The sequence below is a fragment of the Pseudomonas sp. NPDC077408 genome (genome assembly GCF_050269105.1).
Lineage (GTDB): Bacteria > Pseudomonadota > Gammaproteobacteria > Pseudomonadales > Pseudomonadaceae > Stutzerimonas.
In genome coordinates this window covers 55,204-283,133 of the sequence record NZ_JBNNHS010000006.1, presented here as the reverse complement: position 1 = coordinate 283,133, position 227,930 = coordinate 55,204, and the positions used below count along the sequence as shown (strand labels likewise).

General features: G+C 59.3%; 213 protein-coding genes, 10 tRNA genes, 1 other RNA gene, 2 pseudogenes and 1 riboswitch (2 of these 227 only partly in view). Of the genes and pseudogenes, 73 read left to right on the top strand and 153 right to left on the bottom strand.

What is annotated here, in order from left to right; translation table 11 throughout:
- From htpG to sdhC, 15 genes are all read right to left on the bottom strand, one after another.
- Window positions 1-614 carry the 5' end (the start) of a molecular chaperone HtpG gene (gene htpG, locus ACQKEK_RS16975; RefSeq protein ID WP_499143845.1) on the bottom strand. Its footprint begins 1,294 nt before the window's first position, so only the first 614 of its 1,908 coding nucleotides appear in the window; it begins with the start codon at window positions 612-614; its stop codon lies beyond the left edge, outside the window.
- Between the two features lie 142 nt (window positions 615-756).
- Window positions 757-2,004: an MFS transporter gene (locus tag ACQKEK_RS16970; protein WP_499143844.1), complete on the bottom strand. Its 1,248-nt coding sequence runs from the start codon at window positions 2,002-2,004 to the stop codon at window positions 757-759.
- 43 nt (window positions 2,005-2,047) lie between these two features.
- A complete protein-coding gene (locus ACQKEK_RS16965; RefSeq protein WP_045426331.1) occupies window positions 2,048-2,494 on the bottom strand; it encodes a PaaI family thioesterase in 447 nt (148 codons plus the stop codon).
- Window positions 2,491-2,949 carry a PaaI family thioesterase gene (locus ACQKEK_RS16960; protein ID WP_045426329.1) on the bottom strand — a complete coding sequence of 153 codons (459 nt, stop codon included), beginning with the start codon at window positions 2,947-2,949 and terminating at the stop codon, window positions 2,491-2,493. The genes ACQKEK_RS16965 and ACQKEK_RS16960 overlap by 4 nt, the downstream gene beginning before the upstream one ends.
- A gap of 54 nt (window positions 2,950-3,003) precedes the next feature.
- Complete coding sequence (locus ACQKEK_RS16955; RefSeq protein WP_499143843.1) at window positions 3,004-3,729, bottom strand: DUF599 domain-containing protein; 726 nt, start codon at window positions 3,727-3,729, stop codon at window positions 3,004-3,006.
- Window positions 3,730-3,812: 83 nt separating this feature from the next.
- Entirely contained in the window at window positions 3,813-5,132 is a 1,320-nt protein-coding gene (gene brnQ / locus ACQKEK_RS16950; protein WP_128119272.1) for a branched-chain amino acid transport system II carrier protein, read from the bottom strand.
- Window positions 5,133-5,406: 274 nt separating this feature from the next.
- Window positions 5,407-6,294 (bottom strand): succinate--CoA ligase subunit alpha, encoded by an 888-nt coding sequence (gene sucD, locus ACQKEK_RS16945; RefSeq protein WP_499143842.1) that lies wholly within the window; start codon window positions 6,292-6,294, stop codon window positions 5,407-5,409.
- Window positions 6,294-7,460 carry an ADP-forming succinate--CoA ligase subunit beta gene (sucC, locus tag ACQKEK_RS16940; protein ID WP_045426322.1) on the bottom strand — a complete coding sequence of 389 codons (1,167 nt, stop codon included), beginning with the start codon at window positions 7,458-7,460 and terminating at the stop codon, window positions 6,294-6,296. Before sucC ends, sucD begins: the two co-directional genes overlap by 1 nt.
- 176 nt (window positions 7,461-7,636) lie before the next feature.
- Window positions 7,637-9,073 carry a dihydrolipoyl dehydrogenase gene (lpdA, locus tag ACQKEK_RS16935; RefSeq protein WP_046164013.1) on the bottom strand — a complete coding sequence of 479 codons (1,437 nt, stop codon included), beginning with the start codon at window positions 9,071-9,073 and terminating at the stop codon, window positions 7,637-7,639.
- Between the two features lie 93 nt (window positions 9,074-9,166).
- Window positions 9,167-10,390 (bottom strand): 2-oxoglutarate dehydrogenase complex dihydrolipoyllysine-residue succinyltransferase, encoded by a 1,224-nt coding sequence (gene odhB / locus ACQKEK_RS16930; RefSeq protein WP_045426317.1) that lies wholly within the window; start codon window positions 10,388-10,390, stop codon window positions 9,167-9,169.
- A gap of 68 nt (window positions 10,391-10,458) precedes the next feature.
- A complete protein-coding gene (locus tag ACQKEK_RS16925; protein ID WP_499143841.1) occupies window positions 10,459-13,290 on the bottom strand; it encodes a 2-oxoglutarate dehydrogenase E1 component in 2,832 nt (943 codons plus the stop codon).
- A 291-nt stretch (window positions 13,291-13,581) separates the two neighbouring features.
- Window positions 13,582-14,286, bottom strand: a complete 705-nt coding sequence (locus tag ACQKEK_RS16920; protein WP_045426311.1) for a succinate dehydrogenase iron-sulfur subunit — start codon at window positions 14,284-14,286, stop codon at window positions 13,582-13,584.
- A gap of 10 nt (window positions 14,287-14,296) precedes the next feature.
- Window positions 14,297-16,069 carry a succinate dehydrogenase flavoprotein subunit gene (gene sdhA, locus ACQKEK_RS16915; protein ID WP_127839543.1) on the bottom strand — a complete coding sequence of 591 codons (1,773 nt, stop codon included), beginning with the start codon at window positions 16,067-16,069 and terminating at the stop codon, window positions 14,297-14,299.
- 3 nt (window positions 16,070-16,072) lie between these two features.
- The gene (sdhD, locus tag ACQKEK_RS16910) at window positions 16,073-16,441 is read right to left on the bottom strand and encodes a succinate dehydrogenase, hydrophobic membrane anchor protein (protein ID WP_128119268.1); all 369 of its coding nucleotides are present in this window, start codon (window positions 16,439-16,441) and stop codon (window positions 16,073-16,075) included.
- Window positions 16,435-16,809, bottom strand: a complete 375-nt coding sequence (gene sdhC / locus ACQKEK_RS16905; protein ID WP_499143840.1) for a succinate dehydrogenase, cytochrome b556 subunit — start codon at window positions 16,807-16,809, stop codon at window positions 16,435-16,437. The genes sdhD and sdhC overlap by 7 nt, the downstream gene beginning before the upstream one ends.
- A gap of 362 nt (window positions 16,810-17,171) precedes the next feature.
- On the opposite strand from sdhC, the gene gltA reads away from it, so the two are divergent.
- A complete protein-coding gene (gene gltA / locus ACQKEK_RS16900; protein WP_045426299.1) occupies window positions 17,172-18,443 on the top strand; it encodes a citrate synthase in 1,272 nt (423 codons plus the stop codon).
- Between the two features lie 905 nt (window positions 18,444-19,348).
- Here gltA and ACQKEK_RS16895 read toward each other — a convergent pair.
- The 10 genes from ACQKEK_RS16895 to ACQKEK_RS16850 form a co-directional block, all read right to left on the bottom strand.
- Window positions 19,349-19,425, bottom strand: a tRNA-Pro gene (locus ACQKEK_RS16895).
- An 82-nt stretch (window positions 19,426-19,507) separates the two neighbouring features.
- Window positions 19,508-19,864 (bottom strand): MerR family transcriptional regulator, encoded by a 357-nt coding sequence (locus tag ACQKEK_RS16890; RefSeq protein ID WP_045426295.1) that lies wholly within the window; start codon window positions 19,862-19,864, stop codon window positions 19,508-19,510.
- On the bottom strand, window positions 19,845-20,147 hold the full coding sequence (ihfA, locus tag ACQKEK_RS16885; protein ID WP_045426292.1) for an integration host factor subunit alpha: 303 nt from the start codon (window positions 20,145-20,147) through the stop codon (window positions 19,845-19,847). The genes ACQKEK_RS16890 and ihfA overlap by 20 nt, the downstream gene beginning before the upstream one ends.
- Window positions 20,148-20,150: 3 nt before the next feature.
- Entirely contained in the window at window positions 20,151-22,529 is a 2,379-nt protein-coding gene (pheT, locus tag ACQKEK_RS16880; protein WP_499143839.1) for a phenylalanine--tRNA ligase subunit beta, read from the bottom strand.
- A gap of 37 nt (window positions 22,530-22,566) precedes the next feature.
- Window positions 22,567-23,583, bottom strand: a complete 1,017-nt coding sequence (pheS, locus tag ACQKEK_RS16875; protein WP_499143838.1) for a phenylalanine--tRNA ligase subunit alpha — start codon at window positions 23,581-23,583, stop codon at window positions 22,567-22,569.
- A 167-nt stretch (window positions 23,584-23,750) separates the two neighbouring features.
- On the bottom strand, window positions 23,751-24,107 hold the full coding sequence (gene rplT, locus ACQKEK_RS16870) for a 50S ribosomal protein L20 (protein ID WP_019339387.1): 357 nt from the start codon (window positions 24,105-24,107) through the stop codon (window positions 23,751-23,753).
- Window positions 24,108-24,134: 27 nt separating this feature from the next.
- Entirely contained in the window at window positions 24,135-24,329 is a 195-nt protein-coding gene (rpmI, locus tag ACQKEK_RS16865; protein WP_046162144.1) for a 50S ribosomal protein L35, read from the bottom strand.
- 62 nt (window positions 24,330-24,391) lie between these two features.
- On the bottom strand, window positions 24,392-24,943 hold the full coding sequence (gene infC, locus ACQKEK_RS16860; protein WP_181689948.1) for a translation initiation factor IF-3: 552 nt from the start codon (window positions 24,941-24,943) through the stop codon (window positions 24,392-24,394).
- Entirely contained in the window at window positions 24,943-26,865 is a 1,923-nt protein-coding gene (gene thrS, locus ACQKEK_RS16855) for a threonine--tRNA ligase (protein ID WP_499143850.1), read from the bottom strand. The genes infC and thrS overlap by 1 nt, the downstream gene beginning before the upstream one ends.
- Before the next feature lie 223 nt (window positions 26,866-27,088).
- A tRNA-Val gene (locus tag ACQKEK_RS16850) sits at window positions 27,089-27,165 on the bottom strand.
- A 169-nt stretch (window positions 27,166-27,334) separates the two neighbouring features.
- Here ACQKEK_RS16850 and ACQKEK_RS16845 point away from each other — a divergent pair.
- Complete coding sequence (locus ACQKEK_RS16845) at window positions 27,335-28,618, top strand: NAD(P)/FAD-dependent oxidoreductase (RefSeq protein WP_499143837.1); 1,284 nt, start codon at window positions 27,335-27,337, stop codon at window positions 28,616-28,618.
- A 4-nt stretch (window positions 28,619-28,622) separates the two neighbouring features.
- On the opposite strand, the gene ACQKEK_RS16840 is transcribed toward ACQKEK_RS16845, so the two are convergent.
- The gene (locus ACQKEK_RS16840; RefSeq protein ID WP_499143836.1) at window positions 28,623-29,570 is read right to left on the bottom strand and encodes a PA2778 family cysteine peptidase; all 948 of its coding nucleotides are present in this window, start codon (window positions 29,568-29,570) and stop codon (window positions 28,623-28,625) included.
- A complete protein-coding gene (locus tag ACQKEK_RS16835) occupies window positions 29,570-29,971 on the bottom strand; it encodes a PA2779 family protein (protein WP_045426272.1) in 402 nt (133 codons plus the stop codon). The genes ACQKEK_RS16840 and ACQKEK_RS16835 overlap by 1 nt, the downstream gene beginning before the upstream one ends.
- A 174-nt stretch (window positions 29,972-30,145) precedes the next feature.
- Between ACQKEK_RS16835 and ACQKEK_RS16830 the strand changes: the two genes are divergently transcribed.
- The gene (locus ACQKEK_RS16830) at window positions 30,146-30,448 is read left to right on the top strand and encodes an I78 family peptidase inhibitor (protein ID WP_499143835.1); all 303 of its coding nucleotides are present in this window, start codon (window positions 30,146-30,148) and stop codon (window positions 30,446-30,448) included.
- Window positions 30,449-30,558: 110 nt separating this feature from the next.
- Here the strand turns inward: ACQKEK_RS16830 and ACQKEK_RS16825 are convergent, their stop codons facing one another.
- Entirely contained in the window at window positions 30,559-31,590 is a 1,032-nt protein-coding gene (locus ACQKEK_RS16825) for an acyltransferase family protein (protein ID WP_499143834.1), read from the bottom strand.
- Between the two features lie 393 nt (window positions 31,591-31,983).
- On the opposite strand from ACQKEK_RS16825, the gene mobA reads away from it, so the two are divergent.
- The 3 genes from mobA (at window position 31,984) to ACQKEK_RS16810 (ending at window position 33,032) form a co-directional block, all read left to right on the top strand.
- Window positions 31,984-32,586: a molybdenum cofactor guanylyltransferase MobA gene (mobA, locus tag ACQKEK_RS16820; RefSeq protein ID WP_499143833.1), complete on the top strand. Its 603-nt coding sequence runs from the start codon at window positions 31,984-31,986 to the stop codon at window positions 32,584-32,586.
- A gap of 45 nt (window positions 32,587-32,631) precedes the next feature.
- Complete coding sequence (locus ACQKEK_RS16815; protein ID WP_499143832.1) at window positions 32,632-32,853, top strand: YgdI/YgdR family lipoprotein; 222 nt, start codon at window positions 32,632-32,634, stop codon at window positions 32,851-32,853.
- 102 nt (window positions 32,854-32,955) lie between these two features.
- Window positions 32,956-33,032 (top strand) — tRNA-Pro (locus ACQKEK_RS16810).
- Between the two features lie 159 nt (window positions 33,033-33,191).
- On the opposite strand, the gene ACQKEK_RS16805 is transcribed toward ACQKEK_RS16810, so the two are convergent.
- Window positions 33,192-33,434, bottom strand: a complete 243-nt coding sequence (locus ACQKEK_RS16805; protein ID WP_128119262.1) for a glutaredoxin family protein — start codon at window positions 33,432-33,434, stop codon at window positions 33,192-33,194.
- Window positions 33,435-33,835: 401 nt separating this feature from the next.
- Between ACQKEK_RS16805 and ACQKEK_RS16800 the strand changes: the two genes are divergently transcribed.
- The 6 genes from ACQKEK_RS16800 to ACQKEK_RS16775 all read left to right on the top strand — a co-directional run bounded on the left by ACQKEK_RS16800 (window position 33,836) and on the right by ACQKEK_RS16775 (window position 39,078).
- Window positions 33,836-35,134, top strand: a complete 1,299-nt coding sequence (locus ACQKEK_RS16800) for an OprD family porin (protein ID WP_499143831.1) — start codon at window positions 33,836-33,838, stop codon at window positions 35,132-35,134.
- 215 nt (window positions 35,135-35,349) lie between these two features.
- Complete coding sequence (locus tag ACQKEK_RS16795; protein ID WP_046162154.1) at window positions 35,350-35,754, top strand: ElaB/YgaM/YqjD family protein; 405 nt, start codon at window positions 35,350-35,352, stop codon at window positions 35,752-35,754.
- A gap of 20 nt (window positions 35,755-35,774) precedes the next feature.
- Window positions 35,775-36,155 (top strand): phage holin family protein, encoded by a 381-nt coding sequence (locus tag ACQKEK_RS16790; RefSeq protein WP_128119301.1) that lies wholly within the window; start codon window positions 35,775-35,777, stop codon window positions 36,153-36,155.
- On the top strand, window positions 36,152-36,454 hold the full coding sequence (locus ACQKEK_RS16785; RefSeq protein WP_499143830.1) for a hypothetical protein: 303 nt from the start codon (window positions 36,152-36,154) through the stop codon (window positions 36,452-36,454). The genes ACQKEK_RS16790 and ACQKEK_RS16785 overlap by 4 nt, the downstream gene beginning before the upstream one ends.
- Window positions 36,455-36,646: 192 nt before the next feature.
- Window positions 36,647-37,978 carry a deoxyguanosinetriphosphate triphosphohydrolase gene (locus tag ACQKEK_RS16780; protein WP_499143829.1) on the top strand — a complete coding sequence of 444 codons (1,332 nt, stop codon included), beginning with the start codon at window positions 36,647-36,649 and terminating at the stop codon, window positions 37,976-37,978.
- A gap of 5 nt (window positions 37,979-37,983) precedes the next feature.
- Window positions 37,984-39,078, top strand: a complete 1,095-nt coding sequence (locus tag ACQKEK_RS16775; RefSeq protein ID WP_499143828.1) for an FUSC family protein — start codon at window positions 37,984-37,986, stop codon at window positions 39,076-39,078.
- Here the strand turns inward: ACQKEK_RS16775 and ACQKEK_RS16770 are convergent.
- Window positions 39,068-39,412 (bottom strand): YggL 50S ribosome-binding family protein, encoded by a 345-nt coding sequence (locus ACQKEK_RS16770; RefSeq protein ID WP_499135969.1) that lies wholly within the window; start codon window positions 39,410-39,412, stop codon window positions 39,068-39,070. The genes ACQKEK_RS16775 and ACQKEK_RS16770 overlap by 11 nt on opposite strands.
- Window positions 39,413-39,698: 286 nt before the next feature.
- Between ACQKEK_RS16770 and dacB the strand changes: the two genes are divergently transcribed.
- Entirely contained in the window at window positions 39,699-41,159 is a 1,461-nt protein-coding gene (dacB, locus tag ACQKEK_RS16765) for a D-alanyl-D-alanine carboxypeptidase/D-alanyl-D-alanine endopeptidase (RefSeq protein ID WP_413818234.1), read from the top strand.
- A 130-nt stretch (window positions 41,160-41,289) separates the two neighbouring features.
- Here dacB and rlmKL read toward each other — a convergent pair whose 3' ends face one another.
- Entirely contained in the window at window positions 41,290-43,473 is a 2,184-nt protein-coding gene (gene rlmKL, locus ACQKEK_RS16760; protein ID WP_499143827.1) for a bifunctional 23S rRNA (guanine(2069)-N(7))-methyltransferase RlmK/23S rRNA (guanine(2445)-N(2))-methyltransferase RlmL, read from the bottom strand.
- 352 nt (window positions 43,474-43,825) lie between these two features.
- On the opposite strand from rlmKL, the gene rmf reads away from it, so the two are divergent.
- Window positions 43,826-44,041 carry a ribosome modulation factor gene (rmf, locus tag ACQKEK_RS16755; RefSeq protein WP_082082129.1) on the top strand — a complete coding sequence of 72 codons (216 nt, stop codon included), beginning with the start codon at window positions 43,826-43,828 and terminating at the stop codon, window positions 44,039-44,041.
- Window positions 44,042-44,131: 90 nt separating this feature from the next.
- On the opposite strand, the gene ACQKEK_RS16750 is transcribed toward rmf, so the two are convergent.
- Both ACQKEK_RS16750 and ACQKEK_RS16745 read right to left on the bottom strand, forming a co-directional pair.
- Window positions 44,132-45,172, bottom strand: a complete 1,041-nt coding sequence (locus ACQKEK_RS16750; RefSeq protein ID WP_128119255.1) for a quinone-dependent dihydroorotate dehydrogenase — start codon at window positions 45,170-45,172, stop codon at window positions 44,132-44,134.
- Between the two features lie 106 nt (window positions 45,173-45,278).
- Complete coding sequence (locus tag ACQKEK_RS16745; protein ID WP_045431722.1) at window positions 45,279-45,500, bottom strand: DUF2835 domain-containing protein; 222 nt, start codon at window positions 45,498-45,500, stop codon at window positions 45,279-45,281.
- 168 nt (window positions 45,501-45,668) lie between these two features.
- Between ACQKEK_RS16745 and ACQKEK_RS16740 the strand changes: the two genes are divergently transcribed.
- Window positions 45,669-46,592: a DUF6685 family protein gene (locus tag ACQKEK_RS16740; protein ID WP_241531187.1), complete on the top strand. Its 924-nt coding sequence runs from the start codon at window positions 45,669-45,671 to the stop codon at window positions 46,590-46,592.
- 147 nt (window positions 46,593-46,739) lie between these two features.
- On the opposite strand, the gene ACQKEK_RS16735 is transcribed toward ACQKEK_RS16740, so the two are convergent.
- Window positions 46,740-51,587 carry an NAD-glutamate dehydrogenase gene (locus ACQKEK_RS16735; protein ID WP_499143826.1) on the bottom strand — a complete coding sequence of 1,616 codons (4,848 nt, stop codon included), beginning with the start codon at window positions 51,585-51,587 and terminating at the stop codon, window positions 46,740-46,742.
- Between the two features lie 321 nt (window positions 51,588-51,908).
- Here ACQKEK_RS16735 and ACQKEK_RS16730 point away from each other — a divergent pair, with 321 nt between their 5' ends.
- The 14 genes from ACQKEK_RS16730 (at window position 51,909) to ACQKEK_RS16665 (ending at window position 67,016) form a co-directional block, all read left to right on the top strand.
- Window positions 51,909-52,868, top strand: coding sequence for an AAA family ATPase (locus ACQKEK_RS16730; protein ID WP_046162160.1), 960 nt, complete (start codon window positions 51,909-51,911; stop codon window positions 52,866-52,868).
- A complete protein-coding gene (locus ACQKEK_RS16725; RefSeq protein WP_045426226.1) occupies window positions 52,868-53,839 on the top strand; it encodes a DUF58 domain-containing protein in 972 nt (323 codons plus the stop codon). Before ACQKEK_RS16730 ends, ACQKEK_RS16725 begins: the two co-directional genes overlap by 1 nt.
- Window positions 53,836-54,336, top strand: a complete 501-nt coding sequence (locus ACQKEK_RS16720; RefSeq protein WP_499143825.1) for a DUF4381 domain-containing protein — start codon at window positions 53,836-53,838, stop codon at window positions 54,334-54,336. Before ACQKEK_RS16725 ends, ACQKEK_RS16720 begins: the two co-directional genes overlap by 4 nt.
- A complete protein-coding gene (locus ACQKEK_RS16715; RefSeq protein WP_499143824.1) occupies window positions 54,329-55,342 on the top strand; it encodes a VWA domain-containing protein in 1,014 nt (337 codons plus the stop codon). Before ACQKEK_RS16720 ends, ACQKEK_RS16715 begins: the two co-directional genes overlap by 8 nt.
- On the top strand, window positions 55,339-57,066 hold the full coding sequence (locus ACQKEK_RS16710; protein WP_499143823.1) for a VWA domain-containing protein: 1,728 nt from the start codon (window positions 55,339-55,341) through the stop codon (window positions 57,064-57,066). Before ACQKEK_RS16715 ends, ACQKEK_RS16710 begins: the two co-directional genes overlap by 4 nt.
- Window positions 57,063-58,685 carry a BatD family protein gene (locus ACQKEK_RS16705; RefSeq protein ID WP_128119249.1) on the top strand — a complete coding sequence of 541 codons (1,623 nt, stop codon included), beginning with the start codon at window positions 57,063-57,065 and terminating at the stop codon, window positions 58,683-58,685. The genes ACQKEK_RS16710 and ACQKEK_RS16705 overlap by 4 nt, the downstream gene beginning before the upstream one ends.
- A 188-nt stretch (window positions 58,686-58,873) precedes the next feature.
- A complete protein-coding gene (locus ACQKEK_RS16700) occupies window positions 58,874-60,094 on the top strand; it encodes a CmpA/NrtA family ABC transporter substrate-binding protein (RefSeq protein ID WP_499143822.1) in 1,221 nt (406 codons plus the stop codon).
- Between the two features lie 14 nt (window positions 60,095-60,108).
- A complete protein-coding gene (locus ACQKEK_RS16695; protein ID WP_045426206.1) occupies window positions 60,109-60,687 on the top strand; it encodes an ANTAR domain-containing response regulator in 579 nt (192 codons plus the stop codon).
- Between the two features lie 585 nt (window positions 60,688-61,272).
- Window positions 61,273-62,646 (top strand): CmpA/NrtA family ABC transporter substrate-binding protein, encoded by a 1,374-nt coding sequence (locus tag ACQKEK_RS16690; RefSeq protein ID WP_499143821.1) that lies wholly within the window; start codon window positions 61,273-61,275, stop codon window positions 62,644-62,646.
- Between the two features lie 52 nt (window positions 62,647-62,698).
- On the top strand, window positions 62,699-63,688 hold the full coding sequence (locus ACQKEK_RS16685) for an ABC transporter permease (protein ID WP_499143820.1): 990 nt from the start codon (window positions 62,699-62,701) through the stop codon (window positions 63,686-63,688).
- A gap of 9 nt (window positions 63,689-63,697) precedes the next feature.
- Complete coding sequence (locus ACQKEK_RS16680) at window positions 63,698-64,492, top strand: ABC transporter ATP-binding protein (RefSeq protein ID WP_499143819.1); 795 nt, start codon at window positions 63,698-63,700, stop codon at window positions 64,490-64,492.
- Window positions 64,493-64,622: 130 nt separating this feature from the next.
- Window positions 64,623-65,744 carry a methyl-accepting chemotaxis protein gene (locus ACQKEK_RS16675; protein WP_499143818.1) on the top strand — a complete coding sequence of 374 codons (1,122 nt, stop codon included), beginning with the start codon at window positions 64,623-64,625 and terminating at the stop codon, window positions 65,742-65,744.
- Window positions 65,745-65,746: 2 nt separating this feature from the next.
- A complete protein-coding gene (locus ACQKEK_RS16670) occupies window positions 65,747-66,442 on the top strand; it encodes a hypothetical protein (RefSeq protein WP_499143817.1) in 696 nt (231 codons plus the stop codon).
- A gap of 130 nt (window positions 66,443-66,572) precedes the next feature.
- A complete protein-coding gene (locus tag ACQKEK_RS16665; protein ID WP_499143816.1) occupies window positions 66,573-67,016 on the top strand; it encodes a thioesterase family protein in 444 nt (147 codons plus the stop codon).
- Here the strand turns inward: ACQKEK_RS16665 and ACQKEK_RS16660 are convergent.
- The gene (locus tag ACQKEK_RS16660; RefSeq protein WP_499143815.1) at window positions 67,009-67,956 is read right to left on the bottom strand and encodes a 1-phosphofructokinase family hexose kinase; all 948 of its coding nucleotides are present in this window, start codon (window positions 67,954-67,956) and stop codon (window positions 67,009-67,011) included. The genes ACQKEK_RS16665 and ACQKEK_RS16660 overlap by 8 nt on opposite strands.
- Window positions 67,957-68,300: 344 nt before the next feature.
- On the opposite strand from ACQKEK_RS16660, the gene ACQKEK_RS16655 reads away from it, so the two are divergent.
- Together ACQKEK_RS16655 and ACQKEK_RS16650 are read left to right on the top strand one after the other, a co-directional pair.
- On the top strand, window positions 68,301-69,512 hold the full coding sequence (locus tag ACQKEK_RS16655) for an MFS transporter (RefSeq protein WP_499143814.1): 1,212 nt from the start codon (window positions 68,301-68,303) through the stop codon (window positions 69,510-69,512).
- 81 nt (window positions 69,513-69,593) lie between these two features.
- Window positions 69,594-71,267 carry a bifunctional protein-serine/threonine kinase/phosphatase gene (locus ACQKEK_RS16650; RefSeq protein ID WP_499143813.1) on the top strand — a complete coding sequence of 558 codons (1,674 nt, stop codon included), beginning with the start codon at window positions 69,594-69,596 and terminating at the stop codon, window positions 71,265-71,267.
- 15 nt (window positions 71,268-71,282) lie between these two features.
- On the opposite strand, the gene ACQKEK_RS16645 is transcribed toward ACQKEK_RS16650, so the two are convergent.
- Window positions 71,283-71,603, bottom strand: a complete 321-nt coding sequence (locus tag ACQKEK_RS16645) for a hypothetical protein (protein ID WP_045426181.1) — start codon at window positions 71,601-71,603, stop codon at window positions 71,283-71,285.
- Window positions 71,604-72,368: 765 nt separating this feature from the next.
- Here ACQKEK_RS16645 and nirB point away from each other — a divergent pair.
- The 4 genes from nirB (at window position 72,369) to cobA (ending at window position 78,910) form a co-directional block, all read left to right on the top strand.
- Entirely contained in the window at window positions 72,369-74,819 is a 2,451-nt protein-coding gene (gene nirB, locus ACQKEK_RS16640) for a nitrite reductase large subunit NirB (protein ID WP_499143812.1), read from the top strand.
- Window positions 74,820-74,873: 54 nt separating this feature from the next.
- Complete coding sequence (gene nirD / locus ACQKEK_RS16635; protein WP_499143811.1) at window positions 74,874-75,197, top strand: nitrite reductase small subunit NirD; 324 nt, start codon at window positions 74,874-74,876, stop codon at window positions 75,195-75,197.
- Between the two features lie 203 nt (window positions 75,198-75,400).
- Window positions 75,401-78,097: a nitrate reductase gene (locus ACQKEK_RS16630; RefSeq protein WP_499143810.1), complete on the top strand. Its 2,697-nt coding sequence runs from the start codon at window positions 75,401-75,403 to the stop codon at window positions 78,095-78,097.
- 75 nt (window positions 78,098-78,172) lie between these two features.
- Window positions 78,173-78,910 (top strand): uroporphyrinogen-III C-methyltransferase, encoded by a 738-nt coding sequence (cobA, locus tag ACQKEK_RS16625; protein WP_499143809.1) that lies wholly within the window; start codon window positions 78,173-78,175, stop codon window positions 78,908-78,910.
- A 444-nt stretch (window positions 78,911-79,354) separates the two neighbouring features.
- Here the strand turns inward: cobA and ACQKEK_RS16620 are convergent, their stop codons facing one another.
- The 8 genes from ACQKEK_RS16620 to ACQKEK_RS16585 form a co-directional block, all read right to left on the bottom strand.
- Complete coding sequence (locus ACQKEK_RS16620) at window positions 79,355-81,709, bottom strand: efflux RND transporter permease subunit (RefSeq protein WP_241528611.1); 2,355 nt, start codon at window positions 81,707-81,709, stop codon at window positions 79,355-79,357.
- 12 nt (window positions 81,710-81,721) lie between these two features.
- Window positions 81,722-82,813 (bottom strand): YCF48-related protein, encoded by a 1,092-nt coding sequence (locus ACQKEK_RS16615; RefSeq protein WP_499143808.1) that lies wholly within the window; start codon window positions 82,811-82,813, stop codon window positions 81,722-81,724.
- A 283-nt stretch (window positions 82,814-83,096) separates the two neighbouring features.
- Entirely contained in the window at window positions 83,097-85,754 is a 2,658-nt protein-coding gene (gene pepN / locus ACQKEK_RS16610) for an aminopeptidase N (protein ID WP_499143807.1), read from the bottom strand.
- A gap of 257 nt (window positions 85,755-86,011) precedes the next feature.
- Window positions 86,012-86,845 (bottom strand): DUF2797 domain-containing protein, encoded by an 834-nt coding sequence (locus tag ACQKEK_RS16605; RefSeq protein ID WP_128119231.1) that lies wholly within the window; start codon window positions 86,843-86,845, stop codon window positions 86,012-86,014.
- Window positions 86,845-87,120: a YeaC family protein gene (locus ACQKEK_RS16600; RefSeq protein WP_045426161.1), complete on the bottom strand. Its 276-nt coding sequence runs from the start codon at window positions 87,118-87,120 to the stop codon at window positions 86,845-86,847. The genes ACQKEK_RS16605 and ACQKEK_RS16600 overlap by 1 nt, the downstream gene beginning before the upstream one ends.
- 71 nt (window positions 87,121-87,191) lie before the next feature.
- A complete protein-coding gene (locus ACQKEK_RS16595) occupies window positions 87,192-88,067 on the bottom strand; it encodes a rhomboid family intramembrane serine protease (protein ID WP_499143806.1) in 876 nt (291 codons plus the stop codon).
- Complete coding sequence (locus tag ACQKEK_RS16590; protein ID WP_046162183.1) at window positions 88,068-89,027, bottom strand: metallophosphoesterase; 960 nt, start codon at window positions 89,025-89,027, stop codon at window positions 88,068-88,070.
- Window positions 89,027-89,914 (bottom strand): NAD(+) kinase, encoded by an 888-nt coding sequence (locus ACQKEK_RS16585; protein ID WP_045426155.1) that lies wholly within the window; start codon window positions 89,912-89,914, stop codon window positions 89,027-89,029. The genes ACQKEK_RS16590 and ACQKEK_RS16585 overlap by 1 nt, the downstream gene beginning before the upstream one ends.
- A gap of 210 nt (window positions 89,915-90,124) precedes the next feature.
- Between ACQKEK_RS16585 and ACQKEK_RS16580 the strand changes: the two genes are divergently transcribed.
- The gene (locus ACQKEK_RS16580) at window positions 90,125-91,057 is read left to right on the top strand and encodes a DUF1853 family protein (protein WP_499143805.1); all 933 of its coding nucleotides are present in this window, start codon (window positions 90,125-90,127) and stop codon (window positions 91,055-91,057) included.
- Between the two features lie 83 nt (window positions 91,058-91,140).
- Window positions 91,141-92,361, top strand: coding sequence for a chromate efflux transporter (chrA, locus tag ACQKEK_RS16575; protein ID WP_499143804.1), 1,221 nt, complete (start codon window positions 91,141-91,143; stop codon window positions 92,359-92,361).
- Window positions 92,362-92,373: 12 nt separating this feature from the next.
- On the opposite strand, the gene ACQKEK_RS16570 is transcribed toward chrA, so the two are convergent.
- The 5 genes from ACQKEK_RS16570 to ACQKEK_RS16550 all read right to left on the bottom strand — a co-directional run bounded on the left by ACQKEK_RS16570 (window position 92,374) and on the right by ACQKEK_RS16550 (window position 98,535).
- Window positions 92,374-93,483, bottom strand: a complete 1,110-nt coding sequence (locus ACQKEK_RS16570) for a cyclic nucleotide-binding domain-containing protein (RefSeq protein ID WP_499143803.1) — start codon at window positions 93,481-93,483, stop codon at window positions 92,374-92,376.
- A gap of 25 nt (window positions 93,484-93,508) precedes the next feature.
- The gene (locus ACQKEK_RS16565; RefSeq protein WP_499143802.1) at window positions 93,509-94,423 is read right to left on the bottom strand and encodes a 1-aminocyclopropane-1-carboxylate deaminase/D-cysteine desulfhydrase; all 915 of its coding nucleotides are present in this window, start codon (window positions 94,421-94,423) and stop codon (window positions 93,509-93,511) included.
- 43 nt (window positions 94,424-94,466) lie between these two features.
- Window positions 94,467-95,828 (bottom strand): chromosome partitioning protein ParA, encoded by a 1,362-nt coding sequence (locus ACQKEK_RS16560; protein ID WP_499143801.1) that lies wholly within the window; start codon window positions 95,826-95,828, stop codon window positions 94,467-94,469.
- Window positions 95,829-96,015: 187 nt separating this feature from the next.
- Complete coding sequence (locus tag ACQKEK_RS16555) at window positions 96,016-96,456, bottom strand: nuclear transport factor 2 family protein (RefSeq protein ID WP_499143800.1); 441 nt, start codon at window positions 96,454-96,456, stop codon at window positions 96,016-96,018.
- A 48-nt stretch (window positions 96,457-96,504) separates the two neighbouring features.
- Window positions 96,505-98,535 (bottom strand): oxidoreductase, encoded by a 2,031-nt coding sequence (locus tag ACQKEK_RS16550; protein WP_499143799.1) that lies wholly within the window; start codon window positions 98,533-98,535, stop codon window positions 96,505-96,507.
- Window positions 98,536-98,752: 217 nt separating this feature from the next.
- Between ACQKEK_RS16550 and ACQKEK_RS16545 the strand changes: the two genes are divergently transcribed.
- A complete protein-coding gene (locus tag ACQKEK_RS16545) occupies window positions 98,753-99,763 on the top strand; it encodes a carbon-nitrogen hydrolase family protein (protein WP_499143798.1) in 1,011 nt (336 codons plus the stop codon).
- Entirely contained in the window at window positions 99,760-100,797 is a 1,038-nt protein-coding gene (locus ACQKEK_RS16540) for an AraC family transcriptional regulator (RefSeq protein ID WP_499143797.1), read from the top strand. Before ACQKEK_RS16545 ends, ACQKEK_RS16540 begins: the two co-directional genes overlap by 4 nt.
- A gap of 278 nt (window positions 100,798-101,075) precedes the next feature.
- On the opposite strand, the gene ACQKEK_RS16535 is transcribed toward ACQKEK_RS16540, so the two are convergent.
- The 6 genes and pseudogenes from ACQKEK_RS16535 to ACQKEK_RS16510 form a co-directional block, all read right to left on the bottom strand.
- The gene (locus tag ACQKEK_RS16535; RefSeq protein ID WP_499143796.1) at window positions 101,076-101,234 is read right to left on the bottom strand and encodes a DUF2474 domain-containing protein; all 159 of its coding nucleotides are present in this window, start codon (window positions 101,232-101,234) and stop codon (window positions 101,076-101,078) included.
- Between the two features lie 23 nt (window positions 101,235-101,257).
- Entirely contained in the window at window positions 101,258-102,265 is a 1,008-nt protein-coding gene (cydB, locus tag ACQKEK_RS16530) for a cytochrome d ubiquinol oxidase subunit II (RefSeq protein WP_499143795.1), read from the bottom strand.
- A gap of 3 nt (window positions 102,266-102,268) precedes the next feature.
- Entirely contained in the window at window positions 102,269-103,708 is a 1,440-nt protein-coding gene (locus ACQKEK_RS16525; protein ID WP_045426124.1) for a cytochrome ubiquinol oxidase subunit I, read from the bottom strand.
- A 260-nt stretch (window positions 103,709-103,968) separates the two neighbouring features.
- Window positions 103,969-104,625: a methyl-accepting chemotaxis protein gene (locus ACQKEK_RS16520; RefSeq protein ID WP_499143849.1), complete on the bottom strand. Its 657-nt coding sequence runs from the start codon at window positions 104,623-104,625 to the stop codon at window positions 103,969-103,971.
- A gap of 468 nt (window positions 104,626-105,093) precedes the next feature.
- Window positions 105,094-105,594: pseudogene (locus ACQKEK_RS16515) on the bottom strand (MCP four helix bundle domain-containing protein); the annotation flags it as partial.
- Window positions 105,595-105,982: 388 nt separating this feature from the next.
- Window positions 105,983-106,059: transfer RNA gene (locus ACQKEK_RS16510), tRNA-Asp, on the bottom strand.
- Window positions 106,060-106,408: 349 nt separating this feature from the next.
- Here ACQKEK_RS16510 and ACQKEK_RS16505 point away from each other — a divergent pair.
- Together ACQKEK_RS16505 and gspD are read left to right on the top strand one after the other, a co-directional pair.
- Complete coding sequence (locus tag ACQKEK_RS16505; protein WP_499143794.1) at window positions 106,409-107,044, top strand: type II secretion system protein N; 636 nt, start codon at window positions 106,409-106,411, stop codon at window positions 107,042-107,044.
- Between the two features lie 3 nt (window positions 107,045-107,047).
- Window positions 107,048-109,324 (top strand): type II secretion system secretin GspD, encoded by a 2,277-nt coding sequence (gene gspD, locus ACQKEK_RS16500; RefSeq protein ID WP_499143793.1) that lies wholly within the window; start codon window positions 107,048-107,050, stop codon window positions 109,322-109,324.
- A gap of 95 nt (window positions 109,325-109,419) precedes the next feature.
- Here the strand turns inward: gspD and ACQKEK_RS16495 are convergent, their stop codons facing one another.
- From ACQKEK_RS16495 to leuC, 14 genes and pseudogenes are all read right to left on the bottom strand, one after another.
- Window positions 109,420-110,631: an O-succinylhomoserine sulfhydrylase gene (locus ACQKEK_RS16495; protein ID WP_499143792.1), complete on the bottom strand. Its 1,212-nt coding sequence runs from the start codon at window positions 110,629-110,631 to the stop codon at window positions 109,420-109,422.
- 48 nt (window positions 110,632-110,679) lie between these two features.
- Complete coding sequence (gene purF, locus ACQKEK_RS16490) at window positions 110,680-112,185, bottom strand: amidophosphoribosyltransferase (protein WP_499143791.1); 1,506 nt, start codon at window positions 112,183-112,185, stop codon at window positions 110,680-110,682.
- An 84-nt stretch (window positions 112,186-112,269) separates the two neighbouring features.
- Complete coding sequence (locus ACQKEK_RS16485) at window positions 112,270-112,782, bottom strand: CvpA family protein (RefSeq protein ID WP_499143790.1); 513 nt, start codon at window positions 112,780-112,782, stop codon at window positions 112,270-112,272.
- Between the two features lie 116 nt (window positions 112,783-112,898).
- Window positions 112,899-113,528: an SPOR domain-containing protein gene (locus ACQKEK_RS16480; protein ID WP_499143789.1), complete on the bottom strand. Its 630-nt coding sequence runs from the start codon at window positions 113,526-113,528 to the stop codon at window positions 112,899-112,901.
- Window positions 113,512-114,816, bottom strand: coding sequence for a bifunctional tetrahydrofolate synthase/dihydrofolate synthase (gene folC, locus ACQKEK_RS16475; RefSeq protein ID WP_499143788.1), 1,305 nt, complete (start codon window positions 114,814-114,816; stop codon window positions 113,512-113,514). Before folC ends, ACQKEK_RS16480 begins: the two co-directional genes overlap by 17 nt.
- Entirely contained in the window at window positions 114,813-115,706 is an 894-nt protein-coding gene (gene accD, locus ACQKEK_RS16470; RefSeq protein WP_045426099.1) for an acetyl-CoA carboxylase, carboxyltransferase subunit beta, read from the bottom strand. Before accD ends, folC begins: the two co-directional genes overlap by 4 nt.
- Window positions 115,707-115,928: 222 nt before the next feature.
- On the bottom strand, window positions 115,929-116,552 hold the full coding sequence (locus tag ACQKEK_RS16465; protein ID WP_499143848.1) for a phosphoribosylanthranilate isomerase: 624 nt from the start codon (window positions 116,550-116,552) through the stop codon (window positions 115,929-115,931).
- A 119-nt stretch (window positions 116,553-116,671) separates the two neighbouring features.
- A complete protein-coding gene (gene truA / locus ACQKEK_RS16460) occupies window positions 116,672-117,541 on the bottom strand; it encodes a tRNA pseudouridine(38-40) synthase TruA (RefSeq protein WP_045426094.1) in 870 nt (289 codons plus the stop codon).
- A gap of 2 nt (window positions 117,542-117,543) precedes the next feature.
- Window positions 117,544-120,279 carry a motility hub landmark protein FimV gene (locus ACQKEK_RS16455; protein ID WP_499143787.1) on the bottom strand — a complete coding sequence of 912 codons (2,736 nt, stop codon included), beginning with the start codon at window positions 120,277-120,279 and terminating at the stop codon, window positions 117,544-117,546.
- A 151-nt stretch (window positions 120,280-120,430) separates the two neighbouring features.
- Window positions 120,431-120,580: pseudogene (locus ACQKEK_RS16450) on the bottom strand (hypothetical protein); the annotation flags it as partial.
- Window positions 120,581-120,773: 193 nt separating this feature from the next.
- Complete coding sequence (asd, locus tag ACQKEK_RS16445) at window positions 120,774-121,886, bottom strand: aspartate-semialdehyde dehydrogenase (protein WP_045426088.1); 1,113 nt, start codon at window positions 121,884-121,886, stop codon at window positions 120,774-120,776.
- Window positions 121,887-122,069: 183 nt separating this feature from the next.
- Window positions 122,070-123,152 (bottom strand): 3-isopropylmalate dehydrogenase, encoded by a 1,083-nt coding sequence (gene leuB / locus ACQKEK_RS16440; protein ID WP_499143786.1) that lies wholly within the window; start codon window positions 123,150-123,152, stop codon window positions 122,070-122,072.
- A gap of 66 nt (window positions 123,153-123,218) precedes the next feature.
- Complete coding sequence (gene leuD, locus ACQKEK_RS16435) at window positions 123,219-123,866, bottom strand: 3-isopropylmalate dehydratase small subunit (protein WP_499143785.1); 648 nt, start codon at window positions 123,864-123,866, stop codon at window positions 123,219-123,221.
- 10 nt (window positions 123,867-123,876) lie between these two features.
- Window positions 123,877-125,304: a 3-isopropylmalate dehydratase large subunit gene (gene leuC, locus ACQKEK_RS16430; RefSeq protein ID WP_499143784.1), complete on the bottom strand. Its 1,428-nt coding sequence runs from the start codon at window positions 125,302-125,304 to the stop codon at window positions 123,877-123,879.
- A gap of 174 nt (window positions 125,305-125,478) precedes the next feature.
- Here leuC and ACQKEK_RS16425 point away from each other — a divergent pair, with 174 nt between their 5' ends.
- Both ACQKEK_RS16425 and ACQKEK_RS16420 read left to right on the top strand, forming a co-directional pair.
- Window positions 125,479-126,345: a LysR family transcriptional regulator gene (locus ACQKEK_RS16425; RefSeq protein ID WP_128119207.1), complete on the top strand. Its 867-nt coding sequence runs from the start codon at window positions 125,479-125,481 to the stop codon at window positions 126,343-126,345.
- A gap of 121 nt (window positions 126,346-126,466) precedes the next feature.
- Entirely contained in the window at window positions 126,467-129,361 is a 2,895-nt protein-coding gene (locus ACQKEK_RS16420) for an EAL domain-containing protein (protein WP_499143783.1), read from the top strand.
- A gap of 82 nt (window positions 129,362-129,443) precedes the next feature.
- Here the strand turns inward: ACQKEK_RS16420 and ACQKEK_RS16415 are convergent, their stop codons facing one another.
- The gene (locus ACQKEK_RS16415) at window positions 129,444-129,887 is read right to left on the bottom strand and encodes an Hsp20 family protein (RefSeq protein ID WP_128119205.1); all 444 of its coding nucleotides are present in this window, start codon (window positions 129,885-129,887) and stop codon (window positions 129,444-129,446) included.
- 116 nt (window positions 129,888-130,003) lie between these two features.
- On the opposite strand from ACQKEK_RS16415, the gene ACQKEK_RS16410 reads away from it, so the two are divergent.
- Entirely contained in the window at window positions 130,004-130,750 is a 747-nt protein-coding gene (locus tag ACQKEK_RS16410; protein ID WP_499143782.1) for an SDR family oxidoreductase, read from the top strand.
- Here the strand turns inward: ACQKEK_RS16410 and ACQKEK_RS16405 are convergent.
- From ACQKEK_RS16405 to ACQKEK_RS16315, 19 genes are all read right to left on the bottom strand, one after another.
- Entirely contained in the window at window positions 130,747-131,721 is a 975-nt protein-coding gene (locus ACQKEK_RS16405) for a tRNA dihydrouridine synthase (RefSeq protein WP_499143781.1), read from the bottom strand. The genes ACQKEK_RS16410 and ACQKEK_RS16405 overlap by 4 nt on opposite strands.
- Window positions 131,722-131,885: 164 nt before the next feature.
- A complete protein-coding gene (locus ACQKEK_RS16400; RefSeq protein WP_499143780.1) occupies window positions 131,886-132,353 on the bottom strand; it encodes a tetratricopeptide repeat protein in 468 nt (155 codons plus the stop codon).
- A complete protein-coding gene (locus tag ACQKEK_RS16395) occupies window positions 132,353-132,748 on the bottom strand; it encodes a hypothetical protein (protein ID WP_045426063.1) in 396 nt (131 codons plus the stop codon). Before ACQKEK_RS16395 ends, ACQKEK_RS16400 begins: the two co-directional genes overlap by 1 nt.
- Window positions 132,730-133,062, bottom strand: a complete 333-nt coding sequence (locus ACQKEK_RS16390) for a helix-turn-helix domain-containing protein (protein WP_499143779.1) — start codon at window positions 133,060-133,062, stop codon at window positions 132,730-132,732. The genes ACQKEK_RS16395 and ACQKEK_RS16390 overlap by 19 nt, the downstream gene beginning before the upstream one ends.
- A 142-nt stretch (window positions 133,063-133,204) precedes the next feature.
- Complete coding sequence (locus ACQKEK_RS16385; protein WP_128119201.1) at window positions 133,205-133,672, bottom strand: YkvA family protein; 468 nt, start codon at window positions 133,670-133,672, stop codon at window positions 133,205-133,207.
- Between the two features lie 477 nt (window positions 133,673-134,149).
- Window positions 134,150-134,467, bottom strand: coding sequence for a ComEA family DNA-binding protein (locus ACQKEK_RS16380; RefSeq protein WP_499143778.1), 318 nt, complete (start codon window positions 134,465-134,467; stop codon window positions 134,150-134,152).
- A gap of 126 nt (window positions 134,468-134,593) precedes the next feature.
- Window positions 134,594-135,868: a flagellar hook-associated protein FlgL gene (gene flgL / locus ACQKEK_RS16375; protein ID WP_499136030.1), complete on the bottom strand. Its 1,275-nt coding sequence runs from the start codon at window positions 135,866-135,868 to the stop codon at window positions 134,594-134,596.
- Between the two features lie 11 nt (window positions 135,869-135,879).
- The gene (flgK, locus tag ACQKEK_RS16370; protein ID WP_499143777.1) at window positions 135,880-137,919 is read right to left on the bottom strand and encodes a flagellar hook-associated protein FlgK; all 2,040 of its coding nucleotides are present in this window, start codon (window positions 137,917-137,919) and stop codon (window positions 135,880-135,882) included.
- Between the two features lie 3 nt (window positions 137,920-137,922).
- Window positions 137,923-139,113 carry a flagellar assembly peptidoglycan hydrolase FlgJ gene (gene flgJ, locus ACQKEK_RS16365; RefSeq protein ID WP_128119198.1) on the bottom strand — a complete coding sequence of 397 codons (1,191 nt, stop codon included), beginning with the start codon at window positions 139,111-139,113 and terminating at the stop codon, window positions 137,923-137,925.
- 10 nt (window positions 139,114-139,123) lie between these two features.
- The gene (locus ACQKEK_RS16360) at window positions 139,124-140,227 is read right to left on the bottom strand and encodes a flagellar basal body P-ring protein FlgI (RefSeq protein ID WP_499136033.1); all 1,104 of its coding nucleotides are present in this window, start codon (window positions 140,225-140,227) and stop codon (window positions 139,124-139,126) included.
- 13 nt (window positions 140,228-140,240) lie between these two features.
- Window positions 140,241-140,936, bottom strand: coding sequence for a flagellar basal body L-ring protein FlgH (gene flgH, locus ACQKEK_RS16355; protein WP_128119196.1), 696 nt, complete (start codon window positions 140,934-140,936; stop codon window positions 140,241-140,243).
- Window positions 140,937-140,965: 29 nt separating this feature from the next.
- The gene (flgG, locus tag ACQKEK_RS16350) at window positions 140,966-141,751 is read right to left on the bottom strand and encodes a flagellar basal-body rod protein FlgG (protein WP_046162214.1); all 786 of its coding nucleotides are present in this window, start codon (window positions 141,749-141,751) and stop codon (window positions 140,966-140,968) included.
- Window positions 141,752-141,797: 46 nt separating this feature from the next.
- Window positions 141,798-142,538, bottom strand: coding sequence for a flagellar basal-body rod protein FlgF (flgF, locus tag ACQKEK_RS16345; protein ID WP_045426036.1), 741 nt, complete (start codon window positions 142,536-142,538; stop codon window positions 141,798-141,800).
- 192 nt (window positions 142,539-142,730) lie between these two features.
- Window positions 142,731-144,083 carry a flagellar hook protein FlgE gene (gene flgE, locus ACQKEK_RS16340; protein ID WP_499143776.1) on the bottom strand — a complete coding sequence of 451 codons (1,353 nt, stop codon included), beginning with the start codon at window positions 144,081-144,083 and terminating at the stop codon, window positions 142,731-142,733.
- Between the two features lie 31 nt (window positions 144,084-144,114).
- On the bottom strand, window positions 144,115-144,795 hold the full coding sequence (gene flgD / locus ACQKEK_RS16335; RefSeq protein ID WP_499143775.1) for a flagellar hook assembly protein FlgD: 681 nt from the start codon (window positions 144,793-144,795) through the stop codon (window positions 144,115-144,117).
- Between the two features lie 18 nt (window positions 144,796-144,813).
- The gene (gene flgC / locus ACQKEK_RS16330; protein WP_128119193.1) at window positions 144,814-145,257 is read right to left on the bottom strand and encodes a flagellar basal body rod protein FlgC; all 444 of its coding nucleotides are present in this window, start codon (window positions 145,255-145,257) and stop codon (window positions 144,814-144,816) included.
- Between the two features lie 13 nt (window positions 145,258-145,270).
- Window positions 145,271-145,675 (bottom strand): flagellar basal body rod protein FlgB, encoded by a 405-nt coding sequence (gene flgB, locus ACQKEK_RS16325; RefSeq protein WP_128119192.1) that lies wholly within the window; start codon window positions 145,673-145,675, stop codon window positions 145,271-145,273.
- A gap of 202 nt (window positions 145,676-145,877) precedes the next feature.
- On the bottom strand, window positions 145,878-146,702 hold the full coding sequence (cheR, locus tag ACQKEK_RS16320) for a protein-glutamate O-methyltransferase CheR (RefSeq protein ID WP_046162217.1): 825 nt from the start codon (window positions 146,700-146,702) through the stop codon (window positions 145,878-145,880).
- Between the two features lie 37 nt (window positions 146,703-146,739).
- On the bottom strand, window positions 146,740-147,672 hold the full coding sequence (locus ACQKEK_RS16315; RefSeq protein ID WP_046162218.1) for a chemotaxis protein CheV: 933 nt from the start codon (window positions 147,670-147,672) through the stop codon (window positions 146,740-146,742).
- A 166-nt stretch (window positions 147,673-147,838) separates the two neighbouring features.
- Between ACQKEK_RS16315 and flgA the strand changes: the two genes are divergently transcribed.
- The 4 genes from flgA (at window position 147,839) to ACQKEK_RS16295 (ending at window position 150,363) form a co-directional block, all read left to right on the top strand.
- Window positions 147,839-148,591, top strand: a complete 753-nt coding sequence (gene flgA / locus ACQKEK_RS16310; RefSeq protein ID WP_499143774.1) for a flagellar basal body P-ring formation chaperone FlgA — start codon at window positions 147,839-147,841, stop codon at window positions 148,589-148,591.
- 104 nt (window positions 148,592-148,695) lie between these two features.
- Window positions 148,696-149,025, top strand: a complete 330-nt coding sequence (gene flgM, locus ACQKEK_RS16305) for a flagellar biosynthesis anti-sigma factor FlgM (RefSeq protein WP_499143773.1) — start codon at window positions 148,696-148,698, stop codon at window positions 149,023-149,025.
- Between the two features lie 44 nt (window positions 149,026-149,069).
- The gene (locus tag ACQKEK_RS16300; protein WP_499143772.1) at window positions 149,070-149,540 is read left to right on the top strand and encodes a flagella synthesis protein FlgN; all 471 of its coding nucleotides are present in this window, start codon (window positions 149,070-149,072) and stop codon (window positions 149,538-149,540) included.
- Between the two features lie 73 nt (window positions 149,541-149,613).
- On the top strand, window positions 149,614-150,363 hold the full coding sequence (locus ACQKEK_RS16295; RefSeq protein ID WP_499143771.1) for a flagellar brake protein: 750 nt from the start codon (window positions 149,614-149,616) through the stop codon (window positions 150,361-150,363).
- Between the two features lie 620 nt (window positions 150,364-150,983).
- Here ACQKEK_RS16295 and ACQKEK_RS16290 read toward each other — a convergent pair.
- A tRNA-Arg gene (locus tag ACQKEK_RS16290) sits at window positions 150,984-151,060 on the bottom strand.
- Between the two features lie 501 nt (window positions 151,061-151,561).
- Between ACQKEK_RS16290 and ACQKEK_RS16285 the strand changes: the two genes are divergently transcribed.
- Both ACQKEK_RS16285 and ACQKEK_RS16280 read left to right on the top strand, forming a co-directional pair.
- Entirely contained in the window at window positions 151,562-151,744 is a 183-nt protein-coding gene (locus ACQKEK_RS16285) for a PA3371 family protein (protein ID WP_499143770.1), read from the top strand.
- A gap of 214 nt (window positions 151,745-151,958) precedes the next feature.
- Window positions 151,959-152,285, top strand: coding sequence for an Arc family DNA-binding protein (locus ACQKEK_RS16280; RefSeq protein ID WP_045425999.1), 327 nt, complete (start codon window positions 151,959-151,961; stop codon window positions 152,283-152,285).
- A gap of 191 nt (window positions 152,286-152,476) precedes the next feature.
- On the opposite strand, the gene ACQKEK_RS16275 is transcribed toward ACQKEK_RS16280, so the two are convergent.
- The 4 genes from ACQKEK_RS16275 to mgtE all read right to left on the bottom strand — a co-directional run bounded on the left by ACQKEK_RS16275 (window position 152,477) and on the right by mgtE (window position 157,256).
- Window positions 152,477-153,613 carry a sodium ion-translocating decarboxylase subunit beta gene (locus ACQKEK_RS16275; protein ID WP_127839611.1) on the bottom strand — a complete coding sequence of 379 codons (1,137 nt, stop codon included), beginning with the start codon at window positions 153,611-153,613 and terminating at the stop codon, window positions 152,477-152,479.
- 10 nt (window positions 153,614-153,623) lie between these two features.
- Window positions 153,624-155,405: a sodium-extruding oxaloacetate decarboxylase subunit alpha gene (oadA, locus tag ACQKEK_RS16270; protein WP_499143769.1), complete on the bottom strand. Its 1,782-nt coding sequence runs from the start codon at window positions 155,403-155,405 to the stop codon at window positions 153,624-153,626.
- Between the two features lie 22 nt (window positions 155,406-155,427).
- Complete coding sequence (locus ACQKEK_RS16265; protein WP_499143768.1) at window positions 155,428-155,670, bottom strand: OadG family protein; 243 nt, start codon at window positions 155,668-155,670, stop codon at window positions 155,428-155,430.
- Between the two features lie 137 nt (window positions 155,671-155,807).
- Window positions 155,808-157,256: a magnesium transporter gene (gene mgtE / locus ACQKEK_RS16260; protein ID WP_499143767.1), complete on the bottom strand. Its 1,449-nt coding sequence runs from the start codon at window positions 157,254-157,256 to the stop codon at window positions 155,808-155,810.
- A gap of 313 nt (window positions 157,257-157,569) precedes the next feature.
- On the opposite strand from mgtE, the gene ACQKEK_RS16255 reads away from it, so the two are divergent.
- On the top strand, window positions 157,570-158,061 hold the full coding sequence (locus ACQKEK_RS16255) for a DUF4124 domain-containing protein (protein WP_128119172.1): 492 nt from the start codon (window positions 157,570-157,572) through the stop codon (window positions 158,059-158,061).
- 49 nt (window positions 158,062-158,110) lie between these two features.
- On the opposite strand, the gene ACQKEK_RS16250 is transcribed toward ACQKEK_RS16255, so the two are convergent.
- The 11 genes from ACQKEK_RS16250 to rnd form a co-directional block, all read right to left on the bottom strand.
- Window positions 158,111-158,187: transfer RNA gene (locus tag ACQKEK_RS16250), tRNA-Arg, on the bottom strand.
- 67 nt (window positions 158,188-158,254) lie between these two features.
- Window positions 158,255-158,331: transfer RNA gene (locus tag ACQKEK_RS16245), tRNA-Arg, on the bottom strand.
- A 109-nt stretch (window positions 158,332-158,440) separates the two neighbouring features.
- Window positions 158,441-158,531: transfer RNA gene (locus ACQKEK_RS16240), tRNA-Ser, on the bottom strand.
- Between the two features lie 62 nt (window positions 158,532-158,593).
- Entirely contained in the window at window positions 158,594-158,779 is a 186-nt protein-coding gene (gene csrA, locus ACQKEK_RS16235; protein ID WP_003283978.1) for a carbon storage regulator CsrA, read from the bottom strand.
- 180 nt (window positions 158,780-158,959) lie between these two features.
- Window positions 158,960-160,195 (bottom strand): aspartate kinase, encoded by a 1,236-nt coding sequence (locus ACQKEK_RS16230; protein WP_128119171.1) that lies wholly within the window; start codon window positions 160,193-160,195, stop codon window positions 158,960-158,962.
- 150 nt (window positions 160,196-160,345) lie between these two features.
- Window positions 160,346-162,970, bottom strand: coding sequence for an alanine--tRNA ligase (gene alaS, locus ACQKEK_RS16225; protein WP_499143766.1), 2,625 nt, complete (start codon window positions 162,968-162,970; stop codon window positions 160,346-160,348).
- 179 nt (window positions 162,971-163,149) lie between these two features.
- Window positions 163,150-164,154, bottom strand: coding sequence for a low-specificity L-threonine aldolase (gene ltaE / locus ACQKEK_RS16220; protein WP_499143765.1), 1,005 nt, complete (start codon window positions 164,152-164,154; stop codon window positions 163,150-163,152).
- Window positions 164,155-164,218: 64 nt separating this feature from the next.
- Window positions 164,219-165,445, bottom strand: coding sequence for a hypothetical protein (locus tag ACQKEK_RS16215; RefSeq protein ID WP_499143764.1), 1,227 nt, complete (start codon window positions 165,443-165,445; stop codon window positions 164,219-164,221).
- A 52-nt stretch (window positions 165,446-165,497) separates the two neighbouring features.
- Window positions 165,498-165,947 carry a YcgN family cysteine cluster protein gene (locus ACQKEK_RS16210; protein WP_499143763.1) on the bottom strand — a complete coding sequence of 150 codons (450 nt, stop codon included), beginning with the start codon at window positions 165,945-165,947 and terminating at the stop codon, window positions 165,498-165,500.
- A 122-nt stretch (window positions 165,948-166,069) separates the two neighbouring features.
- Window positions 166,070-166,363 (bottom strand): YcgL domain-containing protein, encoded by a 294-nt coding sequence (locus tag ACQKEK_RS16205; RefSeq protein WP_128119167.1) that lies wholly within the window; start codon window positions 166,361-166,363, stop codon window positions 166,070-166,072.
- Window positions 166,360-167,484, bottom strand: a complete 1,125-nt coding sequence (gene rnd / locus ACQKEK_RS16200) for a ribonuclease D (protein WP_128119166.1) — start codon at window positions 167,482-167,484, stop codon at window positions 166,360-166,362. The genes ACQKEK_RS16205 and rnd overlap by 4 nt, the downstream gene beginning before the upstream one ends.
- Before the next feature lie 143 nt (window positions 167,485-167,627).
- On the opposite strand from rnd, the gene ACQKEK_RS16195 reads away from it, so the two are divergent.
- Entirely contained in the window at window positions 167,628-168,473 is an 846-nt protein-coding gene (locus tag ACQKEK_RS16195) for a sulfurtransferase (protein ID WP_499143762.1), read from the top strand.
- Window positions 168,474-168,648: 175 nt separating this feature from the next.
- Window positions 168,649-169,929, top strand: coding sequence for an OmpP1/FadL family transporter (locus tag ACQKEK_RS16190; protein WP_499143761.1), 1,281 nt, complete (start codon window positions 168,649-168,651; stop codon window positions 169,927-169,929).
- A gap of 41 nt (window positions 169,930-169,970) precedes the next feature.
- Here the strand turns inward: ACQKEK_RS16190 and ACQKEK_RS16185 are convergent, their stop codons facing one another.
- Window positions 169,971-170,519: a glutathione peroxidase gene (locus ACQKEK_RS16185; protein ID WP_128119163.1), complete on the bottom strand. Its 549-nt coding sequence runs from the start codon at window positions 170,517-170,519 to the stop codon at window positions 169,971-169,973.
- A 155-nt stretch (window positions 170,520-170,674) separates the two neighbouring features.
- Here ACQKEK_RS16185 and ACQKEK_RS16180 point away from each other — a divergent pair, with 155 nt between their 5' ends.
- Genes ACQKEK_RS16180 through modC form a run of 4 tightly spaced genes read left to right on the top strand, consistent with a single transcriptional unit; the run spans window position 170,675 to window position 174,030 of the window.
- Complete coding sequence (locus tag ACQKEK_RS16180) at window positions 170,675-171,487, top strand: TOBE domain-containing protein (RefSeq protein WP_128119162.1); 813 nt, start codon at window positions 170,675-170,677, stop codon at window positions 171,485-171,487.
- Window positions 171,488-171,495: 8 nt separating this feature from the next.
- Window positions 171,496-172,248, top strand: a complete 753-nt coding sequence (gene modA, locus ACQKEK_RS16175) for a molybdate ABC transporter substrate-binding protein (protein ID WP_499143760.1) — start codon at window positions 171,496-171,498, stop codon at window positions 172,246-172,248.
- 4 nt (window positions 172,249-172,252) lie between these two features.
- Complete coding sequence (modB, locus tag ACQKEK_RS16170) at window positions 172,253-172,942, top strand: molybdate ABC transporter permease subunit (RefSeq protein ID WP_499143759.1); 690 nt, start codon at window positions 172,253-172,255, stop codon at window positions 172,940-172,942.
- Entirely contained in the window at window positions 172,939-174,030 is a 1,092-nt protein-coding gene (modC, locus tag ACQKEK_RS16165) for a molybdenum ABC transporter ATP-binding protein (RefSeq protein ID WP_499143758.1), read from the top strand. Before modB ends, modC begins: the two co-directional genes overlap by 4 nt.
- Window positions 174,031-174,039: 9 nt before the next feature.
- Here the strand turns inward: modC and ACQKEK_RS16160 are convergent, their stop codons facing one another.
- The 12 genes from ACQKEK_RS16160 to btuB form a co-directional block, all read right to left on the bottom strand.
- Window positions 174,040-174,771 (bottom strand): adenosylcobinamide-GDP ribazoletransferase, encoded by a 732-nt coding sequence (locus ACQKEK_RS16160; protein WP_499143757.1) that lies wholly within the window; start codon window positions 174,769-174,771, stop codon window positions 174,040-174,042.
- Complete coding sequence (gene cobC, locus ACQKEK_RS16155; RefSeq protein ID WP_499143756.1) at window positions 174,756-175,349, bottom strand: alpha-ribazole phosphatase family protein; 594 nt, start codon at window positions 175,347-175,349, stop codon at window positions 174,756-174,758. The genes ACQKEK_RS16160 and cobC overlap by 16 nt, the downstream gene beginning before the upstream one ends.
- Complete coding sequence (gene cobT, locus ACQKEK_RS16150; RefSeq protein WP_499143755.1) at window positions 175,346-176,395, bottom strand: nicotinate-nucleotide--dimethylbenzimidazole phosphoribosyltransferase; 1,050 nt, start codon at window positions 176,393-176,395, stop codon at window positions 175,346-175,348. Before cobT ends, cobC begins: the two co-directional genes overlap by 4 nt.
- The gene (cobU, locus tag ACQKEK_RS16145) at window positions 176,392-176,913 is read right to left on the bottom strand and encodes a bifunctional adenosylcobinamide kinase/adenosylcobinamide-phosphate guanylyltransferase (protein ID WP_499143754.1); all 522 of its coding nucleotides are present in this window, start codon (window positions 176,911-176,913) and stop codon (window positions 176,392-176,394) included. The genes cobT and cobU overlap by 4 nt, the downstream gene beginning before the upstream one ends.
- Window positions 176,910-178,379: a cobyric acid synthase gene (locus tag ACQKEK_RS16140; RefSeq protein WP_499143753.1), complete on the bottom strand. Its 1,470-nt coding sequence runs from the start codon at window positions 178,377-178,379 to the stop codon at window positions 176,910-176,912. Before ACQKEK_RS16140 ends, cobU begins: the two co-directional genes overlap by 4 nt.
- Window positions 178,376-179,368, bottom strand: coding sequence for a threonine-phosphate decarboxylase CobD (cobD, locus tag ACQKEK_RS16135; RefSeq protein ID WP_499143752.1), 993 nt, complete (start codon window positions 179,366-179,368; stop codon window positions 178,376-178,378). Before cobD ends, ACQKEK_RS16140 begins: the two co-directional genes overlap by 4 nt.
- Entirely contained in the window at window positions 179,361-180,272 is a 912-nt protein-coding gene (cbiB, locus tag ACQKEK_RS16130) for an adenosylcobinamide-phosphate synthase CbiB (RefSeq protein ID WP_499143751.1), read from the bottom strand. Before cbiB ends, cobD begins: the two co-directional genes overlap by 8 nt.
- On the bottom strand, window positions 180,269-180,919 hold the full coding sequence (gene bluB, locus ACQKEK_RS16125; RefSeq protein ID WP_499143750.1) for a 5,6-dimethylbenzimidazole synthase: 651 nt from the start codon (window positions 180,917-180,919) through the stop codon (window positions 180,269-180,271). The genes cbiB and bluB overlap by 4 nt, the downstream gene beginning before the upstream one ends.
- The gene (locus ACQKEK_RS16120) at window positions 180,916-182,211 is read right to left on the bottom strand and encodes a cobyrinic acid a,c-diamide synthase CobB (protein ID WP_499143749.1); all 1,296 of its coding nucleotides are present in this window, start codon (window positions 182,209-182,211) and stop codon (window positions 180,916-180,918) included. Before ACQKEK_RS16120 ends, bluB begins: the two co-directional genes overlap by 4 nt.
- A 151-nt stretch (window positions 182,212-182,362) precedes the next feature.
- Window positions 182,363-182,974 carry a cob(I)yrinic acid a,c-diamide adenosyltransferase gene (gene cobO, locus ACQKEK_RS16115; RefSeq protein WP_499143748.1) on the bottom strand — a complete coding sequence of 204 codons (612 nt, stop codon included), beginning with the start codon at window positions 182,972-182,974 and terminating at the stop codon, window positions 182,363-182,365.
- On the bottom strand, window positions 182,971-183,540 hold the full coding sequence (locus ACQKEK_RS16110) for a hypothetical protein (protein WP_499143747.1): 570 nt from the start codon (window positions 183,538-183,540) through the stop codon (window positions 182,971-182,973). Before ACQKEK_RS16110 ends, cobO begins: the two co-directional genes overlap by 4 nt.
- 35 nt (window positions 183,541-183,575) lie before the next feature.
- Window positions 183,576-185,483 (bottom strand): TonB-dependent vitamin B12 receptor, encoded by a 1,908-nt coding sequence (gene btuB, locus ACQKEK_RS16105; protein WP_499143746.1) that lies wholly within the window; start codon window positions 185,481-185,483, stop codon window positions 183,576-183,578.
- Window positions 185,484-185,560: 77 nt separating this feature from the next.
- Window positions 185,561-185,777, bottom strand: a riboswitch (cobalamin riboswitch).
- Window positions 185,778-185,936: 159 nt separating this feature from the next.
- Between btuB and ACQKEK_RS16100 the strand changes: the two genes are divergently transcribed.
- The gene (locus ACQKEK_RS16100) at window positions 185,937-186,740 is read left to right on the top strand and encodes a metallophosphoesterase family protein (RefSeq protein WP_128119148.1); all 804 of its coding nucleotides are present in this window, start codon (window positions 185,937-185,939) and stop codon (window positions 186,738-186,740) included.
- Between the two features lie 48 nt (window positions 186,741-186,788).
- Here ACQKEK_RS16100 and nhaD read toward each other — a convergent pair whose 3' ends face one another.
- From nhaD to ffs, 19 genes are all read right to left on the bottom strand, one after another.
- Window positions 186,789-188,054 (bottom strand): sodium:proton antiporter NhaD, encoded by a 1,266-nt coding sequence (gene nhaD, locus ACQKEK_RS16095; protein ID WP_499143745.1) that lies wholly within the window; start codon window positions 188,052-188,054, stop codon window positions 186,789-186,791.
- Window positions 188,055-188,215: 161 nt separating this feature from the next.
- Complete coding sequence (locus ACQKEK_RS16090; RefSeq protein ID WP_128119146.1) at window positions 188,216-188,536, bottom strand: hypothetical protein; 321 nt, start codon at window positions 188,534-188,536, stop codon at window positions 188,216-188,218.
- A 70-nt stretch (window positions 188,537-188,606) separates the two neighbouring features.
- Window positions 188,607-189,137: a C40 family peptidase gene (locus tag ACQKEK_RS16085; RefSeq protein ID WP_128119145.1), complete on the bottom strand. Its 531-nt coding sequence runs from the start codon at window positions 189,135-189,137 to the stop codon at window positions 188,607-188,609.
- An 83-nt stretch (window positions 189,138-189,220) separates the two neighbouring features.
- On the bottom strand, window positions 189,221-189,868 hold the full coding sequence (locus tag ACQKEK_RS16080; protein ID WP_128119144.1) for a C40 family peptidase: 648 nt from the start codon (window positions 189,866-189,868) through the stop codon (window positions 189,221-189,223).
- 122 nt (window positions 189,869-189,990) lie between these two features.
- Window positions 189,991-190,581, bottom strand: coding sequence for a cytochrome b/b6 domain-containing protein (locus ACQKEK_RS16075; RefSeq protein WP_499143744.1), 591 nt, complete (start codon window positions 190,579-190,581; stop codon window positions 189,991-189,993).
- A gap of 14 nt (window positions 190,582-190,595) precedes the next feature.
- Entirely contained in the window at window positions 190,596-191,057 is a 462-nt protein-coding gene (locus ACQKEK_RS16070; protein WP_128119142.1) for a group II truncated hemoglobin, read from the bottom strand.
- Window positions 191,058-191,127: 70 nt separating this feature from the next.
- Complete coding sequence (locus ACQKEK_RS16065) at window positions 191,128-191,421, bottom strand: cyd operon YbgE family protein (protein WP_413818125.1); 294 nt, start codon at window positions 191,419-191,421, stop codon at window positions 191,128-191,130.
- The gene (cydX, locus tag ACQKEK_RS16060) at window positions 191,402-191,527 is read right to left on the bottom strand and encodes a cytochrome bd-I oxidase subunit CydX (protein ID WP_102836409.1); all 126 of its coding nucleotides are present in this window, start codon (window positions 191,525-191,527) and stop codon (window positions 191,402-191,404) included. The genes ACQKEK_RS16065 and cydX overlap by 20 nt, the downstream gene beginning before the upstream one ends.
- Before the next feature lie 55 nt (window positions 191,528-191,582).
- A complete protein-coding gene (gene cydB / locus ACQKEK_RS16055; protein WP_499143743.1) occupies window positions 191,583-192,725 on the bottom strand; it encodes a cytochrome d ubiquinol oxidase subunit II in 1,143 nt (380 codons plus the stop codon).
- Between the two features lie 10 nt (window positions 192,726-192,735).
- Window positions 192,736-194,376 carry a cytochrome ubiquinol oxidase subunit I gene (locus ACQKEK_RS16050; protein ID WP_499143742.1) on the bottom strand — a complete coding sequence of 547 codons (1,641 nt, stop codon included), beginning with the start codon at window positions 194,374-194,376 and terminating at the stop codon, window positions 192,736-192,738.
- Complete coding sequence (gene cydP / locus ACQKEK_RS16045; RefSeq protein WP_128119138.1) at window positions 194,373-194,552, bottom strand: cytochrome oxidase putative small subunit CydP; 180 nt, start codon at window positions 194,550-194,552, stop codon at window positions 194,373-194,375. Before cydP ends, ACQKEK_RS16050 begins: the two co-directional genes overlap by 4 nt.
- A 410-nt stretch (window positions 194,553-194,962) precedes the next feature.
- A complete protein-coding gene (locus tag ACQKEK_RS16040) occupies window positions 194,963-195,517 on the bottom strand; it encodes a putative natural product biosynthesis protein (RefSeq protein WP_046162392.1) in 555 nt (184 codons plus the stop codon).
- A 103-nt stretch (window positions 195,518-195,620) separates the two neighbouring features.
- Window positions 195,621-195,986, bottom strand: a complete 366-nt coding sequence (locus ACQKEK_RS16035) for a DUF2946 domain-containing protein (protein WP_499143741.1) — start codon at window positions 195,984-195,986, stop codon at window positions 195,621-195,623.
- Window positions 195,987-196,135: 149 nt separating this feature from the next.
- A complete protein-coding gene (locus tag ACQKEK_RS16030) occupies window positions 196,136-196,807 on the bottom strand; it encodes a DNA-3-methyladenine glycosylase I (protein ID WP_045425891.1) in 672 nt (223 codons plus the stop codon).
- A 94-nt stretch (window positions 196,808-196,901) separates the two neighbouring features.
- Window positions 196,902-197,972, bottom strand: coding sequence for a 3-deoxy-7-phosphoheptulonate synthase (locus tag ACQKEK_RS16025; protein WP_499143740.1), 1,071 nt, complete (start codon window positions 197,970-197,972; stop codon window positions 196,902-196,904).
- A gap of 271 nt (window positions 197,973-198,243) precedes the next feature.
- A complete protein-coding gene (locus tag ACQKEK_RS16020) occupies window positions 198,244-198,372 on the bottom strand; it encodes a hypothetical protein (RefSeq protein ID WP_256449907.1) in 129 nt (42 codons plus the stop codon).
- A gap of 422 nt (window positions 198,373-198,794) precedes the next feature.
- Window positions 198,795-199,361 (bottom strand): elongation factor P, encoded by a 567-nt coding sequence (efp, locus tag ACQKEK_RS16015; protein WP_045425888.1) that lies wholly within the window; start codon window positions 199,359-199,361, stop codon window positions 198,795-198,797.
- A gap of 153 nt (window positions 199,362-199,514) precedes the next feature.
- Window positions 199,515-200,669 carry an elongation factor P maturation arginine rhamnosyltransferase EarP gene (earP, locus tag ACQKEK_RS16010; RefSeq protein WP_499143739.1) on the bottom strand — a complete coding sequence of 385 codons (1,155 nt, stop codon included), beginning with the start codon at window positions 200,667-200,669 and terminating at the stop codon, window positions 199,515-199,517.
- A gap of 279 nt (window positions 200,670-200,948) precedes the next feature.
- Window positions 200,949-201,045, bottom strand: an RNA gene (gene ffs / locus ACQKEK_RS16005) — signal recognition particle sRNA small type.
- A 302-nt stretch (window positions 201,046-201,347) separates the two neighbouring features.
- On the opposite strand from ffs, the gene ACQKEK_RS16000 reads away from it, so the two are divergent.
- A complete protein-coding gene (locus ACQKEK_RS16000; RefSeq protein ID WP_128119134.1) occupies window positions 201,348-202,334 on the top strand; it encodes an NAD(P)/FAD-dependent oxidoreductase in 987 nt (328 codons plus the stop codon).
- An 81-nt stretch (window positions 202,335-202,415) separates the two neighbouring features.
- On the opposite strand, the gene ACQKEK_RS15995 is transcribed toward ACQKEK_RS16000, so the two are convergent.
- Window positions 202,416-203,345 (bottom strand): ZIP family metal transporter, encoded by a 930-nt coding sequence (locus ACQKEK_RS15995; protein WP_128119133.1) that lies wholly within the window; start codon window positions 203,343-203,345, stop codon window positions 202,416-202,418.
- 242 nt (window positions 203,346-203,587) lie between these two features.
- Here ACQKEK_RS15995 and ACQKEK_RS15990 point away from each other — a divergent pair, with 242 nt between their 5' ends.
- The 7 genes from ACQKEK_RS15990 (at window position 203,588) to ACQKEK_RS15960 (ending at window position 211,691) form a co-directional block, all read left to right on the top strand.
- On the top strand, window positions 203,588-204,772 hold the full coding sequence (locus ACQKEK_RS15990; protein WP_128119132.1) for an efflux RND transporter periplasmic adaptor subunit: 1,185 nt from the start codon (window positions 203,588-203,590) through the stop codon (window positions 204,770-204,772).
- Between the two features lie 5 nt (window positions 204,773-204,777).
- Entirely contained in the window at window positions 204,778-205,998 is a 1,221-nt protein-coding gene (locus tag ACQKEK_RS15985; protein ID WP_499143738.1) for an ABC transporter permease, read from the top strand.
- Window positions 205,991-206,722 (top strand): ABC transporter ATP-binding protein, encoded by a 732-nt coding sequence (locus ACQKEK_RS15980; protein WP_499143737.1) that lies wholly within the window; start codon window positions 205,991-205,993, stop codon window positions 206,720-206,722. The genes ACQKEK_RS15985 and ACQKEK_RS15980 overlap by 8 nt, the downstream gene beginning before the upstream one ends.
- A 182-nt stretch (window positions 206,723-206,904) precedes the next feature.
- Complete coding sequence (locus ACQKEK_RS15975; protein ID WP_499143736.1) at window positions 206,905-207,768, top strand: MBL fold metallo-hydrolase; 864 nt, start codon at window positions 206,905-206,907, stop codon at window positions 207,766-207,768.
- Between the two features lie 22 nt (window positions 207,769-207,790).
- Window positions 207,791-209,542, top strand: coding sequence for a bifunctional protein tyrosine phosphatase family protein/NAD(P)/FAD-dependent oxidoreductase (locus ACQKEK_RS15970; protein WP_499143735.1), 1,752 nt, complete (start codon window positions 207,791-207,793; stop codon window positions 209,540-209,542).
- Window positions 209,539-211,290 (top strand): SulP family inorganic anion transporter, encoded by a 1,752-nt coding sequence (locus ACQKEK_RS15965; RefSeq protein WP_499143734.1) that lies wholly within the window; start codon window positions 209,539-209,541, stop codon window positions 211,288-211,290. Before ACQKEK_RS15970 ends, ACQKEK_RS15965 begins: the two co-directional genes overlap by 4 nt.
- A gap of 20 nt (window positions 211,291-211,310) precedes the next feature.
- Complete coding sequence (locus ACQKEK_RS15960) at window positions 211,311-211,691, top strand: rhodanese-like domain-containing protein (RefSeq protein WP_499143733.1); 381 nt, start codon at window positions 211,311-211,313, stop codon at window positions 211,689-211,691.
- Between the two features lie 82 nt (window positions 211,692-211,773).
- Here ACQKEK_RS15960 and ACQKEK_RS15955 read toward each other — a convergent pair whose 3' ends face one another.
- Genes ACQKEK_RS15955 through ACQKEK_RS15945 form a run of 3 tightly spaced genes read right to left on the bottom strand, consistent with a single transcriptional unit; the run spans window position 211,774 to window position 212,844 of the window.
- Entirely contained in the window at window positions 211,774-211,974 is a 201-nt protein-coding gene (locus ACQKEK_RS15955) for a YgaP family membrane protein (RefSeq protein WP_045425862.1), read from the bottom strand.
- A gap of 13 nt (window positions 211,975-211,987) precedes the next feature.
- Complete coding sequence (locus tag ACQKEK_RS15950) at window positions 211,988-212,407, bottom strand: DUF6691 family protein (RefSeq protein WP_499143732.1); 420 nt, start codon at window positions 212,405-212,407, stop codon at window positions 211,988-211,990.
- A 2-nt stretch (window positions 212,408-212,409) separates the two neighbouring features.
- Window positions 212,410-212,844, bottom strand: a complete 435-nt coding sequence (locus ACQKEK_RS15945; RefSeq protein WP_499143731.1) for a YeeE/YedE family protein — start codon at window positions 212,842-212,844, stop codon at window positions 212,410-212,412.
- A 339-nt stretch (window positions 212,845-213,183) separates the two neighbouring features.
- On the opposite strand from ACQKEK_RS15945, the gene ACQKEK_RS15940 reads away from it, so the two are divergent.
- Window positions 213,184-213,474: a metal-sensing transcriptional repressor gene (locus tag ACQKEK_RS15940; RefSeq protein WP_045431704.1), complete on the top strand. Its 291-nt coding sequence runs from the start codon at window positions 213,184-213,186 to the stop codon at window positions 213,472-213,474.
- A 191-nt stretch (window positions 213,475-213,665) separates the two neighbouring features.
- Here ACQKEK_RS15940 and ACQKEK_RS15935 read toward each other — a convergent pair.
- A tRNA-Gly gene (locus ACQKEK_RS15935) sits at window positions 213,666-213,741 on the bottom strand.
- 6 nt (window positions 213,742-213,747) lie between these two features.
- A tRNA-Glu gene (locus tag ACQKEK_RS15930) sits at window positions 213,748-213,823 on the bottom strand.
- A gap of 213 nt (window positions 213,824-214,036) precedes the next feature.
- Here ACQKEK_RS15930 and ACQKEK_RS15925 point away from each other — a divergent pair.
- Window positions 214,037-214,804, top strand: a complete 768-nt coding sequence (locus ACQKEK_RS15925; RefSeq protein WP_499143730.1) for a hypothetical protein — start codon at window positions 214,037-214,039, stop codon at window positions 214,802-214,804.
- Window positions 214,805-214,898: 94 nt separating this feature from the next.
- On the top strand, window positions 214,899-215,582 hold the full coding sequence (locus ACQKEK_RS15920; protein ID WP_499143729.1) for a glutathione S-transferase family protein: 684 nt from the start codon (window positions 214,899-214,901) through the stop codon (window positions 215,580-215,582).
- A gap of 70 nt (window positions 215,583-215,652) precedes the next feature.
- Here the strand turns inward: ACQKEK_RS15920 and ACQKEK_RS15915 are convergent, their stop codons facing one another.
- The 3 genes from ACQKEK_RS15915 to msrB all read right to left on the bottom strand — a co-directional run bounded on the left by ACQKEK_RS15915 (window position 215,653) and on the right by msrB (window position 217,510).
- The gene (locus tag ACQKEK_RS15915) at window positions 215,653-216,531 is read right to left on the bottom strand and encodes an ATP-binding protein (protein WP_128119122.1); all 879 of its coding nucleotides are present in this window, start codon (window positions 216,529-216,531) and stop codon (window positions 215,653-215,655) included.
- Window positions 216,532-216,596: 65 nt separating this feature from the next.
- Window positions 216,597-217,079, bottom strand: coding sequence for a glutathione peroxidase (locus ACQKEK_RS15910; protein ID WP_499143728.1), 483 nt, complete (start codon window positions 217,077-217,079; stop codon window positions 216,597-216,599).
- 32 nt (window positions 217,080-217,111) lie between these two features.
- Window positions 217,112-217,510 carry a peptide-methionine (R)-S-oxide reductase MsrB gene (msrB, locus tag ACQKEK_RS15905; protein ID WP_499143727.1) on the bottom strand — a complete coding sequence of 133 codons (399 nt, stop codon included), beginning with the start codon at window positions 217,508-217,510 and terminating at the stop codon, window positions 217,112-217,114.
- Between the two features lie 191 nt (window positions 217,511-217,701).
- Between msrB and ACQKEK_RS15900 the strand changes: the two genes are divergently transcribed.
- From ACQKEK_RS15900 to ACQKEK_RS15885, 4 genes are all read left to right on the top strand, one after another.
- Window positions 217,702-218,913: a pyridoxal phosphate-dependent aminotransferase gene (locus ACQKEK_RS15900; protein WP_046162275.1), complete on the top strand. Its 1,212-nt coding sequence runs from the start codon at window positions 217,702-217,704 to the stop codon at window positions 218,911-218,913.
- Window positions 218,914-218,919: 6 nt separating this feature from the next.
- Window positions 218,920-219,363: a hypothetical protein gene (locus tag ACQKEK_RS15895; RefSeq protein WP_499143726.1), complete on the top strand. Its 444-nt coding sequence runs from the start codon at window positions 218,920-218,922 to the stop codon at window positions 219,361-219,363.
- Window positions 219,364-219,477: 114 nt separating this feature from the next.
- Window positions 219,478-220,350, top strand: a complete 873-nt coding sequence (gene htpX, locus ACQKEK_RS15890; protein WP_128119118.1) for a protease HtpX — start codon at window positions 219,478-219,480, stop codon at window positions 220,348-220,350.
- A 121-nt stretch (window positions 220,351-220,471) separates the two neighbouring features.
- Window positions 220,472-221,116, top strand: coding sequence for a DUF2959 domain-containing protein (locus ACQKEK_RS15885; protein ID WP_499143725.1), 645 nt, complete (start codon window positions 220,472-220,474; stop codon window positions 221,114-221,116).
- A gap of 127 nt (window positions 221,117-221,243) precedes the next feature.
- Here the strand turns inward: ACQKEK_RS15885 and ACQKEK_RS15880 are convergent, their stop codons facing one another.
- The 7 genes from ACQKEK_RS15880 to ccmI all read right to left on the bottom strand — a co-directional run.
- Window positions 221,244-221,906 (bottom strand): thiopurine S-methyltransferase, encoded by a 663-nt coding sequence (locus ACQKEK_RS15880; protein WP_499143724.1) that lies wholly within the window; start codon window positions 221,904-221,906, stop codon window positions 221,244-221,246.
- A gap of 67 nt (window positions 221,907-221,973) precedes the next feature.
- On the bottom strand, window positions 221,974-223,380 hold the full coding sequence (locus tag ACQKEK_RS15875; protein ID WP_499143723.1) for a sigma-54-dependent transcriptional regulator: 1,407 nt from the start codon (window positions 223,378-223,380) through the stop codon (window positions 221,974-221,976).
- Between the two features lie 4 nt (window positions 223,381-223,384).
- A complete protein-coding gene (locus ACQKEK_RS15870) occupies window positions 223,385-224,491 on the bottom strand; it encodes a sensor histidine kinase (RefSeq protein WP_499143847.1) in 1,107 nt (368 codons plus the stop codon).
- 212 nt (window positions 224,492-224,703) lie between these two features.
- Window positions 224,704-226,173 carry a sigma-54 dependent transcriptional regulator gene (locus ACQKEK_RS15865; RefSeq protein WP_128119114.1) on the bottom strand — a complete coding sequence of 490 codons (1,470 nt, stop codon included), beginning with the start codon at window positions 226,171-226,173 and terminating at the stop codon, window positions 224,704-224,706.
- Between the two features lie 402 nt (window positions 226,174-226,575).
- Window positions 226,576-226,872 (bottom strand): flagellar protein FliT, encoded by a 297-nt coding sequence (gene fliT / locus ACQKEK_RS15860; protein ID WP_128119113.1) that lies wholly within the window; start codon window positions 226,870-226,872, stop codon window positions 226,576-226,578.
- 126 nt (window positions 226,873-226,998) lie between these two features.
- The gene (locus ACQKEK_RS15855; RefSeq protein ID WP_499143722.1) at window positions 226,999-227,430 is read right to left on the bottom strand and encodes a hypothetical protein; all 432 of its coding nucleotides are present in this window, start codon (window positions 227,428-227,430) and stop codon (window positions 226,999-227,001) included.
- Window positions 227,431-227,457: 27 nt separating this feature from the next.
- Window positions 227,458-227,930: the end of a c-type cytochrome biogenesis protein CcmI gene (ccmI, locus tag ACQKEK_RS15850; protein WP_499143721.1), read on the bottom strand. 748 nt of this gene lie beyond the right edge of the window; 473 of the gene's 1,221 nt are visible here — the last part of the coding sequence; its start codon lies off the right edge, out of view; it ends in the stop codon at window positions 227,458-227,460.

The window sequence follows — 227,930 nt, the reverse complement described above, 5'->3', positions numbered from 1 at the left end:
GAGTATTTCTTGATGATGTTGCGAAGGCGCCAACCGTCGGCAAACTCTTCTTCGCCAGACTTGAGGTGCAGAACGATGCGGGTGCCACGTTCCGGCTTCTCGATGTTCGCAACCTCGAAATCGCCCTCGCCTTTCGAGGACCAATACACGCCTTCTTCTGCAGACGTACCGGCGCGGCGGCTGAACACCTCAACCTGCTCCGCGACGATGAAGGCGGAATAGAAGCCAACGCCGAACTGACCGATCAGGTGTGAATCTTTCTTCTGGTCACCGGTCAGGTGCTTCATGAAATCAGCCGTACCCGACTTGGCGATAGTGCCCAGATGGGTGATAACGTCTTCGCGGTTCATGCCGATGCCGTTATCTTCGAGAGTGACGGTCTGGGCATCTTTATCGAAGCTGACACGAATCTTCAGATCGGCTCCGCCCTCAAGCAGCTCAGGCTTCGCCAGCGCTTCGAAGCGAAGCTTGTCGGCAGCATCCGAGGCGTTGGAAATCAGCTCGCGAAGGAAGATCTCCTTATTTGAATATAAGGAATGGATCATCAGGTGAAGCAGCTGCTTCACTTCGGTCTGGAAGCCCAGGGTTTCTTTGTTTTGAGTCTCCACACTCATCGTCTTGCAAACTCCACATGTCAATGGCACGGACCGCAACTGCGGCGATGACAAGCAGATGGGGGCTTGGCGCTAAAATTCAAGTGCGACGCATGCCTGAGTGCCATTGCGGACCTTGTACAGCGACCTCCCGCTAGGCCCACTAAGGCTCGAGTAGCTCAAGCTGAACGATATCGTCGGGGCTGAGATTGAACGCCGCCTCCCCCGACCCTTTCAGCCGTTGCCTGATAGACAGGTTGCCGTCCCGATCGAGCCCTTTGAAGCGCCCTTCCGCAACACCACCGCGCTTGGTATGGGCGCGTATTTGCAGATGTTCGTAGCGCTCCGGATTGCGCAGCAACCGCGCCAGCGAGAACCGCTGCCGGCGATCGATTCGGGCCGAAGCGGTGCTATCGGGCAGTGGTGCTGCTTGGATAGTAGTAACCTTTGGCTGGGTTTCGACTGTAGCCTTCAGCGGCGGATAGGTATCGTCGACGACCGCCCAGCCTTGGTCACCCTTGTGCATATTGAGTTCGAAAAGACTCGGCGAACCTTCAACTTCGGCTTGCACCGAGAGGATCATGCTCGACGCAGGGAAGGTAACAGCAGGCAGCGCCCCGATGGTCACTGCCCGCGTCTCGAAGCGTCGCTGCAGATGATCCTTGGCCACATAAGCGAGTGTCTCAGCCGAGTCATGCGTCAGATCCACCTGGCCTGAAAGATAACGCAGGTTGTCGGTGAACAGTTCGATGTGTCCACTGAGGCTCGTGTGGTAATGGGCGGGCAAGACCAGATGGAAGTCACCGGCCAGCTTGTTCGGCGGCACCGGCTGCAGATCCAGATGTAAGGTGTAGCCGCTTCGAACTCGGCGCGCCTCAGGTAGCTCTTGTTCTGGACGCATCCAGTTGATTTCGATCTCCGGGACAGCACCGGTGTCCTCGGGCAGCACATCGACCTGCACAGCTCCAGGCGGCTTTTCGCCAAGGCGAATGCTCACTTCCTGCTGGGCAAACAGCTGATCCCCTTCACGTAGTGTAAGTACGCCATCCGTGAAACTGCCAACCCTAGGCTCGAACGGCCTGCCATCGAGCTGCCCGTGCAAGCGAAAACTAAGCTGCTGGCCCTGCATCTCATCCGGCTCAAGCCATTCAAGACTGGTGATGGCTGCGATTCGCCCCGGATCGTGGTTAGCGAGCAACGTAAACCCAACTACAAGAGGGATAAAGCCCAAAGCGGACAGCCCCACCGCCTTCCGGGCGTTACTCCAGTGGCGCGCGATATAGAGCAGAGTCACCGGGGGTAGCAGACAGCCGACGCCCCACAACAAGCCCGTACCGAACGCCAGAACGATCAACCAGACCAGACCCGCTACAATCAGCAGTAGCCCACCCAGTATCAGCAACGCATCCATTCAACACCTTCGAGACAACTACAAGTGACACCGGCCAGGCCTATCAGGGCTCGTTGACCTTGAAGTGGCAACGTGCAGTAGCGATCGGTTCGGCCTGATTGGTTTGCCAGGCCGTCACGGCAACATTGGCCACACGGCGTCCCTGGCGCCAGACCTGGCAGGCGGCGAAGGTGTCACGATAGTGACCCGCTCGAAGATAATCTATCGAGAAGTCGATGATTTTGGGCAAATGTGGCGCGCCCATGAACATCAGCAGATGGAGCATTGCCGCATGCTCCATGAAGCCAGCAATCACGCCGCCGTGGATGGCTGGAAGCGTAGGATTGCCGATGTTGTCCTGGTTCTTTGGCAGCCGAAACACCATCTCATCGCCCAGCCGCAAGCACTCGATACCGATGAGCCTGGCGTACGGCACCATGTTCAGAAGCACATCGTAATCATTGCTGGCGTGAGCCTCACGGACCAGCGCGTCCAGGTCCGGAACACTCATTGCGGTGCCTCCGGCGCTTTCATTAGGCTGTTCTTGCCCATGCGCATGAAAGCACCCACAACGTGTGCAATCGGTTCGTTGATATCACGCTGATAAGCGACCCCACGGGTGAAAATGACTGTCGGTGTTACGCGGTAGCACTCAGCAAAGCCAAACACATCATGATTTGGTTCGGCGGGATGCATGTAATCAATGCGGAGATCAAGCGTGGGACAGATCTCGAGCTCAGGTAGCGCGCACGCCGTGGAGATACCGCAAGTGGTGTCCATCAATGTCGTGATCGCCCCGCCGTGGACGCGTCCGGTCTCAGGATTGCTGACGATCTTTTCGCTATAGGGAAGGCACAACGTAAGCCCCTTGGCGCTCGCATGCTCGACGCGCATGCCCAGGACCTGACAGTGGCGTAACAGGGAAAGAAACCGCTGGGTGCGCTCCAATATCAAACTATCGCTCATGCGAACTCTCGAAAGTCCAAACCACACAGTTTACCGGCTCTACTGGCTAGCCCCTCACTCCTTGGGCGGCTCGATAGGCAAGGTTGGCGTGAACACCATGACTTCAAGCACATCAGAATGAAACTCTCGGCGATACAGCACCAGTACCACCCCGGTCGTTACCGTCATGAAGAACCAGGGATGGATGAACCAGGACAAGGTAGCCATTCCGAAGTAATAAGCTCTCAGGCCGAAGTTGAACTGGTTTGCCGCCATCGAGATGACCCTAGCAGCCCGCTCGGCGAATGACTTGCGCTCAAGGTCACTCACGTTGCGCTCACCCGCCATCGGTGCCGAGGCAACCAGCACAGCAGCGAAGTTGTACTGCCGCATGCACCAGCTGAACGTGAAAAACGCATAAACGAACACCACCGCCAACGCCAACAGCTTGATTTCCGAAAGCCCACGGCTGACTGGTTGCGCGAACGGCAGATCCGCCAACAGCGAAACAGCACGTTCGGACGCGCCCAGCGCAGTCAGTACGCCAGCCAGGATGATCAAGGTGCTGGATGCGAAAAATGCCGCGTTGCGCTCCAGGTTGCCGATCACGTTGGCATCCGCGATGCGGTTATCGCGCAGCAGCATGCGTCGCATCCAGTCCTGCCGATACAAATGCAGGACGCTGGCCAGGCACGCCGTGTCCCTGCCCCGCCAGCTTGCGTAGCGGGTGTAACCGGCCCAGCACAGCACGAACCACGCGACAGCAATCAGATGAGGCAGCAAATGATTGGGAATGAGCATGTAGACCCCTCTGGACGCATGCGCCTAATTATAGCCAGCGAAACCGCTTGCTAGACGTCTCGAGAACCAATCGTGCGCCCGGGTCAACCGGCATCTGATGCGAGTCGGCGTTGACCAAGCAGCCGATCCACGGCGAACGCGATCGCCAGAGTCACCAGCACAGGAACCAGCCAGCCCATGCTCTGCGCGGCTAAGGGGAGCCTGGTAAACAACACGGGAACCAGGTCAGTGAAGCCCGCCGCAGACAACCCATCGGCAACACCGAACACCAGCGTGACGGCCATTACCGGGATAAACACCCGGCTGGGCGAAACCCAGCAGCGATCCAACAGACTCAATGCGACCAACATGATCGCCAGCGGGTAGAGCCCGACCAGCACGGGCACGGACACACTGATCAGCTGGGTCAGGCCCTGATTGGCCACCAACAGACTGAAAAGCGTGAATACCACGGCGACAGTGCGATAGCCGACGGGCATCAAGCCGCTGAAGAATTCGCCACAGGCGGTCGTCAATCCAACCGCGGTTGTCAGGCAGGCCAGCGTAATCACGACTGCAAGCAGCAGACTGCCCGTAGTACCAAAAGTGTGTTGCACGTAAGTTGTGAGGATCTGCACGCCGTTTTGCGCCTCGCCGGCAATGCCCTGACTAGTTGCGCCCAGGTAGAACAGCGCGAGGTACACCAGCGACAGACCAAGCGCGGCTATGGCGCCCGCAATCATAGAGTAACGGGTCACCAGCGCCGGCTCGGATACGCCTCGATCACGGATGGCGGTCGCGATCACAATGCCGAATACCAGCGCGCCCAAGGTATCCATGGTCAGATAGCCTTCTAGAAATCCTTTCAGCAGGGGACCGTTACGGTAGCTCTCAGCTGTGGTCCCGATGTCGCCAGCCGGCGCGAACACCGCAGCGCCGCCCAGCACCAGCAATGCAGCCAGTAATACAGGCGTGATGAACTTGCCGACCCGGTTCACCAACTGACCTGGATTTATCGCCAGGAACAATGTCGCCGAAAAAAACAGAACCGTATAAACGAAAAGGGGGATAGCTGCGTTGCCGGTAAAGGGCGCAACGCCCATTTCAAACGACACCACTGCCGTCCGAGGCGTAGCGAACAGTGGCCCAATGGCAAGGTACACCGCTACCGCCAGCAGCGTGCCGGCGCCACGCCCCAGCGGGGCGGTCAAGCGATCCATGCCGCCGCCGACCCGTGCCAGCGCGACCACAGTCAACAAAGGCAACCCGACGCCGGTTAACAGAAATCCCAGTGCAGCAAACCAGAGCGAGTGCCCTGCAGCCAGCCCGGCACTGGGTGGAAAGATAATATTGCCTGCGCCGAGAAACAGCGCGAACGTCATGAAGCCTAGGGCCAGCAGATCAAGGCCTTTCAGTCGAATCATTGAATTATCACCACTACAGAAGGTTCTGGCACGACACGCACCAAGCGTGAACTCCCGGATACGGCTCATGCTGCGCCGCATGAAAAAAGCACGCACCTTAATCGAAATGACTAGTGAGGGCGAGGAGTCGTACTCCCCAAAGCGAGATGGTGCGAGAAGACGGACGCCGCTTGGCATACTCGCTCGGACCAAGCCAGAACGCCGTTTATCGTCGTGCAGAAACGAAGATGCCAGTCAGACGAGCTGACTGGCATCGGGTGACGCTAGGAGGGGATCAGGCCTGCTTGACGTCCCAGCCAGTGACTTCCGCCAGCGCCTTGCCGATATCGGCAAGCGAACGAACAGTCTTCACGCCAGCGTCTTGCAGCGCTGCGAACTTCTCGTCCGCGGTGCCCTTGCCGCCGGAAATGATCGCACCGGCATGCCCCATGCGCTTGCCCGCCGGAGCCGTCACACCAGCAATGTAGGAGACTACCGGCTTGGTGACATTGGCCTTGATATAGGCAGCTGCCTCTTCTTCGGCGGAACCGCCGATTTCACCGATCATGACGATCGCTTCGGTCTGCGGGTCTTCCTGGAACAACTTGAGGATGTCGATGAAGGTCGATCCTGGAATAGGATCGCCGCCGATACCCACGCAGGTGGACTGACCGAAACCAGCGTCGGTGGTCTGCTTGACCGCTTCGTAGGTCAGAGTGCCCGAACGAGACACGATGCCAACCTTACCCGGCATGTGGATGTGACCCGGCTGGATACCGATCTTGCACTCGCCAGGCGTAATCACACCTGGGCAGTTCGGGCCAATCAGGCGAACACCCATTTCGTCACACTTGATCTTCACTTCGAGCATGTCGAGAGTTGGGATGCCTTCGGTGATGCAGACGATCAGCTTGATACCGCCGAACACTGCTTCAAGAATGGAGTCCTTGCAAAACGGTGCCGGAACATAGATCACTGACGCATCCGCGCCAGTCGCTTCGACTGCTTCTTTAACCGTGTTGAATACCGGCAGGCCCAGATGAGTTGTGCCGCCCTTGCCAGGAGTCACGCCACCGACCATTTTGGTGCCGTATTCGATGGCCTGCTCGGAGTGGAAGGTACCTTGCGAACCGGTGAAACCCTGGCAGATAACTTTGGTGTCTTTATTGATCAGGACGCTCATTACTTGCCCTCCGCGGCTTTGACGACTTGAATGGCCGCATCGGTCAGGCTCGTCGCACCGATGATATTCAGACCACTTTCACCCAGCATCTTGGCGCCGAGTTCAGCATTGTTGCCTTCGAGACGGACGACCACAGGAACCTTGACGCCGACTTCCTTGACCGCACCGATAATGCCTTCAGCAATCATGTCGCAACGGACGATGCCGCCGAAGATGTTAACCAGGACAGCCGCGACGTTTTCATCGGACAGGATGATTTTGAACGCTTCTGTCACGCGCTCTTCTGTAGCGCCGCCGCCGACGTCGAGGAAGTTCGCCGGCTTGCCGCCGTGCAGATTGACGATATCCATGGTGCCCATGGCCAGACCTGCACCATTGACCATGCAGCCGATGTTGCCTTCCAGTGCAACGTAGTTGAGCTCCCACTTCGCTGCGTGAGCTTCGCGCGGGTCATCCTGGGACGGGTCCTGCATACCGCGCAGCTTGGGCTGGCGATAGATCGCGTTGCTATCGATATTCAACTTGGCATCAAGGCAGTGCAGATTGCCGTCTTTCTTGACGACCAGCGGATTGACTTCGAGCAGAGCCAGATCGTAGTCGACGAACAGCTTGGCCAGGCCCACGAAAATGTGGACGAACTGCTTGACCTGATCACCCTTCAGGCCGAGCTGGAATGCCAACTCGCGGCCCTGGAACGGCTGAGCGCCGACGAGCGGATCGATGGTTGCCTTGAGGATTTTTTCCGGCGTGTCGTGAGCGACCTTTTCGATGTCGACGCCACCTTCGGTGGAGGCCATGAAGACCACCCGACGAGTAGCACGGTCAACCACGGCGCCCAAGTACAGTTCTCTATCGATGTCTGTGCAGGCTTCAACGAGAATCTTGCTGACCGGTTGTCCGTTGGCGTCGGTCTGATAGGTCACCAAGCGCTTGTCTAGCCACTGCTCGGCGAATGCGCGGGCTTCGTCCTTGCTACGGACCAGCTTGACGCCACCCGCCTTGCCACGACCGCCAGCATGTACCTGAGCCTTAACTACCCACTCGGTACCGCCAATCTGATCACAGGCTTCAGCCGCTTCTTTGGGGCTGTCGATCGCATAACCCTTGGAAACCGGCAATCCGTACTCGGCAAACAGTTGCTTGCCCTGATATTCGTGAAGATTCATCTTAGCTACCGTTCGGTTTGATGTGCATCAGACGCCACATTGCAGCGGCGTCACCTCAAGTCGCTGAAAACTATCGAAGATACCTTTCAGGGACCTGTCATACCTTGCTTGAAGGTATTCGGCGGCCGCGCCAGGCCTATAAAGCCCAGCGCGAGCCGCCGCTTGTTGCTGCGCTATTAGCGCTTCTTGCGGTTGGCGATGTGAATCGCGTGACCATTCACCGCCAGCGCAGCTTCGTGCAGCGCTTCGGACATGGTCGGGTGCGAGAAGACCATCATGCCCAGATCTTCGGCGCTGGTGCCGAACTCCATGCCGATGGCGCCCTGCTGAACCAGCTCGGCTGCAGCCGGCCCCATGACATGCACACCCAGTACACGGTCGGTCTTGGCGTCAGCGATGACCTTGACCAGGCCCGCCGTATCGTTGGCAGCCATGGCACGGCCACTGGCGGCGAACGGGAAGGTGCCCACGTTGATTTCTACGCCTTCGCTTTTCAGCGCCTGCTCAGTCTTACCGACCCATGCGATTTCCGGATGGGTATAGATGACCGACGGAACCAGGTCGTAGTTCATTTGCGATTTGTGGCCCGCGATCCGCTCGGCAACCATCACACCCTCTTCCGATGCCTTATGCGCGAGCATCGCTCCACGGACCACGTCACCAATGGCATAAACGCCTGGGACACTGGTCGCGCACTGATCGTCGACAAAGATGAAGCCACGCTCATCCATGTCGACGCCTGCATCAGCGGCCAGCAGATCGGTGGTCACAGGACGGCGACCAACTGCAACGATCAGTTTGTCGAAGGTCTGCTGCTGCTCTCCCTCAGCGTTGGTGAAGTTGACGGTGACCTCGTCACCCTTCACTTCCGAACCGGTCACACGGGCGCCCAGCAGAATATTCAGGCCCTGTTTGCTTAGGACCTTGAAGGCTTCCTTGGAAATTTGTTCGTCGGCGGCCGGCAGGAACTTGTCCATGGCTTCGAGGACGGTGACTTCTGCACCCAGGCGAGCCCAGACCGATCCCAGCTCGAGGCCAATGACACCGGCGCCGATAACGCCAAGCTTCTTCGGCACGCTCTGGAAGTCCAGAGCGCCTGTCGAGTCGACAATGATCTTCTGATCGACCGGCGCCGGCGGGATATCGACGGGCTTGGAACCGGAGGCGAGGATTACACTCTCCGCACCGAGTACCTGCGTGTTGCCATCCAGGCCAGTGACCTCGACCTGCTTCCCACTGAGAAGCTTGCCGTGACCCTCGAACACGGTTACACCGTTCGCCTTCATAAGACCGGCAACACCGCCAGTCAGGTTTTTAACGATCTGGTCCTTACGGGCCACCATGGTCGGAACGTCCATGGCCACTTCGCCAGTGCTGATGCCGTGAACCTTGAAGCTCTCGTGGGCTTCATGGAACTTGTAGGAGCTGTCCAGAAGCGCCTTGGACGGAATGCAACCGACGTTCAGACAGGTTCCGCCAAGCGCGGTCTTGCCTTCCTTGCCCTGATATTTTTCGATACAGGCGGTCTTCAGACCCAGTTGCGCTGCGCGAATGGCTGCAACATAACCGCCGGGGCCGGCACCGATCACGACGACGTCGAATTTCTGGCTCATTACGAATCCTCTTGAGTGCAGCTAAAAAATCAAAGGCCGCAGACAGCAGGCCCGGCACTTGCCTAGCCTGCCAACTGCAGCCCGTGACGCTTGTTAGATGTCCAGCAGCAAACGGGCCGGATCTTCCAGCAGGTTTTTGATGGTCACCAGGAAGCTGACCGCTTCCTTGCCATCGATAAGGCGATGGTCGTAGGACAACGCCAGATACATCATCGGTCGGATGACCACCTGGCCGTTAACGGCCATCGGACGCTGCAGAATGTTGTGCATGCCCAGGATAGCGGCTTGCGGCGGGTTGACAATCGGGGTCGACATCATCGAACCGAAGGTGCCGCCGTTGGTGATGGTGAAGGTGCCGCCAGTCATCTCATCAATCGACAGTTTGCCATCACGCGCTTTCTTGCCAAAAGTGGCGATGCCGCTTTCAACTTCGGCCAGGTTCATCAGCTCGGCATTGCGCAGCACCGGAACGACCAGACCACGATCGCTGGAGACAGCGACGCCGATGTCCTGATAGCCGTGGTAGACGATGTCGGTACCGTCGATCGACGCGTTGACCGCGGGGAAGCGCTTCAGCGCCTCGACGGAAGCCTTGACGAAAAAGGACATGAAGCCCAGACGCACGCCGTTGTGGGTCTTTTCGAACAGATCCTTGTACTTCGAGCGCAGCGCCATGACCTCGGTCATGTCGACTTCGTTGAAGGTGGTCAGCATCGCCATGTTCGACTGTGCTTCGACCAGGCGCTCGGCAACCTTGGCGCGAAGGCGAGTCATCGGCACGCGCTTCTCGGTGCGGTCACCAGCAGCAGAAACAGGGGCCGATGCTGCACTCGTGGCGGGCTTGGCGGCTGCCGGAGCCGACTTTTTGGCCTCGATGGCAGCAACCAGATCTTCTTTGGTTACCCGCCCATCCTTGCCAGTGCCCTTTACGCTGTTCGGATCGATGCCGTTTTCTTCGGCCAGCTTGCGCGCGGCAGGCGCGAGGATCGCGTCTTCTCCACCCGCTGCAGGTGCCGATGCTGGAGCGGCTGCCGGAGCGGCGGCTTCTGCAGGCGCAGCAGCTGGAGCTGAAGCCGTAGCGCCAGCGTCCAGCTTGCCAAGCAGCTCACCGCTGAGCACGGTGTCGCCTTCGTTTTTGGCGATTTCGGTCAGCACGCCATCCGCTTCGGCTAGCACTTCCATAACAACCTTGTCGGTCTCGATGTCGACAATCAGTTCGTCACGCTTTACCGCATCGCCCGGTTGCTTGTGCCAGGTCGCAACGGTGCCGTCAGCAACCGATTCCGGAAATTGAGGGGCTTTAATCTCGATAGCCATTAGCTGGGTCCTATTTGATTCGGTTTTTACATCGAGGCCGCGGTGTTCGCGGCCTCTTGCAAGAATGATTAAATGGTGAAGGCGTCCTGCAGCAGTTTTTCCTGCTGTTCGGCGTGCATGGAGGCATAACCGACTGCAGGTGCTGCAGAGGCTTCACGACCCGCGTATTGCAGGAACAGCTCCTTCTTATGCGCGACGGCAACGCGACGCATATGATGTTGGCTGCAATACCAGGCACCCTGGTTCATCGGCTCTTCCTGGCACCAGACGATGCTCTTGACGTTCTGGTAAGGCGCCAGCACCTCAGCCAGATCATCTTCCGGGAACGGATACAGCTGCTCCAGGCGAACAATGGCGATGTCTTCACGGCCTTCGTTGCGACGCTTATCCAGCAGATCGTAATAGACCTTGCCGCTGCACATGACAACGCGTTCGACCTTGCTCGGATCGATCTGATCGATTTCCGGAATCACGGTCAGGAACGAACCTTGGGTCAAGTCTTCCAGGGTCGACGTTGCCAACTTGTGCCGCAACAATGACTTCGGCGTCAGCGCTACCAGAGGCTTGCGCAGCGGGCGGATCGCCTGGCGGCGCAACATGTGATAGACCTGAGCGGGCGTTGTCGGCACGCATACCTGAATGTTGTGCTCGGCGCACAGCTGAAGGTAACGCTCCAGCCGCGCGGACGAATGCTCCGGCCCCTGACCTTCGTAACCGTGCGGCAGCAGCATGGTCAATCCGCACAGACGGCCCCACTTGTGCTCGCCACTGGTGATGAATTGGTCGATGACGACCTGAGCACCATTGGCAAAGTCACCGAACTGCGCCTCCCACACTACCAGTGCGTTAGGCATGGTAGTGGCATAGCCGTACTCAAACGCCAGTACCGCCTCTTCCGACAGGAAGGAGTCGTACAGGTCGAAGCGAGGCTGCCCTTCGTAGAGATGCTGTAGCGGGATGTAAGTGCTGCCATCCTTCTGGTTGTGCAACGCCGCGTGGCGGTGCGAGAAGGTCCCGCGGCCGACGTCCTGGCCACTGATGCGAACTGGATGACCTTCGAACAGCAGGGTCGCGTAAGCCAGTGTCTCGGCATAGCCCCAGTTGATGGCAAGCGCGCCGGCACCCATCTTCTGGCGGTCTTCGAGAATTTTCGACACTTGACGTTGAACGACGAAGCCTTCCGGCACTGCCAGCATCTTGCTGGACAATTCCTGCAGCGCTTTTAGCTCGAAACGCGTGTCGTATCGAGCAGTCCAGGTATGGCCCAAGTACGGCCGCCAATCGACGAACAGCTCCTTGTTCGGCTCCTTGACCAGGCTCTTGACCACGTGAAGGCCGTTATCGAGCGCGGCTCGGTATTCGTCGACCTTGGCCTGAACCTGTTCATTGTCGAGCACGCTCGATTTCGTCAGCGCATCGGCATACAGCTCACGAGTGGTGCGTTGTTTGGCGATTTTCTGATACATGAGCGGCTGAGTGCCGCTGGGCTCGTCCGCTTCGTTGTGACCGCGACGCCGATAGCAGATCAGGTCGATGACGATGTCGCGCTTGAATTGCATCCGGTAGTCGACAGCAAGCTGGGTGACAAACAGAACTGCTTCAGGATCATCCGCGTTCACGTGGAAGATCGGCGCCTGAATCATCTTTGCGACGTCGGTCGCGTACTCGGTGGAGCGCGCGTCCTCCTGCTTGTTGGTGGTGAAGCCAACCTGGTTATTAATCACGATCCGGATGGTGCCGCCCGTGCGGTATGCACGAGTTTGGGACATCTGGAAGGTTTCCATAACTACGCCCTGCCCCGCAACGGCGGCGTCACCGTGGATGGTGACTGGCAGTACCTTGTCACCCACCGCATCGCAACGACGATCCTGACGAGCGCGAACTGAGCCCTCAACCACTGGCGACACAATTTCCAGGTGCGAAGGGTTAAACGCCATCGCCAGGTGTATTTCGCCACCCGGAGTCATGACGTTCGAAGAGAAGCCCTGGTGATACTTGACATCACCGGAGCTGAGCCCTTCAACCTTCTTGCCTTCGAACTCGTCGAATAGGTCGCGTGGGTTTTTACCGAAGGTATTGACCAGTACGTTGAGACGGCCGCGGTGGGCCATGCCAATGACGATTTCCTTAGTGCCGTAGGAGCCTGACCGCTGGATAATTTCGTCCAGCAACGGAATAAGGCTCTCACCACCTTCCAAACCAAAACGCTTGGTACCCGGATATTTGGTGCCCAAGTACTTTTCGAGCCCTTCAGCAGCAGTAAGGCGCTCAAGCAGGTGGCTCTTGATTTCAGGCGAGAAGGACGGACGTCCACGAACGCTTTCGAGCCGCTGGATAAACCAAGTGCGCTGGTCTGAATCGACGATGTGGGTAAATTCAGCCCCGATAGTGCGGCAATAAGTCTCTTGCAGCGCCTGGTGAATCTCGCGCAATGTGGCCTGATCTTTGCCCATGGCAAGGTCGCCGGTGCGGAACACCGTATCCAGATCTGCGTCGGTCAGGCCATAGTTATTGATCGCCAGATCAGCTGGAGCCGGGCGCTGTTGCAAGCCGAGCGGGTCTAGCTGGGCAGTCTGATGTCCACGCATCCGATAAGCTTGGATCAGACGCAGCACTTCGACCTGTTTCTTCTCATGCTCGCTACTGACGCTAGCGGCTGAAGCAGGCTGAGCACGACGTTGGTTCTTGGCCAACAATACGAAGTGATCGCGGATTGTCGAATGCGATACATCGGCCGCAGCGCCACCGCTGACCGGCAACTTCTGGAAATAGGTGCGCCACTCTTCGGGCACAGCGTTGGGATCGTGCAGGTAGAGCTCGTAGAGCTCTTCCACATAGGCAGCGTTACCACCGGATAGGTGGGCACTGTCCCACATGCGCTGCATTACGCTTTCTTGCATGTCTGGTCACCTTCGATAAGGAGACACCACCAGCGTGGAGACCGCAGCATGACTTCCCAAGTTCTGAAGCAGCGACCCAGGTAAAGCCACTACGGACCGCGCAGATAGTTTCCGAGAACCACCCCGGATGCCCCTGCTGGTCATCAAATTTTCAGAGCGAAACCCCGGCTTTGTGAGCTGGGATTCCTACTAAGACTACGGCGCCGAGTTTGAACTCTGGCGCCGTAGGTGTCGCGGTGAAGCATTAAGGATCTGCAACTACCATCGATAGCCGCAGACACCTCGGGGGCATCAGGTAGCGCTCTGCAGCAGCATGTTCCGCACATGGCCAATGGCCTTGGTCGGATTCAGCCCTTTCGGACAGACACTCACGCAGTTCATGATACCCCGGCAGCGAAACACGCTGAACGGATCATCTAACGCAGACAGACGGTTCTCCGTCTCGGTGTCGCGGCTGTCGGCCAGGAAGCGATAAGCCTGCAGCAGCGCAGCGGGCCCTAGGAACTTATCTGGATTCCACCAGAAGGACGGGCAGCTCGTCGAACAACAAGCGCAAAGGATGCACTCGTACAGACCGTCGAGCTTCTCTCGATCTTCCGGACTCTGCAGACGTTCGATAGCCGGAGCCGGTGTATCGTTCATCAAATAAGGGCGAACCTTCTCGTACTGCTTATAGAAGATGCCCATATCCACCGCCAAGTCACGAATAACTGGCAAACCAGGTAGCGGACGAACCACAAGCTTGTTGCCTTTGACTACAGACGAGAGCGGTGTGATGCAGGCCAGCCCGTTCTTGCCGTTCAGGTTCATGCCGTCAGAGCCGCAAACCCCCTCACGGCATGAACGACGATAAGAGAAGCCTTCGTCCTGTTCCTTGATGAGGGCGAGCACGTCCAGCACCATCAGGTCCTTACCATCGGTATTGACCTGAAAATCCTGCATGTAGGGCTTGGCGTCTTTATCCGGGTTATAACGATAAACGCTCACTTGCAACATATCGGCGACCTCAGTAAGTCCGAACCTTAGGTTCGAAAGTCGGAACAGTCTTCGGAGAGAAGTTCACGGCACGCTTGGCTACGCGCTTCTCACCCGGGAAGTACAGGGTGTGGCACAGCCAGTTCTCGTCATCACGCTCCTCGAAATCCTCGCGGGCATGTGCGCCGCGCGATTCTTTGCGATTCTCTGCAGCGATGGCAGTTGCTTCAGCCACTTCCAGCAAATTCTGCAGCTCCAGCGCTTCGATACGGGCGGTATTGAATGCCTGGCTCTTGTCAGAAATCTTCACATTGGCGATGCGCTGGCGGAGATCAGCAAGCTGGGCAATGCCCTTCTGCATGTACTCGCCGGTACGGAATACACCGAAGTAATTCTGCATGCAGCTTTGCAGTTCTTTACGCAGCGAAGCGACGTCTTCGCCCTCGGTCCGCTCGTTCAAGCTGGCGAGACGACTCAGCGCAACGTCCAGATCGGTCTCAGTCGCACCGCGGTGCTCGATACCGTCCTTCAGAGCTTTTTCCAGATGAAGACCGGCGGCGCGACCGAATACAACGAGGTCAAGCAGAGAGTTGCCACCCAGACGGTTGGCGCCATGAACCGATACGCACGCCACTTCGCCTACCGCGAACAGCCCTTCAATGATCTTGTCATTTCCATTGGCATCCTGGGTCATTGCCTGGCCGTGGATGTTAGTGGCGACACCACCCATCATGTAGTGACAGGTCGGAACTACAGGCACCGGAGCAGTGACAGGATCGACATGCGCAAAGGTTTTCGACAGCTCGCAGATGCCCGGTAGACGACTGTGCAGCACTTCCTCACCCAGGTGATCGAGCTTCAGCATCACGTGGTCGCCATCTGGACCACAGCCGTTACCAGCCAGGATTTCTTTAACCATGGAGCGAGCAACTACGTCACGACCCGCCAGATCTTTCGCGTTCGGCGCGTAACGCTCCATAAAGCGCTCGCCGTGCTTATTGATCAGGTATCCACCTTCACCACGGCAACCTTCGGTTACCAGCACACCGGCACCAGCGATGCCGGTCGGATGGAATTGCCACATCTCAATATCCTGAACCGGCACACCTGCGCGCAACGCCATGCCAATACCGTCACCGGTGTTAATCAGCGCGTTAGTGGTCGATGCGTAGATACGCCCTGCACCTCCGGTGGCCAAGACCACAGCCTTGGACCGGATGTAGACCGTTTCGCCGTTTTCGATGCAGATCGCGATGATGCCCACGATGGCGCCATCCTGATTCTTCACCAGATCCACGCCATACCATTCATTGAGGAAGGACGTGCCCGCCTTCAGGTTGGCCTGATAGAGAGTGTGCAGCAGCGCATGACCAGTACGGTCAGCGGCCGCGCAGGTGCGAGCAGCCTGACCACCTTTGCCATAGTCCTTGGACTGACCACCGAATGGACGCTGGTAGATGCGCCCCTGCTCGGTTCGGGAGAACGGCAAGCCCATGTGTTCCAGCTCGAAAACAGCCTCCGGGCCAACGGAACACATATATTCGATAGCATCCTGGTCGCCGATGTAATCGGAGCCCTTAACGGTATCGTACATGTGCCAACGCCAATCATCGTTCGGGTCGGCCGAAGCGATCGCACAGGTGATGCCACCTTGTGCGGATACGGTATGCGAGCGGGTCGGAAAAACCTTGGTAACCACCGCAGTTTTGTGGCCACCCTGGGCCAACTGCAGCGCGGCGCGCATGCCCGCGCCACCGCCACCAATAATGATGGCGTCATAAGAAAGAGTACGAATGCTAGCCATGGATCAGATACCCCAAAGAATCTGCACGCCCCAGACGAAGAAGGTGAACATAGCTATGCCACACACCGCCTGGAAGAGAAAACGCACGCCGGTAGCCCACTTACCGATTGCCATGTTGGTCAGGTAGTCAGTGGAAATCGTCCACATACCAACCCATGCATGAACACTGAGGGCAACGAGTGCAAGGAGACTGAAGATGCGCATCCACTGAGCGGAGAACAACGCATGCCACTGAGCGTAATCCAACCCCGGATTCGCAATGAGGTATCCGATCAGAAAGAGAAAATAAGCCGCCAGGACCACCGCTGAAACGCGCTGGGCCATCCAGTCATACAGACCCGAACGGGAAAAGTTGGTGACATTGGTTACCATATCCAAACTCCCGCCAGAACGATCAGCACCGCCGATACGGCCAAAACGATTTTCGAGCCCAGCTTCCCGCCTTCCAGCGTTTCGCCATGGCCGGTATCCATGACCAGATGGCGCACACCGGCCACCAGGTGATACAGCAACGCAGAGAGCAAAGCCCAGACCACCAGCTTCGTCAGCGGACTACCGAGATACGCCTTCACCTCTTCAAAGCCTTCGACAGACGACAAAGAGACATCAAGCGCAAGCAGCAGGACGGCCACACCAACAAACAAGATCACGCCAGAAATGCGATGAAGGATTGAGGTGTAAGCAGTGATTGGGAGTTTTATTGTCCTAAGATCTAGGTTTACAGGTCGTTGGCTTTTCACGGCTTTTTTTCACACTTGAGAGCCCCGAAACCGCAGGGCAAAGTTGTTGGGAAGAGCACGCAGCGGTACCCGCCACCCACGAGTGACAACCCACAGGAAACTGCCTGTAAGGCCCCTGCCGGTCGGTCGCCGATTATAAACAGTTAGGTCGCTAATGACAATGTGGTGAAGTGCCACTAAAGGCGGATGGCGCCTCGGTTTGTAATTCGCGTAAATAGCTTTTTCTGTGTTGCGAATTCACCCCTAACCCCCTCTACAACTGGCCACTCGCCCAAATTGACTTTGTGATTTATCTCACTATAGTGATGCGGGCCCTGCGTGGGGGGCCATGATGATTCCAAGCATAAAACAGGAGGCCATACATGGCTGACAAAAAAGCGCAGTTGATCATCGAAGGCGCAGACGCCATCGAACTGCCCGTTCTATCCGGCACCGTAGGGCCCGACGTAATCGACGTACGAGGCTTGACCTCCACGGGTCGCTTTACCTTCGACCCCGGCTTCATGTCCACCGCCTCTTGCGAATCCAAGATCACCTATATCGACGGTGACAAAGGAGTTTTGCTTCATCGCGGCTACCCGATCGAGCAGCTGGCCGAAAAAGCCGATTACCTCGAAACCTGCTACCTCTTGCTGAACGGCGAACTGCCTACTGCTGAGGAAAAAGCAAAGTTCATCAGCACCGTCAAGAACCACACAATGGTTCATGAACAGCTCAAGTCTTTCCTCAACGGTTTCCGTCGTGATGCGCACCCGATGGCCATCATGTGCGGTGTTGTAGGCGCGCTCTCGGCCTTCTATCACGACTCTCTGGATATTAACGACCCGCACCACCGCGAGATTTCGGCGGTTCGCCTGGTCGCGAAGATGCCAACACTGGCCGCCATGGTTTACAAGTACTCCATGGGCCAGCCGATGATGTACCCGCGTAACGATCTAAACTACGCTGAAAACTTCCTTCACATGATGTTTAACACACCTTGCGAAGTGAAGCCGATCAGCCCGGTTCTTGCAAAAGCCATGGACCGCATCTTCATTCTGCATGCGGACCACGAGCAAAACGCCTCAACGTCCACCGTACGCTTGGCCGGCTCGACCGGCGCCAACCCGTTCGCCTGCATTGCTGCTGGCATTGCAGCGCTGTGGGGCCCGGCACATGGCGGCGCCAACGAAGCCGTACTCACCATGCTGGACGAGATTGGCGACGTTTCGAACATCGAAAAATTCCTTGCCAAGGCCAAGGACAAAAACGACCCGTTCAAACTGATGGGCTTCGGTCACCGCGTCTACAAAAACTTCGACCCACGCGCCAAGGTCATGAAGCAGACCTGCGACGAAGTACTCAGCGAACTCGGCATCAACGACCCGCAGCTCGAACTTGCAATGAAGCTTGAAGAGATCGCACTAAACGATCCCTACTTCGCCGAACGCAACCTCTACCCGAACGTTGACTTCTACTCCGGCATCATTCTCAAGGCGATCGGCATTCCAACCAGTATGTTCACCGTGATCTTCGCGCTTGCACGCACTGTCGGCTGGATCTCGCACTGGAAAGAAATGATTGCGATGGGTCAGAAGATCGGTCGTCCACGCCAGCTGTACACCGGCCACCCGCAACGGGACCTGAATCGCTAAGGCAACGCGAACCGCCTTACCCTGAATAGACACAGCTTTTTAGTGTTAGCTACCTCAACGCCCAGTGCAGCGCACTGGGCGTTTTTTATTTCTGGACCGAATCGGTCCGCGCCCACCATTGTGATTGCCGATCACTCCACACCTAGCTTACGAGCCGATCGAGACCGTGGTGCTGCCGAGGCAGCACCTCATTTTCGCTGACTCACTCCCTCAGAACGCCCTGATGGTAGCCGCAACCCTCATCATCCATGCCGTGCAGGATGCGCTGATTAGCTCGGCTGCACTCGCGTCCCGAGCGAGAATTAATATAGAACACGCCTGAGCCAAGACAGGCGCCCGATAGCGGGCACGAGTGAGTGACACAAAAATCGACGAGCAGCTTTCCCCTCTGCGCCGCTTCCTGACGCTTCGCTACGTCCAACTTGCCGCCTCAGACCTTAGCACCCCAGAACCGACTGCATTTTATGTCCTACAGCCAGCCAAGGCCGCACGCTGCCAAAGTTGCACCAGTACAGAATCCAAGCCAGCGAAGCTTGGCGCGCTCCCAGGCACAGCCAGGCAAGCACCGCGACTCGCTGGCACTAAAGGACTGAGGAGCGCCTAACTCAGCATTGCGGCAACGAGAAGGGATATCACGAGGCCGCTAGCCGCAAACGACACACCACCACTGAAGAGTCGTGCGCCTCGAGCTACCGCAATTTTGCCGTCAGAGAGCCATACCGAAGCGACAAAACCATTACCACGCATCGCCACCCAGCAGGAGCTGCTAGATTTGCAGCCCGAGCGCTCGCAAACCCGGCAGACCCCAGCGGCAAGCAGAAAGCAGGAAAACTCTGAGGCATTACAAAACCTCAGACATAAAAAAATCCAGTCACCGTTAAGTGACTGGATTTTCTGGGGACTTTTGGTCGGGACGGAGTGATTCGAACACTCGACCCCTTGCACCCCATGCAAGTGCGCTACCAGGCTGCGCTACGCCCCGACTGCATCTTCAGGTTCGCTGAAAACGGAACGAACTATACATTAAGCGACTGAATATGTGAAAGTTTTTTCGTCAGCAGGGCTTAGGTTTTAAGCACCTGAAGCACGTCTTCAAGCTCAGTTATCATCTGCCTGATGAGCTGCTTGTATTGAGTAGTATCCTCACGAGCCTCATCGCCTGACATCCGCTGGCGAGCACCGCCAATAGTAAAGCCCTGCTCGTAAAGCAACGAACGGATCTGCCGGATCATCAGCACGTCCTGACGCTGATAGTAGCGCCGGTTTCCACGACGCTTCACAGGATTCAGCTGTGGAAATTCCTGCTCCCAATAGCGCAGCACATGCGGCTTAACTGCACATAGCTCACTCACTTCACCTATAGTGAAATAGCGCTTGCCAGGTATCGTTGGCAGTTCGTCGTTATGACTTGGTTCCAGCATATGCTTCGACTCTGGCTTTTAATTTTTGGCCGGGCCGGAATGTCACGACACGACGCGCCGTGATGGGAATTTCTTCGCCGGTTTTCGGGTTACGCCCAGGACGCTGCCGCTTGTCGCGCAGGTCGAAGTTGCCGAACCCGGACAACTTCACCTGCTCATTATGCTCAAGCGCCTGGCGAATCTCCTCGAAAAAGAGCTCGACCAACTCTTTAGCTTCGCGCTTATTCAAGCCTAGCTCTTCAAATAGACGTTCCGCCATTTCAGCTTTCGTCAGAGCCCCCATACGCTATTTCCTTAACGTGGCGTTGAACCTTTCTTCCAAGGAGGAGAGGATTTGCTGCATCGCACCACTCACCTCGTCGTCGTTTAGAGTGCGCGAAGGGTGTTGCCAGGTCAAGCCGACTGCCACACTTTTGCTAAGAGGATCAATACCTTTACCCTGATAGACATCAAATAGCTTGAGGTCCGTCAGGTTCTCGCCCGCGGCCTTACGAATGCATAGCAACACATCGTCAGCCGGAACCTCACGCGCCACCAAAATCGCCAGATCGCGACGCACTTCAGGAAAACGGGACAGCTCACTGAAACGCGGCAGCCGGCCTTCGCTGATTTCGGCGACCAACAGCTCGAACAGATAGACGGGCTGATCTATACCCAGCGTGGCGGCCAACTCAGGATGAAGACTTCCGATATAGCCGACCAGACGCCCTTCCCGCTCGATTCGAGCAGCCTGTCCAGGATGTAGAGCAGGATGCTCGGCGGCGGCGAAGCCATAGGCGGTAGCGTTACCGGCATATCCGAGCAAGGCTTCAACATCGGCTTTCATGTCATAGAAATCAGCTGCGGCTCTATCGTTGCCCCAACCCTCCGGCAAACGGCTGCCGGTGATGACACCGGCCAGCATCGGCTCCTGCTTCAACTCGCCAAGCTGGCCGACAAAACGTAGGCCGCTCTCAAACAGACGCACCCGCGTCTGTTGCCGGTTCAGGTTGTACTGCAGTGCCTTGATTAATCCTGGCCATAGCGTCGCGCGCATCGCCGCCATGTCCGACGAGATCGGGTTCGCCAATTGTAGCGGCTCGGTGCCAGGGCTGAACAGCTCGAACATTTTTGGGTCGATGAAGCTGTAGGTGATCGCTTCCTGGTAGCCACGGGCAACCAGCAAGCGGCGCAGGGCGGGGAGTTCGGCTCGGGATTCAGGGTTGGCTTCGGGCGCCAGACGAGCCTGGGGATAACGCACCGGTAAGCGGTCATAGCCATACAGACGCCCCAGCTCCTCGATTAGATCTACCTCTAGACTGATATCGAATCGGTGACTGGGAACGCTGACTTCCCATGACTCTTCGCCCAGTTCGGCAACCCCCAGCCCCAGAGCTGACAGCAGCGAGACGACCTGATCGCTCGCCATGTTCAACCCCAGCATCTGCTCGATTCGATCCTTGCGTAGCAGAATCGGTGCAACGCGGGGAAGATCGGCGTCGCTGACGGCTTCGACTACGGGCCCGGCGCTGCCGCCAACAATATCCAACAACAATGCAGTCGACCGCTCCATGGCCCGGCGGGCCAGCTGGGAGTCAACCCCTCGCTCGTAACGATGCGAGGCGTCGGTATGCAGACCATAGGAGCGCGCCTTGCCGGCAAGGGCAATGGTGTCGAAGAAAGCACTTTCCAGAAACAGGTCCTGTGTCGCTGCACTCACCCCGCTGTGCTCACCACCCATGACCCCGGCGATTGCGAGGGCGCGCTGATGGTCAGCGATGATCAAGGTATCGCTGCGCAGGGTCACTTCCTGCCCATCGAGCAGGACGAGCTTTTCCTGATCCTCAGCCATTCGAACCCTGATGCCTCCCCGGATCTCGGCCAAGTCAAACGCGTGCAGTGGCTGCCCAAGTTCGAGCATTACATAGTTGGTGACATCTACCACCGCATCGATGCTGCGGATATCGGAACGACGCAACCGCTCGACCATCCACAGCGGAGTGGGTCGCGACAGGTCTACATTACGAATCACGCGTCCGAGATAACGCGGACAGGCTGCGGGTGCTAACACCTCGACCGGGCGCACCTCGTCATGGCTCGCAGCCACCGGAACGATATCGACAGGAGCGACCGTCGCGCCGTAGATGGCGCCTACCTCACGCGCTAGCCCTGCGACAGAGAGGCAGTCGCCACGGTTCGGCGTCAGGCCTATTTCGATGCTCGCGTCGTTCAGGCCGAGATACACTCGCAAATCGCTACCAACCGGGGCATCGCCAGCCAGCTCCATAAGCCCACTGTCGTCTGTACCAACCTGCAACTCGGTTTCCGAGCAGAGCATGCCGTTGGACTCGACGCCGCGAAGCTTCGCTTTCTTAATCTTGAAGTCGCCCGGCAGCTGCGCGCCGATCTGCGCAAAAGGAATCTTCAGGCCTGGACGCACGTTGGGCGCACCACAGACTACCTGAAAGGTTTCGCTGCCATTGCTGACCTGGCAGACGCGCAGCTTGTCCGCATCCGGATGTTGCTCGGCGCTCTGCACCTCGCCCACGATAACGCCACTGAACTCACCGGCCACCGGGGTGACCGCATCCACTTCGAGGCCGACCATCGACAGCCTCGCCACCAGTTCCTCACGAGAAACTTGCGGATTGACCCAAGTACGCAACCACTGCTCGCTGAATTTCATCCTGCTCTCCTAAAATTTCTTTGACTGGACTCTGGACCTAGCGAAATTGAGCCAGGAACCTCAGGTCGTTATCGAAGAACAGGCGTAAGTCGTTGACGCCATAGCGCAGCATGGCAAGCCGCTCGGCCCCCATACCGAAAGCGAAGCCCTGGTATATTTCCGGATCGATACCGGACATGCGCAGCACGTTCGGATGCACCATGCCGCAGCCCATCACCTCGAGCCAGCCGGTCTGCTTGCAGACGCGACATCCCTTTCCGCCGCACATGACGCACTGCATGTCCACTTCGGCCGACGGCTCGGTAAACGGGAAGAACGAGGGCCGGAAACGGACGCCGAGAGGCTTTTCGAAGAACACCCGCAAGAACTGCTCGATTGTGCCTTTCAGATCCGCAAAGCTAATACCCTCATCGACAAGCAAGCCCTCAACCTGATGGAACATAGGCGAATGGGTGATATCCGAGTCGCATCGATAGACACGCCCCGGACAAACGATGCGGATGGGCGGCTGCTGCGACTCCATCGTGCGCACCTGAACGGGCGAGGTATGGGTACGCAACAGCATGTTGGCATTGAAATAGAAGGTGTCGTGCATCGCCCGGGCAGGATGATGGCCGGGGATATTGAGCGCTTCGAAGTTGTGGTAGTCGTCTTCGACCTCTGGCCCCTCGGCAACGCTATAGCCGATATGACTGAAGAATTGTTCGATCCGCTCTAGTGTACGCGTCACCGGATGCAGTCCGCCGGAGGCCTCTCCCCGTCCTGGCAATGTCACATCGATCCGCTCGGCAGCGAGCTTGGCGCTCAGCGCAGCTTGCTCCAGATCCGCCTTCTTGGCATTCAGCTCATCCTGAACACGGCTCTTCGCTGCGTTGATGAGCGCACCGGCCTTGGGGCGTTCATCTGCGGATAGTTTGCCCAGGGTCTGCATGACCTGGGTCAGCTCGCCTTTCTTGCCGAGATACTGAACCCGGATCTGCTCCAGGGCGTTGATGTTTTGACTATGTTGCACCGCCTCAAGCGCTTGCGAGACCAGTGCATCCAGGTTTTCCATGTACAACCTCCAGAGGTTCTTGCAGAACCGCACCAGACGATCAGCACTTAGGCTTTACGCGAGGTGCATTTTTGCAAATGCCCCTTCAGATACGAAATAGGGGAAGAGCACAAGGCTCTTCCCCTATCGGTGACGCTACGAATCCGAAGACTCGATTGTCGATGGGCTTAGGCCAGAGAAGCTTTGGCTTTTTCGACAATTGCAGCAAAAGCTGCTTTTTCATTCACTGCCAACTCGGCCAGGACCTTACGGTCGATCTCAATAGCCGCTTTTTTCAGACCAGCAATGAAACGGCTGTAGGACAGACCATTTACACGAGCGCCAGCGTTGATACGAGCGATCCACAGAGCGCGGAACTGACGCTTCCGCTGACGGCGGTCACGGTAGGCATATTGGCCAGCCTTTATAACCGCCTGCTTGGCAACACGGAACACTCGCGAACGAGCACCATAGTAGCCTTTAGCGAGTTTCAGAATTTTCTTGTGACGGCGACGAGCGACGACGCCACGCTTAACACGAGCCATGAGTTATTCCTCTGAGTCTTGACCGAATTAACGAACGCGCAGCATGCGCTCTACTTTTGCTTTGTCAGACGGGTGCATCAGAGATGTACCACGCAGCTGACGCTTACGCTTGGTAGACATTTTGGTCAGGATGTGGCTCTTGAAAGCGTGCTTGTGCTTGTAGCCATTCGCCGTCTTTTTGAAGCGCTTTGCAGCGCCGCTTTTAGTCTTCATCTTTGGCATGTTCGGTACTCCACAGTGTGGGTGATTTCAAATAACCGCAAGGCCTGCCAGTGCCCTGGTGGTTACTTCTTTTTCTTGGGAGCGATGACCATGATCAGCTGGCGTCCTTCCATCTTTGGATGCTGTTCGACCGAACCGTACTCCACGAGATCAGCCTCGACCCGCTTCAACAGTTCCATCCCCAGCTCCTGATGCGCCATCTCACGACCGCGGAATCTCAACGATACCTTGGCCCTGTCCCCTTCACTCAGGAAACGCACCAGGTTGCGTAGCTTGACCTGGTAGTCCCCTTCTTCCGTCCCTGGACGAAACTTTATTTCTTTGACCTGAATCTGCTTCTGGTTCTTCTTCGCTGCAGCAACCTGCTTCTTCTTTTCGAAGAGGTGCTTGCCGTAATCCATGATCCGGCATACAGGAGGAACCGCATCGGCGGAAATTTCCACCAGATCCAGCTTGGCTTCTTCAGCTATACGAAGCGCTTCATCAATCGAGACGATGCCAACCTGCTCGCCATCAGCACCAATCAAACGGACCTCACGAGCCGAGATATTCTCGTTGATCGGGGCCTTGGGTGCAGCTCGTTTATCCTGTCTCATTTCACGCTTAATAGTCATTACTCCAATTCTTGGCGACCACGCCGGGAAACCGCTTGTGTCAGCAACTGCGCGAAGTCATTCAGGGGCATGGAGCCCAGATCGACGCCTTCACGGGTGCGCACAGCAACGGCTCGTGTCTCTACTTCCCTGTCCCCGATAACCAGGAGATAGGGAACCTTGAGCAAGGTATGCTCGCGGATTTTAAAGCCGATCTTTTCGTTTCTCAAGTCGGACTTGGCACGGAAGCCGCTTTGGGTAAGTGTTTTCTCCACTTCCAGCGCGAAATCAGCCTGCTTATCGGTGATATTCATAACCACAGCTTGCGTCGGAGCCAGCCAGGCCGGGAACGCGCCCTCATAGTGCTCGATCAGAATACCTATAAAGCGCTCGAACGAACCAAGGATCGCGCGGTGCAGCATGACCGGCGTCTTTCGACTGTTATCCTCCGCCACGTAACTCGCATCGAGACGCTGGGGCATGTTCGGATCGTACTGCAGGGTGCCGCACTGCCAGGAACGACCCAGGCAGTCGAGCAACGTGAATTCGATCTTCGGCCCGTAGAACGCACCCTCCCCCGGCAAATACTCCCAAGGCAATCCAGCCGCGTCCAGCGCACCTGCCAGCGCTGCTTCGGCGCGATCCCAGAACGCGTCGTCTCCGACGCGCTTCTCAGGCCGCGTTGACAACTTCAACTTGATGTCACTGAAACCGAAATCAGCATAGACCTGCATGGTCAACTTGATGAAATCAGCTGCCTCAGCACTGACCTGTTCCTCAGTGCAGAAGATGTGCGCATCATCCTGCGTAAAACCGCGGACGCGCATGATCCCGTGCAGCGCACCAGAAGGCTCATTGCGGTGGCAAGAGCCAAACTCTGCAAGACGCAGCGGCAGCTCACGGTAACTTTTGAGCCCCTGATTGAACACTTGAACGTGACAGGGACAATTCATCGGCTTGATCGCGTAATCGCGGCTTTCCGACTCAGTGGTAAACATGTTTTCAGCGTAGTTGCCCCAGTGCCCGGATTTCTCCCACAGGCTGCGATCCACAACTTGCGGTGTTTTGATCTCTTGGTAACCGTTCACACGCTGCACGCCGCGCATGTACTGCTCAAGCACTTGGTAGATGGTCCAGCCGTTCGGGTGCCAAAACACCATGCCAGGTGCCTCTTCCTGGGTATGGAAGAGATCAAGGCGCTTGCCAATCTTGCGATGATCGCGCTTTTCGGCTTCTTCAATTCGCTGAATGTAAGCTGCGAGTTGCTTCTTGTCCGCCCAGGCAGTGCCGTAGACGCGCTGAAGCTGTTCGTTCTTCGCATCGCCACGCCAGTAGGCACCGGACAGCTTGGTTAGCTTGAATGACTTGAGGAAGCGGGTATTTGGCACATGCGGACCACGGCACATGTCGACGTATTCTTCGTGGTAATAGAGACCCATGGCCTGCTCGTCAGGCATGTCATCAACCAGACGTAGCTTGTAGTCCTCACCACGCGACCTGAATACTTCGATAACCTCAGTACGAGGCGTAACCTTTTTGATCACATCGTATTCGGTATCAATCAACTGCTTCATGCGCTGCTCAATCGCAGCCATATCATCCGGGGTAAACGGTCGCTCGAAGGCAATATCGTAATAGAAACCTTCGGCGATGACTGGACCAATAACCATCTTCGCAGTTGGATAGAGCTGCTTGACAGCGTGACCAACCAGGTGAGCGCAGGAGTGGCGGATGATCTCCAGTCCCTCTTCATCCTTCGGCGTGATGATCTGCAGGCTCGCATCGCTCTCGATCAGGTCACAGGCATCAACCAGACGACCATTGACCTTGCCGGCAAGAGTCGCCTTGGCTAAACCGGCACCTATGGATTGTGCCACTTCAGCAACGGAGACCGGATGATCGAACGAACGCTGACTGCCGTCAGGAAGAGTAATGGTGGGCATGGCGCCTCCTCTCCTAGTGGTGACCCCTACCAAAGGCCACATGGGTTGGGATGAGCCAGGAAAGCGACCCGCCGAATAACCTGCCGCACATTGGCAGGAGCCCTAAGGCGATCGAGACGGACCGAAGTCACTGGAAATACAGGAGCGCGGATGCTTTCAGAAAGCCGCCGCGCTGACAAGCAAGGCATAAAAAAAGGGTCGCTAGCGCGACCCTTTTCGGAATTGGTAGGCACAATTGGATTCGAACCAACGACCCCCACCATGTCAAGGTGGTGCTCTAACCAACTGAGCTATGTGCCTCCGATGGACGCGCATTCTAGAGACTCACCTGAAAGAGTCAAGCGCTTTTTCGCTAAGCCACTGATATTTGTAATTTTTGACGTAACGAAAAGGAACCTTGCGCTGCTATAGCGCGCACAGCGCTCTCGAGATAGCATCTGCGTCAAGTATTTACAACGGGGCAACCATAATGTCGCACACCTCATACCCGGCTTCCTATTACGCAGCCTCAGCGAACCGGGCTCCAGTTCGCAGCCCCCTGAAAACCGACATTGAGACGGATGTCTGCATAATCGGCGCTGGCTATACCGGGCTGTCGACAGCGCTGTTCCTTCTCGAGCAGGGGTTTCGCGTCGTCGTACTGGAGGCCGCCAAGGTCGGCTTTGGCGCCTCCGGACGCAATGGCGGGCAGATCGTCAACAGTTACAGCCGTGATATCGACACCGTCGAGCGCACGGCCAGTACTGACGCTGCACGACTAATCGGGGCCATGGCATTCGAGGGTGGACGCATCATCCGCGAGCGGGTGGCACGTTATGGCATCGACTGTGATCTGAAAAGCGGAGGCGTATTTGCCGCATTCAATGCCAAGCAGATGCACCACCTCGAGTCGCAAAAAGCGCTCTGGGAGCGTTACGGCTACGATCAACTTGAGATGCTCGACCACGATGGCATCAGAAAGGTTGTTGCGTGCGAGCGATACGCAGGCGGACTGCTGGATCATGGCGGCGGCCACATCCATCCGCTCAACCTTGCACTAGGCGAAGCAGCAGCCGTCGAATCACTGGGCGGCGTGATCTACGAACAAACCCCAGCAGTCCGTATTGATCGAGGAAGCACTCCGCGTGTTCATACTCAGCACGGCCAAGTGACCGCGAAGTTCGTCGTCGTGGCGGGAAATGCCTATCTCGGAGGACTGATTCCGGAATTGGCAGCTAAATCCATGCCCTGCGGAACCCAAGTGATTGCTACAGAGCCCCTCGACCCTGAGTTAGCAGCTGCCCTGCTCCCACAAGACTACTGCGTAGAAGACAGCAACTATCTGCTCGACTACTTTCGGCTATCCGCTGACAAGCGGTTGATCTATGGCGGTGGGGTGGTCTACGGCGCGCGCGATCCAGCCGATATCGACTCGATCATCCGACCGAAAATGCTCAAGACCTTCCCACAACTCCAAAACATCAAGACGGAGTTTGCCTGGACCGGCAACTTTCTGATGACATTATCGCGCTTACCGCAAGTCGGTCGACTCGGCGATAACATCTATTATTCTCAAGGCTGCAGCGGTCACGGTGTCACCTATACCCATGTCGCCGGGAAGGTTATCGCCGAAGCACTAGGAGGCCAGGCAGAGCGGTTCGACGCCTTTGCCAGCTTGCCGCATTACCCCTTTCCTGGTGGTCAGAAGTTCAGCGCGCCAATAAGTGCGCTTGGTGCGCTCTATTACAGCCTGCGCGACAGGATCGGCTTCTGACGCATCACTGATAGGGGCAAGCTGGAGCGGCCTCACACGCGCCCGGCTCGTCCGGCCCCCGGGGTAACTCTGCTCTCAATCGGCGGTCCTTCGGCGCCAGCTGCACCGCGCATGCATGGGCTGCAGATGCCTGAATATGGCATCCCCGCTCCGCCATCACCTGCGAAAGGTTGAACCAGGCAGGTGCGAAAGAGTTGTCACGTTGAACACTGGTCCGCAGGGCTTGCTCCGCAGCATTTCTGTCGCCTAGCGCGTACCGAGCGTTGGCCAGAACGAACCATGACAAGCCACTAGACCAATGTTGCGCAGCCGTTTCATACGCCTTCAAAGCCGCACCATTACGCCCGATTTGCTCAAGATCATTCGCAGCCTTCAGCCAGACAGTTTCCTGCGCAGTACGAGGCAACTGATCGGGCGAAACCGTCACCACAGCCCAACGCTTGCCCTTGGCCCAGCTTCGCTCGAACTGGCGAAAAGTTCCGGTCCAGCGTCGAGTAGTTCCGGAACGCAGTACGAGGGTCTGCGTCGCCAGGTCATACCCCACCACTACCGCAAAATGCCATTGAGGCCAGCGATCAAAGGCAAGGTTCTGCAGCACCAGAACAGGATTCCCGGCTGCCACTTCGGTCAGCACCGCTTCCAGCCGGGGCTCTAACGGATAAACCAACAAATCGTGAGCCCTGGCAGCCGCAACCATTTCAACCTGCAGACTGCCCTTGCGCTTCGGAAGATAAACCCGTTTGACGAGCTGCTCCGGCCGGGTAGCGATGCCACGCTGGGTAAGCATAGTCGCGAGTGCAGCAGGCCCGCATTGATAGTCTTCTTGCGGAAAGAATGGAACTTCGTCCAACTCAACCTGCTCGGGGAGACCCGCGACTCCAACCGGGACGATCGGCGCTCGCGCACACGCCCCGAGAAGGAGTACGGCAAACAGCAGTATCAGTCGCTGCATTAACGGTTGATACAGTTGACGAAGTTAAAGATATTCGTAGCGCACAGGAGGTCGGTCACGATGAAGATGACGAGAAACAGCACGATAATCCCAACCACCCCTGCACCGGCCGGCGCTTGATCCAGTTGCTGATTGAATTGCGCAAGTTCTGCAGGTGTCAGGCTGTTGATTCGCTGCTCGACCTGATCCTGCTCAACGCCCATTGAGACTAGCTTTTTCTGGACGTCTTCATTCTCAAGCATTGTCAGCAATTGCTGGCGATCTACCTGCTGCTGTTGTTCGGCAATTATCTCCGCACTGCCGATCATTGCCGCCTGGGCCAGTGGAATCTGTGCGAACAGCATGAAGTGCATCGCTGCTAGAAGGGTAGCAACACGCTTCATCACGGACGAGTTAAACATGGCGGAATTCCTTGATTTTGTTTGCGGCCAGTGCGGTGCGCAATGAGCCTTCAACGGTAAGACGGGCCGGCTGTTCCGCCAGTTCCCTTGTCCGCTGTGGTTTGCGCCAGCGACTCGACTGGATTTGCGGACTCGTGACTGTTATCAACAACGTCAAAACCGAAGGAGACCGATATGAACATCGTCCGCATAGCTGCTCTGATGGCATGCAGTGCCATCCTAACTGGCTGTCAGCCGCCATTCGGCACCGTGCAACCGGCAGGAAGCAACGCCGGTAAATGCGATGCCTCTTCTATCCAGACGCTTATTGGGGAGCAGGCCAGCCCGGCGCTTCTCGATCAGGCACGACGAAAAAGCAAGGCCGCCATTGCTCGAATCGTTCGACCGGGAGACGTTGTCACAATGGAATACAACGCTCAGCGACTAACCCTGACGACAGACGAATCGCTTGAAATTCTACGAGTCAGCTGTGGTTGAGGAAAACCGCTACGGGCCGCAAAAAGTCCCGAAAGCCGTTCGGATACTGACAGTAAAACGACACGGCGCGGGGGCAAGGCCAACCGTTACACCTGCAAAAATCTACCCGATCAATGTGCCATTGCCCTGCGTGTCAGCAGGCGGGTCGCGGAAAACGACTTCGGCGGAGCCAACATGAAATACAGGTCGTACCGCTTGATGATCATCTGAGCCAGCAAGGGCGCGACAAGCCCGATCAAGGTTCCGACAATCAAATGGACAGCTATGGAGTCGATGCCCATAAAGCTGCCAAGGATCACTCGGATACCGCTCCCCGCCAGAATATGCATCAGGTAGATCGTCATGGATGAGGCGCCAATGAATAGCAGCCAGCCCATGCGAAACCGGCCGAGCCACATCGAAAGGGCGATCACGAACAGGATCGAAACAGTCGCTAGCGCAAGCACCGGCAAGCCGCCCACCTCCCAATTCAAGCCGAACGTTACGTGAAACAGGTACTGCCCAATCACAAATGACACCCCGAGCAACAAGGTGAGAGGGACATACCGGGTAAGAAAATACGCCTTAATCTCGTTGAACCAGATACCGAGCGCAAAGAACACCGCATTGCCTAAGATAAACTTGCCGATACTGCCGACAGCCAGATCTCGACTGAGCACATAAAGCACACCGAAGACCAGCAAAAGCGGCAGAAAGTAGCGACGGTCAGTCTTTGCGTAAACCAAGGAGCAGACAACGAAGACCAGGAACAGCGCATAGAGAAACCAGAACTGAGCCCGTGGCGACCAGAGCAAGGAGAACACCTCCCCTAACGTCACATCACCGTTCGTATAGTTTGACAGCACGACCTCTACCACTCCCTGCAACAAGGACCACACGATGAAGGGGTAAACAATGGTATCGACCTTGTTCACGACCAGTCCGGTTTTCCCTCGCTTAACAAGTGAGTCGTAAAAGAACAAACCCGACAGGAAAAAGAACAACGGCATGTGGAAGCTATAGATGACACTGTCGACGAGAAGATATTCGTCTTGATCCATCGGCAAACCGGCGTTGAAGACCCCACGCGCGACATGTCCGTAGACCACCAGAATGATCCCAATGGCTTTGGCGTAATCGACCCAGGCATTTCTCTCCTGCATCATATTTCTCCTTGGTTATGGGCAATACCAGACAAATCGCAGCCAGAGTTGGCAAAGATGGGAAAGGTAGACAGTAAAAAATCCGATCAGTTTGTCGCCAGCAGCGAGGGGCGACGATGTCCGACGTAATGCCTCGAGCGTTGGCGGCACGGTAGACATCGGGCCGAAGCCGATTTAGCCCTTAATAAAGGCTACTGACTGATAGCTCTCAAGACACCCATTCACGAAACTGCAGTGACGAGGGCGCCTGAAGCTAAACCCTGGCTACCCCGCCATCCCTTTTCGCTCGATATCCAACAGAACGACGACCAATTAAGCCATCGTCTTGCCACACCTTGAGGTTGTTGGAAAGCGCGACCGGGTGTTATAGACAGGATTTTGAAGGAGTATTCAATGATCCAACACAGGCTCGCGAATTGTTCGATTCTGCTATTGGCGGGCGGGCGAGGACAGCGCATGGGCGGGCGAGACAAGGGGCTCGTAGACTGGAACGGCAAGCCCCTTTTGGCATGGCCGCATCGCATCGCTCGCCCCCTGACGGATGATCTCCTAATTTCCTGCAATCGCAACCAAACGCGTTACGCTGCTTTTGCCGACCGCCTGGTTAATGACGATGAGCCGGATTTTCCAGGGCCGCTTGCAGGCATACGAGCCGGGCTCGCAGCGGCTTACCACCCTTGGATGATGGTGCTGCCCTGCGACGCACCCCTGATAGACGAAGCATTACTAAGACAACTGTACGAAACGGCACAACAAGACCCCGACACGCCTTTGATGACTCGAAGCGGCGCACAGTGGGAACCATTGTTTTGCATTATCCCGGTCAAACTCGCCCCCGCTATCGAGGCCGCCTGGCAGATGGGCGAACGAAGCAATTTGAAGGTGCTACTGACGCTGCAAGTGCGCGCCCTTGATCTCCATACAGACGACCCGCGCCTGGCCAATCTAAACTCACCGGAGCTGCTTTCGCAGCAGGCGCCTCCAGAGGGAACTTAGGCGCGTCAAACGCCGTCACAGACGCAACTACAGAGGAGTTTCAACATGCGCACAATTACCGGGCCCGCTTTGGCCGCCCTGGTCGGAATGACCCTCCTTACCGGTTGCTCGAGCCCCAGTGTCATCACGCTCAACGACGGTCGCGAAATTCAAACGCTGGACCAGCCTGAATATGACGACGAAGCAGGCTTCTATAAATTTGAAGGCATTGACGGGAAACCGGGCAGAGTAAATAAGGATCAGGTTCGCACTGTCCAAGAGCTCTAGCTCACCACCCTTTCGGACGACGCACCATCCTTGGCACAGGTGAAAAAGCCTTCGCTAGACGCTTGTGAAGCAAAACTTTTTATGTAAAATGCGCGCCATCTTCGGAGCGTAGCGCAGCTTGGTAGCGCGTCTCGTTCGGGACGAGAAGGTCGCTGGTTCGAATCCAGTCGCTCCGACCAAAATCCCGCTCAGGCTTAATCAGTCTTAGAAAAAACCGGCCCCATGGCCGGTTTTTTGCTTTGAAAACCATAAGGCATTGCCTAGGTTTACCTCCCTCGCCCCTTTTGATATCGATTCGTCATTACTGCCTCGAACGCATCCACCACGCGTCATCGAAGCTAGCTCCGCAAGAACCAAACGACTTGCTCTACCTCGAACGGCCAATCCAGTTCGGCGCCCGTGTCGACACGCCGGAGCACGGGTATACGAAGGCCATAATCGTCAAACCAATCCGGACGCTCCGCTATATCCAGCAGTTCAACTAGCAACCCATTCTCTACGAGCGGCAGCACTACCGCCTCGGCTTGCTCACACAGATGGCAACCCAGCGTTCCGAATAGTTGACACTCTGGTAGATGCATAGTCAGGAGCTCATTAAGGGGCAGCGCAATTCTAGCAGGCCCGTCACGATGCAGCTGACTGCCCACAGCATCTCGTTCTCTGGACCTAGTCCGAATAAAAAAGTGTGACCTTGAACCCACTCAAACAACGGTTTGATTTTGCGAATCGACGCGACGCTGGCAAACGGCTAGGATGCTGCAGCCCAAGCGACCCCAGAGCCGCAGGGCTGGAGGCTTAGGCGCGTATCGGTAGTATTCCGAACCAACGTTTAGCTGGTCAGAAATCGCTACCGGAAGAGTTACCAACGCCCCCACTTAAGCCTTAAAGACTAAGGTCTAAAGGCTCAAATACTGAGGTAGTGTTTTATTACACGGCGCCAAAGAGCGACTTCAGAGCATCATCCAACGAGGAGAAATAAGAAATGCTCAAGACCCCAATCGCCCGGGGCGTGGCCCTTGCCACTCTGGGAGCAACACTGGCTATTCCAACCATGGCTCAGGCTGCCTTCGTTGAAGATACTAAGGCTGGTTTGGAACTGCGTAACTTCTATTTCAACCGCGACTTCCGTCAGGACGGCGGAGTAAAAGGCCAATCGAAGCAAGAAGAATGGGCGCAAGGCTTTATTCTACGTGTTGAATCTGGCTACACCGAAGGCACCGTAGGCTTTGGTGTTGACGCACTCGGCCTGCTGGGCGTAAAGCTGTATTCCAGCGAAGACACTGCCGGCTCAGGCTTGATGCCTAGCTCCTTTGGAAACGAAGCTCCGGATGATTTTTCCGAATTTGGCCTGACTGCCAAAGCGAAGCTCTCCGAAACCGTACTTAAGGTCGGTACTCTTCAGCTGAAAAACCAGGCCATCGGCACCAGCGACAGCCGGCTGCTCCCCCAGGTCATGCAAGGCGCACAATTGGTTTCCAAGGAGATCAAAGATCTAACGCTCGAAGCCGGATATGCGAATCGTATCAACCACCGCGATTCGATGAACCATGAACTGATGGCCGTTAATGGCGCAACTGCATTCGGCAAAACCACTAACACTCGCGGCATCGTCATGGACGCCAACGCAACCAACGAATCTGACGAGTTTGTTTTCCTAGGCGGTAACTATAAGCTGATGGATAACCTGACAGCAGGTTATTACTACAGCAACCTGGAAGACCTATACAAGCAGCACTCTTACAACCTCGTGCATGTTCTACCACTGGGCGACAAGCAATCCTTGAAAACGGACTTGCGCTATGCACGCTCCACTGACGATGGTAGCAGCAACGTTGACAACAAAGCCCTCGGAGCGATGGTCACTTATTCGCTGAGCGGTCATAGTTTTGGTCTGGGTTACCAGAAGATGAGCGGCGACACTGGCTTCGCCTATCTGGCTGGCGCAACAGATCCGTTCCTTGTGAACTATGTTCAGATCAATGATTTTGCCAACGAAGACGAAAAATCCTGGCAGGCACGCTACGATTTTAACTTCGCTTCCATCGGCGTTCCCGGGCTGACCTTCATGACCCGTTACGTCACTGGCGATAACTTCGAGCGTAGTGCTGGTGTTGAAGGCAAAGAGTGGGAACGTGACATGGACATTGCTTACACGCTCCAGGAAGGTGCTCTGAAAAACCTGAATCTGAAATGGCGTAATGCGACTGCCCGTAGCAATGGTACCGGCAACGATATCAACGAAAACCGCTTGATCGCCAGCTACACTATCCCGTTGATGTAATAGCGGCTGCAGCGTGAAAACGCAGTAGAGAGGGAAACCCGCTTCGGCGGGTTTTCTTTTTCCTGGCCTTTTATCATGCTGCGGAGCCATCGTGAACTTCGGATATAGCGCGGCTTCATGCGCTTTCAACCGAAACGGGAACCTTGCACCGCCTGCACGCTCGAAACCCTAAGCATCGGACCTAACGTCCCTGCGAGACTCAAGAGGAACTGCAGATGTCTACCGAATCGACTTTCGGCACCAGCGACAACACGCCAATCCCTGACGGAACAACCGAAACCCACAGCTCGTCCCTGATCGACAAGTCCGCTCATCGTCGCAATCTGCAGGCAGCTCAGAATGCGCTCATCGAAGAATTCCACACCCTCATAGGCGATACCGAGCGCCTGTTGAAACACACGCAGGATACTGCCGGCACCCAGACTGAGGAGCTCCGCGGTAAGATCAACGCCAACCTCAGTCGGGCCCGCCAGATGCTTAAGGATCAGGAAGGCACGCTGAAGGAACAGGGCCAGGCCGCCATCCAATGCACCGAGGAGTATGTTCATACTCACCCATGGCAATCGATCGGTATTGCGGCGGGAGTTGGCTTTCTCTTCGGCCTGATTACCCGCCGCTAATAATGTGGGGAACGGATCCAATGGAAACCAGACACGCTGATGACGCCCCTGCGCCGTCCATCAAAAAGATGGGCAGCGCGGTTGCTGGCCTCGTACAAGGGCATCTGGAACTCATCGGAATTGAGATTCAGGAAGAGCGGGCGCGAGTGTTCAAGCTGTTCCTTCTGGCCAGTCTCAGCTTGATCCTTGGGTTGCTGATTCTCGTTGGGCTGTCGGCGGCAATCGTGATTGCCTTTTGGGACAGCAACCCTATCGCGGCGATTCTGGTTCTCTGCGCTATCTATGCGGCTGTGCTTGCCGTCTGTATCAGCCGCGCCATACGTCTTGCCAAAGAAAGCGTCTCGCCTTTTCAAGCGACGGTCGAAGAATTGGCCCGCAACCGGGAGCGTTTACTGCCATGAGCCTTCCACTCAGCAGCTCCGGCGATCTAGCCATGCGCAAGGACCTGGTTCGCTTGCGCATGGAAATGAACCGCCAACAAGTCCTGTATCACTCACAGCCGTTAGTCCATCCTTTCCAACGAATCAAGGGAATGGTCGCGAGTCGTGGCATGGGCTCGGAGAACCATAGCGGGAAAGGCCCACTGATGATTGCCGCGACTGTGGGGCTTACCCTCTTCGGCCGTCGACTGGGCAAGGTCGGCAAACTGGCCAGGGTGGGCATAATGCTCTACCCCCTAATCCGCAGGCTGCGGCACTAGCCGTAGACATGGTTTTTGTGCGTGACTCAGGTGATACGCCTCCCAGCTAAATGCTGATGGTCTCGCGGCCAGCAACTCCTGTAGGCTGGCAGCCTTCTACAGGATGGTTATTAGGCTGCTCAGTTGTGCGTGCAGAGGAATCTGATCCGCTGAGCAAGCCGCCCCCACTGGCGACATCAAGGAGGTTGCTCTTTGGACTGGCACACGCTGCTCAATCGTGAGCGGCTCGGAAAATCTGTACGCAGCAATGAAGAGCTTGGTCGGAGTCCGTTCCACAAGGACCACGACAGGATCATCTTTTCCGGTGCGTTCCGCCGGCTTGGGCGCAAAACCCAGGTGCATCCGGTATCAAGCAACGACCATATACACACACGCCTTACCCATTCGTTGGAGGTGAGCTGCGTTGGCCGCTCACTCGGCATGCGCGTGGGTGAAGTGCTTCGCGATGACATGCCAGAGTGGTGCAGCCCAGCAGACCTCGGCATGGTGATCCAGTCCGCCTGTTTGGCTCACGATATCGGCAATCCACCGTTCGGCCACTCCGGAGAGGATGCCATCCGCCATTGGTTTCAACAGGCTGCCGCACGTGGTTGGCTGGATGACATGAGCAATGCCGAACGCGCGGATTTTCTCAATTTCGAGGGCAACGCTCAAGGCTTCCGGGTGCTCACTCAGCTCGAGTACCACCAGTTCGATGGCGGCACACGCCTGACCTACGCGACGCTGGGAACTTACCTCAAGTACCCCTGGACATCGCGTCATGCAGAGGCGCTTGGCTACAAGAAACACAAGTTCGGTTGCTACCAGAGCGAGCTGCCATTACTGGAGCAGATCGCCGCTAAGCTCGACCTTCCAAAGCTGGACGAGCAACGCTGGGCGCGTCACCCCCTGGTCTATCTAATGGAGGCTGCTGACGATATTTGCTATGGGCTAATCGATCTCGAAGATGGGCTTGAGATGGACCTTCTGGAGTATGGCGAGGTTGAAGCCCTACTTTTGAACCTGGTGGGCGACGACGTGCCTGAAACCTACCGGCAGCTGGGCCCAGAAGGCTCACGTCGGCGCAAGCTGGCGATCCTCAGGGGCAAGGCCATTGAGCATCTCACCAATGCCGCCGCGGAAGCTTTCGTCGAACAACAGCAGGCGTTGCTGACCGGTCAGCTTACTGGAGATTTGGTCGAGCATATGCATGGCCCAGCCAAGCAATGCGTCCTGCAGGCCAAGGCTATGGCCCGGGAAAAGATTTTCCAAGACAAGCGCAAGACACTGCACGAGATTGGCGCCTATACGACACTCGAAATACTGCTCAACGCCTTCTGTGGGGCAGCACTGGAGCAACACGGGGGTCGCACACTATCGTTCAAGAATCGCCGCATCCTGGATCTGCTAGGAAACAACGCACCAGATCCTGACTGGCCGCTGTATCAATCGTTTGTTCGAATGATCGACTTCATCGCAGGCATGACTGACAGCTACGCGACCGAGATGGCCAGCGAAATGACCGGACGCTCGAGCCCGACGTGAGTCTGATGAAGAAGTCGCTATGGAAGTATGTCGGCTGGCAGCCTGGGCGCCCCGCCTGGGGTGCTGCCGCAGTCGCTGGTCTGGGTTGCGCCCTGCCCTTGCTGCTGGGACTGTTTAGCGGGCATCCCGGCTTCCTGTGGGCGACGGTTGGTGCATTCCAGGCGGCAAAGGCGAACCCGCTCCACCGCCTCGGCATGCTGCGAATGCTGCTCTTGATTGGGCTTGGCGCCGGTAGCGCCGGGCTCGGCTTCTGGTCAGCGACACACCCCCTGATCAGTCTCGGCCTGTTTGCCTTTTACGGCCTGTTGCTAGCATGGCTGCAACGATATGGCAGCGAGGCCGGTAAGCTCGGGATAGGTCTGGCCATCTGCTTGTGTCTGGGTCAGGGCCAGCATGGCGTTGGCGATTTCAACAATCCTCAGGCGATTGCCGCGCTGTTCGCGCTGGGCGGCCTTTGGGTCACTCTTCTAGCGTTCGGTCTTCGAGGCATGCATGGCTTGCGTATGTGGCCGTATATGCCACGACTGTTGAGCTTGTTGAAAGTCTTGCGCCGCCGAGCACGGCGCACACCCATTCGCCAGTGGCGGCTGCACGCGATTAGCTACGTCCTGGCAGCAGCGATTGGCGGCCTGATTGTAACCCTGGCAGATCTGCCCCGAGGCTACTGGCTGACGCTTGCGGTGTTCACCACTCTGCAGATGGACCTTCAGCGCAGCTTCGTTCGCGCCCTGCAAGCCAGCATCGGGATCTTCTGTGCAGCTGCGGTGTTGATCTATATGGGCCACAGCCTGGCCGATCCACCCATGATGGTCATGATCATGCTGCCGTTGGTAATGCTCAGCCGGGCATTCCAATCGCACCACTATGGGTTATTCGTTCTGCAGACAACCTTGAGCTTCGTTCTGCTGGCCGAAACGTTGGCGCAAGATTGGGGTTTGCCACAGCTGCGTCTGATTAATGCCGCCATTGGCGTGGGCGTGGCGCTGGCTGTTACCTTACTCATGTACTTACTGCGCCGGCTGGTTACCCGGATTGCGTTGCGCAAATCCAGGCATCCAGCCGCAACCGATCAGGGCAGGGATGATTCGATCACGCCTTAGCGTTGATCTCGTTTTCCGGGTACCAAACGTCCATCAACGGGCTCACGTTGAATTCGGACAGTTCTTCGCGGCCCTTGAGCCAAGCCTCTACCTGACCGCGCTGCTCTTCATTGACCGAGCCGCGACTGGCCAGGCAGACGAAACCGTAATCTTCGCCGCCAATATAGCCCAGACCGTTGATCTCGATGGCTTCGTTCAGGAAGGCTTCCAGAAACGCATCGACCGCCTTGGCTTCGAGACCATCACGGTAGGTCAGACTGACCTCGAAACCCAATTCCTGGAATTCATCGACACAAAGTTTTTTGCGCAAACGACGCGAGCGATTGGTAGCCATTGATTCGGTCCTTACATAACGATAATAACGGCGCGCACTCTAACAGCAACGGACGGCTAGTGCGATTGCCGGGCCGGCCTGCTAGACCAATATTTCCGAAACGGCGACAGCTCGCTAAGTCTTTATTTGCAGGGAAGGGAGCCAGACGTCTACGCTTGTCGGATGAGAAGCACGACACTTCTCGGACGTGGGCATAATGGCCCGCCATTCTTCCCTGAACGCTGTAGGGAACCTCTATATGCCATTGATCTCGAGTCTGTCTGCCCCAGTCAATCGGAGCGGCGCGATTAGCCAGTTCCTCTCCCGTGTCGCCGCTGCCGCGCTAGCGCTGCCGCTGGCGTTTCCCGCCTTCGCCGAAACCGTCAATCAAACCTTACCGCCCCGCGTGGCGCAGGCGCTCAAGGCAAACAAGATCGAGAACAGCGCGCTATCCGTCGTCATGCTACCGCTCAACGGCACCGGATCACCGACGTTCGTCAATGCGGACGTCTCGGTTAACCCAGCCTCGACCATGAAGCTGGTCACGACGTACGCCGCATTGGAACTGCTGGGTCCTAACCACCAGTGGAAGACGGAGTTCTATGCTGACGGACCGATTGAGAACGGCACGCTGAATGGCAACCTTTACCTCAAGGGCGGCGGTGATCCGAAGCTCAACATGGAAAAGCTCTGGTTGTTGCTGCGAGACCTGCGCGCCAACGGCGTAGAGACCGTGACGGGCGATCTTGTCCTCGACCGCAGCCATTTCGTGCAACCGACGTTGCCGGTCTTCGACGACGATGGCAATGACAAGAACAAGCCTTTCCTGGTCGGACCAGATGCACTTTTGGTCAACCTCAAGGCACTTCGCTTCATCGCCCGCAACGATGGCGGCAACGTCAAAGTCTTGGTTGAGCCGCCAATCGCCACCGTTCAGATCGACAATCGCATTCAGGCATTGCCAAAAGCCAAATGCCCGGGATGGCCGGACATCCGCTACAACCCGATCGAAAACGGTAATGGGGTAACCGTGGTCGTCACCGGCAAGCTGCCGGCTGGATGCAGCGGACAGACTTACCTGTCAGTACTCGACCACCAGCGCTACGCCGCCGGTGCGGTCCGGGCGATCTGGAAGGAGCTTGGCGGCACTATTCTCGGCGAGGATCGAGTAGCGCCGGTGGCCAAGGATGCAAAGATGATCGCACGAGCCTACTCGCCAGATCTGGTCGAGATCATTCGCGACATCAACAAGTACAGTAACAACACCATGGCGAGGCAGTTGTTCCTGAGTTTGGGCGCCGAATTCCGTAACGAAGCGGATGCAGATGATTCCATGGCCGCGCAGCGGGTCATCCGCCAGTGGCTGGCGAAAAAGGGTTTGATTTCGCCGCACTTGGTCATCGAGAACGGATCCGGCCTGTCGCGGGCCGAACGCGTCAGCGCACGCGAACTGGCTAGCCTGCTACAAGCCGCTTGGAAAAGCCCATACGCGGCAGAGTTCATATCATCCATGCCGCTGGCCGCGGTGGACGGCACCATGCGCAAGCGCTTGCGCAATACAGGGGTTGCCGGCAAGGCGCATGTCAAGACCGGAACGCTGAACACAGTGCGCGCAATTGCAGGTTATAGCCGCGACAACGACGGCAATACCTGGGCCGTCGTCGCGATACTCAACCATCCTCGGCCGTGGGGCGCTTCCTCGGTGCTGGATCAGGTACTGGTGAGTCTGTACAACCGCCCGGCCAACGAGAATACCGCGCAACGTTAGTCAATTAAGTGCTGGCGTCGGAGGACTCCGCCGACGCTGGACTTACGGCAGCAACGTTAGGTAACCGCCTCAGGCATCACTCGTGCGCTGCGCTGGGACCGCAACGCAGCGGCGCCCACCCCACCGTCTATCAGCGAGCCTGCAGTTTCCAGGCACGATGGATCTTGCTGTTGCGGCGAAAATCCTCGTCCAGAGTGGCACTGGTGATTTCTTCCACGGCGTAGCGCTCGGCCACGCCCGCGTCGAGTACGAACTTGCGGAAGTTGTTGGAAAAATACAGCGTGCCGCCAGCAGCCAATCTCGCCATCGCCAGGTCGAGCAAAGCGACATGATCGCGCTGGACATCGAACACCCCTTCCATGCGCTTCGAGTTGGAGAACGTCGGCGGGTCGATAAAGATCAGATCGTATTCGCCACGATCCTCCTCTAGCCAGGCCATAACGTCAGCCTGCTCCAGACGTTGTCGATCTGACAGACCATTCAGTGCCAGATTGCGTCGCGCCCAATCCAGATAGGTTTTCGACAGATCAACACTGGTCGTGCTGCGAGCGCCGCCCTTGGCCGCGTGAACGGTTGCAGTTGCGGTGTAGCAATACAGGTTCAAGAAACGCTTGCCAGCCGCCTCGCGCGCGATACGTTGACGCATCGGCCGATGGTCAAGAAACAACCCGGTATCGAGGTAGTCGGTGAGATTCACCAATAGCTTGACATCGCCCTCTGTGACTTCAAGAAAGGTTCCCTGACTGGCCTGACGCTCGTACTGCCGCGTTCCACTCTGGCGCTCACGACGCTTGACCACAACACGGTCCTGGGAAATGCCCAGCGCCTGAGGGATGGCGCCCAACGCGTCGTACAGTCGCGCCTGGGCTTTCTCAGGGTCAATCGAGCGCGGCGGCGCATATTCCTGCACATGCACCCAGTCGCCATATAGATCGATCGCCAGGGCATATTCGGGCATGTCGGCATCGTACAGGCGGTAGCACTGGATACCTTGCTTGCGAGCCCACTTGCCCAGGAGCTTCAGATTTTTCTGCAGCCGGTTAGCGAACATTTGGCCGCCTTCACTGAGGCGCGCCAACTCCTGCACAGGTTTGTCTTCGTTCTGTTGTTCAGTGGTGGCGGATGGACGTTGGCCAGTGACGAACTGGTCCAGTTCGACCTTAATCAACAACAATTTGCAAGGCAGCGCACCGTTCCAGAAGGCGTATTGCTTGTGGCTGCGGATGCCCATGCGCTTGCCCAGCTCCGGTGCGGAGGTCAACACCGCCGCTTCCCAGCCGAGGCAGGCCTGTCGCAGTCGCTCACCGAGGTTCTGGTAGAGATAAACCAGACTCGCCTCATCGCCCAGACGCTCGCCATACGGAGGATTGCAGATGACCAGGCCTTTCTGATTCTGATCAGGCCGAGGCTCGAACGTCGCCACATCACCCTGATAGACACGGATCCAACTCGCCAGCCCCGCCCGCTCTATATTGTTCTTCGCCGGTTGGATTAGGCGTGGGTCGGCCTCGTAGCCACGTATCCATAACGGCGGTTTGGCCATGCCCGCTTCGGCACGCGCCTGTGCTTCGGCATGCAGACGGTTCCACAGTGCCGGCACATGACCGAGCCAGGCACTGAATCCCCAACGTTCGCGGCGGAGATTAGGCGCAATATCAGCCGCCATCATTGCGCCTTCGACAAGAAAGGTGCCGACGCCACACATCGGGTCGGTTAGAGCGCCGCCAGCAGCAGCAATGCGAGGCCAGCCCGCACGAATCAGTACGGCGGCTGCGAGGTTCTCCTTCAACGGCGCCGCGCCCTGCTGGAGACGGTAGCCGCGCTGATGCAGGCTGTGTCCGGACAGATCCAGAGATAGCACCGCCTGCCCACGATCCAAACGCAGATGGACACGCAGGTCCGGATTCAACTTATCGACACTGGGGCGTTCGCCGGTCGCCGTACGGAGTCGATCGACGATGGCATCCTTAACCTTGAGCGCGCCGAAGTGAGTATTGTCGATGCCAGATCCATGACCGCTGAATTCAACCGCCAGGCTACCGGTCGCCGCGAGATGCTCTGACCAGTCGACTTGGTGCACACCTTCATACAGCGTTTCGGCGTTCACCGTGGCGAAGCGCTCGATCACCAGCAGTACTCGGTTAGCCAGCCGAGACCAGAGACACAACCGATAGGCAACCTCCATGCTGGCATAGCCGCGAATTGCAGCGGTTTGCTCACGCGTCTCCTCGAGCCCGAGCTCTTTGGCTTCTTCGAGCAGCAGGCCTTCGAGTCCTTTAGGACACGTGAGGATAAGTTCGTGGCGATCAGTCATGTCATGTCCAGTCAATTATTCGATTCGGTTGGGCAGCCTTCCGAATCTCGATTCGATATATCGCGCGGTTTCCGACTGTCTTTCGTCGCGAAGCAGACGCTGCGGTACAACATCGGCAGCGCCGGGAGCGCTCCCTGCCTGCCTTATAGGCGGTGCTACGATTTGGTGACCTACTTATTACAAAACGATCATTCCCGCTTTGCAGTCATTGGGTTAGAACTCGACTCAGCCCGGCATCGCAACGATGCCGGAAGAACCCGCCACGCCGGCAGCGGGCTTCACCGGCAGTCTATCTGCCAACCTCGCCATGAGGACAACGGAAACACCAGTCAACCACTGAGGGCAATACCCAATGAGAAGACTCAAGCGTGATCCGATGGAACGAGCATTTCTACGCGGTTATCAGCATGGCATACACGGTAAATCTCGCGATCTCTGTCCTTTTTCTCATCCCGAAGTACGCCAAGCCTGGATTAACGGCTGGCGGGAGGGTCGCGGCGACAACTGGGACGGTCTGACCGGCGCGGCCGGTATCCACCGACTGAACGAACTTCACGCGGTCGGCTGACACAATCACACCGACTTCGACTGGCACGCCCCATCCGGGCGGCGGGCTTGAAGCCCGGGGCTCCCATCGGGAGCCCCACCGAAGAACAGCTTAACGATTCGTTTCCTTCCGAGATTGCAGTGCAGCGATGGCGTCTACAGCCTCGCGAATCAGCGCTGGCCCCTTGTATATAAAACCCGTGTAAAGCTGGACCAGACTTGCTCCGGCCTCGATTTTTTCTGCCGCGTGGCGCCCTTGCGTGATCCCACCAACGGCAATGATAGGCAGGCGGCCCGCCAAGGTTTCGGCCAACACCCTGACGGTGTGGGTGCTCTTTTCTCGCACCGGAGCACCGGAAAGCCCGCCCGCCTCATCGGCATGGGCAAGCCCTGCCACACCGTCACGACTCAGCGTCGTGTTGGTCGCGATAACTGCATCCATTCCGGCCTGGAATACCGCTTCGGCAACCAGCCTGGTTTCCTCGTCGGTCATATCCGGCGCGATCTTGATGGCCAGCGGCACACGCTTACCATGAAGCACTTCGAGGTCTTCGCGGCGCTGGCCTAGCGCGTCAAGCAACTGCTTGAGCGAGTCACCGAACTGCAGGCTGCGCAGCCCCGGTGTATTGGGCGAACTGACGTTCACAGTGACGTAACTCGCCTGGTGATAGACCTTGTCCAGGCACAACAGGTAATCATCCTGAGCGCGTTCGACCGGCGTGTCGAAATTCTTGCCGATGTTGATACCCAGGATGCCCTTGAAACGAGCCGCATCGACCCGCTCCAGCAAGGCATCGACGCCGTGATTGTTGAAACCCATACGATTTATGATGGCTTCGGCCTCGGGCAGCCGAAAAATGCGCGGCTTTGGATTACCAGGTTGCGGCCTTGGCGTCACAGTACCCACTTCGACAAACCCGAATCCGAGCTGCGACATCCCGCAAATCGCCTCGCCGTTCTTATCCAGTCCGGCCGCCAGTCCCACCGGGTTAGGGAAATCCAATCCCATCACCCGCACCGGCAAACTGGCCGGTGCCTTGTTCAGCATGGCGTTAAGGCCTAAACGGCCGCCCGCGCCGATAAGATCAAGCGACAGTTCATGGGACGTCTCAGGCGTAAACTTGAAAAGCAGCTGGCGGGCCAGGTTATACATACGCAGCCTAGATCCTGGAAAGTGTGGCGCGAGAGTATAGCAGGCGGGCATTACTCACAGCGGGCGCAACGTAGCGCCCTGATCTGGATCATTCAAAGAAAGACGTCTATTCGAGTCGGCGCAAACGAATCAACTTGCCTTCCGGAGCAAACTCCATCTCGAATGAACCAAACACACCGGCAGTTGTCAGAAAGGGTCGCAGATGATGTGCCGGCAAGCTGACGCTCTTCCCTTCCCGGCTTTTGATCAGGATACGATTGGCGCGCCCCTGATAGACCGCCAGCAGCTTATCGGCGGGCAGTGCAATATCCAGCAAGAGGCTTGGCATGGAGGCTCCCTCATTGATCAGCGCAGCGATTTTGCCATACCGGCTCTCTAGCAGTGACCTATCACTGCTGTTCGTTGCCGAACTCGACGTAGAAAAGCTCGGCAAATACGGTGCACAGCGTGGACGGCTCTGCCACACTTCGACCGTTGCCCTATGCGTTCATCTACCATGATGAGTCTGCCCGAGCCGATGCCGCCCGTGACTTCACGAATCGTCAGATTTGCCCAACGCCTTGGATTGACCGGCAAATCGCCGCGCCAGGTCCTCGAGCACGCCAGCCAGATCAGCTTACCCTTTGCCCCGCTCTCCGAGCCGGCGCCGAGCATCTTCTGGCACGACGGCCCTTGCCTGCAGCGATTCGCTGATCTACCGAGAAGCGCCCTATCTGGCCCGATTCAGGAAGACAAGGCCAAGGCTCACGCTGCGTTGACGCGGCTCGTGCGTCAGGAACAGAGCGCTTATCCATCGCTCGACTTACGTCAGGTTGACGGTCTCGGTGGGCAAAGTACTGACGGAGCAGTCTACCCGACCTTCGAAGCACTGGCCGCTACACCCGCTTGTCGCCAGTTACGCGTGATCAGCTACAAGGATTTCATACGGACCATCACCGCTGCGCTGCCAGGCTACAACGAACAGGCCCCAATCGAGCTTCGTCAAGCCAGCTGGCTCGGCGAGCGGATTTACTGGAGTGGCGAGCACCATGCCGAGGCCTTCGCCTGTGCAATCGCTTATGCACGGCTGCGGGGGCTCGAGGTCAACCTTCCCTGCGAACTTACCGATTACCGGCTCGATGCAGCCGGTCTACAGGCCCTCGATAGTGACTACCACGCCGTCACCATGCCAGCACAAGCGTGGAGCGACCGAGGATTCATGGGGCTGCTGCTCGAAGCGAAGATTCCTTATGCGCGCTTGACGCTGCTGCGCAACGCTAATAACTCCGAGCTGCTCTTGCTGGACAAGGCGCAACCCGCTGCGAATGCCTTGGGAGAAGGACTCAAGCTCGCCGGCGCTCCGGATATGGTTCGCTACTTGCGCGACTTGCCGCAGATCACGCGTTTCCGCCTCGGCAACCGGACGCTACAAGCGGATTGACCTATCCGACGCAACTGCGACAGAGCTCAGGCAACCCCCTCACCGACCGGCACCATTTGCAGCTGAATAAAAAACGCCGATGCACAAGGCACCGGCGTTTCATCTCAGACGAAATCAACCGCCAGGAAACCCGGCGGTAAATCGCACCTAGCGTCTCGCACTTTCCAGCGCGAGGTCTTGTAGCTCGCGACCGGCAACAGCGTACATGGCGTAATCCACACTGCTGGCACTGCGCAGCTCGACCAGCATTCGCCGCCAACGCTCGACCTGATATTCCCGTTGCTCCAGCCAAAGCTGAACGCGTGCATCTAGGTTTTCAGGCGCCTCGGCCATCTGCAACACCGATACCGTAATGGCGCGCTGCTGACTGTCCAAATCATCGCGGAAGCTTTCCCGAGCCAGGGCTTGCCAGTTGTTGTCCACCGGCAGACCCGTCACCTGCTGAAGGTACCAAGGCAACTCCAACGCGCCGCCGACCGCGAAGTAAGCCGCGGCAACGTCGGCAGGTGGCTGCCCGGTTTCATCAGCTGCTTCCAGGATTGGAAGCAGCGTATAGAGATGATTGGTGCCGGCCACCATTCGCGCCAACAACTCGGGGACCCCGGCGTCGGTGTACCGCTCGTAACGCGCCTGCCAGAGCTCGCGTGTTCCGCCCTGCAACAGCTCATCGAGCTTTAACCCGAGCGCCGCGACACGCGGCCCGAAGTGCCCAACGTCACGTGCAGCGTCCAGCTCGCTTCGACGGTTGCGCAGGAACCAGCGTGTCGCTCGCCGACCCAGCCGCATCAGTTCATCCATGAGGTTGAGCTGCAATTCGGACGGGACCTTGTAATCGAGCGCTTCGATCTGGCGGAACCAATGGGGTAGATGGAAGATGTCCCGCACAATTACATAAGCACCCGCAACGTTGGCGGCACTCAGGCCAGTCGCCTCTCTGAGCCGCTGAACGAAGGTGATCCCCATGTTATTGATCAGGTCGTTGGCGATCTGCGTGCTGACAATCTCGCGCTTGAGACGGTGTTGCAGCATCGCCGCGCGATACTGCTCGGCTAGCAGCTGCGGGAATGCGCTTTCCATCTCCCGAGCAAGATAGGCATCGTCCGGCACGCGAGACTGCAGAAGCGCCTCCTTCAGTTCGATCTTGCTGTATGAAATCAGCACCGACAGCTCAGGTCGCGTCAATCCCTTGCCCAGGTTTGCGCGCTCGGCCAGCACCTCGTCGCTCGGCAAAAACTCAAGCGCGCGATCCAGCAAACCGTCAGCTTCAAGGGAACTGATCAGTCGCTTGTATTCACTGCCGCTCTCATGGGCGCGACGTTCGGCCTGCGATAGTGCCTGGGTCTGCTTGTAGTTGTCGTGCAGCACCAGTTCGGCCACGGCGTCGGTCATCTCGAACAGCAACTGGTCGCGCTGCTTGCCGGTCATGTCTCCAGCACTGACGATCTCATTGAGGAGAATCTTGATGTTGACCTCGTGGTCGGAGCAGTTCACCCCACCGGCATTGTCAATGAAGTCCGTATTTGCCGCGCCGCCCTGCAAGCAATACTCGACGCGCCCCAACTGGGTGATGCCCAGGTTGCCGCCTTCGCCGATGACCTTGGCACGCAGCTCGTTCCCGTTGACCCGCAGGATGTCGTTGGCCTTGTCCCCAACGTCAGCATGGGTCTCCGCCGTGCTCTTCACATAGGTGCCAATGCCGCCGTTCCATAGCAAATCGACCGGCGCCTTGAGCAATGCATGAATCAGTTCGGCTGGGGTCAGCTGATCCGCCTCGATCTCGAACCGGGCCTTCATCTGTGGCGTGATCGCGATACGCTTGGCTGAACGGGGAAACACGCCACCGCCAGCGGAAATCAACGAAGAATCGTAATCGGTCCAGGATGAGCGCGGCATATCGAACAGACGCTGCCGCTCGACAAAGCTGCGCGCAGCGTCCGGGTCGGGATCGATGAAGATATGCAGATGGTTGAAAGCGGCTACCAGCTGCAAGGTTTCCGACATCAGCAAGCCGTTGCCGAACACATCGCCAGCCATGTCTCCAATGCCAATCACGCTGACGTTGTCGCGCTGGACATCGATGCCCCGCTCGCGGAAGTGCCGCTGCACCGAGACCCAGGCGCCCTTAGCGGTGATGCCCATCTTTTTATGGTCGTAGCCAGCAGAACCACCCGATGCGAAGGCGTCGCCCAACCAGAAGTCGTACTCCGCAGCGATGCCATTGGCAATGTCGGAAAAGGTTGCGGTGCCCTTGTCAGCGGCAACCACTAGGTAAGGATCATCCTCGTCGTAGCGCAGTACGTTGACAGGCGGTACGACGATGCCTTCTTTGAGGTTATCGGTGATGTCCAGCAGGCCGCTGATAAAGATTCGATAGCAAGCGATGCCCTCGGCCAGCACCTCATCGCGCGAGCCGTTGGTAGGCAGACGACGTGGCACGAAACCACCCTTGGCGCCCCCCGGCACGATGATGGCGTTCTTCACCTGCTGCGCCTTAACCAGTCCTAGCACCTCGGTGCGGTAGTCCTCTTCCCGATCGGACCAGCGCAAGCCGCCTCGCGCGACTTTGCCGCCTCGCAGGTGTACGCCTTCCACACGTGGTGAATAGACGAATATTTCGAATTTCGGCGCCGGGCGCGGCATCTCTGGAATCGACCGCGAGTCTAGCTTGAAGCTGAAATAGCTCTTCGGTTTGCCGCTGGCATCGGCCTGATAGAAGTTGGTTCGCAGCGTTGCCTTGATCAGCGCCAGATAGCGCCGCAGGATGCGGTCCTCGTTGAGCACCGCCACATCATCCAAAGCCGTGATGATGGCCTGCTCCAGCCGCGCCTGTTTATCAGCGAGGTCCTCTTCGCCGAGTTTGCGCGCCAGGTAGAACCGCATCTTGAACAGCCGCACCAGTTCGCGTGCGATGTCGGTGTGGTTGAGCAAAGCGCTGGCGATATAGCCCAGATCGAAGCCCATGCGAATCTGCTTGAGGTACCGGCCGTAGGCGCGCAACAGCGCGACTTCGCGCCAGGTGAGCCCTGCGGTCAGTACCAGCCTGTTGAACGCGTCATTTTCCGCCTGGCCGTTATTGATGGCAATAAACGCGTCCTGCAGCGGCTCGTTGATCTCCATCAGATCGATCTCGAGCCCTTCTGCATAGGTGAACGCGAAATCGTGGATCCAGTATTCACGGCCATCCTTGCGCCGTAGATGGAAGGGAAACTCACCCAGAACCCGTAGCCCCAGGTTCTCCAGGATCGGCAACATGTCGGACAACGGCAGCGGTGTATCCAGGTGATAGAGCTTGCAGTGCAGGCGGTTTTCCATCGCCGTGATCGGCTGATAGAAGCTCATCACCAACGGCCGTTGCCCGCTGAGGCTAAGCACGTGCTGCATATCAACAGCCGCCGATTGCGGCGCGAAACGCTCCCGATATCCAGCCGGGAAGCCTTTAGGGAAGTCGGCGAGAATGCCGGTACCCTGGGCTTCGCCAAAACGCTCGATGACCACGTTCGAGTAGTCGTCTTGCCAGGTTCGGCAGGCCTGAACCACCTCGTTTTCCAACTGGACCGGATCGAACTGCACCTGCTTGTTCGGATCCAGACGCAGCAGGAACTGCACGCGGATCAAAACGGACTCGGAGAAGTAGGTGGAAAATTCACAGCCGCTGGCTTCCAGGCGGTCCACCAGCACCTGCTGGATACGCAGGCGCGTCTCGGTCGAATAACTGTCGCGGGGGACATAGGCCAGGCAGTAGCAGAAACGCCCATACGGATCGATGCGCAGGAACAGGCGCAGCTTGTTGCGCTCCTGGATTTGCACGATGGCGATAGCGGTGCTGAACAGCTGATCGAGCGTCATCTGGAACAACTCGTCGCGCGGCAACACTTCCAATACCTGAGTCAGCTCCTTGGCCAGATGCGCCGAATCATCGAACTGCGACCGCTCGATCACCTCCGCTACCTTGCTCCGAATATAAGGGATTCGCCGCACGCTCTGTGTGTAGACCGAGGACGTGAACAGCCCGAGGAAGCGGCACTCACGGATAACCCGCCCTTGCTCGTCGAATTCACGAATGGAGACGAAATCCGGATAAGCCGGCCGGTGCACCCGGCTCGGAGTAGCCGCCTTGGCGAATGACAGCAGCAGCGGCTCGCGCAGATAGGCCAAGGCCGGCGGCATGATCAGTTGATCATCTGCTTCAAGGCCTGTGCGTAGATGGCGCGACAGACCTAGCAGCGACGCCTCGTCATATATAATGCGGCCGCCCTCGCCCTGGTCGACAACCGTGAACTCTTCGTATCCGAGGAAGGTGAAATGATCGTCAGCCAGCCAGCGCATGAATTCCATGCTTTCAGCCAGTTGCGCATCATCAGCCGTTTGCAGCATCGCCAGGCGGGCATGGTGCTCTTCGGCCTTCGCCTTCATCGTCGGAAAATCGGTGACGGCCAGGCGTACTTCAGCTAGCACGCCATGCAGCGACTGCTCCAGTTCATGCAGAGCTGCGGCATTGGCGCAGCGATCGATTTCAACGAAGATCAACGACTCGGCTTCGCTGCCTTCACCTGAGCTGCCCTTGGGCAGCAATTCGACCAAGCTGCCGTCTCCGTCCCGGCGGACTTGCAGCACGCTGTTCTGCAGGGTGTGAATGGCATAGCCACGACGGGTCAGTTCCATGCGCACCGAGTCGACCAGAAAGGGCATATCCGGGTGCAGCACCTCGACCACGCTGTGGGTCGACTGCCAACCGTGCTTTTCATAATCGGGGTTGAATACCTGAACGACAGGGCTGCTCGGGTCGAAGCGCTCCAGCAGACGCCAACTGGCCAGCGTCGAGCCAACCAGGTCGGTCATGCGCCGCTGAGTCAGCTCGGGCAATGCGACGATTCCGAAAAACTGTTCGGCGAAGAGCCCCACTTGTGGCAGGAGTTTCTCGTCGACATGCTGTGCCAGGGCCACTTTCAGTTGTTGCTGAAAATCGGCTTTGCTGGCAGCTGTAAAGAACGCCATTTTTTCGCTCCATTCTGGCTTGGAATTCGACTTGGGCAGTCGCGGGACCTGACCGGCAACGCAACCTGTAAGTTCAACGTTAGTTCAGCGGACCGGGAATGCACCCCACGCTGGTCTCCTTTGTCTGGCGACGCCAGCGACCCAGCAGTCACATTTAATTCAGGCGCATGACGAACAATCCGCGGCGCCGGCCAGTACAGACCATCGGCTGATCTGGCGTGACGAACTTGCCGAGCCGCGCATAGCCGGCCCCTCGGTAATGAATTAAAGTCGTGCCGGTCGAGCGCCCGCCCCGACACGCCCCTGCAGAAGAGCCAAGCGATGGATCACCGTGAAGCCATAGTCGCATTGCGACACTTTCTTTCAACTCAGATCCTTGGTCAGGAACGGCTAATCGAGCGTCTGCTGATCGCCTTGCTGGCTGATGGCCATATGCTCGTCGAAGGCGCCCCGGGACTGGCTAAGACGCGGGCGATCAAAGAGCTTGCAGGTGGCCTCGAAGCGGAATTCCATCGCATCCAGTTCACGCCCGATCTGCTCCCTGCCGACATCACCGGTACCGAGATCTACCGGCCGGAAACCGGCAGTTTCGTATTCCAGCAGGGCCCCATCTTTCACAACCTGGTGCTGGCGGACGAAATCAACCGAGCGCCTGCGAAGGTCCAGTCGGCGCTGCTCGAAGCCATGGCCGAGCGGCAAGTCAGTGTCGGCCGCAGTACCTACGATCTGTCACCACTCTTTCTGGTCATGGCCACACAGAACCCAATCGAACAGGAAGGCACCTATCCTCTGCCCGAAGCGCAGCTGGACCGCTTCCTGCTTCACGTTAAGTTGGGCTTTCCCGACGCTTCGGTGGAACGACGCATCCTGCAACAGGCGCGCGGTGAAGCAATCAATGGCGAAACCGCGCCCGAGCACCGAGTTTCTCAGCAGGCAATTTTTGCCGCGCGCAAGGAAATCCTTGGCCTGTACATGGCCGACGCAGTGGAGGAATACCTGGTGCAGCTGGTCATGGCGACGCGCACCCCCGCGAAGTTCGACGCAGAGCTGGCTGGCTGGATTGCTTACGGCTCCAGCCCGCGCGGTTCGATCTCGCTGGATCGCTGTGCACGCGCCCATGCCTGGCTGGCTGGCCGGGACTTCGTCAGCCCTGAAGACATTCAGGCCGTGCTGTTCGATGTGTTGCGTCATCGCTTGATCCTTTCGTTCGAAGCGGAAGCCGCCGGTATCGATCAGGATCGCGTCCTGCAGCGCATCCTCGACGTGGTCGCGGTGGCCTGATGCAACCCTCGCGGTCCGCCGACGACAGGTCGCCGCCTACGAAGCCCGACGATGGGATCCGGGTGAGCCTTGCCGAGCTGATCGACATGCGTCATCGCGTCCGTGAAGTGCCCTTGTTTACCAGCCCGCATCGGCGCAGCCAGTTGGTCGGCCTGCACCACTCGAAGCTGCGCGGGCGTGGGGTGGATTTCGATCAGGTGCGCATCTACCAGGCCGGTGATGATGTCCGCACCATTGACTGGCGAGTCACTGCACGCACACAGGAGCCGCATACCAAGCTGTTTCATGAAGAACGCGAGCGCCCAATCTATTTGCTCGTTGAACAAAGTCCACGGCTGTTCTTTGGTAGCGAGCGGGCCTTCAAATCAGTGGTGGTTGCCCAGGCCGCCAGCCTGGTGGGTTGGGCCGCGCTAAGTCACAACGACCGCGTCGGCGGTCTCGTCTTCGGGCGCGGCGAACAGCAAGAAATCAAACCCCGGCGCAGCAAGCAGAGCCTCCTGCAACTGTTGGACCGCCTGGCCCGCGCCAATGCCAGTCTAGAAGCCGACCAGCCCGATGACCCCGAGGCCTTTGGCCTGGCCCTCAGGCGTGCACGCGAAGTGCTACGTCCGGGTAGCCTGGCGGTCATCATCTGTGACGAACGCGCCCTGAGCGATGCCGCGGAACAGCAGATGACCTTGCTTGCGCGGCATGTCGACCTGCTGCTGATCCCGGTCTGTGACCCACTCGATCATGCGTTACCGGCAGCCGGGCTGTTGCGTTTTGCGCAGTTCGGCGCTCGGCTGGAGCTGGACACCCATGACGCCGCGCTGCGACATACCTACCGACTGCAAGGCGAAGCGCGCAGCGCACGCTGGAAACGTCTGGCTGACCGTTTACGCCTGCCGTTAATGCCGCTGAATACCTCGCGTGAACTAGTTGAGCAGATGCGCGAACACCTCATCGGGCAACATAAAGGCGCGCCCCGATGAACGCCCTCGAGCTTGAACCCCTCATTACCCCAGCGGCTATAAGTTGGTGGCCCCTGGCGGCCGGCTGGTGGTTCCTCGCCGCCCTGCTGCTCAGCGTTGTTCTTCTGCTGAAATTCCGACCCTGGAAGCGACTCCAGCGCGGGAAACGAGGCGATTTGACCCAACACGAACACCCCCTCGACCCTCAGCGCCAGATTGCACTGCTGGAACTTGCCCAGTTGGACAAGCCCTACAATGGCCAACCGGCCAGCCACTGGCTGCAACAACTTAATGCGCTGCTCAAACGCCTGTGTCGGATACGCTATCCGGACGATCATCCACATACGTTGAGCGGGCGTGCCTGGCTGGCGTTTCTTGACAATCGGTGTCCGGCGGCCGGATTGACGCGTTGGATGGTGTTGGTTGAAGGCGCTTACCGCGCCGAGTGCCGGCTGGACGACAAGGCCATCCAAGGCCTAGAGCAGTCCGTGCAGATCTGGATTCGCAAGCATGTTTGAGCTGGCCTGGCCGTGGGTCTGGCTCCTGTTGCCACTGCCCTGGCTGTTGCGCTGGCTTTTGCCAGTATCCGAAAGCGGCGACGCGGCGCTGAAGGTTGGCTTTCTGGCCGAACTGGAAGCCCTTGCCGGCCGCCGGGCCGCCATCGCCCTGCCCGCCTGGCGGCAGCAGCTACCCTATCTGCTCATTTGGCTTCTGCTGGTGTTCGCGGCTGCGCGGCCGCAATGGCTTGGCGAACCGCTGCCGCTTCCCACTAATGGTCGCGACCTATTGCTCGCGGTCGACGTGTCCGGGTCCATGGATTACCCGGACATGCAATGGCAAGGCGAAGAGGTCAGCCGGCTAGAACTGGTCAAACACCTGCTCGGTGACTTCATTGCCGAACGGCGCGGCGATCGCGTCGGGCTGATCCTATTCGGCAGTAAGGCCTACCTGCAGGCACCACTGACCTTCGACCGGCAAACGGTACGCACCTGGCTCGATGAGGCTGTGATCGGCATCGCCGGGAACAACACGGCCCTCGGCGACGCCATCGGCTTAGCCGTCAAGCGCCTGCGCGAAAGGCCAGCGAAAAGTCGCGTGTTGGTGCTGATTACCGACGGCGCAAATAACGGTGGCGAAGTCGAGCCCTTGCTCGCGGCTCGACTCGCCGCGGCGGCAGGCGTCAAGGTGCATACCATCGGCATCGGTGCAGAAGCGAGTGACAGCACGCTTAGCCGCTTCGGTTTCAACCCCGGCGGCGATCTGGACGAAACGACCCTGCGCGCAATCGCACATGAAACCGGCGGCGAGTATTTCCGAGCGCGTACGCATGAAGAACTAGAAGCAGTCGGTACCACACTCGACCAGCTCGAACCTGCTGCCCAACAGCCGGCTCAGGCACGCGTGGCCACTGCGCTTTATGCCTGGCCACTGGCGACCGCGCTGCTGTTCAGCTGGCTGTTGGTCGCGCGCAGCATCTGGCCGCTGTCGCTGCGTCAACTCGGCCGGCGGAGCACGCCATCATGAGCGAACTTCTGCCGCACTTGCTCAGACCGTTCTGGTTAATCCTTTTGCCACTACCGATATGGCTGTTGTGGCGGTTATGGCATCGACAGCGCCAGACAGGCCGCTGGCAGCGCCTGTTGCCCGAAGCCTTTCATAGCGTTCTGCTCACCCGCGGCAAGCTGCGTAACAGCAAGCTCCCTTGGCTTCTGCTTGGCTCCGCCTGGCTTTTAAGCTGTCTGGCGCTGTTAGGGCCAAGCTGGCAACAGATCGAGCAGCCCAGCCTGTCACGCTCGGACCCGCTGGTGATCTTGCTGGAGACGACCCCGGCCATGCTGGCAACCGATGTGCGCCCAAGCCGGCTCGAGCAGGCCAAACGCAAGATCATCGATTTGCTCCAGACCCGTCAGGACGCGCAGACGGCGGTGGTGGTATTCGCCGGCAGCGCTCACACCTTGGTGCCGCTGTCCAACGACATGGCCACCACGCAAAACCTTCTGGATGCATTGAAACCCGACCTTATGCCCGAACCTGGTTACCGCGCTGATCTGGCGGTGATGCAAGGCATCGAACTGCTCCAGCAGGGCGCCAACGGCCGCGGCCGCCTGCTGCTGATCGGCAGCAGCCTGAGCGCGCCAGAACGCACAGCAATTGAGCAACTGCTCGAAGACAGCGATCAGTCGCTGCTCCTGCTCGGCATCGGAACCGAACAGGGCGCTCCGATTCCCCGTGAGGACGGCAGTTTCCTCAAAGATGATAAAGGCGCCATCATCATTCCTCGGCTGGACGACACTGCCATGCGGCGTTTTGCCAGCCGTATCGGTGGACGCTATCAGCAGGCTCGAGTCGATGATGCGGACCTGCGCAACCTCGGTTTGCTCGAACGCAACGGCAAGCTCGTGGCGCAAGACGAGACCACCCGTCTCGACAGCTGGCATGACCAAGGCTACTGGCTGCTATTGCCCCTGTTGTTGCTTGCCGCCTGTGCCGGGCGCCGGGGTTGGCTTTTCTGCTTGCCACTCTTCCTGTTCGTCCCGCAACCCGCCAGCGCTCTAAGCTTCGACGACCTCTGGCTACGCCCCGATCAGCAGGGCATGCGCCTGCTGGAGTCTTCTCGCCCAGACGAAGCCGCAAAACGCTTCAAGAATCACCAGTGGCAGGGCTATGCGCGCTACCAGGCCGGAGACTTTGCCGGCGCCGCCGAACAATTCAGCCAGGGCGACTCCGCAGCCGACCACTACAACCGCGGCAATGCCTTGGCACGCAATGATGAGCTGAAAGCCGCCATCGAGGCTTATGAGCAAGCCTTGGAACTGGACCCCGGCCTGGACGTTGCGCGACGTAATAAAGCCGCAGTCGAAGCGGCCCTGCGCCAGCAACAGACTCAGGAAGAAGCCAATCCCGACGAGCCGACACCGCAAGAACGGACACCTGAAACCACGCAGCACAAGCAGGCGCGCGGAAGCAAAGGGCCAGCCGCATCGTCCGCTTCGACGGATCAAGCCACGACGCAGGCCCCGCCAAGCCAAGCGGGCGAGGTTTCGAGCGAAACACAGAACGAGGCCCCTCCCGAGTCCAACTCAGAAGCGACCGACCAGCCGATCGCACAGGCACAGGACGTGCCCGTCGATCCCGAGCAGGATCAGGCAATGAACCAGTGGCTGCGCAAGATTCCGGACGACCCCGGCGAGCTGCTAAGGCGCAAGTTTCTTTATGAACAACGCAAACGGCAGGAATTGAATCGATGATGCGCTGGCTGACATTGGTGTTTCTGCTGCTGCTGGGCCTGCAGACGAACGCCGCGACCTTGCTCGCTCGGGTCGACCGCACCGAATTGAGCTTGGACGAAACGGTCGAACTAACCCTGGAAACGGCCGATGGCACCGCCTTTGGCAAGCCGGACTTGCAGCCACTCGACGGCCTTTTCAAGGTGTCTGGTACTCGCCAGAGCAACCAGCTTGCCGGCGCCAATGGCGAGGCGAAGGCGATAACCCAATGGCAGGTCACGCTCCAGCCACAGCAGACCGGTTATGTCGTCATTCCCCCTCTGCAACTCGGCGATGCCCGCAGCGAACCCATCACCTTGCATGTCACCGAGCCCAGTGCGGGCGATAGCGATCTTCTTGCGCCGATTTTCATCGACGCCAGCCTCGATCAGGAAGTGGCCTATGTGCAGGCACAGGTGCTGCTGACCCTGCGTATCTACCATTCCGTATCGCTTTACGACGACAGCACCTTGTCCCCGTTGCAAATGAGCGACGCGCTGGTGGAGCGACTGGGCGAACCACGCACCTATGAAAAAGACATCAATGGGGTTCGCCACGGCGTGATCGAAATCCGCTACGCGCTGTTTCCGCAGAAGAGCGGCGAGCTGACGATCCCCGCACAGCTGTTCAGCGCCACCACGGTCGCACCGGCGACCGGTGATCAGTACGGCTCCAGGTTCGGGCGTTCGACTCAGGTGAAATCTCCCACCATTCCGTTGACGGTCAAAGCCAAGCCAGCTGAATATCCCGCCGACGTCCCCTGGCTGCCTGCCCGGAGCCTGACGCTGGTCGAAGCCTGGAGTCCGGAACCGGCGGACGCTCAACTGGGTGAAGCCCTGACCCGCAGCCTTTTGCTGAAAGCGGACGGACTGACCAGTAGCCAGCTGCCACCCATCGGCTCGACCGAGGTTCCAGGGCTGCGCAGCTACCCCGACCAGCCGACCCTGAACAACGAAATCACCACCAACGGCGTCAGCGGCAGTCGCGAGCAGCGCGAAGCCTTGGTCGCGACGCGCACCGGTGATTTCCAGCTCCCACCCGTTGAAGTGGTCTGGTGGAACACCCTTGACGATCGCCTGGAGCGCAGCACTTTGCCTGGGCGGAACCTGCTGGTCGCCGACAACCCGAACCTTCAACAGCCCACCATTGACACGCCAGACGTGCCTGAACAGCGTGAAGCGCGTCGGCTGTGGCCTTGGCAGCTGAGCAGCGCCTTGCTGGCGCTGACCACCCTGCTCGGTTTTGGCCTGTGGCTGCATGCGCGTAGCCAACCTGCGGTGATCCGCACCGTGCAGACCGGTCCGACCCCGCGCAGCCTGCTCGATGACCTGAAACGGGCCTGCCTGGCCAATGACACCCAGGCTACCCGCCATGCACTTGATGCCTGGGCGCGTCAGCAGCCCGAGACGTTGGCCGATATGGCGGCGCGCTTCGAGCCGCTGTCCGACGCACTCGATGGGCTAAACGGTGCACTGTACAGCGAGACCGGTCAACGCTGGCAGGGCGAAGCCTTGTGGCAGGCCATTCAGAGCCTGCCGGCAAGACAGGCTGGCGATGCAGAGCGGGAAGCCAGCGCACTGCCGCCGTTGTATCCGCGCTGAATTGCGGGATCCCGGTTCCGGGGTGACGACCAGTCCATTCGCCACTGCCGCTGTTCGTGCTCCGACTAGATAGACGCGTCGTGTCCTGCGCTTGGCATGTGGCTTGCTAAACCTGAGTCAGTTATCCCGGCTCGCACCGAACCCCTTCCGGACGGTGTGCGCTTCGCATGGCAAAGGTTCCCCTCAGCATGACCGATCCCACCCCTTCGCTCCGCCCTGACGCCAAAGCCTGGGTCGCCGGCAGCGACGCGCCAGAAAAGCATGTCGTGAACCTTGGTTTCATGGCGTTGACCGATGCTGCATCACTGATCGTCGCCGCCACCCAGGGCTTTGCCCAGCCCTACGGCCTCACGCTCAACCTGCAACGGCAGAGTTCCTGGTCCAGCGTGCGAGACAAACTCGTTGAAGGCGAACTGGATGCCGCTCATGGGCTTTACGGGCTGATCTACGCCGTGCATTTGGGCATCGGAGGCGGTGCACCGAAGGACATGGCGGTGCTGATGGGGCTGGCGCAAAACGGTCAGAGCATCAGCCTCTCCCGCGAGCTGAAGGCCGCTGGCGTGACCGATCCCGATGCGCTCGGCAAATGCGTGCGCCAGAGTGGTGCAAAAATCACCCTCGCGCAGACATTTCCAACCGGCACTCATGCACTCTGGCTCTACTACTGGCTGGCCGCCAACGGCATTCACCCGTTGGCCGACGTGCGCACGCTGGTGGTGCCGCCATCCCTGATGGTGGCCCATTTACGGGCGCGTCGCATCGATGGCTTCTGCGCCGGCGAGCCATGGGGGGCGCAGGCCATTGAAGAAGACATGGGCTTCACCATCGCGACCAGCCAATCGATCTGGCCGGACCATCCGGAAAAAGTGCTCGGCTGCACGCGCGAATTCGTCGATCAGTACCCCAATACCGCCCGTGCGCTGGTCATGGCCATCCTCGAGGCCAGCCGTTTCATAGACGAGAGCCAGGAAAACCGCCGCAGCACCGCACAGCTGATCGCCGGTAGCGACTATGTCAATGCGCCCGTTGCGGCCATCGAGCCGCGCTTTCTCGGTCAATATGAAGACGGCCTCCGCCATGCCTGGCTGGACAAGCACCCGCTGCGCTTCTTTGGCAACGGCGAAGTGAACATGCCCTACCACTCCGACGGCCTCTGGTTCATGACTCAGCTACGCCGTTGGGGCCTGCTGCGCGAAGATCCGGATTATCTCGCCGTGGCGCAAAGCGTGCAGCAGACCAGCCTCTACCGTGACGCGGCGACTGCCTTGAACATCCCTGTGCCCGACTCACCCATGCGCAACGCCATTCTCATGGACGGCAGTCGCTGGGATGGCAGCGATCCGGCGGGTTACGCACGCAGCTTCGCGTTGCATGCACTGGCCGACACCGCAGCGCACCCCAAGCCTTGAAAAGGGAGACTGTCATGCTTCGCGTTCTCCTGATCGACGATACCCCGCGCAAGGTCGGCCGCTTGCGCAGCGCTCTGATCGAAGCCGGATTCGAGGTGATAGAGGAATCCGGTCTGACCATCGACCTGCCCGAACGGGTCGAGGCGATCCGCCCGGATGTGGTGCTGATTGACACCGACTCCCCCGGCCGCGACGTGATGGAACAAGTGGTGATGGTCAGCCGTGACCAGCCCCGTCCGATCGTCATGTTCACCGACGACAACAACCCCAACGCGATGCGCCAGGCCATCCGCGCCGGCGTCAGCGCCTATATCGTTGAAGGCATCCAGGCCCAGCGCCTGAAACCGATCCTCGACGTGGCCATGGCCCGCTTCGAAAGTGACCAGGCGATCCGTGCGCAACTGCACGCGCGCGACCAGCAACTGGTCGAGCGCAAGCGCATCGAACTCGCCAAGGGCATGCTGATGAAGATGCGCAGCTGCAACGAAGAAGAGGCCTACACCCTGATGCGCCGCCAGGCCATGAGCCGTCAGCAGAAGCTGATTCAGGTGGCTGAACAGATCATTGCGATGAACGACCTGCTGGGGCAGTAACCTGCAGCAGCGTTTCGGCCCTCTCCTAGCGTTAGCCTAGCCAAATGGCCGGATAAATTCGGCCGTGCGAGGCCATGCCAGCTGTCAGTTAAGGGCCCAGTGCTGAGGTTTGCACAATGCGTCCCTCGTAGCGGACTTGTTCGCTTCTCAAACCACGCGGTTCTGGGCCGAACCGTACTGCCCTCGCCCCCGCAACAACGCCTAGACAGCCAAGCCCACTTTTCGCCTCATGAGCAGCACGCCTGCGCTCCGTTCAAACGAACCAAAACGGAGCCAAGGGGTGCGCTGGCTGCACGCCTATCGCGCCGAACCGAGTTGCAGCGTGCCGAGACGGCGGCAACCCGCCCATGACTGGCTCGATCCGCAAGCCATTGTATTGATGTAGCTTTTTTTATTTTTAGCCGCTGCAAATCCCGGCATTGCGCGACCTGGCCTGCCCCTTGCAATCTCTCCAGTACCACGTCTTCGGGTCGCCAACGGCGGTGATCGGGACGAATTGACAAAGGCGTCAACGGTGCTCGCTCTGCTCATGCAGAGGGTGCGTCCGTTACGCCTTTTTTTCGTTTCGCGATTGAGGGAAAAATCATGCGCAAGACTCGCCGTACGTTGCTGAAAACGCTGATTGCCAGCCTCGGATGCTCTGCCCTGCTGCAATTGGTACCGATGACCGCTTGGGCTGCCGAACCCGAGAAAGAAGAATTGAAGCTTGGCTTCATCAAGCTCACCGATATGGCGCCCCTGGCCATTGCCTACGAAAAGGGTTTTTTCGAAGATGAAGGCCTCTATGTCACGCTCGAAGCTCAAGCCAACTGGAAGGTGCTGCTGGACCGCGTGATCGATGGCGAGCTGGACGGCGCGCACATGCTCTCCGGCCAGCCGATCGGCGCCACCATCGGCTTTGGCACCAAGGCCGACATCATTACGGCCTTCACCATGGACCTCAATGGCAATGCCATCACGATGTCTAACGCCGTCTGGGAGCAGATGAAACCCAACGTGCCCATGATCGATGGCAAACCGCAGCACCCAATCAAGGCCGACGCGCTGAAGCCGGTGATCGAGCAGCTCAACGCCAGTGGCAAGTCGTTCAACCTGGGCATGGTGTTTCCGGTATCCACACACAACTACGAGCTGCGCTACTGGCTCGCCGCTGGCGGCATTCATCCCGGCTACTACGCGCCGAACAAGGGCGACATCAGCGGCCAGATCGATGCCCAGGCATTGCTCTCGGTCACTCCGCCGCCACAGATGCCTTCGACTATGGAAGCCGGCACCATCCATGGCTACAGCGTTGGCGAGCCGTGGAACCAGCAGGCGGTGTTCAAGGGTATCGGCGTGCCGGTAGTGGCCGACTACGCGATCCGCAAGAACATGTCGGAAAAGGTCTTCGGCGTCTCCAAGGCCTGGGCCGAAGCCAACCCGGAAACTCACAAACGGCTGGTCAAGGCGCTGATCCGAGCCGGCAAGTGGCTTGATGAAGATAACAACGCCAACCGCCAGGAAGCGGTGGAGATTCTCTCGCGGCCCGAGTACGTCGGTGCCGACGCCAAGGTCATCGCCAACTCCATGACCGGCACCTTTGAATTCGAGAAAGGCGACAAGCGCGAGGTACCGGACTTCAACGTCTTCTTCCGCTATCACGCCACCTACCCCTACTACTCCGACGCCATCTGGTACCTGACGCAGATGCGCCGCTGGGGCCAGATCGCCGAAGCCAAGCCGGACAGCTGGTACCTGGAGACCGCCAAGCAGGTTTATCGCCCCGACATCTACCGCGAAGCCGCCGCCGCGCTGATCGAAGACGGCCTGCTCACTGCGGACGACTTTCCCGCAGCCGATGAAGACGGCGTCCGCGAGCCGCTGGCCGACACCATTGATGGCATCACCTACGACGGACACACGCCCAACGCCTATCTCGAACAGTTCGCGATCGGCCTGAAAGGCGATACCACCCTCTGATCCCGCCACCAGGGAGCCGTTGCGGCTCCCGATACCCGGAGAGGACACGTCGATGAGCAATCCAGCCGTCGCAAAAAACATCAAGCAAACGCTCGAGGCCGGCCGCCAGGCCCGGCTCAAGCGCTGGCTGCCGCAGGTAATCATGCCGCTGGTGGGCATTCTGGCTTTCCTGCTGTTCTGGCAGCTGGTGGCATCGAATATCCAGACTAGCCTCGGCCAGTTTCCAGGGCCCAGCCAAGTAGCCGAGCAGTTCAACGGCCTGGTCGATGCGCATCTTCAATCGCGCGAGAAAGCCGAGGCCTTTTACCTGCGCCAAGAGGAGCGCAACGCCGCGAAACTGGCGAAGAACCCGGACGCCGAGGTGAAGATTCGCCCTTACACCGGCAAGCCGACTTTCTTCGAGCAGATCTTCACCAGCCTCTACACGGTGATGACCGGCTTCGCGATCGCCTCGCTGATCGCCGTGCCGCTGGGCATTGTCTGCGGGCTGAGCAAGACGGTGTACAGCGCGATGAACCCGCTGATCCAGATCTTCAAACCGGTGTCGCCGCTGGCCTGGCTGCCTCTGGTGACCATGGTGGTCAGCGCCGTCTATGTCAGTGACGACCCGCTGATGGCGAAGTCCTTCGTCACCTCGGCCATCACCGTCGCGCTGTGCTGCCTGTGGCCCACGGTGATCAACACCACGGTGGGCGTCGCCAACCTCGATAAGGATCTGCAGAACGTCAGCCGTGTGCTGCGTCTGTCACCACTTAGTCACGTGCGTCGCATCGTCCTGCCCGCTGCCATTCCGATGATCTTCACCGGCCTGCGCCTGTCGCTGGCAACCGGTTGGATGGTGCTGATTGCCGCGGAAATGCTGGCGCAGAACCCCGGCCTCGGAAAATTCATCTGGGACGAGTTCCAGAACGGCAGTTCCAACTCCCTCGGCCGGATCATGGTCGCGGTGATCGTCATCGGCCTGATCGGCTTCGCCCTGGATCGCATCATGCTGATGCTCCAGCGCCGCGTGAGCTGGGACAAGAACGCAGACCTGCGCTGAGGAATCCACATGAACCCTACCCATCTCGAACTCACCGGCGTCGGTATCAGCTTCCCCACCGACAAAGGCCTCTACTGCGCCCTGCAGAACGTCAATTTGCGCATCGCCAAGGGCGAATTTGTTTCGCTGATCGGCCACTCCGGCTGCGGCAAGTCGACGGTGCTGAATATCGTCGCTGGCCTCTATCAGGCCACCACCGGCGGCGTGATCCTCGACGGCCGAGAGGTCAACGAGCCCGGCCCGGAGCGCGCCGTGGTGTTCCAGAACCACAGCTTGCTGCCCTGGCTTTCCTGCTATGAGAACGTCGAACTGGCGGTGCGCCAGGTCTTCAAGGGCCAGAAGAGCAGACGTGAAATGCGCGACTGGATCGAGCACAACCTCGATCTGGTGCACATGACCCACGCCCGCGACAAGCGCCCCAGCGAGATTTCCGGCGGGATGAAGCAGCGCATCGGCATCGCCCGCGCCCTGGCCATGCAACCCAAGGTACTGCTGATGGACGAGCCCTTCGGCGCGCTCGACGCACTGACTCGCGCGCACCTGCAGGACTCGCTGATGGAGATCCATGCCGACCTCGGCAACACGGTAATCATGATCACCCATGACGTCGACGAGGCCGTGCTGCTCTCCGATCGTATCGTGATGATGACCAATGGCCCCTCGGCCACCATCGGCGACGTTCTGCGCGTTGATCTCCCGCATCCACGCGACCGCATGACGTTGGCACACAACGCTCAGTACCACGCTTACCGTGCGCAGGTCCTCGAGTTCCTCTACCAACGCCAGCAGCGGCCCGCGGCATGACCGCCACGCGGCTCAGTTTTGCCTTGCATGACGCGCCGCGCCGGCACTTTTCGGATCAACGAGGTTGCTCGCGAAGCGTGTCCAGTTCGAGCTCGCACAGCCTTCAGCAAATCAAACCGGAATCAACGACATGGACAGAGCATTGATCGGCACCAGCCAGACGACAGAAGCCTGCAAGGCCGAGCCAGGCACTGCGTTTAGCCAGCACCTGGACTGGCTGCTGCTTGCGGCCTGGGCGGGCGCCTGTCTCGCAGCCCTCTGGCAGCAGCCGCTGCTGTCGCTGATGCTCGGTTGCCTTGCCGGAGGCATGCAGCTCGGCCAGCAGCGCAAACGGCGCGCAAGCCAGCGTCATAGCGACCACCTGTTGAGGCTGCTTGGCCGGCAACAGCACCTCAGCGAGCCGCGCGAGCATCTGGTCGCTGCTTTCAGTGCCCAGTCGCTGCGCAGCGAACGTCTGCGCAGCGAGGTGCAATTCGCCAGCGATGCCCTGGAGCGCATGGCCGGTGCAGCCGAGCACACCAGCATCGACCAGGGTCAGCGCGTCCTGGCAATCACTGACGCCAGCAAAGCGCTGAGCGACAACCTCGCGCGTGTCGACACGCTGGGTCAGCAAGCCATGCAGGCCTTTGCCGAAACCCATCGTGACAGCCAGGCCGGTCGCGACCGCGCTCTGGCTGTCAGCCATTCGATGAGCGATGTCCGCGAAAGCATGCAACGCACCGCCGATGCGGTCGGCCAGCTGCTTCAGGACACCGCCGCGGTGGGCAAAGCCGCGTTGAGCATCCAGAACGTCGCCAAACAAACCCAGCTGCTCGCCTTGAATGCCTCGATCGAAGCCGCGCGCGCTGGCGAGCATGGTCGCGGCTTTGCAGTCGTCGCTGACGAGGTTCGTCAGTTGGCGCTGACCAGCGACCGCGCCGCCCAGGACATTACCCGTGTGGTTGCGACAACAGGCGCTGCGGTCCGCCGTGTGGAAGTCGAGGTCGTTCAGCATCAGCAGTTGCTCGAGCAAAGCGGCCAGCAGAGCAGCGCATTGGCGACCGAACTCGACCAGTTGGCGCGACGCAGTCAGCAGAGCCTGGCCGAGCTCGATCATTTGCATGCGGCCCTCGATGAACAGCGCAACAGCAATCACCTGCTCCGTGTCCAGCTCGAGCACGTCGAAACAGGCGTCGATCAGCAGCGCGCCCAGGCCGAAGAACTGCACAGCCTGACCCTCTATCTCACCCGCCTCAGCCGTACGGAAGCCTGACCATGGAAGTATCAATCGCCCTGACTCTGGCCGCCTGCCTGGTCCTGCTTGGCAACCATCTGAGCCGCGTCGCGGCCGAGCGGCATCGCAAGCGAATCAGCACCACCGATGTCCAGGCGCTGCAGCAGGCGCTGGAAGTTCTACAGTTCATCCAGAAGCATCGCGGCCTCGGTGGTCAGCGCGATGCCTCGGCAGCAACGCAGCGCCTGGAAGTGGCTGGCCGGCTCGACCGACTCTGGCAGGAATGGAATGGCGACGAAAACCGCCCCGCGATGCGTGCGCTGTGGCAGCAGATTCGCCAGAGCCCGGGCGACTTCGAGCCGCACTGCATCCTCATCGAACAGGTGCTCGAGAGCATTCACGTACTGGAGCTGCGCCTGGCCTACCAGGGCAATCCACAGGTCACCGGCCTATGCGAAGCCTGCCGCTCACTGGAAGACCTTGGCCGGTTGCGCGGCCTCGCGGTGCGTGCGGCCAATTTCGACACCTGCCCGCTGGATATGCAGATCCAGATGCGTTACCTGTGCCAGCGACTGGCCGACCCGATTGGCGGCAAGACGCTGAGCAGCCTCATCGAACACTTGGAGCAGAACCTGATCAATGCGCCGCGCATCAGCCTCGCGCCGGCCGAATGCTACGCGTTGATCACGCCGATTATTGATGAGCGCCTGCAGGGTATTCGCCATAGCATCGCCTAATGGGTATGACAGCAACGGGCGCAGCCACTTGAGACGATTGTCGGACTTGGGCCTGGTCGGCGGACGCGTACAATCCGCGTCCCGCACGTTGCGCTGAAACGGCGCCACGCATCCAGCCCACGAGAGCACCATGGCCCGCCTGACTCTGCAGTTTCCAGAAGACCAGTTCTGTTTCACCACCCAACTGACGGTACGCATCACCGATATCAACGCCGGCGACCACCTGGCGAACGACTCGATGATCTCGATGATTTCAGAGGCCCGCGCGCGCTTCCTGTTTGCCTACGGCATCGCCGAGACCAGCAAGGACGGTGGTGGAATTATCGTCACCGACCTGGCGACCACCTACAAAGCCGAAGCTCATGCACGGGATGCCTTGTTGTTCGAGGTCGGCGTCATGGATTTCAACAAGTACGGCGGCGACATCACCTTCCGTATCACCCGGCCGGCCGATGGCACCCTGATTGCCATGGCCAAATCCGGCTTCGTTTTTTACGACTATTCGCAAAGCCGTGTCGTCGCCATGCCTGACGCATTTGCCGCGAAATTCCCGCGGGTCAACCGGATCAATTAACCCAACATTCGCCATCGCCGAGCTGCAGCAGTCGCTGCACATCCTCGTGATTGCAGAGTTCGGTACCGGGGCGCATCACGGTTGCGCTCCCGGCGGCGATACCGAAGCGCACAGCCTCATCAATGCCGCGCCCTTCGGCCAGCGCCAGCACAATGGCACCGAGCATACTGTCGCCGGCGCCCACCGCACTGACGACTGGGACCTGTGGCGAGCGCAGCCGGTGTAGCTGCTCGCCATAGGCCATCAGCGCCCCTTCCGCGCCCAGCGAGAGCACAATTATTTGCGCACAACCGTTCGCCATCAGGCCGCGTAGCGCTTGCTCCTGTTCCACTTCGCTCGCGATCGGGCGCCCAACCAGAGTCGACAGCTCGTTGAGGCTCGGTTTCAGCAGGTATGCACCGCCCCGGCGTGCAGCGTAGGCCAGGGGCTCGCCGGACAGATCGACGACCAGGCTGGCACCGATGCGTCGCGTCAGTCTGAGCAGATCATCGTAGAACGTAAGCGCCACACCCGGCGGAAAGCTCCCGCTCAGCACCAGATACCTCGGCGCTGGATCCAGCGAGGCCATTGCGTCGAGACAGCGGGTCAGCTCATCTGCGGACAAGCAAGGGCCAGGCAGCACGAAACGGTACTGCAGCCCAGTCTCGAACTCGTCCACCGTGAAACTTTCACGCGTGTCCCCAACGATCGGAACGGGGTGATGCGCCAGGCCCAGCTGATCCAGCGCACGCGTGAGCAGATCACCGAACGGACCGCCTGCGGGATAGATGGCCACCGCATCGCCCCCCAGCGTATCGACCACCCGCGCGACGTTGATCCCTCCGCCGCCCGGGTCATGGCGCGGCAGCGAGCAGCGCAACTTCTCGGTGCTGGTCACCCGCGCAGTGCTAACGGACAGATCCATTGCCGGGTTCAGGGTCAGGGTGGCAATAACGGGCATCGATCACTCCTCGAAGCTTGGCAGGCCAAGCCTAGCAGCCGCCGTGAGGGTCAATACCATCACCAAGGCAATGCCCCGAAATGGCCCTCATCGCACAACGGTTGTGCAGCCGACGCCGCCCGGTTGTCCGTGCCCAGCGTCACTGCTGCGTAAAAACGCGGTCTCCAGCAGACTGGCACGCTAGGTGCTTGGTTCTCGGCACGGTAGGCCAACGGCGGTCTCCACGTTAAGACAAAGGCGTCGCAACATTCCTGCTCCGGCAGGCGTGCTGCGGCGCCTTTTTGTTTTCGCCTCGAAGCTGGGGCGGCCTCTTTTGCACTAGATGAATGCCTGGAGCCTACCCGATGAATACCAGTTTCTGGAAAGCCGGCCACACCCCGACACTGTTCTCCGCCTTTCTCTACTTCGACTTGAGTTTCATGGTCTGGTACGTGCTCGGCCCCATGGGCGTGCAGATCGCCGCGGACCTGGGGCTGACTACGCAACAGCGTGCCTTCATGGTCGCCACCCCCATTCTCTCCGGTGCCGTGCTCAGACTGGTGCTGGGCATGCTGGCCGATCGCACCTCGCCGAAGACCGCCGGGTTGTTCGGCCAGGTCGTGGTGATCGCCGCCTTGTTCATCGCCTGGTTGCATGGCATTCACAGCTATGAGCAAGCGCTGCTGCTCGGCCTGTTCCTCGGCATGGCCGGCGCTTCGTTCGCCGTGGCGCTACCCCTGGCCTCGCAGTGGTATCCGCCGCAGCATCAGGGCAAGGCCATGGGCATTGCCGGTGCAGGCAATTCCGGCACGGTGCTCGCGGCGCTGTTCGCACCGGTACTGGCCACGATGTTCGGCTGGAGCAACGTGTTCGGTCTGGCACTGATTCCGCTAGTACTGACGCTGATCATCTTTGCCACGCTCGCCAAGAATGCGCCGAACCGCCCTGCGCCGAAATCCTTCGCCGATTACATGAAGGCCCTGGGCGATCGCGACAGCTGGTGGTTCATGTTCTTCTACAGCGTCACCTTCGGCGGCTTCCTTGGCCTGGCCAGCACGCTGCCCGGCTACTTCCACGACCAGTACGCCTTCGACCCGGTCAAGGCCGGTTATTACACGGCCGCCTGCGTATTCGCCGGCAGTCTGCTGCGCCCATTGGGCGGTGCACTGGCGGACCGCATCGGCGGTATTCGCTCGCTGCTGGTGATGTACACCGTCGCCGCTATCTGCCTGTTCGTGGTCGGCGTCAACCTGCCAAGCTCGACGGCGGCGCTGGCGCTATTCGTTGTCGCCATGCTCAGCCTGGGTGCCGGCAACGGCGCGGTGTTCCAACTGGTGCCGCAGCGCTTCAACAAGGAAATTGGCGTGATGACCGGACTGGTCGGCATGGCCGGTGGCATCGGCGGCTTCCTGCTGACCGCAGGCCTGGGCGCCGTCAAGCAGGCCACCGGTGACTACCAAATGGGTCTGTGGCTGTTCGCCAGCCTCGGTGCGCTGGCCTGGTTCGGGCTCTATGGCGTCAAGCGTCGCTGGAGAACCACCTGGGGTTCCGCTGCGATGACCGCCGCACGCGTCTGACTTCGAATACGCTGACTACAAGGCAGGCCACACTCGGCCTGCCTTTACCGTTCCCCCGGCGTGCCTTTGGAGTAATCCCTTATGCCGTTGCAGCTCTCGTTTGGCGAAGCCACCGCAACCGGCCCGCGTGAGGAGAATCAGGACGCGCTGCGGATCGTCACGCCAACACCGGGGCTCGCCGCGAGCAAGGGTGCGCTGTTCGCGATTGCTGACGGCGTCAGCCAGTGCGCTGATGGCGGCCTTGCCGCTCGGGCCACCTTGCAGGCGTTAGCCACCGACTACTACGCCACGCCGGAGACCTGGACTGTCGCGCAGTCCCTCGACCGGCTGCTGGTCGCCCACAATCGCTGGCTGCAGGCCAACGGTGGCGGGCAGCCGCTGCTGACCACGTTGACCGCGTTGGTGCTGCGCGGCCGTCGCTTCACCCTCGCCCATGTTGGCGACTGTCGCGCCTATCGCTGGCTCGATGGCGAGCTGCAGCGGCTCAGTGAAGACCACGTGTGGGAGCAGCCGAACATGCAGCACGTGCTCAAGCGTGCCATGGGCCTGGACCAGCATCTGGTGGTGGACTACCTCGACGGCGAGCTGCGCCTCGGCGAATCCCTTTTGCTGCTGAGTGATGGTGTCTGGGCCGGCATCACCGAAGGCGATATCCGGAATGTGCTCAGCGCCGAACCTGATCTGACCAGCGCGGCTAGGGCGCTGGTCCATCTATCCCACCAGACCGGCAGCCAGGACAACGCCAGCGCCCTGCTGCTGCGGGTCGACGAACTGCCGGAAGCGGCACTAGCCGATTCGCTCGCGCAGCTGGCGGACTGGCCGTTGCCGCCCAAGCTACGCCCCGGCCAGATATTCGAAGGCTGGACGGTCCAATCACTGCTGGCCGAGTCGCGTCAGTCGTTGATCTACCGGGTGCATGATCAGCAGGGCCAGTCCTGGCTGCTAAAAACATTGCCGCCCAGCCGCGACGATGAACCCGAAGCCGGGCCAGCCCTGCTGCAGGAAGAGTGGTTTCTGCGTCGCGTCGCCGGCCGTGCCTTTCCCGAAGTCCACGGACTGCCCCAGCGCCAGCACCTGTATTACGTGCAGCGTGAATACCGTGGCCAGACCCTTGCCCAGCGATTCGCTCAACAGGGCCCGATGGCACTGACCGATTGGCTGCAGATGGCCCCATGCCTGGTCCGAGCATTGGGCATGCTGCACCGGCGCAACATCCTGCACCGCGATATCAAGCCCGAGAATCTGCATCTGGATGACAACGGCGAGTTGCGCCTGCTGGATTTCGGCCTTGCCTATTGCCCAGGTCTGTCCCGAGACCTGCCGCATCATCTTCCGGGCACACCAAGCTACATCGCGCCCGAGGCCTTTAGCGGCGAAGCGCCGAGCCGGGAGCAGGACCTCTATGCGGCAGGCGTCACCCTCTACTTCCTGCTGACCGGCCGTTTCCCCTATGGCGAAGTCGAGGCTTTCCAGCGGCCCCGTTTCGGCAGCCCTGTGCCAGCAAACCGGTATCGCCCTGATCTGCCCCAGTGGCTGGATGACATGCTCAGCCGCGCCGTCGCGGTTGACCCCTCGCAGCGCTTCGAAACCGCAGAAGAATGGCTGCTGACCTTGGAACAGGGGGAGCGGTTGGCCAGCAACACGGCAACGCTACCGCTGCTAGAACGCGAACCGCTGAAGGTCTGGCGTGGGCTGGCCCTGATTTCGCTGCTGCTGAATCTGGTGCTGGTGGTCTGGTTGGCGAAAGGCAGCTAACTAATCACCTTGCGATCAGACCGACACGCGCCGGACGATCAAACCTTGCCGGGCCACACGCGTCAGTTGCCGCACGCAGTCTTCGAGACGTTCAGCGCTCGGCGCCTGGATCACGGCCATATCGAAACTGTTCGATGCAAAGTGCGCCAGCGACTCATCGACCCCGGTGAACTGAACCTGAAAGGCACGCGGCCTGCCCCAGCGCTTCGGCCAGCCGTCGAGATAACGTAACAGCGAAGGTTGATGGCTACCGCCAAGGAGGATTTTCGGGTTGCTGCGGACCAGCCCACTGGTGATAGGGGCCAAACGTAGAGGGGCGCGTTGCAGTGCATTCATTGGGAGAAGTCCCGCCTCGAAAATTCCGCTGGGCAGCGGTGGGAGGCGACACCGAACCAGCGCTTTAGCGGTATTTCGAAGCCTTGGCTCCAGGCGCCCCGCAAGTAGCTGACTAAATCGGCGCATGGGCGAAACAATAGAAAAGCGGGCCGGCGGCTGTCAACGGTCAATTTCGCCATGCAGCCCGCGAACCCCTCCGTGATGGTGGGCTGAAGCCCACCCTACGGGTGCAGCGGAGCTGCCACCCGGTTCACCTACGGGCCTCAACCACCGAGAGCCGTCACGACACACGGCCTTATTGCGTAGGGTGGGCTTCAGCCCACCAAAAAAACTCGCAGCAGTCCACCGACGCACCAGTACTGCGCAGCTTGCTATATAGGGGTGCAGCTGCAAGTCGCTTCGGCCCGGTTGCGCAGGCTTGGCGAAACGATAAAACAGCGCAGCATTACGTGCGCCTGTACCGGTTCGCTCCGTGCCAGGGCGCCCGTCAGTGCTGGGCTGCGCGACGAAGACGTTGCGCAGGGCGACATGCGCGCTACGGCTGACCGCGGCCAGCCGCTGAACCGCGATCAGGTTGGCACAGCCTCTGCATTGTCAGGCTTACATCAAGCCGGACCTTCAACGTGGAGGGTCAGGCTCCGAATACGGAAAACAAGGACAAAGGCGTCCTCACTGGGAGATCAGTGGGACGCCTTTTTCGTTGTTGGATATTTCAACGGCATGGCCCGAAAGCATTCAGCGCGCCGGCCCGGCACGGAGAACAGCATGAAGAAACTCAAGCTGGTGATGATTGGCAATGGCATGGCCGGGGTTCGCACCCTTGAAGAGCTGCTCAAGCTCGCCCCTGAGCTCTACGACATCACGGTGTTCGGCGCCGAACCCCACCCGAACTACAACCGCATCCTGCTTTCCCCCGTATTGGCCGGCGAACAGACCTTCGAGGAGATCGTGCTCAACGACCTCAGCTGGTATGCCGAGCACAACATCAACCTGATGCTCAACCGCAAGGTGGTCGAGATCGACCGCGCCAAGCGCCGCGTGATCGCCGAAGACGGCAGCGAGGCCGAGTACGACCGCCTGCTGATCGCCACCGGCTCGAACCCCTTCATCCTGCCGATCCCGGGCAACCAGCTCGACGGCGTGATCGGCTACCGCGACATTGCCGATACCCAGAAAATGATGGACACCGCCAAGACCCACAAGCACGCCGTGGTCATCGGCGGTGGCTTGCTCGGGCTAGAAGCGGCCAACGGGCTGAAGCTGCGCGGCATGGAGGTCACCGTAGTGCATATCGGCGAATGGCCGATGGAGCGCCAACTCGACAAGACAGCCGGCACCCTGCTGCAGCAGGCGCTCGAAGCACGCGGGCTCAACTTCAAGATGCAGAAGCAGACCGCCGAGCTGATCGGCAACGATGAGGGCCGCGTACGAGCCGTGCGTTTCGCCGATGACGAAGTGATCGACGCGGATCTGGTGGTGATGGCCGCCGGCATCCGTCCCAACAGCGAACTCGCTGAAAAGTCTGGAATTCCCTGCAACCGCGGCATTCTGGTCAATGACACCCTGCAAACCTACGACCCGCGCGTCTATGCCGTCGGCGAATGCGCCAACCATCGCGGTACAGCCTACGGCCTGGTGGCGCCGCTGTTCGAGCAGGCCAAGGTCTGCGCAAACCATCTGGCGATGCTGGGCTTCTCCCGCTACCTAGGCTCGGTGACGTCGACCAAGCTCAAGGTCACCGGCATCGACCTGTTCTCCGCAGGCGATTTCCTCGGCGGCGAAGGCACCGAAACCATCACCCTCTCCGACCCCATCGGCGGCGTATACAAGAAGCTGGTGATCAAGGACAACATCCTCGTCGGGGCCTGCCTGTACGGCGACACCGCCGATGGTGGCTGGTATTTCCGCCAGGTGCGCGAGGGCCATAACGTCAGCGAGATCCGCGACCACCTCATGTTCGGTGAGGGTGCCATTGGCGACACCGGTCACCAGGGCCAGAACAAGGCCATGGCGATGCCCGACAGCATGGAAGTCTGCGGCTGCAACGGCGTGTGCAAAGGCACCATCGTCAAGGCGATACAGGAGCACGGGCTATTCTCCGTCGACGATGTGAAAAAGCACACCAAGGCCGCCAGTTCCTGCGGTTCCTGCGCCGGGCTGGTGGAACAGATTCTGATGAGCACCGTCGGCGGCGCCGCGGATGTGAAGCCGAAAAGCGAGAAAGCCATCTGTGGCTGCAGTGACCTGAACCACGGCCAAGTGCGCAAGGCCATTGTCGACGAACACCTGATCAGCATCCCGGCGGTGATGAGCTATCTGAACTGGCGGACGCCCAACGGCTGTGCCACCTGCCGCCCGGCCCTGAACTATTACCTGATTTCTTCATGGCCCGGCGAAGCCAAGGACGATCCACAGTCGCGCTTCATCAACGAGCGCGCCCATGCCAACATCCAGAAGGACGGGACTTATTCGGTCATCCCGCGGATGTTCGGCGGCGTGACCAATGCCGCCGAGCTGCGCCGCATCGCTGACGTCGCCGACAAGTACCAGGTGCCGATGGTTAAGGTCACCGGCGGCCAGCGCATCGACCTGTTGGGCATCAAGAAGGACGACCTGCCAAACGTCTGGAAAGACCTGGACATGCCCGATGGCCATGCCTACGGCAAATCCATCCGTACGGTGAAGACCTGTGTCGGAAAAGAATTCTGCCGCTTCGGCACGCAGAACTCGACCGGACTGGGTATCGATCTGGAGAAGGCACTGTTCGGCATGTACTCGCCGCACAAGGTCAAGCTGGCCGTCTCCGCTTGCCCGCGCAACTGCGCTGAATCCGGTATCAAGGACGTCGGCATCATCGGCGTCGATTCCGGCTGGGAGCTGTACGTCGGTGGCAACGGCGGCATAAAGACCGAGGCCGGCGAGTTTTTCGTCAAGGTCAAGACCGCCGAGGAAGTTGCCGAATACAGCTTCGCCTTTCTCCAGCTCTACCGCGAGGAAGGCTTCTACCTCGAACGCACCGTGCACTACATGCAGCGCGTCGGCCTGGAATACATCAAGAAAATAGTTCTGGAAGACGAAACCCGGCGCAAGGCGCTGGCCCAGCGACTGATGTTCTCGCTGAGTTTCGAGGGCGATGGCTGGAAGAAGGCCATCGCAGAGCAATCGCTGAAGAAAGAATACGAAACCATCCAGTTGGCCCAGATCGAGCCCGCGTGACGATTCGCCGCTACCGGAAAGCTGCTTGATCAACCGAATTGCGAGGAAACAACGATGAAATGGTTCGACATCTGCTCCTTGGATGAGATCAACCCACTTGGCGCACGCATCGTCGCCGGGCCGAAGGGTGACATCGCGGTCTTCCGCACCGCCGACGATCAGGTGTTCGCACTGGACGACCGCTGCCCGCACAAGGGCGGCCCGCTGTCACAGGGCATCGTCTTCGGCAAGCAAGTCGCCTGCCCGCTGCACAACTGGCAGATCAACCTCGATAACGGCGAAGCCGTGGCGCCGGATGTGGGCTGCGCGCATAGCCACGAAGCACGGGTCGAAAACGGCCGTGTGCTGCTTTCCCTGAATAGCCAGAAAGGTGACTAAAGCGGAGCGCCGCCCGGCCCACCCTACCCGACCGCAGGCGGCCCACATCGTAGGGTGGGCTTCAGCCCACCATATGAACTGGCCCGAACACCGCACGGTTTCCCCGAAGGACGCGAGCTCGGGCAACGATGCACCGCTGTACCAATAAATAACGGTGGGCTAAAGCCCACCCTACGAAGCCACCCTTCCTAGGAACCGACGCCATGCGCCAGACAACCGCTTCAACCTGTTGCTACTGCGGCGTGGGGTGCGGCGTGCTGATCGAGCACGACGGCGAGCGCATCCTCGATGTCACCGGCGACCCGAATCATCCCGCCAACTTCGGCAAGCTGTGCAGCAAGGGCGCGAACCTGCACCTGACCGGTGACCTGGATGCCCGCGCGCACTATCCCGAACTGCGGCTAGGCAAGGGTCTGGCCCGCGCACGCACCGATTGGGACAGCGCCCTGGACCACGCCGCCAACGTATTCGCAGAGACCATCGCCGAACATGGCCCGGACAGCGTCGCCTTCTACATCTCCGGCCAGTTGCTGACCGAGGACTATTACGCCTTCAACAAGCTCGCCCGCGCGCTGGTCGGCACCAACAACATCGATTCGAACTCGCGGCTGTGCATGTCATCCGCCGTGGTCGGCTACAAGCGCAGCCTTGGCGCCGATGCCCCGCCGTGCAGCTACGAGGACATCGAGCAGAGCGATTGCCTGCTGATCGTCGGCAGCAACATGGCCTACGCCCATCCGGTGCTGTTCCGGCGTCTCGAAGAAGCCAAGGCCAAGCGCCCGGAGATGAAGGTCATCGTCGTCGATCCACGGCGTACCGATACCTGCGACCTGGCGGACCTGCACCTGGCGATTCTGCCGGGGACCGACGTTGCGCTGTTTCACGGCATCCTGCACATCCTGCTGTGGGAAGGTTGGATCGACCGCGACTTCATCGACGCTCATACCAATGGCTTCGATGAGCTGAAAAGCATGGTGCGCGACTACAATCCGGCCATGGTGGCGGACCTCTGCGGCATCGGTGTTGACGAACTGCAGACCACTGCCGGCCTTATCGGCACGTCGAAGCGCTTCCTCTCGCTCTGGTGCATGGGCGTCAACCAATCCACTGCCGGCAGCGCCAAAAACAGCGCGCTGATCAACCTGCACCTGGCCACCGGCCAGATCGGCAAGCCCGGCGCCGGCCCCTTCTCCCTGACCGGTCAGCCTAATGCCATGGGTGGCCGCGAAACCGGCAGTCTGTCCAATCTGCTACCTGGGCATCGCGAGGCCGGTAACGCGTCGCATCGCGCTGAAGTAGCGGAATACTGGGGCGTTCCTGCGTTGCCCGAAGCGCCAGGCCTATCAGCGATCGAACTGTTCGACGCCGTGCACAGCGGCAAAATCAAGGCGCTGTGGATCGCCTGTACCAACCCGGCGCAATCCATGCCGGACCAGCAGAAAGTTCACGAGGCCTTGGTGGCCTGCCCTTTCGTCGTGGTGCAGGAAGCCTTTTTCACCACCGAGACCTGTCGCTACGCCGACCTCCTGCTGCCCTCCGCCAGCTGGGGGGAGAAGGAAGGCACGGTGACCAACTCCGAGCGCCGCGTCAGCCATGTGCGCGCCGCTATCGATGCGCCAGGCGAGGCACGGGCCGACTGGGCGATCACCTGCGACTTCGCGCGTCGGTTGGAAACGCTGATGCGCCCCAGCCGGCCCAGCCTGTTCGCGTTCGATGCGCCGTCGGCGATATTCGAGGAATACAAGCTCCTCACTGCGGGCCGCGACCTTGACCTGTCCGGGCTAAGCCATGAGTTGATCGATCAGCTCGGGCCGCAGCAGTGGCCCTTCCCGACCGGCAGCACGCAGGGCACCACGCGCCTTTATGGCGACGGGGTCTTTCCTACCGACAACGGCCGCGCACGCTTTCTCGCAGAGCAGTACCAGGCGCCGAAAGAGAAACGCGAGGCACGCTTCCCGCTCACGCTGAACACCGGCCGCCTTCGCGATCACTGGCACGGCATGAGCCGCACCGGCACCGCGGCGCGCCTGTTTGGCCACGTCGAGGAAGCGCTGCTCAACATGAGCGGTGACGACATGCGCCGTCGCCGTCTGCTCGATGGTCAGTTGGTCAAAGTCCGTAGCCGCCGGGGCGAGCTGCTGCTACCGGTACACAAGGACGAAAGCCTGCGGCCCGGCCAGGCCTTTATGCCGATGCATTGGGGTGATCGCTTCCTCAAGGGAATGGGCGTGAATGTGCTGACCCTCCCCGACTTTGATCCGGTCTCCAAACAGCCGGAGCTCAAGCACGCCGGGGTGGAAGTGGAGAAGGTGGAGCTGCCCTGGCAATTCTTCGCCATGGTCGAAGGGCAGGTGCAGAAGCGCTTCGAAAAATTGCGGCCCTTATTCGAAGGATTCGCCTATGCGAGCTTCAGCCTGACCGGGCGAGACCGTTCGGCGCTGGTCATCCGCGCCGCCTGTAACGAAGCCCCGGATGCGACGCAGCTGGCGCAGATCGAACAGCTGCTGGGGTTGGATGAAGGCCCGGTGGTGGCTTACGACGACCCACGACGCGCTGTCGGCAAGCGGGTGCGTATCGAGGAGGGTCGCATCGTCGCCCTCAGCCTGTCCGGCGAAACCGCCGCACGCGACTGGCTGAAACAGCTCTGGCACGACGGCACGGCCGATCAGGCACTGCGTCGCTGGCTGCTGGCGCCACTGAGCACCCCGCCGGGCGGAGGCGTTCGCGCGGCCAAGACCCTGTGCAACTGCATGAACGTTGGCGAGGACGCGATCTGTGCGGGCATAGACCGCGGCCTCGACCTCAATGGTTTGAAGCGGGAGCTGGGTTGCGGCACCAGCTGCGGGTCCTGTGTGCCGGAAATCAAGCGGTTGCTGGTGAAGCAGCCAGCGGTGGCCTGAACGGCTCCACCAATAGACAGCTGGCGATGCTTGGCGTGTCGCCGACACCATTACAGCAGCATGAGAGGTAGAGACATGAGCGCAAAAGTCTGGCTGGTTGGCGCAGGTCCGGGGGACCCGGAACTGCTGACGCTCAAGGCCGTGCGCGCCATGGGCGAGGCCCAGGTGGTGCTGATCGATGATCTGGTCAACCCTGCAGCACTCGAGCATTGCCCGAACGCACGGGTAATCCCGGTGGGCAAGCGCGGCGGCTGTCGCTCGACGCCACAGGCATTCATCCATCGGCTGATGCTGCGCTACGCACGCCAGGGCAAATGCGTGGTGCGCCTCAAAGGTGGCGACCCTTGCATCTTCGGCCGCGGTGGCGAGGAAGCCGAATGGCTGGCGGAGCGCGGCATCGAGGTCGAGCTGGTCAATGGCATCACCGCAGGCCTGGCCGGCGCCACCCAATGCGGTATCTCACTCACCCAACGCGGCGTAGCGCGCGGCGTCACGCTGGTCACCGCACATACCTTGGACGGCAGCAGCCCCGAGTGGCATGCCTTGGCTAAAACAGGTACCACCCTGGTCGTCTACATGGGCGTGAGCAGCTTGCAGCAGGTACAAGCCGGCCTCATGGAAGGCGGCCTGCCTGCCAGCACTCCGGTGGCGATGATTGAAAACGCCTCGCTGCCGCAACAGCGCGAATGCCGTTCGCAACTGGGGGCTATGTGCACGGATGCTGCCGCGTTCCGGTTAAAGAGCCCAGCTATCCTGGTCATCGGCGAAGTCGCCGTGCAAGCCGTTACGCAGGGGCTAAGCCAGATTGCGTGATAGGTAGCTGCTGATACGTTGGACCGGATGGTCGAAGCTGGAGCTGACACTCAGCACGTAGGGGTCCATATCACCGAACCGTCCTACCGGGGAACGGTGGGCTGAAGCCCACCCTACTCTGAGGTTCGAGCAGCGAATGCTCGCAGGCGTGTGACCCAAAAGTAGGGTGGGCTTCAGCCCACCAGAAAGCCCACGGTGGTAGAGCGATGAGATAGCAGGACTCCGCGTCTCCCGGCGCAAGATACTCAAAACCCCGCTTTGCGGGGTTTTAGGTTTGAGGTTCGAGCAGCGAGTGCCCGCAGGCGTGACCAAAAGGTAGGGTGGGCTTTAGCCCACCAGAAAGTCCACGGTGGTAGAGCGATGAGATGGCAGGACTCCGCGTCTCCCGGCGCAAGATACTCAAAACCCCGCTTTGCGGGGTTTTAAGTCTAGTGCTTGGCTGTGTCACGCTTTCTGCCGCAGCTTCTCCGGCTTGATCAGGAAGCGCGCCAGTGCAGGCAGCAGCCAGATCGCGCCAACCATGTTCCAGAGGAACATAAAGGTCAGCATCAGGCCCATGTCCGCCTGGAACTTGATCGCCGAGAACACCCAAGTGAACACGCCGATCGCCAGGCAGATACCAGTGAAAATGACCGCCTTGCCCGTCGATTTCAGGGTTTCGTAATAGGCATCCTGCAGCGTCATGCCTTGGCGCAGGTAGGATTCCAAACGGCTGTAGATATAGATGCCATAGTCCACACCAATACCCACCCCGAGTGCGATCACCGGCAACGTCGCGACTTTTACGCCAATCCCCATGAAGGCCATCAGTGCGTTGCCGAGAATGGAGGTCAGCACCAGCGGCAGAACGATACACAGAGTCGCCGCGACGGAGCGGAAGGTCAGCAGGCACATGAAACTCACCGCGGCGTAGACCGCAATCAGCATGGTGGTTTCAGAAGCGGCGATGACTTCGTTGGTCGCTGCTTCGATACCGGCGTTGCCCGCAGCCAGAACGAACTCCAAACCTTCGCGGTTGTTTTCCTCGGCGAATTCACGCGCCGCGGACACCACATGCTCAAGTGTCTCGGCTTTGTGGTCATTGAGGAACACCAGCACCGGCGCCAGAGAGCAATCGCTGTTGTACATGCCTTCGGCACGAGCAATGGAGCTGTTCAGTACGAACTGATTACGCGACAGCGTTTCCCACTTCAGGCTGCCCTCGTTCATGCCCTTGATGCTCTGCCGTGCCACGGTGACCATCGAAACGGCCGACTGCACGCCCTCAGTGTTTTCCATTTTCCACATCAGCTCGTCCATCGCGGCGAGCGTGTCGTAGTGGGCACAGCCTTCGGGCGCCGTTTTCACCATCACCACCAGCACGTCCGAGCTGGTCGAGTAGTTGCTGATGACGAAATCGTTGTCGAGGTTGTAGCGCGAATCCGGGTGCAGTTCCGGTGCGCCCTGGTCAAGGTCGCCGATTTTCAGGTTCTGCCCGTACCAGAGCCCGCCACCCACGGCGAGCAGCGCGATGACAATGGATATCGGCGCGACGATCGGGTTGGCAAAGTTGGACAGCAGGCGCCAGAACGGATGGTTACGCGCGGCCTCATCTCGAGCCTGCTTGACTGCGCGCTGGCTGATGCCCATGTAGGAAATCGCCACCGGCAACAGGATCAGGTTGGTCAGGATGATGACCGCCACACCCAGCGAAGCACCGATCGCCAGTTCGCGGATCACACCGATGTCGATCAGTAGCAGCGTCACGAAGCCAACAGCATCGGAGGCCAGCGCCACCATGCCAGGGATGAACAGTTGACGGAATGCCATCCGCGCCGCCGCAAGCGGATCGTCGGTTTCGCCGGACGCCATGGCGATGCCGTTGATCTTCTGCACGCCGTGGGAAATACCGATGGCGAATACCAGGAACGGGACCAGCATCGAATACGGATCGAGCCCGAAACCCAGCGTGTGCAGCAGACCGAGCTGCCACGCAACGGCGATAAGCGTGGTCACGACGACCGCGATGGTGCTCTTGAAGCAGCGGGTGAACCACAGCAGCAGCGCCAGGGTGATGCCGATGGCAACAAAGAAGAAGAGCGCAACGCCGACCAGACCGTCAATCAGATCACCGACTTTCTTGGCGAAACCGATGATGTGAATCTCCACATTCGGATTCTGCGCCTCGTACTTGTCGCGAATCTTCTCTTCCAGCTCGTGAGAAAATTGCTGGTAGTCGAGCTTGATCTGCTTGCCGCGGTCTTCCGGATCCGAGTAGGACTCCATCAGCGGCACGTCGATGATGCTGGACCTGAAGTCGTTGGCAACCAGACGACCGACCTGCCCGGACTTGAGAATATTGCTGCGAAGGTCATCGAGGCTTTCCGGCGACCCGTCATAGGTCTGCGGAATGACCTCACCACCGGCAAAGCCTTGCTCCGTCACCTCGGTCCAGCGAACGCTGGGGCTCCAAAGCGACTTCATGTTGGAGCGGTCGACACCCTGGATATAGAAGACTTCGTCATGGATCTGACGCAGCGTTTCCATGTAGTCCTTGGAGAAAATGTCACCATCCTTGGCTGCCACGGAAATCCGAACCGTGTTGCCCAGGTTGGCCAGATCGTCGCGATGCTGGAGCATGTTCTGAATGTAGGGATGCCCCAGCGGGATCATCTTTTCGAAGCTGGTCGAAGGACGAACCTGGGCGGCCTGATAGAACAGGAACACACTGATTAAGAGGCAGACGAGGATCACTGCCGGTCGATTGTTGAATATCAGGCGCTCGAGAAAAGACGCCGGCTTCTGCTGATGCTTGGTCATGTTGGCTCCGGCTTATTGTTGTTGTACGGGCAGGTTGGCGCCGGTCGGCGAAACGATCCGGACGCCGCTCTGCCCGACGAGGACCAGATTGCCATCCGGGTTGCCGACGACGCCTGACAAGGAGCGTCGGTCAGGGCGGCTGAACAGCTTGAAGCTTTGTCCGTCGTCCTCGCTGCTGAGCACGGTGCCGCCATGGCCGACCACGATGATGCGTCCATCGGCCAGCCGGTTGCCATCAGCCAGACCCGATTCGACGGCATCACCGTCATCCAGCAGCTCGATCGCCTGCCAGCTGTCGCCGAAATCGGTTGAGCGGAACAGATTGCCACGCAGGCCAAACGCGACGACGACGCCCGGCTCGCCGCCGCCAACAACGCCGAAGAACGAGCCCTGATAGGGCGACTCGACGCGCTCCCAGGTTTCGCCCATGTCAGCGGAGCGGAACATGCCACCCATCTCGCCGACGATGAACAGGCCGGACCCGGGAATCTCGGCAATGGCGTTGAGGTGGGAACCGTCCTCGTTATCGAGGCGATCAGCTACGTCTTCCCAGTTTTCCCCGCCATCGGTGGTTTCCAACAGGACGCCGTAAGCGCCGGTGGCAAAACCGTGCTGCGCATTCTCGAACCAGACGTCGAGTAGCGGCACTTCGCCTTCGCGGTTTTCGTACTGCTGCGTCCAGGTCAAGCCGCCGTCCGTCGTGCCCAGGATCAGCGCGTCATGCCCCACCGCCCAGCCATGTTTGTCATCAGCAAAATACACCGCCGTAAGCAGCTGCCGGGTGGGCACCTTGGCCTGGCTCCAGCTGGCGCCACCGTCGTCGGAGTAAAGGATGTGACCGCGATCACCGGCTGCAACCAGACGTTTGCCAGCATGGGCAATATCGAGAAGCAAAGTGGTTGCGGCTTTCTGCGATTCGATCGCATAGCGAACGCCTGGCTCGGCAGGGCTTTGGGCCTGAGCAGGCGCGGCTAGAAATAAAATGGAGAGAACACTGCAGAGCGAGAGCGTTCTTGCCAGCGGCGATTGACTACTAAACATCGGCGTGCGGGAAGTTTTTTTCGCGCGGCCAACCGGTGTGCGCCACATGACGGGCTCACTCATACATACCCCCTTTATTTTTATTAGGTAGGGCCTGCGTATGGAGACAGGCGAGGCCATGCTATAGGGCTTTCGAAAGCGGCGGCAATTGCCTGGACGTTATGTTTTGTTAAGCATGGCTCAATGATGTTGCGTGATAGGTGGGCCTTATGGCATGGCGCTTTGCGTCCTTCACGTCACGCATCGGAAGGGGGCGTCTGACCAGGCCTTCTCAGTCTTCTGAAAGCGAAAATCCCGCAGCAAGTGCGGGATTTTCGTTTGTCACGATCTAGCGTCGCAGGCCTGATCAGGCAAGGCTTTTGCTGACCACCTCGTACACGTCGCTCGACAACTCACCGGACGCCAGAATCCGCTCCAGCTCGGTCTTCATCAGTCCCTGACGGCCTACATCGTATTTGCGCCAGCGGGTCAAGGGCGCCAACAAGCGCGATGCAATCTGGGGGTTGAGCTTGTTGAGCACAATGATCTGGTCGGCTAAGAAGCGATAACCAGCGCCATCAGGACGGTGGAAGTTCACCAGATTCTGGTTGGCGAAGGCGCCGATCAAGGCGCGAACCTTGTTCGGATTCTTCAGCGTGAACGCCGGGTGCTGCATCAGATGCTGAATGCGCTCCAGACCACCCGGCTGGGTGTTACCAGCCTGCACGCTGAACCACTGATCCATGACCAGCGGGTTGTCCTTGAAGTGCTCGGCAAACGAGGCCAGCGCCTTGTCACGCTCGGCTTCGAAGCCCGAGTTGACCAACACTGCTAACGCCGTCAGCCGCTCGGTCATGTTGTCCGCGTCCTCAAACTGCTCGACGCAGGCGGCGACCACTTCGGGCTTTCCGCTGAGCATCAGGTACGACAAAGCGATGTTCTGCAGGGCACGACGAGCGAAGTGGCCCGATTCGGCAACATAGGGCGTCTGCCGCGAAACCTCTCGATTGGCCTGGTAACGCTTCCAGAACAGCTCGAACAATGCGGTGGCGATGCTCTGGCGAGCGAAGTCACGCGCGGCGTGAATGGCATCGACATCGGCGATCTCGCTGATTTCGGTCAGGTAGGCCTCGCTCGGCAGCGACAGCATTTCCGCGACCATCGCCTGATCGAGGCTTTCGTCCTCGAGCTGGCTGCGCAGTGCAGCGACGAGGCGTTGATCGAGCTGCAGCGCTTCGCCGCGCTGATGCTGCGCGACCATTTCCTGCAGCACTTGCACCGACAACTGCTGGCCGGCCTCCCAGCGGTTGAAACCGTCGGAATCATGCTGCATCAGGAACATCAGCCGATCACGGCTGTAGGGGAAGTCCAGCTTCACCGGAGCGGAGAAACCACGCAGCAGCGAAGGCAATGGTTGCTCCAGCACATCGACAAAGGTGAAGGTCTGCTCGGGCTGGTCGACGGCCAGCACGCGGGTGGTACCGACCGGTGCGTCTTCATCTTGCAGGCGCAGCGCAATTTCGTTGCCCTGCCCATCCAGCAGGCCCAGCGAAACTGGGATGACGAACGCCAGCTTCTCGCTTTGCCCCGGCGTTGGCGGGCAGCTTTGGCGGAATGTCAGGCTGTAGGTTTTTGCGGCGGCGTCGTACTGCTCACTGACGGCCAGCCGCGGCGTGCCCGCCTGGCTGTACCAGCGTTTGAACTGCTTCAGGTCGGCACCATTGGCGTCTTCCATCGCCTTGACGAAATCATCGACGGTCACCGCCTGGCCATCGTGCCGCTCGAAGTAGAGATCGCTGCCTTTGCGGAAGCCCTCCTCACCCAGCAGCGTCTGGATCATGCGCACCACTTCAGCGCCCTTCTCATAAACGGTCAGGGTGTAGAAGTTGGAGATTTCGATGAAGGATTCCGGGCGCACCGAGTGGGCCATCGGGCCGGCATCCTCGGCGAACTGGTGAGTACGCAGGTAGGACACATCCTCGACGCGCTTGACGGTCGGCGAGTTCATGTCAGCGGAGAACTGCGAATCGCGGAAAACGGTGAAGCCTTCCTTGAGCGAAAGCTGGAACCAATCACGGCAGGTCACGCGGTTACCGGACCAGTTATGGAAGTATTCATGGGCGACGATCGCCTCGACGCGCTGGTGTGCAGCATCGGTGGCCGTTTCAGCGCGCGCCAGCACAGCGCTGGAGTTGAAGATGTTGAGCCCCTTGTTTTCCATGGCGCCCATGTTGAAGTCGTTGACCGCGACGATCATGAAGATGTCCAGGTCGTACTCGCGACCGTAGGCCTCTTCGTCCCACGTCATCGATTTCTTCAGGCTATCCATGGCGTGCTGGCATTTGTCGATGTTTTCCGGCTCGACGTAAATGCGCAGCGCCACGTCGCGACCGCTCATGGTGGTAAAGCTGTCCTCGACGCACCAGAGGTCCCCCGCCACCAGCGCGAACAGGTAGGCGGGCTTCATGAACGGATCTTCCCAGGTCGCCCAGTGGCGGCCATCTTCCTCTTCTCCGCTGGCAATCGGGTTGCCGTTGGACAGCAGGATCGGATAGGCATGCTTCTCGGCGCTGACCGTGGTGGTGAACTTGCTCATCACGTCCGGGCGGTCAAGGTAATAGGTGATCTTGCGGAAGCCTTCTGCCTCGCATTGGGTGCAGAACATGCCGCCGGACTTGTAGAGGCCTTCGAGCGCGGTATTGCTTTCCGGGTGGATCGCCACGGTGCTGTCCAGCGTAAAGCTGGCGGCATCGGGTTGCAGGGTCAGGCTTTCCTCGGCGATCTGGTAGTCACCGAGGCCCAGCTGGCGGTCGTTCAAGGCAAGGGAGATCAGTTCGAGGTCCTGGCCGTCCAGCTGTAAAGGCGGCAAACCGGCACCAGCGTCTGGATTTCTCCGCATGACCAGCTGGGCATGCACCAGGGTGCGGTCTTCGTACAGCTCGAAGGTCAGGTGGGTTTCATCGATCAAGTAGTCCGGAACTTGATAATCCTTTAGATGAATGACTTTCGGTTGTTCGGTGCGCATGGAAACCTCGTCGGCTGAGCTTCAAGCGGCAAGCTTCAAGCTGTAATGGGGCAATGGACTGCCCGCCCGGTGGCCGGGCGGAGGATGACTTCGAGCTTAGCGTCTGTCGCGGCTGACTTGTAGGGTGGAAAACGGCTTAGGCTTTTCGACGCGTTTGTTCCAGGCCGTGCATCCTTGAGCCTGGTGTTGGCAGCCAGCGCTTATCGGTGGACAAGGCCGCGCCGTTGGCCACCCTACCCCCGCTACCCGCCTCGCATTCAGGCTGTGCTGCTGGCTGCGATCTGATACGAGGTGAACTTGCGGATATTGATAACCCCCGTATCAAGGATCAAATATTGACCCTTGATGCCGCGCAGGGTGCCTTCGACGACCGGCGTCTTTTCCAGATCCAGGCTGACGATCTTGGTCGGGTAGGCCTCGACCGGATAGCGGATCTCAAGCACCTCGGCATCGGCCACTGGCTGGATCGCTTGCAACCCGTAGCGCTGCTGTAGTTCTCGCAACCCCTCAGCGCAGGCATCGAAAATCCGTTCGCGCATTTCGATAAGGTCAATGGGCTCGGCATCGCCCTTGAGCAGCGCGCGCCAGTTGGTGCGATCAGCGACCTGACTGCGCAACAGGTCTTCGACCATGCCGGACTGCTGGCGAGTCGCGACACGCATGATCGGCAGTGCCTGACTGGCGCCTTGATCGAGCCAGCGGGTCGGCAACTGCGTAGCGCGGGTGATGCCGACCTTGATGCCAGACGAGTTGGCCAGATAAACCACGTGGTCGGTCATGCAGAAGTCCATGCCCCACTGCGGATCGCGGCAAGTGCCGAAGTCGTGGTGGCATTTTTCTGGACTCATGATGCAGATATCGCACTGCGGCAGCTTCTTGAAACAGGGGTAGCAATAGCCCTGACTGAAGCTCTTGTTGGTCTTGCGACCACAATGGCTGCAATGGATGGCACCCAGGTATTCCAGCCGAACCGTCTTGCCGATAAGCGGATTGACCGGCACCAGCGTGTCGTTCAGGCGGAAGGAATACTGGGCCTGATCACCCAGCTGAATCGACATCTTGCTCAGCGCGCCGCGTCCCAGCTCAAGCATCAGTGACGCGTTCCCGAAGCGGGTGAAAACAGGCTGGTGTCGATAGGCGCCTTGTTCTTGCTCTTGGAGGCGCACTCCTGGCCGCCCATATAGCCAGTGCGCTCCTCTTCCGGCAGGTTCTTCATCTCCCAGGCGATCATCGCACCGAGGCAGGTCTCTTTCTGCTCGGGCGTCAGCTTGCGCCCGTCGCTCCACTTGCCCAGCTCGACGGCGGTTTTGAGGTTTTCGTAGATTTCGGGGGTGATGTTTTCGATGGCTTCGATAAAGGACGACATGGCCGGCTCCCAGGGAATCAAGCGCGCATTCTACCGAGCAGCGCAGCTTTAGGGAAAAACCGATCAGCCTTTCAGCCGCCCATGCGCACCGCTCTGCGGCGGGACAGCAGCCCGCCGAGAACGCCGGTCAAACAGCCGGCAACCAGTCCGCCAACATGGGCCGCGTTGGCGATCGCCAATGCGCCGAAGCTCACCACTTCGATCACGCCCGTCAGGCAGACCACCAGCCAGACCAGCATCAGCACCACAACGCCGGGCGGCAGCCGATAGGCCTCATCGGGAGAGAGCTTTTGGAATAGCCAGCAATGCCCGAGCAGCCCGTACAGAACGCCGGATAACCCCCCGAATATCCCGGGCCCACCGTAGGTGTATTGAGCCACATTGGAAACGACGCCGAACACCAGCGTCAGGCCAAGCAACATCAGCGCGCCTTGTCGATATTCGATGCGCCGCCCAAGCTCCCAGTACCACATCGAGTTCATGGCCAGGTGCAAGAAGCCGAAATGCACGAAGATTGGCGTTACCAGCCGCCACCACTCCCCTGCTGCGAGGGTTTGTTCGAACGTCGCAAAGTAGGCGTACTCACCGTCGATGCGGAAGTCACCAAAGCTGAACCAGCGAATGGTCTCGTAGTTCTCGCCAAGCATGGTGATGGCGGCTGCGATCATCGTCAGCAGCAATACCGCTGCAGTCAGCGGACTGCGGCGAAGGCTGGCGACAAAACCGCCGCCGCGCCGTGGCGGTTGTTCGGCCACCACGGCGCCGTCACCCTGGGGATAGCGCTGGTAGAGCTCGCGGACCTGCTCGGCTGTCTCTGCCGGCACCCGCAACACCTGCTCGCCCGACTCCTCGGAGACGCGGCAAGGCACCTGCAAACGCTGCAACAAGGCGATGAAACCGCTTAGGTCCTCTGACAATGGCAGGCGCAACGCCTCGATGATGGCCATCTATCGCTCCACGTCCACCCAGACGAACTTCGCCGGGTCGAGTCTGGTTTCCTCATCGAGCCGATAGGCGACGAGCTTGCCGTATTTCACCGCGCTGTAATCGAGACAGGCGAGGTTGGGTCGGATCGGCGCGGGTGTTCCGCTACGCCAGTAGTGCCCGACGAACAATAGCGGGTCATCCGGTCCATAGAGAAACAGTTTGCTCTTCTGGCTATCGCTGAGTGGCACCCGTGCGGCCTTTTCCGGCAGGCCGTCGGGTTGGAAGACGATGTCGCCGTAGGTCTGGGGATTTTCTTCCCAGAATTTCGTCCGGAAGAAGCTGCGGGTGAAGCCCTCCGCGCTGGTCAGCGTCAGCCCTTCGGGCAACGGCATGTCGGTGCCGCGCAGCAGGCGGTCCAGTGCTTTGGCAGCGAAGCCTTGGGCGAACGCCGCGTCCCGCAAGAATGCGGGATCAACGCATCCATTGACCAACCGCTCGCGCAGCTGACTGATCACCGCATTGTCCCAGCAGGCATGAACGACCCGAAAACGCTCGTTTTCAAGGTACAGCGGCAACGTCATGAACCATTCACGGAAGTCGGCCCATTCTTGCGGATAGTGCTCGAACTGCTGAAAGGTATGCTGCAACAGCATGGCGTACCGCGGCGTGTGATCGCGAACGAAGGCCTTGCCGCTCTCGGGGGGCGCCGGGGCGTACCAGCCCAGTGCGTTGAACTCGTGATTGCCCATGATGCAATGCGCCTGCCCCGCGTCGACCATTGCATGGACCAGGTGCAGCGCTTCGCGAATCCGTGGACCGCGATCAATGATGTCGCCAAGAAAGATCACTTGCCGACGAGGATGCCGCCACACGTCGCCGTGCCGGCTATAGCCCAGCTGTTCCAGCAGACGAGCCAATGTGTGGGCGCAACCATGCACGTCCCCAATCAGGTCGTAGCTGCGCTCCGGGTCGACAAGCACTATTCCCCTCCACCGAGGCGACTACCCCAGCCAAGCTTGGTACGGCAGACCTCGTAATAGTTGTGGTCAAGCGGGTGGATCAGGTGAAGCTTCTGCGGTTTTTTGCGCACCGTGACGGTATCGCCTGGCGCGCAGGTGAAGTGGTTCTGGCCATCACAGGAGACCTGCGGGTAGATCTGCATGTTCGGCGAGACGACGATTTTCAGTTCGCTGTTGCCATCCACCACGATGGGCCGGCTCGACAAGGTGTGCGGATACATCGGAACAACCACGATCGCATCCAGTCGGGGGTGCATGATCGGCCCGCCAGCGGAAAGTGCGTACGCAGTTGAGCCCGTGGGGGTGGCGATGATCAGCCCGTCGGCCTTCTGACTGCAGACGAACTGACCGTCGATATACAGCTCGAATTCGATCATCCGGGTCGACTTGCCGGGATGCAGCACCACGTCGTTGAGCGCGTCGCCTTCGCCAATGGACTCCTCGAAGCGCCGCACTTGGGCCTCGAGCAGGAAGCGATTCTCCAGCGTGTATTGTCCGCTGAGCACCTCGGCGACCTTCTCTTCCAGCTCATCCGGGCGAATGTCGGTCAGGAACCCGAGGCTGCCCCGGTTGATCCCCAGCACTGGCACCCGATGCTTGGCCAGCGCCCGCGCCGCGCCTAACAGGCTGCCGTCACCGCCCACTACGATCACCAGATCGCAAGAGTCGCCGAGGCGCTGCCGCGAGGAGGTTTGCATGCCATGGCCAGGCAGCACCTCGGCGATGTTTTCTTCGAGAATCACGTGCAGGTGGCGCTCCACGAGGAATCTCTTCAACCGGCGGATGGTATCCAGCACCTGGGAGCTGCCCAGGCGACCGATGATGCCGATATTGCGGAACTGGTCCATTGAAGCTCCCTGTAGGCGAGACGGGTGAAAGCGGTTGCGGGACAGGAGAAACACCAATCGGCCGAAACGTATCTGGCATCAGTTTGGTGTCGCGCAGGCACGTTCGAGTTCAACAAACTGGTCGGCTCGGATTCCCCGTTGCAGTGCGGCCGGCGGATTATGGGCGAAAGCTGGAAGTGGCAGCAAACCAACCTCGGCTATGCTGCTTGCATGAACCTTCCCTATCTTGGCGATTTGCTCCCTAGCCTGATGCACCCGGCCGTGCGGGATCTCGCTTGGGCGCTGCTCTCACCACCGTTGCTGAGCGAGGCCCCGGCGCAACAACGACACCCTTTAACGGTCAGCCGCTGGGCTGAGCACCCTGAAGAACTGGCCGACTGGCTGCGCCTGCTCGACACGCAGCCGGGGATCCTCGAGGCCTGGCTCGCGCAACGCAGCATCAGGCGGTTGGGGCTTTATTACGAGCGCCTCTGGCAATTCGCCCTGTGTCAGGCGCCCGATGTCGACCTGCTGGTAGCGAACCTGCCGATTCGCCATGGCGGCCATACCCTGGGCGAGATTGACCTGCTTCTGCGTGACCGGGAAGGTGTCCATCATCTGGAGCTGGCCGTCAAGTTCTACCTCGGACTGGGCGACGACAGCGCGCGGCACGATCGCTGGCTGGGCCCCGGCAGCCACGACCGACTCGACATCAAGCTGAGGCGCCTCTGTGACCACCAGTTGAGGCTGCCCTCGGTGCCCGCCGCGCAACTATTGCTCAGCGAACTGACCAGCGCCCCGATCAACAGCGCGCTGTGGCTAGGCGGCTATCTGTTCCAGCCGCTAGCAAGCGCCTGCTCCCCGCCTGCCGGCGCCAGCCCCCATCACCTCGGCGGACGCTGGCTGCGTCACCACGATTGGCCGGCATTCGCTGGAAGCGACCACGAAACAGTCTGGCAACCCTTGCCTCGCCATGCCTGGTTGGCTCCCGCTCGCGTGCCGTGGAGCGCCGTCTGGCAGCGTCCCGATTTCGATCGGTGGGTCATCGACGTCGAGGGCCAACGCCAGGCGAAAATGCTGGTGCGCCTGGAGGAGCACGCAGATGGACACTGGCTCGAACAGGAGCGTCTGTTCCTGGTCCCAAGCACCTGGCCGGCCCGCTGAACTGCACCTGACGTGAAAACGTCATCTGCATCCGGCAGACTTGTGCGGCAACAGCACCTTCTTCCACCGTCAGGGTCAGCTCGATGAATTCGGACCAGGTCCAGTCATTCGCACCGGAACAATCGAGTCCGTGGGCAATTTTCTTGCTATTCCTGCGCCTCGGACTGACGTCATTCGGCGGTCCGGTGGCCCACTTGAGCTATTTTCGTGAAGAGTTCGTTCACCGCCGGCGCTGGCTTGACGAGCAGGGCTATGCGGATCTGGTAGCCCTCTGTCAGTTTCTACCCGGCCCGGCGAGCAGCCAGGTCGGAATTGCCATCGGCCTGCTGAGGGGCGGCTATCGCGGTTCGCTGGCGGCCTGGACAGGGTTCACGCTGCCTTCAGCGGTCGCCTTGGCGTTGTTCGCGCTGGGCATCGGCCACTTGGGCGATGGTTTGCCCGAGGGGCTTCTCCACGGCCTTAAAATCGTCGCGGTCGCCGTAGTGGCTCAGGCGGTTTGGGGAATGGCACGTAACCTATGCACCGATGGCCCGCGAATCGCAATCGCGCTGCTGGCTGCCTGCGCTGTTCTGCTGTTGGCCAGTGCCTGGGCGCAGCTGGTCGTCATCGCAATCGCCGGCCTGGCTGGATTGGTGTTGTTTCGCCCTGCTGCCATGTCCAACCTCACCCCTTTTCGGCCTCGCGTGGGGCAAACAACCGGCGCCTTGGCGTTGCTGCTGTTCTTTGCCTTGCTGCTTGTGCTGCCAGCATTGGCTGCCGCCTCGTCCAGCCAGCTACTGGAAATGTTCGACAGCTTCTATCGCGCTGGCGCGTTGGTATTCGGTGGCGGCCATGTGGTGCTCCCGCTGCTGGAAGCAGAAGTCGTGCCCAACGGCTGGGTCAGCAATGACATTTTCATGGCCGGCTACGGCGCAGCCCAAGCAGTACCAGGGCCGCTATTCACGTTTTCTGCCTTTCTTGGGGCCTCGATTCAGGGCGGCAGTAGCAGCCTGATCAACGCCGCGCTGTGCCTGATCGCCGTATTCATACCATCGTTTCTGCTGGTGTTCGGCGCCATGCCGTTCTGGGACCGGTTGCGAGCCAATCGGCGCATGCAAGCAGCGCTGGGCGGGGTGAATGCTGCGGTCGTCGGGCTGTTGCTGGCAGCGCTATACGATCCCGTCTGGACCAGCGCGATTTTTGGCCCAGGCGATTTTGTCTTGGCGGCCATTGCCTTAGCGGCCCTGATGGTGTGGAAGTTGCCGCCCTGGCTGGTGGTACTGGCTGGCGGCATCGCCGGCTGGTTGCTCGCCATGCTGAGCTAGACTCTCGTCGGCTCAGCCGCTGCGTTCGGTTCGCCCGCCGGAACGCGCGAGATAACCGTTACCCTGCTCACAGAGCAAGGTTGCATAATCCTCGGCCGACAGCCCGTCGAGGCCGCCTCGCAGCGGATAAGCGCTGAAGCCTAGCTGCGTCAGCAGGAACACCGCGCTGGCGCTGCGTTTGCCGCTGTCGCAGTAGCAGTAGCAAAGATACAGCCGATCCTGTTTCAACAATCGCGCCTTAAGCCGCAATAGATGCAGCGGCATCGTCAGCGCTTGCGGAGCATGTCCCTGTTGATACTCCTCCAACAGCCGGACATCCAGCCATTGGGCGCCTTGCTCCATCAGCGCATTCGCCTGTTCCAGGCTGAGCTCATCGACTACCGGCGCCTTCAACAGCGAAACGAAGTTCTCGCGTGCCAGCTTCAGCACACACGCATCCTCGATCAGCGTAACGGTAGCATTGCGCGGTCCGTCGGTAAGCAGCGCCTCTTCACCGAAGCAGGCCCCGACGTCCAGCTCCGCTACCACTTGCCCGGCGCTGCCAAGGCCAATCATGACCTCGGCGCGGCCGCTCTTGAGGAAGTAGCAACAATCGCCGGCCTCACCTTCGCGCAACAGCACATGGCCGGCTGGCATATCGATGGCCTCAAGTCTGCCGAGCATGTCGCGTATGTTTGCAGGAGGCACTTTGGCGAACAGCGGATTCTCCAGCAACGTCTCAAGCCAGTCGGTCAACTCGCCTGCCGTCGCCAGCTCCAGCAGCAGATCGGCATTGGCATGCTGCCAGGACACTAGGCGACTGAGCTGCTCACTGTCGATGCACAGCACGCTGACATCTACCAGCGCGCAGGCTCTGCTCAGCCGGGCGCCGGAAACCAACATATGGCAACTTTCAGACGAGCCGGCAACCAACCGCCGCTCGCCTTCCGGCGTCAGCAGCGAAAGGACGCCGCTGAGCAGGAAATAGCTCAAACCCGATGGCGTCTGCTTATCGAACAGCACTTCGCCTGCTGCCAGGGCGCGCGGCACCAATTGATGGCGAATCTCTTGGAGATATCGAGGCGACAGTGTATTGAGCGGAACCAGGCGGTGGAGAAGATCGGGAGGCAGCGGCTTATTCATCCATGATTTCCAAAGGGGCGAGAGGTCAGCGCAGCAGCTCGTCCAGCTGCGCCTGGGCAGCTCTCCGGCCTTGCAAACCGCCGGTATGCACGAAGATGAGCCGCGTGCCGCAGGCAAAATAACCGCCCCGCACGTAAAGGCGCAATGCCATCATTGCCTTAGCCGTGTAAACAGGCTCCAGAGGAACGCCTGAAACCGCTTCAGTCTCCAGCAGAAACCGGGCCAGCGGCTCGTCGAATCGACCGAAGCCTCCACGGCTGGCGTCGACCAGCTGATACCCGGAGTCAGCAGTGCCGGCGTCTCGCAACAGCCGGCTGACTTCGTCTGCAACGCCGTGCGAAGGCGGGCCTGCCAGCGCTCCGTGGACCATCCTTCTGCGCCGCTGCGCCTCGCCGATCACTAACCCAGCCAAGGTGGTACCCGTACCCGCGGCAAGCCACCAGCCGTCATAATCCTCCCAGCCGATGTCGGCCAGGCGAGTTTGCACGTGGTCGACCAGCGGGGTGCAACCCCGTGCTCCAGCAAGCCCGCCGCCGCCTTCGGGTACGCAGTAGTAACCGGGGAACCGCTCCTGCCAGGGATTGAAGAAATCCGCCCGGTGCCGTTCGCGATAGCCGCCATAACCTAGCCAATGCAGCTGCATGCCGAAGCGCTGCAAATCTTCGACAGTGGCTGTCTGCTGCGGATTGCCACGCAGTAGCCCGACGCTGGATAGCCCGTAACGCTTGGCCGCTGCGGCTAGCGCATGCAGATGGTTGGAGTGAGGGCCACCAAGGCTGATCAACCCTGATGCGCCGCATGCTTGTGCCGCAGCAAGGTGATGCGCGAGCTTGAACCACTTGTTCCCGGACAGCTCTGGATCGACCAGATCCAGCCGCAGCACGGCAACCTGAACATCGGCCTCGCGTAGCCAGGGCAGATCAAGCCGCTGCAGCGGCACTGAGGCCAGGCTGGGAATAGATGCAGAAATGATAGAGACCTTATCAGCTACCGGTACGCAGTCGATCCTGAGACCGGTGCCTGGCGCAACAATTGGACTCGCCGATCACGAAGCGTGCAGGCGAGTCGACTTTGTCCAAGGGCATGTTGCAGCGCTCCCCAGTCGAGAGGCTGGCCACGCAGGTAGGTTGTTGATAATGCTGAACCCATTGGCCGTACTGCTCCTCGGAGACCGCACATTTAGCGGCGGCGTACGCTAGCGGATTCTCCTGATAGCGCGCCATATCCTGAAGCGCGATCGTCAGATGTCCGGCGCCGGGATGATAAGCCATGAACACCACGCCGATCCGCGACAGCCTTTCGAGCACTCGGTCCCCCGATTGCTCGGCCAGCACGCCCACCTGCTTCTGTAGCGCTTCGATCTCTTCCTGCAGTTGCGCATCCAGCTCGTTGCGATAAGCCAGCTCGACGTCCCGAATAGCAATCTGCTCTTTGTATTCAGCAACCGCTGCGGCGACCTGCACCTGCAGCTCGGTGTTGAAGCGCGCCAGTGCAGCATCGGCTTCGTCACGACTGTTCTGCTCAACCGCGCGCAGCTGCTGACTCATCTCTTCACGGGTCTTCTGGAACCCCTCGGCCTGTTCCGCGAGCTGGGCGCGAAGGTTCACTGTCTGCTGCTCATGCTCAAGCAGCCGCCCACGCAATCGGGTGATTTCATTTTGCAGCGTTGCCTGCTGTTGGGCGGCCAGATCCCGCAGTTTGGCGAGGTCGGCCTCGCGCATTTGTTCCAGGCTGGCAATGCGCAAACGCTGCTGCTTGATCAACTGCGCAGCCTTGAGCCGCTGTTCCTTTTCGAGCTGCTCAGTGCGGCGAGTAGCAGCCTGCCTGGCCGCGTCCGGCGCGTACCAAGTGTCTTCAGCCACCATTTGTAGACGCTCGGTGGGCACGGCCTGTGGTGCCTCTTCTTCCACCAGCAGCCCCAGCTGGTTGCGCTTGATGCGATCACGCAACATGACGAAGTGGTTCTTGCCGGGCGTCAGGTCCGGGTCCCACAAGTGCATTTGGTGCCAGGATACCGGGCACTGGCTGCGACAGGCCAAGCGGATCGGCCCAGCGCCGAGATCCGGCCCGCGCCCGGTGCGTTCGGCAAGGCTGCGCAGCGGGATATTCCAGCCACTGTCGGCTGATCCGTCCTCGTTGAAATCGAGATAGAAGAACACCGCCGCGCGAATCTGCAGCCGTGCATTGACCAGCACATATGCGACCCGCATCTGCTGATCGGCGAACTCCGGCATGCTCACCACCCCATCGAGCATGGCCTCGAATTCTGGGTAGAGCATTTCCTTGCAGACGCCGCCATCATTGAAGAACAGTACGGCTTCGACCGTCTGCGGTTTGATCTGCATGCTCGGTTCCTCAACAACTTGAACGGCCCGCGGGATATCCGCGCTGCAGGCGCTCGGCGCTCGCTAGCCCATGGTTGGGCCGAAGTGTAGGGGAAAAAGCAAAACCGGCAATGTGACTGGGTTGGCAGCGACTTCGGCGCCAGGATTGGCTATCGAAACGCCACCGGCAAACTGTGAACGGGTTGGACTAAGCCGGTCGGCCCTTCATTGCTGCAAGCTGAGGTGCGAGACGCCTGCCCATTTCCTCACCGAGCGCCTGCAGCCCGCTCATCGGCCGGATCATGACTTCGAAATCGGTAATCAGCCCAGTCTCATCGAAGCGAATCATGTCGATACCCTTGAGCTGACGATCACTGACGCGAGCGCTGAACTCCAACACGACGTCCGTGCCATCGGTGCTGGCCAGCTCGCGGTGATAGGCGAAGTCGTCGAATACCCTGACCACGGTATTGAGGATCAGATTGACCGCCGCAGCGCTCTCATAGGGAGTGAAGGCCATCGGCGAGCGAAACACCGCCTGCGGGTGCAGCAGCTCGGGTAACCGGCTGAGATCGCCAGCTGCAATCATCTGATGCCAGCGCTGTAAGGTTGCGGCAGCGGCCGGTTGTAGTGGAAGAGATGTGCTCACGTCGTTGCTCCTTTACAAAAAGCCCCGCTTTAAAGCGGGGCTCCGGTATCAAACTTCAGCGGCGAGCCGCGAACCCTGATTGATGGCGCGCTTGGCATCGAGCTCTGCGGCAACGTCGGCCCCTCCGATCAGATGGACCTGGCGCCCAGCCGACTCCAGTTCGGCTTGCAGCTCCCGCAACGGGTCCTGGCCGGCGCAGACGATGACCGTATCGACTGCAAGCACCTGCGGCTCACCATCTGCCACCCGGATATGCAGCCCCTTATCGTCGACCCCCAGATAATCGACGGCGCTGATCATCTGCACGTGCTTGTTCTTCAGCCCAGTACGGTGAATCCAACCGGTCGTCTTGCCCAGGCCGTTGCCCACCTTGGACTTTTTGCGTTGCAGCAGATACACCTGCCGTGCCGGTGCGTGTGGCTCAGGCTGAACGCCTGCCACTCCACCCCGAGCTTCCAGCGCGAGGTCGATACCCCACTCGCGCCAGAACGCCTCTCTGTCGAGACTGGTCGAGAGGCCGTTGTGAGTGATGAACTCCGACACATCGAAGCCGATCCCGCCGGCACCGATGACTGCTACGTGCTGCCCAACAGGCTTACGTTGCAGGATTGCGTCGATGTAGCTGATCACCATTGGATGATCGATACCTGGGATATCGGGCGTGCGCGGCGCAATCCCGGTTGCCAGGATGATCTCATCAAAACCGCCGGCTAGCAGATCAGCAGCGCTAACGCGCGTATTCAGGCGGACGTCAACGCCAGTGCTCTGCAGCTTGGTCTTGAAGTAGCGTAGGGTTTCGAAGAACTCTTCCTTGCCCGGCACGAGCTTGGCGATATTGAACTGACCACCAATCTCATTGGCGGAATCGAACAGCGTTACCTGATGACCGCGCTCCGCCGCTACGGTAGCAGCGGCTAGGCCAGCCGGGCCGGCTCCCACCACGGCAATCTTCTTGACCGTGGTGGTGGGGATGTAATTCAGCTCTGTTTCGTAGCACGCGCGCGGATTGACCAGGCAGGTGGTCAGTTTGCCGCTGAAGGTGTGATCCAGGCAGGCCTGGTTGCAGCCGATACAGGTATTGATGGTGTCGCTGCGGTCCGCAGCCGCCTTGTTGACGAAATCTGGATCGGCAAGGAACGGACGAGCCATGGACACCATGTCTGCATCACCTTCTGCCAAGACCTGCTCGGCGACTTCCGGCGTATTGATGCGGTTCGTCGTTACCAGCGGGATGCCGACATGGCCGCGCAGTTTCGCCGTTACCTTGGTAAACGCCGCGCGTGGCACCTTGGTGGCGATAGTAGGAATGCGGGCCTCGTGCCAGCCAATGCCGGTATTGATCAAGGTGGCACCGGCCTGTTCTATGGCCTTGGCCAGCATCAGCACCTCGTCCCAGGTACTGCCGCCTTCCATTAGATCGAGCATCGACAGGCGATAGATGATGATGAACTCGCGGCCTACCGCTTCGCGTACACGACGGACGATTTCTACAGGCAGACGCATACGGTTTTCGTAGCTGCCACCCCAACGGTCGGTGCGGTGATTGGTATGGGACACCAGGAACTGGTTAATGAAGTAGCCTTCCGACCCCATGATCTCGACGCCGTCATAGCCTGCCTTTTGAGCCAAACCTGCACAATTGACGAAGTCACGGATCTGCTTCTCGATGCCCTCTTCGTCCAGCTCGCGTGGGGTAAAGGGGTTGATCGGCGCCTGGATGGCGCTCGCGCCCACCAGCTGAGGGCTGTAGGCATAACGCCCGGCGTGGAGAATCTGCATGCAGATCTTGCCACCTGCCTCGTGCACCGCCTGAGTGACCACCTTGTGCTCTTCGGCTTCCCCGAGGGTCGACAACTTAGCTGCTCCGGCGCGCACCGAACCTTCCTCGTTCGGCCCTACCCCACCCGTGACAATCAGACCCACGCCTCCACGTGCCCGCTCGGCGAAGAACGCGGCCATGCGCTCGAAACCATTGGGCATTTCTTCCAGCCCTGTATGCATCGAGCCCATCAGCGTGCGGTTGCGCAGCGTGGTAAACCCCAGGTCCAGCGGAGCCAGCAGATGCGGAAAAGCAGTCATGTTCGTTCCTCGATCAGGCGGCACAGCCAGTGCCAGAATTCGTCGGTCGGATCGCCGCGCCTCTGTCGGGCGCAGTCGCAGTGCCGTGACGATAAACAGCACCTGCCACGCGCTCAATGACCGAAAATCACAACTACATGACTCAAATGCGCAAAACGCTTGGCAAGCGGCTGTGCGATGCCTAGTCTCTGCGGGAACATATCCAGCTCTGTAACCCATGCGCACCTATAGCAAGTTGCTCGGCCTCGCCGTGCTCGCCCTCGTGGCGCTCGTCATCTACCTCGACTGGACCCAAGACCGGGGCAGCGGCCCTCTGCTGTCTGACCTTCGGGTCCTGCCTATCGAGAGCCAGGGCCAGCCGGGTGAAGCCGGCAACCTGCTTGGGATCGAAACCCGACTAATGCCCGCGGACTACCAAAGCCGCGAGCGGTTGCAATTGAAGTTCGCCACCTACCTGGACCAGGCGCAAGAAGCCGGACTGCTCAATCCCCGAACGGTTGTCGTGCTGCCAGAGCATGTCGGCACGGGCCTGTTCGCCCTCGGCGAGAAGCCTGAAGTCCAGCAGGCCCGCACGCTGCGCGACGCCGTGCAGTGGATGGCGCTGAGCAACCCTTGGGACTACTTGCGTGCGCTACTGGGCAACGAAGGGGATGATCACCGTACTGAGGCCGTTCTAAAGATCAAGGCACGGAAGATGGCTGATGACTATCAGCTAATTTTCGGAGGCCTGGCGAAGGCGTACGGTGTGACACTCGTCGCCGGCTCGATCGTGCTGCCCGAACCCTATCTGGACGAAGGTCGACTACGGAGCGGTACCGGGCCGCTTCGGCAGGTCAGCCTCAGTTTCACACCGGACGGCGAGGTACTGGGGCCACTGCAGTACAAGCATAAACTGAGTCGTTATGAGCGCCGTTACAGCGAAGCGCTCGAAGGTCAGGCGCCATCGGTACTCCAGACGCCGGCTGGTCGGTTGATCGTTTTGCTCGGCTGCGATGCCTATGCACGGCATGTTGCCGACGAAGCGGAGCTAATTGCAGTACCGGGCGCACGTGACGAACCGCTGGCCACCTGCGGCGAGAACCTGGGCGTAACTGCAAAACTGGCGCGGATGGATGTGCATACGCTGGGGCTGCCCTGGAATCTCGTCGGTTCGCCTCGCAGGCCGACACGACACCATCACGGCGAGCCGGTGCGTTTGCGCAACCAGTGGCTGCCGAATCGACCATGAACCGTCAACGGGTCCGCCTTGGTGATCTCTCGGTTGGCTTCGTGCACAGCCTGGTCAGTGCCCTGCAGGAAAAGCAGATCGACCCCCAACCGCTGCTGGATGCGTATGGCCTCGATCATGCGCGGCTAGCGGAGCCGCGAGCGCGGCTGTCGATTCCTCGCTACATGCGTCTGGGTCATGCGGCCATGCAGATGGTGGGTGACCCAGGGCTAGGGCTCGAAATGGGGCGGCTGCGCAAGGCCGGTCACCTTGGCCTGGTCGGTGTGACCTCGACGCTAGCCCCTACGGTGCGCGAAGCCGCACGTGCACTGATTCGCTACGAGCCGCTTTATGCGTCCAATTACCGGGGCGCCTCAGGGTTTCACGAGGATGCATCTGGTGCCTGGCTCAGGTTCTACTCGATCAGCCCGTACAACAGCTACAACCGGTTCGTCGTGGACACCGTATTGGCCAGCTGGGTTACGCAACTTGGCGCGGTCGCGGGCCAGCCGTTGACCCCGGTTGCAGTGCAGATTGAATTTCAACGCCCTGATTACGCTGCACGCTACGAAGCGTTCTTCGCAAGAACGATCGAATTCGGCGCCGAGCACAATCAACTGCGACTGGATCAGGCGACACTGGCGCTCCGAAATCCGGAGCATTGCCCGGGCACCTGGCGCCAGCTTCTCGAACTCTGCGAGGCGGAACTGGAGATTCGCACTCGAACCCGCAGCATCCGCGAGCGAGTGGCTCAGCTCCTCGGACCGATGCTCAAAGGCCAGGAGCCCGATCTGCAGCAAGTTGCAGGACGATTGCAATTACCGCCCTGGACGCTGCGTCGAAAGCTGGATGAAGAAGGCACCAGTTACCGCGCGATTCTCAACGACACCCGCCGCGATCTTGCCATGGCCTACATTCGGGACACCGAGTCGGCGTTCGGCGAGATTGCCTGGCTACTCGGTTTCTCTTCGGCGGAAGCCTTCCAGCGCGCATTCAAACGCTGGAGCGGCCAGACGCCGGGAGAGTATCGGCGCGCACAACGGCGCGCCGACTGATTCCGTCAAAGCTCGAAGGCGTCGTCAGCAGGCTCCGGCCCGTCCTGCTCAGATGCGTGCGACTCGAGAATTTCGTCTTGATAGTCGTCCATAGAAACGATCCTCTTCTTCGGTTTGCCCAGTTCTGCGCTTCAAAGTCCATGCCAGCGAAACTACCCTGCGCACATGACCGAAACATGAACCGCTTCACACGGCGGATAACCAATAAATAGCCCGAGCGGGCTGCTGCCACAACGCGCCATATCGCCGCAGGCTGCAGACAGGCTCTAGCGCGGCGGTTAGGGCGACGTCAGACCCGCCGCGGTCATCGCCTGGCGCAGCAGCCAGGCAACCACACCCAGCGCGAGAACGCTGGCCGACCAGATCAAAACCAACCAGGTCATTCGCTTCCACAGCGGTTTGGGCCTGGCTGCACTGCTTTCGTGCTTGTTTTGCATATATCGCTCCGTGACGGCCCGTTTCAGTGGTAGCCGTCGTCTGCACTGACCTTGCCGCGGAATACGTAGTAACTCCACGCGGTGTACATCAGGATCAGCGGGATGATCAGCAGCGCCCCGACCAGGGTGAACCCCTGGCTCTGAGGCGGTGCGGCGGCGTCCCAGATACTGATGGACGGCGGAATGATGTTCGGCCAGAGGCTGATTCCGAGCCCGCTGTAGCCCAGGAAAATCAGCGCCAGGGTGAACAGGAATGGCGAGTAGTGAGCGTAACGCTTGATCGATCGAAGCAGCCCGAACGTACATGCCAGCACCAGAATCGGCACCGGCAAGAACAGGATCAGGTTCGGCATGCTGAACCAGCGCTCAGCGATATCCGGATGGGTCAGCGGTGTCCAGATACTGACGATCCCGGTTACGGCCAGCACGGCCCAGACCAGCGGAATGCCAATGTCATGCATGCGCTTTTGCAGATCGCCAGCGGTCTTCATGATCAGCCAGGTGCAGCCCAGCAGGGCATACGCCACGATCAGCGCCACGCCGCAGAACACCGAGAACGGCGTCAGCCAGTCCAGCGGACCACCGGCATAAGCTCGATCAGCCACGGGGAAGCCATGAATGAAGGCGCCAAGTGCGACACCCTGGAAGAAGGTCGCCGCCAGCGAGCCGCCAACAAAGGCCTTGTCCCACACATGCTGACGAGACGCGCTGGCCTTGAAGCGAAATTCGAACGCCACACCGCGGAAGATCAACCCCATCAACATGAAGATGATCGGCAAGTAGAGCGCCGAAAGCACGACCGAATAGGCGAGCGGGAACGCTGCGAACAGCCCTGCACCGCCCAGTACAAGCCATGTCTCGTTGCCGTCCCAAATTGGCGCCACGGTGTTCATCGCGACGTCCCGCTCGGAGGTATCAGCCAGGAACGGAAAGAGAATACCGATACCCAGATCGAACCCATCCATCACCACGTACATCATGATGCCGAAGATGATGATGACGGCCCAGATCAGCGAAAGATCAATACCCATAAGTCAGTTCCTCTCGCCCAGTTTGTCGCCATGATCGTGCGGTATCGCCTCGTCTGCGGCGGACAGCGGCCGCATTGGCGTGCGCTTCTCCCCCGGCCCACCGGCGCCCTTCTCGTCTCCCTCGTTGATGATTGGCCCTTTGCCGATCAGACGCAGGACGTAGACGAACCCGATGCCGAACACCGCAAAGTAGATCAGGACGAACATCGCCAGGGTCAGACCAAGCTGCCCGGCGCCATGGTTGGATACTGCATCGGCGGTCCGCATGATCCCGTACACCACCCACGGCTGCCGCCCAACCTCGGTGGTAAACCAGCCGGCGAGAATTGCGATAATCCCCGACGGGCCCATCAGCAATGCGAGGCGCAAGAAGGGCTTGGAGTGGAACAGCCTGCCACCCCGACGCAGCCACAGACTCCAGAAGCCTGTGAAGATCATCAGTAGACCGAGCGCGACCATCACACGGAAGGTCCAGAACACAATGGTGGAATTGGGCCGGTCTTCTTTGGGGAAGTCCTTCAGCGCCGGGATCTGCTCGGTCAGGCTGTGCTTGAGAATCAGGCTACCAAGGTACGGAATTTCGACCTTGTAGCGGGTTTCTTCGCGCTCCATATCTGGCCAGCCAAACAGCAACAACGGAGTAGGCTCACCTGACGAGTTGTCCCAATGACCTTCCATCGCGGCGATCTTCGCCGGCTGGTATTCAAGCGTGTTGAGCCCGTGAAAATCTCCGACCACGGCCTGGATCGGCGCAACGATCAGCGCCATCCACATCGCCATGGAAAGCATCTTTCGCACCGCCGGGTTGTCATTGCCGCGCAGCAGGTGCCAGGCGGCAGATGCGCCGACCATGAACGCAGTCGCGAGAAAGGCAGCAATCGCCATGTGCGTCAGACGGTACGGGAACGAGGGGTTGAATACGATGGCAAACCAGTCCACTGGGATCACGATGCCATCAATGATCTCGTGCCCTTGCGGTGTGTGCATCCAGCTGTTCGAAGCCAGGATCCAGAACGTGGAGATCAGGGTGCCGACTGCCACCATCAGCGTCGAAAAGAAATGCAGCCCGGCGCCCACGCGATTCCAGCCAAACAGCATGACGCCGAGGAAACCGGCTTCAAGGAAGAAAGCTGTCAGCACCTCGTAAGCCAGCAATGGCCCCGTGACGCTTCCAGCGAATTCGGAATAGGCGCTCCAGTTCGTACCGAACTGGTAGGCCATGACGATCCCCGATACCACACCCATTCCGAAGTTGACGGCGAATATCTTGAGCCAGAAATGGTAGAGGTCTCGATAGACCTGGCGCTTGGTTTTCAGCCACAACCCTTCCAGCACTGCCAGGAAACTCGCCAACCCGATGGTGATCGCTGGAAAGATGATGTGGAAGGAAATCGTGAAAGCAAACTGGATCCGCGCAAGTTCAAGCGCTTCCAAACCGAACATTAACCACCCCTCGTCAGTACGCCATCAGCCCCTGGCTTGTTAGTCACAACACGCATTACTGACAGCATTTAACCGCAAGGGTGCGCCGGATACCCCGTTACAGGTTGACGCAGGTCAAGGTAAAACAGCCTAGGGTGTGGCCATACCCCTCCGCTTTGGCCTTTTTTGTGGCTCAGCTGCGGCCATCAGCCGCGCCGGCAATACGCCTAACGCGTCCGAAGGTCACTTGCCGTGCACCAGCAAGGCTTAGGCCTCCTACATCAGCCCCGGAAGTAACCAACTTTTCGATTCAATTCCTGGGCGAGCGTCGTCAGGTCTCTGCTCGAAGCAGCAACCTGATTAGAGGCAGCGGAGCTGGCCACGGCGGAGTCATGAATGCGCGTCACGCTCTGGTTGACCTCCTCGGCCACCGCGCTCTGCTCCTCGGATGCCGTGGCGATCTGAGCATTCATTTCGTTGATCGAGCCAACCTCCTGGCGGATCTTCGACAGAGCGCCCTCCGCCTCGAGGGTCTGCTCGACCGTCTGCTGCGCCATTCGCTTGCTGGTTTGCATCACCTCAGCCGCCTTGCTTGCTCCCGCCTGCAACGACTCGATCATTTCGCTGATCTCGCTTGACGATTGCTGAGTCCGGTTCGCCAACGACCGCACCTCATCCGCCACCACTGCAAAACCTCGACCATGCTCACCGGCGCGCGCGGCCTCGATGGCAGCATTAAGCGCCAGCAAATTGGTCTGCTCCGCAATGGCGGTAATGACCTGAAGAATCTTTTCGATGCTGCCGCTTTGCTTGGAAACCTGGCTAACCGTCTCGGTGGCTTGCTCGAGCACCTTGGCCAGATTGTGGATCGATATCGCCGTTTCACCCACCACTCGCGTGCCGGTCTCGACTTGCTCGTCGGCGCTCTTGGCGGCCATCGCGGCGCGGGCCGCAAAGTTTGCGACTTCACTGACAGTCGCCGCCATCTGATTGATGGCAGTCGCCACCTGCTCAGCCTCTGCGGACTGCTGCTGAATCTGCTGACTACTGTTGGACGATGAGGTAAGCAGTTCTCCCGACGCGACACCCAGCCCGTCTGCGGCAGCACGAACCTCGGCAATGATGCCGGTCAATCGACCGGCCATCTTCGCAGTCGCCCCCATTACGCTATCTGGATAGCGAGTTAGGATCACCTGGCCGAGATCGCCGTCAGCAAGATTACCAATCACCCGCGCCACTTCATCAGGCTCAGCACCAAGGGTCGATCGCAACTTGCGGATGATCAGCATGGCGATAGCTGTGCCCAGCAAAATCGCTAGACCAGTGACCGTGATGATGAGCATTAGAAAGCCGCTAGCTGTATCGCGTACCACAGTCACTTGCTCGCTTATGGACGTTTCTTGGTGGTCGATAAAGGCATTGATCAGCCGAAGCCACTCGCTGTAAGCGCCAGCGACATTTTCCAAGAGAAAGGCGTATGCCCGCTCCGAGCCTTGAGCGAACCGCATGTCGACGACTTTTCGGGTCAGGTCGTTGGTCTTCGCTTCGATCGCTTCGATCTGCCCCATCAGCTGAAGCTCGACCGGGTCAGCCGTGCGCTGCGCAAGCATTGCCTTCATCGGGCCGGCGGAGTCGGCATATAACTTTGCAAGATGATCGATCTCCGCTACCCGACCTCGTGCGAAATCAGCGTCAGCCGCGCTAACCGCGTCCCGTACGGCAATTGCGCGATCATGAACGCTTCCCCGGAAGTTGATCGCGTAGCGCTGCTTCAGACCCGCCTGAGAGCTGATGCTCTTCATGGTCCGATCGATCGTGTCGACCTTGAGCGCACTGACCATGGCCACGACTGCCATCAACGCGAGAATGACGAAAAACCCGAGACCGAGGCGCTTGGATACTGACATCTGCTTGTTCATTGAGAGTCTCTGCATACGTGCTGCGCGGCAGCCGGAGATGAATGTCGTTACGCCGCGGCAAGAGAAAGCTCTAGGCCACCCATAACTTGTACAACAAGATGTCACAATGACATATCTTTGTACAAGTATTTTGCTCTGACAACCCAAAACAACCGATTTTTCGGCGCTAGAACACCTCCCAAGCAGTGCAAAGCGCTACTTTAAATCTACGATGTACAACTTTTGAGGGTCGTCGGAGTTGAAGACAGGCAAGCGCACCGCGGCCAGACGCAAGCGCCCACGTTCGATGAAGCGAAGAGGGAATACAGACGATAGAAACGAAAAAAGCGGCCCTAAGGCCGCTTTTCGCGTGGCTTCCGCAGAAGGGAAGCAAATATGGCGCAGCGGACGGGACTCGAACCCGCGACCCCCGGCGTGACAGGCCGGTATTCTAACCGACTGAACTACCGCTGCGCGTCGGCTGGACTTTCGTCCGACTCGCAAGGCCTTTAGTGTCAACCGTTAAGGCTGATGGCTGATCGCCCTGCGAGGCGCGCAATTTACGCACCAAGGGAAATCAAGTCAACAGTGTGTCGCGATTTTTTCAAAATTATTCCGAGCCCTCGTGGCCCCATCGCTCATTCCACGACCTCCGGGCACCTTTTGCCTGAAAAACAGTCAGTTGCACTGGCATACTCAAGTGCTTCTTTGTCATGGTCCGGGTCTACACTGGCAGCCAAGCCCGCTGTTCATATATTCAGCAACCGCCGCCGCGAGTCAGCGTTCATGACCATCAAACATTTGGTTTCACGGAGTGCCTAGCTTGGCTTCCCCCGCAGCGCTGCAGAAAATTCGCCGGTTTGCGCCCCTGATCCTCAGCGCAGTCATTGTCGTGCTATTTGGTCTCTACCTGGCCAGTCAGGTCATGGCCTGGCTCAGACTGACCCAAACGCCGCCTGCAGCCATTACGGACAGCAGCCAACCCGCCGGGGCCGCGCCTGATTTGGAGCGAATGGAAGGGTTGTTCGGATCCCCGGCCTCGAGCGGACAAAGCTATAGGCCCGGCGAATCGAGTTCTGATCTAACCTTGCTAGGCAGCTTCGTTCATGCCGACCCGGCTCGGTCGACTGCGATCATTCAGTTAAGCGGCCAACCGCCACAGCTTTATCGGGTCGAACAAGAACTGGAGTCAGGGGTACGCCTGTACAGCGTTCAACCCGACAGGGTTGAGGTAAAGAGTGGCGGTCGTATTGACAGCCTGTTCTTCCCAAGCGTCCGTTCTCCCACGGCCGTGCCCGATAGGCTGCCCGACTACAGTGAACCAGCGGAGATGGAAGCTCTCGATCCGCAAGCGGAGATGCTTCAACAGCAAATGGAAGCACTCCGGCAACAAATGGAAGGGGCTACAAGCCCGCCAGAAACCATGCCCTCCGACGAACAGACCACGGAAGACAACTGACCGATGCTGCCTTTTTCCTCCCGCCCGCTCATTGCATTGCTCGCCGCCGGTCTGCTCGCCGCCCCCCTGCCCCTATACGCGGCCGATCCCGGAATCGAACCAAGCGAGACCCAACAGGACGGCTGGACGATCAACCTTAAGGACGCCGACATTCGGGCCTTCATTGACCAGATCAGCCAACTGACCGGACAGACCTTCATCGTTGATCCTCGCGTAAAGGGTCAGGTGAGCGTCGTATCGTCTACGACCCTCTCGCTGGAGGAGGTCTACCAATTGTTCCTGTCGGTCATGGCAACTCACGGCTACAGCGTACTCACGCAGGGTGAGGTCGCCAGAATCGTGCCGAACGCGGAAGCGAAATCGGAGGCCGGTGGGGGCCCGACTGGAGGGGATCTGCTGGAAACCCGCGTCATCCAGGTCCAGCACACATCCGCGACCGAGCTGATCCCACTGATCCGCCCACTGGTTCCACAGTACGGGCATCTCGCTGCGGTCAGTTCGGCGAACGCGCTGATCATCAGCGACCGTAGCGCCAACATCGCACGCATCGAAGAGCTGGTCCGACAGCTCGACCAAGCCCAGAACGACGATTACTCAGTGGTGAATCTGCAATATGGCTGGGCCGTCGACATCGCTGAAGTGCTGCGCAACACCCTGGCACGCGGCGAAGCTAAGGACACCGCAGGTGCGCAGATCATTGCCGATTCGCGCACCAATCGCCTAATCTTCACCGGACCGGAACTGGCGCGCCAGAAGCTGGCCAGCCTGGCCAAGACACTCGATACGCCCAGCACGCGCTCAGCCAATACGCGGGTGATTCGCCTGCGCCACAATGACGCCAAGTCGCTGGCCGAGATGCTCGGCGACATTTCCGAAGGCCTCGCCGAACAAGGGGATGGCGAGGTCCAAGGGGGAGCGGGACGTCAGCAGAACATACTCATTCGCGCGGACGAGAGCCTCAACGCACTGGTCATGCTGGCGGAACCCGAACTGATCTCGACTCTCGAATCAATCGTGCGCCAACTCGATGTGCCGCGGGCGCAGGTGATGGTGGAGGCGGCCATCGTTGAGGTATCTGGCGATATCACCGACGCCCTTGGCGTGCAGTGGGCCGTAGATGCACGAGGTGGCACGGGCGGCGTAGGCGGAGTCAGTTTTGGCAATACAGGCCTGTCCATTGGTACCGTGCTCAACGCCATCAATGACAATGAAATCCCCAACAATCTGCCTGACGGCGCGATCATCGGCGTTGGCACCCGTAGCTTTGGTGCACTGATCACCGCACTTTCCGCCAACAGCAAAAGCAACCTACTCTCCACCCCGAGCTTGTTGACGCTGGACAATCAGGAAGCTGAGATCCTGGTTGGCCAGAACGTGCCGTTCCAAACCGGTACCTACACAACCGACGCTTCCGGCGCGAACAACCCGTTTACGACCATCGAGCGGGAGGACATTGGCGTCACGCTCAAGGTGGTTCCGCATATCAATGAGGGCGCCACGCTACGCCTGGAAATCGAGCAGGAAATCTCCTCGATTGCGCCATCCGCCAGCCTTTCTGCTCAGGCCGTCGACCTGGTCACCAACAAACGATCCATCAAAAGCACCATCCTCGCTGAGGATGGCCAGGTCATCGTACTGGGTGGATTAATTCAGGACGATGTGACCCGAACCGATTCGAAGGTGCCCCTGCTGGGCGACATCCCACTGCTAGGAGCGCTGTTCCGCTCAACGCAGGAAAGTCATATCAAACGCAATTTGATGGTGTTTTTGCGACCGACCGTGATCCGCGACCGCGCCGGTCTGGCAGCATTGTCGGGCAAGAAGTACAGCGACATCCGAGTCATCGAAACCAACCCCGGCAGCCCGACCATTCTTCCGGCCACCCCGGAAGGTTTATTCGATGGACAGGGACAACCAGCCCCGGCAATCGACCTGCGCTCCAACGAGCCGGAGCAACGCAGCCGCATGCCCTCTACTCCCGCAACGGAACGTGCACCGCAAAGCTTCACACCGCAAACGCAGCCGCCAATCCAGGTGTCCTCTCGCTCAGGCTGGGCAGTTCAACTGGCAAGCCTGCAAAACGGTGACAGTGCTCAGGCGCTGGTGAGCAAGCTTCGCGAGGAGGGCTTTGACGCCTACCTGCGCATTACCGGCCGTACGCATCGGGTGTTCGTGGGTCCGATAGACAGTCGCCAGGAGGCCACTCGGGTTCGAGAAGAACTGGCGACCGAACAGCGTCTTGACGGTTTCGTGGTGAACTTCGAGCCGGCAAAGGACTGAAATCGCAATTTCAGCCCCCGACGCCCGCACTGATCCGGGTTTCATAAAAAGGACCCTACTCTTAGCGGGGTCATTTTTTGCTCGAGCGTATTGGTTTAGAGCGCCGCCAACCCTCGGGCGAGATCAGCTTGTAGATCAACCACGTCCTCAAGCCCCACTGCCACCCTTATCAAGCTATCGCGAATGCCTGCTTTGGCACGGTCTTCGGCAGAAAGTCGCCCGTGGGTGGTCGAGCCAGGATGGGTGATGGTGGTCTTGCTATCGCCCAGGTTCGCCGTAATGGAAATCAAGCGGGTGGCGTCGATGAAACGCCAGGCGCCCTCCTTGCCCCCCACCACCTCAAAGCTCAGCACCGCGCCAAAGTCTTTTTGCTGACGCTTGGCCAACTCGTGTTGAGGGTGGCTGGGCAAGCCTGCGTAGTAGACTTTCTCAATCCCCGGCTGTTGCTCCAGCCACTCGGCTAATGTACGAGCACTGGCGCAATGGGCCTGCATACGCAGGCGCAGCGTTTCCAGCCCCTTGAGAAATACCCAGGCGTTGAACGGGCTCAGTGTTGGGCCCGCGGTGCGCAAAAAGCCCACCACTTCCTTCATCTGCTCCGCACGACCCGCAACCACACCACCCAGACAACGGCCCTGACCATCTATGTATTTCGTGGCGGAATGAATGACGATGTCAGCACCCAGTGCCAAAGGCTGCTGGAGAACTGGCGTGCAGAAACAATTATCCACGGCGAGCATCGCACCACTGCCGTGACACAACGCCGCCAGCTCGGCGATGTCGACCAGCTCAGCCAGCGGGTTGGATGGCGACTCGACGAAGACCAACTTGGTGTTGGGCTTGAATGCCGGCGCCCAGGCTGCAAGCTCGGTAAGCGGTACGTAGTCGACCTCGAGCCCGAAGCGCTTGAGATATTTTTCGAACAACGAAACCGTAGCACCGAAAACGCTGCGCGACACGAGCACATGATCACCAGCAGAACACAAGCTCATGACCATGGCCAGAATCGCCGACATCCCAGAGGCGGTCGCTACCGCCTGCTCGGCGCCCTCCATAGCAGCGATACGCTCTTCGAACGCTCGCACAGTAGGATTGGTATAGCGTGAATAGACATTACCCGACACCTCACCGGAAAAACGTGAGGCAGCGTCAGCGGCACTCCGGAACACATAGCTGGAGGTGAAGAACAGCGCTTCGCCATGCTCACCCTCAGGCGAGCGGCGCTGGCCCGCTCGAACAGCCAGCGTATCCATGCTCGCACCAGACAAATCACTGTCCAGCCGGCCTGCGTCCCAGTCGGTTGTCATAGTCGTTTTCCACCTTGAACCGAGGCGGCATGGCCGCCAGGTTGTCGATCAGTTGTTATAGAGGTCGATTATTGCGCTGCCAGCGACACCCTTGCTCTTGCTGAGGTCATTGCGAGCCTGTTCGATCTTGTGCAAATAGACATCATCGATGTCGCCAGTCACATACTTACCGTCAAACACTGCGCAATCGAAGTTCTCTATCTTTACCTTACCGCCACCAACTGCATCGATCAGGTCCGGCAGATCCTGGTAGATCAGCCAGTCGGCGCCTATCAGCTCTGCGACCTCCTCGGTGCTGCGATTGTGCGCGATGAGTTCGTGTGCACTGGGCATGTCGATTCCATAAACGTTCGGGTAGCGAACGGCTGGCGCTGCAGAACAGAAATAGACGTTTTTCGCCCCAGCTTCCCGGGCCATCTGAATGATCTGTTTGCAGGTCGTTCCCCGGACGATGGAGTCGTCCACGAGCATGACGTTCTTACCGCGAAACTCAAGGTCGATGGCGTTGAGCTTTTGCCGTACCGATTTCTTGCGTGCGGCCTGGCCGGGCATAATGAAGGTCCGACCGATGTAGCGATTTTTGACGAAGCCTTCGCGGAACTTCACGCCCAGTCGGTTGGCCAGTTCCAATGCAGCCGTACGGCTGGTGTCGGGAATTGGAATGACGACGTCAATATCGTGCTCGGGCCGCTCCCGGAGGATTTTGTCGGCCAGCTTCTCGCCCATGCGCAAGCGCGCTTTGTACACGGAAACGCCATCCATCAGCGAGTCTGAACGCGCAAGATAGACATGCTCGAAGATACAAGGCGCGTAGCACGGATTCGGCGCGCACTGACGGGTGTGCAGCTTTCCATCTGCCGTGATGTAGACGGCCTCGCCCGGTGCCAGATCGCGGATCAGCGAGAAGCCCAGCACGTCCAGCGCAACGCTTTCGGACGCGATCATGTACTCCACACCCTGATCGGTGTGCCGCTGCCCGAACACGATTGGGCGGATTGCATGCGGATCGCGGAAGCCAACGATGCCATAGCCGGTCACCATGGCCACCACTGCATAACCACCTACACAACGTTCATGCACCTTGGCCACGGCAGCAAAGACATCCTCCTCGGTGGGCTGCAGTTTGCCCCGCACTGCCAGCTCATGGGCGAAGACGTTGAGCAGCACTTCCGAGTCGGAATTGGTGTTTACATGGCGCAGGTCGGACTCGTAAATCTCCTTGGTCAACTGGTCGACGTTGGTCAAGTTGCCGTTATGCGCCAGCGTGATGCCATAAGGCGAGTTCACATAAAAAGGCTGTGCTTCCGCCGAGCTAGAGCTGCCCGCAGTGGGGTAACGCACGTGACCGATACCCATGTTGCCCACCAGTCGCTGCATGTGACGCTGCTGAAACACGTCCCGAACCAGCCCGTTGTCCTTGCGCAGAAACAGCTTGCCGCTGTCGCTGGTCACGATTCCGGCTGCGTCCTGCCCACGATGTTGCAGAACGGTAAGCGCGTCATACAACGCCTGATTGACGTTCGACTTACCGACAATGCCGACAATGCCACACATGCAAGGAACCTCTCAGTTGTTACAGGCTGATCCGGACGTCACACAGGTCTTAGCCGTGCAGAGTCCTTCTAAAGATTGCTCGTCTTAGCTTGAAGCATCGAGCGAGCCGGCCACCCACTGACTTCCAAACCCAAGGATTAGGTTCTTCGACCAGTCGGCAACCAACAGAAAATGCGGCAGCAATGTTGACTCTCGCCACCAGGGATCTTGCTGAACAGGGGCGAGGCTGAGAAGACCAACCAAAACCACCACCAGCAAGCCCCCTCGAGCTGCCCCGAATACCATTCCAAGGAAGCGATCCGTACCGGAAAGGCCGGTGACGCGCACCAACTCTCCGACGAGAAAATTAACCAGCGCGCCAACTAGTAACGTCACTACGAACAGAATTACGCACGCTGCGATGACTTGAAAGGAAGGTGTGCTGATGAAGTCCGCGAGATGGTGCGAAAGCGCACCACCGAACATCCAGGCGATGACGCCGGCAATGATCCAGGTGAGCAGGGAAAGCGCTTCCTTGACGAAACCGCGTTTCAAACTGATCAGGCTGGAAATGACCACAACGGCGATGAACGCCAAATCGACCCAGGTGAATGCCACAGGGTTTCCTGCAAAGGAGAAAGGCGGCGCATTTTACCAGAGCGCAAGCCAGGGAGTAAGCACCGCGTAGGTGCCCTCCCAGCTGCCGCTTAAACGAACTGGAACGCCGTTATATGTCAGCCTTGCTCTGGCTTGAAACGTACAACGAACCCGTCGAGCTTCTGCTGTCGCTGCAATTGGTCCCGCAGACGATTGGCTTCCGCCCGCTCCACCAAAGGCCCCACGAACACCCGGTTCATTCCGTCAGCAGTACGTATGTAGGCGTTGTAGCCTTGAGATCGTAGTGTTTTCTCGAGCTTGTCGGCGTTTTCACGACTGGAAAGACTGGCCAGCTGAACGGACCAACTGACCGGCAGATTGGCCGCGTCCAACCGCTGCTCATCATCCGCTGTCGGCTTGACCGATGGAGGCGGAGCGATTGCCGACTCGGGAGTGACCGGGACAGGCTGTGAACCCACAGGAGCAGGATTGATGGGGTCCGCTGGACTATTGGATTCAGCTACAGGCCCTTCTTCGATAATTTCGTAATTTTCTGGGAACGGATCGACCTCTGGCTCAGGTACCTCTACAGGCTGTGTCTCGATTGCCGGTGTAACCGGTGCTTCTGGCATTACGGGCGCATCGACGGCAACCTGCTGGCCGGCATCATCGCGATTGAAAAGCATCGGCACGAATATCACTGCCAGCGCAACAAGCACCAACGCGCCGACGATACGCTGCAACAATCCTCTATCCACCAAGAGCATGCCCTCCACTCGATGCGTGCCGATCAAGCCAGGCCAGCGCTTCCGCCACGCAATAAAAAGACCCAAACACCACTATCTCATCGCCCTCGCGCGCCTCATCACATTGCCGTTGGAGCGCCTCGGATATGCCAGGGTAGATAGTGACTGCCTCGCCGCGTTCCATCAATGCCGAACGCAACCCGTCCGCAGAGCGCGAGCGATGGGTGGGCAATGGTGCGACTGCCCAAGCATCAAAAACAGTCGTCAGCGCGTCAATGACGCCCACCAGATCCTTGTCAGCCAAAAGACCAAAAACCGCGAGGCGGCGGCCGGACTTTGACTCCCGATGGAGCTGCTCAGCCAGATAGGCAGCTGCGTGCGGGTTATGCCCAACGTCTAGCATTACCGAAAGCTCGACGCCGCGGCAGTAGACGGTGCGGCGGTCCAGGCGTCCGGTAACTCGGGTGCTTTGTAGCGCCTCGACAAGTTGCTCAGGCCGCCAAGACGGCTCTAGCAACGCAAACGCCTGTAGCGCGAGCGCAGCATTATCCAGCGGCAGGGTAAGCATCGGCAGATCTAACAGCTCTCGGACGACGCCTTGGGCGTCTCTGCCACGCCAATGCCAGCAGGTTGTTTCCCTACGCATGTCGAAATCGCGCCCACGGACCATAAGCGGCACAGCGGACCGAGCCGCACCTTCCAGCATCGAGTCTGGAGGATCGGCGTCACCACATACCGCGGGCTTTGCAGCACGAAATATCCCGGCCTTTTCAAACGCCACGCTTTCGCGGGTCGTTCCGAGCCATTCGGCATGATCCAAGCCGATATTGGTTACCACAGCCACGTCGGCATCCACGATATTTACCGCGTCGAGCCGCCCACCAAGCCCGACCTCCAATACCACAGCATCGAGCGCCTCACGCTCGAAAAGCCAGAAAGCAGCCAGCGTGCCCATTTCAAAATAAGTGAGAGAAACAGAACCACGCGCTTGCTCTACCGCCTCGAACGCTTCGCACAATGCCTCGTCTGTCGCATCGACTTGGTTGAAACGAACCCGCTCGTTGTAGCGCAACAGATGCGGCGAGCTGTAGACACCCACCGTCTTGCCCTGCCCCGCCAACATTCGAGCAATGAAGGCGCACGTGGATCCCTTGCCATTGGTACCGGTAACGGTGACGACCTGGCGAGCTGGGCGCGTTAGCCCTAGCCTCGCAGCCACCTCTTGGCATCGTTCAAGGCCCATATCAATGGCAACGGGATGCAGCTGTTCAAGGTATCCGAGCCAGTCCTCCAGGCTCCGCTGGGTCATGCGTCAGCCGTGACCAGAGCGGGCTCACCTGGGGTAGGCATTTGCTGCAGCTGAGCCAGCAGACGCGACAGACGAGCGCGTAACTCGGAACGAGGAACGATCAGGTCAATAGCGCCGTGATCAAGCAAGAACTCACTGCGCTGGAACCCTTCCGGTAGTTTTTCGCGCACAGTCTGCTCGATCACACGCGGGCCAGCAAAACCGATGAGCGCTTTAGGCTCCGCAACAATGACATCCCCCAGCATGGCCAGACTCGCCGATACGCCACCATAAACCGGGTCGGTGAGGACGGAGATGAATGGCAACCCCTCTTCGCGCATACGAGCCAGGACAGCGGAGGTTTTGGCCATCTGCATCAACGAGATCAGCGCTTCTTGCATACGAGCGCCACCGGATGCTGCGAAGCAGACCAGAGGGCAGCGTTGCTCAAGCGCAGCGTTCGCAGCACGCACAAAACGCTCGCCGACTATTGCGCCCATGGAGCCGCCCATGAAGGAAAACTCGAATGCACAGGCTACTACTGGCATATGCATCAAGGTTCCGCGCATCGCAATCAGAGCATCCTTTTCCCCGGTTTGTTTCTGCGCAGCGGAGAGGCGATCCTTATACTTTTTGCTGTCCCGGAATTTCAATCGGTCAACAGGCTCGAGGTCCGCAGCTATTTCTTCACGCCCTTCCTTATCAAGGAAGATGTCCAGACGGGTGCGTGCGTCAATCCGCATGTGATGCTGACACTTCGGGCAAACGTCCAGCGTTTTTTCAAGCTCCGGCCGATAGAGGACTGCCTCACACGACGGGCATTTGTGCCACAGCCCTTCGGGCACTGAGCTTTTCTGCGTTTCCGAGCGCATGATCGAGGGGATCAGCTTGTCTACCAGCCAGTTGCTCATGCTTTTATTCTCCACAGCTTGTCAGTCCCGCGCGTAACGTCTGCACGCACCGGCAAATTCATCGTTGCGACCGGTCTCCAATCGGAGCTCACTGCGTCGCGTAAGCGATAGGCCTTAAAGCGCTATCGCTGAGACTCGAGTCATCGCGCATCTACGGCGATGCATGAATGGCGGCTCGCCAGCACAGCGAACTGTAACTGGACGGCAAACGCCCTAGGTTCGTCACATCGACGCCCTTATCAACCGAACGAATTCCCTCACACAATCAGGATCTTTAATGCCTTTGCTGAGCTCCACTCCGCCGCTGACATCGACGGCAAATGGCCGCACTTCGGCCACAGCCTGCTGGACGTTTTGGCACGTGAGCCCGCCAGCGAGTATCAAGGGCTTGGGCAGGTCAGCCGGGATCAGTGACCAGTCGAAAACTTCTCCAGTCCCACCTGGAACGCCTGCAACGAACGTATCAAGCAGAATGGCACTGGCGCCAGCATAGCGCGAAGCCTGCCGTTGAACATCCTCGCCCGCCTGGACTCGGAGTGCCTTGTACCAAGGCCGACAGAACCCTTCGCAGTCGGCGGGGGCTTCGTCACCGTGAAACTGAAGCATGTCCAGCGGCACCGCATCTAACGTTTCGTTGATCTCGCAACGCGACGCATTAACGAATAAGCCTACAGTGGTGACGAACGGCGGCAGTGCGGCAACGATTCTCTGCGCCTGCTGAATGCTGACGGCCCGAGGGCTCTTGGCATAGAACACAAGGCCGATTGCGTCCGCCCCGGCATCAGCTGCGACAAGCGCATCCTCGACTCGGGTTATTCCACATATCTTGCTACGAACGATAGGCAACGGCGGACACCTGCAAAAGAAGACCCCGGATGGTAACAAAAGCACCAGAGGCTGCAACCTGCATCGTTCAGCCGCATCACCACCTGCGCCGCGCCAGTTTCAGTTTGGGCTTTTTTGCCTCAGCGCGGGAGTGCCCGTACATCCGGCAGACCGGACAGAAAGTGCGGCCCCAAATAGCGTTCAGGTAATTGGAACTGATCGGGATAGTCCACCTGGACGAGATACAGCCCGAAGGGGTGAGCCGTCACCCCACCAGTTCGCCTTACACGTGACTCCAATACCTCCCGCGCCCATTTGACAGGTTGCTCGCCGGCGCCGATTGTCATGAGCACGCCAGCGAAGTTCCGGACCATATGATGCAGAAAAGCGTTGGCACGTACGTCGAGCACAATAAGCCTGCCATGCTGGAGCAATTCAAAATGATGAATCGTCTTGATGGGCGACTTTGCCTGGCATTGGCGCGCCCGAAATGCGCTGAAGTCATGAGTTCCGACGAAGGTCTTCGCCGCTTCACGCATGAGTGCGATGTCCAGGGGACGGTGATTCCAGGTCACTTCCTCTGCTAGGTGGGCAGGCCGGATATGATCGTTGTAAATCACGTAACGGTAACGGCGGGCCATGGCACTGAACCGTGCATCGAAGCTGCTAGGCATCTCCTTGGCCCAAGTCACGCTGATATCGCTGGGCAGGTTTTGATTCGCACCCATCACCCAGGCGTGCATGGATCGTTTTACCGGCGTATCGAAATGCACGACCTGGGCACACGCATGAACGAGCGCATCGGTACGCCCAGCACAACTCAACGTGACCGAATGCCCCCCGGCGACCTTGCTCAAGGCGTTTTCTAAAGACAGCTGAATGGAGGGCACGCCGTCACGCTGCCTTTGGAAGCCACGATACCGGGCGCCTTTGTATTCAACCCCGAGGGCAATTCTGAAAACGTCAGCGGCAGCCGATGAGGCTGCCGCTTGGTGTACTGCTTCGATCATAGTCAGGCTAGTTTAGCGAGCATCTCTCGCGCTTCTTGCTGCTGGGTGTCACTTCCCTCGCTCATGACCTCGTCAAGAATATCGCGAGCGCCCTCGGCATCGCCCATATCGATGTAGGCCCGCGCAAGGTCCAGCTTGGTAGTGGTTTCGTCGGTATCGGCAAAGAAGTCGAAATCATCATCCAGCGCCTCAGCCGAAGACGCGCTCGGTTCAACTGCGCTTTCCGTCACTACTGGCGATGGATCAAGCGTCTCATTGAAATCCCGTGAAAGATCCTCAAGCTCGGCTTCGACCACTCCCACCTCTGAAGAGAACGCTTCCGGCGCCGACTCTGCAACAGGCTCGTCATCCAATGAAAGATCAAATTCGTCGGGCATAACAGCAGGCTGCAGAGGGTCAGCAAGCCCAAAGTCAAACTCTTCCACTGACTCGGGTGATGCTGCCTTCGTGTCATCCTCTAGACCCAGCATCAGATCGTCGCCGCGAGCGGGACTGGTCAATTGCTCGTCAAGGTCAAGAGAGTAACCGGCCAGCTCATCATCCATGGATTCATTGCCGGCTGTCGCTGGCTCGTCCAGATCGAAAGAAAAATCCTCGGCAGCTTGCTCCTGGCCTGCCGCATCGAGACTGAACTCTTCAAAGTTGACTTCATCCAGCTCCGCGGTGGCTTCGCTAGCTGGCGCTACGGGTGCAACCGCCAGGTCCTCGTCCAGCTCGAGATCATCGAGGTTCAGATCGAAGTCATCGTCCGCCTTTTGCTCCGTCACAGGGGCTGGCTCTTCCAGCTCGAGGTCATCCAGACTGAAGGTGTCAAAATCATCGCTCGTAGAGGCAGAGGCAGCCGCAGCACCAAAACCGGCCGCCGCCATCGCAGGATAACGGGCCTTTGTCTGCTCGATCTCCGCAAACGAACCACCTATTTCGCGAAGCTCAGCCTCTTGCCTCGCGAATCCATCTCGATCGCCCAGTTCGGCATAGACCTCCATGAGCTTCAGCCGCAGGTCGCTACGCTGCGGCTCGTCGTTCAACGCGTTCTGTAGCAGTTCGGCAGCCTGATTAAAACGACCGTAAGCAATATAGATATCCGCCTCGGCCAAGGGATCATTACCCGCGCCAGCAAGCGAATCTGCTGATACCTGTTCAGCATCGTGCGCGGCGCCTAGATCGGCCGAATCGCTCTCAGACGACTCCAGCTCCCCCTGAGCGACATAAAAATTATCAGTCGAATTGTCAGCAAGAAGGCTTTCCTGCAGTTCGGCCTCTTTCATCGCGTTACGACGTGACAGCACCATTAATCCGACCAGCAACAGCAGCAACGCGCTGCCGCCCAGAACGCCGAGCAGAACGGGACTGGCCAACAACTCGTCGATGTAGCCATCGGTCTCTGGATCTTGCGGAGCGACAACCGGCGCGGCCGGCGAAACAGGCGCCTGCTCGGCCGGCTTAGAAGGCTCTATGGCTTCGCCCTGAGGAGCCTGCGACGCTGCGTCCGGGCTAGCATCGGCGCCAGCGCCAAGTTGAGGATCCGCTTCAGCCGCGTCGGGCGCAAGCTCAGCGCTGGTGCCTGCCTCGTCGACCGAAGGGGTCAGGGGCGCAGCGACACCTGCCCCTGCTTCCGTCCCAGCCGCGAGCTGAGCCTGCAATTTTGCTAACTGGTCGTCTTTCAGTTGCATCAGACGCTGCAGCTTGTCCAGCTGCCCCTGCAGGTCGTTGAGACGATCCTTTAGGTCGAGATTTTCGCGACGGCTGGAATCGAGGCTCTCTTCGCTAACAGCTAGCTTGTCGCGCAATGCGGCCGCATCACCACCAGCCCCTTCATCACTTCCAATGGTCGACTTGCCAGGTTCTGGGGCAACTAGCCGGAGATTGTCACCCTGTTCGCTGCGCGACGGCGCAGCACCTGCCGAGCCACGCTGAGTGGCGTCGAGCTGACGAGCAGCAGGTGCTGCCGAGCCTGAAGCCTGGCGCCAGCTCGCGTTCTGCTGCGCGACCTGCTGAATCGCCTCGGCTTGCGAACGACTGCCAATTTGCTCCGCGTTAGGAAGACGGAGCACCTGACCATTCTTCATGCGGTTGATGTTATTGCCAATAAAGGCGTTGGGATTAAGATCCTGAATGGCCAACATTGTTTGATGGACCGTGCCGCCCTGGCGTGCACGCTCAGCAATCTCCCACAGCGTGTCGTTAGGCGTGACCTTGTACTGGTCGCTTGACGACGCAGCGCTGGAGGCGGACGAGGAAGCAGGTCGTGTCGCGACTTGCGGGGCTGCGGCAGGCCGGGAAATCGGAGCAGCAACAGGCAGCTGCGGCGCGACCGAAGCGGCAATCTCCGGCGAGTAAAGTGGCGGGTCCAGAAGCAACGTGTACTCACGCAGGAGCCGCCCGCTTGGCCAGAGCACTTCGATCAGGAAATTTAGATAGGGTTCGCGAACCGGTTTGGTCGAAGACACCCGAATGACGCTTTTGCCGTCTGGGCGCAAAATCGGGGTAAAAGTCAGGTCCGTCAGGAAGTATTGGCGATCGACACCTGCCCGATTGAAGTCTTCAGCGGACGCCAGAACCGGCACAACTTCACCGGGCGCTAACGTTTTCGCGTCCAGCAGTTCGATTTCAGCCACCAGCGGTTGATTCAGCGAGGACTTCAGCGTGACCTCGCCCAAACCCAGCGCATAAGCCATTTCGGAAGTCAGCGCGGTAGCAGCCGCGATTGCCAGCACCAGATTGCGAACCCGAACCATTGTGTAAATCCTTGTTTTTTAACTTTTCTCGGATCTTCGAGAGGGTCTTATAGTCACTGCCTGCGCCCGCCAGGTGGCGGTCCCCCGTCAGCGATAAGCCTAAACAGCGTTGTTAGCTAGAATAATTCTTCGAACTTCCAGCAAGTATCTTTTACAGATAGTGTTTTATCAACAACTCACCAGACCAGGCAGCGTTGCCCACTACGCCTTTTCGCACGTTATCAGACCCAATCCACAAATTAGCTCCGCGGGCTTCAAGCAAGTCGCAACTGCTGGCGACCCGCGCTCGCCGAGTGCCGACTTTTCAAACCACCTAAAGCGCACCACTGTAGCGGAAAGTATTCTTGACACTGAACATTCGAGACTTAACCCGACGAAATACCAGAGAAACGCCACCTCGGCCATGCCAGCCCGCATGAGTCTCGGTGGGGTTCGGCACAAAAAAAGCGCCGCGGGGGTTGCCGAGGCGCTTCTGGTATCGCTTTTGTCTAGGATTAGCGCTCTAGGAGAATGCGCAACATGCGGCGTAACGGCTCGGCCGCCCCCCACAGCAGCTGATCGCCTACGGTAAATGCACCGAGATAATGCGAACCCATGTTCAGCTTGCGCAGGCGGCCGACCGGGACACTCAATGTTCCAGTCACCGAAGTCGGACTCAGCTCCTGCATGCTTGCGTCACGATGGTTCGGAACAAGCTTTACCCAGGGGTTGTGCTGGCTAATCATGCCTTCGATATCGGAGATAGGCACGTCCTTGTTCAGCTTGATGGTCAACGCTTGGCTGTGGCAACGCATGGCGCCGACACGAACACAAATACCATCCACCGGAATCGGGCTTTTGAATCGACCCAGGATCTTGTTGGTTTCCGCCTGGGCCTTCCATTCTTCGCGGCTCTGCCCGTTCGGTAGTTCCTTGTCGATGTAAGGGATCAAGCTACCGGCCAGTGGAACGCCGAAGTTATCGACCGGGAACGCCTCCGAGCGCTGGCATTCGGCAACTTTTCGATCGATGTCCAGAATGGCGCTAGCCGGGTCGGCAAGCTCGTCAGCGACCGAAGCATTGATGCTACCCATCTGTTTGATCAGCTCGCGCATGTTCTGCGCACCGGCACCAGACGCAGCCTGATAAGTCATCGCACTCATCCAATCGACCAGCCCATGCTCGAACAGACCACCAAGCCCCATCAGCATCAAGCTGACGGTGCAATTGCCACCGATATAGTTGAGTGTGCCAGCATCCAGCTGATGGTCGATAACCTTGCGGTTCACCGGGTCCAGCACTATAACCGCGTCGTCGTGCATGCGCAGCGTGGAAGCCGCATCGATCCAGTAGCCCTTCCAGCCCGCCTCACGCAGCTTCGGGAAGACTTCACTGGTGTAGTCACCACCTTGGCAAGTGAGAATTACATCGAGAGTTTTCAGCTCGTCGATGCTGTAGGCATCCTTCAGCGGCGCTATTTCCTTGCCGATCGAAGGACCCTGACCGCCAACGTTGGAGGTGGTAAAGAACACCGGCTCGATCAGGTCGAAATCCCGCTCCTCCAGCATCCGCTGCATGAGCACGGAACCAACCATACCGCGCCAACCGATCAGACCTACACGTTTCATCGCAACTACACCTATATATGTGGCCCGCGTGACGGGCCGTCGATAAACAAAGACGCTTTCGGGTTCGAAAGCGCGGGCGCGTTGTTCCTACACAGCAAACACCACGCCTCGCACTACTCGGCGTTTCCGCCTAGCCGTCGCCCACTAGCGCTATCAACGGCCGGTGCAATGGGGCCAGAGAGATTACAACTTCGCGAGCGCCGCGACTACCGCATCGCCCATCACCTGAGTATTCGCTTTTTCACAACCTTCGGACCAGATATCACCTGTGCGCAATCCCTGGTCTAGCACGTTGCTGACTGCCTTCTCGATCGCATCTGCGGCAGCGACCTGGTTGAAGCTGTAGCGAAGCATCATCGACACCGAGAGGATCGTTGCCAGCGGATTGGCGATACCCTTGCCAGCTATATCCGGAGCTGAACCATGGCAAGGCTCGAACATGCCTTTGTTGTTCGAGTCGAGAGAAGCAGAAGGCAGCATGCCGATCGAGCCGGTCAACATGGAAGCTTCGTCCGACAGAATGTCGCCGAACATGTTGTCGGTGACGATCACGTCGAACTGCTTCGGCGCGCGTACCAACTGCATCGCTGCGTTATCGACATACATATGGCTAAGCTCTACATCGGGATAGCCCTTTCCGACCTCCTCCACAACAGCGCGCCACAGCTGACTGGATGCCAGTACGTTCGCCTTGTCCACCGAGCAGAGCTTCTTGCCTCGAACAAGAGCCATGTCGAAACCGACCTTGGCTATGCGGCGAATCTCGCTTTCGCTGTAGGGCAGCGTATCGAACGCCATACGCTCGCCATTTTCCAGCACTTTGCTCTCACGGGGCTGACCGAAATAGATGCCGCCAGTCAGCTCCCGGACGATGAGAATATCCAGACCGGATACGATCTCCGGCTTCAGACTAGAGGCGGCCGCCAGCTGCGGGTACAGCAACGCCGGGCGCAGATTCCCGAAGAGGCCCAGCTGGGAGCGAATTTTCAACAAGCCACGCTCGGGGCGGATGGCCGGATCAATGGCGTCCCACTTCGGCCCGCCAACCGCGCCCAGCAGAATGGCATCCGCTGCACGAGCACGCTCCAGCGTCTCGTCAGCCAGTGGTACGCCATATTTATCGACCGCCGCGCCACCCAGCTCGTCATAGCTCAACTCGAAATCGAGTTGAAACTTGCTGTTGGCCAGCTCCAGCACCTTGACCGCTTCGGCCATGATTTCAGGGCCGATACCGTCGCCCGGAAGAATTAAAATCTGTTTGGACATTGAAGGATTTCCCTTTGGAATAACTGAAAGCTGCGAGTAACTTGCCTGTGTTCGCCGCTTCTTTATTTACTTAATAGCGCCAAACAGCCAGGCCTGCTTCTGTTGATGACGGGTTTCAAATGTCTTGATGGCCTCAGCGTCTTGCAGAGTCAGGCCGATATCATCCAAGCCGTTAAGCAGGCAGTGCTTGCGAAATGCATCGACGTCGAAGCTGTACTGAACACCGTCCGGACGGGTAACCGCCTGAGCAGCAAGGTCTACAGTGAGCTGATAACCCTCACTGGCCTCTGCCTGTTCGAACAGTTCGTCGACCTCTTCTTCCTTCAGGACGATCGGCAGCAGGCCGTTCTTGAAGCTGTTGTTGTAGAAGATGTCGGCAAAGCTCGGCGCGATGATCGCCCGGAAGCCATATTCTTCCAGCGCCCAGGGCGCGTGCTCACGGGATGAACCGCAACCGAAGTTCTCACGCGCCAGCAGGACGCTAGCCCCCTGATAACGAGGAAAATTCAACACGAAATCCTGGTTCACAGGGCGAGTCGAACAATCCTGGTTGGGCTGCCCAACGTCCAGATAGCGCCACTCATCGAACAGATTAGGTCCGAAACCGGTGCGTTTAATCGACTTGAGAAACTGCTTGGGGATGATCTGATCGGTGTCGACGTTGGCGCGGTCGAGCGGCGCGACGAGACCGGTGTGCTGGGTAAATGCTCTCATGGTGGTCTCCTCAGGCCTGCATCAATTCACGAACGTCTACGAAACGACCTGTCACCGCAGCCGCAGCGGCCATTGCCGGGCTCACCAGATGCGTCCTGCCACCGGCACCCTGCCGACCCTCGAAGTTGCGGTTGGAGGTGGACGCGCAGTGCTCGCCACTGCCCAGCTTGTCCGGGTTCATCGCCAGACACATGGAGCAGCCCGGCTCGCGCCATTCAAAGCCTGCCTCAAGGAAGATCTTGTCCAGCCCCTCCGCCTCGGCCTGCCGCTTGACCAGCCCGGACCCCGGAACCACCATCGCCTGCTTGACCGTTGCGGCAACCTTACGACCCTTCGCCACTTCCGCTGCGGCGCGCAGGTCTTCGATCCGGGAGTTGGTGCAAGAACCGATGAAAACGCGATCGAGTTGAATGTCAGTAATCGGTTGGTTGGCTTGCAACCCCATGTACTTCAACGCGCGAGTAATGGAGTCACGCTTGACAGGGTCAGCTTCGACAGCCGGATCCGGCACGTTCTGGTCAACCGCCAGCACCATTTCAGGTGAAGTACCCCAGCTAACCTGTGGCTTAATGTCTTCGGCATTCAACTCCACGACCGTGTCAAAAACGGCGTCTTCGTCGGAAACCAGCGTCTTCCAGAGTTCGACAGCCCGCTCCCAATCGGCGCCTTTGGGCGCAAAGGGCCTACCTTCCACATAATCGATGGTTTTCTCGTCTGCAGCCACCATCCCAACGCGCGCCCCGGCCTCGATGGACATATTGCAGATGGTCATGCGCCCTTCCATCGAAAGGTCACGGATGGCACTGCCAGCGAACTCCAGCGCATGACCGTTGCCACCGGCCGTGCCGATCTTGCCGATCACGGCCAAAACGATGTCTTTGGCGGTCACGCCAAAGGGCAGCTTGCCCTCGACGCGCACCTGCATGTTCTTCATTTTTTTAGCGACTAGGCACTGCGTGGCGAGCACATGCTCGACCTCCGAAGTGCCAATGCCATGGGCCAGTGCAGCGAAAGCGCCATGCGTAGAGGTGTGCGAGTCGCCGCAGACCACTGTCATCCCCGGCAGGGTTGCGCCCTGCTCTGGGCCGATCACATGAACGATGCCCTGACGAACGTCGTTCATCTTGAACTCAAGAATGCCAAAGTCATCGCAGTTCTCGTCCAAAGTCTGCACCTGGATACGGGAAACCTCATCGGCAATCGCTTCCAGGCCGCCCTGACGCTCGCCCTTGGTAGTCGGCACGTTGTGATCCGGGGTGGCAATGTTGGCATCGATGCGCCATGGCTTTCGCCCGGCCAGGCGAAGCCCTTCGAACGCTTGCGGTGAGGTCACTTCGTGCAGGATATGACGGTCGATATAAATCAGTGACGAGCCATCATCGCGACGCTTGACCTCGTGCATTTCCCAGAGCTTGTCGTAGAGCGTTTTGCCGGCCATCGGACTTTCCTCATCAGTGCGTTGGGCAATAGCCCTTTTGCTTATGAGGGCATGCTAGGGACTTACAATGGATTACTCAAATTCATATTTTTCATCTTACTCATTCCTTGGCGGAATGCAGACACCTATCCTTAGGCCTATAACGTCTGTCAGAAACGATGATCGGAGCCAGCCATGGACCTCGCCAGCCTTAACGCTTTTATAGCAATCGCCGAGATGGGCAGCTTCTCCCTCGCCGCTGAGCGCCTGCATCTGACTCAGCCAGCCGTGAGCAAGCGCTTGGCTTCGCTGGAATCACAGCTGAGCGTGCGACTGTTTGATCGGCTTGGTCGGGAGATCGGGCTGACTGAAGCTGGCCGCGCGCTGCTACCTCGCGCTTATCAGATCCTCAACGTGCTGGACGATACCCGTCGTGCACTGACCAACCTCAACGGCGACGTCAGCGGACAACTAAGCCTGGCCACCAGTCACCACATCGGGCTGCATCGTCTACCACCGTTGCTGAGAGCATTCACGCGTGCCTATCCGAAGGTGAATCTGGATATTCGTTTCCTTGATTCGGAGGTCGCTTACGATGAAGTTCTGCACGGCCGAGCCGAACTGGCCGTAATCACGCTGGCACCGCAGACTGCATCGCCGATTCGCGCGGTCAAGGTCTGGGACGATCCACTGGACTTCGTCGTCGCCCCCGAACACCCGCTAGCCCAGAAGCCTGACATAACACTGGCCGACGTCGCCGGCTTCCCCGCGGTATTTCCAGGCGGCAACACGTTCACCCATCACATCGCCCACCGGCTGTTCGAACGTGAGAGGCTGACGCCCAACATCACGATGAGCACCAATTACATGGAGACGATCAAGATGATGGTTTCGATTGGGATCGCCTGGAGTGTGTTGCCCCGCACGATGCTTGATGATCAGGTCGTACGATTGCCCCTCTCGGGCATTCAACTGGCGAGGGAGCTCGGCTACATCATCCATACCGAGCGCACTCTGTCCAACGCGGCAAAGGCCTTCATGTCGTTGCTGGAGGCCGACTAAGCGCACTTGCACTTTGCCATTAGCTACGGATAAGTTCGCGGGACAACAACAAGATCCAAGAGAGCCATGAGCATCGCATACCGTCGAAACATCACGCAGACCCAGCTCTTCGAGGCCGCTCATGTTGCCGCCTGATAACACGGCCAATGCCTCCCCAAGCGGCGCACCACAACCATGGCAGGACGTTGCGCGCCTATTATCGATGCTTGACGGTGCAGGGCTCGGCCTGTGGTCCTGGAACGTTCAACGCGGCGCCATGCATTGGTCCCTTGGCACGGGGAAGCTGTTCGGCCTGAGCGCGCCGCTCGTTGAGCTTTCTCCAGATCGGTATCTCGAACTCATCGTCCCTGAAGACCGGCCGCATATCCAGACTGCAGTATGTTCGATGCTCACTGGCGCCGAATCACGATTCAGCTTCCGCCATCGGGTCTGCTGGCCAGATGCTAGCGTGCGATGGCTTGAAATCGATGGGCAACGACAGGTCAATGAGGATGGGGAGACGGTACTGGTGGGCGTCATCCGCGACATCACCGACCGCCACATCCAGGCGCAGGCGCTTGAACACAGCCAAGAACGCCTTGAGCTGGCACTCGCCTCCGCAGAGCTGGGCAACTGGGAATGGCACATTCCAAGCGACCGGCTCTATGCCTCTTCCAGGGCATCCGAGCTGCAAGGTCTGGTAGAAGGCCCATTCGATGGATCGTTTCGTGAGTTTTTCCGCAGCGTCGCTGCGAACGACCGCAAGACCATGCGGGCGGCATACAGCGATCTCCTCGCCGGGCGTCGGCAAACCTATCAGGCCACGTACCAGGCCAACCATCCAGACGGCACGATTCGGCACCTCGAAAGTACCGCCAAGCTCTACCGAGACGAGCGTGGCACGCCCTTGCGCATGGCCGGAATTATCATCGACGCCACCGAACGGGTCTTACGTGCGCAACACCTGGCGGCGTCGGAAGCGAAGTTCTCAGCTTTGTTTCAAGGCAGTCCAGACCCGATCTCCCTGTCCCGCATCCGCGACGGAGTTTTCATGGAGATCAACCCGAGCTTTAGCGTGGTGTTCGGCTGGGAGAGTGCCGATGTCGTCGGCCGATCCGCTCCGGAAATCGGCATATGGCAGGACGAACGGCAGCGAAAATCTCTGTTCGAGCAACTGATGCGTGATCAGCGGCTGGAGAACGCCGAGGCACAGTTCCGCACCAGGACAGGACAGTTCGTGACTTGCGTGGTTTCCAGCCGGTTCATCCGAGTCGACCGCCGCCTGTGCATCGTCACCACTTTTCGTGACATTACCAAACGACAACAGGCCGAGGCGGCGCTGAAGGCCAGCGAGGTTAAATTCGCCAAGGCATTCCATTCGAGCCCTGACGCCATCATCATCAGCGAGCGCGGCACGGGACGATTCATCGAGGTTAACGAAGGCTTCCAACGCCTCTCAGGCTACAGTCCCGAAGAAGCCATCGGCAGAACCTCATACGAATTGGGCGTCTGGCCCAGCACGCAGCGCCAGGAAATTCTCGAACGGCTCGAACGTGACGGCCGGGTGACGAACTGGGAGATGGTCGGCCAGGATCGTCACGGTCGTTTAAAGCACATTGAAGTGTCGGTAGAGCCCATCGTGCTGAACAACACAGACTGTCTGCTGTTATCCGCACGGGACATCAGCCAACTCAAGGCCGCCCACGCGCAAATTCACCACCTGGCCTATCACGACCCGTTGACTAACCTGCCTAACCGAACGCTGCTGACGGATCGCCTAACTCAGCAGACGGCGTTGCATAAACGCCACAAGCTGCGTGGCGCCCTACTGTTTCTCGACCTCGACCATTTCAAACACATCAACGACTCGCTTGGACATCCGGTCGGTGACGCTGTATTGAAGATGATCACTGCCCGCCTCGAGGCCAGCATCCGACAGGAGGACACCGTAGCCCGCCTGGGTGGCGACGAATTCGTTGTGCTACTCACTGGTTTGACTGGCAAGCGCTCGGAGGTGACCCGCCATGTCCGCCAGGTTGCCGAAAAACTTCGCACCCTCCTCGCCGAGCCTATGGTGTTCGAAGGCAACAGGCTGCAGGTAACGCCTAGTATCGGCATCGCCTTGATGCCTGATCACGGCGAGACGCCTGCCGATCTGCTGAAGCGCGCCGACATTGCGCTCTACCGGGCAAAGGACGCCGGACGCAATGCGATTCAGCTGTTCCGCACCACAATGCAACAAGCCGCCAGTGCACGCCTGCAGCTTGAGAGCGAACTGCGTCTTGCGCTGCAGCGCAACGAATTCGAGTTGTACCTTCAACCACAGGTCGACGCGCGCTCCGCCAGGGTGATCGGCGCCGAGGTCCTGTTGCGCTGGCATCACCCGGTGGATGGCGTGCGTTCTCCTGCCCAGTTTATCGACGTGCTCGAAGAAAGCGGCCTGATTGTCGAAGTGGGCAATTGGGTCATCAGGGAGGCGTGTCGCATCGCCGCATCGCTCTTGGTCGACGGCGTCGTTGATTCGGACAGCTTCAGCCTCTGCGTCAACATCAGTCCACGGCAGTTCCGCCAGAGTGATTTCGTCGAGCGGGTTCTCGAAGCGCTAAAAGCCGTTAGCCTCCCGCACGCGATGATCAAGCTGGAAATCACCGAAGGCATCGTTATCCAGAACCTGGACGACACCATTGCCAAGATGCGCCGCCTCTGCCGACAGGGCGTGAGCTTCGCCATGGACGATTTCGGCACCGGCTATTCTTCCCTCACCTACCTGAAGCGGCTACCAGTCGATGTCCTTAAGATCGACCAGTCCTTCGTTCGCGATGCACTGGATGATCCAAACGACGCCGAGATCATTCGCGCCATCGTCGCAATGGCTCGAAGTCTAAGGCTGGAAGTGATTGCCGAAGGGGTCGAACAACAGGCGCAGCTTGAGCTGCTCCAAGCGCAAGGCTGTCACCTGTATCAGGGATATCTCTTCAGCCGCCCTATTCCACCGGCAGATTTCGGAGAGCTGCTCAAAACTCATTCACTCAGCTGAAAGGCGTTGCCAGAAAACGAAAACCCCGCCGTGCGAACTGCGTAGGCGGGGTTACTGTTCAAGCTACGTGCTGGCGGCTCGCTCAGCCCTCCAACGCCAAACGCTCACCGTTAATTGGGATGCGCTTGGGTTTGGCCTCCTCTGGCACGACACGCTCGAGCTCGATGCTGAGCAGCCCATTTCTCAGCTCTGCGCCCTTCACTTCAATATGGTCGGCGAGGCGGAACGAGAGCTTGAAAGCACGCTGGGCGATACCCTGATGTAGGTAGGTAACGTTTTCGCCACTGCTCTCACGCTTGCCACCGCTCACGGTCAGCACGCCTCGCTCGACCTGCAAATCCAGATCGGACTCCTGGAACCCAGCGGCGGCTACGATGATGCGGTACTGGTCATCGCCGTGCTTTTCCACGTTGTAGGGCGGGAACGAGCCGTTTGCATCATTGCGCAGCGCGGACTCGAACAGATCGTTGAATCGATCGAAACCAATGGACTGACGAAACAGTGGGGCCATCGAAAAACTAGTCATTTTGCTATCTCCTGATATTCAGCGAGTGGTTCATACAGGACCCGAATTCGGCATCCTGTGATGCCCTAATTAGGACCTACTCGCCTGTTTTCAAGACCGGTCGTCGAGGATCTTTTATGTCGAAAGTGATGTTGATAACGGGGGCCAGCCGTGGCATCGGCGCTGCCACAGCCAAGCTCGCAGCGGCTGAAGGCTACGCGTTGTGCTTGAACTTTCGATCGCGCCAGGACGCAGCCGACCAGCTACTGAACGAGCTGCGCAGCCGGGGCGCACGCGCAATTGTGGTCGAAGCGGACGTAGCGGAGGAGTCGCAAGTCATACGCTTGTTCGAAGCGCTTGATGCCAAATTCGGCAGGCTCGACGTACTAGTCAATAACGCCGGCATGCTCGAACGCCAGACGCGCCTCGAAGACATGGACAAAGCACGCCTGGAACGCGTATTCGCGGTAAATGTATTCGGTAGCTTTCTCTGCGCCCGCGAGGCGGTCAAGCGCATGTCCACTCGCAACGGTGGTACCGGCGGTGCCATCGTCAACGTCTCCTCAATTGCAGCCAAACTCGGCGCGCCCAACGAGTACATCGACTACGCGGCCGCCAAGGGCGCGATAGATAGCATGACCCTCGGGCTGGCCAAGGAAGTCGCTGCAGAGGGCGTCCGGGTCAATGCCGTACGGCCCGGCGTGATCCATACAGAAATTCACGCCAGCGGTGGCGAGCCTGATCGCATCGAGCGCGTAAGGAGCAGCGTGCCCATGGGCCGGGGTGGTGAAGCGAAAGAGGTCGCTGAAGCGATCCTCTGGTTGGCCAGCGACAAGGCCAGCTACACCAGCGGCGCTCTTCTTGATGTGAGCGGAGGACGCTAAACAGCCGCCTTAAAACCCTGCGCGTTTACGTCTAGACCCAGCAGTGCGTCGAGCCGATCGCAGCCGTTTTCCCGCCGAACCTGAGCGAACAGCGTAACGGCTTGCGGATAGTTACGGGTAAGCAGGGATAACCATTGTTTGAAACGACCTGGTGCATAGCGCGGAGACATCTTGCGTCGCGCCTGCTTCCAGAAATCGGCCAAAAGCGGTTGCAGATCATCCCAGCTCAGCGGCTCGAGCAGCGCGCCGGCCTTTGCCGCCGCGATCTGCCGAGCCAGGTCCGGCCGACAAACCAGTCCGCGGCCTAGCATGATGTCCTCAACTCCGCTGACCTCACGGCAACGTTGCCAGTCCTCGACCGACCAAATATCGCCATTGGCAAACACCGGCACATTGACGACGTCCCTAACCTTAGCCACCCATTCCCAATGCGCTGGAGGCTTGTATCCCTCGACCTTGGTCCGCGCATGCACAACCAGTTGCGCAGCACCGCCATCAACCAATGCACGGGCACAGTCGAGCGCGCCGTCCTTGTGGTCAAAACCCAAACGCATCTTCGCGGTAACCGGTATCTGCGCCGGAACCGCCTTACGTACTTCGCGAAGGATGGAATGAAGCAGATCCGGCTCCCGGAGCAGAACGGCGCCACCGCGGGATTTGTTGACCGTTTTGGCTGGGCAGCCGAAATTGAGATCGATTGCAGGGGCGCCGAGGCTACACGCGAAGGCCGCATTGTCAGCCAGGCAGAGCGGATCCGAGCCCAGCAACTGCACACGCAACGACGTACCTGCGCGGGTTGCAGCGCCGTGTTCAAGCTCCGGAGCAAGCTTAAGAAAACTGGATGCCGGTAAGAGACGATCCGACACACGGATGAATTCGGTCACGCACCAGTCAACAGCGCCGACACGGGTGAGAACGTCGCGAAGAATGTCATCAACGAGCCCTTCCATAGGCGCCAAGGCGATCTGCATTAGAAAACGACCCAACCGAAAAAGCGCTGCATTGTACGGACGCCAGCCATGGTAAGAAATGTCCGCGTCACGCCAATCGGCAGAACATCCGACGCCAAGCACTAAGCCAAAATGTACTAGGGTTGAGCCTGCAAACGCGGACGCTCTATCTCAGTCACAAGTAATCAAAGTCCGAGTCTGGCAGCGCTGGCCTTGTAATGTTCCGCCTGCTGCACGTCTCGTGCGAGCCCATGGCCGCCGGCCATGTACAGCTGAGCCAACCTGGCCGCCGCTAAGGGGTGTCCTGCCTCGACGGCAAGCTTCCACCAACGCGCGGCCTTGGCACCGTCTGGCCCGTGAGTAGCGTCTTCGCCCAGGCTGATGACACCCATCTGGTAAGCGGCCTTGGCATCGCCCTTTTCGGCAGCCAGACGCAGCAGACGTATACCCTCTTGCCTTGCACCAAATCCCTGTCCTCGAAACAGCAGGATATGGCCATAAAAGCTTTGCGCCTTCGAATCGCCAATCGCAGCCATGCGCGAAAATTGGCCTTCCATCCAGCGCCACAGTTTCGGTTGCTGAACGGCCCAACGTGAGCTCATCAATTTGCGAGCAAACAGATAACCGACTCGCGCACGGATGTTATTCAGCATTACGGAATCCCTGGATAATCAAACTCGAACACTCGCGCAACCTCACCTGCGTGCCAGGATGCGGCAGCAGAACCGTCTGCCGGACCAGAAAAGCGCCCGAGGCGAGTAGCACATTCGAAAAAACCGGTTCTTGGCAGACGACTTGCCCCTTGGCTCACCACTAATGCACTACGTAGCGGCCGATCCGCACGGGCATCCAGCGCAGCCAGATGTTCCAGCGCGGCTGTCAAGGTTTGCATGGCCGGCGCCGGTAACTGGAGCCGCTCGACCAACGCGCGGTAAGTAACCAGATGGCGCTGTCGCCGGACCTCAGCCAACTCGTCCAACAATGCCTGCCAATGTGGACGGCTGATGCGAATTGACGCTGCGGTGCCTGTCACGCCTCCTGCTGCCATCCTTCGATCTCCAATGCGCGGGCGAGTGCGCGACGTATCGCATTATCGGGATCGCGTTCACCGCTTTCGATGAGGGCGAGATAAGCAGGGCTGATACCCACCGAGCGCGCCAGCGCTTCTTGGCTCAACCCCTTAGCCTCCCGCAACATCGGCAACGTTCCGAAAGTTGGCAATGCGCCTGGAGCAGTATCACTTGCTTCCACTGGCTTTGCGGCGCTTACGTTACGCCCGTTCGTCAGCAGAGCCTGATACTCCTCCCAAGGCAGCACGGCATACTCTGGCTTACCGTCCCGCATGATGACTTGAACACTCATCCGCTACCCCGACCGTAGTCTCAAATTGGAAAGTCGGGATCTTACCAGTCCGCGCGTCTATTTTTTCGACACCAGCCGGTCGCACCAAAGAATGAGGAAAGGGGCTGCACGGGCCATTCGAAAGAACTAATCCAGGGTCTTTTTAGCGCCCGACATTCCGCCCGTTGCTAACGTCACTATCCATTGGCTCGTCCAGGGTGGGTAACCGGTCGATACTTGCTCGTATATCCGCTGACTGGCTGTCTCTCCAGGTCCGAAACGCCTGCAACTCGCCAGACCACTTGCGGATTATCCAGCCCAGTACTGCCAGATCATCAACGAAGCCAAGACCTGGAATCCAGTCGGGGATAGCGTCCAAGGGGGACAGGAAATACAACAAACCAGCTACCGCAGCCACCAGTGCGGGTCTGCTGACCTGCCGATATTCGCCTCGCCACCACGCCACACACAGTTGCTGCAGCAAACCAAGATCTTCACGCAGACCTTTCATCAACCCACCCTGAGCCGAGCGTTTGCGCGCGACCGCAAGTAGCACGATGGGCAACCGGCCCCGAGCGAGCACACGTTGTGCCATCGGTAGGTATTTAAAGAAATTCCAAGGTGTTTTCATCAGATACCTCCGACTAGAGCTGCTTTGCTCGTTCTCTGAAAATATCCACAGAACCTGTGGATAAGCTTGTGAACAGCGGCTGGATGACTGGCTGGAACGCCCGCGTGACGTGGCCTCTAAACAGATCGGCGGCTTTTTACTCAGCGCAAATAAATCTTTTACAATCAGCAAGTTAGCAAAACCCAGTGAGTTGCTGCGCCGCGTACAGGCGTCTTCCCAGAGAAGACGGTATCAATGTGAATAACCGTAACATGTCAACGCCTTTTTAAGGCTAATTCGGCCTCAAAGGCGGTAGACAAAGTTAGCTGAGCGTTCTAACAAGGACAGCGCGCGTAGGCCCGCGTTCCTCCTAGCTACCGGACCGGGATAGCCAACGCAGCAGAACCGACCCGATTTGAGAGCGGGTCTGCGCAGCACCGTTACAGACATAAAAAAGCCGGTCGAATGACCGGCTTCGTTAATTCAAAAATAGGCTGGTCAGTTAACGCCCAGTTTGGTCCGATTTTTTTCCAAAGTGGCCGCACCGATTCCTTTAACTTCGAGGAGCTCGTCGACGGCGGTGAATGGGCCATGCGCTTCGCGATAAGCAACGATCGCCTTGGCCTTTGTTGCGCCAATACCCTTGAGTTCGCGGGTCAGGGTTTCGGCGTCGGCCGAATTGATGTTGATCGGCGCTGCTTGCTGGGCCGCTGCAACCGCTACTGGGTCAGCAGACTTGGTCGGGCCAGCGAAACTGCTGAGAGAGACGCCAGCGAGCAGCGCGAATATTGAAGCGGATATCAAAGACTTAAGCATTGTTCATGTCCTTATGAGTGTCGGATTAGCGACGCGGTACTCCATGCGCCGCAACGACACTCTAAGTCGCACCAATAGCAAGTCAAATCGGGCTGCTTATTCTGTGAACCGTGCCCTCCAGGCGACTCAACGCATCACGTTGAACAGACTCAATCCCGCGATCTTCACATAACTCTGCTGGGCTGCTTCAAGCACCACCGTCTGCATTGATAGCCGAGACAGCGCTTCAGCGTAGTCGAGCTCACGCAGCTCGGCCTGCACGCCTTTGTTGACCAGCGCAACATCTTCGTTATCAGTTTGTGTTGTTTCGATTACGTTGAGTCGAGCCCCGATGTTCCCGCGCGCCTGGTCAACACTGACCATGCCGTGGTCAAGGTTGGTTAGGGCTACCGCTACGGCGTCGCGAACGCCGGCATTGCCAGTTGACGGGTTTTCCAGAGATGAGCGGAGGTTAGCAATGGTATCGAGGATGCCCTGCTTCTGCTGTGTTGCACTGGGGCCAGATAGCTTCGGAGTGATGTTTACCGCTTCCCCACCTATAGCCGCTCCGTCGAGTTGCAGCGTCATGCCGCGAAATACCAACGAATCGCTCTTGCTAGAGTTACTGTCCATTCTTAAGCCAGTTCCGTCCGTAAGCGGGGCCGCTGCAGGCAAGCCGCTATTGTCCAGCTCGTAAATATCGTAGCTGCCGTCCGCGTTGAACTGGAGTTGAACTCCATTGGCAGGAAAACCATTGGCTCCGGAAAAAGCAATCTCGTCACTAACGAGTGGAGCTGAAACGGCGAGAGTTGAACCAGGCGGAAACGATGCGGCTGGCTGTTTTTCCAAGCGCCCCGCATCTGTTACGTTCTGAAAAATGGACTTACCGTTATCGCTGATCGGTATTCCCAGAGAGCTTGCGATCTGCAATTTCCGCTGCCCTTCGTCGCCCTGGTAGCTGTAGCTGCCATCGCCAGCGCGAACGAACGGTTGCGTCTTGCCCTGAAATCCGGAAAACAGGTACTCACCACGCGCGTTTCGGGTATTCATCAGCGAGAGCAGCTCGTCCTCCCTCTCGCCCAGCTCCGCCGAGATCGACTTTCGATCCTGAGGATCCAGCGCACCGTTGCCAGCCTGTACAGCCAGCTCACGAACACGCTGCAGCACGGTATTAACCGAATTCAGCGTCACCTCTTCCTGGGTCAGGCTGTTCTTTGCCGCAGTGAGGTTGGAGTTGTACTGGCTCAGCACATTCTGCTGCTGCTCAAGCTGCAACAGACGCACCGAGGCAACCGGATCGTCCGCCGGGGTCAGGATGCGATTGCCCGTGCTGATCTGCTCCTGTGTGCGGGTTGCGTTGGAGTAGTTGCGCTGAATACCGGCTACGCCGTTATTGAATGCTTGCAGAGTCGAGATGCGCATGGGCGGGCCTGTTACCTGAAGGTATTAATCAATGTATCGAACAAGGAGCGGGCAACTTGAATGATCTGAGCCGAAGCGTTGTAGTACTGCTCGAACTTGATCAGGTTCGCGGCCTCCTCATCGAGGTTCACAGCCGAAAGCGAATCGCGATTATCCGTGGCCTGCTTGAGAATCGCGCCGGTCGCTTCGCTGTCCATACGGGCCTGAGCCGTCAGGGTGCCGACCCGCTCGACCAGCTCACCGTAGCCATCGGTGAAGCTGGCGCCCGAAAGAGTTTTTCCATTAGCGTCGAAGGAGACTCCCACGGTCTGTTTGCTTTGCAGATCTACCAGTTTTAGTGCGTTACGGTTATCGGAGACGCCGCTTTGGTTGTATTCCAGAGTGAAGACATCACCTGCAGCCGGTCGGCCGCTAAAAGTCTGAGTAATATCGAGGGTACTAGAAGGGCTACCGCCAGTAATGATCTGGTAGTTCAGCGTGTTGCTCTGCCCTGGCGTGATGGTCAATGTAGCGGGCGAAACGGTGACACCCGTCGGGACATTGAGAGTCAGCGTCCCCTTAGTTTCTGGCGCAACAGGCACAGCGTAGGTCAGTGTCACAGGCGACATGTCCTGCAAATTCTTCGGGACTAATGGCGCTTGGACATTCCCTATCGACGGCTGACCAATAGTGCCGTTCCCGCCATTTTGCGGCCCAGCCTCCGACCTAACAGGAGCTGCGAAAGCTAGTTGGTCCGCCTGATCCAGAGTTGCATTGATATCTGCGGCGCCACGACGGGTAGGTTGCAGGCTGAACTTGTCACCTGTAGCTGGCGCTGGGCTACCCAGAACTACCTGGAAGCCTTGATCGACCCCATTCTTGTCGGCGACTGAAAGCGTGCCGGCCGGGCTTTCCGCAATATCCATCACCTGATTGTCGCTTAGACGACGGACCTTTGGACCGCTAGCGTCGTACTCCATTAAGTAGTCGCTAGTGGTGAGTAGGCTCGTATTGGTAATGTTTAGTACTGGCTGAGCGTTGCTGTTGCCAGCAAAAGAATTAACACGCAGTTTCGCCAGCGCCACAGCATTGTAATCGCCAAACAGCGCCTCGCCGACGTTACCCTTCAGATCCAACCCCTGCCCCAGCTGCGTATTGACCTGATCACTTACAGCCAGCGCCAGCCGCCCTAACGAATTCATCGTCGAGTCCAACACCTCGCCCCGATAGCGGATCAAGCCACCCAGCTCACCACCGGTGATCTGCGAGGTAATGCCCTGCTCCGAGCCACCGCTGACAAATCGAATCTCATGACGGTTGGGATCGCTCAGCCCCGGGACAACCTTGAGCTGACTCACCGTCTTGCCCACCACCAACGGCTGACCACTGCCAACCGAAATATTGAAGCTATTGTCATCCTGAGGCGTCACGCTGATGCCGATATACGTCGACAATTGCCGCACGGCCTCGTCGCGCGCGTCGAGTAAATCGTTGGGCTGTTTGCCGTTGGCCGAAGCGGTCGCGATAGCGTCATTCAAGCTGCCGATACTGCCAGCGAGCCGATTGACCTGGTCGGTCACCGCCGCCATCTGCTTGTTGGTGAAGTTGTTCTGCTCAGTCAGACGGTCAGACACGGTATTGAAACGGCGTGCCAAGCCTTCGGCTTCAGCCAACACCAGCTGACGTGCCGGAATATTGGCTGGGTCTTCCGCCGCCGTTTGCAGCGCTGAAAAGAACTTCTGCAACGATGGGGTGATACCTGTCGTGCTGCCGGCTAGCAGCGAATCAAGCTGGTCAATCTGGCTTTTGTACGCTTCGACGTCACTGCTGAGCGACGTGCTGCTGCGCAGCTGACTGGTGAGGAATTCGCTGTAGCTACGGCGGATCTCGACCAGCGTCGTACCTGAACCGACGTATCCAGCACCACTGAATTGCGGCGTGCGGGTCGCTTGGGAGGCATCCTGCCGGCTGAAGCCTGGCGTGTTGACGTTGCTGATGTTATGGCCAGTAATGGACAACTGGCTCTTGCTGGCACTCAGGCCAGACAGGCCAATATTCAGTAAGTCAGCCATGTTTTAACCCCTAGTCCGCATCGCGGGCGACGTGCTGGCGTCGGCAATTGTCTGATAGGTCTGCACTTTACGAGCGATCTGATTGATCTTATTCGCGTACTGCGGATCGGTTGCGTAACCGGCCCGCTGCAATTCGTTGACGAAACGCTCGGAATCACCAGAGACGCTGGCGACCTGGATCGCGGGCTTATAGCGCTCGTTGTTCTCCAACAGCCGGACGTAATCGTTGAAGCTCTGCTCGAACGAGTCGTAAGCCCGGAACCCGGCTACCTGCTTGGTCGCTTTGCCGTTTACGTATTCGGTCGTGGTGACTTTCGCCGACTCCCCGCTCCAGCCATTAGCCTTAATACCAAACAGGTTGTGGCTGTTGCTGCCGTCTTTCTGCTTGATCATCGACTTGCCCCAACCTGTCTCGAGCGCAGCCTGGGCCACGAGGAAACGCGGTTCTACGCCGAGACGCTTGGCTGCTTTTTCTGCCATGGGCAACATGGTCGCAATGAATTCAGCCGGAGAGCTGAAGCGCGTCTTGCTCGGGGCGCTCGCCTCGACGCCATTGATGGTCAAAGCTGCTTCTTTGGGCGCCGCGAAAGCGGTGGCTGGCTTCCAGTCGAGATTGACCAACGGCTGAGCCACTCCCGCTTGGTTTGCTTGCTCGGCCTGGGGACTCGCGGCAGCGAGATCCGCCTGCGCCCGCTCGGCCAGACGGCCCGGCAAGGCCAGACGACGCTGGTTGAGCAACTGGGTATCGTTACGGGCCGGGTCAACCTTAGCGAGCGTCGTGTTGGCGTTAGGGTTGCTCGACCATTTAGCACCTTCAGTCTGTGCAACCTGTGCGAACGGATTAGGCTTCTCGACAGGTTTCTGATCCTTGCTCAACTGGCGAATCAGTACATCGGCCAGCCCAATGCCACCGCCTTCCTTGGACAGCGTGACTGAGAGCTGCTGGTCATGCATATCTTGGTACTGCTTGCTGGCCTGGCTGTTGAACGGATTGTCCTTCGCCATGACCTCGGTGGCCGAACGCATCGACTTGAGCATCTCGTTCATGAACAACGACTCGAACTCCTGAGCGACCTTGCGCACGTTCTCGGCGCCGTCGCGGTCCTTGCCAACCTTGAGCTGGTTCAGCCGGTTGAGGTCGGAGTAACTACCGCTATCAGGGGTACGACGACCCAGTCCCAGACGATTTTCCATGTCCCGTTCCTCAGATAACGATCAGGTCGGCTTGCAGCGCACCGGCTTGCTTGAGCGCTTCGAGGATCGCCATCAGGTCACTGGGGGCAGCACCTACCTGATTCACAGCGCGGACGATTTCATCGAGCGTGGTGCCAGGGCCGAACTTGAACATCGGTTTGGCCTCCTGCTCCGCCTTTACTTTGGAGTTAGGGACGACGACTGTCTGGCCGTCCGAAAGCGGGTTCGGTTGGCTCACCTGCGGATCTTCCGAAATGGTCACCGTCAGGCTGCCGTGGGTGACAGCTGCAGGTTGAACTCGGACGTTCTGACCGATCACGATGGTGCCGGTGCGCGAGTTGATGATGACCTTTGCGACCGCCTGACCCACGTCCACCTCCAGATTTTCCAGGATGGACAGGTAATCCACACGTTGGCTTGGATCCAGCGGTGCCGTGATGCTGATCGAGCCACCATCGAGTGCCTGAGCCACGCCTGGGCCGAGCAGCTCATTGATATGATCGACAACGTTCTTGGCGGTAGTGAAGTCGGGGCGATTGAGATTCATCGTCAGGGTCGTACCCTGGTTGAAAGCGCTCGGCACTGGCCGCTCCACAGTCGCCCCTCCAGGGATCCGACCGGCCGACGGGATGTTGACGGTAATCCGCGAACCATCCGCGCCGCCCGCATCGAAACCACCAACGACCAGGTTGCCCTGGGCAATGGCGTAGACGTTTCCGTCAATCCCTTTAAGCGGTGCCATCAACAGACTGCCGCCGCGCAGGCTTTTAGCGTTACCGATCGAAGAAACGGTGATATCGATCGTCTGGCCCGGCTTGGCGAACGGCGGAAGCTCGGCGTGTATCGACACGGCCGCCACGTTTTTCAACTGAACGTTGCCGCCCGCGGGCACCTTGATACCAAACTGCGCCATCATGTTATTGAAGGTCTGCACCGTGAAAGGCGTTTGGGTCGTCTGGTCGCCGCTGCCGTTCAAACCAACCACAAGACCGTAACCGATCAGCTGGTTGCTACGTACGCCTTGAATGGTGGCGATGTCCTTCAACCGCTCGGCATGGGCAGGAAGCACTGCAAAGCAAAGCAAAGCAATCAGAATCGAGCTGAACAGTTTCATTGCCTGCACCTGCTTAGAACGGCCACAACGGGCTGATGAAGAAACGGTCCAGCCAACCTGGCTGGCTGGCATCAGCGAAAGCGCCGGTGCCAGAGTAGGTAATGCGGGCATCAGCGATACGGGTCGACGGGACGGTGTTGTCGGTGGCGATATCGTCCGAACGTACCAACCCGGCAATTCGCACCAGCTCATCGCCCGTGTTGAGCGTCATCCATTTTTCTCCACGGATCGCTAGGATGCCGTTAGGCAGCACGTCCGAGACGGTCACCGTGATCGAACCGGAGAGACTATTGCTCTGCCCAGCCTGACCAGAACCAGAGGTATCACGCGCCGCTTCATACTCGGCGCCCAGGCTCATGTTGTTGCCGGTCAACGGATTGGCCATCGAAACAGCACCGCCGAACAGCGATCCAAGGCCGATATTGGCACTGCTATCCTTGGAGATTTTCGAGTTTGAATTTTTGCTGGCCTGTGTCTTCTCGTTGAGCGTGACGGTGATGATGTCGCCAACCCGGTAGGCCTTCCGATCGTCGTAGAAATTAGTCTCGAAGCCTGCCTGGTAAATCGCGCCGTTGTTTTGTGCAGCAGGCAGCGGTGTGCGCGGCAGAACTGGCGAGTAGTAAGGATCGTTAGGCTTCGGAGCTGGCGCCATGCAACCGGACACAATCACGGCGGACATCAGCGGAAGGACAATCAACAAGCGGCGCATATTCACCTCAATCCAGCGGCTGACAGCGGTTAAAGCTGCTGGGTGACAAAGGACAGCATCTGGTCGGCCGTGGAGATGACTTTCGAGTTCATCTCATAGGCGCGCTGAGTGGTGATCATGTTCACCAGCTCCTCGACCACGCTAACGTTGGAGTTTTCCAAGGTGTTTTGCAGCACGGTACCCAGGCCATTGAGACCAGGTGTACTGACTTGTGGCGCACCGCTTGCGGCGGTTTCCAGAAACAGGTTGCTGCCCATCGCCTGCAGACCGGCCGGGTTTACGAAGTCAGCGGTCTGGATGTTGCCAATGATTTGTGGTGCCGGGTTACCCAGCGTTGTGACGGAAACAGTGCCGTCCTCGCCTACGGTGAATGTCTGCGTTTCCGGCGGCACGACAATCGCCGGCTCCAGTGAGTAACCGTTCGAGGTCACGATCTGGCCTTCAGCGTTCAGATGGAAACTGCCGTCACGCGAGTAGGAAACTGTGCCGTCGGGCAGCAGCACCTGAAAGAAGCCACGGCCGTTGATTGCCATGTCGAGCGGCTGTTCGGTGGTCTGCAGACTGCCGGCGGTGAACTGCTTCTGCGTACCGACGATCCGCACACCGGTACCCAATTGCAGACCCGATGGCAGCTCACTGTCCTGGCTGGACTGGCCACCAGGCTGGCGGCGGATCTGATATAGCAAGTCCTGAAACTCAGCCCGATCTTTCTTGAAGCCGGTGGTCGAGACGTTGGCCAGGTTGTTGGAAATGGTGGTCAGGTTCATATCCTGCGCGGACAGACCGGTCTTACTCACCCACAGTGCTGGAAGCATGTCGTTCTCCTATGGCGCCGGAATCTGGTCGCGCCGACTAGTTTGATTAGCTGATCTGCAAGACTCGGGCCGCAGCGGCACCATCTTCTTCGGCAGTACGCATCATTTTCACGTGCAGCTCGAACTGCCGGGACAGGGCCAGCATCGATGTCATCTCGGCAACAGCGTTGACGTTACTTGCCTCAAGGAAGCCGGAGGTCACACGAACCGCGGCGTCAGCCTCGACAGGCTGTCCATCCTTCATACGTATAAGGCCGTCGGTGCCCTTCTCCAGCTGCTTGAGATCAGGGTTGACCAGCTTGAGACGATCGACGGTTACCACTACGTTCGGATCTTCACCCAGCGCACGGATGCTGATTGAGCCGTCGGCTCCGATCTCCACTTTCTCTTCCGGCGGCACGGCAATCGGCCCGGCGTTGCCGAGCACCGGCAAACCATCGCCGGTCCGGAGCATGCCGAGTGTGTCGATGTTCAGGCTGCCAGTACGGGCATAGGCTTCGCTGCCGTCAGGCGCCTGCACGGCAATCCAGCCATCCCCTTCGATCGCAACGTCCAGATCCCGACCAGTCTCTTGCAAGGTGCCGGAGCTGAAGTCCGTACCCGGCCGCTCGGTCATGGCGTACACACGTGCTGGAAAAGTGTCGCCAAAGACCTGCATGGAGCGCGCCTGCTCGAAGTCACGCCGGAAGCCCGTGGTCGAGATGTTTGCCAGGTTGTTGGCATGCGCCTGCTGGGCTTGAGCGTTCTGGCTCGCTCCCGTCATCGCCACATAAAGCATCTTGTCCATGGAACCTCCGCTGCACCCGAATTGACACTAATCAGACTTATGTAGCGAAACAAAGCAAGCCATGTGCCAACCATCGAAATCAGGCTTAAGCCTTTGAAATACAAAACCTTTTCTAACAAAAAAAAGGCCCCGGAGGGCCTTCTGAAAACGAAGCGGCAGTTTCCCGCCGCCCCGCGCAGTGCTAGGTAGCAATTACCGCAGATTTATGATCGTCTGGGTAATCGCGCTTTCTGTTTCGATGGTCTTGGCGTTCGCCTGGTAGTTGCGCTGCGCCACGATCAGGTTGACGAGCTGATCTGAAAGCTCGACGTTGGAGTCTTCCAGTGCGCCGGCTTGAAGGGAACCGAGGGTGCCGCTACCAGGCGGGTTGCGCACGGGCTCGCCCGACTCGAAGGACTGGACCCACTGCGTCTTACCGACCGGAGTGAGCCCCTGAACGTTGGCGAAGTTGGCGAGAATGATCTGGCCCTGTACCTTGGACTGGCCGTTCGTGTAGCGAGCAAAGATGGCACCGGTTTCGCTGATCTCGAGGCCAGCCAGCTCCCCTGTCGTGTATCCGTCCTGGCTGACGCTGTTGACGGCAAAAGCGCTGGCGTATTGGGTTGAGCCACGGAAATCGAGCGAAACGTCTAATCCGGTCGCCGGAGCGGCGCCGTTAAGCTCCCATTCTCCGGAAGTGGTCTGCTGGGCAGGTTGCCAGTTATCAAGCGATACCAGCCCCGTAGAACCATCATAGGCAAGCCCAGAGCCGCCAGCCATAGCACTAAGGCTCCCACTAGGAGTGAATGCCATATTTATGCTAGCCGGCTGAGCGCCATTCCAAACGAGAGTTGGGGGGGTGGTAGTCGTATCAGTGACATCCACTGGCGATGCAGGATTCCGCCCATCGACCAGCACATTCATCTGCCACATATTTGAACCGGGCAACTTAACGAAGTACTGCGTCATCACGTGCGCATTACCTTGTTGGTCATAAATGTTGGTCGAGGTGGACGAGTTATAGCTCAGCGGGTCAGCCGGGTTGAACGGTGTGTTTACCGGCTGAACGTTGGTCGAGTTCAGGTTGAATCCCTGGACTACTTTAGTAGTGGCCTTGGGCTCTTGGCTGGCCGTCTGAATCTTCAGGTCGCTCACTTGGCCAGTCTGGATATTACCGTTGTCGTCGACCGAGTAGCCCTGAAGGTTATAGCCAAAGTTGTCGACCAGATTGCCTTCCTTGTCCGTTCCGAAATAGCCGGCGCGGGTGTAACTCAACGCGCCGTTGTTGCTGACCTGGAAAAAGCCGTTGCCGTTGATAGCGAGGTCCAGCGCGTTCTGGGTGTAGTTAATGTTGCCCTGATTGAACTGCTGCGACACGTTTGCAAGAAGCACCCCGCTCCCCTGAGGATTCTTGCCAGTGCCCAGCACTGAAGACGCGTAAACATCCGCGAATTCAGCACGGGACTGCTTGAAGCCCGCCGTGCCAGCGTTGGCAATGTTGTTACCCGTGACATTGAGGTCTTTGCTGGCGGCACGCATGCCGCTAAGGCCGATATTGAACGACATGAATTGCTCCTGTTACCGGACGTGCCGGCAGTTACTGACCTATGACCTGAACTTTCGACAGTCCGATACTGCCAACACCGGCAAGGTTGAGCTGCAGCTCCCCGCCGTTCTGTCCCAGCGTGACGCTGTCTACGTTGGCGGGAAGCATGGTGTACAACCCCTTCGTCTCGCCTTGATAAGTGGCTTGCGCCTCAAATCGATAAGTACCAGGCGGCAAGGTTTTGCCGCTTGAGTCCTTACCGTCCCACATGAACGAAACGTTACCGGCCTGCTGCTGACCCATGTTGATCCGATTAACCACCGTACCGGCGCTGTCGTAGACGTTGACCGCGACGTTGCTGCTGGTCGTCGGAAGCACGATGCTGGCCTTGAATGTCTCGCTGGTATCAACCACCGCCTTGTCAGTCGGCACGATTACTTTGCGGCCGACGAGTGAAGATGCTTGCAGCGCTTGGGATGACTGATACCCGGACAACATGGTTTCCATGCTTGAGTTCAGTTTTTCCACACCTTCAACGGTGCTGAACTGTGCCAGCTGCGCGATGAACTCACCGTTCTCTTGCGGCTCCAGCGGGTTCTGGTTGTTCAGCTGAGTAACCAGCAACTCGAGAAACTCGTTTTTGCCGAGGTCGTTGCTTTTAACTTCGCGATCTTTGATCTGGTATTGGTCAAGTACCGAGCCGGTACCGCTGACGCCGCCTGTCGTGCTCATGGCTATATCTCGTAGTGGTTACTGGCCTAGGGTCAGAACTTTCTGCAACATGGTCTTGGCTGTATTCATCAGCTCAGCATTGGTTTGAAACGACCGGCTGGCAGAAATCATGTCGGCCATTTCTTCAACGACATTGACGTTCGGGTAATACACGTAGCCTTCGGCATTCGCCGCCGGATGGTTGGGCTCGTACCGGGCTTGCAGTTCGCTCTGGTCTTCCACCACTCCCAGTACCTGGACGCCGGCCCCCGCCTGGTCCTGCTCAGCGAATAACGACCCGTTCGGCGACCCGTCGGCCTGCTGCAGCATGGTTGCGAACACGGGGTGACGCGCGCGATAAGTCTGGTCGACGCTAGACGACACCGTTTCGGCGTTAGCAATGTTGCTGGAAATGGTGTTGAGACGAGTGCTCTGGGCACTCATGCCGCTGCCGGCGATGCTGAATACACTGCTGAGGGACATGGTTTTGCTCCTTTTATTCGCCGCGCAGGGCGCTCATGAGCCCCCGGAATTTACTGTTGAGCAAGGTGAAACTCGCCTGAAAGTCGATAGCATTCTCGGCATAGGCCGCTTGCTCAACCTGGGCATCAACAGTGTTTTGATCGAGCGACGCGTGCGCCGGCGTGCGGAAACGCAAGCCGGGATCGGCAATCTCCATGCCTTCGGCGGCAATATGCTTGCTGCTAGTCACCGCCACACCGAATCCGCCCTGGTTCTTACTGTTTTGCGCAGCAAGCACTGAGCTGAATTCCAGATCACGCGCCTTGTAGTTGGGGGTGTCAGCGTTGGCGATGTTGTTGGCAAGCACCTCGGCACGCTGAGCGCGAAAACCGAGCGCCTTCTCATGGATACCGAGTGCCTTGTCGAAACTGATGCTCATGATCTAGCCCTTTGCCGGGTACAAGTCTGCTTAGCAAACACACAGCAAAGCCCATGCCATTTCGGCAACTGACTGATTTATAAGCTTTTTATTAAGAGCGGATAGGATTTGGCGTCAAAAGCGGCAAAGCGTGACCTATGTTTTTGCCGCTCATCCAGCCGATAGCGACAGATTCCTGCCGCCTTTGCTAAGAAAAAGGCCATTACTTTGCTTTGTAGATGATGCCCGGGCTGCATTGCACCATCTGATACAGCTCAGGAAGACCGTTCAGCGCTTCGGATGCTCCCAGAAAGAGGTATCCGCCTGGCTTCAACGTCGCGTGGATTCGTTTGAGGATGTCTTTCTTTACATCAGCGGAAAAATAAATGAGCACGTTGCGGCAGAACACCACATCGAACTTGCCGAGCACTGCATAGCTGTCGAGCAGGTTCTGCACCCGAAACTCAACACGACTACGAATTGCCGGCTTAACCACCCAACGACCCGGGCTTTTCACCTCGAAATGACGCTGCAGCCGCTCACTGGATAAACCTCGAGCGATAGCGAGACTGTCATATTCGGCTGCCTTCGATGCAGCAAGCATGGCGCCTGACAATTCAGTAGCCACGATCTGAACTGCCGTTTTCGGCTGGCTAGGACTACTGCGCTCGTACTCGTCGATGGTCATCGACAGCGAGTAAGGCTCTTGCCCTGATGAACAAGCGGCCGACCAGATACGCAGGCGCTGTCCCGGCGCGTTTTTCAGCAGCTCAGGCAGAACGCGGTTTTTCATCACCTCAAAAGGATAGGTGTCACGAAACCAGAGCGTCTCGTTGGTTGTCATGGCGTCCACGACCTGCTCGCGCAGGCCGCTACGCGGCTGGGCCTGAATCTTCCTGACCAAATCGCCAAGCGTTTTGAGCCCTTGCTGCTCCATAAGCTTGTTCAACCTGCTGGACACCAAGTATTGCTTGTTGCTGCCCAGCAGGATGCCGCACGTCTTTTCGAGGAATATTCGGAACTGATCGAAATCCGGATCACCTGACACTAATAATGCCCACCAGTCATATTAAGAGGACGAAGCCTCAATTCTTATCCGTAGTCCGGATCCGCTCTATCACTCGATTGGCCAGATCATCTGCCTGAAACTTGGCGAGAAAATCGTCTGCTCCGACCCGCTTGACCATGCTCTGGTTGAACACACCGGAAAGCGAAGTATGCAGCAGAATATGCATATCACGCATAGCCGGATCCTGACGAACCTCCGTCGTCAGGGTGTAACCATCCATTTCTGGCATTTCGATATCGGAAATCATCATTATGAATTCGTCAGACGGCTTCTTGCCCTCAGCTACAAGCTTTCGCAGATAGGTGAGCGCCTGCCGCCCATCATTGTGCGCAACGACCTCGATTCCCAGATTCTGCAGACAACGCATGATCTGCTTACGCGCCACAGACGAGTCATCGACAATCAGTACCCGACTGGTTGACGCCTTGTTACTGGTTGCCTCGTCCGCAATGCTGACGGAGAGCACTTCGGACACCGGCGCCACTTCGGCGAGTATCTTTTCAACATCGATGATTTCCACCATCTGTTGATCTACATGAGTCACGGCCGTCAAATAATGGTCGTGCCCAACACCCTTAGGGGGCGGAAGAATATCTTCCCAGTTCATGTTGACTATCCGCTCCACCGAGCGGACCAAGAAACCAAGCACCTTGGTGTTGTATTCGACAATGATGGCAAAACTATTCGGCAAATCCTGTAGCACTGGCTTTCCGGTAGCAGCGGACAAATCGAGGATAGAAAGCGTGCTTCCCCGAATGTTCGCCACCCCTCTCACCACCGGGCTCGACCGAGGCATGACCGTGAGCCGAGGGCACTGCAGCACCTCTTTGACCTTGAACACGTTAATGCCATAAAGCTGCTTGCCGTCCAGTCTGAACAACAGCAGCTCCAAACGGTTCTGTCCCACCAGCTGCGTACGCTGGTTAACCGAATCCAATACACCGGCCATGCCAGTTCCTCTTGCGTGTGAGATGGGCGGGCAGACATCTGTGGCTCAGACTATCTGACGCTGAAGTGGCATGCATGCCAACACCGATTTGCAAAATACCTGTCTCGCCTGCCCCGTCAGTTTCTGAACGGTCAACAAACGGCACGTCCCTTGCTTCAACCAACACATGAGCAAACAGACGACTTTTTTCCGGCATCCGTGCAAGACGCTTTTCCAAACGTTTCTGTTGGCGACTCTGTGCGCGCTGAGCCAGCTGGCTGACTCAGCAAGCTTTACGCGACCTGAACAGCTTATCGACGCGACCCGCGCTTTTCTTGAGCAGGAAGTAACTGACTATTTACAGCGTAGTCAAATCCAGGCGCGCTACGAGATCGAGCTGAACAGGCTGGACCCGCGCCTACGGCTAGCGGCCTGCGGTCAAGGATTGACGACCAGACTCGAAAGCCCGGCACAACCCGTTGGTCGCATTACCGTACGAGTTAGCTGTGAAGCTACTTCGCCCTGGTCCGTTTTCGTCCCTGCACAGGTCCATTTGTTCCGGGAAGTAATCGTAGCCAGACGGCCCCTGGCCCGAGAGAGTGTCGTAGAGCTCGCCGATGTTACCCTTGCCGAGCGCGACGTCAGCCTGCTCAATCAAGGCTATCTGACCTCGTTCGACCAAGTGCTGGGCAATAAGATTACCCGTAGCGCCCTCCCCGACCAGGTGCTACCTCCAACCTACTTATCACCAGCTGAAATAGTCCGAAAAGGCGACCAGGTGGTAATCAGCGCGAAAAACTCTACGATAAATGTAAGAATGCCTGGCGAGGCGCTGTCCGACGGCGCGCTTGGCTCTCAGATCAGAGTCAAAAACCAGCGCTCCGGACGGACCATCAAAGCCCGCGTCGTTGGTCCCGGGCAAGTAGAAGTCGCAATGTGAAGGCGGGCGCCGCTACGCCAGCCGCCAGTATGAAAAAAGACTAAAGTTTTATTTGTATTTGCCGAAAAGCAGGCAAGCGTCCTGACTTATTCGAGGTTTCGATCATGGTTATCGATTTCAATCGGCCTAACAGTGCCGTCAATTCAACCAGCAATGGGCGTAGCAGCAACGTCCAGAACACTGAGCGACCAACGGCTCAGCAGCCCTCTACTGACGAAGCAAAGACCACCGGCAACAGCCTGGTATCGGGGGAGAGCGTTCAGCTGAGCCCCGAAGCCCAGCGCCTTCAGCAGACCACCGAGAAGTTGAACCAGCAGCCCGCCGTTGATCAAGAGCGTGTTGCTCAGATCAAGCAGGCAATCGCCGATGGTAGCTATCAGGTGGACAGCCAGCGAGTGGCATCGAAGCTACTGTCGTTCGAAAGCCAGCGCTGAGCCTGACACCAATGCGAGCGGGCGTGAGTGCAACAGAGGCCACTATGCTAGATTCCGAATTGCTCCAGCAGCTGACCAACGATATCGACACCGCCAGAACGCTACGCGAGCTCACCGACGCGGAATATCTGGCCCTCTCTGAGCGTAATCTCGGTGGGCTGGAGCAGCTGCTCACGCAAAAGCAGACACTGCTGGCACTTTTGGGCCAACACGGCACGCTACGCAGCCAGGCATTAGCTAGGGCACAGCTGAGCCCCGACCGCAACGGCTTGGCACAGTTTGCCGCAGCTTCGGAGATAGGCGGCGAGATCCTTGCCCAGGCAGAACAGCTGGAGATCATCCTTGAGGACTGCCGCAAAGCCAATGAACGCAATGGCAAGCTTATTCGGGCCAACCAGAGCGCCGTAGGCACCATGCTGCAAATACTGCAAGGCACGTCCCAGACCCCGGACGTTTATGATCGCCGGGGAGCTGCCGCCAAAAGCACTCATCATCGCCCGCTCAGCCAGGCCTGAACCATCCGCAGCCGCATAGCATCAAAGTGCTATCATTGGACTGTCGTCGTTACATGCCGGAGAGCAACGCCAAGTGTCTAGTCCTTTCGCCGAGGGAGAAGGCCCTCAGCCCCCTCAGATACTCAAGACTCCAGTCGAAATTCAGGCAAATTTACGCCCCCTGCTGGATAACCATATCCCACTGCAGGTCCGTTTTGCCGAGCGCGCTCAGCGGTACCAGACTTACCTGGTAGAGATAAACCGCGAAAAGGGCTGGCTTGCGTTAGACGAGCTGATACCTAGCGATGGTGAGCGACTAATGGCGTCAGGAGAAGCTTTCCAAATAGAAGGCTTTTACGAGGGCGTGCGAATCGCTTGGAATAATCCAAATCCAGTGCATCTTGGCGAACTGGATGATGCGCGCTGCTATTGGGCTCACCTGCCAGACGAAATTCTTTACCACCAGCGGCGAAACGCCTATCGCGCCACACTGAGCGGGCAGCCAATCGCAGCGCAACTGAACGGAAAGACGATCAGGAAACCTCTGGTGGGCAAAGTTTTGGACATGTCCGCAACAGGTTGCAAGCTGAGCTTCCCAGGGAATCTACAAGCTGGCCTACAGTCCGGCCAAGTCTATGATCAACTTTCCGTACACTTGCCTTTCGGCGTCATAACAACCGCAGCTGAGCTGCGCCACGTTATCTACGATGAGAAACTTGATCTAACGTTCTGCGGGATACGCTTCCACCGAATCAGTGGTTTAACGCAGAGACAGGTTGAACGGTTCGTCTATCAGCTACAACGCGAAGCCCGACGTGATCAGGTGACCGACCGGTTTAGTTGATACAGCAACGCGCACGCTGCTGATCGGCGTTCATCAAAAGCCACCCTCCCTACCCGGCACCTACTCGTCAGCTCGCGACCAGAGCAAACGGCGAGTCAGTCTGAGCATGGGAACCGACGGCGCAAGACACCGGCTTGTATTGATAGCTGACCCTATGCACGGTGTGATTAGCTAGAGGCTCGAATGTTGAGCCAGTGTGACGCCTGGCGCCCATCTTCAAATGCCCCCGCAAACGCGTCCCCGCACGTCCAGACCACCTTGGAAGGCCTGAACTATCGGGCACTCGGTACGTGTCGATGGCGCCTGGTAGTCGACTGAGACAGAGACCGACCCGATCGGTGCCAGCAGAGACGATGGCAATGGCACGTCTTCTCCGAATCTTGCCAGCAGCGTGAAAGGCCCCAGCTACACGGACGCTCGGCGGCTCCATAACGGACCGCGAACCAGCAGCACTGCAGTAGGTACGTAGGACCAGCACTAAGCGCCAGTTGTGAGGATAGGCCGGAACGGAGGGGCCGAAGCCGGCTTCAATCAGCACGGAGATGCGCCATCGAAGCAGACCTAAAGGCAATGACTTGCACGACCTGTCCATCTTGGCCAGATGGGCAAATGCTCTCATGTGGCGTCCCAGGCGAGGTTCGAACTCACAACCTTCCCCTTAGGAGGGGGATGCTCTATCCAATTGAGCTACTGGGACACGCGGGCGGAAGCATGTTAGCGAGCATTGGCTCGTTTGTCATGCCCGCGCATTTATAAAGCAGCAATGCCCAATGGTTGGCCATGACAACACACACCACCTATTGCATTTTGCATGACCGAGAAGCGGCAATCTTGCAAAGCGCACTGAGCAAATTTGAAAAGAAAGGTTAACACATTGATATATAACGATTATTTACCAACTATCTGTTGGCATGAGAGGTGCTTAATTACCTGACCGTAACGCGAAGGAGACGCCGATGCTACGCCCAGCCTACCTGCTCAGTACCGCCCTTTTGGCCGCTGTCACAATTCCTCTGCTTGAGACCATGCCGACAACGGACCTTCTGAAGACAGTATCGAACCCCTCCCAGGTGACCACACCTAGGCTTTCTGTGCGGGCGAGCACCATTAGCAGCAACGCCCAAAGCAAGCCCGCTCAGGCGCAGCGCTGGATTTTCTAGACCAAGATGGCTGCATGCAGGCTTTATCGGAGATGAAAATGTCTATTTACGGATATCTATTCCTTGCGCTCGGCATGCTGTGCGGCGCCCTGAGTATCGGCTCAACCCTTCCTGAGTTCTGGGATACGCTTGTCACAGGCGGCACAGTGGTATTCGCGGTGCTGTTTACGATTACGCTGCTGCTAGGTCGGCGAATCAAATTCGATCCAGTGCTGCGCTAGGACGAACCACGCATACGAGATAAGCGCTGGATCACAATAAAGGCTATTGGCCACCACAGAGTCTTTACTCCAACTTTTGTCGCCGTATAATTGGCGTCATTAAGTTGTCCAGCATCTTTTTCGCAGGTCGTGGAACAGCATCTGCTGTTTGGTGTCAGACCGGTGACTAGAACGGCAATAAGCCACCATCGCCCACCTGACTAACCGGTTTAATATGCGCCCAATGAAGCAGGCAGTTTACTCCAGCCGCACGGCTGACAAATTCGTGGTTCGGCTCCCGGACGGAATGCGAGAGCGCATTGCAGAGGTTGCCCGGAACCATCATCGAAGCATGAACTCCGAGATCATTGCTCGGCTAGAGCAAAGCCTTCTTCAGGAAGGTGCGCTTGATGACGATTCCGCAATGCGCCTGGACAGCCCGGAACTGTCGCTGCACGAGCGCGAACTGCTGCAACGCTTTCGCCAGCTGGCCCACCGCCAGCAAAACGCGCTGATCGCCCTTATCGCGCAGGATGCCGAAGCTGCGAAAGAAGAAGATTGAATCCGCTCAGTACTGACGAATAACGCAAACCGCCCTGACAGCACGACAGGGCGGTTTTCATTTGGTAAGACTCACTGTTACCACTTGGCGATAGGCTGGATTTACCAGCAGCATGAAACGAAAATGCCTACGCCTTTATCAGCGTAGGCATTTTCTCGTGCCTCTTCCCACGCCGCGCATCAGTAGTGGCGCTAGCCTACAAAGCTAAGCAGAACGCCCGCCGCAACAGCCGAGCCAATCACCCCAGCTACGTTCGGGCCCATGGCATGCATCAGCAGGAAGTTCTGAGGATTCGCCTCAAGCCCGACCTTGTTCGATACCCTCGCTGCCATTGGCACTGCCGAAACGCCGGCCGACCCAATCAGCGGGTTGATCTTGTTCGCGCTGAACATGTTCATGACCTTGGCCATCAGCACGCCCGCCGCCGTACCGCCACAGAAAGCCACCATTCCAAGCAGCAAGATCCCAAGGGTTTTCATCTGCAGGAAGGCTTCGGCGGACAGCTTGGAGCCAACAGTCAGCCCCAACGCGATGGTCACGATGTTTATCAGCGCGTTACGTGAGGTGTCGGCCAGACGATCCACGACCCCGCACTCGCGCAACAGGTTACCAAAGGCGAACATGCCTACTAGCGGCGCGGCATCCGGCAGTAGCAAACCCACCATCAGAGCAAGCATGAGCGGAAAGACGATCTTTTCTGCCTGACCGACATGGCGCAGCTGCGTCATGACAATGGCGCGTTCTTCCTTGGTCGTCAGCGCTCGCATGATGGGCGGCTGAATCAACGGAACCAGCGCCATATAAGAGTAGGCCGCAACAGCGATCGGCCCCAGCAGATGCGGCGCGAGCTTTGCCGTAACGAAGATTGAGGTGGGGCCGTCTGCACCGCCAATAATCGCAATCGAAGCAGCCTCACGCAGTGTGAATTCCATCCCCGGAACCCCCATTGCAGCCAGCGACAAGGCACCAAGCAAGGTGGCGAAGATACCGAATTGCGCTGCCGCACCGAGCAGTAGAGTCTTGGGGTTAGCCAGCATTGGACCGAAGTCTGTCATGGCGCCGACGCCCATGAATATCAACAACGGAAATACACTGGTAGGCAGACCCACTTCATAGAACAGATGGAGGATGCCGGCACCCTCGGCCATGTTGGCGACGGGAATATTGGCAAGCACGCCGCCAAATCCGATTGGGATCAGCAGCAAGGGTTCAAACCCCTTGCGAATCGCCAGATAGATCAGCCCCAGACACACCACGATCATCAGCAGCTGACCGGGCTCTATATGATAGAGACCAGTGCTGTGCCACAGCTTGAGCAACTTATCCATGCAGCGCTCCTTAAGCGATGGTCAGCAGGCTATCGCCCACCGACACCGCGTCGCCGACCTTGACGTTCACACCTGAAACGGTACCGGCTTTGAACGCACGGATTTCAGTTTCCATCTTCATGGCTTCGAGGATGATCACCAGATCTCCCTCCTGAACCAGCTGACCGGGCTGCACGAGAACCTTGAAGATATTGCCAGCTAACGGAGCCGGTTGAGGTTCGCCTGTACCAGACGCCGGACCGCTAGCGACTGTCGACGGGACGGCCGAGCCACTGCCAATAGCCTTGATGCCCTCGATGTCGCCGCCTTCATTGACCTGAACGACGAAGGATTTGCCGTTGACTTCGACGGTGTAGACCTCGGGTACGCCCGCCTCCCGTGGCGCTTGCTCCTTGCCGGTCGGCACCGGTTCGAAAGCAGAGGCATTGCCTCGGTTTTCAAGGAACTTAAGGCCGATCTGAGGAAACAACGCATAGGTGAGGACGTCATCAATCTCGTTCTCGGCCAGCTTGATGCCTTTTTCCTGCGCCAACCCCTTCAGCTCGGCCGTAAGCTTCTCCATTTCCGGCTGCAGCAGGTCAGCCGGGCGGCAGGTGATGACGTCTGCACCGTCGAGGACGCGCTGCTGCAGTTCGACATTGAACGGGGCTGGTGCTGCTCCGTACTCGCCCTTGAGGATGCCTGCGGTTTCCTTGGTAATAGATTTGAATCGCTCGCCGGTGAGCACGTTGATGACCGCCTGGGTACCGACGATTTGCGAGGTCGGCGTTACCAACGGAATGAACCCGAGATCTTCACGAACGCGAGGAATCTCGGCGAGCACCTCATCGAACTTGTCGAGTGCGCCCTGCTCCTTTAATTGGCCTTCCATATTGGTCAGCATGCCACCCGGCACTTGAGCCACAAGGATGCGCGAGTCGACGCCCTTGAGCGTGCCTTCGAACTTTGCGTACTTCTTGCGCACCTCGCGGAAGTACGCAGCGATCTCTTCCAGCATCAGCAGATCGAGCCCGGTATCACGCTCGGTGCCCTGGAAAATCGCCACCACCGACTCGGTTGGCGAATGCCCATAGGTCATCGAGAGAGAGGAAATGGCTGTATCGACATTATCGATGCCCGCCTCGACCGCTTTGAGAATGGAAGCTGTGGATAGGCCCGCCGTAGCGTGACACTGCATATGGATTGGAATGGACAGGCTTGCCTTCAAGCGCGAAACCAGCTCATAGGCCATATACGGCGTGAGAATGCCGGCCATGTCCTTGATCGCCACCGAGTCGGCACCCATGTCCTCGATCTGCTTGGCCAGGTCGACCCACATCTCCAGGGTATGCACCGGGCTGGTGGTGTAGGAAATGGTACCTTGCGCATGCTTGCCATGCAGCTTGACCGCGCGCAGAGCGGTTTCCAGGTTGCGTGGATCGTTCATCGCATCGAACACACGGAACACATCGACGCCGTTAGCCGCAGCTCGCTCGACGAACTTTTCAACCACATCATCGGCGTAATGCCGATAGCCCAGCAGGTTCTGGCCACGCAGCAGCATTTGCTGCCGAGTGTTGGGCATCGCCTTCTTCAGTTCGCGGATGCGCTCCCAGGGATCTTCGCCCAGATAACGAATGCAAGAATCAAAGGTTGCCCCGCCCCAAGACTCGACCGACCAGAAGCCAACCTGATCGAGCTTGCCGGCAATCGGTAGCATGTCTTCAAGGCGAACGCGGGTAGCCAGAATGGATTGATGCGCATCACGAAGCACCACATCGGTAATGCCGAGCGGCTGTTTGACAGATGTCATGAAGGGAACTCCCTGTTCTGAATCAACCACGACGAGCGCGGTGCTGATGGATAGCGGTCTGGATTGCCGTAATGAGATCGGCATCCACTTCAGCCACGGCGGGTTCGCTGGAAGCCAACTGAGCGGTGGGCGCACTGTCGAAGCGGCCGATCACAACAGACATCAGGCGAATGCAAGCAATCAACAACACGAGAAAGACAAAAACGGAACCTAAGCCGAACAGCATAAGTTCGACGCCTTCTAGGAGGAGTTCGCTGGGGGTCATCGGGATTCCCTTTCTATCAGCGGCTCGAGCCGCCTGTTATTCGCTTCGAGTTTGGGCCTTCGCTAGTGCGAAACCTCAGAACAGTAGCCCGAACAACAGGCGCAAGGCAAACGCCAAGTCGACGCAGGCGGAACGAGTCAGAGGAGAAAAATTGTTGCGAGCCCGAGAAAAATAAAGAAACCGCCACTGTCGGTAACGGCAGTAATCATGACACTGGCACCCAGCGCCGGGTCTCGCCCCATTCGCGCCAAAGTCACCGGAATCAGCACGCCCATCAAGGCCGCCAGCAAAAGATTGAGCGTCATCGCCGCAGTCATCACCACACCCAACGACCAGCTGCCGTACAGCCAGTAGACCACGACACCGATAACCCCACCCCATATCAAGCCATTCAGCATCCCAACACCAGCCTCCTTGCGCAGCAAGCGAGCACTGTTGCCGGTACCCATCTGGTCCAGGGCCATTGCCCGAACAATCATGGTAATGGTCTGATTGCCTGAATTGCCGCCAATGCCAGCGACTATTGGCATCAGCGCAGCCAATGCAACTAGCTTCTCGATCGAGCCATCGAATAGGCCGATCACACGCGAGGCAACAAAGGCCGTGATGAGATTGACTGCCAGCCAGGCCCAACGGTTACGCAGCGATTTCCAGACCGAGGCGAAGATGTCTTCTTCTTCGCGCAGACCCGCCATGTTGAGCACTTCGCTTTCGCTCTCCTCACGGATCAGGTCAACCATCTCATCAATGGTCAGGCGCCCGATAAGCTTGCCGCTTTTGTCTACTACCGGGGTCGAAACCAAGTCGTAGCGCTCGAATGCCTGGGCCGCCTCATACGCATCCTCATCCGGATGAAATGTCACTGGATCACTGGCCATCACCTCGGCCACATGCCGCTCCGGATCATTGACCAGCAATCGCTTGATGGGTAGAACGCCCTTGAGCACGCCGTCGTAATCCACAACGAAGAGCTTATCGGTATGACCGGGCAGCTCCTTCAGCCGCCGCAGGTAGCGAAGCACGACTTCCAGACTCACGTCCTCGCGGATCGTGACCATTTCGAAGTCCATCAGAGCGCCAACCTGATCCTCCTCGTAAGACAGCGCCGAGCGGACACGCTCACGCTGTTGCGCATCCAGCGTTTCCATTAGCTCGTGAACGACGTCTCGCGGCAACTCGGCCGCCAGGTCCGCCAGTTCGTCCGCGTCCATTTCCTTGGCAGCAGCGAGAAGCTCGTGATCGTCCATGTCGGCGATCAGCGTCTCGCGAACCGCGTCGGAAACCTCGAGCAAGATATCGCCATCGCGATCAGACTTGACCAGCTGCCAGACCGTTAGGCGGTCATCAAGGGGCAAGGCTTCGAGGATGTGAGCGATGTCAGCGGGGTGCAGCGCCTCCAATTTGCGCTGCAGTTCGACGAGGTTCTGGCGATGCACCAGGTTTTCGACAAGATCCTGATGCTGCCCTTCCTGACTCTGACGATGCGCCAGTTCCTCGACGATCCTGTGCCGGTGGAGCAACTCGACGACCTGCGCCAGACGATCCTGGAGACTTTCCTGCGGCTTTTTTGCTTCAACTTCAGTCATGGCGCACTCCACCCCCAGCAGTTGGAGCACGCCAGGGGATCAATCATTCAAAACGTGATTGGCAAGCGAGGGTTTTATACGACTACTGGGCAAATCCATGAGGCGGATCCAGAAGCCCAAACGGGCGGACCGCGCAATAATACCACCGCAACCGTGATGCACGACCGCGAAATACAAGCAATACAATCGCTTGCGCGTCGCCACCGAAGGATCGCGCTATCAATGTGGACGCATTCACGTTGCGGAAAGGCACCGCTGCGAGCCAGGCTGTATTTGGCTAGGCTGGTTCGACCCATCGTCAAGGAGGACGACTATGAACAAACTTATCGCAGGAAGCTGCTGCGCCCTTCTCCTCTCCACCGCGCCAACGTTTGCTGCAAGCATCTATCGCTGCAGTGACGCCGCAGGGAACCTCACGTTTACTCGGCAGGGATGCCCGATCGATCAGACCGCGCAGATTCAGGAGGCAGCGAATCCTACACCCAGCTCCGGCAAAGCCGTACCTCTGGCCAAATCTAAAGGGCGACGCAAGACGCCTAAGGAAGAGTCGGCGCGAAGCCTTACCGTTGTAGGCGCACAGGATGATGGGTGCGGAAACCGCATAACCGGGAGCGCAAGGCGAGATGCGCTGATCAAAAAGCAGATTCATCCCGGCATGACCCGCACCGATATCGAGAGCACCTTCGGCACACCCGACACAGTGGCCACTCGCAATGGCCAGATGCAGTACCGCTACAGCAACGCTAAGGGCAGGACACGCACCGTCACCTTCGATGAAAACGGCTGCGTTCGAGGGAAACGCTAACGTCACAAACGAAAAAAGGGTCTGCATCGCTGCAGACCCTTTTCCGATTTGGTGCACTCAGGAGGATTCGAACCTCCGACCGCTCGGTTCGTAGCCGAGTACTCTATCCAGCTGAGCTATGAGTGCAAAAGCGATTGATAAACCAGGTCACCGCTGGCTACAGCACGAACCACATTTCTGAGATCCGACAATATGGTGCACTCAGGAGGATTCGAACCTCCGACCGCTCGGTTCGTAGCCGAGTACTCTATCCAGCTGAGCTATGAGTGCACTGAGGGTGCGCATTATAAGTTTGTGAACTCGGTGGTCAAGCTTTTTGGTTCAATGTTTTTTATCAAACCGCATCGCTAAAACCGACCCACAACCCAATCATGCAAAATGGCGGAGAGGGGGGGATTCGAACCCCCGACACCCTTTTGAGATGTACTCCCTTAGCAGGGGAGCGCCTTCGGCCACTCGGCCACCTCTCCGCAACACGGGGCGCATGATACCCATCTTCGCCCCGCTTGCAAAGCCAAAAATCACATAAATATTAATGGCTTGGTTCTTGATCTTTTTCTTTCTGGATCCGTTGATAAATCTCCTCGCGATGCACCGCTACCTCTTTGGGTGCATTCACTCCTATACGCACTTGATTTCCTTTGACACCCAGTACAGTGACAGTCACATCGTCACCCACCATCAGGGTCTCTCCGACCCGGCGAGTCAGAATCAGCATTCCTTTCTCCTTAAAACGGATTCAATTCAGTAAACAGTCTGCAAAGATAAAGACGGATAATGTTCCGTGAAACATCGACCTAGAGCCTTTCACCAGCTATTGACCAGTAACAACGACTCTAAAGTTCCTTTACCCCCGGCGAAAACGACGGAAGGCTCGAATCAGTCCGCAGTCAGCGCGTCATTCCCCCTTGCCAGCGGGAGCATCCAGCTCGAATGCGGTGTGCAATGCCCGTACCGCCAATTCCAGGTATTTTTCCTCAATCACTACCGAGACCTTGATTTCAGAGGTAGAGATCATCTGTATGTTGATGTTCTCCTTCGCCAGCGCCTCAAACATCCGACTCGCGACGCCCGCATGAGAGCGCATACCTACGCCGACAATCGATACTTTGGCGATGTCGATATCACCAATGACTTCGCGAGCGCCCATGTCACGGGCGATACCTTCCAGCACTTGCAGCGCGTTATGGTAATCGTTCCGGTGGACAGTGAAGGTGAAATCCGTGGTGTTATCGTGCGCGACGTTCTGCACGATCATGTCCACCTCGACATTGGCCGCACTGACCGGGCCAAGGATCTTGAAGGCCACCCCGGGGGTATCCGGCACACCACGAATGGTCAGCTTGGCTTCATCACGATTGAAAGCGATGCCGGAAATGATGGGCTGTTCCATGGATTCCTCTTCATCAAGGGTAATGAGGGTTCCTGGACCCTCTTGAAAACTATGCAACACGCGCAACGGAACGCTGTATTTACCTGCGAATTCCACGGCGCGAATCTGTAACACTTTCGACCCGAGACTTGCCATCTCAAGCATTTCTTCAAAGGTAATCTTGTCCAGGCGCTGCGCCTTGGCAACGACGCGAGGATCGGTCGTGTAAACCCCATCGACATCGGTATAGATCTGGCACTCGTCTGCCTTCAACGCTGCAGCGAGAGCCACACCGGTAGTGTCTGAACCGCCACGACCAAGCGTGGTGATATTGCCGGCTTCATCCACGCCCTGGAATCCGGCCACTACGACGACTCGCCCGGCCTTGAGCTCCTTATGAATCTGCTGCGAATCGATCTGCAGGATGCGTGCTTTGGTATGGGCGCTGTCGGTCAGGATGCGGACCTGGGCACCCGTATAGGACACCGCTGGAACGCCAATCTTCATCAGCGCCATCGCGAGCAGAGCGATAGTGACCTGCTCGCCCGTCGACACCATCACGTCCAACTCGCGGGCGACCGGCTGTTCGCTGATCTGTTTGGCAAGATCGATCAGCCGGTTGGTTTCACCGCTCATGGCCGAGACCACCACGACAATGTCGTCTCCGTTATCACGGAATTTTTTGACCTTCGCCGCCACTTGCTCGATGCGCTCGACGGAGCCCACCGAGGTACCTCCAAACTTCTGTACGATCAAAGCCATCTCATCGCCGCCTAAGCCCGTCAAGGGCGCTTATTAAACAATCAACCCAGCACCGCAAAGTGCCTACGGACAGCGACCGGACCAGCCGCTGACCGAGGTGGTCACCAGACAAACAGCCCATCGCGACCAACCCAACCTGACACGCTGCTGCTACACGCCCTGCTCGACGAACGCCGCGGCAATGGCTAATGCTTCGTCGAGGCGATTCGCGTCGCTCCCACCGCCTTGCGCCATATCCGGGCGACCACCGCCTTTGCCACCAACAACCGCAGCAGCCTGTCTCATCAGATCGCCGGCCTTCAAACGGCCGGTGAGATCCTGCGTGACACCAGCGACCAGTACGACTTTTTCATCCTGCACGCCACCGAGCAGAATGACGCCGCTGCCAAGCTTGTTCTTCAGTTGATCGACCAATGCCAGCAGTGCCTTGCCATCCAGGCCATCCACGCGCGCGGCCAGGGTTTTGACGCCCTTAACCTCGACGGCGGAACTGGCCAGGTCATTGCCGGTGGCGCCGGCCGCTTTGGCCTTGAGCTGCTCGAGTTCCTTTTCCAACTGCCGATTGCGCTCGAGGACGGCGCCCAGCTTGTCCAGCACATTGTCACGAGTGCCTTTGACCAGCGATGCTGCTTCTTTCAGCTGCTCTTCCGCCGTGTTCAGATAGGCCAGCGCCTGCTCGCCAGTAACTGCCTCAATACGTCGCACACCCGCAGCCACACCACCTTCGCTGATGATCTTGAACAGACCGATGTCTCCAGTACGCTTGACGTGAGTTCCGCCGCACAGCTCGACTGAGAAGCCGCCCCCCATGGTCAATACGCGCACCTGGTTCCCATACTTTTCGCCAAACAGGGCCATAGCGCCTTTGCTCTTAGCAGTTTCGATGTCGGTCTCCTCGATCTCTACTGCCGTGTTGCCGCGAATTTCGGCATTGACCTTTTCTTCCAGGGCCTTCAACTGTTCAGGCTTAATCGCCTCGAAATGGCTGAAGTCGAAGCGTAGCCGCTGACTGTCGACCAATGACCCTTTCTGACCGACATGCTCACCGAGAATCTGGCGCAGTGCCGCGTGCAGAAGATGAGTCGCAGAGTGGTTCAGCGCAGTGGACTGACGTACTGATGCGTCGACCGTAGCTTCGACGGTCGCACCGACCTGCAAGCTGCCACTGTCCAGAATGCCGTGGTGCAGGAACGCACCGCCGGCCTTGCTGGTGTCACGCACATCGAAGCGCAGACCGTCCGCCGAGAGGTATCCGCAATCGCCCACCTGCCCACCTGACTCGGCGTAGAACGGCGTCTGGTCGAGCACGACCACGCCTTCCTCGCCCGCCGACAGGCTCTGCACCGCCATGCCTTCTTTGAACAGCGCTAGCACCTTACCGCTGCCGGATGTACCGAGGTAACCCGTGAAACGCGTTTCGCCCTCGACCTTGACCAAGCTGTTGTAGTCCAGGCCAAAGGCACTGGCCGAACGCGCCCGCTCACGCTGCGCCTGCATCTCGCGTTCGAACCCTTCTTCGTCCAGCGTCAGTTCACGCTCACGAGCGATGTCGCCGGTCAGATCCATCGGAAAACCGTAGGTGTCATACAGCTTGAATATCACTTCCCCAGGAATCACGCTTCCCTGAAGATCGGCCAGATCCTGCTCGAGGATCCTCAGACCTTGCTCCAGCGTCTTGGCGAACTGCTCCTCTTCAGTTTTCAGCACGCGCTCTATGTGCGCCTGCTGGGTTTTCAGCTCGGAGAAAGCGTCACCCATCTCAGCCACCAGCGCGGCGACGATCTTGTGAAAGAAGCTGCCCTTGGCGCCGAGCTTGTTGCCATGGCGGCAGGCGCGACGAACGATGCGGCGAAGCACATAACCGCGTCCTTCATTGGATGGCGTCACGCCGTCGGCAATCAGGAAACCACAAGAGCGGATGTGGTCAGCAACCACCTTGAGCGAAGCCTGACCCTCGTTGCCGCAACCGATGGCCCGAGCGGCGGCATTCAGCAAGCTCTGGAAAAGGTCGATCTCGTAGTTCGAGTTGACGTGTTGCAGCACCGCACTGATGCGCTCCAGGCCCATACCGGTGTCGACACTCGGCGCCGGCAACGGATGCATCACGCCATCTGCGGTGCGATTGAATTGCATGAAGACGTTATTCCAGATCTCGATGTAACGGTCGCCGTCTTCTTCTGGCGAACCAGGCGGGCCACCCCAGATATGATCGCCATGGTCGAAGAAGATCTCGGTACAGGGACCGCAGGGTCCGGTATCACCCATTGCCCAGAAGTTGTCAGACGCGTACGGCGCGCCCTTGTTATCACCGATGCGAACCATGCGCTCGGCCGGCACGCCGACCTCTTTTGTCCAGATGTCATAGGCTTCGTCATCGCTGGCGTAGACGGTGACCCAGAGCTTTTCTTTCGGCAGGCTCAGCCATTTATCGGACGTCAAAAACTCCCAGGCGAAGGTGATCGCGTCGCGCTTGAAATAGTCGCCAAAACTGAAGTTGCCGAGCATCTCGAAGAAGGTGTGATGGCGTGCGGTATAGCCGACGTTCTCCAGGTCGTTGTGCTTGCCGCCGGCGCGTACGCATTTCTGGCTGGTGGTGGCGCGGGTATAGGCGCGCTTTTCCAGCCCGAGGAAGCAGTCTTTGAACTGATTCATGCCGGCGTTGGTAAACAGCAGTGTCGGATCGTTCGCGGGAATCAGCGAACTGGAGGCCACACGGGTGTGGCCCTTCTCTTCGAAGAAGCGGAGGAAGGCTTCACGGATTTCTGCGCTTTTCATAGATCTCTTCCAGAGGACTGCGGCCGAACGGCTGCAAAACGACGCGGCGAGGCGGCACCGGGAGCCGGTTCACAGCTACCCAAACGGATAGCCGGCAAAGGGCCGCATTATATCGGCCCTGTGCCGCACGCATAGAGGATAAATAAGATTGAATCAAGCTATTCGACAGCGATTCGAACCTATGCTTTGAGGAATGCTGCAAAGCTCTCGAGAATCGGATCGACATGCTCTGGCAGCACGTCCAAATGCGTCACCAACCGCAACCGAGGCGCAGCAGTGATGACGATGCCGCGCTCGGCGCAGAACGCTTTCAGCGACGTCGCGCGGTCACCCATATCGACGTAGACCATATTGGTTTGGACTGGCTCGACGCGATAGCCCAACGCTTCCAGTCCCTCGGCGATGTCGTGGGCGCGCTGGTGATCGTCTGCCAAACGTTGGACCTGATGATCCAAAGCGTAGAGGCCTGCCGCGGCCAGCACTCCGGCCTGGCGCATGCCGCCGCCGACCATCTTGCGCAATCGCCTTGCCTTGGCAACAAAGGACTCATCACCACAGAGCACCGAACCGACAGGCGCACCCAGGCCTTTTGACAGACACACCGACACCGAATCGAAGTGGTGCCCTATCTCTTCAGCGGTGCAACCCAGCTTGACCACCGCATTGAACAAGCGAGCCCCGTCTAGATGAAGCGCAAGCCCACGTTCATGCATGAACGCTCTTGCCTCAGCCAGATAGGCGAGCGGCAGGACCTTGCCGTGCATCGTGTTTTCAAGCGCCAGCAAACGCGTACGGGCGAAATGAAAGTCGTCCGGCTTGATCGCCGCCGCGACGCGCGCCAGATCCAACGAGCCATCCGGCTCCATTTCGATCGGCTGCGGCTGGATCGAGCCAAGCACTGCAGCACCGCCGGCTTCGTACTTGTAGGCGTGCGCCAACTGCCCAGCGATGTACTCATCGCCCCGCTCACAATGCGCCATCAGCGCCAACAAGTTGCTCATGGTTCCGCTGGGCACAAACAATCCAGCCTGTAAACCCAGCCGCGCCGCCAACGTCTGTTCCAGCTGGCGGACCGTCGGATCCTCGCCATACACATCATCGCCAGTGGTTGCACCCAGCATGGCGTCGCGCATGCCCAAGGTCGGCTGAGTGACCGTATCACTCCTAAGATCAATCAGACTCATCACAGGGTCCTTGCTCGAATGGATTCATCACCAAGACAGGCACCGCCTACGCACCACCCCGCCCCTAGCGCAACAACCGGCTATCAAGAACCTTCGATCCGCCACCCAGCATGGTTTCAGTGATGTTGATGAAGTCGTCAGTGGTTACCCGATCCAGTCGCATCAAACCCCGCGCAACATCATCGAGCGAGTGGCGTCCTTTGCTGCGCTGGCGGATCTCCCGATCGAGCTCCTGCAGCAGAAGCACGGCTCTGGCTGTGACCGGACCACTGGATCGCTCGGTCCGCAGGCTATCGACCTTGCGACTCCATTCAGTCAGATGCTCTCGAACCGCCTGGTAGCGATCCTCGCTCATGCCGCCGGCGCGACGCATCAGCTCGATTGCGTAGTACTCGGCCAGCCCCTCGCTTATCCAGTCACTGCGATCGGCATCGGAGATTCGACTGAACACATGAACCAGCTCATGCACCAGCGAACTGGTGCCGTTCTCGCTGACCAATGGACGGTCGGCGTGCATGAACAGCGAATTGGGGCCAGACAAACCGCCTCTCCACATCGGGTCGCCGGCCCCGACAACCAGCAGCTTCTCGGGATCCCGGGGGAATACGTTCTGCATTTCGGGCCAGACGAAGGTCAGCAGCGTAAGGATGTCCATCCTGCGCATCCCTTCGCCCACCGGGGCAGAAACCGCCACGTCGGTTTCACCGAGTCGGGCCCGGCGACTGCCAAGCTTGCCGGCGAGGATCCATCCGGTCGGGCGATCGAACAGGCGCTCGGGATTGTCGATGCGAAAGCGATTCTTCCCGATACGTGGCCAACCGGTCTCGACGCTCTTCCAGCCGCTGGGTAGCTCGAACTGCAGCCGAGAAACCAGTCTGACTCCGTCCTGCTGATCAAGGCGGCCGGCAGGCACCAGATCGTCTCCGCGCAGCAACGTCCAGTCATCCGTCATCCGCGCATCGAAGCGGCCACTTTTGCGCTGATGGCTGACCTTAACCTGATAACTCAAATGTGCTTTGCCTGGCCCTGGGCGCCAGACTCCGCGCCCACTTTCTTCCTCCCAGCTGCTTCCGCTGTTGGTCTGGAAATCGCTATAGGCCTGTTCCTTGCCAAGATTCAGATCTAGAAATTTAACCGCGCCGCCGTCTTCGAGGGCGAGCTCCACTTCCGCAACACCCTGCTCGGGAACGAACTTGACGGTGTAGTCCAGGTCGACCCGCTTGGCCGCCTGAAGTGGCGCAACGAACGAAAGCAACAGAACGGCAAGCAGCGGTAACTGACGGCGGGACATCGAGCGGCTCCAGATTGGGTTCAGTGCTATGACGACGCGGACCGAGGTAGATTCAACCGGCCCGGAATATCAGATGATCTTCCCAGTCCTCATCAGCCACAGAGCCCTCGGTAATCATCCGGCCCGATTGGGAAATCCGCTCGGCATGCACGGCATCTGGATCGCCACACACCAGATGATGCCAAAGCGGTAGATCCTTACCTTCAGCTACAAGGCGGTAGCCACAGGTAGGCGGCAACCACTTGAATTGTGCAGCGTCCACCGCAGTCAGCTGGACGCAGTCGGGGACACTGGCGCGGCGGTTGGGGTAGTCGGTGCAACGGCAGCTTTTCAGATCGAGCAGTTTGCAGGCGATACGGGTGTAGTAAACGCTTCCATCCTCATCATCCTCAAGCTTTTGCAGACAGCAAAGACCACAGCCATCGCAAAGCGACTCCCACTCGGCTGAGTCCAGTTCGGCCAGTGTCTTGCGCATCCAGAAGGGTTCGACTTTTACTGCCATGAATTGCCATCTCGGAGAAATGCCGGGAGTCTAGCCATTGCCGCAGGTCTGGCCAAGCATGGGGAAGCTCGGAGCGTTTCTGCTGAAAGGTAATCGACCGACGGCCGTGAGCTGCCCGCGATTCACACCGGGTCGTTGCGACGAAGCAACTCTTCAGGCAGGTGCTCTATATAGTCATCATCGGGTGGCGGCATCTGCAGGTGGTAACCCTGCTTATCCAGATTGTCGAGGACCGTAGCGATGTCCTCCTGCGCAAGCTTGCGCTCAGGCGTAAGGACGATGTCGAAGGCAAGCTGCGGCGGACCGAAAGCGGCAAGCAAAGCTTCCGGCACCCGGGCGAGCGCTTCGCTGCGCTCGACGTACAGGTACATTCCTTTCTTACGCGGGCTTCTATAGATGGAGCAGATGCGTTTCATGATTTCTCTTCCAGCACTTCGAGAAGGGCTTGCCCCATTCGTTCGCGGCGCCAACCGCGCAGCGACTCAGGCAACTGATAAGGACCGTCGGGATATCCGGATTTCAACAAGGCTTCGAGCACCTTCTTGCGCAGCATCAATTCTGGCGCGATGTTCATGGCTTGGGCTTCGCGCTGACCGACAGTACGCAATTTTTTCAGCAGCGCCGACGCGTCGAGTGGCAATGGCTCCGGTAAAGATTCTGGCCAGTCCTGCTCAGGCGTCGCAGCGGCAGTACGGATTAGCTCGAGTAACGTCTCGCCATCCTGGCGTACCGTTCGCGGGTGCATGTCATCGATACGCGCCAGGCTTACCAGATCAGTTGGCTGGGTGCGGGCCAGGGGCCACAAGCTGTGTTCGCGTAATACGCGATTACGGGGTTGGTTACGTGCACGCGCCTGCCGCTCACGCCAGCCCGTCAGGACTCGCAACACCGCCAGCTGACGCGGCTTCAAACGCCAGGCCTGCTTGACGTCACGATAGGCTTCATCCGGATCGGTCTCGCGCTGGAGATTGGCGACCAACTCGGCGCCGTCTTCCATGACCCAAGCACGCTTCTCGTCGGACAGCTTCGGCAGCAGGGCCTCGTACAGCTCAGCCAGATGCTGGGCGTCTTCGGCTGCATAGCGCACCTGCATCTCGCTCAAGGGTCGCTGAAGCCAATCGGAGCGCGTCTCGCCTTTGGGCAGCTCAATGTTCAGCACGCTCTGCACCAACCGCGAGTAGCCCATGGAAAAGCCGATATTCAGATAGCCAGCAGCCAGCTGCGTATCGAACAACGGTACCGGAAGGCTACCGGTCAACCGCCAGAGCACTTCCAGATCTTCACTGCACGCATGCAAGACTTTCACGACCGCCGGATCCGTCAGCAGACCGGCAAATGCAGCCCAATCGGTAATCAGCAATGGATCGATCAGATAGGCACAACGTCCGTCACCCACCTGCAGCAGCGCGGCGATCGGGTAGAAGGTATCGACCCGCATAAACTCCGTGTCCACTGCTATATAAGGCAGCTGGCGCCATTCGGCACACAGGCGGGTCAGTTGCGCATCATCCAGCACCCATTGAGTTTCGATGGCCACTAGGCCCTCCTTGTTGTCCGATGTTACGACCGACGAGCGGGCGAAAAGGCACGCAGTATATATCGCGCCCCCAACTCCAGCGCGTTGATCGCCGTGTCAGTCTGCGTGATAACGTTTCCCCCGAATTCGAACGGAGCCCTGCCATGCCGCTTGCTCAACTCATCGACACTGCGGAACTGACCGCACGCCTTTCGCAGCCGAATCTGTGCATTTTCGATTGCCGATTCGCCCTAGAAGACCCCGAATACGGGAGGCGAAGCTACGAACAGGCGCATATCCCCGGTGCGCGCTTTCTCGATCTTGAAAAGGACCTGTCAGGCCCGGTTGTCCGCGGCCAGACCGGTCGACACCCGTTGCCGCAGCCGGGACAGTTGGTCGCGCGACTCCGCGCGGCAGGCCTGAATGATGACAGCGAAGTCGTGATCTACGACGACGGCCCCGGCGCATTTGCCGCAAGGGCATGGTGGCTGCTGGCATGGCTGGGCAAACGCAGCGGTGTGTATTTGCTGGATGGTGGGTTCAAAGCCTGGCGTGATGCCTGCGGGCCGGTAACTCGAGAACCGGCCAACGCTCAGCCCGGCCAGTTCAACGGGACTCCCGACGACCTTTTGCTGGTTTCCACGCAACAGCTGGCAAAACGCCTCGGGCAGCCTGGTCTGACCTTATTCGACGCGCGTGCCCTGCCTCGCTTTCTCGGCGAACAGGAGCCTATCGATCCTGTGGCCGGGCATATTCCTGGCGCTCGCTGCGTGCCGTTTACCGAAAACCTCGATGCGACCGGATATTTTCTCTCGCCCGAACAGCTGCGTTCACGATTCGAACGGCACCTGGCCGACCAGCCAGCAGATGATCTGGTGGCCTATTGCGGATCTGGCGTGACGGCCTGCCATAACCTGTTTGCCCTCTGCCTGGCCGGCTACCCACTGGCCAAACTGTACCCAGGCTCCTGGAGCGAATGGATCACCGACCCACAACGACCTATAGCCTGATCCAAACGATTCGAATGCGACCGATCGGTCAGCTTCAGCCCAGCGGGTTTTATCGGCAATTCGACCTTTTATCGGCGCCGATCGTCGTGCTTTACGAAAAATTGCACTCTTTCGTTTGCGACGGATCAGAGAAGCTTGGTAGGGTCCGAGCCGCTTTTTCCCCTGGAGTACAACAATGAAAAAAACATGGTTGAAGACCGCGATTGCAGTAGCCGTAGGCGCCCTTTCCACTCAAGTCATGGCTGCCGGCTTCGCGCTTAACGAACAAAGCATCAGCGGCATGGGCACCTCATTCGCCGGTCGCTCTTCTTCTGCCGATGACGCCACTACCCTGTTCGGCAACCCAGCCGGCATGTCGCGCCTCCAGCGCGAGCAGGTCAGCTTCGGCATGGCGGCGATCAATGCGAAGACGGATATCAACGACACCAGCAGTTTCCCCGCCGGCGGTAGCAACGATGGCGATATGGTCCCTGTCACCGCGGTCCCGATGGGCTATTACGTGAAGCCGCTGGACGACAAATGGGCGGTTGGCGTTGGTGTGTACGTACCCTTCGGCCTGATTACCGACTATGAGAGCGGCTTCGAAGGTCGCTATTTTGGGGATTACAGTGAAGTCCGTGTGATCACCGTACAGCCAACCGTCAGCTATCGTTTCAACGAAAAGCTTTCGGTCGGCTTCGGCCCAACGATCAACCGGATCGACGGGCAACTTGAAAGCGCGGTCCCGCCAGCTACCCCCGGGGCGACAGCCGACAGCCGCGTCAAGATCAAAGGTGATGACACGGCTTTGGGTTTCAATGTTGGCGTACTGTACGAGTTCACCCCGCACACCCGCGCTGGCATTACCTACCGCTCCAAAGTCGACTACACCCTCGAAGGTGATACTCGAGTATCTGGTAACGACCCGACTCTGGCCTTCATAGGCGCGTACGGCGAATACGATGCGTCGCTGGATCTCGAAACGCCTGAATCTATCGACGTCTCGATTACTCACGAACTGAACGATCAGTGGACCCTATACGGCGGCGCGATGCTGACCCGCTGGAGCCGCCTCGAGTCGATTATTGTTGAAAACGGCGGTGTTGCGGCCGGCCCGGCTACTGCCTCCTTCGGCACCATTGAAGAAGAGCAGGACTGGCACGACACTTGGTCCTACGCGCTTGGTGCAGCCTATAAGCTTAACAAGCAGTGGACGCTTCGCACCGGATTGGCGTTCGATCAGAGCCCGACCAACAATACCCACCGCTCGCCACGCATCCCGACTGGCGACCGTACTGCGGTGAGCTTTGGTCTGGCCTGGAACCCAACCGATGACATGACCGTCGATCTGGCCTACTCCTACTTGTGGGAAGAGGACACCAAGATCCAGCAGGCCAGCGCAACTCGTGGCGTCTACAACGCCACCTACGAAAACAGCGCTCACGGTTTCGGCGCTGCCATGACCTACCGCTTCTGATGCACCCCGCCCCGGCCGACCGGTCGGGGCACCCCTCCCCGCTACTCGGCTAACGCCTTCTCTACTGCACCGATCAGCTCTGGATCGTCCGGTTCGACTTTGCTCGAGAAGTAGTCGACGACCTTGCCGTTGCGATCGACTACATACTTATAGAAATTCCAACGCGGTGCCCCTCCGGCCTGCTCGGCCAGTTGCCGAAACAGTGGTATCGCATCACTGCCGCGTACGGGCTGTGTCTGCGCCATCGGGAAGGTCACTCCGTAATTCACATAGCAGACCTCCGCCGTTTCAGCCGCATCGTCAGACTCTTGAAAGAAGTCATCGGACGGCACGCCGAGAATCACCAGCCCATCACCCTTGTAGCGCTGATACAGCGCCTCCAGCCCCTTGAACTGCGGTGCGAAGCCACAAAAGCTGGCGGTGTTGACCACGACCAACGCCTTACCCTGAAACTGCTCGCACAGATCAATGGTTTCCTTTGATCGCAGCTTCGGAAGTTCATGCTGCAGCAATGCCGGGCACTGTTCAGCCGCTGCGGGACCAGCCAACAGAAGCAGCGCAAGTGAGGCGGCCACCCATTCAATTTTCATGACGAAGCTCCAAAAGCGGTATCGAGGCCACGCTACTCCCGAGTCCCGTCAGGAGCAACGGTCACCCAACCGCAATAACTGAGGCCAACGCTATAACGCTATATACAAATCTATATAGCGCTTGCCAAAATGACCGCTCCTTATGGGAGGCAGACATGAGCGATCCGAGACAATTCGAGCCGTTGCGCATAGACGGGCAGCTCTGGTTCAACCGTGGCGAGAAGGGCTATCTCGGTGGCAAGCGCATTGAGCTGCTTGAACAGATCGAAGCGACGGGCTCGATCAGTCGCGCCGCCAAGGCCATCAAGCTCAGCTACAAGGCCGCATGGGATGCGGTGGATGCCATGAACAATCTCTCCGAGCGGCCGCTGGTCATACGCTCAGCGGGCGGCACCAAGGGCGGCGGGACGCAACTGACAGAATTCGGTCGGGAAATGCTGCATATCTGGCAGCGAATGCAGCACGAGTACGAACGCTTCCTGGCGCAGGTCGCCCAGGGTATCGATGGGTTCGAGGATTTCGACAAACTGCTCAGGGCAATCGCCATGAAAACCAGCGCACGCAACCAGTTTCGGGGCCGCATCACCCAGGTCGAACGAGGCGCGGTGAATGGCAGCGTCAGCCTGGATATCGGCGACGGACAAACGATGACCGCGACGCTGACCAACGACAGTATCGACGAGCTTCAGCTCGCACCGGGCAAGATCGCCATGGCATTGGTCAAAGCCAGCTTTGTCCTGCTGTCGCCTGATCCCGACGTGAAGATCAGCGCCCGCAATCGCCTGAGCGGAACCATCGGGGCCATCACGCCTGGTGCGGTCAGCTGCGAGGTCAAGCTGCTACTTCCCGGCAACCGAACGCTGGGGGCAGTCATCACCAATGAAAGCACCGAAGCGCTCGGATTGGCCGTCGGTCAGCCCTGTACGGCGCTGATCAAAGCTTCTCACGTAATCATCGCGGTAGATTGATGAGCATGATGAATCGTACTCGTATGACCCTTGTCGCGGCGCTGGCTGCACTTACGCCTTTGACCGGCCATGCCGATGAAATCCAGGTTGCGGTGGCGTCGAACTTCACCTCGCCCATGCGCGTCATCACTGAAGAGTTCGAACGCGACACCGGCCATAAGGTACTGCTGTCCTTCGGCTCGACTGGAAAGCTCTACGCGCAGATTCGCAACGGTGCGCCTTTCTCAATACTGCTGGCAGCGGATGAACCGATTCCAGTCAGACTGGAAGACGAAGGGTTGGGTGTTGCTGGAAGCCGCTTCACCTACGCCATCGGTACATTGGTGTTGTGGTCAGCCAATGATGGTTATGTCGACGATCAGGGCAAGGTGCTTACCGATCAGCCATATCGTCACCTCGCGATCGCCAATCCGAAAACCGCACCCTACGGCGCCGCAGCGATGGCGACGCTGACAAAGCTGGGGCTTGCCGATTCGGTCAAAGGCAAGCTGGTGCAAGGCGAAAACATTGCACAAACCCATCAATTCGTCGCCAGCGGCAACGCCGAACTCGGCTTCGTCGCACTTTCTCAGGTAATCGAAAGCGGTGAAATCCGGCAGGGGTCCGGCTGGGTAGTACCCGCCACCTATCATCCACCGATTCGCCAGGACGCTCTGCTGCTGACCAAAGGTCGCGACAACCCGGCGGCGCACGCACTGCTCGATTACCTGCGAAGCGCAGAGGCAACCGAGGTGATCAACGCCTACGGTTATGGTCGGTAGGTGAATGGAAATGCCCATCCTGGATGACGCCAGTCTCTCGGCGATCTGGCTAACGCTCAAACTCGCCAGCATCACCACCGTTCTGCTGTTACTGCTCGGAACCCCCATCGCTTGGTGGCTGGCACGGACCCGCTCACGCCTGAAAGGCCCTATCGGCGCCGTGGTGGCGCTCCCCCTCGTACTTCCACCCAGTGTGCTCGGCTTTTACCTGCTCGTAGCGATGGGCCCCAATGGCCCCGTTGGGCAACTGACCCAAACGCTCGGCCTGGGTGTCCTGCCGTTCACCTTTGCCGGTCTGGTCGTGGGCTCGGTGTTCTACTCGATGCCCTTCGTGGTGCAACCGTTGCAGAACGCCTTCGAAGCGATTGGCGAACGCCCATTAGAAGCCGCAGCAACCCTGCGTGCGGGTCCATTGGACGCCTTCTTCACCGTCGTATTGCCGCTGGCACGGCCCGGTTTCGTGACGGCCAGCATTCTCGGCTTCGCGCATACGGTGGGCGAGTTTGGTGTCGTGCTGATGATCGGCGGGAACATCCCCGAGAAAACCCGCGTGTTGTCCGTACAGATCTACGATCACGTCGAAGCCCTGGAATACGCCCAGGCGCACTGGCTTGCCGGCGGGATGCTGCTGTTTTCCTTTCTGGTGCTGCTCGTTCTCTATGCAAGCCCGCTGCGGCAGGGGTGGCGCGGATGAACAACAACCTGAGCGGGATACATGCACAGCTGCGTCTGGCCCATCCAGGCTTCGCTCTCGACGTGGACGTCAAACTACCGGGCCGTGGTGTCAGCGCCCTGTTCGGCCCCTCGGGCTCGGGCAAGACCAGTTGCTTGCGCTGCATCGCCGGGCTCGAGCGCAGCAGCACCGGAACACTGGAGGTCAATGGCGACTGCTGGCAAGACTCGAGCCGCCAGTGGTTCGTGCCACCGCATCAGCGCCCGATTGGTTATGTGTTTCAGGATGCCAATCTGTTCGCCCATCTATCCGTCAAAGGCAATCTCGAATTCGGCATGAAGCGCGTCCCATCACAGGACCGGCGTGTTGTCTGGGATCAGGCTGTCGAACTGCTGGGCATCGAGCATATTCTGGATCGCATGCCAGAGCGACTTTCCGGTGGCGAGCGACAACGGGTCGGCATCGCACGTGCACTGCTGACCAGCCCCCGTCTGCTGCTGATGGACGAGCCTCTGGCTGCCCTCGACGTGAAGCGCAAACAGGAAATCCTGCCGTACCTTGAACGTCTGCACGACGAGTTGGATATACCACTGCTCTATGTCAGCCACGCACCAGACGAAGTGGCGCGACTGGCTGATCATCTGGTTCTGCTCGATGAGGGCCAGGTCGTTGCGCAGGGGCCGCTGCACGAAACCCTTGCACGCCTCGATCTACCAACTGCGTTCGGTGAGGATGCAGGCGTCGTCATCGAATCGGAAATTGCCGGGCACGACACCGATTACCACCTCACTCGCCTGACGTTTCGAGGCGGTGACGTTCTGGTGGCGCAACGGAGCGAAGCGGTCGGTCATCGGCTGCGCTTTCGCGTCCATGCGCGGGACGTCAGCTTGACGCTGGAACGTGCGGAAGGCACCAGCATCAGCAACCTCCTACCGGTGCGGGTTGCTGAAGTGGTCACCGCCGATACGCCAGCCCATGTTCTGATTCGCCTGGACGCGCAAGGCACACCGCTGCTGGCGCGCATTACGCGGCGTTCGGCCGATCAGCTCGGGGTTACCGAGGGCAAGGCGCTCTGGGCGCAGATCAAAACAGTCGCATTGCTGGGTTGAGCGCTCGCCCTAGCCCAGCAGCGCCAAGCCGACCAGCACCGCGCACTCCACCAGCTCCAACAACGCGCCGGCAGTGTCACCCGTGGTACCACCCAACCGCTGAACCAGGGCGCGGCGCACCAGCATTCCCACACAAGCGGCAACCGCCAGCGCAACCCAACCACCAGCACCGATCAGGACGCCACCGAGCACAATCAGCCCCAACACCAGCCGCGCTTCCGATCGCGGCATGTGCTCGGCCAGGGCTTGGCCCAACCCGCCGGGCCGTACGTAGGGCGTAGTCAGAAACAAACCCAACATTGCGCTTCGCCCTACCAGCGGCACCGCCAAAAGCACCCATAGATTGCCTTGCTCGAGCAGTGTCCATAACGCGACGAACTTCAACAGCAGGACTAACACCAGCACGGTGACCGCAACCGGGCCGCTGCAGGGGTCTTTCATGATCGCCAGGGTTCGCTCCCGGTCGCCGAAGCCGCCCAGCCAGGCATCCGCACTGTCGGCCAGGCCGTCAAGGTGCAGCGCACCGGTGAGCCAGACCCACGCGGCCAGCAGCAAAGCGGCCTTCAAGGGTGGCGCCGCATTGCCGAGAGCCATACCGAGCAAACAGAGCATGCCGCCGAGCAGCAACCCCACCAGCGGGTAATACAGCAGCGATCTGCCGATCTGCTGCGGCTCGGGCATGCTGCGCAGTCGCACCGGGAGGCAGGTGAGAAACTGCAGCGCGATCAGAAAGGGCTGCATCCTTCCTCCAGCCAGAGCGTGGCGTCGGCGAAGCCCGTTCTCAGCCCGAACAGCGCCCCATGACTGACCTCAACCTGCAGCAGGCCTTCGCGCGGCAGACCACGCGCCTGCGCCAGGAGCAGCCGCATCACTCCCGCGTGCGTGATCAGCAGCACGCGTTCGCCTGCACATCGATCGGTCAGCCGCTCGATTGCTGCCAGCACGCGCGCCGCAAAGTCAGCGACGGGTTCCGCGCCGGGCGGAGTGAAGCCGTACGGGTCGCTCCAGAAGCGGCCCAGGGCTTCGCTCTGATCGACCATCAGGTCCGCAGCGGTGCGCCCTTCCCAATCGCCGAAGTCCAGTTCGCGAAGGTCGGGCTCAAGTTCGAGCTCAAGTGACCGTTGCTCGGCGAGCTCAGCTGCGAAATCCGCGCAGCGGCGCAGGGGTGAACTGATGATTCGGTCCCAGGGTCCGGCGCCGACAACGGCTGCTCGCAACTGCTGCCAGCCTGTTGCGGTGAGGGCATCATCCAGCCGCCCGCGAAAACCGCCGCCGGCTTCGGTTTCACCGTGACGCAGCAACTCCAGCTGCACGCTCATGAATGTTTCACCGCAACGGCGGCTTCTTCGAATGTGGCCATGCCGTCGTGCAGCGCGCAGGCCATCCGGAGCAGCGGAACCGCCAGCGCCGCGCCGCTGCCTTCGCCCAGACGCAGGCCAAGGTCGAGCAACGGCTGAGCATCCAATGTGCTGAGCACAGCGGCATGGCCTGGCTCAGCCGAGCGGTGGGCGAACAGCAGCCAGTCACGACAGGCTGGGTTCAGACGCACCGCACACAGCGCCGCCACACTGCAGATAAAGCCGTCGACCAGCACGACGATGCCTTGCTGCGCGCAGGCGACATAGGCGCCGGTGAGCGCAGCCAGCTCGAAACCACCGAGCCGCTGCATCCAGCCGAGGGTGTCGTGCGATCCCGCGTGCAGCGCCAGTGCCCGCTCGATGACTGCGCGCTTATGCGCCACTCCAGCCTCGTCCAAGCCGGTGCCCGGCCCGGCCAATTCGTGCGGCGCGCAACCCAGCAAAGCGCAGGCCAGCGCAGCCGCGGTGGTGGTATTGCCGATGCCCATCTCGCCGCCAATGAACAGCTCGCTCCGCTGCTGTTGCGCCCGCAGCACGCTGTCGCGCCCGGCCTGCATCGCGAGCCGGCAGGTCTCGGCACTCATCGCCGATTCCCTGGCGAAATTGCGGGTGCCCGGTCCCAGCGAAAGATGGCGCACCCGAGGCAGGGACAACAGTGCCGCTGTCCCCAGATCAACCACTTCCAGGGTCGCCTCGAGCTGCTTCGCCAACACACTGATCGCTGCGCCCCCGTTGACGAAGTTGGCAAGCATCTGGCCAGTCACCGATTGCGGGAACGCCGAGACGCCTTCTTCGGCAACGCCATGATCACCGGCAAAAATGGCGATGAAAACGTGCTCCGCTGACGGGCGAGCGCGACCCTGCAAAGCCGCCAGCTGCGGCACCACCGCTTCGATACGCCCCAGCGAGCCCGCTGGCTTGGTCAACCGGGCATCGCGCTGACGTGCCACCTGGCGTGCCGCTTCGTCCGGGACCCGGCAGGGTTCCAACCACCATTGCTTGTTCAAAGCGCCGCTCCTTTGAGGGTCATTGGCAAACCCGCCACGGTGAACACCACGCGCTGACAACGCTCGGCGAGGGCCTGGTGCAGCAGGCCCGCCTCATCGACATATCGCCGGGTCAACTCCCCCAGCGGCACCACGCCCAGCCCTGTTTCATTACTGACCAGTAGCACCCGCCCCGGTAGGTCAGCGAGGCACTCAAGCAAGGCCTCACGTTCTTCCGTAAGGCGAACCTGGTCGTCCAGTATCAGCAGATTGGTCAGCCAGAGCGTCAGGCAATCCACCAGCAGGCAGCGATCCTCACGGGCATGTTCACGCATGACAGATGCCAGCGTCAGCGGTTCTTCAATCAAGGCCCAGCTGGCGGGGCGCCGGGCACGGTGATGAGCGATGCGTTCGTTCATCTCGCCATCCAATGGCTGGCTCGTGGCGATATAGGTAACCGCCAGGCCACTTTCAACCGCAAGCCGCTCAGCCAAACGACTCTTGCCGGACCGCGCGCCACCGAGGATAAGCTCGATCATGCATCCGCCTCCGTTGATAGGCCGCAAAGCGTCAGCAGTCGCCCGACATCCAAGTGCTTCTCGACCAGATCCGCCAAACGCTCGATGTCGCGTTCTCGCAATGCCTGGTAGTCGACCCGCTGCGCCCTCTCTAGTCCCGCCCAGCGCAACAGCGCCTCGCAGGCAGCTGGCGACTCGAACAGACCGTGGAGGTAGGTGCCGAGCACCTGACCATCCTCGCTGATCGCGCCATCCAGGCGGCCATTGTCGAGTCGTACGGCGGCACGCTCCAGTGCGGGTCCGTCACTGATACCTGCGTGAATCTCATAGCCGCTAATCTCGACGTCATCGATCCCCAGTCGTCCATGCACGTTGCGCAGCTGTTTGTGGGCAGCCAGCGTTGTGGAGAACCGAAGCAGTCCCAACCCGTCGCTCTGCCCAGCCGGCCCTTCCAGGCCGAGCGGATCAGCAATGCATTCGCCGAGCATTTGCAGCCCGCCACAGATTCCGAGCAGCTTGCCGCCGTAACGCAGATGCCGCTGTATCGCCGACTCCCAACCTTGCTCGCGCAGCCAGGCAAGATCCTCCCGCACGCTTTTAGAGCCCGGCAGGATAATCAGATCGGCAGGCGGCACTGCTTGTCCGGGCCCAACAAAGCAGAGGTCAACCTGAGGATGCAAACGCAGCGGATCGAAGTCGGTGTGATTGCTGATACGCGGCAGCACCGGCACCACGACCTTCAAGGTCTGCTCGTTCTTCGCGGACTGACGCACGTCGACGGCGTCCTCTGCTTCGAGGTGGAAATCCATAAGGTACGGCAGCACCCCGAGAACGGGCTTGCCTGTACGCTGTTCGAGCCAGTCGAGGCCCGGCTGCAGCAGGGCAATATCGCCGCGAAAACGGTTGATCACGAAGCCTTTGACCCGCGCCTGCTCACTGGGGCTAAGCAATTCCAGCGTGCCGACCAGGTGTGCGAACACGCCGCCCTTGTCGATATCGGCAATCAGGATCACCGGGCAGTCGACCGCTTCGGCGAAGCCCATGTTGGCGATATCGTTGGCGCGCAGATTGATCTCGGCCGGCGAACCCGCGCCTTCGACCATTACCACCTGATAGGCATCGCGCAGGCGCCGGTGCGATGCCAGCACCGCCTCCATCGCCACGCGCTTATAGTCGTGGTAGGCCACGGCATCCATGTTGCTGACGGCTCGACCGTGGATGATCACCTGCGCACCGACATCGCTGTTGGGCTTGAGCAGGATGGGATTCATGTCGGTATGCGGCGGCAATCCTGCGGCCTGGGCCTGCACCGCTTGTGCGCGGCCGATCTCGCCGCCGTCAGCGGTTACCGCACTGTTGAGTGCCATGTTCTGCGGTTTGAAGGGCACGACGGTGACACCTTGCCGCTTGAGCCAGCGACACAGCGCGGTCACCAAGGTGCTCTTGCCGGCATCGGAGGTTGTGCCCTGAACCATCAAGGTACTCATGCGCTCAACGCCTGGTAACTGCTCAGCGCCCGCGTCAGCCTCGCCCATCCCGCTTCGTCCGCCGGCAGCCCGAAGCGCACACTCGGCGGATACAGAAAGCGGCGCACCAGAATGCCCTGGCAGGCTAGAAACTCACGGAGCATCGTCGCCTCCTCCGTCACAACCCAATGGAAAAGCCCGCATCCGCCGGCAGGTGGCAACCCGTGCGCTGAGAGCAGCTGCGCCAGACGCGCGCTGTCGCCAAGCAGGCGCTCGCACTGACGACGCTGCCCGTCGCGATCGGCAAGCAATACGGTGCCAATGAAGCGTGACGGCCCGGCAATCGGCCATGGCCCGAGCGCATCGCTCAGCACAGATAGCAAACTCTGTTCCGCCAGTACGAACCCGAGCCGCGCACCGGCCATACCGAAAAACTTGCCGAACGAGCGCAGCACAATCAGCCCCGGCAAATGACTATGGGGCGCCAGGCTGTGAGACGGGGTCGGATCCATGAAGGCTTCGTCAACGATCAACCAGCCGCCACGCTCGGCGAGACGGCCGTGCCAGGCGAGCAGCTGCTCCGGCGGTAAAAGGCGGCCGGTGGGGTTGTTCGGATTGACCACGACCAGCACGTCAAGCCCGTCGAGGGCCCGCGGCACACTGCCCTCGCTGAATTCGCTGAGACGATGCCCTTCGCGGCGCCAGGCTTCGGCATGTTCCGCATAACAGGGCGAGACGATTCCGACCTGCAATGGCCTGCGCAAGCGCGGCAACATCTGAATCGCAGCCTGGGAACCAGCCACTGGCAACAGCGAGGCGGCACCAAAATAGCCCTGCGCAGCGGTCTCCAGTTCATCTTCGGTTTCCGGCAGGCGCAGCCAGGCTTCGGTTGGAATGGCCGGCAGATCGAAACCGTATGGCGCAATGCCAGTGGATAGATCCAGCCAATCGTGCAGCGGTATATCAAAGTGCTCGGCCGCCCTACGCAGTTTTCCCCCGTGCTCAAGCATCCAGCCAGCCTCCAAGCAGCAATGCCAGCAACCAAAGACCGACGCCGGCCCAGACCATGTCCAGTGCGCGCTCGATGTCTCGAGCCTGAGGCGCTTCGCCTTCTCCGAGCATGGGTCTGTGATGCACCTCGCCGTGGTAGACGGCTGGACCGCCCAGCGCCACGCCTAACGCACCGGCGCCAGCAGCCATTACGGGGCCGGCGTTGGGGCTGTCCCACAGCGGCGCTTGCATGCGCCAGCAACGCCAGGCTCGGCGCGTCTGGCCCAACAGCGCATATGTGAGCGCAACCAGCCTGGCGGGAATGAAATTCAACACATCATCGATACGCGCCGCGGCCCAGCCGAATCGCTCGAAGCGCTGGTTGCGGTAGCCCCACATGGCATCGAGCGTATTGCTCAGCCGGTACAGCACCACACCGGGTGCGCCTGCCAGCACGAACCAGAACAGCGCGGCAAATACCGCATCGCTACCATTCTCCAATGCCGACTCGGTCGCGGCTCGGGCGACGCCCTGCTCGTCGAGTTCGCGTGTATCGCGGCTGACAATGAAACCGACGCGCTGGCGCGCTTCAGCCAAATCACCCTGACGCAGCGCCCGTGCTACCGGCAGCAGATGGTCGCCAAGGCTGCGCAGTCCCAACGCCATATAGAGCAAGCAGATCTCAACCAGCCAGCCAACAGTCGGCAACGAACCGAGCAGCCACGCCACTGCCGTCAGCGGCAGCACGGCGAGGCACCAGGCGGTAACGCCATGACTGCGCCAGCCACGACCGCCGGGCCCGTTGAAGTGAAGCTCGAGCCGATCAGCCAGCTTGCCGAACGCAACCAGGGGATGACCGCGACGGGGTTCGCCGAGCAGCGCGTCGAGCGCAACACCACCTAGGCAACTTAGGGCGATACTCACACTTGTTGGCCCCAGAAATTGTCGAACAGTAAATCGGACAGCGGTCGCGGCTTGGTCCAGCCTTCGAGCGCGAGCATTGGCGCGGGATAAAACTCAACCACCGGCCCCAGGCAGATCACTGCGACCGGTTTCGCCCCAGCGGGCATCTGCAGCAGATCAGCCAGTGCCTGCGGATCGAACAGCGATACCCAACCCATGCCCAAGCCCTCGGCCCGCGCAGCGAGCCAGAGATTCTGGATCGCGCAGGCGGCCGAAGCGAGGTCCATTTCCGGCAGCGTGCGACGACCAAACACGTGTGTCTCGCGGCCATCCATCAACGCGACGACCAGTAGTTCGGCGCAATCGCGAATGCCCTCGACCTTAAGCTTCATGAATGCCTCGCCCCGCTCGCCCAGCGCAGCGGCAGTGAGCAAACGCTCCTCCTCGACCAGCTCTGCAATGGCGCTGCGCAATTCGGGACGGCTGATGCGAAGAAACCGCCAAGGCTGCATCAAGCCCACGCTAGGCGCCTGATGCGCGGCCTCGAGCAGGCGCGCCAGCAACTCGGGTGCAACCTCGCCTCCGCTGAAATGCCGCATGTCTCGACGTTCGCCAATCGCCCGGTAAACCCCAGCGCGCTGCTCCGCGGTAAAGGCAAACTCGCTCATGGACTGAGCATCGCCGCAGCCGCGAACGGATCGGACGGCATGTAGAAATGGATGTAGGAAGCCGTCAGCCGGTCCTGCCGGTAAACCGCCTCGGCCGTGCGCTTGTAATTCGGACATTCACCTCGCGCCAGCGGCTGCATCGGCGACTCAAGGGAGGAATGGTGAAAGGTGTGGCCGCGCAGGCGCCCTTCCGGCAGCTGCACTTCCTGCAGCGCCATCGCGGTATAACGCTTCTGCATCGTCGCTTCGCCGGGCATCAGGCCAAGCATGCTCTCACGCACCCCATCCTGGCCGGTCAGGCCGTCGAGCAGATAGAGCATGCCCCCGCACTCGGCAAGGGTCGGTTTGCCCGCTTCATGATGGGCGCGTATCGCCTCAGCCATCGTGCGGTTTCGGCTCAATGCCCGCATATGCAACTCCGGATAGCCGCCCGGAAGATACAGACTGTCGACTGCGGGCAGGCGGGCGAATCGCAGCGGCGAGAAGAACAACAGTTCTGCACCGAGTGCTTGCAGCAGGTCGAGGTTAGCCTGATAGACGAAGGAGAAAGCCGCGTCCCGCGCCACGCCGATACGCACACCACTCAACAGTTTCGGCAGCGTCTCGGGTGCCGGTGGTGGAAAGCTGATCGCCGTCGGCATTCTGCAATCGGCGCTCGCCGCCAGCGCGTCGGCAGCCGCGTCGAGCCGGGCGTCCAGATCTGCCAATTCCTGCGCCTGTACAAGCCCCAGGTGGCGGCTGGGCAGGCCTACGGAATCGCCGCGCGGCAGGGCTCCGAACCAACCAATCTGCTTTGGCAAACAGTCGCGCAGGATCTCGCCATGGCGGCTGCTGCCGACCCGATTGGCCAACACACCGGCAAACGGAAGATCCGGCTGGTAGCTGGCCAAACCGTGAGCCAGCGCCCCGAAGGTCTGCGCCATGGACGATCCATCGACCACCGCCAATACCGGCACGCCAAACTGCCGCGCCAGATCGGCAGCCGACGGCGTGCCGTCAAACAGCCCCATCACGCCTTCGATGAGGATCAGGTCGGCATCACGCGCCGCTTCCCATAGCAGGCGGCGGCTTTCAGCTTCCCCCACCATCCACAGATCGAGTTGATAGACCGGGTGACCACTGGCACGGGCCAGCACCATGGGATCGAGGAAGTCCGGGCCGCACTTAAAGACGCGCACGCGTTTGCCTTGGCGCGTATGCAAGCGAGCCAGGCCAGCGGTCACGGTCGTTTTACCCTGGCCGGAGGCTGGCGCGGCAATGAGCAGCGCCGGGCAGTCATGCGGCCTGCTCATCATACAATCGCACTCGCGACGGAGATCGAGCCCTGTGCAAATGGCGCGGCGCCGTAGGGTGGATGGCGCTCCACCCATCCACCACCACCGTTACCAATAACGGTGGATGAAAAAAGCGTCATCCACCCTACGCTCGACGTCAATGCAAACATCAGAACTCGATTCCCTTTTGCGCCTTCACGCCAGTTTTGAAGGCATGTTTGATCAGATTCATTTCAGTCACGGTGTCGGCTGCCTCGATCAAACCCAGTGGCGCGCCGCGGCCGGTGACCACCACATGCTGCAATAGCGGTCGCGACTCGATATCAGCGAGGATCGGGTCGAGTTCCAGATAGCCGTACTTAAGGGCAATGTTCAGCTCATCCAGCACGACAAGACCAATGTCCGGATCAGCCAGTAGCTGTGCGGCGACGTTCCACGCCTCCTTTGCCTTGGCGATGTCACGCTGGCGGTCCTGCGTTTCCCAGGTGAAGCCTTCCCCCATCACGTGGTAGCGGACCTCATCGGGAAAGCGACGAAAAAAGCTTTCTTCGCCGGTACTGGCCGCGCCCTTGATGAACTGAACCACGCCCACCTTGATGCCATGACCGAGTGCGCGGGCGACCATGCCGAACGCCGAGCTGCTCTTGCCCTTGCCGTTACCGGTGTGCACCAGCAGCAGGCCGTACTCGTCCTGCGCTTCGGCGATCTTCTCGTCGACGACTGCCTTCTTGCGTTGCATCCGTGCCTTATGGCGATCATCGCGTGCGCTGGACTCATTCATGCGCGAGCGCCTTCACGCTGTGTGCTCCAAGCACGCAGGCCGACGAACATGACCGCTGCGGTTCCCACATACAACGCCAAGTTACCCAGGTAGCGCGGGTAGTAGACGCCAATGCGCTCGGCCAGCTGCGCCAGGCTCGGGTCTGGATAGCGGCCGGAGAAAAACAGGAAACCGCCGCCCGAAAACAGGTAGCAGACGAAGGCGCTCAGCACCACGACGCCCGCCAGCAATGCCAGGCTACTCAGGTGGTCACGGTGCAACCGCGCATACATCCGTCCGCCGAACCACAGGGAGCCGTAGGCAGGCACCAGCATCCAGTACGCCGGTGACATGCAGTAGCTGCTCACGCCCTGCCATTCGATAGCGGCGAAATCCAGCAGCGACGCCTCGACGAACAGAGCCGGAAACACCCAGCGCGGCGCTAGCAGCACGCCCGCAAGGAAGAACACCGCCCAAGAGGCGCTTGGCAGGTTCACCGAAGCGAAGTGCTGGCCACGGGTCATGGCCATCAGCGCGACCAACGCGATACCGACAGCCAGTTGGGCTCTAGGGGACAGTTTGATCATCGGTGTTCTCCTTGGGGCGAAGTGCCGAAACGCGATTAAAGTGCCTGGTAGCGAACCGTGAAATGGATCGCACGGCCGGGCTGTTCGTAGGTTTGGGCGGTTTCGTAATCGCGATCAAACAGGTTGCTCAGTTTTGCCTGCAGTCGCCAGGCATCATCGAGACGGTATTCGCCACGCAGATCGACCAGGGCATAGCCAGGCAAGCGCTCGGCTTCGGTGTTGCTGGATTTGTCGAAACGCTCGCTTGCGGCGTACAGCGTCGTGCCGACAGCAAAGCGCCCAATGGCACGGTCCAGGTCGACATTCAGCGTCCGTTTGGCGCGACGCGGCAGCAAATGCCCGTGATTGGCCTTGCTGCGATCCTGCGGGTCGAGGAAGGTCACCGAGCTGACGACATCCCAGCCCAGCAGCTCGGTGCCGACAACGCCTTCGATCCCGCGAATACGCGCCACCTCGACGTTCCGGGGCTGCATGGGACTGCTTCCCGTCCAGACAATCAGATCCTCAATCTGGTTTTCGAACGCGTTGAGGCTCCACTCGCCCCATTGCTGTTCACCCTTCAGGCCCAGCTCATAGCTTTGCGACTCTTCCGGCAGCAGGTCAGGATTGCCAGCCGTGAAGCCGGTGTCTGGTGCATAGAGATCATTGAAAGTGGGCGCCTTGAAAGCCGTGCCGTATGACGCGCTCAGCATCAGGTTGTCGCGCAGGTCATAGCTCCAGCCGAGATTGCCGGTGTCATGGTTCCCGAACTGCTCGTTGTCATCGCGACGCAGGCCAGCCAACAAGCCGTGGCGGCCGAAGCGGCCCTGATACTGCAGGTAGGCGCCCTTGTTATCGCGGGCGTCCACTGCATAGTCGTCCGTGACGTCGATGCGGTCTTGCTGGTAATCAAAACCCAGGGTGAGCAACTGGTCGTCGGCCACACTGAAGTCGTTCTGCCAATTGAAAGAATCACGCTTGGTGTCAAAGCGAGAATAGAAACGACCGTCGCGGAAGTTGTCAGTGTTGTCTTCGCTGTGACCGGCCTGCAGCGTCACCAACCACGGTTCGAGCGGCTTGAATCGTGCCCGGCCACCGATGACTTGCTGGCTTCCGTCGCTATAGGCGAAGCGACCTGTCGCACCTGAGGTAGACCGAGAGTCGTAGTCACTGTGGGTGTCGACGTGCAGCCAACTGCCGTCCAGCTCCAATCCATTGTCGAAGCGATATCCACCTCGCAAGGCACCGGACAGCTCGCGATAGCCGTCCGCATCGGGTTCGTAGGAGCGTGGTGCTGACGGCCGATAGGCCCTTGAATTGATACCGTCGGTTGACGCGCTCGCCACGCCGAGATTGAACCATCCGGCACCCTGGCTACCGGATATGCCAGCGGTACCGTCGAAGCTGGAGCGGCTGCCCGCGCCAGCGGAAAAATAGGGCTTGAACCCTTCGCCCTCTCCACGCCGCGTGAAGATCTGCATGACGCCGCCTACCGCTTCCGAACCGTACAGGCTGGAACGAGGGCCGCGGACCAGTTCAATACGCTCGATTTGCTCGACCGGAATGTTCTCCAGCGATGCACCGCCTGATGTGGCCGAACCGATTTTCACCCCATCGACCAAAACCAGCAGATGCTGGCTGCTGGTGCCACGTACATAGACGGCCGAAGTCTTGCCACGGCCGCCGTTGGCGGCCACATTGACGCCCGCGAGGCCGCGCAGCAGCTCGGAAACGCTCTGCGCCTGGCTGCGTACAATCTGTTCGCGAGTAATGACGCTGGTGGAAGCAATACGGCTGAGCGCCTGCTCGGTGCGCGTGGCTGTAACCACCTGGTCGTTGAGGTTCAGCGGTTGGACCGGCTGAGCATGGGAAAGCGAAACATAGCCAAGCAGCAGGCACGCCGCTGAGGTGTTGAGGGTCTTGCAGATCAAGTCCAGGTCTCCGTCGTGCCCGCCGCACGACATCAGTCGATAAGGGCAGACGGAGAATGCGAAAGGAGCGCAGGTGCAAGCAGCCGCACCCCGATCAGCGCCCGCCGCCCTGCCGTGGAATGCGACAGGCCGGTCTCCGGGCTTGCGAGCGGATGCCTTGCATCCCGGAACCGCGGCCTTCCCATGCCTGTGGCACAGTGGCTGTGAGCGGTGTCCTGTCTCGCCTACCGTTGCGGGGGCAGCGCCGGAATCTTCATCGAATGAACCGGCTTCCCTGTTTCACCCATTGGCTTTTAGCCAGGGGGCACCTGAAGCAGCGCGGAGGTTAGTCCAAGGCCCTGCACAGCGCAACCGAAAGCGATCAGGGCCAACGCCGCAACACGTTTCGATACCGCTGCCTGCGATTTACCGGAACGCCGGGCGCCGAATGGCTTCGAATGCAACAATGCCACCCGTCACGCACACCAGACGAGAAGACGCCCACCCATGACCAGCATCGTGCAGATTTCCGACACCCACTTCGGCACCGAAGAGGCCGCCGTCGTGCAAGCCATGGAAGACCACGTGCGCGAGCATGGCGCGGATCTGCTGATCTTTTCCGGCGACATCACGCAGCGCGCCAAGGCCGGACAGTTCGCCGACGCCCAGGCCTTCGTCCAGCGCTTGCATGGTCACGGCATCCCGGAAACACTGGTGATTCCGGGTAACCATGACATCCCGCTGTACAACGTCTTTGCTCGCTTCCTCATGCCTTACCGCAACTACCGTCGCCACTTCGGTGAGGATTTGGAGCCAACCTTCGAGAATGACGAGGTGTTGGTGATGGGTCTCAACACTACCCACCCGCGACGGCACAAGGATGGGCTGGTGACGGACGAGCAAGTGCAGGCCGTGACGCGGCGGCTCAAGCAGAGCGATCCGAACAAAGTGCGTATTGTCGTGGCGCACCAGCCTTTCGGCGCGATGGTGCTGAGCGATCTGAGCAATCTGCAGCACAACGCCGATGCTGCGCTGCACCGCTGGGCCGATGAAGGATTGGACCTGGTTATGGGCGGGCACATTCACCTGCCCTATGTATTGCCGTTGTCCAAGCAGTACACCGCGTTGTCACGGGAGATCTGGATGGTTCAGGCCGGAACCACCCTGTCATCACGAGTCCGTGGTACATCGCCGAACTCGTTCAATCGCATGAAGCTGCACCCTGGCGCCGACAAGAAGGTCTGCGTCGAACGCTGGGACCTGCTCGATGATCAATTCGTGCTCGGCTCGCACTTCAACCTGCACTGGTAAGCGCGGCAGCTCACCCAACGGCTATGAGCGACCGCGCCCAAGCGCGACTCAGCCCAGCGAGCCCGCCACTACCAGGCCGGTCAGATAGACGCCAGCGAAGCCAAGATTGAATGCGATGAACAGATACAGGCTGTACTTGAGATAGCTACCGAAGGTCAGCCCCGGCACCTTACTCATGGCCACAATGCCCGCCGCGGACCCGATGACCAGCAGCGAACCGCCCACGCCGACTGCATAGGTCAGTACCATCCACTCGGCAATCCCCATCTCGAGCCCGGACTTCAGCAGTGCAGCGGTCAGGGGTACGTTGTCGATCGCAGCAGACAAGATGCCCATCAGGTAGTTGGCCACCACTGCAGGCACCTGATTGTAGATTTGCACCAACCCATCGAGCACATTGATTTCCTTGAGCATGCCGACCAACAGCAGGATGCCGAGGAAGAACAGCAGGGTCTCGAATTCGACTTGGCGCACGTATTCCAGAATCGGATCGGTTTCAATGTCATCGCTGAAGAAGCGCGCCACCAGAAACATAATCGACAAGCCGGTCAGGAAGGTCAGCACGGGCGGTATCTGGAAGAAGAAGTTACCAGCGATGGTGCACAAAATGGTGCCAAGGAAAATCAGTGCGATGGCAATATCAACCCGGCGGACATCGGTGCGATGGCTTTCCACCACCACCTGACCGTTCATGCCCAGCGAGAGCATCGCCGCCAGCAGCATCACCGCCAGGAACGCCGGAAGCGCCAACAGCAGCAGTTGCAGAATCTGTACTTTCCCGGCAAGGAAGATCATCAAGGTGGTTACGTCACCAGTGATCAGCGCCACGCCACCCGAGTTCACCGCAAACACGACCAGCGCCGCGTATTTGATCGTCTTTTCGGCGCTGAGCTTGAGCGACATGATCAGCGTGATCGATACCAGCGTGGCGGTAATGTTGTCCGCCAACGAGGAAAACACGAAGCAGAACGTCGCGGTCAGGAACAGCAGCTGCCGTTCGCTGATTTGTTTTGGCAGGACCAGATAGATCAGGTTTTCAATCAACCCTTTCTTGTTCAGATAGGCAACGAAGGTCATCGCGGCGACGAGGAATATCCACAGCCCGGCGATTTCGGCAATGTTCTCGTTGAGGCTTTCCAGAACCAGATCGCGCTCGGCGCCTTCTGGGGAAAAAATGAACAGCAACATCCAAGCAAAGGTTCCAAAGAACAGCGTGACCTTGGCTTTGTTGATGTGGGTGATTTCTTCAAGAACGACACCGAGCAGAGCGGCCACGGCAAGGCCGATCAGCACATACTGAAGTATTTCAGGCATGGGGCACCTAGAGCATAAGGGGAACGGTCTGTACGCAGGATGCGCACCCGAGAAGTTGGGGCGCCGATCATAGCCAAAGTGCGACAACTCGACACCTGGCAAATGTCAAACCGGAGAGTATTTCGAATTATTCCGACGCACTGACCCAGACACTGTCGAAACTAATGGCGCGGCACGAACCCGGCCGGCTTGGTCGACAGCCAGTCCACAAAGGTGCGCAGGCCTGGATCGGCTAATAATGCGTCGCGGCTGTTATAGCGGAGCGCCAGCTCCTTCTCGCTGAACAGGCGATGAATCTGGTTATGACAGGGCCGGCAGACCCAGAGTGTTGCGGTGATTCGCTCTTCGCGCCCGAAGCGTTTGCGTACGTAGCTTTTGCCATGTAACGCCTTGGGAATCAGGTGATGGCGGGTCAAAGGCGTCTGACGTAGGCACAGCTCGCACGCTTCAGGTGGGTCAGGCAAACGCAGGAGAGGTGCCATCGAAAGATTCCACAGTCGCAGCCCCAAGCAGAAAAGTGGCCGCGCCTGTCATGTTCAGCTCCAGCCAGCGTTACGGATTTTGTGCGAGACGCTCACTGTCGAGCACGCGCTTGGCGCTGAGGTAGTTCTTCTGCCAGTAACCGTTGGAAAGACTGTCCAGACGTACCGTTCCGCCGGTTGAGGGCGCATGGACGAAACGTCCTTCGCCGACATAGATGGCCGCGTGGCTGACATGGCGCCCGCCGCTGGTGGCAAAGAACAGCAGATCACCCGCTTTCAAGTCATTACGCCTGATAGTGGCGCCCCGCATGGCGTTCATCTCGCGAGTCGTACGTGGCAAAGCGACACCGGCCGCGCCTCGGTAGACATAGTTGATCAGACCGCTGCAATCGAAGCCGCCATCCGGGGTGTTGCCGCCGTAGCGATACGGCGTACCGACCAGACCCAAAGCGGAGAACAAAACCTCCTCAGCTGTGCCGGGAAACTGTTGGGGTGGTGGTGAAGGCGCGGCGACGATGGGCTCGACCGGTGCTTGGCTGGAACAAGCAGCAAGCAGCATCGCGGCCAGCAGAACAGCTGTAGAACGAGCCAGAGAAGGCATGGCAGAGCAGTCCAGGCAAATGAGCCATCACTCTGCCGGCATGCGGAAGTGGATGCAAGCCTGATGCGGGCCTATCTCAACACTCAGTGATGAGTGGGGATGGCGCTTGAGTTATGGGCGAGCGCCAGGACACGCTTGGCCTGCATGAAGCTGGAACGCCAGTACTTGTCATCAAGGCTATCGACGCGAACGCCGCCGCTGCGACTGCTGGACGAGTGAATGAACCGGTCGCCGCCAATGTAGATGCCGGCGTGGCTGACCTGGCCGCGCCCGCGGTTATTGAAGAAGACCACATCGCCCGGCTCCAACTCGCTGCGTTTGATCTTCGGCGCGTCCAGATTGATCATTTCGCGGGTCGAGCGTGGCAGCTCGATGCCAGCCTCCTTGCGAAACAGGAAGCTGACGAAGCCGCTGCAATCAAAGCCAGTTTTTCTGGAGCTACCACCATAGCGGTACGGGGTGCCCACCAGCGTGAAACCGCGCTCAAGCAAACTGTCGGCTAGAGCCGGCAACTCGTAGCTCTGGTCGTCGGCGAACTCAGGAAGTTGCTGCTCGGTGGGTTCGGCTGTTACCGCTTCAGGGTCGGCATCCGCCTCCGACGTTTCAATCGGGAAATCGAATTGAAAGCGCTGCGTCAGCAGCGGACTTTCGGTTTGCTCCGGCTGCATGGCACAGGCCGTCAACAACGTGATCAGAGCAAAGGGCAACAGGGGTGCGAGGCGTTGGCGCATAGCACTGACAGGCCGGGAAGTCGAAAGTGGCGAGACTATGCCTGCCATCGTTCCGATGAGCAAATTCTATTGCGGAAAATGTGACCGACTAACTGCGGCAAAACGTCTGCGCGGCCTGCACTTCAACTCACAGTTGATCGTCCGCGGCGGCGGTTTTCACGGCGCAACCCGAAGATCGCCCCTAACAGGTTATCGCCTCTGAGTTGGTGGACCACAGCGAACATTACGTGGCCATACCAGTAGTACCAGAGCAGCTGGCCGAAGAATTTATGCTGCAAGGTGTAGCGTGTGAACGCCAAACCGTCGGCTGGTGGGCCGACGTGCCCCGGAGGGATCATCGCGAACAAAACCATACCCGTCGCTGCACAGCCACTGAGCGCCAGCAGGCCCAGCCCATGCACGAAGCTGGAAAGCCCGCGACGCGGGCCGCTTTGCGGCAACTTGCCGTGCACCAGGTCTAAACCCTCGCGCAACACCATCCGGCGGCCTTCGCGCCCCCACGGGAACAAGCGCTGCAGGTCGTACACGGCATAGCTGTAAAGCCAGAACAGCAGCACAATCAGTGCCGCCAGCATGCCGACCAACCGATGCCAGGGAAACAGGTATTGGCTGCCAGGATCGGACATCCACAAGCTGCTGAACTGCTGGAACATCGCGGTCACGGCGACGGCCCAGTGCAACAGGCGCAACCTGATATCCCAACGTTCAGCCATGATCGTCCCGCTGTTCAACGCCCACAGCGCTCGCCTCCAGGCGTCGAGGCCGAGCAGCCGAAGCCGCCACCATCGCAAGTACGTGGCGCATCATTGCGCAGCATCTCGGCCATTTGCATGATCGCCTGCTCGAGGCGAACCCTCAGGGTGGCGTCCATGGTGATATCTGCCAATGCTTGGCGCATGCACAGCATCCACTGGTCGCGCTCGGCCTCACCTATCTGGAAAAAGCGATGTCGCATTCGCAGCCGCGGATGGCCGTGCTTCTCAATGAAGCGGGAAGGTCCGCCCAGCCATCCGGAGAGAAAGTCGAAGAGCCGCTCGCGGATCTGAGTGGTATCCGCGCCGTGCATGTCGCGCACTGTCTCGACGCCGGGTTCGCTGAGCATGACGTCATAGAAGCGGTCGACCAGCTGGCGTAGCGGCGTATCGCCGCCCAGTTGCTGGTAAGGAGTGGGCTCAACGGTTGCGTTCACGTATTGCTCCTCTGAATAAGCCGAACCGGTTGCAAAGAACTGTGCCGCCGCGGCAGATCGGCCAGCCGCGCTACTGCTGCGCCCGCCACAGGATCAGGTAGCCAAGCCCCATCAGCAGCCAGGCGGCGGCTGGATGGAACAGCAGGCGCCAAAGCCAATGCTGCGGCACGAAGCCGACGCCATGAATGAAGCCCGCCGATATGCCCCACATCACCAGCATCAGCCGCGAATGGTCATATCCACCTGCTCCGTCGAGCATCGCCGCAGGGTGAATCAGCAACAGCAGGGCCAGCGGCGCGGCCAGCAGCAGCGAGAGCACGCAGCCGGGCCTGCGGTAGAGGATGCTATTGACCGAGCCGATCACGGCCTGGCTCCGCATCGAGGTCTTGGGTCGCTTCGAACCAGAGCGCGCTGATGATGCCGAAGCTACAAGCCAGCAGTACGCCGAGAATCCAGGTGAAGTACCACATGATGATTTCTCCGTTGGGACGTCAGAGCCAGGCGCGCTGGCGCCAAGCCAGGGGTTCAGTACAAACCGTGCGGGTTGGCTTCGATGGTCTGATCGTTGAGTCGGCCCCACATGCGGATATAGCTCCACAGCGTGTAGCAGAGAATCAGCGGCACGAAGATGCAGACCACGACGAACATGATGCCCAGCGTCTTGTAGCTCGATACGGCGTCCCACAGGGTGAGGCTGGACGCCGGATCGAGGTTTGACGGGAAGACGAAGGGAAACAAGGCAAAGCCCGCAGTGCAGATGCTGCCGACAATCATCAGACTGGTACCGAGGAAGCTCACCCCGCCGCTGTTGCGACGAACGCCTAGCAGCGCTATCAGCGCGCCGATGATTCCGGCGATTGGTGCGATCTGAGTGCTGGGGTAACGGCTGTAGTTGCCGAGCCAACCCGCGTTGTTCTGCATCACCTGCTTGTCCAGCAAGGGATTGAGCGCCGCCCCCGGATCCCTGACCGATAACTGGTTAAAGCCTTGAATGCCGAACGCCAGCCACAGGCCCGCCCCGACGAAGCCAATCAGAAATACCAGCGCGCACAAGCGGGTAGCCAGACGCGAGCGCTCGCCCAATGCACCTTCAGTGCGCATCATCAGCCAGGCACCGCCATGGGCGCTGAGCATGCTCAGGCTGACGATGCCGCAAAGCAGCGCGAAGGGGTTGAGCAATTTGAAGAACGAGCCGTGATAACTGGACCGCATCAGCTCGTCGAGCTGGAACGGCAGGCCGAGAAACAAGTTGCCGAAGGCCACACCGAACACTAGCGCTGGCACCGCGCCTCCGACGAACAGGGCCCAGTCCCAGGCACTGCGCCAGCGCGGGTCTTCCACCTTGCTACGGTAGTCGAAGCCCACCGGCCGGCAGAACAACGCGAAGAGCACCAGCAGCATTGCCCAGTAAAGCCCGGAAAACGCCACTGCGTAGACCATCGGCCAGGCTGCGAACAGCGCGCCGCCAGCGGTGATGAACCACACCTGGTTGCCATCCCAATGGGGCGCAATGGTATTGATCGCCACGCGACGCTCGTTGTCGGTCTTGCCGACGAAGGGCATCAACGCCATTGCGCCCATGTCGAAGCCATCGGTCAGGGCGAAGCCGATCAGCAGCACGCCGATCAATACCCACCAGATGAGCTTGAGAACTTCGTAGTCGAACATCTTGTTTACCTCACACAGCGGTCGGTTCGGTGGGCGCGTCTTTGGCAGCTTTCGGCACGGCAACGGCGTCGCGCAGCTTGCGCATGTGGTTTGCGGCGGCTGCTTCGAGCTCGAAGTGATAGCGGCCGGTGTGCAGGCTGCTTGGCCCGAGGCGGGAGAAGCGGATCATGAGGAACATTTCCACCACCAGCAGCAGCGTGTAGAAAGCCACCAGCGCTACCAGCGAACCCCAGATATCTCCCGCCGCCAAGGTCGAGGCGGACAGGTGCGTCGGCAGCAGTTCGGCGATCGACCAGGGCTGACGACCATGCTCGGCGACGTACCAGCCGGTTTGAGCTGCGATCCATGGCAGCGGCAGGCTGAACAAGGCGAACTTGAGCAGCCAAGGCCTGTTCTCGGCATTGCGCTTGATCGAAGCCCAGCTGGCCAGACCAAACAGCAGCAACATGAGGAAACCCGCCAGGACCATGGCGCGGAAGGTCCAGAACAGGCTGAACACATCGGGGATGGTATCCAGTGCGGCCAGCCGGATCTGCTCGTCACTGGCATCAACCACCTTGTCGGTATAGCGCTTGAGCAGCAGGCCGTAACCCAGGTCCTGCTTGACCTCATTGAACGCGGCGATGGCTTCGGCCGACTTGTCGCCGCTACGCAGCACCTGCAGGCGCTCGTAGGCAAGCATGCCGTTGCGGATGCGCAGCTCATGCTCGGCGATCAGCTGCTTGATGCCCTTTACCTCCTCGTCCACCGAACGAGTGGCGATCAGCCCCAACGCGTAGGGAATCTTCACCTCGTAGTCGGTTCGCTGTTCCTCCTGATTGGGCAACCCGAACAGGGTGAAGCCGGCCGGTGCCGGGTGGGTTTCCCACTCGGCCTCGATCGCCGCCAGCTTGACCTTCTGCACGTCGCCAATCTCATAGCCAGACTCGTCGCCGAGGATGATCACCGAGATGGTAGAAGCCAGACCGAACACTGCGGCGATGGCGAACGAACGACGGGCGAAGCCCAGGTCGCGCTTCTTCAATAGATAGAAGGAAGAAATCGCCAGCACAAAGATCGCCCCGGTGACGTAGCCCGCGGACACGGTGTGGACGAACTTGACCTGTGCCACCGGGTTGAACAGCAGCGCGCCGAAATCCACCAGTTCCATACGCATGGTTTCGAAGTTGAACTCCGAGCCCACCGGGTTCTGCATCCAGCCGTTGGCGATCAGGATCCACAATGCCGACAGGTTCGACCCCAGCGCCACCAACCAGGTGACCGCCAGATGCTGCACCCGGCTCAGTCGATCCCAGCCGAAAAAGAACAGACCGATGAAGGTCGACTCGAGGAAAAACGCCATCAGGCCTTCGATCGCCAGCGGGGCGCCAAAGATGTCACCCACGTAGTGGCTGTAGTAGGCCCAGTTGGTGCCGAACTGAAACTCCATGGTCAGTCCGGTGGTAACGCCGAGGGCAAAATTGATACCGAACAGCTTGCCCCAGAACTGGGTCATGTCTTTGTAGACCTGCTTGCCGGTCATGACGTAGACCGACTCCATGATGGCCAGCAGGAAGGCCAGCCCCAAGGTCAGCGGCACGAAAAGAAAGTGATACATCGCCGTCATGGCGAACTGCAGGCGTGACAGATCGACAACGCTTTCCGAGATCATCTCGGTCCTCCCTCAGGGATAGAATCCCGTGAATCAAGCAAATACTCGGCAACCCGCGCCGAACCGTTTTCCGGAGTGCTGGGCGCATCGAACCAGATCGTTTTTATGGTTATGAGGATCGCGAGCTTGACCAGCAGAACCAGCGCGATGTCCCGTCTGAGCGATGACCTAAACATGCCTAGCTCCTTGTATTTCAGTGTCGAACCCTGTGCGAGCGCATCGAGCTCCGACTGCATGAGGCGATTGAAGCCCCCTTTGGGGAGGGGGCCGAAGCCCGGTTGTCGCGGCCCGGACTCAATCGCTTCACCTCGAACCTACCGTGGAACTCTGCTCGGATCCGAGGCAGGGAAAGTGTCCGGCGCGACCGTCAGTGCGGCAACTGCGACAACCTGCCTCGCCCGAGCCACACTGCCGACTGCAGGCAGGCCGTCACACGCGATCGCGGCCAAATCACGCGACCGGAGCAGACTCAACATCAGCAGCACGGTGCCCGCTAGAGGCCTCGCGAGGTCTGGCCACAACATCGCAACGCGCGCTCAACGCCTGGCTGCCAAAAGCCATATCATCCCGCGGCGCACTGTCGCAGTCAGGGCACCCTCAGCCAGCGTCGAAAGCCGTTGCCACTCGTAGTGGAAAGCGGGCTCCAGGCGAAATCCCAAGGAGCAGGAGGAAGCTCCTCCTGCTCGGCCGCGGGTGGCCGCATCCCCAGGCGCACCCGCGGCTTCCAGTCGAATACGTGCTGATCACCGCCTTGCCAGCCAAGCACTATGCCGATTGCCGCGCTGTCGTCGCTGGCCACCCAGCGCGCCGCAGCGGCGATCATCATGGTTTCGATATGCTCCGGCTCGACCAGATCGCGGTAACCGGAACTCAGCAGCCAGCGGCAGACGCCGAGGTGAAAGGTCCAGCCAAGCGCTAGCTGGCAGCCGTAGGCCCAGGTCATGAACTGACGAAACACATTCAGGCCATCTGGCGGATCGAGTTTGAGCAACCTCGGGCAAACGTCGAACAAGGCATGCCAGTACGGCAACAACCGGGCGTCCAGGTGGACAAAACTGCGTGCATTGCTGGGGTAATCCGGAAAGGGAAGCCGAAAGCCGATGCGGCCTTCGGTGCGAGCGAATTTTTCCATCATGGCCATGGTGAAAGCCCCTGAATTGACCGTACCGTCGGGTCACCGACGATCTTTTCGTCCGCTCCGCAGCCAGGCTGCATTCGGACGGTTAAGGAGTCCGGGCGGGGTATCAGGGTGCGCGGGGATTCAGCGATGGCCAGTGGTAACGCGGACCACGCTGTTGCGGGCTAGGTCGAGGCAGCGGCACGGTTGCCGGAAACCCCAGCCAACCCAGCGCAAACAGCACAGCAATGGCAAGAAAGACCGAGCCGCATAGCGGGCAATCCAGCCCGTGCTCAGCCAGCTCATGAACATCGGCAGGGAACGCATCGCCGCTAGCTGACGATGCATTGCTGGCACAGAACGGCTCCTGCCCCATGGCCAGCTCGAATCCCATGTGGGAACCATGGTTCAGGCTGCAGACAAAAGCGTTGAGCAGGATGCACGTGAAGAGCACCCATATGATCTGAACACGCTTGTCTTTGACGATGGTCATGCTTTGACTGTACACCGCCTGCGCTTGGGCGGCGCTGCGCCAAACCGCCGCAGAACATCGGGCTATGCGCTGCTCCTGTCACGAGCGGCATCGTCGGCCAACGACGCCACGCGTACAGGCTTCGACACTCCGCTCGTAGGCCCAGCTCGTCAGTGGTTGACCGTAAATGCCAGCATTGCCGAGAGCTGAGACATGGGTCGACCACTCTCGCTGTGCCATTGGTTGAACACCGATTGCACGGCCGCCTGATCCCGTTGGCTGCTGGGCACCTTGTCCACTACCTTTTGCGCCTTGAGCGCAGCAACAACGTCATTGCTGGGGATGAACGTATCTTTACCTGCCATGCGCAGCAGACGCGGCGCCGACAGGCCTCCCAGCTGGGTGCCGTGCTTGGCAAGATAGCGCCACAGGCCGACGATATCGGTGACCGGCCAATCAGCGATCAGGTTGCCGAAACTCCCCTTCTCCTTCGCCACGTCAAGCACGAACTGGGCGTTGCGCGGCACGCTCTTGAGTTTGCCTAGGTGGCGGATGATGCGGGCGTCCTGCATCAGTCGCTCGATGTGCTCGCCTCCCATCAACACCAGCTTTTCGGGATCGAAACGAAAGAACACCTCTTCGAACGCCGGCCACTTGGCGTCGACCAAGCTGTGCTTGAGCCCAGCCCGGAAGATACGCAGACTGATCAGCGAAAGGTAACGGTCATCCGCAATCGCGCGAAGCTCATCGCCACTGTTGGGTTGCGGCAGGCGGCTCTCCAGTGCTGCGGCCGAGCCGAAACGATTGAGGCAGTATTCGTGCAGCCATTTGTAGTCGCGCATGCAAGTCCTGAGTCATCGATCGAAACCAGCCGCACAGGTTGCCCTCGACTACCCGACGTCGCAAGCCCGACCGTCGCAGCCGGGCTCGTTCACCCTAGCGGCGCAGTCGATCCGCCGCGCGAAGCAATATCCGCTCGGTCGCACTCCACCCAAGGCAGCCGTCGGTAATGGATACGCCATATTTCAGCTCGCCAGACAGTGGCTGGCAGCCGTCGAACAGGTGGCTTTCGAGCATCACGCCGCGCAGACTCGAATCGCCAGCCACGCGCTGACCGACAACGGACGCCAGCACCGCTGGCTGACTCAGTGGGTTTTTACCGCTGTTGGCATGACTGCAGTCGACCATGATGCGCGGGGCAATACCCTGGCGCTGCAATGTATACCGCGCCTTTGCGACGCTGTCTGCATCATAGTTTGGCCCCGAATGCCCGCCACGTAACACCAAGTGGGTATCGGCATTACCACTCGTGCTCAGCAGCGCTGGATGCCCGAGCTCGTCGATTCCGAAGTGCTGATGTGGATGCTCAGCCGAGCGCATGGCATCGCAAGCAATCCCGAGGCTGCCATCGGTACCGTTCTTGAAACCCACCGGCAGGTCGAGCCCGCTGACCATTTCACGATGGATTTGCGACTCGCTGGTACGTGCTCCGATCGCCGCCCAGCCAAGCAGGTCATCGAAATAGCCCGCCGCCAGGGGTTGTAACAGTTCGGTCGCTATCGGCAGCCCACACGCCAGGATATCCAGCATCAACCTGCGCGATATGTGCAGCCCTTCCGCCATGTCACCGCTGCCATCGAGCCGCGGATCGTAAACCAGCCCTTTCCAGCCGACCGTTGTACGTGGCTTCTCGACATAGGCACGCATCACCAGCAGCAGCTGATCGCTTACTCGCGGGGCCAATTCAGCCAGCCGCGCCGCATATTCGAGCGCGGACACCGGATCGTGCAACGAACAAGGGCCAACCACCACCAGCAGGCGTGAGTCATCGCCGTTGAGTACGGCGCGAATGGCTTCTCGTTGATCTCGAACGCGCTCCTCAAGCGTCGCGCTGAGGGGCAGCCGTTGCCGCAGTAAAGCGGGACTCGGTAACGGAAGAGCGCTACGTCTTGCTGGCGCGGAGGAGGCGTTGCAGGTGATGACTGGAGCGTTGAGTGGTGCATTCATGACTGGCGGTCCTTTGGCCGGCGCGGCATCTGTGCCGCGTCGGCGCTAGCGAAGTGTTCGGTCTAGGTGTGTGGGTGCGGCGGCGGTGAAGCGGCTAAATCGCCAGTCATAGCGGTAGGTGCGGTAAGCGCTGGTGCCGTTGTACATGGTGCTGCCCTCGGTACGTGAGGCCTTCTCAGGCCAGAAAAAACAAAACCCCCGGTCGGGTGGCCGACCGGGGGTTCGAAAACTGTCTGGTGGCGACCCTGGTTGCTAGGGCGCCTGTGGGGTATCAGGCGCGCCGATGGCTAAACCAATACCCAAAAAAATAACCGTCAGCCGTAATCGCCTGACCACGCAGCAACGCCGAGCGCATCGCGCCAGTGTGTGCAAGGATCAAAGGAATCAGGTTGAGCTGCATGCTGTTCTCCAAAGGATGTCCGAACCATACTCCAGCGCGTCGACTCGTTTCAACCGGTAGAACGCCAGAATCGGGACCCCGCCGCCCTGTTCAGCGGACCTGAGCTCACCTCAGTCGCAATGTCGCTGCTTGGGGTTCCGGGCTGGAGACACGCCTATTCGGCTGAGCATCACAGCCACCCTCCCGAAGCAAGTTGAAGGAACGCTTCTTCGCAAGGTAAGCGCACCCCTCTCATGCCAGCTTCCACGCTTCAGTATGAAACCTTCTACATGCCGCGTTTCCTGCGACCGCGATGAACGCAGACACCGTGTGGGCGGCCGCCACTGCTCACCGTCCCCAAAAAAAAACGAAACCCCGCATTAAGCGGGGTTCGGTCTCAAGTCACCCGGCGCCAGGCCGGGCTTGTCCGCGCAGGGCTGAAATCAGGCCTTGATACGGGACTTGTACTCGCCGGTGCGAGTGTCGATTTCGATCGAGTCGCCGATTTCGCAGAAAGCAGAAACCTGCAGCTCGGCGCCATTCTTCAGGCGCGCAGTCTTCATCACCTTGCCGGACGTGTCGCCGCGAACGGACGGCTCGGTGTAGACGATTTCACGAACGATGGTGTTCGGCAGTTCGACCGAGATCACCTTGTCGTTATAGAAAGTGGCTTCGCAGACGTCACTCATGCCGTCTTCGATGAAGGTCATCACGCCTTCGAGGTCATCTTTTTCGATTTCGTACTGGTTGAACTCTTCGTCCATGAAGACGTACAGCGGGTCAGCGAAGTAGGAATAGGTCACTTCCTTGCGCTCGAGAATGACCGGCTCCAGCTTGTCATCAGCTTTGTAAACGGTCTCGGTCGCCGAACCATTGAGCAGGTTCTTCAGCTTCATCTTGACCACGGCACTGTTACGACCGGACTTGTTGAACTCGGCTTTCTGGATGATCCAGGGTGCGCCGTTGATAACGGCCACTTGGCCGGCACGGAACTCTTGTGCGGTTTTCATACGAATATCCGAATGGAATTAGAGACATAAAACAGGCCGCGTATCATAGGGTCTGTTCCTGTTTCGTCGCAAGCCGCGTTACTGCGACGCATGGCGCCGTTGCCGCCCCATATTGGCAGCCTTGCCGATCGATCAAGCCAGAGCAGCCACGGGTCAAACCGAAGCAGGCCCTAACCAGTCTGCGTAAAAAAGCACCAGCTTCCCGGCCAGATCTCCGTTGGCGACCTGTTTGTGTGTCCAGCGGTCCGCATGTGCCTGCAGCTCCGCCTCGTGCTCGAGCATCGCGGTCCAGGCGATGCCGCTGCCTATGCCCTCGTTCCAGGCACGCCAGAACTCACGTAGCGCTCCCGCAGCCGGTGGTGAGAGGTCGCGGACATACAGATCCAGATATGCGTTGAGCTTGTCCCAGTGCGCATCCTCATCTTGAGGGTAGATGTGCCAGACCAATGGCCGCCCTGCCCACTGCGCCCGAATGAAGGATTCCTCGCCGCGCACGGCATTGAAATCGCAACACCACAGCAGCATGTCGTACTGGTTCTGGGTCATGAACGGCAGCACTGCAATCTGCAGCGCACCACGAGCATGACGATCACCGGCCCTGAGCTGTTCAAGCCCCAGCCAAGCGGCCACGTCGCCCAATACCCGCCCCTCCGGCACCAATAGCTGTGATGGACGCGCACCAACAGCCAGCGCATCGAGCCATCCGGCAACGGCGCGATTTTCATAGGCGAACAGGGAGAGCAAGCGCGCGTTGGCCGGCACGGTCAGATCGAAGCTCTGCAGAAAGGCTTCACGTAGCACCGGGTTGGCTTGAAACGCCTCCCGGCGGGCCAGCAGATCGCCCTCGCGAATCAGACCGCCGGTGCCCTGCTCGAATCCCGGAAAGAAAAAATACTTCTGCAAGCCATCGGGCTGCATAGAAGGCAGCGCATGGCAGCCCACCACCCAGTCTTCTGCACTGAGGTACTCGAGGTTGAGCCAGAGGCTGCGGCGCCCACTGCAAGCCATTGCCTTTATATAGGCGTCGGGAAGCTGGCAGGCAAAAGCCTCGATCACCACCTCAGCCGGCTCTGCCCCTGGCCACTCAGGTGTCCAATGACGCACCTCGACGCCTTCGTGCCATTGCTGAGCGGAGGTGATGCTGGCGCCCGGGCAAAGCCGAGCGAAGGTATCGAGGTCATCGACCCATAACCGCACGCACTGGCCGTACTCGGCCACCAACTGCCGCGCCAGTCGCCAGGTCACGCCAATGTCACCGTAGTTGTCGACGACAACGCAAAAGATGTCCCAGCTTGTTTTAACTGACAAACGAAACCCCTCGAATGTGCCGTTCAGGCCAGTTGACCTGCAGGATGTCAGCAGAAGAATCCCGACTACGGCGCTCCAACCACATTTCCAGCCGGACGCATGGTCAGCAATGCCAAGCGCGCTCGACTGGCTAGCTGTAAGCGAGCTTTAGTTTCTTCGAGCACTGCAGTCTGAAGATGTCGCCTCATCTCGATAAATGGGCGTGAGCACTCGCTCGGACTCGCAGGGAGCCGATGCTTGGCAATCGAGGGAGGGAATATAGATCGTCATGGAGGTGAACCCTACCAGCCACACCCCGGCACACAATGTCACCGCTGCGGCTGCTCCCTTCCGGGCCTGACCGGGTTCACGGCTGATCGTTGCGGGGGGACCGGCAGGGCCCACCATGACAAACCCGCCTGGCGGCGAGCGGCGCCATTGTACCGGCTTATCAGCAACTTACAACCACTGCCTACGAACAGCGGATTCCCGGCCGAATGCGCTACTCGACGGGAGCATAACCGTCGGTCAGCAACCCTGAAAACCGGGGAGCTGTTTACCGCATTGCGTCGAAACCCTCTAGCCAAAGACGGGCGTCTGTCCGAGGATGGGGAGGCTAAGCGCTATCGAACGCTTGTCATGAAATCATGCCGCAACAAATCGTTTGTGCGGCTGATCGCACCAGCATACGAGGTAATCATGAGCAAGGCTCCAATCGCCATCATCGGTACCGGGATCGCGGGCCTTTCCGCAGCCCGTACACTTCACGATGCCGGGCAGCCCGTACATCTGTTCGACAAGAGCCGCGGCAGTGGTGGCCGCATGGCCAGTAAACGCAGCGATGCAGGCTCGCTCGATCTGGGCGCGCAATACTTCACCGCCAGGGATCGCCGCTTTACCGACGCCCTGCGTCAGTGGCACGCCGAGGGCTCGGTCGACCAGTGGTCACCGAGCCTTTTCCAGGCTCGCGACGGACAGCTGACGCCTTCTGCCGACGAGCAAGTGCGCTGGGTCGGCACGCCGACCATGAGCGCAATCACCCGCGGCCTCTTGGGCGAACTGCCGGTCACCTTCAGCTGCCGCATCACTGAGGTGTTTCGCGGTGAGCAGTTTTGGACACTCGTCGACGCCTCCGGCGCCAGCCATGGCCCCTTCAGCCACGTGGTGGTTGCGGTTCCGGCTCCCCAGGCCGCCGCGTTGCTAGCAAGCGCCCCCAAGCTCGCGGCCGTTGCTGCAAGTGTCGCGATGGAACCGACATGGGCAGTTTCGCTGGGCTTTGCCACACCGTTGAGCACCCAGGTGGAAGGCTGTTTCGTTCAGGACGATGCACTGGACTGGATAGCTCGCAACCGCAGCAAACCGGGGCGAGACGGCGAATTCGACACCTGGGTGCTGCACGGCACCAGCAACTGGAGCCGCCAGCATCTCGATCTATCAAAGGAAGCGGTGATCGAGCGCCTGCACGGCGCTTTCGCTGAGCTGATCGACTGCGTAGTGCCGGCACCGGAGTTCACCCTGGCACATCGCTGGCTGTATGCCCGGCCGGCCCAGGCCCATGAGTGGGCGGCGCTAGCCGACGCCGGACTGGGCCTGTATGCATGCGGTGACTGGTGCCTGTCCGGCCGGGTCGAAGGTGCCTGGCTCAGCGGTCAGGAAGCCGCCCGCCGGCTGTTGGAAAATCTATAAGCAGAGCCTGCGCCTGCGCCTGCGCCTGCTCGATCAGATCCGCCGGGCTGCCTTAATGCGGCAGCTCGGCGCTAGCTGAGCTCAACCCAGCGCGGTGTCCAGAAACATCATCACGGCGAAGCCCAGCATCAACCCGAGCGTGGCGGGCGTCTGATGGCCGTTGCGGTGGGTCTCAGGAATGACTTCATGAGACACCACGAAGATCATGGCGCCCGCAGCCAAGCCGAGACTGACCGGATAAGCAATGGCGAATCCGCTGGACATGCCGATGCCAACCAGCGCACCGATGGGTTCCATCAGCCCGGAGGCTGCCGCTATCAGCACGGAGGCCCGCGCCGAAAGCCCCGTCGTGCGCAGCGCCAGTGCAACGGCAAGACCCTCCGGGATGTCCTGAATTGAGATCGCCGTGGTCAATGGCAGACCGACACTCAAGTCGCCATTGGCGAAACTCACGCCAATGGCCATGCCCTCTGGAATGTTGTGCAGGGCGATGGCGAGAACGAACAGCCACACTCGGTTAAGCCGCGCGAATTCGGGGCCGCGGGGTCCAGTGCTCTCATGCTCATGCGGTGTGAAGTGGTCCAACCCGAGCATCAGCAAAACGCCAAGGCCAAGCCCGACCACGACGGTCAATGCTGCAGCGGGCCCATTGCCAAACAGCTCACGGCCGGCTTCCAGCCCCGGCAGGATCAACGAGAACGCGCTGGCTGCCAGCATCATCCCGGCTGCGAAACCCAGCATGCTGTCCTGGGTGCGAGTCGAGATATCACGCAGGCCGATCGCCAGAAAAGCGCCAACAGCGGTGGCAACGAACCCCGCGCTCCCGCCCAGTATGGCGTAGCGAACGTTGCTGGACTCATTATTGAAAGCGTTGACACCACCGGCCACCAGCAGTAAGAGCACGACCACCGCGGCAGCGGCAAGACTGAAGGTAATCCACGGACTGGCCTGGGCCTGAGCGAGCCAGACGGAGCGTAAAGTGGCAGCGGGGCTTTGAGCGGTTGACGCCATGATCAGCAAATCCTGACAGCGGGAAGGTTGATTGTACGCAGCCTCTTCTCAGGGCGAGGCTATGGCTGTGATAGTCCTGCACTACGAAGGGACTCACTGTTTGAACCCAAGAGCCTGCTGATGATTCAACGCTGTTGGGCTGTCTCCGCCGAGTGATACCTGCGCTGTACCCATAACGCGTGATTGTCCGTAAGCTTGTGGCGTCCGATGGTCGTCATGTGCCGCACAGGGAGTGGTCCGTTTTGCCTGCCGCCAAATCAATCCGCCGCGCGTTTGTATTACTCATTGTGTTGCTTTTGATTGCAGGCTGGCTGGGGTGGCGTCAGTTGCAAGGGCCCGAGCTGCCTGGTTACCGGTTGGAAACACGGCCATTGGTGCAACGCGTGGTCGCCAGTGGAGAGGTGGACACCCAGTCGCTGGTCCAGATCGGCAGCGAGATCACTGGCGTCGTTGCCACGCGGCATGTGCGTGAAGGCGACACGGTGAAAGCCGGTGACTTGCTGCTGGAGCTGCGCGACGACGAGCAGCGTGCCCGTTTGCGCGAAGCCGAAGCTGCCCTGCAGCAACTGATCGACTCCACTCGCCCGCAGGCAGAAGCATCAGCACGCGAGACCCAACACAACTTCGAGCAGGCAAACCGCGAGCTGAAACGCCGGCAAGTACTGTTCGACCGCAAGTTGCTGGCTTCCGAACCGCTTGAACAGGCGCGCCGCGCGGAACTGACGGCGCGCGCTGTGCGTGATCGTGCACGGTTCGCCGCTGCAGCGCTGGCCGCGGGCGGTAGTGAAGAGCAGGTGCAGCGCCAGCGCCTGGAAGCAGCACGCGCGGCGCTGGCGAAAACGCGCATCCAAGCGCAGGTGGAGGGCATCGTACAGACACGCGACGTCGAACCCGGTGATTTGGTCCAGCCGGGCCGCACGCTGCTGACTATCGCGCGCTCCGGCAGCAGCGAAATCCTCCTGCCTCTGGACGAGAAGAACCTGGCACCAGTCGAGCTCGGCCAGGCAGCCAAAGTCGTCGCTGATGCTTATCCCGAACGGGTGCTGCAAGCACGGGTCAGCTTCATCGCGCCGAGTGTCGATACGACTCGCGGCACCATCGATGTCCACCTCGACCTGCAGGGGCCAGCCGATTTCTTGCGTCAGGGCATGACGGTATCGGTGAACATCGAGACCGGCCGCCGTGAGCAGGCGCTGGTGTTACCCAACGATGCCCTGCTCGCCCGCAATGGCACTCGCGCTCAGGTGCTACGGGTAAACGCCGGTGTGGTCGAGCGCGTCGATGTTCGCCTGGGCCTGCTGGGTACTGCACTGAGCGAGGTGGTCGAGGGCCTGACAGCTGGCGACTTGGTGCTCGCTGGCGATGCCGAAGCTGGCCAGCGCGTGCGAGTTCGTGAGCAACCGATGCCTCGCGGCATCCAGGATTGACTGCCGTGCGCCTGATGGATTCACTCTGGACGGAATGGTTGATTGCCCTGCGCTTCCTCCTGGACAACCGCATGCAGTCGCTTCTGATCATCTTCGGCATTGCTGTCGGCTCTGCCGTCATCGTGTTCATCACCGCATTGATTACTGGGTTGCAGGCCAACGTCATCGAACGGACCCTGGGCACCCAGGCGCATATCCGTATCCTGCCGCCCGATGAGGTCAACCGCATTCTCCCTGCCGACGATGGCAGCTGGTCGTTAGTACTGGAGAGTCCACGAGCGCAGCGCCTGCGCTCGATCATTAACTGGCAGGACATACGCGACGTGCTCGATGAAGATCCGCAGGTGCTTGCCGTGTCGCCAGTCATCAGCGGTCCGGCTATCGCCCGACGCGGCGTCGCACGTGCATCCGTCGCGCTGCTCGGCATCGACCCGGTGCGTTATCAGCAGATCATCCCACTGACCGATGACCTGATCGCCGGCCAGTTCATCGTCGGCGCCGGCAATGCAGTGATTGGCAAGGAACTCGCCCGCGACCTGGGCCTTGGCATCGGTGACAAGCTAAAGCTAGACGCCGGCGAAGGCCGCGAGGCGGTGGTCGACATCGCCGGGATCTTCGAACTAGGCGTGCGCGAGCTGGATGCGCGCTATGTATACCTCGACCTAAAGCAAACCCAGACGCTGCTCGACCTGGCTGGAGGCGTCACTGTCATCGACACCACCGTCGGTGAAATCTTCGAAGCCGACCGCATCGCCAAACGACTGGCCCGCCTGACCGGCCTGCGTGCCGAAAGTTGGATGGAAACCAACGGTCAGCTGCTCAACGCGCTCAGTTCGCAAAGCATGACCACTGAGATGATCCGCATCTTTGTCGGGATTTCCGTTGCCTTTGGCATCGCCAGCGTGTTGGCCGTTAGCGTCGTCCAACGCACCCGCGAGATCGGCATCCTGCGGGCGATGGGCAGCCCGCGTGGGCAGATACTCCGCGTGTTCCTGCTGCAAGGGGGCTTGCTCGGTTTGCTCGGCTCGGCTTGTGGGGGCGCCGTCGGCTGGGGTCTGGTACAGGTCTTCAATCTGGCTGGACCACGCCTGTTTTTCATACCGGTCGACCCCACGCTGGTACCACTGGCAATGCTGGTCGCAACGGTTACCGGCGTATTGGCCGCCGCCATGCCGGCACGCCGAGCAGCGCGTTACGACCCTGCCGTGGCGATCCGCTATGTCTGAATCCGCTGCCAGCCAGAACGTCGAAGAAGTACTGCGTCTCGAACAGGTACGCAAAGCATTCAACTTAGGAACACCTCTGGAAACGGAAGTGCTGCACGGCATTGACTTACGTCTGTGCCGCGGTGAGCTGACCGCGCTCATCGGACCATCCGGCTCCGGCAAAAGCACCCTGCTCAACCTGATCGGGCTGCTCGACGCGCCCAGCTCAGGCGAGCTTTATCTGCTCGGCCAGGCCACTCGCAACAGCGATGATGAAACCCGCACGCGTCTGCGCAACCAGGCCATCGGTTTCGTGTTTCAGTTTCACCATCTGATTTCGGCATTCAGCGTACTGGAGAATGTGCTGATGCCATTGATGATCCGACGTGGCAGGCCCTCGAGTGCGGATATCGACCTGGCCCGCAGTCTGTTGAAGGAAGTCGGGCTCGACGCGTTCGCCGACAAGAAACCCACGCAAATATCCGGCGGTCAGCAACAAAGGGTCGCCATTGCCCGCGCGCTGATAACCCGCCCTCCGCTGCTGCTGGCTGACGAGCCGACCGGGAATCTCGACACTCGCACCGCGCAAAGCGTGTTCGAGCTGTTCCACCGTATTAATGTCCAGTTTGGTTGCGCCGTACTGGTTGTGACCCATGATCCGCGACTGGCCGCCGACTGTGCGCGAACCATTCAGTTGGTTGATGGCCGTATCGTCAGCGACCAATCCCGCACCGAAACACGCTGATCCTTCACCCCCGCCCAACCCGGCCAAAACTCTCGTCAGCGGACTCAGCTTCGCCTTGAATTACCGGCAGAATTGGCTCGCCCCGCTTAATAACTATTAAATCTAAACATATAACCGTATCTAGCGCTAAGATCCTTCCAGGCATACCCCCACCCGTATCAAGCCAAGCGAAGGAGCAAGCCATGAATGCCCGTGTTGAAGCGTTCTTCGATCCCGCGACCTTTACGTACAGTTATGTAGTCAGCGACCCAGAAACGCGTCAGTGTGCGCTGATTGACTCGGTGCTGGATTACGATCCGGCGTCGGGCCGCACCTCGCATGCCGGGGCTGAGCGGTTGGTCGACTACGTGCGCGAACACGACCTGAAAGTGCAATGGTTGCTCGAAACCCATGTGCATGCTGACCACCTGAGCGCCGCGCCGTACCTAAAACAGCAGCTGGGTGGGACGTTAGCGATCGGTGATCAGATCACCGTAGTACAGGACACCTTTGGCACCCTGTTCAACGCAGGCAGCGAGTTCGCCACGGATGGCCGTCAGTTCGATCATCTCTTCCACGACGGTGATGTTTTTCAAGTTGGTCACATCCAGGCGCGGGCGATTCATACGCCAGGCCACACGCCAGCCTGCATGACCTATGTGATCGGCGACGCCGCGTTCGTCGGCGACACGCTGTTCATGCCCGATTACGGCACCGCGCGCTGCGACTTCCCCGGTGGAAATGCGCGGACGCTATACCAGTCGATCCAGAAACTGTTCACGCTACCAGCCGAGACCCGGGTGTTCATGTGCCACGACTACAAGGCACCGGGTCGCGAAGAGTTCCGCTACGAGACCAGCATTGCAGCCGAACGTGAGCACAACATCCACGTACACAGCGGCACCAGCGAGGACGAGTTCGTCGCCATGCGTACCGCGCGCGACGCCACCCTGGCGATGCCCACGCTGATTCTGCCGTCGGTGCAGATCAACATGCGTGGCGGTGAGCTGCCAGCGCCTGAAAGCAACGGTACTCGCTATTTGAAGATCCCCTTGGACGCGCTGTAACTGCCTGTGTGGAGGACGTCATATGCAAACCCTAAAACGCCTGACCCCCTTCATCTCGGTGGCCGCCCAGCTGGATCCGGCCGATATGGCCCTGCTGGCGGGAAGCGGCTTTCGCTGCGTCATCAACAACCGTCCGGACAACGAGGGCGAAGGCCAGCCGTCCAGCAATGCTATACGCGCTGCGGCCGAGCAATCAGGGCTTGAATACCACCATCTTCCGGTAGTTTCCGGGCAGATCAGCGATACCGATGTCGCAGCCTTTCGCGCGCTTCTGGAGCGGGTCAAAGGCCCCGTGTTGGCGTTCTGCCGGACCGGCACCCGTTCAGCATCTCTCTGGGCGTTGGCCGAGGCTCATCATCTGGCCCCTGATGAACTCATCCAAACCGCTCGACAGGCTGATTACGATTTGACTGCCCTGCGACCGCGCCTGGAGCAGTACTGGCAATATGCAGCGGGCGGACCGCCGCTGAGCCCTACTCCCACGTTCGCCGCCACGCCACGTTATGACGTGCTGGTAGTCGGCGGCGGAGCGGCAGGCTGCGCCGTGACGGCCAGTTTGCTCAAGCGCGACCCCGACCTGCGCATCGCAATCATCGAACCACGGGAACAGCATTACTATCAGCCGGGCTGGACGCTGGTCGGTGCCGGCGTGTTCGATCGCGCCAACACCGAACGCGCCATGAGCCGTTGTATCCCGACAAAGGCACAGTGGATTCGCGCAGCGGTGGAGGCCTTCGATCCGGAGCATCAGCAGGTGGTGCTCGAGGACGGCAGCCGCATCGGTTACCGCTCGCTGGTGGTCTGTCCGGGCCTGAGCCTCGACTGGGACGCTATCGAAGGTGTGCGTGACAGTCTCGGAAAGTTCGGCGTGACGTCCAATTACGCCTTCGAGCTGGCGCCTTACACTTGGCAGCTAGTACAGCATCTGCGCCATGGCAGAGCCCTGTTCACTCAGCCTCCTATGCCCATCAAGTGTGCCGGCGCACCGCAGAAGGCCATGTACCTATCCTGCGACCACTGGCTCAAGGGAAGCGTGCTGAAGGACATACAGGTGGACTTCTGCTCAGCTGGGGCGGTGCTGTTCGGCGTCGCCGAGTTCGTGCCTGGCCTGATGCGCTACGTGGAACGTTACGGCGCAATGCTCAACTTCAATAACAACCTGATTGCAGTCGACGGTCCGGCGCGTAAAGCCTGGTTCAAGGTGACCGACGGAGCCGGCCAGAGCAGCACGGTCGAACGTGAGTTCGACCTGCTGCACGTCGTGCCGCCGCAGCATGCCCCCGATTTCATTCGCCAAAGCCCACTGAGCAACGCCGATGGCTGGTTCGAAGCCGAGCATGAAACCCTTCGCCACCCCCGCTTCGGCAATATCTTCAGTCTCGGTGACGTCTGCTCTGCACCAAACGCGAAGACTGCTGCAGCGGTGCGCAAGCAAGCACCGGTTGTGGCGGAGAACGTACTGAGCGTGCTCAGGGGCAAGGGACCGCAAGCCATCTATGACGGCTATGGCTCCTGCCCTTTAACGGTCGAGTTTGGCAAAGTGATCCTCGCCGAGTTTGGATACGGCGGCAAACTGTTGCCGACTTTCCCCCTTGACCCCAGGGTGCCCCGGCGCCTGGCCTGGAAACTGAAGACACGGTGGATGCCGTCGATCTACTTCGACATGATGCTCAAGGGCCATGAATGGCTGGCCGAACCGAAACATCTGGACTTCGAGCCGCGGCCGGCCGAGGCGCTCAACGCCTGTGATTTTACTCAGGAGAAGAAGGGATGATGCAGCGGCTCGCCCGCCACCTACCGTGTCTGGAATGGGGGAAACAGTATGACAAGGCCGCTGCGGCCAAGGACAGCCTGGCCGCGCTGATCGTAACGCTCATGCTGATCCCGCAGAGCCTGGCCTACGCAATGCTTGCAGGCCTGCCACCGGTGACAGGCCTGTACGCCAGTATCCTGCCGCTGATTGCATACACGCTTTTCGGCACCAGCCGCACTTTGGCGGTCGGCCCCGTCGCCGTGGTATCGCTGATGACGGCTGCCGCCCTCGGCCCTTTGTTCGCATCCGGCAGCGCCGCGTATGCAGGCGCAGCACTGCTGCTGGCACTGATGTCCGGCGCGACCCTGCTGGCCATGGCGGTACTACGGCTGGGTTTCCTCGCCAATTTCCTTAGCCATCCGGTGATCTCCGGCTTCATCAGCGCCTCGGGCATACTGATTGCCCTCGGTCAGCTCAAGCACATTCTCGGCATCTCAGTCACTGGTGACAACGCGCTGCAGCTGCTACGAGGATTGATCCAAGGCCTGCCAGAAACGCACGTGCCCACACTCGCCATCGGCACCAGCAGTCTGGTTTTCCTGTTTTTAGTGCGCAGCCGCCTGGGCCGCTGGCTGCAACGGCTTGGCATGAACGCCCGCACCGCTGGCACGCTGACCAAAATCGGGCCGGTCGTTGCCCTGCTCCTGGCGATAGCGGCGGTCAGCGGCTTTCAGCTCGCCGCTGCGGGGGTTCGAGTGGTCGGCGAAGTGCCCCAGGGGCTTCCATCATTGAGCCTGCCACCGCTAGACCTGGCCCTTATTGCTCAGCTTCTGCCTGCGGCAGTGCTGATCAGCCTGGTTGGCTTCGTCGAGTCGGTCTCGGTGGCACAAACCCTGGCCGCCAAACGCCGCGAACGCATCGAACCCAATCAGGAGCTAGTCGCCCTGGGTGGTGCCAATATAGCCGCGGCGCTGAGCGGAGGTTTTCCGGTCACCGGCGGTTTCGCCCGCTCGGTGGTTAACTTCGATGCCGGTGCACAGACGCCACTGGCTGGTGCGCTAACAGCAGTCGGCATCGGCGTGACGGTATTGTTTTTCACACCGCTATTTCACAACCTGCCACATGCTGTGTTGGCCGCCACCATCATCGTGGCCGTACTCAGCCTGGTGGATCTCACCGCGCTCACCCGCACTTGGCGGTATTCCCGCCAGGATGCCGCCGCCATGGCTGCCACCATGCTCGGCGTACTGCTGATCGGCGTCGAGACCGGCATCATCATGGGCGTGGGCCTATCATTGCTGCTGTTTCTCTGGAGAACCAGCCAACCGCATATTGCGGTCGTAGGACAGCTCCCCGGCAGCGAGCACTTTCGCAACATCGAGCGTTTCGCCGTGGTACAGAGCCCCAGGGTGCTTTCGGTGCGGGTCGATGAAAGCCTCTATTTTCCCAACGCGCGGTTTCTCGAGGAGCGCATTGCCGAGCTGTTGGGCCAATACCCACACGCCGAGCATCTCGTGCTGATGTGTCCCGGCGTCAATCTGATAGATGCCAGCGCGCTGGAAAGCCTCGAAGCCATCTCCGCACGTCTTCACACTGCTGGCGTCCAACTTCACCTCTCCGAAGTGAAGGGCCCCGTGATGGACCGGCTGCGCCGCACCGATTTCCTCGAACACTTCGGCGGGCAGGTGTTCATCAGCCAGTACGAAGCGCTGCTCGCACTGGATTCACAGACCACTCGACACGCACTTGAACGGCAGCGTTGCAACTGAACCAGCATGGGAGACCGTAGATGAAAAATGCACACGACCTCGTCGAACAGGCCCGGACCCGTATCCAGGAAATACCCCTAGGCGATGCCGAAGCGGCAATCCAGGCGGCGGATATTGTGATCGATGTACGCGAAGCTGATGAGTATCGCGAAGGCCATATCAACGGCGCCACGAACATTCCGCGTGGCCTGTTGGAATTCAAGCTAAGCGGTACACCCGAGCTGAGCGCACGAGACATGAACATCGTGCTCTACTGCAAGACCAGTGGCCGCGCAGCGCTGTCAGCTGCATCGTTACAGGACATGGGCTATCTGCACGTGAAATCGATCGCTGGCGGTTTCGATGCCTGGACCGAAGCCGGCAAGCCGGTAGCGAAACCGAGCCTGCCGAGCTTTGAGTAACCCCGCAACTCCAGCATGTCCATAAAGCAGAAAACCGACGTCAACGTCGGTCTTCTGCTGGGAGCCTGCCCTCGCATCCTTGTCAGGGCTTGGTACTGCACGCCTTGCAAGTCTTGATACCGAGCAGCGTATAGGCCGGGCAAAAGCGGAAAAGGCCCGTGGCCAGAGGTAGCAGACCAATCCAGCCCCAGACGCCAATCATGCCAGCTAGAGTAAGGCCGATTAGCGCTAGGCCGATGACAATCCGCAGTGTGCGGTCAATGGTTCCGATGTTGGCTTTCATAATGACCTCCAGGTCAGCAAGCGCGCCGGCTTTCCAGCGCGGAGAACAGCAACATCCCGCCGAGCATGGCAAGGACAAACAAGAGCACCTGCCAGTGACCGCTGAGCAACACGGCGATCGCCGGGCCCGGACAAATACCGGCAATGCCCCAGCCAATACCGAATATCAGACTGCCGCCGATCAGACGCCCGTCGAGCTCGCGTTTGCTGGGTAACTGCATCGGTGCGTCAAGCAACGAGCGCTGGCGCGCCTTGGCCAGGCTGAAGGGCACCAGCGCAGTCCCGATCGCTCCGACCATGACCATCGCCAGCGACGGATCCCAGGCGCCGAACAGATCAAGAAAGCCAATCACCTTGGCTGGGTTGGCCATGCCCGACAGCAACAACCCCAGCCCGAATAGCAGGCCGGCGGCAAACGAGGTCAGCTTACGCATAGTCAGCCCCTGAGAAGATGACGAAGGACAAAGACGGTAGCGAAACCGGCTGCCATGAAGGTCAGGGTCGCCACGATCGAGCGCGGGGACAGCCGGGAGATGCCGCACACTCCATGGCCACTGGTGCAACCGGAGCCATAACGAGTACCGATGCCGACCAGCAACCCAGCCACTCCTAGCCCAAGCCAACCCGACTGAAACTCCAAGGCTGGTAAGGAGGTAAACGACACCCACAACAACGGCGCCAGCAACACGCCAAGAATGAACACCAGCTTTTCCCCCCGCCCCTCAGCATCGCGCTCCAGCAGGCTGGCGAGCAGACCGCTGATACCGGCGATACGGCCATTGAGCAGAACGAACAGCCCGGCCGCCGCACCAATCAGCACGCCGCCGGCCAGCGCGGTCCAAGGAGTGAAGTTGCCCCAATCGATCGTCATAGCTGATCCATTTTCCGAAACAAGTGGCAATGGGAGATGGCATGGCCGACACCACCGAAGCCCCACCCTGCGACGAGCCTGATGCCGGATGCCGGATGCCGGATGCCGAGGAGTGTTCGCAACAGCGCCACAGACTTATCCAGCTTGGCGGCCATCAATGAACATAGTTAATCGCATAACAATATATTTATCAATATATTGTTATGCAGCATAAACCGAAAGAAGTTGGCCGTAAGCGGTGGCATCGATAGCATGCCCCTACCGGTATGCAAGGCTCACTGACCGCCCCGGTGACCGAGCATGTCAGCAGACGCCCTTTTCGTGACGCCAGGTATCAGCATGAATGACCAGACAACCCCTACCGAATCTGTACAGTTACAGGATCAACAGCAGGCCATGCTGAAACGGCTGGCGAGGGTTGAAGGACAGGTGCGGGGCATCCAGGCCATGATCAAACGCGGCGAGGACTGCGAATCGATAGCCCAGCAGTTTTCTGCCGCTCGCAGCGCATTGGACAAGGCCTATCGGCTGATGCTGACTTGCCTGATTGAAGAGGCTATGCACGATCAGGCCCAGGACACTGGCGAGACACTGGCGCGCGTGCGCAGCATTTTTACCAAGTACACCTGAACAGAAAGGTGCGCGAAGTGGCGTCTGTGAAATAGCCAAAACCTTCGAAGAAACGTCAGAAGGCGACTACCCGGACCATCCAGATATCCGCAGCGGCAAGCGGATAAACGAGGGTCCAGAAACGAAAAAAGCGACCCTTTGGGTCGCTTTTTTAGCGCTTCGATATCTTTCAAAAAGACTCGGAGCAAATTTGGAGCGGGAAACGAGACTCGAACTCGCGACCCCGACCTTGGCAAGGTCGTGCTCTACCAACTGAGCTATTCCCGCAAATAATGGCGTCCCCTAGGGGACTCGAACCCCTGTTACCGCCGTGAAAGGGCGGTGTCCTAGGCCACTAGACGAAGGGGACGCTGCCCGGAAGCTACTGCTTTATCCGGCTTTCAACGTTTCGCTTTAGGGCTTCACGCTGCAAGTGGCGCGCATTCTATGGAGGTCGTTCATGGTCGTCAAGCACCATCTAGAAATATTTTATGAACCCAACGTATAGCGAGCGTTGAGCTATCAGCTTGCCATCCAACGCTCTACACTCGGAAAAAATCGTTCGGTCAGAGAGGTGCGTTTCGTGTCCCCAGTTCTGATTACTGGATTGGTCATTGCCGGCCTGTTCATCCTGATTGCAATTGGCGTCATCAACCAGATCGTAGAGAAGAACAGCCTGGAAAAGGCGCGCGTCCGCGCCGAACTCAGCGACCGCATGCGCCGCTTTGCCAACCTCTCCGAGAGTTTTCCAGGCCAGATGATGACGCCGGAACTGAAGCTGTTGCTGACGCGCCTGGAGCTGGGGCTGGGCGAGCAATTGCTCCCCCTAGACAAGAAGAACGCCACGCTCGGCCCCCGGCTAGCCGCTTTACGTAGCGCTGTTGCGGAAGGCGAAGACATTCCCGTGGCAAACGCGCCAGTCAAGGTCACCACCGAAGCACAAGCGAAGGAGATTCGCCTGTTGATGGAAGACCTGCATGCTCAGATTGTCTGGGCCAACAAGCAGAACCAGCTGGATACCACCGCTGCCAAGCGCTGGATCCAACAGATCCAGCGGATGATGGTGATGCTGCATGTCGAGTACTTCAGCAATATCGGTCAGCAGTCGCTTCAGCAGGGTAATGCGCACAAAGCGCGCCTGGCTTTCGAGCGCGGTATCCAGCACATCCGCAAGCAGCCCAACCCGGCCGAGTATCAAACCCAATTGAGCAAGCTCGAAGCGAGCTACAGCCACGCTAATAAGCTCGAGCAGACAGAACAACAGCCGAAGCTTGACGAACCGAGCGAGCTCGCCGAAGGTCTGAAGAGCCTCGAAAGCGAAGACGATTGGAAAAAGAACAACATCTACTAGGTACAGAGCGGACGAATTGAGACGGCCCGAGCGCCATGCTTAATTGATCCTCCGGCGTCCGCCTGCTGCCCTGCCCTGCCGTGGAGAACTGGTCATGCCCATAACCGTATTCGGTGCCCCGCTATCGCCCTTCGTTCGCAAGGTACGCCTTTGCCTGCAGGAAAAAGGCTTGGACTACGGACTAGAAGTCGTAATGCCATTCACGCCGCCCGAATGGTATCTGCAGCTCAATCCACTCGGCCGCATCCCAGCCATGAAGGATGAAGAGCTCTGCCTGGCCGACTCCAGCGTGATCTGTCAGTACCTCGACGAAGCTTACGACCAAACTGTTCGGCTGTATGGCGCCAACCCGACCGACCGAGCGCAGATACGCTGGCTGGAAAAATATGCCGATTACGAGCTAGCACCGCTGACGACATTCGGGGTCTTCCGCAACCGCGTCCTGAAGCCGAGCTCGGGCAAGCCCTGCAACGAAGAAACCGTACAGGCCGCATTGAACGAGAAGCTGCCACCGCACTTCGACTACCTTGAGCGTCAGCTGGGGGAGAACGCGTTTTTCATTGGCGAGCAATTGTCGATGGCCGACATCGCCGTTGCGTGCCAGCTGATCAACATGGAACACGGTGGCGAGGTGGTCGACGCGGGTCGCTGGCCCGCCCTGGCCGCGCACTACTCGCGCTTGAAGGCACGTGCATCGGTCGAGAACGTGCTGCCCGGCGAGCAGCGTATGACCGCCAAGCTCATCGAAATGGGCAAAAGGTCAACACCGCCGAACTGAACCTGATGCGCACCGCCCCAGAACCAAGCAACAGCCTCGGTTCCGAGGCGGGCCTCCTGCAAACTCCTGCCTACAGCAGGCGAATCCCCACCCACTGCCGAGCAAACTGATAAGCGCAACGGCCATTGCGGTTGCCGCGAGATGTGGCCCAGCGAATGGCGTCCTTTTCCAGCTCGTCGTCCCAGCTCCAGCTCAGCCCCGCCCGTGTCGCCAGCGAGCCGATCCAGTGCCGCACAACGTTGAGATAGTGCGCCTGGCTGAACGGGTAGAACGACAGCCAAAGTCCAAAGCGATCCGACAGCGCAATCTTGTCCTCTACCGCCTCGTTTGGATGCAGCTCCCCATCCACCATCTGCCAGTTTTCGTTGTCGCTCTGACGCTCAGGCACAAGGTGCCGGCGATTCGAAGTGGCATACAACAAGACATTCTCGGGGGCCCGCTCCAGCGAGCCGTCCAACACGCTTTTCAAGACCCGATAGTCGCCCTCGCCCGCCTCGAACGAAAGATCATCACAGAACACCACGAAATGTTGTGCCTGCCCAGCAAGCTGATCGACCAGTTTCGGCAGGTCAGCCAAATGGTCGCGTTCGATTTCTATAAGGCGCAGGCCCGCCGGTGCATGTTCAGCCAACAATGCTCGGATCAACGAAGATTTTCCGGTACCGCGCGCGCCCCAGAGCAGGACATGATTCGCCGGCAGCCCTGAAACGAACTGACGGGTATTGCGCGACAACAGCTCACACTGCCGGTCGATACCGATCAAATCGTTTAGCTTCATGTCGAGCGACACATTTAGCGCCTGCAGGTAGCCACCCTGCCCTTCACGATGCCAACGCGCGGCCAAGCTCGTGTCCCAATCCAGCGGTGCACGCTGCGCAGGAAGCAAGGGTTCCAGGCGCGACATCAGCGCATCAGCGCGCTGTAAAAAAGCTTTGAGCTCGGCATCCATTAAACGCCTCCAGAACGATCGCGACTGCAGCGTACAAAAGCGCTGTGGCGACCGGGAAATACAGGTTACAGATAAGCTTCGATATGCGCTGTCAGCGCGTCCGGCGACGTTCGAGACGAAAAGCGGCTCACCGAACGCCCATTGTCGGTGACCAGAAACTTAGTGAAATTCCACTTGATCGCCTTGCTGCCCAGCAAACCGGGCGCGCGCTTTTTTAACTCCATGAACAAAGGGTGAGCATCGCTTCCGTTGACCCGGATCTTGGCGAACATCGGAAAGCTGACCCCGAAGTTACGCTCGCAGAACGCAGCGATCTGCGCCTCGTCCCCCGGCTCCTGATGGCCGAACTGATCACAGGGAAACCCGATCACCACCAGCCCCTGCTCGCGATAGCGCTTCCAGAGCGCTTCAAGCCCCTTGTATTTTGACGTGAAGCCACATTGACTGGCCGTATTAACCACCAGCAGAGCCTTGGCGCCAAAATCAGACAAGGTCTTCTGTTGGCCATCGATCGTAACGCAGGGAATATCCAAGAGCGCATCGTTCATGGGGTGCTCCATTGAAGCGTTGCGAAGCGCCTTTACGCGTCGCGCGGCTTGTGATTGAGAGACGCTGAATTGATGCAGTAGCGCAGCCCGGTCGGTGCCGGACCATCCGGGAATACATGCCCCAAATGGGCATCACAGCGAGCGCACTTGACCTCAATGCGGTGCATGCCATGGCTGAAGTCGTCAATGCTGGCAATAGCTGTATCGCTAACCGGCTGAAAGTAGCTCGGCCAGCCGCAGCCTGAATCGAACTTGGCGTCAGAATCGAACAGCGGTGCATCACAGCAGGCGCAGTGGTAGATGCCGGGCGCGTTGGTGTCGTTGTACTTGCCGCTGAACGGTCGCTCGGTCGCACCCAGACGGCAGACCTGGAATTGCTCGTCGGAAAGTTCTTCACGCCAGGTTTCGAGCGGTTTCTCAAGCTTATCCATCGGTACACCTCATGAGCTTAAAAAGGCACCTCTGTACCTTTTCCGGGGATCAGGCCGCACGTATGATGCGGTGCTCTTAAGACGCCTAGTCTGGCAGCGGGGTTTCATACTGCCAAGGCGCCCGGGTTCACGCCGTACGCAGCCAGCCCTTCAGAACGGCAGGCGCGTCATCACTTCGGGACACAAGGATCATGCAGGTCAGCAAATCGAACAAGCTCGCCAATGTCTGTTATGACATCCGTGGGCCAGTGCTCAAGCACGCCAAGCGCCTGGAAGAGGAAGGCCATCGCATCCTCAAGCTGAACATCGGCAATCCGGCGCCATTCGGTTTCGAAGCCCCTGAGGAAATCCTTCAGGACGTGATCCGCAATCTGCCAACCGCGCAGGGCTACAGCGATTCCAAAGGGCTATTCAGCGCACGCAAAGCGATCATGCAGTACTACCAGCAGAAGCAGGTAGAAGGCATCACCATCGAAGACATCTATCTCGGTAACGGCGTGTCCGAGCTTATCGTGATGTCCATGCAAGCCCTACTCAACAACGGCGATGAAGTGCTGATCCCGGCCCCCGATTACCCGCTGTGGACGGCCGCCGTGAGCTTGGCGGGCGGCAAACCGGTGCATTACCTCTGCGACGAGCAGGCCAACTGGTGGCCGGACCTGGCCGATATCAAAGCCAAAATCACGCCCAACACCAAAGCGCTGGTGCTGATCAACCCGAATAACCCGACCGGTGCGGTATACCCACGCGAAATACTGGCAGGGATGGTCGAACTGGCCCGTCAGCACAAGCTGGTGCTTTTCTCCGACGAGATCTACGACAAGATTCTGTATGACGAGGCAGTGCACATCTGTACCGCCTCGCTTGCCCCTGACGTACTGTGTCTGACCTTCAACGGGCTATCGAAGTCCTACCGCGTTGCTGGCTTCCGCTCCGGCTGGGTAGCGATCTCCGGTCCCAAGCACAAAGCGCAGAGCTACATCGAAGGCATCGACATCCTGGCCAACATGCGCCTATGTGCCAACGTGCCGTCTCAGCACGCCATCCAGACCGCCTTAGGCGGCTACCAAAGCATCAACGATCTGGTGTTACCACCAGGCCGCCTGCTTGAGCAACGCAACCGGACCTGGGAACTACTCAACGACATTCCCGGCGTCAGCTGCGTGAAGCCGATGGGTGCGCTTTATGCGTTCCCACGGATCGATCCGAAAATCTGTCCCATCCACAACGACGAGAAATTCGTCCTCGACCTGCTGTTATCAGAGAAACTACTGATTGTTCAGGGGACGGCCTTCAATTGGCCGTGGCCGGATCACTTCCGCGTGGTCACCCTGCCCCGCGTGGACGACCTTGAGCAGGCTATTGGCCGAATCGGCAACTTCCTCAAGACCTACAGCCAGTAGTGTTGGATGGATCTGCAAATCGATGACTTCTACCGGGACGCCGCGGCCGGGCTGCTGACGCTCTATCAGGCCTTTCCGCGGAAAGTCGCGCTGTACGTCGAGGACATCATCGGCCATGAAGAACCCGATGAGTTCGGCCTGCCCAGCAAGCGCCACCAAGGCTGCCTCGGCGCGCTGATATGGCTCGCCGAGGAGGGCTATCTGCGCTTCGAGAGTACCATTCATTTTCAGGCGCTCGACCAGGCTGCTCTCACCGAAAAGGCGTTCCTGCGACTGACAGGCACCATCCCTGATGCCTTCGCCGGTCTCGACTCGCTGCCGCCGAGTGTCCGTCGGGTCCAGTCCAGCCTGGCGCATCAGCTACGCGAAGCGTTGCGTGAAGGGAACAGCGAGCGGCTGGCACAACTGACGCGCCAGCTGTTCGACAGCTCACTGCCTGAGCGCAGCTAAGCCCAGCCGGGCGGCAGGCGACATAGCTTGAAATAGTCGCTCGGTTGAATCGCGCCGGGCCGCCCCTTATATAGCCTATCGTTCTTTACTGTTCCTCTTGGAGTCTGCCGCAACATGATGCGCATTTTCTTGTTTCTGGCCACCAACCTGGCTGTGCTGGTCGTCGCTAGCATCACCCTCAAGTTGCTTGGGGTAGATCGCTACACGGGTCAGAACTACGGCAGCCTGCTGGCTTTCTGCGCCGTCTTTGGTTTCGCTGGTGCACTGATTTCGCTGTTCATCTCCAAATGGATGGCGAAAATGAGTACCCGTACAGAGATCATCACCCAGCCGCGCACGCGTCACGAACAGTGGTTGTTGCAAACCGTCGAGCAGCTGGCCCGTGATGCCGGCATCAAGATGCCAGAAGTGGGTATCTTCCCTGCTTATGAAGCCAACGCCTTCGCCACCGGCTGGAACAAGAACGATGCGCTTGTCGCAGTGAGCCAAGGGTTGCTCGAGCGCTTCTCCCCGGACGAAGTCAGGGCCGTACTGGCCCACGAGATAGGCCACGTTTCCAACGGCGACATGGTCACGCTCGCATTGATCCAGGGCGTGGTAAACACCTTCGTCATGTTTTTTGCGCGCATCTTCGGCAGCTTCGTCGATAAGACAATCCTGAAGAACGAAGATGGCCATGGCATTGGCTATTTCGTTGCGACGATCTTCGCCGAACTTGTGCTGGGGATCCTCGCCAGCATCATTGTCATGTGGTTCTCACGCAAGCGTGAGTTCCGCGCTGACGAGGCGGGGGCTCAGCTGGCCGGGACCAGCGCGATGATCGGCGCCCTGCAGCGTCTACGCGCAGAACAGGGCGTGCCAGTCGACATGCCGGACAGCCTCAAGGCCTTCAGCATCAACGGCGCCCTGCGCAACGGCCTGGCCGGCCTGTTGATGACTCACCCAACGCTGGAAGATCGCATCGAAGCCTTGCGCCAGCGCGGCTAAGCGAGCGAACCGAAACAAGGGCGGCATACACAAGCCGCCCTTTTTTTTCGTCTGCGATTTGCACGTAGTGGCTGTATGCCTGTCGAAGCAAGCGCCGTCTTCAGAAAAGGAACATCTCAACATGCGCCGCTTCTTTCTACTCGCCATCGCCCTGCTCACCCTGGCCGGCTGCCAGAGCGCCTATTACTCGGCAATGGAGAAGGTCGGATTGCATAAGCGCGACATTCTGGTTGACCGCGTCGAGGATGCGCGCGACTCACAGCAGGAGGCCAAGGAACAGTTCAAGGATGCCCTGGAGCGTTATCGCAGTGTGGTTCAGGTTAAAGGCGGTGAGCTTGAAGAGCGCTACGAGGCGCTGAACAATGAGTTCGAAGCCAGCGAAAACAGCGCTCGCGAAGTGCGGGACAGGATCGAAGCCGTCGAGGATGGCGCCGAGGCGCTTTTCGAGGAATGGAAACAGGAACTCAGCGAGTACAGCAACGCAAGCTTGAAAGCGGCCAGTCAACGAAATCTGGAACGCACCCAGAAAGATTATCGTGTGCTGCTGCAACGCATGAAGACAGCGGAAAAGCGTATCGATCCGGTGCTAGACGTATTGCGCGACCAGGTACTGTTTCTTAAGCACAACCTCAATGCACGTGCGATCGGCGCGTTGCAGGGCGAATACCGCACGCTGGAAGGAAATGTCGATCAGCTCCTCGCCGAAATGCAACGGGCCATAGACGAAGCCGACGTGTTTATCCGCCAACTCCAGCGAAACCAATAACCGAGATAACCGAGATAACCGAGATAACCGGCTGACACTGTGGCGAAATCGTCGCGCAAGAACCACAACGGGCACGCCGCGGCGTGCCCGTCATCTCAACAGCTATCAGCACGACAGTTGATGCGCGCTAGGCGAGTTCACCGAGTCGGTAGCAGCTTTCTTCTAGGCGAGTGAGGCCACGCTGAAGAAATTTCCAATTGCTTTCGTTCAACACGTTGGCGCGCTCCAGCAGGTCGACTTTCCAATGCGCGCTCAAAGACATTCGAACTTCAGCATCACTCACAGCGAATGGCGGGCCGGACATCTGCTCCTGCTGGTAATCCAACGTGATCAGCAGCCCCTGACAGTTTGGCGCGAGGATGCTGACTAGATGGTTGACGTAACGCTGACGCATGTCGGCGGGCAATGCGATCAGCGCAGCGCGGTCGTATAGCGCCTGGCAGTCGACCACATCAGCCGGTGTCATGGTGAAGAAATCGCCACAGCGGATTTCCACCATACCTGCCCGGTAAACCTTGAACTCACCCTGGACGCTGACGTCCGGGACTAGCTCGTGCTCGGCGAAAAAATCCTCGGCTGCGCGCTCGCTCAGCTCTACACCCAACACCGCAAAACCCTGATCGGCGAGCCAGGCCATGTCGAGACTTTTCCCACACAACGGGACCAGGACACGAGCCCCTTGCGCTAACTTCAAGCAGGGCCAATGGCGGCGCAGGTAGGGGTTGACCTCGTTTAGATGGAAGCCGATTTCGTTACGTGCCCAGCGACGCTGCCAGAACGCTTCGTCCATGTAGAGACCCTCTTGAGCGATGTTGGCTGGGGAGCTTATCAGAGCCGCCTTCGTCCGGAACCCCGCCTCAACCGGAGCACAGCGCCAACTCCGGGTCCATACCGGCATCGCGCATCTGAGCCAGCTTGTAACGAAGCGTCCGCGCACTGATACCTAGACGGTCAGCAGTCTCCTTACGGCGCCCGCGCTCGGCACGCAGGGTCTCGAGAATGACTTCGAACTCGCGACGGCGCAGGTCTTCACCCAACGCGCCAGCGACCTCGGCCGGCACTGAAACGCTCGCCGGGGCAGATTGCGTCGACACGATTGCGCTAGCGGCAGTACGCGCCAGCGAGGCGAAGCCGGCAGCAGCTGTCAGATAGAGGTCATCCGGACGAATAAATCCACCCTGCTGCAGGATCAGGGCTCGCTGAATCGCGTTGTCGAGCTCACGCACGTTGCCGGGCCAGGAATATCCGAGCAGGCACTGACGCGCCTCAGCTGTCAGTCTCGCGCCTGGCTGACGCATCTTTGCCGCATGATTGGCCAGCAACCGCTCGGCCAGCGGCACGATATCCGCCGGCCGATCGCGCAATGCCGGCCAGGCGAGCGGAAAGACCGAGAGACGGTAGAACAGGTCTTCACGGAAGCGCCCGCTACGAACCTCCTCAGCCAGATCACGGTTGGTCGTGGCGACGATACGGATGTCGAGCGGTATCGGCTTGCGCCCACCCACACGCTCGACCTCGCGCTCCTGCAGTACCCGCAGCAACTTGGCTTGTAATGCCAGCGGCATTTCGGAGATCTCGTCAAGCAGTAGCGTACCGCGATCAGCCAACTCGAACTTGCCTGGCTGCGTCGCGATGGCACCAGTGAAGGCGCCCTTCTCATGACCGAAGAGCGTCGCTTCCAGCATGTTTTCCGGAATCGCAGCGCAGTTGATGGCCACGAACGGCTTGTCGGCTCGCGATGACTGCTGATGAATAAAACGAGCCAGCACTTCTTTGCCAGTGCCCGACTCTCCTGAAACCAGCACCGTCGAATCGCTTTGTGCCACCCGTGCCGCCAGCGCCAATAGTTGCCGACTTGCAGGTTCAACCGCCACAGGCCCCTGCATATCGGTGGCACCAAGCTGGCCAAAGGCATGCCGGCCGACCAGTTCGAGCAACACCTTGGGTTCGAACGGTTTGACCAGGTAATCCACAGCCCCTAGGCGCATGGCCTCGACGGCGCGCTCGACGGCACCATAGGCAGTCATCAACAAGACCGGCGTTTGCGGATACCGATCGCGCACAATTGCCTGCAAGGCATGGCCGTCTATGCCAGGCATGTTCACATCACTGACCAGCAGGCCGAAACTCTCCTGATCCAGCGCATGCAACGCGGCCTCAGCGCACTCCACCGCGCGGTAGGCATAGCCGCCCAGTTCGAGGGTATCGCCCAGCGCTTCGCGCAAAGCGCGATCATCTTCGACCAGTAGAACTTTAACGCCCATAGGGCTACTCCGAGTGTGCGAGCGAGGACAGCGGAAGCAGCGGTAGCTGCAACGTGGCGCAGGTTCCTCTGCCAGGGCGAGAACGTAGCTCAAGTGCGCCTGAATGGGCTCGCGCTACTGAGTTGACGACGGCCAGGCCGAGGCCGGTACCGGTTGCCCGTGTGGTGAAAAAGGGCTCGCCGAGTCGGGCCAAGGTCGCTGCATCAATGCCTACACCGTTGTCGCTGATGCTGATGCGCAGCATTGAACCTCGTGCAAAGAGATGAACCTTCAGTTTTGTATCGCCGGTCGCCGCCTGGAGCGCATTTTCAATCAGATTGAGCAGTGCACCGACCAAGGTATCGCGATTGCACAACAGTGCACCGGTCCGGGCGTCGCATTGCCAGCGAACGGCGACGCCCTCTAACTTCATCTCGGTCGCCGCACGCAGCGCTCCCAGTAGCTCAGCGGGTGTTAGCCGGTCCTCCAGCGGCAGATCACCGCGCGCGAAAACCAGCATGTCACGAACTTGATGCTCCAACTCGTTCAGCCGGTCTTTCAAACGACCAGCAAACCGCTGCTGATGCTCGACCGACAATCCGCCCTGCTCCAGATGGCTTGCATACAGCAGTGCTGTCGATAGCGGGGTGCGTATCTGATGAGCTAACGACGCCACCATACGGCCCAGCGCAGACAAACGCTCATGACGCGCCAGTTGCTCTTGCAACCGCCGTGTCTCCGTCAGATCGGTCAGCAGCACCAGCTGCCCAGGCTCAACGTTCAAGGAACGGGTAGCGATAGAAACGCGACGCCCATCCCTCAATGATATTTCGTGACCGTCATCCCTACGAGGCGAGAAACTCCGCGCGATCACCTCGCGCCAGAGCGCCCCTTCGAGCGGTGCGCCAAGCAGCTCGAGCGCAACCGGATTCGCTTCGCGAACCATACCCTGGCCGTCGATGACAATCACACCGCCAGGCAACAGGTCCAGCAGGCTTTGCAAGCGGCTCGCCAGGCGCTCCTTCTCGTCGAATTCCTGCAGGCGCTGCGCGGCGCTCTCCGCAAGCTGATCCTTCAACTCGGCTACTCGTGCCTGCAGCATGAGCTGGGACTCGCCCAAACGGCCGGACATGTGATGGAACAGTGCGAGCGATTGTTCAAGCTCGTCGCTTGAGCCGGCCTTGGCCGGGAATTGGACGGGATCAGGAGAGCAGGTCGCTGAAGTCACTGGCACACGTTTCCGTCAAAAGATGGTCGGTAACGTGAAGGTCAGCAAGGATCATGCCCGAGATGACTGATCAAGGAAGGGCCACGCCGCAAGCAAGAGCGACGTGGCAAAGGAAATCACTCGTCGAGATCGTCTTCGCGACGGTTCATTCCGTATTTACGCATCTTTTCTACCAGCGTGGTTCGCCGTACCCGCAGACGCTCTGCAGCACGCGCCACTACGCCGCCTGCATCTTCCAGCGCCTGCTGGATAAGACCCTGCTCTAGGTTGCCCAGGTAATCCTTCAGATCAAGGCCTTCTACAGGAAGCATGGCATGCGCATCCGCCGGAATGATCGGGGAGTTTATTGCTGCACGCTCTTCCATCTCGTCATGCAGGCTGGTCGCGTACTGCTCATCGTCGTCATCGACGTGGCGGAATTTCTTTGGCAGCTCCATCACACCAATCACGCCGTACGGGTGCATGATGGCCATGCGCTCGACGAGGTTAGCCAACTCCCGTACGTTACCGGGCCAATCGTGACGACAGAGGGACATGATCGCCGCCGAATTGAAACGGATGGAGCCCCGCTTCTCGTGTTCCATGCGCGAGATGAGCTCGTTCATCAGCAGCGGAATATCCTCGATGCGCTCGCGCAAAGGGGCCATTTCGATGGGAAACACGTTAAGCCGGTAATAGAGATCCTCGCGGAAGCTGCCATCCACGATCATTTTTTCCAGGTCTTTGTGCGTTGCAGCGATGATGCGTACGTCGGCGTTCTGCGTACGGTTGCTGCCCACGCGCTCGAAGGTGCGCTCCTGCAGGACGCGCAGCAGCTTGACCTGCATAGGCAGTGGCATGTCGCCGATCTCATCGAGGAACAGCGTCCCGCCTTCGGCCAGCTCGAAACGACCGGCACGCGAAGTGATTGCGCCGGTAAACGCCCCCTTTTCGTGACCGAATAGCTCGCTCTCAAGCAACTCCGCCGGAATCGCTCCGCAATTGACGGGAACGAAAGGCCCATTACGGCGCTTGGAATGATAGTGCAGGTTGCGTGCGACAACCTCTTTGCCGGTTCCCGACTCACCGAGAATCAGTACGCTCGCTTCAGTGTCTGCAACCTGCTGCATCATCTGACGTACATGCTGAACTGCACGACTGGTGCCTACCAGGCTACGAAACAGATTTGGCTCGCGCTGCCGACCACGTGCCTTCGCCTTATCGTTCATGTCCCGGTAGATCTGGGCCCGGTGAAGCGAATCGAGCAGCTTGTTGTAGCTCGGCGGCATCTCGAGGCTAGTTAGCACGCGCTGGCGTATCTCATCCGGCCATTCGGCCGGTGCTGGCTCTCCAATCAACAGCAGGGGCAGGTTCTCGTCCCACTTGCTGATCTGCTTGAGCAACTCCACGGCGCCGCCCTTCGCTGCAACGTCACCAAGCATTACGCCGAGTATGCTGCGGCTTGATTCCAGGGTATCGACCGCAGCCTGCCATTCGCTGCTGGCGCATGACAAATGATCTTCGCTGAGAAAGTTCAGAATGACCGTCAGATCCCGGCGACGATCCTGATCGTCGTCTATTAACAAAATTTTGGTTTCACGCCACATCTTGTTTATAGCTCTAGAGGCTGAAAGAAAGCCCGCACACGTCCTTCGCAGAACGGCAGCGTCATCGGCAGATAGCCGGTAGTTAATTAAAAAAAACGGCCTGAGTCAAATTTATGACGTGATTCAACGACAAAATAGCAAGGAATGCATTCTGTTATTGACGTGGAGCAACTCGTTAGGAACGAGCCGGGATATGACGCGTTCAGCTTTTGCGTCTTTGCACTAGCTCAGGAGATCGAGACAGAACCGTCTGATTTCGAGCGGAAAGGTCAACTGTACGGCTAAGAATACCGTTGCTGACGCGGGCGTTTGAACCGCTTTGGTGTACCCAATTCGTTAAAATCGGGAGGTGAAAATCGTCACCTATCCGCGACCAATGGTCGCGGCAACTTTCAGGAACTATCAGCCGAATAGTTTGTAGATATTGGCTCCTTGCTGCGACTGGTTAAGCTGAATCAGCTCATCTGCAACACGCTGCTTCTCGCTCTGACAAGTGCTAACCAGTTCGCGGTAGAGACACACCAGCTCTTGCAGACGCTGCCGAATTGCTGAGTCGTCCTCACGAGGCTCGACCATCGCAGCCTCAACAACTTGACGGCATTGCAGATCAAGCACGCTGATTGCTGTCCAGTCCTGCTGAGCCATGGCGTCCCGCAAGGCGTTGCCGGTTTCCTCAAGACGTTTGACTGCTGCACTCATGAATCCGCTCCGAATGAACTGGTAACAAGGCCGAACCGATACCGCCTGAACCACTGTCCGCGGCGCCTGATACTTTATCGGCAACCTCCACGTCGCCTTTAATTGCCACAGCGGAAAAATGTATGGTCAGTGCAAGCTGCGCAGCCCCGTTGGAACGCTAGGTGGCGCTACCGGCTCCCAGGGACCACCAGGCCGACCGGCGCAATACCAGTCGCCGTCCCAGCGGTAGTAGAGACGCTCGCGATAGAACAAGTCCTGCCCCTCCACAACGTAGACGCCCAGACGGTTGTCCCAATGCGCAGCAGCATGAGGCGGCGGCGCATAGCGTGGATGGCTTTTCTGGGTTGCCGGCGGGCGCGGTGCCGGTGGGGTGCGCACTGGGGGAGGCGTAGCAACCGGTTCGCGAGGCGGCGCCGATGCGGGCGGCGCCGGGGCGCGTGTAGGCCCGGACGCTTGGTAAGGATTGCCCGCACAGGCCCCAAGCAGCAACGCCAGCGTTACTACTGCGCTAACTCTGGCCAGGCGCTTAAACCTTGTTGAAACCCGCTCCTCCAGCATAATCAGTCGTCTCCCGAACCCCTGCGATCAGGGTGCTACAGGTTGGTCGATAGTCAGCTTGACCGCATCTGCATCATCCGGCGCCAACGGTTCGCTACTGCCTTGCCACTCACCGCGAGTAGCGTTCCCATCTCGGGATACGCGGGCAAACAATCTGACTTGTTCAAAGTTGGACAATCGAAGCTGCGGAGTCATTGCATCTGCGTCACTCAAGTTAACCGTCGCGGGTAAATCGGCAACCGTTATACGTTTCACGGCCAAGGGCATCGGCGGGCCGGACAACGCACGGGCGAAGATGAATACGGCATCGGTCGGTCGAACCTTGTCGACCACCTCGGCAGCCAGTTGCACTTCGACCGTCAGTCCCGCCCCGGTCTCGGCAACCATCTCGCCGGCCGGTTTGGTCACGCTCGCCGGAGCCGTCTCGCCGAGCTGCTCGCGTGCACGAGCGATACCGCCCTGAATGGCTTCACGCGATTGATCTTCCGCAGGCAGCGTTG

Excerpts from the sequence above, each read along its gene's own strand:
- ACQKEK_RS16970 (WP_499143844.1), bottom strand. The coding sequence starts at position 2,004 with ATGGATGCGTTGCTGATACTGGGTGGGCTACTGCTGATTGTAGCGGGT.
- ACQKEK_RS16965 (WP_045426331.1), bottom strand. The coding sequence starts at position 2,494 with ATGAGTGTTCCGGACCTGGACGCGCTGGTCCGTGAGGCTCACGCCAGC.
- ACQKEK_RS16960 (WP_045426329.1), bottom strand. The coding sequence starts at position 2,949 with ATGAGCGATAGTTTGATATTGGAGCGCACCCAGCGGTTTCTTTCCCTG.
- ACQKEK_RS16955 (WP_499143843.1), bottom strand. The coding sequence starts at position 3,729 with ATGCTCATTCCCAATCATTTGCTGCCTCATCTGATTGCTGTCGCGTGG.
- brnQ (WP_128119272.1), bottom strand. The coding sequence starts at position 5,132 with ATGATTCGACTGAAAGGCCTTGATCTGCTGGCCCTAGGCTTCATGACG.
- sucD (WP_499143842.1), bottom strand. The coding sequence starts at position 6,294 with ATGAGCGTCCTGATCAATAAAGACACCAAAGTTATCTGCCAGGGTTTC.
- sucC (WP_045426322.1), bottom strand. The coding sequence starts at position 7,460 with ATGAATCTTCACGAATATCAGGGCAAGCAACTGTTTGCCGAGTACGGA.
- lpdA (WP_046164013.1), bottom strand. The coding sequence starts at position 9,073 with ATGAGCCAGAAATTCGACGTCGTCGTGATCGGTGCCGGCCCCGGCGGT.
- odhB (WP_045426317.1), bottom strand. The coding sequence starts at position 10,390 with ATGGCTATCGAGATTAAAGCCCCTCAATTTCCGGAATCGGTTGCTGAC.
- ACQKEK_RS16925 (WP_499143841.1), bottom strand. The coding sequence starts at position 13,290 with ATGCAAGAAAGCGTAATGCAGCGCATGTGGGACAGTGCCCACCTATCC.
- ACQKEK_RS16920 (WP_045426311.1), bottom strand. The coding sequence starts at position 14,286 with ATGTTGCAAGTGAGCGTTTATCGTTATAACCCGGATAAAGACGCCAAG.
- sdhA (WP_127839543.1), bottom strand. The coding sequence starts at position 16,069 with ATGGCTAGCATTCGTACTCTTTCTTATGACGCCATCATTATTGGTGGC.
- sdhD (WP_128119268.1), bottom strand. The coding sequence starts at position 16,441 with ATGGTAACCAATGTCACCAACTTTTCCCGTTCGGGTCTGTATGACTGG.
- gltA (WP_045426299.1), top strand. The coding sequence starts at position 17,172 with ATGGCTGACAAAAAAGCGCAGTTGATCATCGAAGGCGCAGACGCCATC.
- ACQKEK_RS16890 (WP_045426295.1), bottom strand. The coding sequence starts at position 19,864 with ATGCTGGAACCAAGTCATAACGACGAACTGCCAACGATACCTGGCAAG.
- ihfA (WP_045426292.1), bottom strand. The coding sequence starts at position 20,147 with ATGGGGGCTCTGACGAAAGCTGAAATGGCGGAACGTCTATTTGAAGAG.
- pheT (WP_499143839.1), bottom strand. The coding sequence starts at position 22,529 with ATGAAATTCAGCGAGCAGTGGTTGCGTACTTGGGTCAATCCGCAAGTT.
- pheS (WP_499143838.1), bottom strand. The coding sequence starts at position 23,583 with ATGGAAAACCTGGATGCACTGGTCTCGCAAGCGCTTGAGGCGGTGCAA.
- rplT (WP_019339387.1), bottom strand. The coding sequence starts at position 24,107 with ATGGCTCGTGTTAAGCGTGGCGTCGTCGCTCGTCGCCGTCACAAGAAA.
- rpmI (WP_046162144.1), bottom strand. The coding sequence starts at position 24,329 with ATGCCAAAGATGAAGACTAAAAGCGGCGCTGCAAAGCGCTTCAAAAAG.
- infC (WP_181689948.1), bottom strand. The coding sequence starts at position 24,943 with ATGACTATTAAGCGTGAAATGAGACAGGATAAACGAGCTGCACCCAAG.
- thrS (WP_499143850.1), bottom strand. The coding sequence starts at position 26,865 with ATGCCCACCATTACTCTTCCTGACGGCAGTCAGCGTTCGTTCGATCAT.
- ACQKEK_RS16845 (WP_499143837.1), top strand. The coding sequence starts at position 27,335 with ATGTCGCACACCTCATACCCGGCTTCCTATTACGCAGCCTCAGCGAAC.
- ACQKEK_RS16840 (WP_499143836.1), bottom strand. The coding sequence starts at position 29,570 with ATGCAGCGACTGATACTGCTGTTTGCCGTACTCCTTCTCGGGGCGTGT.
- ACQKEK_RS16835 (WP_045426272.1), bottom strand. The coding sequence starts at position 29,971 with ATGTTTAACTCGTCCGTGATGAAGCGTGTTGCTACCCTTCTAGCAGCG.
- ACQKEK_RS16830 (WP_499143835.1), top strand. The coding sequence starts at position 30,146 with ATGAACATCGTCCGCATAGCTGCTCTGATGGCATGCAGTGCCATCCTA.
- ACQKEK_RS16825 (WP_499143834.1), bottom strand. The coding sequence starts at position 31,590 with ATGCAGGAGAGAAATGCCTGGGTCGATTACGCCAAAGCCATTGGGATC.
- mobA (WP_499143833.1), top strand. The coding sequence starts at position 31,984 with ATGATCCAACACAGGCTCGCGAATTGTTCGATTCTGCTATTGGCGGGC.
- ACQKEK_RS16815 (WP_499143832.1), top strand. The coding sequence starts at position 32,632 with ATGCGCACAATTACCGGGCCCGCTTTGGCCGCCCTGGTCGGAATGACC.
- ACQKEK_RS16805 (WP_128119262.1), bottom strand. The coding sequence starts at position 33,434 with ATGCATCTACCAGAGTGTCAACTATTCGGAACGCTGGGTTGCCATCTG.
- ACQKEK_RS16800 (WP_499143831.1), top strand. The coding sequence starts at position 33,836 with ATGCTCAAGACCCCAATCGCCCGGGGCGTGGCCCTTGCCACTCTGGGA.
- ACQKEK_RS16795 (WP_046162154.1), top strand. The coding sequence starts at position 35,350 with ATGTCTACCGAATCGACTTTCGGCACCAGCGACAACACGCCAATCCCT.
- ACQKEK_RS16790 (WP_128119301.1), top strand. The coding sequence starts at position 35,775 with ATGGAAACCAGACACGCTGATGACGCCCCTGCGCCGTCCATCAAAAAG.
- ACQKEK_RS16785 (WP_499143830.1), top strand. The coding sequence starts at position 36,152 with ATGAGCCTTCCACTCAGCAGCTCCGGCGATCTAGCCATGCGCAAGGAC.
- ACQKEK_RS16775 (WP_499143828.1), top strand. The coding sequence starts at position 37,984 with ATGAAGAAGTCGCTATGGAAGTATGTCGGCTGGCAGCCTGGGCGCCCC.
- ACQKEK_RS16770 (WP_499135969.1), bottom strand. The coding sequence starts at position 39,412 with ATGGCTACCAATCGCTCGCGTCGTTTGCGCAAAAAACTTTGTGTCGAT.
- rlmKL (WP_499143827.1), bottom strand. The coding sequence starts at position 43,473 with ATGACTGATCGCCACGAACTTATCCTCACGTGTCCTAAAGGACTCGAA.
- rmf (WP_082082129.1), top strand. The coding sequence starts at position 43,826 with ATGAGAAGACTCAAGCGTGATCCGATGGAACGAGCATTTCTACGCGGT.
- ACQKEK_RS16750 (WP_128119255.1), bottom strand. The coding sequence starts at position 45,172 with ATGTATAACCTGGCCCGCCAGCTGCTTTTCAAGTTTACGCCTGAGACG.
- ACQKEK_RS16745 (WP_045431722.1), bottom strand. The coding sequence starts at position 45,500 with ATGCCAAGCCTCTTGCTGGATATTGCACTGCCCGCCGATAAGCTGCTG.
- ACQKEK_RS16740 (WP_241531187.1), top strand. The coding sequence starts at position 45,669 with ATGATGAGTCTGCCCGAGCCGATGCCGCCCGTGACTTCACGAATCGTC.
- ACQKEK_RS16735 (WP_499143826.1), bottom strand. The coding sequence starts at position 51,587 with ATGGCGTTCTTTACAGCTGCCAGCAAAGCCGATTTTCAGCAACAACTG.
- ACQKEK_RS16730 (WP_046162160.1), top strand. The coding sequence starts at position 51,909 with ATGGATCACCGTGAAGCCATAGTCGCATTGCGACACTTTCTTTCAACT.
- ACQKEK_RS16725 (WP_045426226.1), top strand. The coding sequence starts at position 52,868 with ATGCAACCCTCGCGGTCCGCCGACGACAGGTCGCCGCCTACGAAGCCC.
- ACQKEK_RS16720 (WP_499143825.1), top strand. The coding sequence starts at position 53,836 with ATGAACGCCCTCGAGCTTGAACCCCTCATTACCCCAGCGGCTATAAGT.
- ACQKEK_RS16715 (WP_499143824.1), top strand. The coding sequence starts at position 54,329 with ATGTTTGAGCTGGCCTGGCCGTGGGTCTGGCTCCTGTTGCCACTGCCC.
- ACQKEK_RS16710 (WP_499143823.1), top strand. The coding sequence starts at position 55,339 with ATGAGCGAACTTCTGCCGCACTTGCTCAGACCGTTCTGGTTAATCCTT.
- ACQKEK_RS16705 (WP_128119249.1), top strand. The coding sequence starts at position 57,063 with ATGATGCGCTGGCTGACATTGGTGTTTCTGCTGCTGCTGGGCCTGCAG.
- ACQKEK_RS16700 (WP_499143822.1), top strand. The coding sequence starts at position 58,874 with ATGACCGATCCCACCCCTTCGCTCCGCCCTGACGCCAAAGCCTGGGTC.
- ACQKEK_RS16695 (WP_045426206.1), top strand. The coding sequence starts at position 60,109 with ATGCTTCGCGTTCTCCTGATCGACGATACCCCGCGCAAGGTCGGCCGC.
- ACQKEK_RS16690 (WP_499143821.1), top strand. The coding sequence starts at position 61,273 with ATGCGCAAGACTCGCCGTACGTTGCTGAAAACGCTGATTGCCAGCCTC.
- ACQKEK_RS16685 (WP_499143820.1), top strand. The coding sequence starts at position 62,699 with ATGAGCAATCCAGCCGTCGCAAAAAACATCAAGCAAACGCTCGAGGCC.
- ACQKEK_RS16680 (WP_499143819.1), top strand. The coding sequence starts at position 63,698 with ATGAACCCTACCCATCTCGAACTCACCGGCGTCGGTATCAGCTTCCCC.
- ACQKEK_RS16675 (WP_499143818.1), top strand. The coding sequence starts at position 64,623 with ATGGACAGAGCATTGATCGGCACCAGCCAGACGACAGAAGCCTGCAAG.
- ACQKEK_RS16670 (WP_499143817.1), top strand. The coding sequence starts at position 65,747 with ATGGAAGTATCAATCGCCCTGACTCTGGCCGCCTGCCTGGTCCTGCTT.
- ACQKEK_RS16665 (WP_499143816.1), top strand. The coding sequence starts at position 66,573 with ATGGCCCGCCTGACTCTGCAGTTTCCAGAAGACCAGTTCTGTTTCACC.
- ACQKEK_RS16660 (WP_499143815.1), bottom strand. The coding sequence starts at position 67,956 with ATGCCCGTTATTGCCACCCTGACCCTGAACCCGGCAATGGATCTGTCC.
- ACQKEK_RS16655 (WP_499143814.1), top strand. The coding sequence starts at position 68,301 with ATGAATACCAGTTTCTGGAAAGCCGGCCACACCCCGACACTGTTCTCC.
- ACQKEK_RS16650 (WP_499143813.1), top strand. The coding sequence starts at position 69,594 with ATGCCGTTGCAGCTCTCGTTTGGCGAAGCCACCGCAACCGGCCCGCGT.
- ACQKEK_RS16645 (WP_045426181.1), bottom strand. The coding sequence starts at position 71,603 with ATGAATGCACTGCAACGCGCCCCTCTACGTTTGGCCCCTATCACCAGT.
- nirB (WP_499143812.1), top strand. The coding sequence starts at position 72,369 with ATGAAGAAACTCAAGCTGGTGATGATTGGCAATGGCATGGCCGGGGTT.
- nirD (WP_499143811.1), top strand. The coding sequence starts at position 74,874 with ATGAAATGGTTCGACATCTGCTCCTTGGATGAGATCAACCCACTTGGC.
- ACQKEK_RS16630 (WP_499143810.1), top strand. The coding sequence starts at position 75,401 with ATGCGCCAGACAACCGCTTCAACCTGTTGCTACTGCGGCGTGGGGTGC.
- cobA (WP_499143809.1), top strand. The coding sequence starts at position 78,173 with ATGAGCGCAAAAGTCTGGCTGGTTGGCGCAGGTCCGGGGGACCCGGAA.
- ACQKEK_RS16620 (WP_241528611.1), bottom strand. The coding sequence starts at position 81,709 with ATGACCAAGCATCAGCAGAAGCCGGCGTCTTTTCTCGAGCGCCTGATA.
- ACQKEK_RS16615 (WP_499143808.1), bottom strand. The coding sequence starts at position 82,813 with ATGAGTGAGCCCGTCATGTGGCGCACACCGGTTGGCCGCGCGAAAAAA.
- pepN (WP_499143807.1), bottom strand. The coding sequence starts at position 85,754 with ATGCGCACCGAACAACCGAAAGTCATTCATCTAAAGGATTATCAAGTT.
- ACQKEK_RS16605 (WP_128119231.1), bottom strand. The coding sequence starts at position 86,845 with ATGCTTGAGCTGGGACGCGGCGCGCTGAGCAAGATGTCGATTCAGCTG.
- ACQKEK_RS16600 (WP_045426161.1), bottom strand. The coding sequence starts at position 87,120 with ATGTCGTCCTTTATCGAAGCCATCGAAAACATCACCCCCGAAATCTAC.
- ACQKEK_RS16595 (WP_499143806.1), bottom strand. The coding sequence starts at position 88,067 with ATGGCCATCATCGAGGCGTTGCGCCTGCCATTGTCAGAGGACCTAAGC.
- ACQKEK_RS16585 (WP_045426155.1), bottom strand. The coding sequence starts at position 89,914 with ATGGACCAGTTCCGCAATATCGGCATCATCGGTCGCCTGGGCAGCTCC.
- ACQKEK_RS16580 (WP_499143805.1), top strand. The coding sequence starts at position 90,125 with ATGAACCTTCCCTATCTTGGCGATTTGCTCCCTAGCCTGATGCACCCG.
- chrA (WP_499143804.1), top strand. The coding sequence starts at position 91,141 with ATGAATTCGGACCAGGTCCAGTCATTCGCACCGGAACAATCGAGTCCG.
- ACQKEK_RS16570 (WP_499143803.1), bottom strand. The coding sequence starts at position 93,483 with ATGAATAAGCCGCTGCCTCCCGATCTTCTCCACCGCCTGGTTCCGCTC.
- ACQKEK_RS16560 (WP_499143801.1), bottom strand. The coding sequence starts at position 95,828 with ATGCAGATCAAACCGCAGACGGTCGAAGCCGTACTGTTCTTCAATGAT.
- ACQKEK_RS16550 (WP_499143799.1), bottom strand. The coding sequence starts at position 98,535 with ATGACTGCTTTTCCGCATCTGCTGGCTCCGCTGGACCTGGGGTTTACC.
- ACQKEK_RS16545 (WP_499143798.1), top strand. The coding sequence starts at position 98,753 with ATGCGCACCTATAGCAAGTTGCTCGGCCTCGCCGTGCTCGCCCTCGTG.
- ACQKEK_RS16540 (WP_499143797.1), top strand. The coding sequence starts at position 99,760 with ATGAACCGTCAACGGGTCCGCCTTGGTGATCTCTCGGTTGGCTTCGTG.
- ACQKEK_RS16535 (WP_499143796.1), bottom strand. The coding sequence starts at position 101,234 with ATGCAAAACAAGCACGAAAGCAGTGCAGCCAGGCCCAAACCGCTGTGG.
- cydB (WP_499143795.1), bottom strand. The coding sequence starts at position 102,265 with ATGGGTATTGATCTTTCGCTGATCTGGGCCGTCATCATCATCTTCGGC.
- ACQKEK_RS16525 (WP_045426124.1), bottom strand. The coding sequence starts at position 103,708 with ATGTTCGGTTTGGAAGCGCTTGAACTTGCGCGGATCCAGTTTGCTTTC.
- ACQKEK_RS16520 (WP_499143849.1), bottom strand. The coding sequence starts at position 104,625 with ATGGCCGCCAAGAGCGCCGACGAGCAAGTCGAGACCGGCACGCGAGTG.
- gspD (WP_499143793.1), top strand. The coding sequence starts at position 107,048 with ATGCTGCCTTTTTCCTCCCGCCCGCTCATTGCATTGCTCGCCGCCGGT.
- ACQKEK_RS16495 (WP_499143792.1), bottom strand. The coding sequence starts at position 110,631 with ATGACAACCGACTGGGACGCAGGCCGGCTGGACAGTGATTTGTCTGGT.
- purF (WP_499143791.1), bottom strand. The coding sequence starts at position 112,185 with ATGTGTGGCATTGTCGGCATTGTCGGTAAGTCGAACGTCAATCAGGCG.
- ACQKEK_RS16480 (WP_499143789.1), bottom strand. The coding sequence starts at position 113,528 with ATGCTCTTGGTGGATAGAGGATTGTTGCAGCGTATCGTCGGCGCGTTG.
- folC (WP_499143788.1), bottom strand. The coding sequence starts at position 114,816 with ATGACCCAGCGGAGCCTGGAGGACTGGCTCGGATACCTTGAACAGCTG.
- accD (WP_045426099.1), bottom strand. The coding sequence starts at position 115,706 with ATGAGCAACTGGCTGGTAGACAAGCTGATCCCCTCGATCATGCGCTCG.
- truA (WP_045426094.1), bottom strand. The coding sequence starts at position 117,541 with ATGATCGAAGCAGTACACCAAGCGGCAGCCTCATCGGCTGCCGCTGAC.
- ACQKEK_RS16455 (WP_499143787.1), bottom strand. The coding sequence starts at position 120,279 with ATGGTTCGGGTTCGCAATCTGGTGCTGGCAATCGCGGCTGCTACCGCG.
- asd (WP_045426088.1), bottom strand. The coding sequence starts at position 121,886 with ATGAAACGTGTAGGTCTGATCGGTTGGCGCGGTATGGTTGGTTCCGTG.
- leuB (WP_499143786.1), bottom strand. The coding sequence starts at position 123,152 with ATGTCCAAACAGATTTTAATTCTTCCGGGCGACGGTATCGGCCCTGAA.
- leuD (WP_499143785.1), bottom strand. The coding sequence starts at position 123,866 with ATGAGAGCATTTACCCAGCACACCGGTCTCGTCGCGCCGCTCGACCGC.
- leuC (WP_499143784.1), bottom strand. The coding sequence starts at position 125,304 with ATGGCCGGCAAAACGCTCTACGACAAGCTCTGGGAAATGCACGAGGTC.
- ACQKEK_RS16425 (WP_128119207.1), top strand. The coding sequence starts at position 125,479 with ATGGACCTCGCCAGCCTTAACGCTTTTATAGCAATCGCCGAGATGGGC.
- ACQKEK_RS16420 (WP_499143783.1), top strand. The coding sequence starts at position 126,467 with ATGTTGCCGCCTGATAACACGGCCAATGCCTCCCCAAGCGGCGCACCA.
- ACQKEK_RS16415 (WP_128119205.1), bottom strand. The coding sequence starts at position 129,887 with ATGACTAGTTTTTCGATGGCCCCACTGTTTCGTCAGTCCATTGGTTTC.
- ACQKEK_RS16410 (WP_499143782.1), top strand. The coding sequence starts at position 130,004 with ATGTCGAAAGTGATGTTGATAACGGGGGCCAGCCGTGGCATCGGCGCT.
- ACQKEK_RS16405 (WP_499143781.1), bottom strand. The coding sequence starts at position 131,721 with ATGCAGATCGCCTTGGCGCCTATGGAAGGGCTCGTTGATGACATTCTT.
- ACQKEK_RS16400 (WP_499143780.1), bottom strand. The coding sequence starts at position 132,353 with ATGCTGAATAACATCCGTGCGCGAGTCGGTTATCTGTTTGCTCGCAAA.
- ACQKEK_RS16395 (WP_045426063.1), bottom strand. The coding sequence starts at position 132,748 with ATGGCAGCAGGAGGCGTGACAGGCACCGCAGCGTCAATTCGCATCAGC.
- ACQKEK_RS16390 (WP_499143779.1), bottom strand. The coding sequence starts at position 133,062 with ATGAGTGTTCAAGTCATCATGCGGGACGGTAAGCCAGAGTATGCCGTG.
- ACQKEK_RS16385 (WP_128119201.1), bottom strand. The coding sequence starts at position 133,672 with ATGAAAACACCTTGGAATTTCTTTAAATACCTACCGATGGCACAACGT.
- ACQKEK_RS16380 (WP_499143778.1), bottom strand. The coding sequence starts at position 134,467 with ATGCTTAAGTCTTTGATATCCGCTTCAATATTCGCGCTGCTCGCTGGC.
- flgL (WP_499136030.1), bottom strand. The coding sequence starts at position 135,868 with ATGCGCATCTCGACTCTGCAAGCATTCAATAACGGCGTAGCCGGTATT.
- flgK (WP_499143777.1), bottom strand. The coding sequence starts at position 137,919 with ATGGCTGACTTACTGAATATTGGCCTGTCTGGCCTGAGTGCCAGCAAG.
- flgJ (WP_128119198.1), bottom strand. The coding sequence starts at position 139,113 with ATGGAAAATCGTCTGGGACTGGGTCGTCGTACCCCTGATAGCGGTAGT.
- ACQKEK_RS16360 (WP_499136033.1), bottom strand. The coding sequence starts at position 140,227 with ATGAAACTGTTCAGCTCGATTCTGATTGCTTTGCTTTGCTTTGCAGTG.
- flgH (WP_128119196.1), bottom strand. The coding sequence starts at position 140,936 with ATGCGCCGCTTGTTGATTGTCCTTCCGCTGATGTCCGCCGTGATTGTG.
- flgG (WP_046162214.1), bottom strand. The coding sequence starts at position 141,751 with ATGCTTCCAGCACTGTGGGTGAGTAAGACCGGTCTGTCCGCGCAGGAT.
- flgF (WP_045426036.1), bottom strand. The coding sequence starts at position 142,538 with ATGGACAAGATGCTTTATGTGGCGATGACGGGAGCGAGCCAGAACGCT.
- flgE (WP_499143776.1), bottom strand. The coding sequence starts at position 144,083 with ATGTCGTTCAATATCGGCCTTAGCGGCATGCGTGCCGCCAGCAAAGAC.
- flgD (WP_499143775.1), bottom strand. The coding sequence starts at position 144,795 with ATGAGCACGACAGGCGGCGTCAGCGGTACCGGCTCGGTACTTGACCAA.
- flgC (WP_128119193.1), bottom strand. The coding sequence starts at position 145,257 with ATGTCCCTCAGCAGTGTATTCAGCATCGCCGGCAGCGGCATGAGTGCC.
- flgB (WP_128119192.1), bottom strand. The coding sequence starts at position 145,675 with ATGAGCATCAGTTTCGACAAGGCACTCGGTATCCATGAGAAGGCGCTC.
- ACQKEK_RS16315 (WP_046162218.1), bottom strand. The coding sequence starts at position 147,672 with ATGGCCGGTGTATTGGATTCGGTTAACCAGCGTACGCAGCTGGTGGGA.
- flgA (WP_499143774.1), top strand. The coding sequence starts at position 147,839 with ATGAGCAAACAGACGACTTTTTTCCGGCATCCGTGCAAGACGCTTTTC.
- flgM (WP_499143773.1), top strand. The coding sequence starts at position 148,696 with ATGGTTATCGATTTCAATCGGCCTAACAGTGCCGTCAATTCAACCAGC.
- ACQKEK_RS16300 (WP_499143772.1), top strand. The coding sequence starts at position 149,070 with ATGCTAGATTCCGAATTGCTCCAGCAGCTGACCAACGATATCGACACC.
- ACQKEK_RS16285 (WP_499143770.1), top strand. The coding sequence starts at position 151,562 with ATGTCTATTTACGGATATCTATTCCTTGCGCTCGGCATGCTGTGCGGC.
- ACQKEK_RS16280 (WP_045425999.1), top strand. The coding sequence starts at position 151,959 with ATGCGCCCAATGAAGCAGGCAGTTTACTCCAGCCGCACGGCTGACAAA.
- ACQKEK_RS16275 (WP_127839611.1), bottom strand. The coding sequence starts at position 153,613 with ATGGATAAGTTGCTCAAGCTGTGGCACAGCACTGGTCTCTATCATATA.
- oadA (WP_499143769.1), bottom strand. The coding sequence starts at position 155,405 with ATGACATCTGTCAAACAGCCGCTCGGCATTACCGATGTGGTGCTTCGT.
- ACQKEK_RS16265 (WP_499143768.1), bottom strand. The coding sequence starts at position 155,670 with ATGACCCCCAGCGAACTCCTCCTAGAAGGCGTCGAACTTATGCTGTTC.
- mgtE (WP_499143767.1), bottom strand. The coding sequence starts at position 157,256 with ATGACTGAAGTTGAAGCAAAAAAGCCGCAGGAAAGTCTCCAGGATCGT.
- ACQKEK_RS16255 (WP_128119172.1), top strand. The coding sequence starts at position 157,570 with ATGAACAAACTTATCGCAGGAAGCTGCTGCGCCCTTCTCCTCTCCACC.
- csrA (WP_003283978.1), bottom strand. The coding sequence starts at position 158,779 with ATGCTGATTCTGACTCGCCGGGTCGGAGAGACCCTGATGGTGGGTGAC.
- ACQKEK_RS16230 (WP_128119171.1), bottom strand. The coding sequence starts at position 160,195 with ATGGCTTTGATCGTACAGAAGTTTGGAGGTACCTCGGTGGGCTCCGTC.
- alaS (WP_499143766.1), bottom strand. The coding sequence starts at position 162,970 with ATGAAAAGCGCAGAAATCCGTGAAGCCTTCCTCCGCTTCTTCGAAGAG.
- ltaE (WP_499143765.1), bottom strand. The coding sequence starts at position 164,154 with ATGAGTCTGATTGATCTTAGGAGTGATACGGTCACTCAGCCGACCTTG.
- ACQKEK_RS16215 (WP_499143764.1), bottom strand. The coding sequence starts at position 165,445 with ATGTCCCGCCGTCAGTTACCGCTGCTTGCCGTTCTGTTGCTTTCGTTC.
- ACQKEK_RS16210 (WP_499143763.1), bottom strand. The coding sequence starts at position 165,947 with ATGGCAGTAAAAGTCGAACCCTTCTGGATGCGCAAGACACTGGCCGAA.
- ACQKEK_RS16205 (WP_128119167.1), bottom strand. The coding sequence starts at position 166,363 with ATGAAACGCATCTGCTCCATCTATAGAAGCCCGCGTAAGAAAGGAATG.
- ACQKEK_RS16195 (WP_499143762.1), top strand. The coding sequence starts at position 167,628 with ATGCCGCTTGCTCAACTCATCGACACTGCGGAACTGACCGCACGCCTT.
- ACQKEK_RS16190 (WP_499143761.1), top strand. The coding sequence starts at position 168,649 with ATGAAAAAAACATGGTTGAAGACCGCGATTGCAGTAGCCGTAGGCGCC.
- ACQKEK_RS16185 (WP_128119163.1), bottom strand. The coding sequence starts at position 170,519 with ATGAAAATTGAATGGGTGGCCGCCTCACTTGCGCTGCTTCTGTTGGCT.
- ACQKEK_RS16180 (WP_128119162.1), top strand. The coding sequence starts at position 170,675 with ATGAGCGATCCGAGACAATTCGAGCCGTTGCGCATAGACGGGCAGCTC.
- modA (WP_499143760.1), top strand. The coding sequence starts at position 171,496 with ATGAATCGTACTCGTATGACCCTTGTCGCGGCGCTGGCTGCACTTACG.
- modB (WP_499143759.1), top strand. The coding sequence starts at position 172,253 with ATGGAAATGCCCATCCTGGATGACGCCAGTCTCTCGGCGATCTGGCTA.
- modC (WP_499143758.1), top strand. The coding sequence starts at position 172,939 with ATGAACAACAACCTGAGCGGGATACATGCACAGCTGCGTCTGGCCCAT.
- ACQKEK_RS16160 (WP_499143757.1), bottom strand. The coding sequence starts at position 174,771 with ATGCAGCCCTTTCTGATCGCGCTGCAGTTTCTCACCTGCCTCCCGGTG.
- cobC (WP_499143756.1), bottom strand. The coding sequence starts at position 175,349 with ATGAGCGTGCAGCTGGAGTTGCTGCGTCACGGTGAAACCGAAGCCGGC.
- cobU (WP_499143754.1), bottom strand. The coding sequence starts at position 176,913 with ATGATCGAGCTTATCCTCGGTGGCGCGCGGTCCGGCAAGAGTCGTTTG.
- ACQKEK_RS16140 (WP_499143753.1), bottom strand. The coding sequence starts at position 178,379 with ATGAGTACCTTGATGGTTCAGGGCACAACCTCCGATGCCGGCAAGAGC.
- cobD (WP_499143752.1), bottom strand. The coding sequence starts at position 179,368 with ATGCTTGAGCACGGGGGAAAACTGCGTAGGGCGGCCGAGCACTTTGAT.
- bluB (WP_499143750.1), bottom strand. The coding sequence starts at position 180,919 with ATGAGCGAGTTTGCCTTTACCGCGGAGCAGCGCGCTGGGGTTTACCGG.
- ACQKEK_RS16120 (WP_499143749.1), bottom strand. The coding sequence starts at position 182,211 with ATGAGCAGGCCGCATGACTGCCCGGCGCTGCTCATTGCCGCGCCAGCC.
- cobO (WP_499143748.1), bottom strand. The coding sequence starts at position 182,974 with ATGAATGAGTCCAGCGCACGCGATGATCGCCATAAGGCACGGATGCAA.
- ACQKEK_RS16110 (WP_499143747.1), bottom strand. The coding sequence starts at position 183,540 with ATGATCAAACTGTCCCCTAGAGCCCAACTGGCTGTCGGTATCGCGTTG.
- btuB (WP_499143746.1), bottom strand. The coding sequence starts at position 185,483 with ATGTCGTGCGGCGGGCACGACGGAGACCTGGACTTGATCTGCAAGACC.
- ACQKEK_RS16100 (WP_128119148.1), top strand. The coding sequence starts at position 185,937 with ATGACCAGCATCGTGCAGATTTCCGACACCCACTTCGGCACCGAAGAG.
- nhaD (WP_499143745.1), bottom strand. The coding sequence starts at position 188,054 with ATGCCTGAAATACTTCAGTATGTGCTGATCGGCCTTGCCGTGGCCGCT.
- ACQKEK_RS16090 (WP_128119146.1), bottom strand. The coding sequence starts at position 188,536 with ATGGCACCTCTCCTGCGTTTGCCTGACCCACCTGAAGCGTGCGAGCTG.
- ACQKEK_RS16085 (WP_128119145.1), bottom strand. The coding sequence starts at position 189,137 with ATGCCTTCTCTGGCTCGTTCTACAGCTGTTCTGCTGGCCGCGATGCTG.
- ACQKEK_RS16080 (WP_128119144.1), bottom strand. The coding sequence starts at position 189,868 with ATGCGCCAACGCCTCGCACCCCTGTTGCCCTTTGCTCTGATCACGTTG.
- ACQKEK_RS16075 (WP_499143744.1), bottom strand. The coding sequence starts at position 190,581 with ATGGCTGAACGTTGGGATATCAGGTTGCGCCTGTTGCACTGGGCCGTC.
- cydX (WP_102836409.1), bottom strand. The coding sequence starts at position 191,527 with ATGTGGTACTTCACCTGGATTCTCGGCGTACTGCTGGCTTGTAGCTTC.
- cydB (WP_499143743.1), bottom strand. The coding sequence starts at position 192,725 with ATGTTCGACTACGAAGTTCTCAAGCTCATCTGGTGGGTATTGATCGGC.
- ACQKEK_RS16050 (WP_499143742.1), bottom strand. The coding sequence starts at position 194,376 with ATGATCTCGGAAAGCGTTGTCGATCTGTCACGCCTGCAGTTCGCCATG.
- cydP (WP_128119138.1), bottom strand. The coding sequence starts at position 194,552 with ATGTTTAGGTCATCGCTCAGACGGGACATCGCGCTGGTTCTGCTGGTC.
- ACQKEK_RS16040 (WP_046162392.1), bottom strand. The coding sequence starts at position 195,517 with ATGGCCATGATGGAAAAATTCGCTCGCACCGAAGGCCGCATCGGCTTT.
- ACQKEK_RS16035 (WP_499143741.1), bottom strand. The coding sequence starts at position 195,986 with ATGACCATCGTCAAAGACAAGCGTGTTCAGATCATATGGGTGCTCTTC.
- ACQKEK_RS16030 (WP_045425891.1), bottom strand. The coding sequence starts at position 196,807 with ATGCGCGACTACAAATGGCTGCACGAATACTGCCTCAATCGTTTCGGC.
- ACQKEK_RS16025 (WP_499143740.1), bottom strand. The coding sequence starts at position 197,972 with ATGAATGCACCACTCAACGCTCCAGTCATCACCTGCAACGCCTCCTCC.
- ACQKEK_RS16020 (WP_256449907.1), bottom strand. The coding sequence starts at position 198,372 with ATGCAGCTCAACCTGATTCCTTTGATCCTTGCACACACTGGCGCGATG.
- efp (WP_045425888.1), bottom strand. The coding sequence starts at position 199,361 with ATGAAAACCGCACAAGAGTTCCGTGCCGGCCAAGTGGCCGTTATCAAC.
- ACQKEK_RS16000 (WP_128119134.1), top strand. The coding sequence starts at position 201,348 with ATGAGCAAGGCTCCAATCGCCATCATCGGTACCGGGATCGCGGGCCTT.
- ACQKEK_RS15995 (WP_128119133.1), bottom strand. The coding sequence starts at position 203,345 with ATGGCGTCAACCGCTCAAAGCCCCGCTGCCACTTTACGCTCCGTCTGG.
- ACQKEK_RS15980 (WP_499143737.1), top strand. The coding sequence starts at position 205,991 with ATGTCTGAATCCGCTGCCAGCCAGAACGTCGAAGAAGTACTGCGTCTC.
- ACQKEK_RS15975 (WP_499143736.1), top strand. The coding sequence starts at position 206,905 with ATGAATGCCCGTGTTGAAGCGTTCTTCGATCCCGCGACCTTTACGTAC.
- ACQKEK_RS15970 (WP_499143735.1), top strand. The coding sequence starts at position 207,791 with ATGCAAACCCTAAAACGCCTGACCCCCTTCATCTCGGTGGCCGCCCAG.
- ACQKEK_RS15965 (WP_499143734.1), top strand. The coding sequence starts at position 209,539 with ATGATGCAGCGGCTCGCCCGCCACCTACCGTGTCTGGAATGGGGGAAA.
- ACQKEK_RS15960 (WP_499143733.1), top strand. The coding sequence starts at position 211,311 with ATGAAAAATGCACACGACCTCGTCGAACAGGCCCGGACCCGTATCCAG.
- ACQKEK_RS15955 (WP_045425862.1), bottom strand. The coding sequence starts at position 211,974 with ATGAAAGCCAACATCGGAACCATTGACCGCACACTGCGGATTGTCATC.
- ACQKEK_RS15950 (WP_499143732.1), bottom strand. The coding sequence starts at position 212,407 with ATGCGTAAGCTGACCTCGTTTGCCGCCGGCCTGCTATTCGGGCTGGGG.
- ACQKEK_RS15945 (WP_499143731.1), bottom strand. The coding sequence starts at position 212,844 with ATGACGATCGATTGGGGCAACTTCACTCCTTGGACCGCGCTGGCCGGC.
- ACQKEK_RS15940 (WP_045431704.1), top strand. The coding sequence starts at position 213,184 with ATGAATGACCAGACAACCCCTACCGAATCTGTACAGTTACAGGATCAA.
- ACQKEK_RS15920 (WP_499143729.1), top strand. The coding sequence starts at position 214,899 with ATGCCCATAACCGTATTCGGTGCCCCGCTATCGCCCTTCGTTCGCAAG.
- ACQKEK_RS15915 (WP_128119122.1), bottom strand. The coding sequence starts at position 216,531 with ATGGATGCCGAGCTCAAAGCTTTTTTACAGCGCGCTGATGCGCTGATG.
- ACQKEK_RS15910 (WP_499143728.1), bottom strand. The coding sequence starts at position 217,079 with ATGAACGATGCGCTCTTGGATATTCCCTGCGTTACGATCGATGGCCAA.
- msrB (WP_499143727.1), bottom strand. The coding sequence starts at position 217,510 with ATGGATAAGCTTGAGAAACCGCTCGAAACCTGGCGTGAAGAACTTTCC.
- ACQKEK_RS15900 (WP_046162275.1), top strand. The coding sequence starts at position 217,702 with ATGCAGGTCAGCAAATCGAACAAGCTCGCCAATGTCTGTTATGACATC.
- ACQKEK_RS15895 (WP_499143726.1), top strand. The coding sequence starts at position 218,920 with ATGGATCTGCAAATCGATGACTTCTACCGGGACGCCGCGGCCGGGCTG.
- htpX (WP_128119118.1), top strand. The coding sequence starts at position 219,478 with ATGATGCGCATTTTCTTGTTTCTGGCCACCAACCTGGCTGTGCTGGTC.
- ACQKEK_RS15885 (WP_499143725.1), top strand. The coding sequence starts at position 220,472 with ATGCGCCGCTTCTTTCTACTCGCCATCGCCCTGCTCACCCTGGCCGGC.
- ACQKEK_RS15880 (WP_499143724.1), bottom strand. The coding sequence starts at position 221,906 with ATGGACGAAGCGTTCTGGCAGCGTCGCTGGGCACGTAACGAAATCGGC.
- ACQKEK_RS15875 (WP_499143723.1), bottom strand. The coding sequence starts at position 223,380 with ATGGGCGTTAAAGTTCTACTGGTCGAAGATGATCGCGCTTTGCGCGAA.
- ACQKEK_RS15870 (WP_499143847.1), bottom strand. The coding sequence starts at position 224,491 with ATGTCCGGCCGTTTGGGCGAGTCCCAGCTCATGCTGCAGGCACGAGTA.
- ACQKEK_RS15865 (WP_128119114.1), bottom strand. The coding sequence starts at position 226,173 with ATGTGGCGTGAAACCAAAATTTTGTTAATAGACGACGATCAGGATCGT.
- fliT (WP_128119113.1), bottom strand. The coding sequence starts at position 226,872 with ATGAGTGCAGCAGTCAAACGTCTTGAGGAAACCGGCAACGCCTTGCGG.
- ACQKEK_RS15855 (WP_499143722.1), bottom strand. The coding sequence starts at position 227,430 with ATGCTGGAGGAGCGGGTTTCAACAAGGTTTAAGCGCCTGGCCAGAGTT.